Origin of the sequence: Streptomyces sp. NPDC097107, assembly GCF_044762405.1 — a bacterium.
Classification (GTDB): Bacteria; Actinomycetota; Actinomycetes; order Streptomycetales; family Streptomycetaceae; genus Streptomyces; species Streptomyces thinghirensis.
Genome location: NZ_JBIWEF010000011.1, coordinates 40,858 through 265,191 on the forward strand (window position 1 = coordinate 40,858; position 224,334 = coordinate 265,191).

Annotated in this window: 209 protein-coding genes and 6 pseudogenes (1 of these 215 only partly in view); 66 read left to right on the plus strand and 149 right to left on the minus strand. The window is 71.8% G+C overall.

Annotated features, from left to right (window positions below; genetic code table 11):
• Nucleotides 1-117: 117 nt before the first annotated feature.
• On the minus strand, nt 118-1,473 hold the full coding sequence (locus ACIQ1J_RS25385; protein ID WP_403560302.1) for a DUF6716 putative glycosyltransferase: 1,356 nt from the start codon (nt 1,471-1,473) through the stop codon (nt 118-120).
• A 198-nt stretch (nt 1,474-1,671) separates the two neighbouring features.
• Here ACIQ1J_RS25385 and ACIQ1J_RS25390 point away from each other — a divergent pair, with 198 nt between their 5' ends.
• The 6 genes from ACIQ1J_RS25390 (at nt 1,672) to ACIQ1J_RS25415 (ending at nt 10,057) form a co-directional block, all read left to right on the plus strand.
• A complete protein-coding gene (locus ACIQ1J_RS25390) occupies nt 1,672-2,661 on the plus strand; it encodes a glycosyltransferase family 2 protein (protein ID WP_403560304.1) in 990 nt (329 codons plus the stop codon).
• Entirely contained in the window at nt 2,658-3,992 is a 1,335-nt protein-coding gene (locus ACIQ1J_RS25395; protein ID WP_403560306.1) for a polysialyltransferase family glycosyltransferase, read from the plus strand. Before ACIQ1J_RS25390 ends, ACIQ1J_RS25395 begins: the two co-directional genes overlap by 4 nt.
• Before the next feature lie 124 nt (nt 3,993-4,116).
• Nucleotides 4,117-5,382: a hypothetical protein gene (locus tag ACIQ1J_RS25400; protein ID WP_403560308.1), complete on the plus strand. Its 1,266-nt coding sequence runs from the start codon at nt 4,117-4,119 to the stop codon at nt 5,380-5,382.
• Nucleotides 5,379-7,610 (plus strand): polysaccharide pyruvyl transferase family protein, encoded by a 2,232-nt coding sequence (locus ACIQ1J_RS25405; protein ID WP_403560310.1) that lies wholly within the window; start codon nt 5,379-5,381, stop codon nt 7,608-7,610. Before ACIQ1J_RS25400 ends, ACIQ1J_RS25405 begins: the two co-directional genes overlap by 4 nt.
• Before the next feature lie 123 nt (nt 7,611-7,733).
• Nucleotides 7,734-8,699 (plus strand): glycosyltransferase family 2 protein, encoded by a 966-nt coding sequence (locus ACIQ1J_RS25410; RefSeq protein ID WP_403560312.1) that lies wholly within the window; start codon nt 7,734-7,736, stop codon nt 8,697-8,699.
• Nucleotides 8,700-8,701: 2 nt separating this feature from the next.
• The gene (locus tag ACIQ1J_RS25415; protein ID WP_403560314.1) at nt 8,702-10,057 is read left to right on the plus strand and encodes a polysialyltransferase family glycosyltransferase; all 1,356 of its coding nucleotides are present in this window, start codon (nt 8,702-8,704) and stop codon (nt 10,055-10,057) included.
• Between the two features lie 79 nt (nt 10,058-10,136).
• On the opposite strand, the gene ACIQ1J_RS25420 is transcribed toward ACIQ1J_RS25415, so the two are convergent.
• Nucleotides 10,137-11,228, minus strand: coding sequence for an acyltransferase (locus tag ACIQ1J_RS25420; RefSeq protein WP_403560316.1), 1,092 nt, complete (start codon nt 11,226-11,228; stop codon nt 10,137-10,139).
• 328 nt (nt 11,229-11,556) lie between these two features.
• Between ACIQ1J_RS25420 and ACIQ1J_RS25425 the strand changes: the two genes are divergently transcribed.
• Together ACIQ1J_RS25425 and ACIQ1J_RS25430 are read left to right on the plus strand one after the other, a co-directional pair.
• A complete protein-coding gene (locus ACIQ1J_RS25425) occupies nt 11,557-12,477 on the plus strand; it encodes a class I SAM-dependent methyltransferase (protein ID WP_403560318.1) in 921 nt (306 codons plus the stop codon).
• 161 nt (nt 12,478-12,638) lie between these two features.
• Nucleotides 12,639-13,628 carry a class I SAM-dependent methyltransferase gene (locus ACIQ1J_RS25430; protein WP_403560320.1) on the plus strand — a complete coding sequence of 330 codons (990 nt, stop codon included), beginning with the start codon at nt 12,639-12,641 and terminating at the stop codon, nt 13,626-13,628.
• A gap of 19 nt (nt 13,629-13,647) precedes the next feature.
• Here the strand turns inward: ACIQ1J_RS25430 and ACIQ1J_RS25435 are convergent, their stop codons facing one another.
• Nucleotides 13,648-13,770 (minus strand): hypothetical protein, encoded by a 123-nt coding sequence (locus ACIQ1J_RS25435; RefSeq protein ID WP_403560322.1) that lies wholly within the window; start codon nt 13,768-13,770, stop codon nt 13,648-13,650.
• 104 nt (nt 13,771-13,874) lie between these two features.
• On the minus strand, nt 13,875-15,455 hold the full coding sequence (locus ACIQ1J_RS25440) for a methylmalonyl-CoA mutase (RefSeq protein WP_403560324.1): 1,581 nt from the start codon (nt 15,453-15,455) through the stop codon (nt 13,875-13,877).
• A gap of 252 nt (nt 15,456-15,707) precedes the next feature.
• On the opposite strand from ACIQ1J_RS25440, the gene ACIQ1J_RS25445 reads away from it, so the two are divergent.
• The gene (locus tag ACIQ1J_RS25445) at nt 15,708-16,607 is read left to right on the plus strand and encodes a L,D-transpeptidase family protein (RefSeq protein WP_403560326.1); all 900 of its coding nucleotides are present in this window, start codon (nt 15,708-15,710) and stop codon (nt 16,605-16,607) included.
• A gap of 170 nt (nt 16,608-16,777) precedes the next feature.
• On the opposite strand, the gene ACIQ1J_RS25450 is transcribed toward ACIQ1J_RS25445, so the two are convergent.
• The 9 genes and pseudogenes from ACIQ1J_RS25450 to ACIQ1J_RS25490 all read right to left on the minus strand — a co-directional run bounded on the left by ACIQ1J_RS25450 (nt 16,778) and on the right by ACIQ1J_RS25490 (nt 24,821).
• Entirely contained in the window at nt 16,778-17,986 is a 1,209-nt protein-coding gene (locus tag ACIQ1J_RS25450; RefSeq protein ID WP_403560328.1) for a hypothetical protein, read from the minus strand.
• Entirely contained in the window at nt 17,986-18,648 is a 663-nt protein-coding gene (locus tag ACIQ1J_RS25455; RefSeq protein WP_403560664.1) for an RNA polymerase sigma factor, read from the minus strand. Before ACIQ1J_RS25455 ends, ACIQ1J_RS25450 begins: the two co-directional genes overlap by 1 nt.
• Nucleotides 18,649-19,010: 362 nt before the next feature.
• Nucleotides 19,011-19,871 (minus strand): hypothetical protein, encoded by an 861-nt coding sequence (locus tag ACIQ1J_RS25460; protein ID WP_403560330.1) that lies wholly within the window; start codon nt 19,869-19,871, stop codon nt 19,011-19,013.
• Nucleotides 19,868-20,485, minus strand: coding sequence for an RNA polymerase sigma factor (locus ACIQ1J_RS25465; RefSeq protein WP_403560332.1), 618 nt, complete (start codon nt 20,483-20,485; stop codon nt 19,868-19,870). Before ACIQ1J_RS25465 ends, ACIQ1J_RS25460 begins: the two co-directional genes overlap by 4 nt.
• Nucleotides 20,486-20,618: 133 nt before the next feature.
• The gene (locus tag ACIQ1J_RS25470) at nt 20,619-21,086 is read right to left on the minus strand and encodes a hypothetical protein (protein WP_403560334.1); all 468 of its coding nucleotides are present in this window, start codon (nt 21,084-21,086) and stop codon (nt 20,619-20,621) included.
• A gap of 132 nt (nt 21,087-21,218) precedes the next feature.
• The gene (locus ACIQ1J_RS25475) at nt 21,219-21,626 is read right to left on the minus strand and encodes a hypothetical protein (protein ID WP_403560336.1); all 408 of its coding nucleotides are present in this window, start codon (nt 21,624-21,626) and stop codon (nt 21,219-21,221) included.
• A gap of 157 nt (nt 21,627-21,783) precedes the next feature.
• On the minus strand, nt 21,784-22,398 hold the full coding sequence (locus ACIQ1J_RS25480) for a hypothetical protein (RefSeq protein ID WP_403560338.1): 615 nt from the start codon (nt 22,396-22,398) through the stop codon (nt 21,784-21,786).
• Nucleotides 22,399-22,704: 306 nt separating this feature from the next.
• A pseudogene (locus ACIQ1J_RS25485) lies at nt 22,705-23,145 on the minus strand (hypothetical protein); the annotation flags it as partial.
• A gap of 110 nt (nt 23,146-23,255) precedes the next feature.
• The gene (locus ACIQ1J_RS25490) at nt 23,256-24,821 is read right to left on the minus strand and encodes a glycoside hydrolase family 20 protein (protein WP_403560666.1); all 1,566 of its coding nucleotides are present in this window, start codon (nt 24,819-24,821) and stop codon (nt 23,256-23,258) included.
• Nucleotides 24,822-25,084: 263 nt separating this feature from the next.
• On the opposite strand from ACIQ1J_RS25490, the gene ACIQ1J_RS25495 reads away from it, so the two are divergent.
• The 5 genes from ACIQ1J_RS25495 to ACIQ1J_RS25515 all read left to right on the plus strand — a co-directional run bounded on the left by ACIQ1J_RS25495 (nt 25,085) and on the right by ACIQ1J_RS25515 (nt 29,284).
• Nucleotides 25,085-25,681, plus strand: coding sequence for a 2-oxo-4-hydroxy-4-carboxy-5-ureidoimidazoline decarboxylase (locus ACIQ1J_RS25495; protein ID WP_403560340.1), 597 nt, complete (start codon nt 25,085-25,087; stop codon nt 25,679-25,681).
• Between the two features lie 181 nt (nt 25,682-25,862).
• On the plus strand, nt 25,863-26,243 hold the full coding sequence (gene sdhC, locus ACIQ1J_RS25500) for a succinate dehydrogenase, cytochrome b556 subunit (RefSeq protein WP_210957810.1): 381 nt from the start codon (nt 25,863-25,865) through the stop codon (nt 26,241-26,243).
• 5 nt (nt 26,244-26,248) lie between these two features.
• Nucleotides 26,249-26,737, plus strand: a complete 489-nt coding sequence (locus ACIQ1J_RS25505) for a succinate dehydrogenase hydrophobic membrane anchor subunit (RefSeq protein WP_019330052.1) — start codon at nt 26,249-26,251, stop codon at nt 26,735-26,737.
• Between the two features lie 19 nt (nt 26,738-26,756).
• The gene (sdhA, locus tag ACIQ1J_RS25510) at nt 26,757-28,511 is read left to right on the plus strand and encodes a succinate dehydrogenase flavoprotein subunit (protein ID WP_403560343.1); all 1,755 of its coding nucleotides are present in this window, start codon (nt 26,757-26,759) and stop codon (nt 28,509-28,511) included.
• Nucleotides 28,511-29,284 (plus strand): succinate dehydrogenase iron-sulfur subunit, encoded by a 774-nt coding sequence (locus ACIQ1J_RS25515; protein WP_403560345.1) that lies wholly within the window; start codon nt 28,511-28,513, stop codon nt 29,282-29,284. Before sdhA ends, ACIQ1J_RS25515 begins: the two co-directional genes overlap by 1 nt.
• An 88-nt stretch (nt 29,285-29,372) precedes the next feature.
• Here the strand turns inward: ACIQ1J_RS25515 and ACIQ1J_RS25520 are convergent, their stop codons facing one another.
• The 3 genes from ACIQ1J_RS25520 to ACIQ1J_RS25530 all read right to left on the minus strand — a co-directional run bounded on the left by ACIQ1J_RS25520 (nt 29,373) and on the right by ACIQ1J_RS25530 (nt 30,689).
• Nucleotides 29,373-29,639 (minus strand): TM2 domain-containing protein, encoded by a 267-nt coding sequence (locus ACIQ1J_RS25520; protein ID WP_121748808.1) that lies wholly within the window; start codon nt 29,637-29,639, stop codon nt 29,373-29,375.
• A gap of 230 nt (nt 29,640-29,869) precedes the next feature.
• On the minus strand, nt 29,870-30,289 hold the full coding sequence (locus tag ACIQ1J_RS25525) for a DUF2752 domain-containing protein (protein ID WP_403560347.1): 420 nt from the start codon (nt 30,287-30,289) through the stop codon (nt 29,870-29,872).
• Nucleotides 30,282-30,689, minus strand: coding sequence for a TM2 domain-containing protein (locus ACIQ1J_RS25530; RefSeq protein ID WP_403560349.1), 408 nt, complete (start codon nt 30,687-30,689; stop codon nt 30,282-30,284). The genes ACIQ1J_RS25525 and ACIQ1J_RS25530 overlap by 8 nt, the downstream gene beginning before the upstream one ends.
• Before the next feature lie 169 nt (nt 30,690-30,858).
• Between ACIQ1J_RS25530 and ACIQ1J_RS25535 the strand changes: the two genes are divergently transcribed.
• The 4 genes from ACIQ1J_RS25535 to ACIQ1J_RS25550 all read left to right on the plus strand — a co-directional run bounded on the left by ACIQ1J_RS25535 (nt 30,859) and on the right by ACIQ1J_RS25550 (nt 33,102).
• Nucleotides 30,859-31,269 carry a VOC family protein gene (locus ACIQ1J_RS25535; protein WP_403560351.1) on the plus strand — a complete coding sequence of 137 codons (411 nt, stop codon included), beginning with the start codon at nt 30,859-30,861 and terminating at the stop codon, nt 31,267-31,269.
• A 102-nt stretch (nt 31,270-31,371) separates the two neighbouring features.
• On the plus strand, nt 31,372-31,779 hold the full coding sequence (locus ACIQ1J_RS25540) for a hypothetical protein (protein ID WP_210957815.1): 408 nt from the start codon (nt 31,372-31,374) through the stop codon (nt 31,777-31,779).
• 4 nt (nt 31,780-31,783) lie between these two features.
• Nucleotides 31,784-32,269, plus strand: coding sequence for a thiol-disulfide oxidoreductase DCC family protein (locus ACIQ1J_RS25545; protein ID WP_403560353.1), 486 nt, complete (start codon nt 31,784-31,786; stop codon nt 32,267-32,269).
• 11 nt (nt 32,270-32,280) lie between these two features.
• Nucleotides 32,281-33,102 carry a TetR/AcrR family transcriptional regulator gene (locus ACIQ1J_RS25550; protein WP_403560355.1) on the plus strand — a complete coding sequence of 274 codons (822 nt, stop codon included), beginning with the start codon at nt 32,281-32,283 and terminating at the stop codon, nt 33,100-33,102.
• Here the strand turns inward: ACIQ1J_RS25550 and ACIQ1J_RS25555 are convergent.
• Together ACIQ1J_RS25555 and ACIQ1J_RS25560 are read right to left on the minus strand one after the other, a co-directional pair.
• Nucleotides 33,088-34,521 (minus strand): metallophosphoesterase, encoded by a 1,434-nt coding sequence (locus tag ACIQ1J_RS25555; protein ID WP_403560357.1) that lies wholly within the window; start codon nt 34,519-34,521, stop codon nt 33,088-33,090. The two genes, ACIQ1J_RS25550 and ACIQ1J_RS25555, sit on opposite strands and share 15 nt — an antisense overlap.
• Nucleotides 34,522-34,539: 18 nt before the next feature.
• On the minus strand, nt 34,540-34,779 hold the full coding sequence (locus ACIQ1J_RS25560; RefSeq protein WP_053135976.1) for an SCO4848 family membrane protein: 240 nt from the start codon (nt 34,777-34,779) through the stop codon (nt 34,540-34,542).
• Nucleotides 34,780-34,870: 91 nt separating this feature from the next.
• Between ACIQ1J_RS25560 and ACIQ1J_RS25565 the strand changes: the two genes are divergently transcribed.
• Complete coding sequence (locus tag ACIQ1J_RS25565) at nt 34,871-36,163, plus strand: D-alanyl-D-alanine carboxypeptidase family protein (protein WP_403560360.1); 1,293 nt, start codon at nt 34,871-34,873, stop codon at nt 36,161-36,163.
• Here the strand turns inward: ACIQ1J_RS25565 and ACIQ1J_RS25570 are convergent.
• From ACIQ1J_RS25570 to ACIQ1J_RS25585, 4 genes are read right to left on the minus strand one after another with little or no spacing between them, the layout of a single operon-like run.
• Nucleotides 36,111-37,070: a YihY/virulence factor BrkB family protein gene (locus ACIQ1J_RS25570; RefSeq protein ID WP_403560362.1), complete on the minus strand. Its 960-nt coding sequence runs from the start codon at nt 37,068-37,070 to the stop codon at nt 36,111-36,113. The two genes, ACIQ1J_RS25565 and ACIQ1J_RS25570, sit on opposite strands and share 53 nt — an antisense overlap.
• The gene (locus ACIQ1J_RS25575) at nt 37,058-37,528 is read right to left on the minus strand and encodes a GtrA family protein (protein ID WP_210957820.1); all 471 of its coding nucleotides are present in this window, start codon (nt 37,526-37,528) and stop codon (nt 37,058-37,060) included. Before ACIQ1J_RS25575 ends, ACIQ1J_RS25570 begins: the two co-directional genes overlap by 13 nt.
• On the minus strand, nt 37,522-38,472 hold the full coding sequence (locus tag ACIQ1J_RS25580; protein WP_403560364.1) for a decaprenyl-phosphate phosphoribosyltransferase: 951 nt from the start codon (nt 38,470-38,472) through the stop codon (nt 37,522-37,524). The genes ACIQ1J_RS25575 and ACIQ1J_RS25580 overlap by 7 nt, the downstream gene beginning before the upstream one ends.
• Complete coding sequence (locus ACIQ1J_RS25585; protein WP_403560366.1) at nt 38,465-38,974, minus strand: phosphatase PAP2 family protein; 510 nt, start codon at nt 38,972-38,974, stop codon at nt 38,465-38,467. Before ACIQ1J_RS25585 ends, ACIQ1J_RS25580 begins: the two co-directional genes overlap by 8 nt.
• Nucleotides 38,975-39,107: 133 nt before the next feature.
• Between ACIQ1J_RS25585 and ACIQ1J_RS25590 the strand changes: the two genes are divergently transcribed.
• Both ACIQ1J_RS25590 and ACIQ1J_RS25595 read left to right on the plus strand, forming a co-directional pair.
• Nucleotides 39,108-40,457: an FAD-binding protein gene (locus tag ACIQ1J_RS25590; protein ID WP_403560368.1), complete on the plus strand. Its 1,350-nt coding sequence runs from the start codon at nt 39,108-39,110 to the stop codon at nt 40,455-40,457.
• A gap of 8 nt (nt 40,458-40,465) precedes the next feature.
• The gene (locus ACIQ1J_RS25595; protein ID WP_210957824.1) at nt 40,466-41,221 is read left to right on the plus strand and encodes a decaprenylphospho-beta-D-erythro-pentofuranosid-2-ulose 2-reductase; all 756 of its coding nucleotides are present in this window, start codon (nt 40,466-40,468) and stop codon (nt 41,219-41,221) included.
• Between the two features lie 15 nt (nt 41,222-41,236).
• On the opposite strand, the gene ACIQ1J_RS25600 is transcribed toward ACIQ1J_RS25595, so the two are convergent.
• The 6 genes from ACIQ1J_RS25600 to ACIQ1J_RS25625 all read right to left on the minus strand — a co-directional run bounded on the left by ACIQ1J_RS25600 (nt 41,237) and on the right by ACIQ1J_RS25625 (nt 47,778).
• Nucleotides 41,237-41,815 carry a 2'-5' RNA ligase family protein gene (locus tag ACIQ1J_RS25600; RefSeq protein ID WP_210957825.1) on the minus strand — a complete coding sequence of 193 codons (579 nt, stop codon included), beginning with the start codon at nt 41,813-41,815 and terminating at the stop codon, nt 41,237-41,239.
• 174 nt (nt 41,816-41,989) lie between these two features.
• The gene (trpS, locus tag ACIQ1J_RS25605; protein ID WP_403560371.1) at nt 41,990-43,003 is read right to left on the minus strand and encodes a tryptophan--tRNA ligase; all 1,014 of its coding nucleotides are present in this window, start codon (nt 43,001-43,003) and stop codon (nt 41,990-41,992) included.
• Nucleotides 43,004-43,128: 125 nt separating this feature from the next.
• Nucleotides 43,129-44,574 carry a glycine hydroxymethyltransferase gene (locus ACIQ1J_RS25610; protein WP_403560373.1) on the minus strand — a complete coding sequence of 482 codons (1,446 nt, stop codon included), beginning with the start codon at nt 44,572-44,574 and terminating at the stop codon, nt 43,129-43,131.
• Nucleotides 44,575-44,749: 175 nt separating this feature from the next.
• Complete coding sequence (locus tag ACIQ1J_RS25615) at nt 44,750-45,937, minus strand: glutathionylspermidine synthase family protein (RefSeq protein ID WP_403560375.1); 1,188 nt, start codon at nt 45,935-45,937, stop codon at nt 44,750-44,752.
• Nucleotides 45,938-45,945: 8 nt separating this feature from the next.
• Nucleotides 45,946-46,308, minus strand: a complete 363-nt coding sequence (locus ACIQ1J_RS25620) for a hypothetical protein (RefSeq protein ID WP_403560376.1) — start codon at nt 46,306-46,308, stop codon at nt 45,946-45,948.
• A gap of 78 nt (nt 46,309-46,386) precedes the next feature.
• Nucleotides 46,387-47,778 (minus strand): PLP-dependent aminotransferase family protein, encoded by a 1,392-nt coding sequence (locus tag ACIQ1J_RS25625; RefSeq protein WP_403560378.1) that lies wholly within the window; start codon nt 47,776-47,778, stop codon nt 46,387-46,389.
• A 47-nt stretch (nt 47,779-47,825) separates the two neighbouring features.
• Here ACIQ1J_RS25625 and ACIQ1J_RS25630 point away from each other — a divergent pair, with 47 nt between their 5' ends.
• Nucleotides 47,826-48,338, plus strand: a complete 513-nt coding sequence (locus tag ACIQ1J_RS25630) for a carboxymuconolactone decarboxylase family protein (protein ID WP_403560380.1) — start codon at nt 47,826-47,828, stop codon at nt 48,336-48,338.
• A gap of 214 nt (nt 48,339-48,552) precedes the next feature.
• Nucleotides 48,553-49,488, plus strand: a complete 936-nt coding sequence (locus tag ACIQ1J_RS25635) for an RNA-guided endonuclease TnpB family protein (RefSeq protein ID WP_403560382.1) — start codon at nt 48,553-48,555, stop codon at nt 49,486-49,488.
• Here the strand turns inward: ACIQ1J_RS25635 and ACIQ1J_RS25640 are convergent.
• From ACIQ1J_RS25640 to ACIQ1J_RS25680, 9 genes are all read right to left on the minus strand, one after another.
• On the minus strand, nt 49,475-50,446 hold the full coding sequence (locus ACIQ1J_RS25640) for an ABC transporter substrate-binding protein (RefSeq protein ID WP_403560384.1): 972 nt from the start codon (nt 50,444-50,446) through the stop codon (nt 49,475-49,477). The genes ACIQ1J_RS25635 and ACIQ1J_RS25640 overlap by 14 nt on opposite strands.
• Nucleotide 50,447: 1 nt before the next feature.
• Complete coding sequence (locus ACIQ1J_RS25645) at nt 50,448-52,391, minus strand: ABC transporter permease (protein WP_403560386.1); 1,944 nt, start codon at nt 52,389-52,391, stop codon at nt 50,448-50,450.
• Nucleotides 52,391-53,665, minus strand: a complete 1,275-nt coding sequence (locus tag ACIQ1J_RS25650) for a glycine betaine/L-proline ABC transporter ATP-binding protein (RefSeq protein ID WP_403560388.1) — start codon at nt 53,663-53,665, stop codon at nt 52,391-52,393. Before ACIQ1J_RS25650 ends, ACIQ1J_RS25645 begins: the two co-directional genes overlap by 1 nt.
• Nucleotides 53,662-55,194 (minus strand): GMC family oxidoreductase, encoded by a 1,533-nt coding sequence (locus ACIQ1J_RS25655; protein WP_403560390.1) that lies wholly within the window; start codon nt 55,192-55,194, stop codon nt 53,662-53,664. Before ACIQ1J_RS25655 ends, ACIQ1J_RS25650 begins: the two co-directional genes overlap by 4 nt.
• 82 nt (nt 55,195-55,276) lie before the next feature.
• Nucleotides 55,277-56,806: an aldehyde dehydrogenase family protein gene (locus ACIQ1J_RS25660; protein WP_403560392.1), complete on the minus strand. Its 1,530-nt coding sequence runs from the start codon at nt 56,804-56,806 to the stop codon at nt 55,277-55,279.
• 607 nt (nt 56,807-57,413) lie between these two features.
• The gene (locus tag ACIQ1J_RS25665) at nt 57,414-58,403 is read right to left on the minus strand and encodes a malate dehydrogenase (protein WP_210957838.1); all 990 of its coding nucleotides are present in this window, start codon (nt 58,401-58,403) and stop codon (nt 57,414-57,416) included.
• A 459-nt stretch (nt 58,404-58,862) separates the two neighbouring features.
• On the minus strand, nt 58,863-60,167 hold the full coding sequence (locus ACIQ1J_RS25670; RefSeq protein WP_403560394.1) for a DUF2690 domain-containing protein: 1,305 nt from the start codon (nt 60,165-60,167) through the stop codon (nt 58,863-58,865).
• A 383-nt stretch (nt 60,168-60,550) separates the two neighbouring features.
• Complete coding sequence (locus tag ACIQ1J_RS25675) at nt 60,551-61,033, minus strand: DUF3017 domain-containing protein (RefSeq protein WP_403560668.1); 483 nt, start codon at nt 61,031-61,033, stop codon at nt 60,551-60,553.
• 91 nt (nt 61,034-61,124) lie between these two features.
• Nucleotides 61,125-61,979, minus strand: coding sequence for a bifunctional methylenetetrahydrofolate dehydrogenase/methenyltetrahydrofolate cyclohydrolase (locus ACIQ1J_RS25680; RefSeq protein WP_403560396.1), 855 nt, complete (start codon nt 61,977-61,979; stop codon nt 61,125-61,127).
• A gap of 330 nt (nt 61,980-62,309) precedes the next feature.
• Between ACIQ1J_RS25680 and ACIQ1J_RS25685 the strand changes: the two genes are divergently transcribed.
• From ACIQ1J_RS25685 to ACIQ1J_RS25700, 4 genes are all read left to right on the plus strand, one after another.
• Nucleotides 62,310-62,933 carry a hypothetical protein gene (locus tag ACIQ1J_RS25685; RefSeq protein WP_403560398.1) on the plus strand — a complete coding sequence of 208 codons (624 nt, stop codon included), beginning with the start codon at nt 62,310-62,312 and terminating at the stop codon, nt 62,931-62,933.
• A 132-nt stretch (nt 62,934-63,065) separates the two neighbouring features.
• Nucleotides 63,066-63,812 carry an FHA domain-containing protein gene (locus tag ACIQ1J_RS25690; RefSeq protein ID WP_210957842.1) on the plus strand — a complete coding sequence of 249 codons (747 nt, stop codon included), beginning with the start codon at nt 63,066-63,068 and terminating at the stop codon, nt 63,810-63,812.
• Nucleotides 63,809-65,371, plus strand: a complete 1,563-nt coding sequence (locus ACIQ1J_RS25695) for a protein kinase (protein WP_403560401.1) — start codon at nt 63,809-63,811, stop codon at nt 65,369-65,371. Before ACIQ1J_RS25690 ends, ACIQ1J_RS25695 begins: the two co-directional genes overlap by 4 nt.
• 97 nt (nt 65,372-65,468) lie before the next feature.
• Complete coding sequence (locus tag ACIQ1J_RS25700; RefSeq protein ID WP_403560403.1) at nt 65,469-65,939, plus strand: hypothetical protein; 471 nt, start codon at nt 65,469-65,471, stop codon at nt 65,937-65,939.
• A gap of 328 nt (nt 65,940-66,267) precedes the next feature.
• Here the strand turns inward: ACIQ1J_RS25700 and purH are convergent, their stop codons facing one another.
• A complete protein-coding gene (gene purH / locus ACIQ1J_RS25705; protein WP_210957845.1) occupies nt 66,268-67,839 on the minus strand; it encodes a bifunctional phosphoribosylaminoimidazolecarboxamide formyltransferase/IMP cyclohydrolase in 1,572 nt (523 codons plus the stop codon).
• Nucleotides 67,836-68,474 carry a phosphoribosylglycinamide formyltransferase gene (gene purN, locus ACIQ1J_RS25710; protein WP_403560405.1) on the minus strand — a complete coding sequence of 213 codons (639 nt, stop codon included), beginning with the start codon at nt 68,472-68,474 and terminating at the stop codon, nt 67,836-67,838. Before purN ends, purH begins: the two co-directional genes overlap by 4 nt.
• Before the next feature lie 323 nt (nt 68,475-68,797).
• On the opposite strand from purN, the gene ACIQ1J_RS25715 reads away from it, so the two are divergent.
• Nucleotides 68,798-69,583, plus strand: coding sequence for a hypothetical protein (locus ACIQ1J_RS25715; protein WP_403560407.1), 786 nt, complete (start codon nt 68,798-68,800; stop codon nt 69,581-69,583).
• 309 nt (nt 69,584-69,892) lie between these two features.
• Here the strand turns inward: ACIQ1J_RS25715 and ACIQ1J_RS25720 are convergent, their stop codons facing one another.
• Nucleotides 69,893-71,473 carry a DUF6350 family protein gene (locus ACIQ1J_RS25720; protein ID WP_403560409.1) on the minus strand — a complete coding sequence of 527 codons (1,581 nt, stop codon included), beginning with the start codon at nt 71,471-71,473 and terminating at the stop codon, nt 69,893-69,895.
• 96 nt (nt 71,474-71,569) lie between these two features.
• Here ACIQ1J_RS25720 and ACIQ1J_RS25725 point away from each other — a divergent pair, with 96 nt between their 5' ends.
• The gene (locus ACIQ1J_RS25725) at nt 71,570-72,856 is read left to right on the plus strand and encodes a helix-turn-helix domain-containing protein (protein WP_403560411.1); all 1,287 of its coding nucleotides are present in this window, start codon (nt 71,570-71,572) and stop codon (nt 72,854-72,856) included.
• Between the two features lie 86 nt (nt 72,857-72,942).
• Here ACIQ1J_RS25725 and sucD read toward each other — a convergent pair whose 3' ends face one another.
• The 7 genes from sucD to ACIQ1J_RS25760 all read right to left on the minus strand — a co-directional run bounded on the left by sucD (nt 72,943) and on the right by ACIQ1J_RS25760 (nt 83,314).
• Complete coding sequence (gene sucD, locus ACIQ1J_RS25730; RefSeq protein ID WP_210957850.1) at nt 72,943-73,827, minus strand: succinate--CoA ligase subunit alpha; 885 nt, start codon at nt 73,825-73,827, stop codon at nt 72,943-72,945.
• 28 nt (nt 73,828-73,855) lie between these two features.
• Nucleotides 73,856-75,037: an ADP-forming succinate--CoA ligase subunit beta gene (sucC, locus tag ACIQ1J_RS25735; RefSeq protein ID WP_210957851.1), complete on the minus strand. Its 1,182-nt coding sequence runs from the start codon at nt 75,035-75,037 to the stop codon at nt 73,856-73,858.
• Between the two features lie 506 nt (nt 75,038-75,543).
• Nucleotides 75,544-76,641, minus strand: a complete 1,098-nt coding sequence (locus tag ACIQ1J_RS25740; RefSeq protein ID WP_403560414.1) for a hypothetical protein — start codon at nt 76,639-76,641, stop codon at nt 75,544-75,546.
• A gap of 162 nt (nt 76,642-76,803) precedes the next feature.
• Nucleotides 76,804-77,511: a hypothetical protein gene (locus tag ACIQ1J_RS25745; protein ID WP_403560416.1), complete on the minus strand. Its 708-nt coding sequence runs from the start codon at nt 77,509-77,511 to the stop codon at nt 76,804-76,806.
• A gap of 704 nt (nt 77,512-78,215) precedes the next feature.
• Nucleotides 78,216-79,388 (minus strand): VWA domain-containing protein, encoded by a 1,173-nt coding sequence (locus tag ACIQ1J_RS25750; protein ID WP_403560418.1) that lies wholly within the window; start codon nt 79,386-79,388, stop codon nt 78,216-78,218.
• Nucleotides 79,385-82,012 carry a DUF5682 family protein gene (locus ACIQ1J_RS25755; RefSeq protein WP_403560670.1) on the minus strand — a complete coding sequence of 876 codons (2,628 nt, stop codon included), beginning with the start codon at nt 82,010-82,012 and terminating at the stop codon, nt 79,385-79,387. The genes ACIQ1J_RS25750 and ACIQ1J_RS25755 overlap by 4 nt, the downstream gene beginning before the upstream one ends.
• A 117-nt stretch (nt 82,013-82,129) precedes the next feature.
• Entirely contained in the window at nt 82,130-83,314 is a 1,185-nt protein-coding gene (locus ACIQ1J_RS25760; protein WP_403560420.1) for an AAA family ATPase, read from the minus strand.
• 131 nt (nt 83,315-83,445) lie between these two features.
• Between ACIQ1J_RS25760 and ACIQ1J_RS25765 the strand changes: the two genes are divergently transcribed.
• On the plus strand, nt 83,446-84,801 hold the full coding sequence (locus ACIQ1J_RS25765) for an SWIM zinc finger family protein (protein ID WP_403560422.1): 1,356 nt from the start codon (nt 83,446-83,448) through the stop codon (nt 84,799-84,801).
• A 44-nt stretch (nt 84,802-84,845) separates the two neighbouring features.
• Nucleotides 84,846-86,486, plus strand: coding sequence for a DUF5691 domain-containing protein (locus ACIQ1J_RS25770; RefSeq protein ID WP_403560424.1), 1,641 nt, complete (start codon nt 84,846-84,848; stop codon nt 86,484-86,486).
• 255 nt (nt 86,487-86,741) lie between these two features.
• Here the strand turns inward: ACIQ1J_RS25770 and ACIQ1J_RS25775 are convergent, their stop codons facing one another.
• Complete coding sequence (locus ACIQ1J_RS25775; protein WP_121748764.1) at nt 86,742-87,158, minus strand: cobalamin B12-binding domain-containing protein; 417 nt, start codon at nt 87,156-87,158, stop codon at nt 86,742-86,744.
• A 509-nt stretch (nt 87,159-87,667) separates the two neighbouring features.
• Here ACIQ1J_RS25775 and ACIQ1J_RS25780 point away from each other — a divergent pair.
• Together ACIQ1J_RS25780 and ACIQ1J_RS25785 are read left to right on the plus strand one after the other, a co-directional pair.
• Nucleotides 87,668-88,618 (plus strand): esterase/lipase family protein, encoded by a 951-nt coding sequence (locus tag ACIQ1J_RS25780; protein ID WP_403560427.1) that lies wholly within the window; start codon nt 87,668-87,670, stop codon nt 88,616-88,618.
• A 228-nt stretch (nt 88,619-88,846) separates the two neighbouring features.
• Nucleotides 88,847-90,496, plus strand: a complete 1,650-nt coding sequence (locus ACIQ1J_RS25785; protein WP_403560429.1) for a peptidoglycan DD-metalloendopeptidase family protein — start codon at nt 88,847-88,849, stop codon at nt 90,494-90,496.
• A 118-nt stretch (nt 90,497-90,614) separates the two neighbouring features.
• Here the strand turns inward: ACIQ1J_RS25785 and pcrA are convergent, their stop codons facing one another.
• Entirely contained in the window at nt 90,615-93,122 is a 2,508-nt protein-coding gene (gene pcrA, locus ACIQ1J_RS25790; RefSeq protein WP_403560431.1) for a DNA helicase PcrA, read from the minus strand.
• A gap of 464 nt (nt 93,123-93,586) precedes the next feature.
• Between pcrA and ACIQ1J_RS25795 the strand changes: the two genes are divergently transcribed.
• Both ACIQ1J_RS25795 and ACIQ1J_RS25800 read left to right on the plus strand, forming a co-directional pair.
• On the plus strand, nt 93,587-94,777 hold the full coding sequence (locus ACIQ1J_RS25795) for an NlpC/P60 family protein (protein ID WP_403560433.1): 1,191 nt from the start codon (nt 93,587-93,589) through the stop codon (nt 94,775-94,777).
• A gap of 27 nt (nt 94,778-94,804) precedes the next feature.
• The gene (locus ACIQ1J_RS25800; RefSeq protein WP_403560435.1) at nt 94,805-95,830 is read left to right on the plus strand and encodes a tellurite resistance/C4-dicarboxylate transporter family protein; all 1,026 of its coding nucleotides are present in this window, start codon (nt 94,805-94,807) and stop codon (nt 95,828-95,830) included.
• On the opposite strand, the gene ACIQ1J_RS25805 is transcribed toward ACIQ1J_RS25800, so the two are convergent.
• Nucleotides 95,808-96,161 (minus strand): hypothetical protein, encoded by a 354-nt coding sequence (locus ACIQ1J_RS25805; RefSeq protein WP_210957863.1) that lies wholly within the window; start codon nt 96,159-96,161, stop codon nt 95,808-95,810. The genes ACIQ1J_RS25800 and ACIQ1J_RS25805 overlap by 23 nt on opposite strands.
• 301 nt (nt 96,162-96,462) lie before the next feature.
• Here ACIQ1J_RS25805 and ACIQ1J_RS25810 point away from each other — a divergent pair, with 301 nt between their 5' ends.
• Nucleotides 96,463-97,521: an NlpC/P60 family protein gene (locus tag ACIQ1J_RS25810; protein WP_403560437.1), complete on the plus strand. Its 1,059-nt coding sequence runs from the start codon at nt 96,463-96,465 to the stop codon at nt 97,519-97,521.
• A gap of 96 nt (nt 97,522-97,617) precedes the next feature.
• On the opposite strand, the gene ACIQ1J_RS25815 is transcribed toward ACIQ1J_RS25810, so the two are convergent.
• Together ACIQ1J_RS25815 and ACIQ1J_RS25820 are read right to left on the minus strand one after the other, a co-directional pair.
• Entirely contained in the window at nt 97,618-98,364 is a 747-nt protein-coding gene (locus tag ACIQ1J_RS25815) for a response regulator transcription factor (RefSeq protein ID WP_210957865.1), read from the minus strand.
• A complete protein-coding gene (locus ACIQ1J_RS25820; RefSeq protein ID WP_403560440.1) occupies nt 98,361-99,653 on the minus strand; it encodes a PspC domain-containing protein in 1,293 nt (430 codons plus the stop codon). The genes ACIQ1J_RS25815 and ACIQ1J_RS25820 overlap by 4 nt, the downstream gene beginning before the upstream one ends.
• 180 nt (nt 99,654-99,833) lie before the next feature.
• Between ACIQ1J_RS25820 and ACIQ1J_RS25825 the strand changes: the two genes are divergently transcribed.
• Together ACIQ1J_RS25825 and ACIQ1J_RS25830 are read left to right on the plus strand one after the other, a co-directional pair.
• Nucleotides 99,834-101,270 carry a PspC domain-containing protein gene (locus ACIQ1J_RS25825; protein ID WP_403560442.1) on the plus strand — a complete coding sequence of 479 codons (1,437 nt, stop codon included), beginning with the start codon at nt 99,834-99,836 and terminating at the stop codon, nt 101,268-101,270.
• Nucleotides 101,257-101,499, plus strand: a complete 243-nt coding sequence (locus tag ACIQ1J_RS25830; RefSeq protein ID WP_403560444.1) for a hypothetical protein — start codon at nt 101,257-101,259, stop codon at nt 101,497-101,499. The genes ACIQ1J_RS25825 and ACIQ1J_RS25830 overlap by 14 nt, the downstream gene beginning before the upstream one ends.
• A gap of 144 nt (nt 101,500-101,643) precedes the next feature.
• Here the strand turns inward: ACIQ1J_RS25830 and ACIQ1J_RS25835 are convergent, their stop codons facing one another.
• Together ACIQ1J_RS25835 and ACIQ1J_RS25840 are read right to left on the minus strand one after the other, a co-directional pair.
• Nucleotides 101,644-102,174: a DoxX family membrane protein gene (locus ACIQ1J_RS25835; protein WP_403560446.1), complete on the minus strand. Its 531-nt coding sequence runs from the start codon at nt 102,172-102,174 to the stop codon at nt 101,644-101,646.
• Between the two features lie 192 nt (nt 102,175-102,366).
• On the minus strand, nt 102,367-103,662 hold the full coding sequence (locus tag ACIQ1J_RS25840; RefSeq protein WP_403560448.1) for a hypothetical protein: 1,296 nt from the start codon (nt 103,660-103,662) through the stop codon (nt 102,367-102,369).
• A 238-nt stretch (nt 103,663-103,900) separates the two neighbouring features.
• Between ACIQ1J_RS25840 and ACIQ1J_RS25845 the strand changes: the two are divergent.
• Together ACIQ1J_RS25845 and ACIQ1J_RS25850 are read left to right on the plus strand one after the other, a co-directional pair.
• Nucleotides 103,901-104,110 (plus strand): annotated as a pseudogene (locus ACIQ1J_RS25845) (DUF4429 domain-containing protein); the annotation flags it as partial.
• Between the two features lie 314 nt (nt 104,111-104,424).
• Nucleotides 104,425-104,940: a pyridoxamine 5'-phosphate oxidase family protein gene (locus tag ACIQ1J_RS25850; RefSeq protein ID WP_403560450.1), complete on the plus strand. Its 516-nt coding sequence runs from the start codon at nt 104,425-104,427 to the stop codon at nt 104,938-104,940.
• Nucleotides 104,941-104,961: 21 nt separating this feature from the next.
• Here ACIQ1J_RS25850 and guaA read toward each other — a convergent pair whose 3' ends face one another.
• Nucleotides 104,962-106,542: a glutamine-hydrolyzing GMP synthase gene (guaA, locus tag ACIQ1J_RS25855; protein WP_210957873.1), complete on the minus strand. Its 1,581-nt coding sequence runs from the start codon at nt 106,540-106,542 to the stop codon at nt 104,962-104,964.
• Nucleotides 106,543-106,887: 345 nt separating this feature from the next.
• Here guaA and ACIQ1J_RS25860 point away from each other — a divergent pair, with 345 nt between their 5' ends.
• On the plus strand, nt 106,888-107,175 hold the full coding sequence (locus ACIQ1J_RS25860; RefSeq protein ID WP_403560452.1) for a chorismate mutase: 288 nt from the start codon (nt 106,888-106,890) through the stop codon (nt 107,173-107,175).
• A 719-nt stretch (nt 107,176-107,894) separates the two neighbouring features.
• Here ACIQ1J_RS25860 and ACIQ1J_RS25865 read toward each other — a convergent pair.
• Nucleotides 107,895-108,197: a hypothetical protein gene (locus ACIQ1J_RS25865; protein ID WP_403560454.1), complete on the minus strand. Its 303-nt coding sequence runs from the start codon at nt 108,195-108,197 to the stop codon at nt 107,895-107,897.
• Between ACIQ1J_RS25865 and ACIQ1J_RS25870 the strand changes: the two genes are divergently transcribed.
• Complete coding sequence (locus ACIQ1J_RS25870) at nt 108,166-108,825, plus strand: LAETG motif-containing sortase-dependent surface protein (protein ID WP_403560456.1); 660 nt, start codon at nt 108,166-108,168, stop codon at nt 108,823-108,825. The genes ACIQ1J_RS25865 and ACIQ1J_RS25870 overlap by 32 nt on opposite strands.
• Before the next feature lie 81 nt (nt 108,826-108,906).
• Here the strand turns inward: ACIQ1J_RS25870 and ACIQ1J_RS25875 are convergent, their stop codons facing one another.
• The 9 genes from ACIQ1J_RS25875 to ACIQ1J_RS25915 form a co-directional block, all read right to left on the minus strand.
• Nucleotides 108,907-110,727 carry a GMC oxidoreductase gene (locus tag ACIQ1J_RS25875; RefSeq protein ID WP_403560458.1) on the minus strand — a complete coding sequence of 607 codons (1,821 nt, stop codon included), beginning with the start codon at nt 110,725-110,727 and terminating at the stop codon, nt 108,907-108,909.
• A 40-nt stretch (nt 110,728-110,767) separates the two neighbouring features.
• A complete protein-coding gene (locus ACIQ1J_RS25880; protein WP_403560460.1) occupies nt 110,768-112,381 on the minus strand; it encodes a succinic semialdehyde dehydrogenase in 1,614 nt (537 codons plus the stop codon).
• Nucleotides 112,382-112,493: 112 nt separating this feature from the next.
• Nucleotides 112,494-113,243 (minus strand): serine/threonine-protein kinase, encoded by a 750-nt coding sequence (locus ACIQ1J_RS25885; protein WP_403560462.1) that lies wholly within the window; start codon nt 113,241-113,243, stop codon nt 112,494-112,496.
• Nucleotides 113,243-114,931 (minus strand): serine/threonine-protein kinase, encoded by a 1,689-nt coding sequence (locus ACIQ1J_RS25890; protein WP_403560464.1) that lies wholly within the window; start codon nt 114,929-114,931, stop codon nt 113,243-113,245. Before ACIQ1J_RS25890 ends, ACIQ1J_RS25885 begins: the two co-directional genes overlap by 1 nt.
• Before the next feature lie 115 nt (nt 114,932-115,046).
• A complete protein-coding gene (locus ACIQ1J_RS25895) occupies nt 115,047-115,976 on the minus strand; it encodes a serine/threonine-protein kinase (RefSeq protein WP_403560466.1) in 930 nt (309 codons plus the stop codon).
• Nucleotides 115,977-116,092: 116 nt separating this feature from the next.
• Complete coding sequence (locus ACIQ1J_RS25900) at nt 116,093-117,820, minus strand: serine/threonine-protein kinase (protein ID WP_403560468.1); 1,728 nt, start codon at nt 117,818-117,820, stop codon at nt 116,093-116,095.
• Between the two features lie 145 nt (nt 117,821-117,965).
• Entirely contained in the window at nt 117,966-120,884 is a 2,919-nt protein-coding gene (locus ACIQ1J_RS25905; protein WP_403560469.1) for a protein kinase, read from the minus strand.
• Nucleotides 120,885-121,037: 153 nt separating this feature from the next.
• Nucleotides 121,038-123,110 carry a serine/threonine-protein kinase gene (locus ACIQ1J_RS25910; RefSeq protein ID WP_403560672.1) on the minus strand — a complete coding sequence of 691 codons (2,073 nt, stop codon included), beginning with the start codon at nt 123,108-123,110 and terminating at the stop codon, nt 121,038-121,040.
• Nucleotides 123,111-123,258: 148 nt separating this feature from the next.
• Complete coding sequence (locus ACIQ1J_RS25915) at nt 123,259-124,965, minus strand: glycerol-3-phosphate dehydrogenase/oxidase (RefSeq protein WP_403560471.1); 1,707 nt, start codon at nt 124,963-124,965, stop codon at nt 123,259-123,261.
• Nucleotides 124,966-125,270: 305 nt separating this feature from the next.
• Here ACIQ1J_RS25915 and ACIQ1J_RS25920 point away from each other — a divergent pair, with 305 nt between their 5' ends.
• The gene (locus ACIQ1J_RS25920) at nt 125,271-126,479 is read left to right on the plus strand and encodes a nucleotide sugar dehydrogenase (RefSeq protein WP_403560474.1); all 1,209 of its coding nucleotides are present in this window, start codon (nt 125,271-125,273) and stop codon (nt 126,477-126,479) included.
• Nucleotides 126,480-126,648: 169 nt separating this feature from the next.
• On the opposite strand, the gene ACIQ1J_RS25925 is transcribed toward ACIQ1J_RS25920, so the two are convergent.
• The 4 genes from ACIQ1J_RS25925 to ACIQ1J_RS25940 all read right to left on the minus strand — a co-directional run bounded on the left by ACIQ1J_RS25925 (nt 126,649) and on the right by ACIQ1J_RS25940 (nt 131,017).
• Entirely contained in the window at nt 126,649-127,773 is a 1,125-nt protein-coding gene (locus ACIQ1J_RS25925) for a GuaB3 family IMP dehydrogenase-related protein (RefSeq protein WP_121748739.1), read from the minus strand.
• A 116-nt stretch (nt 127,774-127,889) separates the two neighbouring features.
• On the minus strand, nt 127,890-129,398 hold the full coding sequence (gene guaB / locus ACIQ1J_RS25930) for an IMP dehydrogenase (protein ID WP_210957884.1): 1,509 nt from the start codon (nt 129,396-129,398) through the stop codon (nt 127,890-127,892).
• Nucleotides 129,399-129,537: 139 nt separating this feature from the next.
• A complete protein-coding gene (locus tag ACIQ1J_RS25935) occupies nt 129,538-130,125 on the minus strand; it encodes a sigma-70 family RNA polymerase sigma factor (protein WP_019329587.1) in 588 nt (195 codons plus the stop codon).
• A 280-nt stretch (nt 130,126-130,405) separates the two neighbouring features.
• A complete protein-coding gene (locus tag ACIQ1J_RS25940) occupies nt 130,406-131,017 on the minus strand; it encodes a response regulator transcription factor (protein WP_003948568.1) in 612 nt (203 codons plus the stop codon).
• 390 nt (nt 131,018-131,407) lie between these two features.
• Between ACIQ1J_RS25940 and ACIQ1J_RS25945 the strand changes: the two genes are divergently transcribed.
• Nucleotides 131,408-131,761, plus strand: a complete 354-nt coding sequence (locus ACIQ1J_RS25945) for a WhiB family transcriptional regulator (RefSeq protein ID WP_403560477.1) — start codon at nt 131,408-131,410, stop codon at nt 131,759-131,761.
• 64 nt (nt 131,762-131,825) lie between these two features.
• On the opposite strand, the gene ACIQ1J_RS25950 is transcribed toward ACIQ1J_RS25945, so the two are convergent.
• Complete coding sequence (locus ACIQ1J_RS25950) at nt 131,826-132,746, minus strand: LysR family transcriptional regulator (RefSeq protein ID WP_210957886.1); 921 nt, start codon at nt 132,744-132,746, stop codon at nt 131,826-131,828.
• A gap of 81 nt (nt 132,747-132,827) precedes the next feature.
• Here ACIQ1J_RS25950 and ACIQ1J_RS25955 point away from each other — a divergent pair, with 81 nt between their 5' ends.
• Both ACIQ1J_RS25955 and ACIQ1J_RS25960 read left to right on the plus strand, forming a co-directional pair.
• Complete coding sequence (locus ACIQ1J_RS25955) at nt 132,828-133,496, plus strand: MOSC domain-containing protein (RefSeq protein ID WP_403560480.1); 669 nt, start codon at nt 132,828-132,830, stop codon at nt 133,494-133,496.
• Between the two features lie 41 nt (nt 133,497-133,537).
• Nucleotides 133,538-134,311: an SDR family NAD(P)-dependent oxidoreductase gene (locus tag ACIQ1J_RS25960; protein ID WP_403560482.1), complete on the plus strand. Its 774-nt coding sequence runs from the start codon at nt 133,538-133,540 to the stop codon at nt 134,309-134,311.
• Nucleotides 134,312-134,378: 67 nt separating this feature from the next.
• Here the strand turns inward: ACIQ1J_RS25960 and ACIQ1J_RS25965 are convergent, their stop codons facing one another.
• Together ACIQ1J_RS25965 and ACIQ1J_RS25970 are read right to left on the minus strand one after the other, a co-directional pair.
• Entirely contained in the window at nt 134,379-134,630 is a 252-nt protein-coding gene (locus ACIQ1J_RS25965) for a DUF397 domain-containing protein (protein ID WP_403560484.1), read from the minus strand.
• Nucleotides 134,627-135,469 (minus strand): helix-turn-helix domain-containing protein, encoded by an 843-nt coding sequence (locus tag ACIQ1J_RS25970; RefSeq protein WP_403560486.1) that lies wholly within the window; start codon nt 135,467-135,469, stop codon nt 134,627-134,629. Before ACIQ1J_RS25970 ends, ACIQ1J_RS25965 begins: the two co-directional genes overlap by 4 nt.
• A 243-nt stretch (nt 135,470-135,712) precedes the next feature.
• Here ACIQ1J_RS25970 and ACIQ1J_RS25975 point away from each other — a divergent pair, with 243 nt between their 5' ends.
• Nucleotides 135,713-136,720: a hypothetical protein gene (locus tag ACIQ1J_RS25975; protein WP_403560488.1), complete on the plus strand. Its 1,008-nt coding sequence runs from the start codon at nt 135,713-135,715 to the stop codon at nt 136,718-136,720.
• A 95-nt stretch (nt 136,721-136,815) separates the two neighbouring features.
• On the opposite strand, the gene ACIQ1J_RS25980 is transcribed toward ACIQ1J_RS25975, so the two are convergent.
• Both ACIQ1J_RS25980 and ACIQ1J_RS25985 read right to left on the minus strand, forming a co-directional pair.
• Entirely contained in the window at nt 136,816-138,291 is a 1,476-nt protein-coding gene (locus ACIQ1J_RS25980) for a hypothetical protein (RefSeq protein WP_403560490.1), read from the minus strand.
• Nucleotides 138,288-138,620 carry a hypothetical protein gene (locus ACIQ1J_RS25985; protein ID WP_403560492.1) on the minus strand — a complete coding sequence of 111 codons (333 nt, stop codon included), beginning with the start codon at nt 138,618-138,620 and terminating at the stop codon, nt 138,288-138,290. Before ACIQ1J_RS25985 ends, ACIQ1J_RS25980 begins: the two co-directional genes overlap by 4 nt.
• 546 nt (nt 138,621-139,166) lie before the next feature.
• Here ACIQ1J_RS25985 and ACIQ1J_RS25990 point away from each other — a divergent pair.
• Both ACIQ1J_RS25990 and ACIQ1J_RS25995 read left to right on the plus strand, forming a co-directional pair.
• Complete coding sequence (locus ACIQ1J_RS25990; protein ID WP_403560494.1) at nt 139,167-140,477, plus strand: hypothetical protein; 1,311 nt, start codon at nt 139,167-139,169, stop codon at nt 140,475-140,477.
• A 98-nt stretch (nt 140,478-140,575) separates the two neighbouring features.
• A complete protein-coding gene (locus ACIQ1J_RS25995; protein WP_403560496.1) occupies nt 140,576-141,037 on the plus strand; it encodes an ATP-binding protein in 462 nt (153 codons plus the stop codon).
• Nucleotides 141,038-141,225: 188 nt separating this feature from the next.
• On the opposite strand, the gene groL is transcribed toward ACIQ1J_RS25995, so the two are convergent.
• From groL to ACIQ1J_RS26015, 4 genes are all read right to left on the minus strand, one after another.
• Nucleotides 141,226-142,851: a chaperonin GroEL gene (gene groL / locus ACIQ1J_RS26000; RefSeq protein ID WP_210957899.1), complete on the minus strand. Its 1,626-nt coding sequence runs from the start codon at nt 142,849-142,851 to the stop codon at nt 141,226-141,228.
• A 118-nt stretch (nt 142,852-142,969) separates the two neighbouring features.
• The gene (groES, locus tag ACIQ1J_RS26005; RefSeq protein WP_003974211.1) at nt 142,970-143,278 is read right to left on the minus strand and encodes a co-chaperone GroES; all 309 of its coding nucleotides are present in this window, start codon (nt 143,276-143,278) and stop codon (nt 142,970-142,972) included.
• A gap of 335 nt (nt 143,279-143,613) precedes the next feature.
• Nucleotides 143,614-144,333, minus strand: coding sequence for a polysaccharide deacetylase family protein (locus tag ACIQ1J_RS26010; RefSeq protein WP_403560498.1), 720 nt, complete (start codon nt 144,331-144,333; stop codon nt 143,614-143,616).
• Nucleotides 144,330-145,199, minus strand: a complete 870-nt coding sequence (locus tag ACIQ1J_RS26015; RefSeq protein WP_403560500.1) for a polysaccharide deacetylase family protein — start codon at nt 145,197-145,199, stop codon at nt 144,330-144,332. Before ACIQ1J_RS26015 ends, ACIQ1J_RS26010 begins: the two co-directional genes overlap by 4 nt.
• A gap of 54 nt (nt 145,200-145,253) precedes the next feature.
• On the opposite strand from ACIQ1J_RS26015, the gene ACIQ1J_RS26020 reads away from it, so the two are divergent.
• Entirely contained in the window at nt 145,254-146,543 is a 1,290-nt protein-coding gene (locus tag ACIQ1J_RS26020) for a methyltransferase domain-containing protein (RefSeq protein ID WP_403560502.1), read from the plus strand.
• Here the strand turns inward: ACIQ1J_RS26020 and ACIQ1J_RS26025 are convergent.
• The 8 genes from ACIQ1J_RS26025 to tsaB form a co-directional block, all read right to left on the minus strand.
• Nucleotides 146,540-147,793: an RNA polymerase sigma factor gene (locus tag ACIQ1J_RS26025; protein ID WP_403560504.1), complete on the minus strand. Its 1,254-nt coding sequence runs from the start codon at nt 147,791-147,793 to the stop codon at nt 146,540-146,542. The two genes, ACIQ1J_RS26020 and ACIQ1J_RS26025, sit on opposite strands and share 4 nt — an antisense overlap.
• A 44-nt stretch (nt 147,794-147,837) precedes the next feature.
• Nucleotides 147,838-148,194, minus strand: coding sequence for a YciI family protein (locus tag ACIQ1J_RS26030; protein WP_210957904.1), 357 nt, complete (start codon nt 148,192-148,194; stop codon nt 147,838-147,840).
• Nucleotides 148,195-148,314: 120 nt separating this feature from the next.
• Entirely contained in the window at nt 148,315-149,340 is a 1,026-nt protein-coding gene (locus tag ACIQ1J_RS26035; protein ID WP_403560507.1) for an LCP family protein, read from the minus strand.
• 391 nt (nt 149,341-149,731) lie between these two features.
• Nucleotides 149,732-150,784, minus strand: coding sequence for a LacI family DNA-binding transcriptional regulator (locus ACIQ1J_RS26040; protein ID WP_403560509.1), 1,053 nt, complete (start codon nt 150,782-150,784; stop codon nt 149,732-149,734).
• A gap of 102 nt (nt 150,785-150,886) precedes the next feature.
• A complete protein-coding gene (locus tag ACIQ1J_RS26045) occupies nt 150,887-151,144 on the minus strand; it encodes a hypothetical protein (protein WP_403560511.1) in 258 nt (85 codons plus the stop codon).
• Complete coding sequence (tsaD, locus tag ACIQ1J_RS26050) at nt 151,141-152,244, minus strand: tRNA (adenosine(37)-N6)-threonylcarbamoyltransferase complex transferase subunit TsaD (RefSeq protein ID WP_403560513.1); 1,104 nt, start codon at nt 152,242-152,244, stop codon at nt 151,141-151,143. The genes ACIQ1J_RS26045 and tsaD overlap by 4 nt, the downstream gene beginning before the upstream one ends.
• Nucleotides 152,237-152,722, minus strand: coding sequence for a ribosomal protein S18-alanine N-acetyltransferase (gene rimI, locus ACIQ1J_RS26055; RefSeq protein WP_403560674.1), 486 nt, complete (start codon nt 152,720-152,722; stop codon nt 152,237-152,239). The genes tsaD and rimI overlap by 8 nt, the downstream gene beginning before the upstream one ends.
• 50 nt (nt 152,723-152,772) lie before the next feature.
• Nucleotides 152,773-153,426: a tRNA (adenosine(37)-N6)-threonylcarbamoyltransferase complex dimerization subunit type 1 TsaB gene (gene tsaB, locus ACIQ1J_RS26060; RefSeq protein ID WP_403560515.1), complete on the minus strand. Its 654-nt coding sequence runs from the start codon at nt 153,424-153,426 to the stop codon at nt 152,773-152,775.
• Nucleotides 153,427-153,597: 171 nt separating this feature from the next.
• On the opposite strand from tsaB, the gene ACIQ1J_RS26065 reads away from it, so the two are divergent.
• Nucleotides 153,598-154,152 (plus strand): hypothetical protein, encoded by a 555-nt coding sequence (locus tag ACIQ1J_RS26065; protein WP_403560517.1) that lies wholly within the window; start codon nt 153,598-153,600, stop codon nt 154,150-154,152.
• 46 nt (nt 154,153-154,198) lie between these two features.
• Here the strand turns inward: ACIQ1J_RS26065 and ACIQ1J_RS26070 are convergent, their stop codons facing one another.
• The 4 genes from ACIQ1J_RS26070 to alr all read right to left on the minus strand — a co-directional run bounded on the left by ACIQ1J_RS26070 (nt 154,199) and on the right by alr (nt 157,608).
• Nucleotides 154,199-154,417, minus strand: a complete 219-nt coding sequence (locus ACIQ1J_RS26070; RefSeq protein WP_403560519.1) for a hypothetical protein — start codon at nt 154,415-154,417, stop codon at nt 154,199-154,201.
• Nucleotides 154,418-154,594: 177 nt separating this feature from the next.
• On the minus strand, nt 154,595-155,128 hold the full coding sequence (gene tsaE / locus ACIQ1J_RS26075; protein ID WP_403560521.1) for a tRNA (adenosine(37)-N6)-threonylcarbamoyltransferase complex ATPase subunit type 1 TsaE: 534 nt from the start codon (nt 155,126-155,128) through the stop codon (nt 154,595-154,597).
• Nucleotides 155,094-156,353, minus strand: a complete 1,260-nt coding sequence (locus ACIQ1J_RS26080) for an alpha/beta fold hydrolase (RefSeq protein WP_403560523.1) — start codon at nt 156,351-156,353, stop codon at nt 155,094-155,096. Before ACIQ1J_RS26080 ends, tsaE begins: the two co-directional genes overlap by 35 nt.
• 88 nt (nt 156,354-156,441) lie before the next feature.
• On the minus strand, nt 156,442-157,608 hold the full coding sequence (gene alr / locus ACIQ1J_RS26085; RefSeq protein ID WP_403560525.1) for an alanine racemase: 1,167 nt from the start codon (nt 157,606-157,608) through the stop codon (nt 156,442-156,444).
• Between the two features lie 89 nt (nt 157,609-157,697).
• Here alr and ACIQ1J_RS26090 point away from each other — a divergent pair, with 89 nt between their 5' ends.
• Nucleotides 157,698-158,069 carry a holo-ACP synthase gene (locus ACIQ1J_RS26090; protein ID WP_403560527.1) on the plus strand — a complete coding sequence of 124 codons (372 nt, stop codon included), beginning with the start codon at nt 157,698-157,700 and terminating at the stop codon, nt 158,067-158,069.
• Nucleotides 158,070-158,565: 496 nt separating this feature from the next.
• On the plus strand, nt 158,566-159,267 hold the full coding sequence (locus tag ACIQ1J_RS26095; protein WP_403560676.1) for a formylglycine-generating enzyme family protein: 702 nt from the start codon (nt 158,566-158,568) through the stop codon (nt 159,265-159,267).
• Here ACIQ1J_RS26095 and ACIQ1J_RS26100 read toward each other — a convergent pair.
• Complete coding sequence (locus ACIQ1J_RS26100; RefSeq protein ID WP_403560529.1) at nt 159,249-159,851, minus strand: helix-turn-helix domain-containing protein; 603 nt, start codon at nt 159,849-159,851, stop codon at nt 159,249-159,251. The two genes, ACIQ1J_RS26095 and ACIQ1J_RS26100, sit on opposite strands and share 19 nt — an antisense overlap.
• A gap of 46 nt (nt 159,852-159,897) precedes the next feature.
• Nucleotides 159,898-161,061, minus strand: coding sequence for a hypothetical protein (locus tag ACIQ1J_RS26105; protein ID WP_403560531.1), 1,164 nt, complete (start codon nt 161,059-161,061; stop codon nt 159,898-159,900).
• Between the two features lie 166 nt (nt 161,062-161,227).
• On the opposite strand from ACIQ1J_RS26105, the gene ACIQ1J_RS26110 reads away from it, so the two are divergent.
• Nucleotides 161,228-162,682, plus strand: coding sequence for an NAD(P)H-hydrate dehydratase (locus tag ACIQ1J_RS26110; protein WP_403560533.1), 1,455 nt, complete (start codon nt 161,228-161,230; stop codon nt 162,680-162,682).
• Between the two features lie 54 nt (nt 162,683-162,736).
• Nucleotides 162,737-162,958: pseudogene (locus ACIQ1J_RS26115) on the plus strand (RNA-binding protein); the annotation flags it as partial.
• A gap of 4 nt (nt 162,959-162,962) precedes the next feature.
• Here ACIQ1J_RS26115 and glmS read toward each other — a convergent pair.
• On the minus strand, nt 162,963-164,810 hold the full coding sequence (gene glmS, locus ACIQ1J_RS26120; RefSeq protein WP_403560535.1) for a glutamine--fructose-6-phosphate transaminase (isomerizing): 1,848 nt from the start codon (nt 164,808-164,810) through the stop codon (nt 162,963-162,965).
• 127 nt (nt 164,811-164,937) lie between these two features.
• On the minus strand, nt 164,938-165,720 hold the full coding sequence (locus ACIQ1J_RS26125; protein WP_403560537.1) for a hypothetical protein: 783 nt from the start codon (nt 165,718-165,720) through the stop codon (nt 164,938-164,940).
• Nucleotides 165,721-165,926: 206 nt separating this feature from the next.
• Here ACIQ1J_RS26125 and coaA point away from each other — a divergent pair, with 206 nt between their 5' ends.
• Both coaA and ACIQ1J_RS26135 read left to right on the plus strand, forming a co-directional pair.
• Complete coding sequence (gene coaA / locus ACIQ1J_RS26130) at nt 165,927-166,916, plus strand: type I pantothenate kinase (RefSeq protein ID WP_403560539.1); 990 nt, start codon at nt 165,927-165,929, stop codon at nt 166,914-166,916.
• Between the two features lie 31 nt (nt 166,917-166,947).
• A complete protein-coding gene (locus tag ACIQ1J_RS26135) occupies nt 166,948-167,889 on the plus strand; it encodes a DUF389 domain-containing protein (protein ID WP_403560541.1) in 942 nt (313 codons plus the stop codon).
• Between the two features lie 182 nt (nt 167,890-168,071).
• Here ACIQ1J_RS26135 and glmM read toward each other — a convergent pair whose 3' ends face one another.
• The 4 genes from glmM to ACIQ1J_RS26155 form a co-directional block, all read right to left on the minus strand.
• Nucleotides 168,072-169,430, minus strand: coding sequence for a phosphoglucosamine mutase (gene glmM / locus ACIQ1J_RS26140; protein ID WP_403560543.1), 1,359 nt, complete (start codon nt 169,428-169,430; stop codon nt 168,072-168,074).
• A gap of 247 nt (nt 169,431-169,677) precedes the next feature.
• Nucleotides 169,678-170,190 carry a 30S ribosomal protein S9 gene (rpsI, locus tag ACIQ1J_RS26145; RefSeq protein WP_210957924.1) on the minus strand — a complete coding sequence of 171 codons (513 nt, stop codon included), beginning with the start codon at nt 170,188-170,190 and terminating at the stop codon, nt 169,678-169,680.
• Nucleotides 170,191-170,232: 42 nt separating this feature from the next.
• Nucleotides 170,233-170,676: a 50S ribosomal protein L13 gene (gene rplM, locus ACIQ1J_RS26150; RefSeq protein WP_003974239.1), complete on the minus strand. Its 444-nt coding sequence runs from the start codon at nt 170,674-170,676 to the stop codon at nt 170,233-170,235.
• Between the two features lie 207 nt (nt 170,677-170,883).
• Nucleotides 170,884-172,089: a glycosyltransferase 87 family protein gene (locus ACIQ1J_RS26155; RefSeq protein WP_403560546.1), complete on the minus strand. Its 1,206-nt coding sequence runs from the start codon at nt 172,087-172,089 to the stop codon at nt 170,884-170,886.
• A gap of 74 nt (nt 172,090-172,163) precedes the next feature.
• On the opposite strand from ACIQ1J_RS26155, the gene ACIQ1J_RS26160 reads away from it, so the two are divergent.
• Nucleotides 172,164-173,048, plus strand: a complete 885-nt coding sequence (locus ACIQ1J_RS26160; protein WP_345636407.1) for a hypothetical protein — start codon at nt 172,164-172,166, stop codon at nt 173,046-173,048.
• 40 nt (nt 173,049-173,088) lie between these two features.
• Here the strand turns inward: ACIQ1J_RS26160 and ACIQ1J_RS26165 are convergent, their stop codons facing one another.
• The 5 genes from ACIQ1J_RS26165 to ACIQ1J_RS26185 form a co-directional block, all read right to left on the minus strand.
• Complete coding sequence (locus tag ACIQ1J_RS26165) at nt 173,089-174,180, minus strand: C40 family peptidase (protein WP_403560549.1); 1,092 nt, start codon at nt 174,178-174,180, stop codon at nt 173,089-173,091.
• A 31-nt stretch (nt 174,181-174,211) separates the two neighbouring features.
• Nucleotides 174,212-174,694 (minus strand): poly-gamma-glutamate biosynthesis protein PgsC/CapC, encoded by a 483-nt coding sequence (locus ACIQ1J_RS26170; protein WP_210957928.1) that lies wholly within the window; start codon nt 174,692-174,694, stop codon nt 174,212-174,214.
• Nucleotides 174,691-176,361, minus strand: coding sequence for a poly-gamma-glutamate synthase PgsB (pgsB, locus tag ACIQ1J_RS26175; RefSeq protein ID WP_403560551.1), 1,671 nt, complete (start codon nt 176,359-176,361; stop codon nt 174,691-174,693). The genes ACIQ1J_RS26170 and pgsB overlap by 4 nt, the downstream gene beginning before the upstream one ends.
• 6 nt (nt 176,362-176,367) lie before the next feature.
• Nucleotides 176,368-178,608, minus strand: coding sequence for a HAMP domain-containing protein (locus ACIQ1J_RS26180; protein WP_403560553.1), 2,241 nt, complete (start codon nt 178,606-178,608; stop codon nt 176,368-176,370).
• Between the two features lie 208 nt (nt 178,609-178,816).
• On the minus strand, nt 178,817-179,998 hold the full coding sequence (locus tag ACIQ1J_RS26185) for a CapA family protein (RefSeq protein ID WP_403560555.1): 1,182 nt from the start codon (nt 179,996-179,998) through the stop codon (nt 178,817-178,819).
• Between the two features lie 17 nt (nt 179,999-180,015).
• On the opposite strand from ACIQ1J_RS26185, the gene ACIQ1J_RS26190 reads away from it, so the two are divergent.
• Entirely contained in the window at nt 180,016-180,999 is a 984-nt protein-coding gene (locus tag ACIQ1J_RS26190; RefSeq protein ID WP_403560557.1) for a hypothetical protein, read from the plus strand.
• Between the two features lie 26 nt (nt 181,000-181,025).
• Here ACIQ1J_RS26190 and truA read toward each other — a convergent pair whose 3' ends face one another.
• The 37 genes from truA to ACIQ1J_RS26375 form a co-directional block, all read right to left on the minus strand.
• A complete protein-coding gene (truA, locus tag ACIQ1J_RS26195; RefSeq protein WP_403560559.1) occupies nt 181,026-181,883 on the minus strand; it encodes a tRNA pseudouridine(38-40) synthase TruA in 858 nt (285 codons plus the stop codon).
• 70 nt (nt 181,884-181,953) lie between these two features.
• The gene (gene rplQ, locus ACIQ1J_RS26200) at nt 181,954-182,457 is read right to left on the minus strand and encodes a 50S ribosomal protein L17 (RefSeq protein ID WP_210957933.1); all 504 of its coding nucleotides are present in this window, start codon (nt 182,455-182,457) and stop codon (nt 181,954-181,956) included.
• 215 nt (nt 182,458-182,672) lie between these two features.
• Nucleotides 182,673-183,695: a DNA-directed RNA polymerase subunit alpha gene (locus ACIQ1J_RS26205; protein WP_003966937.1), complete on the minus strand. Its 1,023-nt coding sequence runs from the start codon at nt 183,693-183,695 to the stop codon at nt 182,673-182,675.
• A gap of 142 nt (nt 183,696-183,837) precedes the next feature.
• Complete coding sequence (gene rpsK / locus ACIQ1J_RS26210; protein ID WP_003948617.1) at nt 183,838-184,242, minus strand: 30S ribosomal protein S11; 405 nt, start codon at nt 184,240-184,242, stop codon at nt 183,838-183,840.
• 66 nt (nt 184,243-184,308) lie between these two features.
• Nucleotides 184,309-184,689: a 30S ribosomal protein S13 gene (rpsM, locus tag ACIQ1J_RS26215; RefSeq protein ID WP_003974244.1), complete on the minus strand. Its 381-nt coding sequence runs from the start codon at nt 184,687-184,689 to the stop codon at nt 184,309-184,311.
• A 221-nt stretch (nt 184,690-184,910) separates the two neighbouring features.
• Nucleotides 184,911-185,024 (minus strand): 50S ribosomal protein L36, encoded by a 114-nt coding sequence (gene rpmJ, locus ACIQ1J_RS26220; RefSeq protein WP_003974245.1) that lies wholly within the window; start codon nt 185,022-185,024, stop codon nt 184,911-184,913.
• Nucleotides 185,025-185,092: 68 nt separating this feature from the next.
• Nucleotides 185,093-185,314 (minus strand): translation initiation factor IF-1, encoded by a 222-nt coding sequence (gene infA / locus ACIQ1J_RS26225; RefSeq protein WP_004927214.1) that lies wholly within the window; start codon nt 185,312-185,314, stop codon nt 185,093-185,095.
• Between the two features lie 350 nt (nt 185,315-185,664).
• Nucleotides 185,665-186,501 (minus strand): type I methionyl aminopeptidase, encoded by an 837-nt coding sequence (gene map, locus ACIQ1J_RS26230; RefSeq protein WP_403560563.1) that lies wholly within the window; start codon nt 186,499-186,501, stop codon nt 185,665-185,667.
• Between the two features lie 132 nt (nt 186,502-186,633).
• Nucleotides 186,634-187,287, minus strand: a complete 654-nt coding sequence (locus ACIQ1J_RS26235; RefSeq protein ID WP_403560565.1) for an adenylate kinase — start codon at nt 187,285-187,287, stop codon at nt 186,634-186,636.
• The gene (gene secY / locus ACIQ1J_RS26240; protein ID WP_403560567.1) at nt 187,287-188,600 is read right to left on the minus strand and encodes a preprotein translocase subunit SecY; all 1,314 of its coding nucleotides are present in this window, start codon (nt 188,598-188,600) and stop codon (nt 187,287-187,289) included. Before secY ends, ACIQ1J_RS26235 begins: the two co-directional genes overlap by 1 nt.
• A 242-nt stretch (nt 188,601-188,842) precedes the next feature.
• A complete protein-coding gene (gene rplO, locus ACIQ1J_RS26245) occupies nt 188,843-189,298 on the minus strand; it encodes a 50S ribosomal protein L15 (protein ID WP_043381011.1) in 456 nt (151 codons plus the stop codon).
• A 2-nt stretch (nt 189,299-189,300) separates the two neighbouring features.
• On the minus strand, nt 189,301-189,483 hold the full coding sequence (gene rpmD / locus ACIQ1J_RS26250) for a 50S ribosomal protein L30 (protein ID WP_006140898.1): 183 nt from the start codon (nt 189,481-189,483) through the stop codon (nt 189,301-189,303).
• Nucleotides 189,484-189,485: 2 nt separating this feature from the next.
• Entirely contained in the window at nt 189,486-190,091 is a 606-nt protein-coding gene (gene rpsE, locus ACIQ1J_RS26255) for a 30S ribosomal protein S5 (RefSeq protein ID WP_004927232.1), read from the minus strand.
• A 43-nt stretch (nt 190,092-190,134) separates the two neighbouring features.
• The gene (gene rplR, locus ACIQ1J_RS26260) at nt 190,135-190,518 is read right to left on the minus strand and encodes a 50S ribosomal protein L18 (RefSeq protein WP_121748663.1); all 384 of its coding nucleotides are present in this window, start codon (nt 190,516-190,518) and stop codon (nt 190,135-190,137) included.
• A gap of 3 nt (nt 190,519-190,521) precedes the next feature.
• Nucleotides 190,522-191,061: a 50S ribosomal protein L6 gene (gene rplF, locus ACIQ1J_RS26265; RefSeq protein ID WP_003974253.1), complete on the minus strand. Its 540-nt coding sequence runs from the start codon at nt 191,059-191,061 to the stop codon at nt 190,522-190,524.
• 24 nt (nt 191,062-191,085) lie between these two features.
• The gene (gene rpsH / locus ACIQ1J_RS26270; protein ID WP_026248232.1) at nt 191,086-191,484 is read right to left on the minus strand and encodes a 30S ribosomal protein S8; all 399 of its coding nucleotides are present in this window, start codon (nt 191,482-191,484) and stop codon (nt 191,086-191,088) included.
• 209 nt (nt 191,485-191,693) lie between these two features.
• Entirely contained in the window at nt 191,694-191,879 is a 186-nt protein-coding gene (locus ACIQ1J_RS26275; RefSeq protein WP_003948630.1) for a type Z 30S ribosomal protein S14, read from the minus strand.
• Nucleotides 191,880-191,884: 5 nt separating this feature from the next.
• Complete coding sequence (gene rplE, locus ACIQ1J_RS26280; RefSeq protein WP_003974255.1) at nt 191,885-192,442, minus strand: 50S ribosomal protein L5; 558 nt, start codon at nt 192,440-192,442, stop codon at nt 191,885-191,887.
• The gene (gene rplX, locus ACIQ1J_RS26285) at nt 192,442-192,765 is read right to left on the minus strand and encodes a 50S ribosomal protein L24 (protein WP_003974256.1); all 324 of its coding nucleotides are present in this window, start codon (nt 192,763-192,765) and stop codon (nt 192,442-192,444) included. The genes rplE and rplX overlap by 1 nt, the downstream gene beginning before the upstream one ends.
• A 2-nt stretch (nt 192,766-192,767) precedes the next feature.
• Nucleotides 192,768-193,136: a 50S ribosomal protein L14 gene (gene rplN / locus ACIQ1J_RS26290; protein WP_003974257.1), complete on the minus strand. Its 369-nt coding sequence runs from the start codon at nt 193,134-193,136 to the stop codon at nt 192,768-192,770.
• A 102-nt stretch (nt 193,137-193,238) separates the two neighbouring features.
• Nucleotides 193,239-193,526 carry a 30S ribosomal protein S17 gene (rpsQ, locus tag ACIQ1J_RS26295; RefSeq protein ID WP_055418364.1) on the minus strand — a complete coding sequence of 96 codons (288 nt, stop codon included), beginning with the start codon at nt 193,524-193,526 and terminating at the stop codon, nt 193,239-193,241.
• Entirely contained in the window at nt 193,526-193,750 is a 225-nt protein-coding gene (gene rpmC / locus ACIQ1J_RS26300) for a 50S ribosomal protein L29 (protein WP_003998824.1), read from the minus strand. The genes rpsQ and rpmC overlap by 1 nt, the downstream gene beginning before the upstream one ends.
• Nucleotides 193,750-194,169, minus strand: a complete 420-nt coding sequence (gene rplP / locus ACIQ1J_RS26305; RefSeq protein ID WP_007443989.1) for a 50S ribosomal protein L16 — start codon at nt 194,167-194,169, stop codon at nt 193,750-193,752. Before rplP ends, rpmC begins: the two co-directional genes overlap by 1 nt.
• Before the next feature lie 5 nt (nt 194,170-194,174).
• Complete coding sequence (gene rpsC, locus ACIQ1J_RS26310; RefSeq protein WP_121748662.1) at nt 194,175-195,014, minus strand: 30S ribosomal protein S3; 840 nt, start codon at nt 195,012-195,014, stop codon at nt 194,175-194,177.
• Nucleotides 195,014-195,361: a 50S ribosomal protein L22 gene (gene rplV / locus ACIQ1J_RS26315; RefSeq protein ID WP_030619142.1), complete on the minus strand. Its 348-nt coding sequence runs from the start codon at nt 195,359-195,361 to the stop codon at nt 195,014-195,016. Before rplV ends, rpsC begins: the two co-directional genes overlap by 1 nt.
• A gap of 44 nt (nt 195,362-195,405) precedes the next feature.
• Entirely contained in the window at nt 195,406-195,687 is a 282-nt protein-coding gene (gene rpsS, locus ACIQ1J_RS26320; protein ID WP_055418366.1) for a 30S ribosomal protein S19, read from the minus strand.
• A 12-nt stretch (nt 195,688-195,699) separates the two neighbouring features.
• Complete coding sequence (gene rplB, locus ACIQ1J_RS26325) at nt 195,700-196,536, minus strand: 50S ribosomal protein L2 (RefSeq protein WP_210957937.1); 837 nt, start codon at nt 196,534-196,536, stop codon at nt 195,700-195,702.
• Between the two features lie 40 nt (nt 196,537-196,576).
• A complete protein-coding gene (gene rplW, locus ACIQ1J_RS26330) occupies nt 196,577-196,996 on the minus strand; it encodes a 50S ribosomal protein L23 (protein ID WP_210957938.1) in 420 nt (139 codons plus the stop codon).
• Nucleotides 196,996-197,652, minus strand: coding sequence for a 50S ribosomal protein L4 (rplD, locus tag ACIQ1J_RS26335; protein WP_121748661.1), 657 nt, complete (start codon nt 197,650-197,652; stop codon nt 196,996-196,998). Before rplD ends, rplW begins: the two co-directional genes overlap by 1 nt.
• Before the next feature lie 8 nt (nt 197,653-197,660).
• On the minus strand, nt 197,661-198,305 hold the full coding sequence (gene rplC / locus ACIQ1J_RS26340) for a 50S ribosomal protein L3 (RefSeq protein WP_210957939.1): 645 nt from the start codon (nt 198,303-198,305) through the stop codon (nt 197,661-197,663).
• A gap of 16 nt (nt 198,306-198,321) precedes the next feature.
• Complete coding sequence (rpsJ, locus tag ACIQ1J_RS26345) at nt 198,322-198,630, minus strand: 30S ribosomal protein S10 (protein ID WP_003948644.1); 309 nt, start codon at nt 198,628-198,630, stop codon at nt 198,322-198,324.
• A 490-nt stretch (nt 198,631-199,120) separates the two neighbouring features.
• On the minus strand, nt 199,121-200,101 hold the full coding sequence (locus tag ACIQ1J_RS26350; RefSeq protein WP_403560576.1) for an SUKH-3 domain-containing protein: 981 nt from the start codon (nt 200,099-200,101) through the stop codon (nt 199,121-199,123).
• Nucleotides 200,101-204,702 (minus strand): DUF6531 domain-containing protein, encoded by a 4,602-nt coding sequence (locus ACIQ1J_RS26355; protein ID WP_403560578.1) that lies wholly within the window; start codon nt 204,700-204,702, stop codon nt 200,101-200,103. The genes ACIQ1J_RS26350 and ACIQ1J_RS26355 overlap by 1 nt, the downstream gene beginning before the upstream one ends.
• Before the next feature lie 188 nt (nt 204,703-204,890).
• Nucleotides 204,891-205,538: a hypothetical protein gene (locus ACIQ1J_RS26360; RefSeq protein WP_403560580.1), complete on the minus strand. Its 648-nt coding sequence runs from the start codon at nt 205,536-205,538 to the stop codon at nt 204,891-204,893.
• Between the two features lie 90 nt (nt 205,539-205,628).
• Nucleotides 205,629-206,987 carry an NADP-specific glutamate dehydrogenase gene (gene gdhA / locus ACIQ1J_RS26365; protein ID WP_210957947.1) on the minus strand — a complete coding sequence of 453 codons (1,359 nt, stop codon included), beginning with the start codon at nt 206,985-206,987 and terminating at the stop codon, nt 205,629-205,631.
• A gap of 267 nt (nt 206,988-207,254) precedes the next feature.
• Nucleotides 207,255-207,464: a 4-oxalocrotonate tautomerase family protein gene (locus ACIQ1J_RS26370; RefSeq protein WP_403560582.1), complete on the minus strand. Its 210-nt coding sequence runs from the start codon at nt 207,462-207,464 to the stop codon at nt 207,255-207,257.
• A 1-nt stretch (nt 207,465) separates the two neighbouring features.
• A complete protein-coding gene (locus ACIQ1J_RS26375) occupies nt 207,466-208,236 on the minus strand; it encodes an SDR family oxidoreductase (protein WP_403560584.1) in 771 nt (256 codons plus the stop codon).
• 77 nt (nt 208,237-208,313) lie between these two features.
• Here ACIQ1J_RS26375 and ACIQ1J_RS26380 point away from each other — a divergent pair, with 77 nt between their 5' ends.
• Complete coding sequence (locus tag ACIQ1J_RS26380; RefSeq protein WP_403560586.1) at nt 208,314-209,216, plus strand: helix-turn-helix transcriptional regulator; 903 nt, start codon at nt 208,314-208,316, stop codon at nt 209,214-209,216.
• Here ACIQ1J_RS26380 and ACIQ1J_RS26385 read toward each other — a convergent pair.
• Together ACIQ1J_RS26385 and ACIQ1J_RS26390 are read right to left on the minus strand one after the other, a co-directional pair.
• A complete protein-coding gene (locus ACIQ1J_RS26385) occupies nt 209,167-209,379 on the minus strand; it encodes a DUF397 domain-containing protein (RefSeq protein WP_403560588.1) in 213 nt (70 codons plus the stop codon). The genes ACIQ1J_RS26380 and ACIQ1J_RS26385 overlap by 50 nt on opposite strands.
• A complete protein-coding gene (locus ACIQ1J_RS26390) occupies nt 209,376-210,251 on the minus strand; it encodes a helix-turn-helix domain-containing protein (RefSeq protein ID WP_403560590.1) in 876 nt (291 codons plus the stop codon). The genes ACIQ1J_RS26385 and ACIQ1J_RS26390 overlap by 4 nt, the downstream gene beginning before the upstream one ends.
• Before the next feature lie 158 nt (nt 210,252-210,409).
• On the opposite strand from ACIQ1J_RS26390, the gene ACIQ1J_RS26395 reads away from it, so the two are divergent.
• The 5 genes from ACIQ1J_RS26395 (at nt 210,410) to ACIQ1J_RS26415 (ending at nt 215,559) form a co-directional block, all read left to right on the plus strand.
• Nucleotides 210,410-210,841, plus strand: a complete 432-nt coding sequence (locus tag ACIQ1J_RS26395) for an ATP-binding protein (RefSeq protein WP_403560592.1) — start codon at nt 210,410-210,412, stop codon at nt 210,839-210,841.
• 242 nt (nt 210,842-211,083) lie between these two features.
• Entirely contained in the window at nt 211,084-211,989 is a 906-nt protein-coding gene (locus ACIQ1J_RS26400) for a helix-turn-helix domain-containing protein (protein ID WP_403560594.1), read from the plus strand.
• Nucleotides 211,990-212,006: 17 nt separating this feature from the next.
• Nucleotides 212,007-212,903 (plus strand): hypothetical protein, encoded by an 897-nt coding sequence (locus ACIQ1J_RS26405; RefSeq protein WP_403560596.1) that lies wholly within the window; start codon nt 212,007-212,009, stop codon nt 212,901-212,903.
• A gap of 94 nt (nt 212,904-212,997) precedes the next feature.
• Nucleotides 212,998-213,945 (plus strand): LysR family transcriptional regulator, encoded by a 948-nt coding sequence (locus tag ACIQ1J_RS26410; protein ID WP_210957956.1) that lies wholly within the window; start codon nt 212,998-213,000, stop codon nt 213,943-213,945.
• Nucleotides 213,946-214,188: 243 nt separating this feature from the next.
• Entirely contained in the window at nt 214,189-215,559 is a 1,371-nt protein-coding gene (locus tag ACIQ1J_RS26415; RefSeq protein ID WP_403560598.1) for an alpha-lytic protease prodomain-containing protein, read from the plus strand.
• A 216-nt stretch (nt 215,560-215,775) separates the two neighbouring features.
• Here ACIQ1J_RS26415 and ACIQ1J_RS26420 read toward each other — a convergent pair.
• Nucleotides 215,776-215,856, minus strand: a pseudogene (locus ACIQ1J_RS26420) (DNA-binding response regulator); the annotation flags it as partial.
• Nucleotides 215,857-215,858: 2 nt separating this feature from the next.
• Here ACIQ1J_RS26420 and ACIQ1J_RS26425 point away from each other — a divergent pair.
• Nucleotides 215,859-216,950 (plus strand): annotated as a pseudogene (locus ACIQ1J_RS26425) (ABC transporter permease); the annotation flags it as partial.
• Between the two features lie 44 nt (nt 216,951-216,994).
• Here ACIQ1J_RS26425 and ACIQ1J_RS26430 read toward each other — a convergent pair.
• The 6 genes and pseudogenes from ACIQ1J_RS26430 to ACIQ1J_RS26455 all read right to left on the minus strand — a co-directional run.
• Nucleotides 216,995-217,747 (minus strand): hypothetical protein, encoded by a 753-nt coding sequence (locus ACIQ1J_RS26430; protein WP_403560600.1) that lies wholly within the window; start codon nt 217,745-217,747, stop codon nt 216,995-216,997.
• Between the two features lie 377 nt (nt 217,748-218,124).
• Nucleotides 218,125-219,318, minus strand: a complete 1,194-nt coding sequence (gene tuf / locus ACIQ1J_RS26435) for an elongation factor Tu (protein ID WP_055418382.1) — start codon at nt 219,316-219,318, stop codon at nt 218,125-218,127.
• A 173-nt stretch (nt 219,319-219,491) separates the two neighbouring features.
• Entirely contained in the window at nt 219,492-221,618 is a 2,127-nt protein-coding gene (gene fusA / locus ACIQ1J_RS26440; protein ID WP_210957958.1) for an elongation factor G, read from the minus strand.
• 39 nt (nt 221,619-221,657) lie between these two features.
• A complete protein-coding gene (rpsG, locus tag ACIQ1J_RS26445; RefSeq protein WP_003974303.1) occupies nt 221,658-222,128 on the minus strand; it encodes a 30S ribosomal protein S7 in 471 nt (156 codons plus the stop codon).
• 2 nt (nt 222,129-222,130) lie between these two features.
• Entirely contained in the window at nt 222,131-222,502 is a 372-nt protein-coding gene (gene rpsL, locus ACIQ1J_RS26450; RefSeq protein ID WP_003948652.1) for a 30S ribosomal protein S12, read from the minus strand.
• Nucleotides 222,503-223,533: 1,031 nt separating this feature from the next.
• Nucleotides 223,534-224,334 (minus strand): annotated as a pseudogene (locus tag ACIQ1J_RS26455) (glycosyltransferase family 2 protein); its annotated part runs 210 nt beyond the window's last position; the annotation flags it as partial.

Below are 224,334 nucleotides of genomic sequence, written 5' to 3' on the forward strand. Positions count from 1 at the left end.
ATGCCGGTGCGCGGTTCCCGGGTGCCGGTGCGCGGTTCCCGGGTGCCGGTGCGCGGTTCCCGGGTGCCGGTGCGCGGTTCCCGGGTGCCGGTGCGCGGTTCCCGGGTGCCGGTGCGCTCACAGCTCCCCCATCCGCCGGATGACCGGGGCCACCCGCTGGACGCCGTGCCGGTAGGCGCCGCGGGCCGCCCGGCGCACCACCTGCCGGACCGGGCCGGGTGCCTTGTCCGCGGCCGGCGCGCCGGGCAGCGGGGTGCCGTCGGGGCCGAGGTGGTGGCGGGCGAGGATGCCGGGCAGGTAGCCGGGGGCGGTGACCGGTGTGTAGTAGGGGGCGAGCGGGGGCAGGCCGCCGGGCCGGCCGAGCAGCTCCGTGATGCGCCCCCGGGCCTCGTCGAAGGCGGTTTCGTAGCCGCCGTCCGCCGCCACCCCCTGCCGGGCGACCCACTCGGGGTCGGGTACCGGGCGGTGGGCCTCGTCGAGCTGGTCCCAGGAGGCGAGGCAGCCGGAGCCGACGAAGTGGTGGTTGCCGAGCGCCTCACGCACGCCCAGGTCGGACAGGACGACCGTGGGGATGCGGCGGTGCAGGGATTCCAGGGCCGCCGTGGAGCTGATGGTGACGAGCAGGTCGGTGCGGTCGAGGACCTCGCCCATGTGCCCGTAGACCAGGCGGAAGTTGGGCGGCGGGTCGGCCCGCTGCACCAGCTTCTGGTAGGGCAGCTCCTCGATGTGCGTGGTGTGCTCGCCGGGCTTGGAGCGCAGCTTGAGCAGCACCTCGCGCTCGGGGTGCCGGCGGGCGTGCCGGATCAGCCGTTCGAGGAGGTACGTACGGTCCTTGCGGTTGTCCGGCACGGAGGGCTGGGCGGCGAAGACGACCGTGTAGGGCCGGTCATCGCCGTTGTCGCCGTCCGGTTCGCCGGTGTAGGGGGCTCCGCCCAGGAAGGGCAGGGCGACCTCGGTCACCGCGGAGGCGTCGGCGCCGACCCCCTCGTACACGTCACGGAAACGGTCCGCGTCCTGACGGGAGTTGGCGAGGACGAGGTCGGCGCCGTGGCGCAGCAGCAGGCCGTCGGCGAGCTTCTCGTAGACGACTCCGACGTAGCCGGTGACGAGCACGGGCCGGTCGGCGCGGTCCTCCCAGACCCGCCCCAGGCCGTGCAGCATCGCCTGGACGCCGCCGCCGACCAGGGCGAGGACGAGGACGTCGTAGGACTCCTCGCCCGTCGCGTCGCCCATGGCGCGCAGGAACTCGACGGCGGTCACCTCGCGGAGCGAGTCCGCGGTGACGCCGACTTCCCGCAGCTGGCGGGCGGTGGGGGTGGCTCGGCCGCGCAGGAGGTAGCCGTCGAGGTGGATGTCCGTGTTCTCGGGGGCCCCGGGAGAGATGCGGGTCGCGGTGAGCGCGCCCCATTTCCACCGGGTGTCGGAATCCGCCAGGACGGCGACTCGCAGGGCCTTCGTTGCACTTGCTGGCACGTCGTAGACGCTAGGAAGCCATTTCTAGGAACGGCCCAACCGGAATCCAACAAACGGTGAACAGCACATCGCCGAATGGGGCTTCGGACCGCCCGGCGTCCGTAAAAATGTTCGCTTCACCGCTTCGCCACGCCGCGTTCACCCAGTATCAAGGCGCAGGTAAAGCCGAATGCCGGGCCGCCGCATAACGTCGTTCACGTGCCCAAGCTCTCCGTCATCGTGCCGTTCTACAACGTGCGGCAATACACACCAGACACCCTGCGGAGTCTCAGCGCCAACGCGCGGGACGACTTCGAGTTCATCCTCGTCGACGACTGCTCGACCGACGGGACCGTGGATCTCCTCGCGCGCGCCGAGCGCGAGCTGCCGGGGGCGGTGCTGGTCATACACGAGCGCAACGGTGGCCTGGCGACCGCACGCAACACCGGCATCGACCGGGCGCGCGGCGAGTACGTCACCTTCCTGGACGGCGACGACTGGCTGGCGCCCGGCCACTGCGCCCGACTGGTGGAGGCGATCGAGCGGCTGGGCGTCGACTTCGTGCGCACCGACCACGTGCAGTGCACGGGACGCAACCGCACGCTGCACCGGGTGCCGCACGGCCGCCGCAACGTGGCGCTGCGTCCGCGCGACGCGATCCTGCCCGCCCACCGGACCACCTCCGTCGACTACGCCTACGCGTGGGCTGGCGTCTACCACCGCCGGCTGGCCGAGCGGGGCCTGCTGCACTTCACCGACGGACTGCGCACGGCCGAGGACCGGCCGTGGATCTGGAAGCTGCACCGGGAGGCGGAGTCCTTCGCGGTGACCGGGCTGCTCGGTGTCTTCTACCGGCGCGGGGTGGCGTCCTCGCTCACCCAGATCGGTGACGTCCGCCAGCTCGACTTCATCCGCGCCTTCGACGAGGTGCTCGCCGGCGCGGCCGGGGACGCGGACGCCGCGCGGCTGGTGCCGAAGGCGGTGCGCACGTACTGCGCGATCATCTCCCACCATCTCGGTTCCATCGAAAGGTTCGAGCCCGACGTGGCCCGGATGCTGAGGGCGAGGAGCGCGGCGGCGCTGCGGCGGATGCCGCAGGACGCGCTCGACGAGGTGCTCGGCTCGATGGACGCCGAGCGGGCCACGCGGCTGCGCCGGCTGCGCCGGCGCGCGGCCGCGGGTCAGCCGGAAGCGGGGGCGGCGGCGTGACCACACAGATCTTCCTGGCCTCGACGCTGTACGGCACGGCCACGCTCGCCGCGGCCCTGGACAGCGGCTGCTTCGCACCGGCCGACCGGCGGATCCTGCTGGTCTCCAACAACGCGGCGACGCCCGAGACGGCTCCGTCCGTGGACGAGATGCCCGGGTTCGAGCGGTTGCGGGGCCGGTTCGACGACGTGGTGTCGTGGAACGAGGCGATCCGCCCCTTCCACCCCGGCGGCTGGTCGCCTCGGCTGGAGGACGTGCCGATGTGGGAGCGGCACCTTCGGCTGGCCTGGGGGCTGGGTGACGACGACGTGGCGCTGGCCGTGGAGTCGATCCAGGTGCACCCGGCGCTCGGGGTGGCGCAGATCTTCACCGACGCGCCCCTGACCGTCTACGCGGACGGCCTGATGAGCTACGGGCCCACCCGCACCAAGCTCGCCCCGCTGGTCGGCACGCGCGTGGAGCGGCTGCTCCACCTGGACCTGGTGCCGGGGCTCGCGCCGCTGCTGCTGACGGAGTTCGGCGTGGCGCCGGAGACCGTGCCGTCCCCGGCGTTCACCAAGGTGCTGGCCGAACTGGCGGACACCGGCGCCGGTCTGCCGGACGTGGAGCGGCCCGCGGTGCTGCTCGGCCAGTACCTGTCGGCGCTGGGCATCCTCTCCGCCGAGGAGGAGGAGAACCTGCACGTGCGGATGCTGACCGGCGCCGCCGGCCTCGGGCACACGCGTGTGGTGTTCAAGGCGCACCCCACGGCTCCGGCCCGTTTCACCCGCGTCCTGGAGCAGGAGGCCGAGAGGCTCGGCGTCGACCTCACCGTGGTGGAGGCACCGGTCCTGGCCGAGGTGCTGTTCCAGCGGACGCGTCCGGCGCTGGTCGTCGGCTGCTTCTCCACGGCCCTGCTCACCGCGTCCGCGCTGTACGGCCTGCCGGTCGCCCGCGTCGGCACCGAGACGTTGCTGGACCGGCTGTCGCCGTACGAGAACAGCAACCGCGTCCCGGCCACCATCGTGGACGCGCTCCTTCCGGACCTGTCCGACGCCGCCGCCGTCGCCGGGGGGCGGCAGGGCACGGACACCGGCGCGCTCGCCGCGCTGGTGCGGGCCGTGGGGTTCGCGATGCAGCCGAAGGTACTGCCGGAGCTGCGGCCGGAGGCCGAGAGGTACCTGCGCGAGCACCTGGACGCGCGTACCTGGCGGTATTTCAAGAAGCGCCGGCTCACCTCCCTGGGACTGCCGGGCGGCATTCCGGCGCGGCTGGGATTCCTGCCGCACAACTCCACGGCGCGGAAGGTGGTACGCCGGGCGCGGGCCATCCGGCGCTCGATGGGGCGGTGAGGCCGGGCGGCGGGCACCGGTCGCGCGCCGGAGGGAGAGTGTTCACCCGCCGTCCGCCGGAAAGCCACCCGCGACCCGTCGTGCTGGGGCACATTCGGCCTCCGATCGGAGAACGGTGGAACGCATGACGAAGCCCCTGGCGGGATTGTTCAAAGCACGGCAGAAAGAGGCCGCCAGGCCGGCGCTGTACGCCCGGGGCATGCGCCTGTGCGGTGAGCACCTCGCGGTGCAGGGCACCGGGTCCACTCCCCCGCAGGCCAGGCTCACCCAGGCCATCGGCGCGCTGGCGGCCTCCCTCGACAGCCCCGCGGCCGACCACTTCGACGCCCTGCTCCAGGTCGGCGAGCGCGCCCTGGAGGCCGGCGGGGACAGCGGGCTCGGCCTGGCGCTGGGCGTCGCCGAGACGTCGGCCCGGATCCGGGAGCGGTCCAAGGGGGCGTGGCGGCTGCGCGGCCTGGCCCTGGACGGTCTCGGCCGCGGCGACGAGGCGCTGGAGTGCTACGAGCGGTACGTCACGCTGCTGCCGAACGGCGAAGCGGCGCCCGAGGTCGCCCGCAGGATGGACACCCTGCGGCGCCGGCGGGCCTGCCTCGACGCGGCCGTCGCGCTCTTCCCCGAGGCCGGCTCCGCACTGGGCGACCTGCTCGGACAGCCCCACGCGACCACCGCGGCCGTCTCGCCGCGGTTCGCCGCGCACGTACGGGCGCGGGTCGCCGAGCACGGCCTGGGCGACCCCGGCGTACGGCGCCTCCTGGAGCTGTACGGCACGTACCGCCGGCTCGTCGAACGGGCCGGGATGCCGGACCCGTTGCTCGGCGGCAGCACCCCGATCGGCGTCGGCGGTCTGCGGGGCCTGGTCGCGGGGCGGACGGTGTGCCTGGTCGCGAACGCCGGTGACGTCGCCGGGAGCACGCTGGGCGCCGAGATCGACCGCTACGACCTGGTGGTGCGCTGCGACGCGTTCCGCCTCCGGGCCGAGGGCACCGGCGAGCGCACCGATCTGCACGCCGTCTCGCTGCGGGGCGACGCCCCGTGGGCGGGGCCCGCCTGGACGCGGCCGGCCGGTGTCCGGCTGGTGTTCGGCGACCCGGCCGCCGCCTGGCGCCGCGCCACCCGGGAACGGCTCGTCCCCGGCGCGCAGGACCACGTCGGGGACGCCTCCCTGCGCCGCCCCCTGGGCGACCCGGCGCTGCTGGGCGAGGACGGCTGGGGGACGGCGACGACCACGGCCTTCACCGTTCTCCGGCTCCTGGACTTCCTGGACGCGAGCCCCCGCCTGGACCTCGTCGGCTTCACCCTGCCCGGCCGGCTGCGGCCCAGGGAGGCCGAGTGGGTCATGGACCGCGCGACGCACGTCGACGACAGCAAGATGAGGATCGCCCTGCGATGACCCCTTCCTCCGCCTCCTCCGCGGACGACCGGAGCACCGTCACCGGCAGACGCCGGATCGCCTTCGCCGTCCACACCGACGAGGACGGCCTGCCCGGCCTCCCCGCCCTGATACGCAGCCTGGCGCTGACCAACCCGGGCGTGTGCGAGGACTTCGTGGTCCTGCACCCCGGTCTGCCCGACGCCTCGTTCGACGCGCTGCGCCGACTGCACCCGCGCGTCGTGACACGCCGGGCCGAGGGCCGCGGGGACGTCTTCCGGCTGGCGGACTACGACACCGTCGTCGCCCTGGACCCCGCCATGGTCGTCCTGGGCGACATCGGTGAGCTGCTGCGGATGCGCCACGGGGTGGGCGCCGTGGCCCAGTTGGTGTGCGCCGGGGAGGCCGGGGAGCGGCGTGTCGTGCTGCCGGACGGTCTCCTCGTCATCCAGCGCGCCGACGTGGACGACGCCCTGGCGGCCCGGCTCTCCGGCGTCACCGACGACCTCGGTCCGGTGCTCGGCGGCGTGCTGGCCCCGCTCGACGCGCGGTACGACTTCCTCGCCCGCCGCCTCCACGACGACCTGCCGGTGCCCGCGCACGTCACCGTCCTGCGCTTCACCGGTCCGCTCGACGCGCCCGGGTACGGCCCGGCCGTCGAGGCGCGCGGCCGCTTCGAGATGAGCGACGAGGAGTTCCGGGCCGCCTACTGCGCCCTGCCCGGACGCAGGCATCCCGACCTGCTGGCGCACTGCGCGCCGCCCCTGCTGGCGGCCCGGCCCTCCCTGGACCTCGCCCGTACGGTCGCCGACGTGTACCGCGGGCAGGGACGCTACGGCGAGGCCGTCGAGGTCCTCGCCCCGGTCGTCGCGGACCGGCTGGACGCGCCGCGCTGCCACGAGACGCTCGGCCTGTGCCTGATGGCGCTCTCGCGCTACGACGAGGCCGAGGGGCATCTGCTGCTCGCGGCGGCGTCCCCCGACGTCGCCCCGCGCGCCTTCGCGCAGCTCGCCCGCCTGTCCTGGCTGTGCGGGCGGGAGGAGGACGCGCACGCCTACGCCCGCGAGGGCCTGGACGCCGACCCCACCGACGCCGGCTGCCACAGCTGGTACACGCGCACCCGCCCGGAGGTCCCGGAGCCGCGGCAGCCGGGCGGCGGCGCCGCGGACCAGCTGGCGCACGTGGCCCTGTTCGCCGAGGGCAACGAGAACGCGGGGGACAAGGTCCTGCCCGAGGCGGTGCGCATGTGCTTCGGCCCGGACACCGGCCCGCGCCGCTGGTACCCGCAGCCCGTGCACCGGCTGGTCGACGAGGCCGCCCTGGAGCAGCTGAACGCTCGGCGCGGGGTGATCGTGGGCGGCGGCGGGCTCTTCCTCCCGGACACGTCTCCCAACGGCAACAGCCACTGGCAGTGGAACGTCCCGGACGACCTGCTGGCCCGCGTCACCGTGCCGCTGGCGGTGTTCGCGGTCGGTTACAACGTGTTCGACGGGCAGCTCTACCGCCGGGGCCGGTTCGCCGAGAGCCTGCGGGTCCTGGTCGAACGGTCGGCGTTCTTCGGGCTGCGCAACCACGGCTCGATCGACCGGGTCCGCGAACTGCTCCCCGCCGGGCTGCGCGACCGGGTGCGCTACCAGCCCTGCCCGACCACGGTGGCCCGGCACCTCGACCCCGGCCTGTCCGCTCCGCCGGAGCGGACCGACACCGTCCTGGTCAACTGCGCGTACGACCGCGCGGGCCTGCGGTTCGGGCACGACTACGGCCACTTCCTCGCCCAGATGGCCACCGCGCTGCGCGGTCTGCGGGAGCGGGCGGACGTGCGGTACGCGGCCCACATGCCGGCCGACGAGAGGTTCGTGCACGACCTGCGCCGGGAGCACGGCCTCGCGCTGCCCGTCGAGCAGCTCCACGACCTGTCGAACGACGGGATCCGGGACCTGTACCGCCGTTCGCGGCTGGTGATCGGGATGCGCGGGCACGCCGGGATGATCCCCTTCGGCTGCGGAACCCCGATCCTCAGCCTGGTCTCCCACCCGAAGCTCGCCTACTTCCTGTCCGACATCGGGCGCCGGGAGTGGGGGCTGTCCGTGCACGACCGCGAGCTGGGTCCCCGGCTCGCGGAGCGGGCCGCGGCGATCCTCGACGACCACGCGGCGGCGGTGGCGGACGTGCACACCGCACAGGAATTCCTGTGGAAGACCACTCGGTCGAACATCGAGGAACTGCAAAACACCTTCGGATCGGCCTGAGACACCAAGAATTCACCTCCCCTGCGAATGGAGTTCGCTTCTTCGCGCCTCCTTCGACACCGCCGAATCCGGGAGCGTAGCTAGCCTGTTCCAATCCCCGACCTTCGAGCGTGAGAGGCCCGTGTGCCGAAACTGTCCGTCGTCGTCCCCATGCACAACGTGGAAGTCTTCGCCGAGAGCACTCTGAGAAGTCTCGCCAACAACGCGGACCCCGACTTCGAGTTCCTGCTCGTCGACGACTGCTCCACGGATTCCACCTCACGGGCGGTGGACCGCTGGGTGGAGGGACGTTCCGACGCCAGGGTGATCCGGCACGAGAGGAACATGGGCATCGCCCAGGCGCGCAACAGCGGGATCGCCGCGGCCCGCGGCGACTTCGTCACGTTCCTCGACGGCGACGACTGGTACGGGCCGGGGTATCTCACCGAACTGGTCTCCTGGATGGAGGAGTTGGGCTGCGACTTCGTCCGCACCGACCACGTCCAGGCCACCGGCACCGAGCGGGTGGTCCGGCGGCCCCCGGCCCCCGTGCGCAACGCCGTGATGGACCCGCGCGACGGCATAGCGCCGCCCCACATGGAGACGATGGTCGACTACCCCTTCGTCTGGGCGGGGATCTACCGCCGGCACCTCTTCGACGACGGCGGGATGCGCTTCGCGACCGAACTGCGCACGGCCGAGGACCGGCTGTGGATCTGGCGCCTGCACCTGAAGGCCGAGTCGTACGCGTCCGTCGGGCTGCACGGGGTGTTCTACCGGCGGGGCGTCGCCACCTCGCTCACCCAGATCAAGGACTCCCGGCAGCTGGACTTCATCCCGGCCTACGACATGCTCCTGGCGGACCTGCTGAAGGACCCGGAGGCCGAGCGCTTCCTCCCCAAGGCCGTACGGACGTACTGCGCCATGATCGCCTTCCACATCGGCAAGGTGAACGAGTACGAGGCCTCGGCGGCCCAGCGGCTGCGACGCGAAGCGCGGGACGCCCTGCACCGGATGCCCCAGCACGTGCTGGACGAGACCCTCCGGACCATCGACAGCACTCGGAGCAGGTTGCTCGGCCGCCTGCGTGACGGGCGGAAGGCTGCCTGACCATGCCCCACAAGACCCAGATCTTCCAGGTCTCCACCCTGTACGGAGCGGCCACCCTCGCCGCGGCGCTCGACGCGGGCCTGTTCGGGCCGCGCGACGGGGCCCGGCGCATCCTGCTGGTCTCCAACAACGCCGCCGTACCCGAGACCGCGCTGCGCCTCGACGAGATGCACGGCTACGAGCGAATATCCGGCCGGTTCGACTCCGTGGTCGGCTGGAACGAGGCGATCCGCCCGCACCACCCCAGTTCCTGGGGTCCGCGCGGGAACGACGTGCCGCTGTGGCAGAAGGCGTTCCGTCTCGCCTGGGGCATCGGCGAGCGGGACATGATCGAGCTCGCCGTCGAGTCGATCCAGGTCAACCCGGCCCGCGCGCTGGCCGCGATCTTCTCCGAGAGCACCGTCCACGTGTACGCCGACGGCCTGATGAGCTACGGCCCGACCCGCGAGAAGCTGCCGCTGACCATCGCGCGCCGCATTCGGCGGCTGCTCCACCTCGACCTGATACCGGGTCTGCGGCCGATGCTGCTGTCCGAGTACGGCGTCCCGCCCGAGATCGTCCCGGACGGGGCGTTCCGCGCGGTGCTCGACGAGATCTCCCACGACGCGGCGGACGACCCGCGACTGGCGCCCGTGCTGCGGGAGCAGCCGACCGCCGTACTGCTGGGCCAGTATCTCGCGGCGATCAACATCCTGAGCGCGGAGGAAGAAGAGGACCTCCACGTCCGCATGCTCACCGGGGCCGCGCGCGCCGGGCACCGGTCCGTCGTCTTCAAGCCCCACCCGACCGCGCCCGCCGGCTACACGGCCGCGCTGAGCAAGGCGGCGGCGGACGCGGGCGTGCGGCTCACCGTGCTGGACGCGCCCCTGCTGGCCGAGACGCTGTACCACCACTGCGCGCCCGAACTCGTCGTCGGCTGCTTCTCCACGGCGATGGTGACCGCCTCCGCCTACTACGACGTGCCCATTGCCCGGGTGGGGACGGCGCTGGTGATGGAGCGGCTCAAGCCGTACCCGAACAGCAACCGCGTGCCCCTCGCCGTCGTCGACCACCTGGTGCCCGACCTGGAGCGCGGCCGGACGCCCGCGCTCGTCGACACGGTCCCCGAGACGCTGTCACCCCTGGTCCGGGCGATCGGTTTCTGCATGCAGCCCAAGACGTACACGGATCTGCGCGAGCCGACGGAGACCTGGCTGCGCGCCAACCTGGCCACCGGCCCCGGCTACTACTTCCCCGAGCTGCGGCTGACCGAGCTGGGCCTGCCCGGCAGCCGCCCGCAACTGCGCGCGAAGCTCCAGGTGCGGCGGGCCCGGCGCGTGGTGCGCAGGGCGGTGCGGCGCGGCGCCGGGAAGAAGTGACCGGGCGCCCCGGACCGTGCCGGAGCCCCCTTCCGCCGAGTGGCCGAAGGGGGCTCCGGTGTCTCACGCGCCGCCCGGCTCAGCCCAGCCAGCGGCCCAGCCGCAGCCGCGTCCACAGCAGCGCGGCGGCGAAGGACAGTACGACCGTGGCGACCGTCAGCCCGACGAGCCCGCCCACGGCGGCCGGCCAGCCCGCGTCCGCCGACACCACGTGCGGGGCGACGGCCTCCAGGAACAGCAGGTGGACCAGGTAGGCACCGAAGGAGGCCCCGGCGAGCCTGCCCAGCAGCGGGCGGACCCTCTCGGGCACCCTGATCCGGACGAGGGCCATCAGCAGGGCCCCCGCCAGCAGCGCCACCACGACCGACGCGTAGGGACTCGGGAAGTGCACCCGGTGCTCGTAGACGGCCACCGCCCCCCACGCGCACAGCCCGCCGGCCAGCCAGAGCAGCCGTCGCCCCCGGCCCGCGACCGCGGAGCCCGGCAGCGACAGCAGTACGGCGCCGGCGACCGCGTACACGATCTGGTAGACGCCGAACTGCCAGGCGAAGTGGGGTACGCGGACGTCGAGCAGCCGCCCGAGGTCGCCCAGGAGGGTCGGGGCCGGCGCCAGGCCGAGAAGGGCCGCGCCCGCGCCCCAGGGCCGCTTGCCCGCACGGACCAGGACGGCCACGGACAGCAGCAGGATCACCGGGACGTAGGCGTACAGGTACCAGAGGTGGAAGGCGGGCCTCACGGAGCCGAACACGGCGTCCCACGCGAGCTCGCGCGTGGGGTCGGTGTTGGCGCCCCGTGCCCAGTCCCAGGCCAGGTAGGCGGCGGTCCACACGGCCATCGGCACGACGATGCGGGTCAGCCGCTTGCGGATCTGCCCGTCGTCGCGGGGCGGCGCCCCGCTCAGCACGACCCAGCCGGCGATCGCGAAGAACAGCGGCACGGCGCACCGGCTCAGCGCGTCCCCGGCGAGCGCGACCCAGTACACGGGTCCGCCCCCGGACGGGTCGCGGTCCACGGCCTTCATGAGTTCGCCCGCCGCGTGGCAGACGATGACCCCGATCGAGGCCAGGACCCGGAGGAGGTCGATGTCGTACCGGTGCTCGCGCCGGGGACGCGGGGCCGGTGTCCCCGCGTCGGCGGGGGCGGGGTCGCGCACGGGCTCGGCGGCGGTCATGGGCTCGGCGGCGATGGGTGGTCACTCCCGGGTAGGACGCGCGGGCCCGCCGGTGTCCGGCAGGGCTCGGGGATCGATGCAGGCTATGAGAGCGCCGCGAGCGGCGGGAACCCGTCCCGGATGAACTTCGGCCACGTGTGCGTGACCTTCCGGTGAACAAAGAGGGCGGCCATCGTTCCGCCATGCGGCGTTCGGCAGAAGTTCCTCTCCCGGCCCGTTCGACAACTCCGCTTCCGGTCGGGGACCTCCCTAGTCTGGCCCCACCCACCCCACAGGCGTTCCACGTACCCGCACGTTCACCTCCGTGACGGATTGAGGTCGTTGACCCATGAACAGCCGCTCCCTGCTCCGCAGTCCGGTCTCCCGGCGTCTGCTGCGTCCCGTCGCCGACCTCATCGACCAGCGCATCGACCGACGGGTCGAGCGGCAGGTCGAGCGGCAGGTCGAGCGGCAGGTCCGCTCGGCGGCCCGGGAGACCACCACGCACCGGCTCACCCACGAACTGCTCCTCGGCTCCACCGGTCGCGGCCTCTCCCGCGTGGTGGCCGACGGCCCGCTGAAGCGCCTGCACGCCGAGGTCGCGGAGCTGTCCGGCGACCGTGACGCGGCGGTGCGCAACGTCGCCACCGCCTACCGGCTGCTCGTGGCGCTGGAGTCGCTGGGCGTGGGCCGGGTCGCGGGCGGCACCATGAACATCTGCGGCAAGCTCGGCACGATCCCGCTCCTCGATCCCCCGAACGACGAGATCCTGGAGATAGGCACCCTGTACGGCATGTTCTCCACCGGACTGATCCGGATGATGGAGCGCGACGGCCGCAGCCCGAACCTGACCATCGTCGACCCCTTCGCCGGCGTGCAGCTCCAGCCGGGCACCAATCCGCGCCCCGACCCGACGGGCACCCCGGTCGACGAGCACGCCGTGCGCACCAACCTCGCCCTCGCCGGCCCGGCGGGCGCGGCGGCCCGTATCCGGCGCGGCTTCTCCGAGGACCCGGAGACCAGGGCGGCCGTCTCCGACCGCGGCTACGGCGTGATCGTCGTCGACGGCGACCACTCGGCCAAGGGCGTGCGGCTGGACCTCCAGTGGGCCGAGGAGATCGCCGCCCCCGGCGCGATCGTCGTCCTGGACGACTACGGCGACCCCGGCTGGCCCGGCATCAAGGAAGCCCTGGACGACCACATGAAGGACGGCACCCGCCTCACATACCTGGGCAAGGCGGCCCACTCGGCCTACCTGCGGGCAACCTGAGCACGTGCGGCCCGGCTGCCGCACCGGTACGCCGAGGAGCCGCCGCCCGAGTGGCTGCGGACGGTTCCGGCCCGGGTACGTTGAGCGATTCGTGCGATTTTACGGCCACCGTATCGCGCGCGCCGACTCCTTTTCGTGCGTCGAGGAGGCATCCTCCCCTCATGGCCACTGCGCAAGAGACGCACAAGTACCCCGGTGAGCTGAACGACGTCCCCGGCTGGTTCTGGCCGCTCGACCAGGTGCTGTTCTCCTGGTTCCTGGAGCGGCAGGAGCGGCGGGGCACCGGCGGCGACCTGCTCGAACTGGGCGCCTACCTGGGCAAGAGCGCGATCCTGCTGGGGCACCATCTGCGGGACGGCGAGACGCTCACCGTCTGCGACCTGTTCGAGACCGAGCCGCCGGACGCGGCCAACCGGGCGGAGGCGGCGAAGTCGTACTCCACGCTCACCCGGCAGGCCTTCGAGCGGAACTACCTCACCTTCCACGAGACCCTGCCGGCGATCATCCAGGCACCCAGCTCCGCGGTCACCGACGAGGTCGCGCCCGGCAGCTGCCGCTTCGCCCACATCGACGCCTCGCACCTGTACGAGCACGTCCAGGGCGACATCGGCGCGGCCCGGGACCTGCTGCTGCCGGACGGCATCGTCGTCCTCGACGACTTCCGCAGCGAGCACACCCCCGGGGTGGCCGTCGCCGCCTGGGAGGCCGTACTCAACCGCGGGCTGCGGCCCGTCTGCCTGAGCAGCCAGAAGCTGTACGGCACCTGGGGCGACCCCGGGCCGGTGCAGGAGGAGCTGCTCGCCGCCCTGCGCGGGCGCGACGACGTCGCCGTGACCGTGGAGCAGGCGGCCGGTCACCGGCTGGTCCGGGCCCGCGCCAGGAGCAAGCGGATGCAGCCGCCCTCGCTGCCGTCCTCGCGGCACCCGGCGCCCGCGGCGGCCCCGCGCCCTGATGCCGGGCCGGTGCCGGGGCAGCCGCAGCGGCCGCGTCCGGCGGGCGGCGCGGCGCGTACGACACGGCCGCCGACCCCGCGTGACCGCACCCGCCGTCTCGCCCTGGACCTGCTGCCGCCGGTCGTCACCCGTGCGGTGCGCGGGTACCGGGCGGCGCAGCGGGCGAAGGCGTCCGGCGCGGCTCGGTCGAAGCGGTAGGCCGCCCCGGCCCCCGCGATCACCGGCGCCGGCCCACCGCCTGCGCCAGGGAGAGGCCGGCGCCGGTGAACAGGCGCAGGTTCTCCTCGATCTGCTCGGCGCTCCGCGCCGGTGAAGCGCCGGCCGCCGTCTCCGTGGCCATCTCGTCGAGCAGGGCCTGCCCCTGACGGCGGAGACCCGGGCGGTCGGGGCGGGGGTGTTCCTGGTACGGCCGGACGATACGTGGGCAGACCGGCTCAGCGGGCGTCAGAAGGCATCCGAGGGCACGTACGTCCCCCAGACCTCCCGCAGCGCGTTGCACACCTCGCCCACCGTCGCCCGCGCCCGCAGCGCGTCCTTCATCGGGTACAGGACGTTGTCCTCGCCCTCGGCCGCCTTCTTCAGGGCCGTCAGTGCCGTGTCCACCGCCTGCTGGTCGCGCTCCGCGCGGAGCCTCGCGAGGCGCTCGGCCTGCTGGGCCTCGATGGCCGGGTCGACGCGGAGAGGCTCGTACGGCTCCTCCTCGTCGAGCTGGAAACGGTTGACGCCGACCACGACCCGCTCGCCCGAGTCGGTCTCCTGGGCGATGCGGTAGGCGGAGCGCTCGATCTCGCTCTTCTGGAAGCCGTGTTCGATGGCGTTGACCGCGCCGCCGAGGTCCTCGACCTTCCGCATCAGCTCCAGGGTCGCCGCCTCGACGTCGTCGGTCATCTTCTCGACGACGTAGGAGCCGGCGAAGGGGTCGACGGTCGCCGTCACGTCCGTCTCGTAGGCGAGGACCTGCTGCGTGCGCAGGGCCAGGCGCGCGGACTTGTCGGTCGGCAGCGCGATGGCCTCGTCGAAGGAGTTGGTGTGCAGGGACTGCGTGCCGCCGAGGACGGCGCCCAGGCCCTGTACGGCGACGCGGACGAGGTTGACCTCGGGCTGCTGGGCGGTCAGCTGCACGCCCGCGGTCTGCGTGTGGAAGCGCAGCATCAGCGACTTGGGGTTCTTCGCGCCGAACTCCTCGCGCATCACCCGCGCCCAGATCCGGCGGGCCGCCCGGAACTTGGCGACCTCCTCCAGGATCGTCGTACGGGCCACGAAGAAGAAGGACAGGCGGGGCGCGAAGTCGTCGACGTCCATGCCGGCCGCGACCGCCGTGCGCACGTACTCGATGCCGTCCGCGAGGGTGAACGCGATCTCCTGCGCGGGCGAGGCCCCGGCCTCGGCCATGTGGTAGCCGGAGATCGAGATGGTGTTCCACTTCGGGATCTCGGCCCTGCAGTACTTGAAGATGTCCGCGATCAGCCGCAGCGACGGCTTGGGCGGGAAGATGTACGTCCCGCGCGCGATGTACTCCTTCAGCACGTCGTTCTGGATCGTGCCGGTGAGCTGGTCGGCGCCGACGCCCTGCTCCTCGGCGACGAGTTGGTAGAGCAGGAGCAGCAGGGAGGCGGGGGCGTTGATGGTCATCGACGTCGAGACCTTGTCCAGCGGGATCCCGCCGAACAGCACCCGCATGTCGTCGATGGAGTCGATCGCCACGCCGACCTTGCCGACCTCACCGCTCGCGATCGGCGCGTCGGAGTCGTGGCCCATCTGGGTGGGCAGGTCGAAGGCGACCGACAGACCCATCGTGCCGTTGGCGATCAGCTGCTTGTAGCGGGCGTTGGACTCCGTCGCCGTGCCGAAACCGGCGTACTGGCGCATCGTCCACGGCCGGCCGGTGTACATCGACGGGTACACGCCCCGGGTGAAGGGGTACTTCCCGGGCTCGCCGAGCTTCTCGGCGGGGTCCCAGTCCGCCTGGGTGTCGGGCCCGTAGACCGGTTCGATGGGCAGTCCGGACTCAGACTCGCGCGCCATGGTGTGTTGCCTCCCGCTGAGCACATGTTCGAACTGCTCGAACTACCCGTCAGATACTCGCCAGTACAGACCGACCCTTCGACGGACTGTATCGGCGTGCGCGCCACCCGGTGCAGGGGCGCACGCTGGGACCTTGCTCACAACCTCGGTGCGGTCCCGGTCACAACGATGCCGTGCCGTTCACGGCGCGTCATCCGCGGGGAACATCTCAGGGGACGTCCGTGCGGGACGGTGAGACGGCGGGGGGCCGTGATGCGTGTGACGGGTATGGGGAGCATGGGGAGCATGGGGAGAGCGGTCGCCGTCGCCCTGGGGGCCGCGCTGGCGGCGGGCGGCTGCACCGTGCAGGGCACGAGCGCCGACGGCGCGGGGCGCGCGCCGGTGCGCATAGACGTGACCGGCGCCCCGCCGAAGGAGCCGACGGGACCGAAGAAGCCGGCGGAGCCGGAGAAACCCCAGAAGCCGAAGAGCACGTCGGGCGGCGGCCCGCCGTCGAGTGCGCCGACCGCCCGTGCCGAGCCTCCGGCGCTGTGGCTGCCGGGTGACACCGGCCGGGACGTCCGTGAGCTCCAGGCCCGGCTGCGCCAGGTCGAGTGGCTCGTCGACGGGCCGACCGGGACGTACGACGACCTGACCGAGCGCGCGGTGAGCGGCTTCCAGGGCAAGCGCGGACTGCCCAGGACGGGCCGGACCGACACCGTCACCTGGCAGCGGCTGCTGGGGATGACGCGGGAGCCGGGCAAGTGGGAGCTGTACCTGATGGGCGGGCAGCCGGCCGCCGCGCCCGACGCGCGCTGTCTGACCGGCCGGGTGCTGTGCGTCAGCAAGTCGAGCCGGACGCTGCGCTGGATGATCGGCGGACGGACCGTGTCGACGATGCCGGTGCGCTTCGGCTCGCAGTACACGCCGACCCGGGAGGGCGTGTTCCAGGTCTACTGGAAGTCCCGCCACCACGTCTCGACGCTCTACGACTCGGCCATGCCCTACGCGATGTTCTTCAGCGGCGGCCAGGCCGTGCACTACTCGGACGACTTCGCCGCGCACGGTTACGCGGGTGCCTCGCACGGCTGCGTCAACGTACGGGACGAGGCGGCGATCGCGGACCTGTACGCGCAGGTGAGGAACGGCGACCAGGTCGTCGTGTACCGGTGAGGCGGTGGGGGCCCGGCAGGGGGCGGTGAATGGGGCGCGGGCGGGACCGGGGGAACGTGTCCCGCCCGCGCCGAGGTGCACGAGCCGTAGGTACGGGGGGAACCCCGGCTCGGTGCGAAAGCCGATGACCAGTCGGCTCACTCATTACTGCGCCACGGCGGCCGAAAGTGTCACACCCGGGGTGAGGAGATTCCTGCGAGCCCGGAAAAGCGCAGGTCAAGGGGGAGGTCGGCGACGGTGGACGACGTGTGCGGCGGGTAGGCCGGCCGCTGCCGCGGCAGGGGCGCGTAGGCCGAGGGGGCGTGCGGGTCGTGGTGCTGTCCGGCGGGCGGGGCTGTGTGGCCGTCGTCGTCATCGTCCTTGCCGCCGTCGTCACCGCCGCCCTTCTTTCCGCCTTCACCGCCCCTGCCCTCTTCGCCGCCCTTGCCCTCTTCGCCGCCCTTGCCGCTCCTGTCGCCCCTGCCGCTCCTGTCGCCCTTGTCGCCGGAGCCCCTCCCGGTCTCCCGGTCCCGATTCCGCTCCCCGGGCCCGTCGGAGCCCCTGCCGCCTTCCCGGCCGCCACTGCGGTCCTGGGCGGCGCCGTCGGTCCCGGCGAGGAGGTCCCCGCAGTACTTCACGACCCGCGACGAACCCCCGGCCGCCTCCTTCAGCGCGCGCCGACGGGCGCCGTCGAGTCCCTTGCCGGCGCGTACGTCGCGGCAGGACGCGGCGAGGCCGGACCGCCCGCCGCCGGAGGCCCGGCCATCGGCGTCGGTGTCGGCGTCGGTGTCCTGGTCCGTATCGCCGTCCGCGTCATCCCGCACGCTGCCCCGGTCCGGCGCGCCGGGCGTGGGGCTGCCCGGCACCGGCCCGCCCCGCACGCCGTCCAGCGGCGAGGGCGAGGCGAGCGGCCGGTCGGGGGACGCGGCGGCCGAGACGGTGGCGGCGGGGTCCGGCCGGGTGCCGTCGAACGGCGTCGGCAAGGCTCCGGTTCCCGCGGCCACCGCCGCCCCGCCGAGCATGCCGACGGTCAGCGCGGCGGCCAGCCCGAGACGCAGCGGACGGTGCCGGCGGGGACGCCGGGCGCCGTCACCGCGCGGGCCGATACGGACCAGTCCGGCATCGGCGGGCGGCGTCGCGGTGCCGTGCCCGAGGGCGGCCGACGCCCCCTCCGGCGCGTCGGCCCGCTCGGCGCGCACCTTGCGGAAGGCGGCCAGCGCGGCCGCCTCGCCGGGGAGTTCCCCGCCGGCCGGGACGGGTGGGGCGGAGAGGGCGCCCAGGGCCCCGGCGAGGCGTTCGGCACGGTCGCGGGCGGCGGGGTCGACAGCCTCCAGTGACTCTCCGCGCAGCAAGATCTCCGCCGTTTCGCGGTCCAGCCACCTGTCCTGCTCGTCGGCCATCACATGTCCTTCTGCGTCCGCGCACGCGTATGCGTCACACCCGCGGACGCCACCGCACGGCCGCGCGGTTCTCGCTGGGGCGGCAGGGCGTCGAGCCCGGCGCCCGATTCGGGATCGCCGCCGAGCAGTTCGGCCAGGCGCTTCAGACCGCGGTGCGCCGCCGTGCGGACGGCACCGGGCCGTTTGCCCAGCGTCTCGGCGGCGCTCTTGGCGTCCAGTCCCACCACCACGCGCAGGACGACTGCCTCGGCCTGGTCCTGGGGCAGTCGGGCGATGAGGGAGAGGGTGCTGTCGGTGGCCAGGGCCTCCATGGCCTCGCCCGCGGTGTCCGACTCGGCGGGCTTGCCGGTCAGCTCCGTCTCGTCGCCGCCGATCGCGGGGCGGCGCCCGCGCATGCGGATGTGGTCCAGGGCGCGGTTGCGGGCGATGCGGGCGGCCCAGCCGCGGAACCGGTCGGCGTCGCCGCCGAACCGCTCCAGGTCACGGGCGATCTGCAGCCAGGCCTCGGACGCCACGTCCTCGGCGTCCGGATCGCCGACCAGTGTCCGCACGTACCCCAGCAGTCGCGGATGCACGGCGCGGTACACAGTCCGGAACGCGGTCTCGTCCCCGCCCTGTGCCGCACGCACCGCGGCGGTCAGCTCCGCGTCGTCCCCCAGCACCGAGAAGCCCTTCTGCGCCTGTACCGGCGCCGTTCTCGCGGACGTGGTCCTCACCGTCGTGGTGTCTCAATCGCTGGTCGCGGTGGCCTACCGCAACCCCGTCGCGGAAGCGAGGCCCCCGCTGGTCGGCGCGAATCGCACGTTACGTCTTGAAACCGCCGCTCGTCCATGCCCCCATCCCATTGTCGTACAAGCTGCAACTAAGCCGTGACGCGGTGAGGTGTGACAGAAAACGCAGTCCCGGCGCTGTAGGGAGTACGGGCCGCCGCGCGGTCCGTGCCGCGCGACGGCCGGGGCCTCTCCTGTGGGGGGTGGCGGCCCCGGCCGTTGCCTTGGCCACCGCGATCGCCCCTGGTGCGAGGCTACTTGGCCGTGCCGGGAGCCCGGTCCGCCGGCTCCGCCCGGTCCGCACTCCCGCCCTCGCCGCTGCCGTTGTCGCTGCCGCTGCGGCCGCCGTTCGGGTTGCCCTCCGCCGGTTCCGGCCGGGTCGGGTCGGCGGCTCCGCTCGGCTTGTTCCCGTCGGTCGCGGCGCTCGGCCGGGCCTGTCGGGGGTGCTGCTCGGCGCAGTGGGCCGCGACGTGCTCCCCGCCGCCCGCCGCCGCGACCAGCCGTTGCCAGGCCGTGGCGTCCAGCGCCTTGCCGCTGCCTTCGAGTCGCTCATAGGCGCGGCAGTGGGCCTCGGTGTCCCGGGTGGCGGGCGGACGGTCCGGCCGTGCCGAGGCGCCGGGGGACGCGGTGGCGGGGGACGTGGTGGCGGGGCTCGGGGCGGGGACCGGGCGGACCGTGGTGCCGTCCGTTTCGCGGGACGGGCGGGTGCGTTCCGGCCGGGCGGTGTCCGTGGCGGAGCCGGCCCCGCCGATCGCCGCGTAGGCGACGCCGCCCAGGGTGAGGCTCGCCAGCAGCACGGAGAGCGCGGTCTTCAGCGTGCGCCCCGCGCGTCGCCGCTCGAGGGGTCGCCAGTCGTCCCGCCGGCGGGTGCGCGCGGTCCGGCCCGGCCCCGCGTCCAGGGCGGCCCGGAACGCGGCCACGGCCCGCCGCTCGCCCTCCGCGTCGACGGGCTCCCCCCGGAGTGCGGCGGCGAGCAGCTCCTCGGTCCCGGGGATGCCGTGGCGGGGGCCCCGGGGGCCGGTGCGGTCGCCGTCGGCGCCTTCGCCGTGCCGTGCACCCATGTCCGCCTCCGTTCCCGCTCGGTCCGCCGGGCCGCCGCCGTCGGTGCCCGTCATGTCGAATCCCCCAGCGTCCTGGGCGCGTCTTCCGTCACAACGTCGGCGCCCAGCTGCCGTGCCAGCCGCTTCAGCCCCCGGTGCGTCGCCGTGCGCACCGCGCCCGGCCGCTTGCCGAGGACCCGCGCGGCGGACGGTCCGTCGAGGCCGACGACGACCCGCAGCAGCACGGCCTCGGCCTGGTCGCGCGGCAGTCCCGAGACCAGGGCCAGGGCCGCCTCGGTGGACAGCGTCTCCAGGGCCTGGTCGTGCGTGGAGTGCGGGCCGGGCAGGTCCAGGACGTCCTGTTCCAGCGCCGTCGGTCTGGGCCGTACCTTCTGGCGGCGCAGGTGGTCCAGTGCCCGGTGCCGGGCGATCGTCGCCGTCCAGCCCCGGAAGCCGGCCCCGTCGCCCTTGAAGCGTCGCAGGTCGCGGGCTATCTCCAGCCACGCGTCCGCCGCGACGTCCTCGGCGTCGTCCCCGACGAGTCCGCGCAGGTAGCCCAGCAGGCCGGGCTGCACCAGCCGGTAGGCGACCGCGAAGGCGGACTCGTCACCTTCCTGGGCCCGCGCGACGGCCGCGCCCAGTTCCCCGTCGTGCGCCTGTACGCGGCGGGCTTCCCCTCGCTGGCCCAAGAACCGTCCTCGTCCGTACCGAGTTCTCCGCGCGCTCGGTTGAGCCCGCCCCCACGGTCATCAGCGTCGGCGCGCACGGAAGTGTCACAGGACCCGGGCCGGGCCCCCCTCACCGCGGCAGGCCGGACGCCCCTCACCGCACGGCGGGCCGCACGCGCCGGGCCCGCCCGTGCGACGTCAGGCAGAAGGTGTGCGGCGACTCCTCCGGGCCGCCGCCCGCCAGGCGGTTGTGCACCCTGCCCAGCGGGTTCCGGACGCGCCCGTCCGGCATCCGTACGCCGACCGGCTGCCCGGAGTGCGCCCGCCGGTCCGCGTCGAAGTCCAGCCACACCGCGCCCGCCCGGCGCACGAGCACCTCACCGACGCAGGCACCCAGACCGAGCAGTGGGCCGCGCGCCCCCTCGTGGTCGGCACCTCCCTTGCGCAGCCCGTCGACCAGGAGGTCGACGATGCGCAGGCCGGCCGGGGAGTAGTCCAGCCGGCCACCGACCGCGACCCGGCCGACGAACCCCGTCGCGCGGGCCCGCATCTCGCGGGGCCGCGGTATGCCGCCGCCCACCTCGCCCCGCCGCTCCACCCGGACCACCCCACCCCACCCCACCCCACCCCTCCGCTCGGCGACGGGAGGGAGGCACCCACGGCCCGGCTCCCCGCTGATCCGGCGGACCGGGTGCCCCGGGTGTCACAGACCGCGGGCCGGAGAATCGTTCCTGCACGGTTCCCGGCCGGTCCGTCACCCGGCCGTCGCCGCGTCCCGGCACAGCAGCCGGAGCGATCCGTCGCCGGCGAAGCAGCGGCGGGCCTCGTCGATCGGGTCCCACAGCCGGCCGTCGGGCGTGCGGACCCAGTGGTCTCCGCCGGTCGTCCACCATTCGCCCCCGGCCTGACGCACCATCACCTCCCCGGCGTAGGCGCCGAGTCCGCGCAGTGCGTTCTCCACCGCGGCGTACGGTGGTCCCTCGCGCCGGATGCCGTCGATCACGCGATCGACGCGCCACAGGCTCTGGGCCGAGTAGTCCAGGCGCAGCCGGGCACCCTCGCGCATCGTGGCCACCGCGTCCGCCGCCCACCGCACCGGTTTCGCGGCGGCCGACGGCCGGTTTTCCTGCTGGGTCGTCAATCCGCTGGTCACAGTCGTCACAACCGCTAGAGCGCCGCCGGACGGAGTTTCGTCACACGCGCGCCCCGGCCGTTCCGCAACCGGCGCAGGACCGCCCCACCTCCACCACGTCCACCGCACCGCCGCCGCGCGTTCCCCGCACGACCGTCACAGGCGGGCCCGGTGGCACGCCCTGTGGTCAGCCCCGTCCGCGCGCCCGGCGGGACACCACGGCGCGCAGCACCCGTCGCCCCTCCGTGGAGACCTCCAGAGCCCGGCGCAGCCCGGCCGGGCCGTGGCCGGCGAGCACTTCGAGGACGGTGACCTGACGGCGCAGTTCGGCGACGACGAGGGGCGACAGCCCTTCTGCGCGGTCCTGACCACGGCCCTGAGCACGGCCCTGGGTGCGGTCCTGGGTGCGGTCCTCCCCGCGGACGTCGGCTGCCTCGGTGGCGGCGTCCGTCGCGGGGTCGAGGAGCCGGTGGACGCGGAGCGAGGCGACGGAGCAGGCGTCGGCCCACGCCCGTATCGCGGCGCCGGAGCACTCGTCCGGCGCCGCGGCCAGCATCCGGCGGGCCAGGAGCACGGCCTCGTCCTCGCCCTCTGCGTCGGGACCGGCGAGCTTGTCGCGCACCCGCGCCAGCCCCCGCGCCCAGCCGGGCCCGTCGCCGGCGTCGTCGGCAAGGGTCGCCCACAGAGGTCTGAGGACCTCGTCGTCGCCGTCCAGCAGGGGGACGCAGCGGTCCAAACAAGCCAGTCCGCTCCCGGCGAGTCCGCGTGCGTCGGCCCGCGCGATCAGTTCCACCAGGCTCATCCGGTGCCTCCCTGTTTCTACCGCCTCGGCCCGCTCACCACCACGGAGCCCGCACTTTCCCTTACTGCGTGCGACGGCCCGGGAGTGTCACAGCGGCACCACGCCGAGCCGGTCGAGGAATCGGAAGAAGAGGTTTTCGGCCACCGGGCCGACCTCGGTGAGGGAGTCGGCACCGGAGCCGGCGCCAGGACCGGAGGCGGCGCCAGCATCGGCGCCGGGACCGGATCCGCGACCGGCGTCGGGACCGGCGCCGGGGTCGGGGGCGGCGCCCGGGTCGGGGGCGGCCCCGGGGTCGGGGGCGGCCCCGGGGTCGGCCGACAGTACCTCCGCCAACTCCCCGGCGCTCGCGGTGCGCCCGGCCTCCGCGGCCCAGGCCACGGCACGCTCGGCGGCGTCGCGGGGTTCCAGGAAGTAGTCCTCCAGGGTGAGCCCCTCCTTCTCCGCGCCGAGGTACCCGGCCATCGCGGACCGCGCCAGGCACGTCGTCCACGCCCCGCTCTCGGGCGCCGCCGCCTCCACGACCACGCAGTCGCTGTCCATGACGTATCCGAACAGCGCGGGCGCGCCGGTCTGCCCGGCCAGGTCGTTCATGTTGCCGACGTCCCCGTCGCCGCCAGGGAACTCCCACACCTGCCAGCCGTCCGGCGCGGACCGGCGCAGGGTCATGTCCGCGGCGCCCGGCAGCGCGTCCAGCTCCGCGAGCGGCCGCTCGGCGCGGCCCACGACGAAATACCCCCAGTAGCCCATGTCCCGGTCCCCCCGGCGTGTCGGTTCGGCTCGCCCAAAGACCACCACAGCCATACGGGAGTTCGCAGCCGTATCGGACAATCCGCGCGAGGCCCGGCGGGCGTGCGGAATCAGTCGAGCCGGTTCGCCAGCGACCTGAACTCGGCCCAGGACAGCTCGGGCTTGTCCGGGTCCCACAGCTTCTGGACCGTCGCCGCCAGCGGGATCCGGATGCCCTCGGCGACCTGCGTCTGCGTCTGGGCGCTGGGGATGTCGCCCCAGACCGCGAAGCTGCCGCCGAGTATCTGGTCGTCGTACTTCGCGTCGACCGCCGTGGTGCCGCGCAGGACGCGCGGGGTCCACTGCTCGTAGATGCGCTCGCCGGTCGGGTAGACGAAGGTCTGCGGCTCGCCGAGTACGTAGTAGAGGAACTCGTCGTTGTAGTTGAGGACGTCGCGGCCCTCGCCGAGGTACTCGGTCGGCTGGCGGGCGCCGATCTCCTTGCCGGTCCAGTAGGCGACCTTGATGTCCTTGAGGGGCTCGACGGACGTGTCCTTGAAGAAGCCGTCGTTCCAGGCGCGCGGCGTGCGGTCGTGCGCCATGACCGTCTTGGCGCGGTCGTTGAGCCAGCCGGTGGTGAGGTCGGCGACGGTGGCGCCGGAACCGTAGGCCTCGCGGGCGGCGGCGGCCAGGTCCGGGTAGGACGCCTCGGGGTCGGACACCACGAGCGCCTGGTACTCGTCGGCGCCCAGGTGGAACTGCGACCCGGGGAAGAGGTCGGCGTACTCGTTCAGCAGGTCGTCGACTATCTCGGCGGCCTCCGGCTTGGAGATGTCGATCGCGCCGCGCGTGGGCGTGCCCTGCGCGTTGCGCAGCTGGAGGTCGGGGTGGGCGGCGAGCACGGCGCCCAGGTGTCCGGGCGAGTCGATCTCGGGGACGACCGTGATGTGCCGGGACGCGGCGAGGTCGATGATCTCCTTGACCTCGGCCTTGGTCAGGTGGTCGCCGGAGACGATCTCGGGGTGCGAGTCGGACTCGATGCGGAAGGCCTGGTCGTCGGAGAAGTGCAGGCCCAGCTCGTTGAACTTCAGGTCGCCCAGCTCGCGTATCCGGTCCTTGATCCAGTCGGCGTCGTAGTGCTTGCGCGCGATGTCCAGGCTGAAGCCGCGCCGCGGTTTGGCCGGCTCGTCCTCCACGACGCCCTCCGGCGCGGCGCCGCCGCCGTCCACCGCCTGCTTCAGGGTGCGGGTGCCGTAGTAGACGCCGGCCTCGGCCGGCCCGGTGACGGTGACGCGGCCGTCGCGCACGGTCATGGTGTACGACTCGGAGTCCGCGCCCTTGTCCTCCTTGACGTCGAGGAGGACGTCCCCGGCGCGCTCGTCGTCCTTCTCCCCCGCATAGGTGAGCCCCAGCTCGCCGGCTATCAGACGCCCCTCGTCGGCCAGGGCGGCATCGGCGACGACGACGCGGTGCGCCTTCTCCGGCTGCCAGCCGGGGCCGCGGGCCGCGGTGTGTTCGCGTACGGCGGGTATGGTGCGCGGCTCCTTCGACAGCGCGTAGGAGCGGCTGGGGCTGGGCGCGGCCGCCTCCGGGGAGGACCGCGCGGCCGAGCCCCCGGGCCCGCCCCCGCCCTCTCCGTCGGTGGCCCACAGGCCGACTCCCACGCCGAGCGCGGCGACCACCGCGCCGGCGATCACGGCCCGCTGCCTCACCTGGTTCGCCGGCGTCCGGCGTCCGTGCTGGCTCACAGCGCCAACCTACGGCCGTGAGCTCCACCATGCGTCCACCACATGTTCTGAAACTCTCCCGTTCGGGTGAAATTCGGGCACTGTACGGACACGCGATGCCGTCACTCGATAACGTGACGCCGCACCTTTTGCACAATCCCCTGCCGACACACACGTGACGCCCACGAGGACCCACGCTGCCTGCGCACCGTCTCCCAGACCTCCCCGCCCGAGTGGCCATACCGGTACCGGTGCAAACCACCCGTGTCACACCGGTAACGGCCTCCGCTCTGGCGCGCTTCAACGCCGCGTCCGCCGACGAGGTCATCCGCACGCTCCTGACCTGCCTGAGCAGCCACCACTGGGCCCACCGCCTCGCCTCCCACCGGCCCTACCCGGACCTGCCGTCCCTGCTGGCCGCCGGGGACGAGGCGGCGTACGACCTCTCCCCGGACGACCTGACGGAGGCCCTGGCGGCAGAGGCGCTGCCACCCCTCCCCGAGGACACGTACGCAGCGGCCCACACGGCACTGAGTGCGGCGACCGCGGCCTACGAGCGCCGCTTCGGACACGCGTTCGTCATCTGTCTGAACGGCCTCCCCGCGAACGAGGCCCTGGACCACGCCCTCGCGGACATCCGGTCACGATTGGCAAACGATCCTGACGAGGAACGCGCAGTCGCGGCGGAGGAACTCCGGCACCTGGCAAGGAACAGGTTGACCGACGTCCTCCAGGGGCCCGGGGCCGCGACACCAGCGCCTCCGCCGCGCGGGCGCGACCAGCCACGCACTACCCACACCCGGCAAACCACCCAAACCCCCACCCCCTAGGCCGCCCCGCACGAACCCCACTGCTCCTTTGAGTGCAACTTTGATCACACAAGCAGGCCCCCCGTAAGCGCCGCAGGCAACCGTCGCTACGATGCTGGGGGCCGGTGGACCGTACCCGGCCGGGCCCGACCGACAAGGAAAGCCGGCGCGGCCCCAATCCCCGCTCCCGGAGGAAACTTCCGTGCCGGCTGGAACGCTGTACCGCGGCCGGGAAGGAATGTGGTCCTGGGTGGCTCATCGAGTCACCGGCGTCCTCATCTTCTTCTTCCTGTTCGTCCACGTGCTGGACACCGCTCTCGTCCGTGTGTCCCCCGAGGCCTACGACACCGTCGTGGCCACGTACAAGTCCCCGATCGTCGCGCTGCTGGAGTACGGCCTCGTCGCCGCCATCCTGTTCCACGCGCTCAACGGCCTGCGCGTCATCGCGGTCGACTTCTGGATCAAGGGCGCCCGCTACCAGAAGCAGATGCTCTGGATCGTCGTCGGCCTGTGGGTCGTGCTGATGATCGGGGCGATCTACCCCGTCCTCGGCCACGCCGCTCGTGAAGTGTTCGGGAGCTGACGCAGATGTCCACCACTGAAACCACCGCCTCCGGCATCGGCCCCGTCGAGGGCGCGGGCGCCTCCGTCTACACCGTGGACAACCCGGCGCCGCTGATCGAGCCGCCCCGCAAGCGGACCAAGAAGTCCCCGAAGTCCACGCGCGGCAACTTCGAGATGGCCGCCTGGCTCTTCATGCGCCTGTCCGGCGTCGTGCTGGTCGTCCTGGTCATCGGCCACCTGCTCATCCAGCTGGTGCTGGACGGCGGCGTCTCCAAGATCGGCTTCGCCTTCGTGGCCGGCCGCTGGGCCTCGCCGTTCTGGCAGGTCTGGGACCTGCTGATGCTGTGGCTGGCGATGCTGCACGGCGCGAACGGCCTGCGCACGGTCATCAACGACTACGCGGAGCGCCCGAACACCCGCCTGTGGCTCAAGGGCCTGCTCTACACCGCCACGGTGTTCACCATCCTGCTGGGCACGCTGGTGATCTTCACCTTCGACCCGAACATCCGCTAGGCACGGGGCTGCGAAAATCATGAAGGTACACAAGTACGACACCGTCATCGTCGGCGCCGGTGGCGCCGGCATGCGCGCGGCCATCGAGTCGACGAAGCGCAGCCGCACCGCCGTGCTGACGAAGCTCTACCCCACCCGCTCCCACACGGGCGCCGCGCAGGGCGGCATGGCCGCCGCGCTCGCCAACGTGGAGGAGGACAACTGGGAGTGGCACACCTTCGACACGGTCAAGGGCGGTGACTACCTGGTCGACCAGGACGCCGCCGAGATCCTGGCGAAGGAGGCCATCGACTCGGTCCTCGACCTGGAGAAGATGGGCCTGCCGTTCAACCGGACGCCGAACGGCACGATCGACCAGCGCCGCTTCGGCGGGCACTCCCGCAACCACGGCGAGGCGCCGGTCCGCCGCTCCTGCTACGCGGCCGACCGCACCGGTCACATGATCCTCCAGACGCTGTACCAGAACTGCGTCAAGGAGGGCGTGGAGTTCTTCAACGAGTTCTACGTCCTGGACCAGCTGATCACCGAGGTCGACGGCGTCAAGAAGTCGTCCGGTGTGGTCGCCTACGAGCTGGCCACCGGCGAGATCCACGTCTTCCAGGCGAAGTCCGTGATCTACGCGTCCGGCGGCACCGGAAAGTTCTTCAAGGTGACGTCGAACGCGCACACCCTGACCGGTGACGGCCAGGCGGCCGTGTACCGGCGCGGGCTGCCGCTGGAGGACATGGAGTTCTTCCAGTTCCACCCGACCGGCATCTGGCGCATGGGCATCCTGCTGACGGAGGGCGCCCGTGGTGAGGGCGGCATCCTCCGCAACAAGGACGGCGAGCGCTTCATGGAGAAGTACGCGCCGGTCATGAAGGACCTCGCCTCCCGCGACGTCGTCTCCCGCTCGATCTACACGGAGATCCGCGAGGGCCGCGGCTGCGGTCCCGAGGGCGACCACGTCTTCCTGGACCTCACCCACCTCCCGCCGGAGCAGCTGGACGCCAAGCTGCCCGACATCACGGAGTTCGCGCGGACCTACCTCGGCATCGAGCCCTACACGGACCCGATCCCGATCCAGCCCACCGCCCACTACGCGATGGGCGGCATCCCGACCAACGTCGAGGGTGAGGTCCTGCTGGACAACACCACCGTCGTCCCGGGCCTGTACGCGGCCGGCGAGGTCGCCTGCGTGTCCGTGCACGGCGCCAACCGCCTGGGCACCAACTCGCTGCTGGACATCAACGTCTTCGGCAAGCGGGCCGGCATCGCGGCGGCGGAGTACGCGCAGAAGGCGGACTACGTCGAGCTGCCGGAGAACCCGGAGTCACTGGTCGTCGAGCAGATCGAGCGGCTGCGCTCCTCCACCGGCACCGAGCGGGTGGCGACGCTCCGCCGCGAGCTGCAGGAGACCATGGACGCCAACGTCATGGTGTTCCGCACCGAGCAGACGATCAAGACGGCCGTCGAGAAGCTCGCCGAGCTGCGCGCCCGCTACAAGAACGTGTCGATCCAGGACAAGGGCCGGCGCTTCAACACCGACCTGCTGGAGGCCGTCGAGCTGGGCAACCTGCTCGACCTGGCCGAGGTCATGGCGGTGTCCGCGCTCGCCCGCAAGGAGTCGCGCGGCGGTCACTACCGCGAGGACTTCCCCAACCGCGACGACGTCAACTTCATGCGCCACACCATGGCGTACCGCGAGGTGGGCGACGACGGCACCGAGTCCATCCGGCTCGACTACAAGCCGGTCGTCCAGACCCGCTACCAGCCGATGGAGCGTAAGTACTGATGGCTACCCCTGTCATGGAGAAGAGCGACAAGGCCCCCGAGCCCGGCTTCGCCGACTCCCCGTACATCACGGTCACCTTCCGCGTCCGGCGGTTCAACCCGGAGGTCTCGGCCGAGGCGTCCTGGGAAGACTTCCAGCTGGAGATCGACCCGAAGGAGCGTGTCCTCGACGCGCTGCACAAGATCAAGTGGGACCTCGACGGAAGCCTCACCTTCCGCCGTTCCTGCGCGCACGGCATCTGCGGTTCCGACGCCATGCGGATCAACGGCAAGAACCGCCTTGCCTGCAAGACGCTGATCAAGGACATCAACCCCGAGAAGCCGATCACGGTCGAGGCCATCAAGGGCCTGACGGTCCTCAAGGACCTGGTCGTCGACATGGAGCCGTTCTTCCAGGCGTACCGGGACGTGATGCCCTTCCTGATCACGAAGGACACCAACGAGCCGACGCGTGAGCGCCTCCAGACGGCCGAGGACCGCGAGCGCTTCGACGACACGACGAAGTGCATCCTGTGCGCCGCCTGCACGTCCTCGTGCCCGGTGTTCTGGAACGACGGGCAGTACTTCGGCCCGGCGGCCATCGTCAACGCCCACCGCTTCATCTTCGACTCGCGCGACGAGGCCGGCGAGCAGCGGCTGGAGATCCTCAACGACCGCGACGGCGTCTGGCGCTGCCGCACGACCTTCAACTGCACGGACGCCTGCCCGCGCGGTATCGAGGTCACCAAGGCGATCGCGGAGGTGAAGCGGGCGCTGATCACGCGCCGCTTCTGACCCGCGCGCCGACGCGTACGACCGAGGGCCCCGATCGCATCGATGCGATCGGGGCCCTCGGTCGTCACCGCGAGGCCGTGAGGCGGCGTCAGCCGCGCAGCACGCGGCCCTCCTTGTCGGTGCGGTCGTTGCTGACCAGGAAGATGATGCCGTCGATCAGCGCCCAGAAGCCCAGGCCACCGCAGGTGAGCAGCTGGGCGACGCCGACGCCGACGGAACCGACGTAGAAGCGGCCGATGCCCAGGGTGCCCAGGAAGAGCTGGAGGATGCCGGCGACGATCTTCGACTTGTCGGAGTACGGGCGGCCCTGCGGGTCGAAGCCGTAGGGAGCGGCGGGGTTCGGGGGGACGGTCACGGTGGTGCTCCTGGGGAGATGCGAAACGGGCCGGGACGGATTGCCCGGGGGCCCAGGAAGGAGCGCCGCTGATCGCACACTGACCGTGCACGGCGGCCCACGACGCAACGGCGTGGCCGTCCCCCCTGTGCGTAGGGAGCATAGAGAGACTGGTGGGGCCGGTGGGAGTGGATTCGATCGAACGTTCCCATTCCGTGATCATTCGATCACCGCCCCGGCACCGGGGCGCCTCAGACCAGGTTGCGGACCACCGTCCAGGCCACCGCCGTCAGCAGGATCAGGGCCTGGGCCCAGGGGGCGATCCGGGGTGCGTAGAAGCGGCCGCGCAGGCCCTCCGCCGTCCAGCGGCCCCACAGCGCCAGGGCGAACGGCGCGGCGAGCAGCAAGGCGCGGTTGTCCAGCCAGGCGGCGGCGAAGTGACCGTGCATCAAGTCGTACGCCATGCGCGTGCCCCCGCAGGCCGGGCACAGCAGACCGGTGACGTACCGGAACGGGCACTGGGGCAGGAGGTGGCCCGGCTCGTGCGGGTCGGTGAACCACAGGTAGCCGGCGCCCGCGGCGCCCGCGACGAGCACCGCGAGGGGTGCCGCCGCGGGATGCCGGCGCAGGCGCCGCCCCTCGGACGGCGCCGGACGCGCGGCGTCAGCCACGCAGGATCCGCCCCTGGTCGTCCGTGCGGTCGTTGCTGACGAGGTACAAGATGCCGTCGATCAGCGCCCAGATGCCGAGCCCACCGCAGGTGAACAGCTGGGCCAGGCCGATGCCGACGGAACCGGTGTAGAAGCGACCGATGCCGAAGCTGCCGAGGAAGAGCTGGAATACGCCGGCGGTGATCTTCGACTTGTCGGAGTACGGGCGCCCGTAGGGGTCGTAGCCGTAGGGCGCGCCGGGGTCACCGGCGTAGTAACCGGGCGCCCGATAGCCGCCGGGGGGCTGCTGGTAGCCGCCCTGCGGGTAGCCGTAGGGGCCGGCCTGGCCGGCCGCGCCGGAACCCTGGTTGGGGTAGCCGTAACCGGGCGGCTGGGACGGCTGCTGCGGCTGCTCGCTCACGGTGGTGTCACTCCTGGAAGGTACGGGAAACTGCCGGTCATACTGTAGGACTCGGCGACCGAAGTGAAGTCGGGCCCCGGGAGCGGCCGTCCGCCCGGGCGAGTGACCCCGCCACCGCCCCGCCCGCCGGTTCCGTCCACTTCGCACCGCGCACACCTAATGTGACGTCATGTCAGATCATGAGTCGTACGAACTGCTCGGGTTCGACAACGTGCTGCTGCCCGTCGGGGACGTCGGTGCGGCCGTCGACTTCTACGAGCGGGCCGGCTTCCCGGTCGCCTTCCGGCTCGACGAGGCCGGCATCGCACTGCTGAAGGCCGGGGGCGAGACGCCGGGCATTCTGCTGCGGGCGGAGGAGGGGTTCGGGGAGCGGCCTCCGCCGTGGCCGTCCGCGCGGGTGTGGCTGGAGGTCGCGGACGCCCGCACGGCGGCCCGGGCACTGCGCGACGCCGGAGTGGCGCCGCTGGACGAACCCTTCTCCGTCGCCACCGGCTGGACCGTCGAGTTCGCCGACCCGTGGGGCAACGTCATCGGGCTCACGGACTACTCCAAGCGTCCGGAGTTGGGCCGCCGGCCGTAGCCGGGTGACGCGGACCACTCCCCCTGCGAGTTGAACACGTTCAAAAGCAGGTCTAGAGTCTCCCTCGTCAGCGTTTTGAACGCGTTCAAGAAGGGGTGGGGCATGGACCGCACCGTCATCGCCTACGTCATCTACCTGCTGGTCAGCATCGGCCTGACCATCTGGGTGGCCCGCACGCTCAGCCGCAACGGCCGGGTCTTCCTCGCCGACGTGCTGCACGGCAACGAGAAGCTCGCGGAAGCCGTCAACCACCTGCTGGTGGTCGGCTTCTACCTCGTCAACCTCGGCTTCGTCGCCCTCTATCTGAGCGGTGACGACACCATCGCCGACACCCGCGGGATCTTCGAGGCCCTGTCGACCAAGCTGGGCGTGGTGCTGCTGGTGCTCGGCGTGATGCACCTGGGCAACGTGTACGTGCTCAACCGGATCCGGCGGCGCGGGATGATGGAGCGCGAGCAGGTTCCGCCGGTCCCGCCGCAGGGCTGGGTGGCACCGACGGCCGGGGCCTAGGCCGATGGCGTCCGCTCCCACGACGGCCGGCGCCCCCGTGCGCCGGCTCACCGTCCTCTACGACGCCGAGTGCTCCCTGTGCACGCACGTACGGGACTGGCTGCTGCGGCAGCCGCGGCTGGTGCCGCTGGAGTTGGTCCCGGCCGGGTCGGAGGAGGCGCGCCGGCGGTTTCCCGGCCTCGATCACTCCGTCACCCTTGACGAGGTCACCGCCGTCGGGGACGCCGGGCAGGTCTTCCGGGGCGCCGCCGCCTGGATCGTCGTCCTGTGGGCGCTGCGCGAGCACCGCGCGCTCGCCCACCGGCTCAGCACGCCCACCGGGGCGTGGCTGGCCCGGGGGGCCGTCCTGGCCGCCGCCAAGTGGCGGGGCGGGCAGCGGCAATGGGGCGGCACCGGGTACCGCCGGGCCGATGGGTGGGCCTACGAACCGGGCCGCGGGTGGATCTACATCGAGCCCGGCTGCGACGACGGCACCTGCGCCACTCGTTAGGCTCTCGTCCTGTGCCCGCGAAGAACGACGGCCCCGACGACGGAGCCCCCCTCAGCAAGTCCGAGCAGACCCGCGCGCTGATCCTGGAGACGGCCATGCGGCTCTTCCAGGAACGCGGTTACGACCGGACGACCATGCGGGCCATCGCCCAGGAGGCCGGGGTCTCCGTCGGCAACGCGTACTACTACTTCGGCGGCAAGGAGCACCTGATCCAGGGCTTCTACGACCGGATCGCCGCCGCGCACCAGGCGGCGGTCCGGGAGGTCCTGGCCCGGGAGACCGACCTGGAGGCACGGCTGGCGGGCGTGCTGAAGGTCTGGCTGGACATCGCGGCCCCGTACCACGAGTTCGCGGTGCAGTTCTTCAAGAACGCGGCCGACCCGGACAGCCCCCTCAGCCCCTTCTCCCCGGAGTCGGAGCACGCGCGCGTGGAGGCCATCAGCGTCCACCGCTCGGTGCTGGCCGGCACGAAGACCAAGGTGCCCTCGGAGCTGCGGGACATCCTGCCCGAGCTGATGTGGCTCTCCCAGATGGGCCTCGTCCTGTACTGGATCTTCGACCGCACGGAGGGCCGCGAGCGGAGCTACCGCCTCGCCGAACGCGGTGCCCGGCTCACCGCGCGGGGTGTCGTCCTGGCCCGCTTCCGGGTGCTGCGCCCACTGGTGCGCGAGGTGCACGAGCTGTTCAGGGACTTCCTGCCCGGGATGACCAAGGCACTCCCGGACCCGGCGAAGAAGGCGGCGCCCTCCGGGGACACCTCTGGGGACACCCCCGGGAACACCCCTGGGGACGCCCCCGAGGACGACCCCAGGGAGGGCCTAGGCCCGCAGTGAGGCCAGTTCGATCACCGTGACGTCCGACTCCGCCCCCACGCGCGTGGGCGGGCCCCAGGCGCCCGCGCCGCGGCTGACGTAGAGCTGGGTGTCGCCGTAGCGTTCCAGGCCCGCGACGGTGGGGTTGGCGAGGCCTGCGATGAGGTTGCCGGGCCAGAGCTGGCCGCCGTGGGTGTGGCCGGAGAGCTGGAGGTCGACGCCGTGGTCGACGGCGTCGTGGATCTGCACCGGCTGGTGGGCGAGGAGCACGCACGCGCGGGCGCGGTCCCGGTCGCCGAGGGCCTTGGCGTAGTCGGGGCCCTGGCCCTCGTCCTCGCCCGCCACGTCGTTGACGCCGGCGAGGTCGAAGTGGGGCAGCTCGGTGCGGGCGTTCTCCAGCGGGAGCAGGCCGAGCCGCCGCACCTCGGCGACCCACTGCTCGGCGCCGGAGAAGTACTCGTGGTTGCCGGTGACGAAGTACGCGCCGTGCCGCGCCTTGAGCCGGGCCAGCGGGGCGGCCGCCGGGCCGAGGTCCTTCACGCTGCCGTCCACCAGGTCGCCGACGACGGCGATGAGGTCGGGCTGCGTGGAGTTGATCGTGTCGACGACCTTCTGCGCGAAGCCCCGGCCGAGCACCGGGCCGAGGTGGACGTCGCTGACCACGGCGATGCGGAAACCGTGCGCCGCGCGGGGGAGTTTGGCCAGCGGCACGGTGACCCGCTTCACGCTGGGGCCGTTCAGCACGCCGTACGTGCCGTGGCCGACCGTCCCTACGGCCGCCGCGGCGGCGGCACCGCCGAGGACGCGGGAGACGAAGAGGCGGCGGGAGGGGAGGGCGAGGGGGCTCTCGGGCGGACCGCCCGCCGTGACGCCGGACGGCGGCTTCTCGGGTGCCTTGGAGGGCTCGGGCTTCTCGGGTGCCTTGGAGGGCTCGGGCTTCTCGGGTGCCTTGGAGGGCTCGGGCGTCTCGGGTGCCTCGGGTGGCTCGGGTGCTGTCGCGGCCTCGGCCGTTTCCGCCGTCTTGGGCGGTGCCGTTCCGGCCGGTATGCGCCTCGTGTCCGCAGCGGGGGACCTCAGCGGCTCCGGTGCGGGCTCCGCTGCCGTCTGCCGCGCGGCCGCCCGCCGCGCCAGGAACCGCAGCAGCAGCGGCCGTACGACCTCGCCGGCCAGCACCGCCAGCAGCAGGTAGATCGACAGCGCCAGCCACAGGAAGCCCGGCCAGGCCAGGACCTGCTGGAGCCAGAAGGGGGCGCCCGCGCGCTCGGCGACCAGCGCGCCGACGGCCAGCGCCCAGCCCCCGGCGATCACCACCGCGCCGATACGGCGCACGGGACCGGGGCCCCGGGTCGTGTCACGGAACAGGCGCCGCCACACGTACCAGTTCGACGTCACGAGGACGCTCACCACTGCCAGCGCGACAAGCGCGAAGACGACCACCATGCCGTCGAATCCCCTCAGTTATGACGTTCGGCGCAGTGCGCGCAGCCCGCGCAACCCGATGACCCCGACGACCGTCCCCAATACGAAGGACACGACGGCGAGCAGCAGGTGCACCCAGAAGTACGCCGTGGGGTCGCCGTCCTCGAAAGCGAGCCCGCTGCCGTCCTTGACCAGGTTTTTGACGAAAGTGATCCAGATGATCCAGCTCCACACCCCGAAAGCGAGCAGGAACCAGGAGACGGGGCGGCTGAGCTTCATGGTTTCAGTATCGCCGCACGGTGTCCGGATCCGTGCGCGGGGTCGGGAGGGGGGTGTGAAGGCGTCGCTCCCGGGAGGTACGTTCTCGCTCGTGCCCGCACCCAAGAAGGCCGTCAGGCGATCCCTGACGGTCACCTCCGCCGCCCTGACCGCTCTCGCCCTCCTCCCGCCCGCCGCGCTCGCCGCCCCGAGCCCGCCGGCGAGTTCCTCGGCGAGCCCGTCGGCCACTCCGCCCGCGTCGATGTCGACCGTGGGTGGGGCGCGGCTCGGGAAACCCGGGACGCAGGTGGATCTTGCGGGTGGGGCGCCCGTGCTGCCGAAGGACCTCACCGCCCGTTCGTGGATCGTGGCCGACGCCGAGTCCGGCGACGTGCTGGCCGCGCACAACGCGCACTGGCGACTGGCGCCTGCGAGCACGCTGAAGATGCTGTTCGCCGACACCCTGCTGCCGAAGTGGCCGAAGACGACCAAGCACAAGGTCGTACCCTCCGATCTCGCGGGCCTCGGCGCCGGCTCCAGCATGGTCGGCGTCAAGGAGGACGAGACGTACACCGTCCACGACCTGTGGCTCGGCGTCTTCCTGCGCTCCGGCAACGACGCCGTGCACGTGCTGTCGGCGATGAACGGCGGTGTCGCCAAGACCGTCGCGGACATGAACGAGCACGCCGGGGAACTCCAGGCCCTCGACACGACCGTCGTCAGCCCCGACGGCTACGACGCGCCGAAGCAGGTCTCCTCGGCGTACGACCTGACGCTGTTCGCCCGCTCGGGACTGCAGAAGAAGGACTTCCGCGAGTACGCCTCGACGGTCAGCGCGAAGTTCCCGGGTGAGACGAAAATGGACAAGAAGGGCAAGACGTCCCGCAAGCCCTTCGAGATCCAGAGCACCAACCGGCTGCTCGCCGGCGACTCGGACGTCGGCGTCTACCCGGGCATCGCGGGCGTGAAGAACGGCTACACCACCAACGCCGGCTACACCTTCACGGGCGTCGCCGAACAGGGCGGCAAGGTGCTGCTCGTCACGGTCATGAACCCGGCGAAGGACGAGCACAACGAGGTCTACAAGGAGACCTCCCGCCTGTTCGACTGGGGCTTCGAGGCGGCCGGCAAGGTGGAGCCGGTGGGCGAGCTGGTGCCGCCGAGGAGCGCCGTCCAGGAGAGCCCGCAGCCGAATCCGAGCGCCTCCGGGGAGGCCGGCGGCACCGGGAAGGGCGTGGCGGGCACGCAGCCGGTGGCGGGCGCCCCGACCGCGAACGGCGCCGGCGGCATCGGTGTCGCGGCCGGCATCGCCGCCGGGCTGCTGGTCCTGCTCGCGGGCGGCGCGTTCCTGATCAACCGGAAGTGGCCGCTGCCGGACCTGGTCCGTCGCCGGACGCGCCCGTGACGCCCTGGCCCTTCCCGGCCTGCTCCTGCCCGCCCGCTCCCGCCCCCTCGACTTCCTGCGCCTTGCTGCCCGTCGCCGTCCAGGAGGCGCAGAACAGCACCAGCTTCGAGGTGAAGTTGATCCACAGCAGCAGGGCGACGGGGACGCCGAAGGCGCCGTACATGCTCTTCGCGGCGACGCCCTGCATATAGCCGCTGAGCAGCAGCTTCAGCAGCTCGAAGCCGATCGCGCCGATCAGCGCCGCCACCACCAGGCGGCGGCGCGAGGGCTGGACGCCGGGAAGCAGGGTCAGCACGTACAGCAGCAGGAGGAAGTCGGCGAGTACGGCGACGGCGAACGCGGCGACGTAGAGCAGCACGCCGCCGAAGCCGCCCTCGGCGACGCCCAGCTGGCGGATGATCCAGCCGACCAGCGCCGAGGCGACGGTGGAGATGCCGACGGTGACCAGGAGGGCGCCGCCGAGACCGACGAGGACGCCCGCGTCCTTGGCCCGGTGCAGGAAGGGGTTCTCCTCCTCGTCGGGCAGCTCCCAGACGGCGCGCAGGCAGCCCCGGGTGGCGTCGACCCAGCCCATGCCGGTGAACAGCAGCAGGGCGCCGGAGATGAGGCCGACGGTGCCGGCGTTGTCGATCAGACTCTGGATGTTCAGCTGGTCGGCGATGCCGGGGATCTGCTCGGCGATCTTGTCCTGGAGCTTGTCCTGCTGGTCCGTGCTGAGCGTCGCGGCGGCGATGGCGGCGGCCAGGCTGAGCAGCGGGAAGAGCGCGACGAAGCTGGTGAAGGTCATGGCGGCGGCCAGCCGCGTCCACTTCACCCGGTCCAGCCGCTCGTACGAGCGCCACGCGTGCGTGGTCATCAGCCGTGCCAGCCACGGCCCGACCACGGGGAGCTTCTTCAGCCAGTCCATGATCCGACTCTGCCCCCACTCGCCCGGGTCCATGATCCCGTCGTGCCACCGGTTCCTGCGCCGGTACGGAAGACCAGTGTTCTTGTGCCCCAGAAACGCAGGATGGTGGCCAGGACCATGCCGATTCCCGCACCGGAGACCGTGTCGGCCCGCTGCGAGGTGAGGCCGAGGGCGTAGTGGCTGACGGCCAGGCACAGGAGCTGTACGGCGGCACCGGCGGCGTTCACCGCGAAGAACACGGCGTACGGGCGCAGACCCTGCGGGCGGATGTGCCGGTAGGTGCCGAAGGCGTTGCCCGCGTACGCCACGGAGCAGCCGGCGACGAAGGACAGTGCCTTGGCGGTGAGCGGGTCGAGACCGGCCGGGCCGCGCAGCCAGGTGAAGAGGCCGAGGTCGACGGCGTAGGCGAGGAGGCCGGTGGAGGCGAAGCCCAGCAGCTCGCGCCGGCCGGCTACCAATTGGCCACTGCCAGGCCGTACATCGCCACCCAGACCACGCCGATCAGCGCGAGCGCCCGGTCGCGCAGGACGACGTCCTCGGGTTCGCCGGCGGTGCCGCGGTCGGCGAAGACGGCGTAGCGCAGGACGGCGAGGATGAAGGCGACCATGGACAGCTGGCGCCAGGGCAGCACGCTGGTGTGCGGGACGCCGCCCTCCTCCATGGCCCACAGGCAGTAGCCGAGGACGGCGACGCCGGCCGCGAGCTGCCAGACGAAGCGGAGGTAGCCGGTGGTGTACTCGGTGAGCAACGCGCGCGTGGCACCCGCCTTCTCGGCCATCTGGACGGCTTCGGAGTAGCGCTTGGCGGAGACCATGAACAGCGCGCCGAAGCCGGCCGTGATGAGGAACCAGCGCGACAGGGGGATGCCGAGCGCGAGCCCGCCGACCATCGCCCGCATCAGGAAGCCGGTGGTGACGACGGCGAGGTCGACGACCAGGACGTGCTTGAGGCTGATGCAGTACGCCAGTTGCATGGCGAGGTAGGCGGTCAGCAGGGCCGCGACGGCCGGCGGGCAGAGCCAGGCCGCGACGACGGGCGCGAGGACGCCCAGGACACCCCCGACGGCGTAGGCGACGGGCACCGGGACCTGTCCGGCGGCGACCGGGCGGTGCCGCTTGACCGGGTGGGCGCGGTCGGCCTCGGCGTCGCGGGCGTCGTTGACGAGGTAGACGGCGGCGGCGCAGGCGGTGAACAGGACGAAGACCAGGGCGAGCCGGGACAGGGTGTGCCAGGAGAGCAGTTCGCCGGCGGCGGCCGGAGCCGCGACGACCAGGACGTTCTTGATCCACTGGCGGGGGCGTGCGGTCCGCAGCAGACCCCCCGGGATGCCCGCCCGGCGGGGCGGCGCGGGTTCCTGCCGCTGTTCGGGGGCGCGTTGCCGCAGGACGGCCGTGTCAGTCACGGGTGCCTCCGCGCATCCAGTCGGTGCCGAGCCGGGCCGTGAGCGCGCCCAGGGCGGCGCCCGCCGCGATGTCGGAGGGGTAGTGGACGCCGACGACCAGCCGGGAGACGCACACCGCGGCGGCGAGCGGCCAGGCGGCGTGGACGCCCAGCGCGCCGAAGGCCACGGCGGCCGCCGCCGCCGAGGTGGCGTGGGAGCTGGGGAAGGAGTGCCGTCCGGCGGTGCGCACCAGGGGTACGACGTGGGCGGGGCGGGGACGGCGCACGACCCGCTTCACGCCCATGCTGGCGAGGTGGGCGCCCGCCGTGAGCGCGGTGCCGCGCAGCCAGGCCGTGCGCCGGGTGCCGTCCACGGCGGCTCCGGCGAGGCCCGCCGCGAGCCACAGCGCTCCGTGCTCCCCGGCCCAGGACAGGGCACGCGCGGCACCGGCCACGCGCGGGTCCGTGCCGCGGGCTCTGAGCGCCGTGACGATCCGGTGATCCATGTCGTCGAGGTCGTCCATGTGGACTCACTGTTCACGTCAACTGCCCGGGATGTCCGGCAATATCGAGCGACATACCATTAATCACCCGTTTCGGGGACCAGAGAGATGTTTCGGGACTAATCGTGCGTAAGAGGGCGATACGGTCACCGGCATGTCTGCCGACACCGTTCCCGTCACCGGCTGGGGCCGCACGGCGCCCACCGTCGCCCGCGTGATCCGCCCGCGCACGTTCCAGGAGGCCGCCGACGCCGTCCGCGAGTGCGGCGTCCGCGGCGGCATCCCGCGGGGTCTGGGGCGGGCGTACGGCGACGCGGCGCAGAACGCCGGTGGCGACGTGCTCGACATGACGGCCCTGGACCGCGTCCACGCCATCGACGCCGACGGCGGCACCGTGCTCTGCGACGCGGGGATCTCCCTGCACCGGCTGATGGAGGTGCTGCTGCCGCTCGGCTGGTTCGTGCCGGTGACCCCCGGCACCCGCTATGTGACGGTCGGCGGGGCGATCGGCGCGGACATCCACGGCAAGAACCACCACGTGTCCGGTTCCTTCGCGCGGCACGTGCTCTCCTTCGAGCTGCTCACCGCCGACGGCCGGGTCCGTACCGTGGACCGGGGCACGCCCCTGTTCGACGCGACCGCCGGCGGCATGGGCCTGACCGGGGTGATCCTCACCGCGACCGTGCGACTCCAGCCGGTCGAGACGTCACTGATGTCGGTCGACACCGAACGCGCCGACGACCTCGACGACCTCATGGCCCGCCTGACGGCCACCGACCACCGCTACCGGTACTCGGTCGCCTGGATCGACCTGCTGGCCCGCGGCGCGGCGACCGGCCGGGCGGTGCTCACCCGGGGCGACCACGCGCCGCTGGACGCACTGCCCGGCCGGGCCCGGCGCGAGCCGCTGGCCTTCCGCACCTCACGTCTCCCGGCCGCCCCCGACCTCGTCCCGGAGCGCCTGCTCAGCCGGACCACGGTCGGGCTCTTCAACGAGCTGTGGTACCGCAGGGCCCCCCGCCTGCGCAGGGGCGAACTCCAGCGGATCTCCGCCTTCTTCCACCCCCTGGACGGCGTCCCGCACTGGAACCGGATCTACGGCCGCGGCGGCTTCGTGCAGTACCAGTTCGTCGTCGGCCACGGCCAGGAGGACGCCCTGCGCCGGGTCGTGGGACGCATCTCCGCCCAGCGCTGCCCGTCGTTCCTGGCCGTCCTCAAGCGCTTCGGGGGGGCCGACCCGGGCTGGCTCTCCTTCCCGGTGCCCGGCTGGACCCTCGCCCTGGACATCCCGGCGGGTCTCCCGGGGCTCGGCACCTTCCTCGACGGCCTCGACGAGGAGGTCGCGAAGGCCGGCGGCCGGGTCTACCTCGCCAAGGACTCCCGGCTGCGGCCGGAGCTGCTCGCCGCGATGTACCCGCGCCTGGACGACTTCCGCGCGCTGCGCGCGGAGCTGGACCCGCGCGGGGTCTTCACCTCCGATCTCTCCCGCCGACTCACCCTCTAGGAGCTGTCGTGAAGGACGCCTTCGGCCTCCCCCAGTCCCTGCTCGTCCTCGGCGGTACGTCCGAGATCGCGCTCGCCACCGCGCGCCGTCTGGTCGCCCGCCGCACCCGTACCGTGTGGCTGGCCGGCCGCCCCTCCCCCGCCCTGGACGCGGCGGCCGAGCAGCTGCGCGGCCTCGGCGCCGAGGTGCGCACCGTCGCCTTCGACGCGCTCGACCCCGAGTCCCACGAGGCGGCGCTCGGCAAGGTCTTCACCGAGGGCGACATCGACCTGGTGCTGCTGGCCTTCGGCGTCCTGGGCGACCAGGCGCACGACGAGCGCGAGCCGCTGAACGCCGTCAGGGTCGCGCAGACCAACTACACCGGCGCGGTCTCGGCCGGGCTGGTGAGCGCCCGCGCGCTCCAGGCGCAGGGCCACGGCTCCCTGGTGGTGCTCTCCTCCGTGGCCGGCGAGCGGGCCCGCCGCGCCAACTTCATCTACGGCTCCAGCAAGGCCGGCCTGGACGCCTTCGCGCAGGGCCTCGGCGACGCGCTGCACGGCACGGGCGTGCACGTCATGGTCGTACGCCCCGGGTTCGTGCGGTCGCGGATGACCGCGGGGATGGAGGAGGCGCCGCTCGCCACGACGCCCGAGGCGGTCGCCACGGCCATCGAGCTGGGGCTGCGGCGGCGCTCGGAGACGGTGTGGGTGCCGGGCGCCCTGCGCGTGGTGATGTCGGCGCTGCGGCACCTGCCGCGGGGAGTTTTCCGGCGACTGCCGGTGTAGCGCCCCGGCGAGGGCCTATCGGGCGGGCAGGGAGCCGCTCTCCAGGCGTCCGGCCTGCGGGGGCACCGTGGTGCTGCCGAAGGGGAACTCGCGCAGCTTGCGCCACACCCCGTCGGCGCCCTGCTCGTAGAGCGCGAAGCCGGTGCAGGGCCACTGGGCCTCGTAGTCGGACAGCTCCTCGTAGGCGCGGTCCATCGCCGCTTCCTCGATGCCGTGCGCCACGGTGACGTGCGGGTGGTACGGGAACTGCAGTTCGCGCGGCACCGGCCCGGAGGTGTCGCGGACCCGCTTCTGCAGCCAGGAGCAGGCCGCGGCGCCCTCGACCACCTGGACGAACACCACGGGCGACAGCGGGCGGAAGGTCCCGGTGCCCGACAGCCGCATCGGGAAGGGCCGGCCGCGCGCCGCCACCTCCGCCAGGTGCGCCTCGATCGCGGGCAGCGCGGCGCCGTCGACCTCGGTCGGCGGCAGCAGGGTGACGTGCGTGGGGATGCCGTGAGCAGCGGCGTCGCCGAAGCCCGCGCGCAGCTGCTGGAGCTTGCTGCCGTGAGGCTCCGGGACCGCGATCGACACGCCGATCGTTACGGTCCCCACGTCGTCTCCTGTCGTTACGTGTCACTCGTCGTATGTCGCGGTGCCGGACACCCGATTATCGACTGTACGGCCACGACCGTGCCCGGGGCAGGCGCAACCGGAGTGATGTGCAGCGCTACGGCGGCGTGCCGGGGCGCGTGCGGTGCCGGCGCGGTGGTCGGGGCGGTGCCCCGGTCAGTGCTTGGCGGGGAGCAGGCCCAGCATGTCGTACGCCCGGGCGAGGGTCTCCGCGGCGACGGCCCGTGCCTTCTCCGCGCCCTTGGCCAGGATCGCGTCGAGGGTCTCCGGGTCGTCCAGGTACTGCTGGGTGCGCTCCCGGAAGGGCGTGACGAACTCCACCACGACCTCGGCGAGGTCCGTCTTCAGCGCGCCGTATCCCTTGCCCTCGTACTTCTGCTCGAGTTCCGGGATCGCCGCACCGGTGAGGGTGGAGTAGATCGAGAGCAGGTTGCTGACGCCGGGCTTGTGCTCGCGGTCGAAGCGGATCACGGTGTCGGTGTCCGTGACGGCGCTCTTCACCTTCTTCGCCGTGGCCTTCGGCTCGTCGAGCAGGTTGATCAGGCCCTTGGGGGTGGCCGCCGACTTGCTCATCTTGGCGGTCGGGTCCTGAAGGTCGTAGATCTTCGCCGTCTCCTTGAGGATGTACGCGGAGGGGACGGTGAAGGCCTCGCCGAAGCGCCCGTTGAAGCGCTCGGCCAGGTCGCGGGTCAGCTCGATGTGCTGGCGCTGGTCCTCGCCGACGGGCACCCGGTTGGCCTGGTAGAGCAGGATGTCCGCGACCTGGAGGACCGGGTACGTGAACAGGCCGACGGAGGCGCGGTCGGCGCCCTGCTTCGCGGACTTGTCCTTGAACTGGGTCATGCGGCTCGCCTCGCCGAAGCCGGTGAGGCAGTTCATGATCCAGCCGAGCTGGGCGTGCTCGGGGACGTGGCTCTGGACGAAGAGCGTGCAGCGGTCCGGGTCGAGTCCGGCGGCCAGCAGCTGGGCCGCGGCGAGCCGGGTGTTGGCGCGCAGTTCCTTCGGGTCCTGCGGGACCGTGATCGCGTGCAGGTCGACGACCATGTAGAACGCGTCGTGGGACTCCTGGAGGGCCACCCACTGGCGGACGGCGCCGAGGTAGTTGCCGAGGTGGAACGAGCCTGCGGTGGGCTGGATCCCGGAGAGCACACGAGGTCGGTCATTCGCCATGCGCACCATTCTCTCAGAGAGCTCGGGTGGTGCTGTCGCGGGGAACTGCGGGCCGTTCGGGGCTGGTCGCGCCCGCGCGGCGGTAGCCGCATGCCGACACAGCCCCGCACCCCTCACCGGGCGCTTCAGCCCAGGTCGATCTCCGGGTAGAGCGGGAAGCCCGCCACCAGGTCCGTCGCGCGGTGGGAGATCTCGTCCGCGATCCTGGCGTCGAGGACGTGCGCGGCCTTCGAGGGGGCGCCGGACTTGGTGGTGCCCGCCTCGGTGGTGGTCAGGACGCGGTCGATGAGGCCGGCCACCTCGTCCATCTCCGCCGTGCCCAGGCCGCGCGTGGTGAGCGCCGGGGTGCCGATGCGGATGCCGGAGGTGTACCAGGCGCCGTTCGGGTCGGCCGGGATGGCGTTGCGGTTGGTGACGATGCCGGAGTCGAGGAGGGCGGCCTCGGCCTGGCGGCCGGTGAGGCCGTAGGAGGACGCCACGTCGATCAGGTTCAGGTGGTTGTCCGTGCCGCCGGTCACCAGGGTGGCGCCGCGCTTCATCAGGCCCTCGGCGAGCGCGCGGGCGTTGTCGACGATGCGCTGGGCGTAGTCCTGGAACGCGGGCTGGCGGGCCTCGGCGAGGGCGACGGCCTTGGCGGCCATGACGTGCGGGAGCGGGCCGCCGAGGACCATCGGGCAGCCGCGGTCGACCTGGTCCTTGAGGGTGTCGTCGCACAGGACCATGCCGCCGCGCGGGCCGCGCAGTGACTTGTGGGTGGTCGTCGTGACGATCTGGGCGTGCGGGACCGGGTCGAAGTCGCCGGTGAGCACCTTGCCGGCGACGAGGCCCGCGAAGTGCGCCATGTCGACCATGAGGGTCGCGCCGACCTCGTCGGCGATCTCGCGCATGATCCGGAAGTTCACCAGGCGGGGGTAGGCCGAGTAGCCCGCGACGATGATCAGCGGCTTGAACTCGCGGGCGGAGGCGCGCAGGGCCTCGTAGTCGATGAGGCCGGTCGCCGGGTCGGTGCCGTAGGAGCGCTGGTCGAACATCTTGCCGGAGATGTTCGGACGGAAGCCGTGGGTGAGGTGGCCGCCGGCGTCCAGGGACATGCCGAGCATCCGCTGGTTGCCGAAGGCGCGGCGCAGCTCGGCCCAGTCGGCGTCGGTCAGGTCGTTGACCTGGCGGACGCCGGTGCGCTCCAGGAAGGGCACCTCGACGCGGGCGCCCAGGACGGCCCAGAAGGCGACGAGGTTGGCGTCGATGCCGGAGTGCGGCTGGACGTAGGCGTGGCGGGCGCCGAACAGCTCGCGGGCGTGCTCGGCGGCGAGGGACTCGACGGTGTCGACGTTGCGGCAGCCGGCGTAGAAGCGGCGGCCGACGGTGCCCTCGGCGTACTTGTCGCTGAACCAGTTGCCCATGGTCAGGAGCGTGGCCGGGGAGGCGTAGTTCTCCGAGGCGATCAGCTTGAGCATCTCGCGCTGGTCGGCGACCTCCTGGCCGATGGCGTCGGCGACGCGGGGCTCGACGGTTCGGATGACGTCGAGCGCGGCGCGGTAGGCGGTGGACTCGGGGGTGAGATCTGCGGGCATGGGGACCTCCGGACGGTACGGTCGGCGTTCGGGTCGGCCCAGGCGCACGGCACTCGTCTTCCGAGCCGCTCCCCGATGGTCGGTCCCATCCCAGCGCGCCAGTCACGGCCCACGCGCAGCCTACCGGGCGGCACGGCGGGCCGGGCCCCGGCGTCCACCATGCGGGCGACGGTCCTCAGAGGATCACGTGGGGCAGGAAGCGGGCGTACTCGTCCGTCACCAGGCCCGACGACTCCCTGATGCCCAGGCCCGCCGACTCGTTCTCCACCACCCAGGCGCCCAGGACGACCCGGTTGCCGTCGAAGTCCGGCAGGGGGGCCAGCTCCTGGTAGCAGCAGAGGTCGGTGCGCGGGGCCGGCGCTTCCGTGCCGGGGCGGTGGATCGTGACGCCGGCGCCCTCGCGGCCCAGGAGCGGCTTGGCGACGTAGCCGGTGGTGTCGGCCAGCTCACGGGGGCCGTCGAGGTAGGCGGGGAGGAGGTTGGGGTGGCCGGGGTACAGCTCCCAGAGGATCGCCAGCAGCGCCTTGTTGCTGAGCAGCATCTTCCAGGCGGGCTCGATCCACAGGGTGGTGCCGGTGCCGCCGCCGTTGTCGAGGGTGTCCAGGACGTGGTCGGCGAAGCGGTCGGTGGTGAGCCACTCCCAGGGGTAGAGCTTGAAGATGCTGCGGATGAAGCGGAGCCTGCCGTCGACGAAGCGGCCGGACAGGCGGTCCCAGCCGATTTCCTCCATGGAGATCCACTCGGTCTCCAGGCCGGCCTGCTCGGCGGTCTCCTTGAGGTAGGCGACCGTCATCAGGTCCTCGCCCAGCTCGTCGGCCTCGGAGTTCGCGAAGTACAGCGGGCTGCCGGGCGGGAGGAGGGCGGCCTGCTTCCTCCAGGCGTCGACGAGGCGCTCGTGGAGGCTGTTCCACTGGTCGGCGCCGGGGAAGCTCTCCTCCATCCAGAACCACTGCGGGGACGCGGCCTCGACGAGGGAGGTCGGGGTGTCCGCGTTGTACTCCAGGAGCTTGGCGGGCCCCGTGCCGTCGTAGCGCAGGTCGAAGCGGGCGTAGACGGAGGGGAGTTCGGCACGGCGGTGCCAGGCCTCGGTGACCGCCCGGACCACCCGCGGGTCGGTGATGCCGAGGTCGGCGAAGCGGCCGGCGGTGACGATGTGCCCGGCCGCCGCCAGGCACATGCGGTGGAGTTCCTCGACGGCCTCCTCCAGCGCCTCGACCTCCGGGAGGGAGAAGACGTAGAAGGCGCTCTCGTCCCAGTAGGGGCGCAGTGAGTCGTCCGGGTAGCGGGTGAGGGGGTAGACGCACCCCTGCTCCTCCACTGTCTGCTGCCAGCCGGGGCGCGGCTCGGTGGTGCGGCGTTCCACGGACGGCCTCAGCCGCCGCCGCTGCCGGAGCCGGAGCAGCCGAACCCGCCGCGGTCGACGGCCTCGTCGCGGCTGAAGGTGCCGTAGTCGGCCCAGCCGCTGCTGACGTCGGCGTCGTAGTACCAGTCGGCGTCGGACACCTTCGACGAGCCGGGCTTCTTCTTGCCGCCCTTGCCGTACGAACCGCCGGACGAGCCCGACTTGCAGTTCTTGTCGGCGACGACCTTGTAGCCGTTGACGTAGTCGTAGCTGTCGCGGTCCACGCAGCGCCGGTCGGGGTCCGATCCGCACGCGCTCAGAGCCGCCGCGAGCACTCCCATGCCGCCGAGCACCACGGTGCTCGACCGCAGCCGTCGCCGGGTCTCCGCCATTTCCCTGTCTCCCCGTTGTCCACTCAGGTGTACGGCAGTTGGGCCGATCGAGTGTACGGCCCGTGCCGCGGGTGGACTCTACGGCAGCGCCCGGCACAGCGCGTCCAGGGCCCCCGCCCAGGCGTGGTCGGGCGGGGTGCCGTAGCCGACGACGAGGGCGTCCAGTGGGGAGACGGCCGCGTCCGGGTGGCGGAACGTGGACAGGCCGTGGACGGCGAGGCCGTTCCAGGCGGCGGCCCTGACGGCCTGCTGCTCGGTGCCGGGCGGCACTTGCAGGACGGCGTGCAGTCCGGCCGCGATGCCGGTGACGCGCACGTCGGGGGCGCGCTCGGCGAGGGCGGCGACCAGCGCGTCACGGCGGCGCCGGTAGCGCAGGCGGGCGGCCCGGACATGCCGGTCGTAGTCGCCGGAGCCGAGGAACTCCGCGAGGGTCAGCTGGTCCAGGACGCCCGGAGTGCGGCCCGCCATGCCGTCCAGGGCCTCCTCGACCAGCGACGGCGGCAGCACCAGCCAGCCCAGGCGCAGGCCTGGGGCGAGGGACTTGCTGGCGGTGCCCAGATAGACGACGCGGTCGGGGTCCAGGCCCTGGAGGGCGCCGACGGGCTGGCGGTCGTAGCGGAACTCGCCGTCGTAGTCGTCCTCCAGGACCAGTCCGCCGGTGCGGCGGGCGCGGTCGATCAGTGCCGTGCGGCGTCCGGGGAGCAGGGGCAGGCCCATCGGGAACTGGTGGGAGGGGGTGAGGAGGACGGCCCCGGTGGTGGCCGGGTCGTCGTCGGGGGGACGGGTGCCGCGGTCGTCGAAGGGCAGCGGGGGTGTGGCGAGGCCCGCGCGGGTGAGCAGGGCGCGGTGGTGGGGCAGGCCGTAGGACTCGACCGCCACGGAGCGCGCTCCCCTGCGGCGCAGCAGGTCGGCGAGGACACCGAGGCCGCCGAGGAAGCCGGCGCAGACGACGATCCGGTCGGGGTCGGCGCGCACGCCGCGGGCGCGGGAGAGGTAGTCGGCGAGGGCGGTGCGCAGTTCGATCCGGCCGCGCGGGTCGCCGTAGCCGAGCGCCTGGTCGGGGGCGGCGGTCAGGGCGCGGCGGGCCGCCTTCAGCCACTGGGCGCGGGGGAACGACGCGAGTTCGGGGGTGCCGGGGACGAGGTCGTAGGCGGGCCGGCCCGGTGCCCGCCGGTGCGGTGCCGGGCGCCGGGCGGGGGTGGCGGGCGTCCGGTCGGCGACCCGGGTTCCGGAGCCCTGACGGGCGGCGAGCCAGCCCTCGGCGACCAGGTCGGCGTAGACCTCGGCCACCGTGTTGCGGGCCACGCCCAGGTCGGCGGCGAGCGAGCGCGAGGAGGGCAGCCGGGTGCCGGGCGCCAGCCGGCCGCCGCGGACGGCCTCGCGCAGGGCGTCGGTGAGACCGCGGCGCAGGCCGGGGCCGGAGCGGTCCAGGTGCAGGTCGACGCCGAAAGTGGCCCACGGTTTCCCCATGGAAATGGACCATACTCCTGGGCTGCCTCGCTTCTAGGCTCAAGACCATGACGACGATCGAGAACACCACCGCCGCCCCCGGTTCCTTCGCCCCCGAGGAGGCACCCCGCCTGGAGTGGGCCAAGCACGCGCCCGAGGTCTACAAGGCGATGATCCGGCTCGACACCGCCGCGAAGCGGGGGCTGGACCCGACGCTGTGCGAGCTGGTGAAGATCCGCGCCTCCCAGATCAACCACTGCGCCCTCTGCATCGACATGCACTCCAAGGACGCGCTCGCGGCCGGCGAGAGCGTGGAACGGATCGTGCAGCTCAGCGCGTGGGAGGAGTCGCGGCACTTCTACACGGAGAAGGAGCTGGCGGCGATCGAGCTGACCGAGGCGGTGACGGTCCTGACCGACGGATTCGTGCCCGACGCGGTCTACGAGAAGGCCGCCGCCCACTTCGAGGAGCCGGAGCTGGCGCAGCTGATCGCCGCGATCACGGTGATCAACGCCTGGAACCGCTTCGGCGTGACGTGCCGACTGACGCCGGGTCACTACACGCCGGGTCAGTACCGGTGACGGTTCGCACCGGGCTCCTGGACGACGGCGTCCGGTCCGCGCTGCGGGCGCTGGGCGCCGCCGCCAAGCAGGAGGTGTGCTCCGTGGCCGCTTAGCGGCCGGGTACCGATCGTTGGCGCTCCGAGTGGGACCAAAATTGCCGTATTTCACTCGATAGGGTGATCGGTGAAGAACCTACGGTGCAGTGTCGCGTGAATGTCTGCGCTCGGTGAGCATGAAACTGGTGGTGCAGGTCAAGCTACTGCCGACGCCCATGCAGGCGGCGGCCTTGGAAGCGACCCTGCGCGCCTGCAACGCGGCAGCCACCTGGGTGAGCAAGGTCTCTTTCGAGCGGCAGGAGTTCAAGAACTTCGCACTCCGCAAACTCACATATGAGCAGGCAAAGTCACGGTGGCGCCTAGGGGCCCAGGCAGCTCAGCACACGATCAAGAAGGCCTGCGACGCCTACGCCACCTTGCGGGCGAACGTGAAGGCGGGCCGTTTCGGGCGTAGCGGGTCGGCACGCCACCGCTGTGTCACGGAGCAGCCCGTCGCCTTCCGTCCCTTCGGCGCGCAGCCGTTCGACGACCGGATGCTCCAGAACACCCCGTCGGCCAAGCGGCGCCTGAAGAAGCGCCATCGCAAGGAGGCACGGCGAGCCAGGGACATCAACCACAAGATCGCGAAGCATGTGGTGGCCGAGGCAGAACGCACCGGTCGCGGAACCGTCCTCGAAAAACTCACGGGCATCCGCGAACGGGTACGGCTTCGCAAGCCCCAACGGGCCACCCCGCACTCCTGGTCGTTCGCCCAGTTGGGACAGTTCATCGCGTACAAGGCCCGCCGCGCCGGGGTGCCGGTGGTGCACGTTGATCCGGCGTACACCTCACGTACCTGCGCCGAGTGTGGGCACATCGACAGGGCGAACCGGGTCTCCCAGGCCCGATTCACATGCCGGTCCTGCACATTCGTTGATCACGCAGACCGGACCGGCTCCCGCGACATCCGCGCTCGTGCGTGGGAGTTGTGGCGACGCGGAGCTGTGGCGACGCGGGGTCGAGTCAACAGCCCCTGCCCCGCCCCCGCATCAGAGGGGCGGGGCTGGACGCAAACGCAACATCACCGCCAGTGGTGCCCAGTTGTGCAAGCCCGGCGCTTCAGCGCCGGGTAGTTGACGGCAGCCACTTCTTCCAGACGGACTTGTGGCTGTCCACCCACTTCTTCGCCGCCTCCTCGGGCCGCATCTTCTGCTCGGCGATCATCAGGGAGACCTCGTTCTGGTCCTCGGTCGTCCACTCGAAGTTCCTCAGGAACTCCGCCGCCTGGCCGCCGTCCTCCGCGAAGCCGGCGTTGAGGTACTTCTGCAGCGGGGTGACCGGGTAGGCGCAGTCGACCTTCGCCGGGTCGGCGTCGCAGCCCTCCTTGTAGGGCGGCAGCTTCACCTCGGTCATCGGAACCTTCTCGAAGAGCCACTGGGGGGTGTACCAGTAGGTCAGGAAGGGCTTCTTCTCCTTGGCGAACTGGGTGATCTGGGTGATCTGGGCGGCCTCGGAGCCGGCGAAGACGACCTTGTAGTCCAGGTCGAGATTGTTGACCAGGGCCTTGTCGTTGGTGACGTAGGACGGGGAACCGTCCATCAGCTGGCCCTTGTCGCCGCTCTCCGCGGTGCGCATCAGCTCGGCGTACTTGTCGAGGTTCTTCCAGTCGGTCACGTCCGGGTGCTTCTTCGCGAAGTACGTCGGGACGAACCAGCCGATGTGCCCGGTGACGCCGAGGTCGCCGCCGGGGGCGATCGTCTTCTTGTCCTCGACGTAGCGCTGCTCCTGCTCGGGGTGGCCCCAGTCCTCCAGGATGGCGTCGACCCGGCCCTGGCTGAGCGCGTCCCAGGCGGGGACCTCGTCGACCTGGACGGTGTCGACGCGGTAGCCCAGTTCGTGCTCCAGCAGGTACTGGGCGACGGCCACGTTGGCCTGGGCACCGACCCAGGACTGCACGGAGAGGGTCACCGTCCTGGCGCCCTGGGCGTTGGCGTACGGGGACGCCTGCTTGGTCATGTCGGCGGCGCCGCAGCCGGTCAGCAGCGTCAGCGCGGCGACCGAGGCGATGGCGGTGGTGGTACGCATCCGCATGTCAGGCTCCCTTCTTCGTACCGCGTTCGGTCGGCTGGGTGACCCGGTCGAGCATCAGGCCGAGGCAGACGATCGCCGCGCCGGCCACCAGGCCGGTCGCCAGGTCGCCCTGGGCCAGGCCGAAGACGACCTGGTAGCCGAGCGCGCCACCGCCGACCAGGCCGCCGATGATGACGACGGCGAGGACGAGGACGACGCCCTGGTTGACGGCGAGCAGCAGGGACCGGCGGGCCAGCGGGAGCTGGACCTGGCGCAGTTGCTGCCCGCTGGTGGCACCGAGCGAGCGGGCCGACTCCAGCGCGGCCGGGTCGACCTGGCGCAGCCCCTGGGCGGTGATGCGGACGACGGCCGGGAGGGCGTAGACGACCGCGGCGGCCACGGCGGGCGCGCGGCCCACGCCGAAGAGGGCGACGACCGGGATCAGGTACACGAACTGCGGCATCGTCTGGAAGACGTCCAGGACGGGCCGGAGCGCGCGCTCGAAGCGGTCGCTGCGGGCGGCGGCGATGCCCGTCGCGAAGCCGATGACCAGGGTCACGGCGACGGCGGCGAGAACTTGCGAGAGCGTGTCCAGGGACGGGTTCCACACGCCGAGCACGCCGATCGCGGCCATGGCGAGGACGGCGGTGAGCGCGGTGCGCCAGGTGCCGATCAGCCAGGCGAGGGCGGCGACGATCAGCAGTACGGACCACCAGGGCAGCCACTGGAGGCCGCCCCGCAGCGGGTTGAGGACCCAGCTGGTGAAGTGGGCGGCCCAGTCGGCGGTCCCGCCGATGACGGGGACACCGGAGTAGAGGTGGGCGGTCATCCAGTCGACGGCCCGGTTGACGGGCTCGGCGATGTCCACCTCCCACGCCTCGGGCCAGTCGAGGAAGCCGGCGAGTCGTCCGGCGGCCGCGACGGCCGCGGCGGCGGCCAGGGCGTACAGCCAGGTCAGCGGGGACTTCCCGGATTCGCCGAGCCGCTCCCCCGCCGCGCCGGTCACCCGGTCCAGGACGACGGCGAGCAGCACGATCGGGATGCCGGCCGCGAGTGCCGCGCCCACGTCGACCGAGGCGAGCGCCTGGTAGACGCGGTCGCCGAGGCCGCCGGCGCCGATGACGGAGGCGATGACGGCCATGGACAGCGCCATCATGATCGTCTGGTTGAGGCCGAGGAGGAGCTCCTTGCGGGCCAGCGGGATGCGGGCGGTCAGCAGCCGCTGGCGGGCGGTGGTGCCGAGGGACTCGACGGCCTCCAGAACCTCCTTGTCGGCGCCGCGCAGGCCGAGGGCGGTGAGCCGGGCCATGGGCGGGGCGGCGTAGACGACGGTGGCCAGGACGGCGGCGGGGACGCCGATGCCGAAGACCAGGACGACGGGGAGGAGGTAGGCGAAGGCGGGCAGCACCTGCATGGTGTCGAGCACCGGGCGCAGGACGCGGTCCATCCGGTCGGACAGGCCGGCGGCCAGGCCGAGCAGGGCGCCGACCACGACCGACGCGAGCACGGCGACGACCATGAGCGCGAGGGTCTGCATGGTCGGCACCCACATGCCGAGCAGGCCGCAGGCCAGGAACGCGGCGGCCGTGCCGATCGCCAGCTTCACGCCGGCCACGCGCCAGGCGACCAGGGCGCCGATCGCGGTGACCCCGGCCCAGCCGACGGCGAGGAGGGCGAGGTACACGGCGCGTACGGCGATGACGACGACGTTGCTGACGTGGCCGAAGAAGTAGAGGAACAGCGGGTGGCTGTCGCGGTTGTCGATGATCCAGTCGCTGGCCCTGCCGAGCGGCTCGGAGACGTCGACGGTGAGGGCGGTGGGCCAGGTGGTGCCGCCCCACTGGGATACGGCGAGGGGGGCGAGGATCGCGGCGGCGACCGCGAGGGCGAGGAGCTTGCGTACGGCCGGGTTGGTGAGGATGCCCGGCGGGGCGGCCTTCCGGGGCGCTGCGGTGATCGTGGCCATTACGCCGGCTCCTCGCTGGTGGCGGGGGGCGGGGTGGTCGGTTCACGGCGCTGGGCCGGTGCTCCCCCCACGCTCGGCCTCGCTCGCCCGGGGGGACGCCCATCGCCCGCCCGTGCCGCCCCGGCGGCCCCACTGCTCGCAGCTGCGGCGGGGCCGTCCGTGGGTGCGTCGGCGGCGGACGCGTCAGCCGTGCCTGTGGTGCCCGCCACCACCGACAGCAGCGCGTCCGCGTCGACCACCCCCAGGCAGCGGCCGTCGTCCATCACGCGGGCCGGGGAGCCGGCGCGGGCGACGGCCTCGATGGCCTCCGACACCGTGGCGTCGGGGCGGAGCGCGGGGCCGGTGCCGGCCTCGTCGGCCGAGGAGGCGGGGCGCATGGCCGTACGGACGGTGAGGACCTGCTCGCGCGGGACGTCGCGGACGAACTCGCGGACGTAGTCGTCGGCGGGCGAGCCGACGATCTCCTCCGGGGTGCCGAGCTGCACGACGCGTCCGTCGCGCATCAGGGCGATGCGGTCGCCCAGCTTGAGGGCCTCCTGGAGGTCGTGGGTGATGAAGACCATCGTGCGGCCCTCCTCGCGGTGCAGCCGGACGACCTCCTCCTGCATGTCCCGCCGGATCAGCGGGTCGAGCGCGCTGAACGGCTCGTCGAAGAGCAGCACCTCGGGGTCGACGGCGAGCGCGCGGGCGAGGCCGACGCGCTGGCGCTGGCCGCCGGAGAGCTGGCCGGGGCGGCGGTGCTCCAGGCCCTCCAGCCCGACCTTGGCGACGATGGCGGCGGCGCGCTCGCGGCGCTCGGCGCGGCCCATGCCCTGGACCTCCAGGCCGTAGGCCACGTTGTCGAGGACCGTGCGGTGCGGGAGCAGGCCGAAGTGCTGGAAGACCATCGCGGCGCGGTGGCGGCGCAGTTCGCGCAGCCGGGCCCTGTCCATCGCGCGGACGTCCTCGCCGTCGATGGCGATGGAGCCGGCCGTCGGCTCGATCAGCCGGGTCAGGCAGCGTACGAGGGTGGACTTGCCGGAGCCGGACAGGCCCATGACGACGAAGACCTCGCCCTTGCGCACGTCGAAGGAGACGTCCGCCACGGCGGCCGTGCAGCCGGTGCGCGAGCGCAGCTCGGCCGGGCTCAGGGCGCTCAGCTCGGGGTCGGCGGGGATCCGGGCGGCCTTGGGGCCGAAGACCTTCCACAGGCCGTCCACGGAGAAGACGGGGGCGGCGGAATCGGTGGCCTCGGGCGTACCCGGCGGCGTACCGGCGCCGGTGGTGGTACTCATCGGGCGTCACCACCGATCAGCTCGACGGCGCGCTCGCCGACCATGAGGACGCCGATCATCGGGTTCACGGCGGGCATGGTCGGGAAGACGGAGGCGTCGGCGATGCGGATGCCCGTCAGGCCGCGGACGCGCAGCTCGGGGTCGACGACGGCCTGCTCGTCGGTGGCGGCGCCCATCTTGCAGGTGCCCGCCGGGTGGTAGACGGTGTGGGCGACCTTGCGGGCGTACTCGCTCAGCTCCTCGTCGCCGGTGACGTCCGGGCCGGGGCAGACCTCGCGCTTGAGCCAGCCGGCCAGCGGCTCGGCCTTGGCGACCTCACGGGCGATCCTGATGCCGTCGACGAGGGTGCGGCCGTCGTGGTCGTCCTCGTCGGTGAAGTAGCGGAAGTCCAGGGCGGGCTTCACGGACGGGTCGGCGCTGGTCAGGTAGAGGCGGCCGCGGGACTTCGGCTTGGGGATGTTCGGAGTCATCGAGACGCCGAACTCCGGGCGCTCGTAGCCGAGGCGCTCCGGGTTGTCCGTGAACGGGATCTGGTAGAAGTGGAACATCAGGTCGGGGCCCGCGTGTTCGGGGTCGCGGCGCACGAACAGACCGGCGTCGGAGTCCATCGCGGAGTTGTCCGGGATGGGGCCGTTGGTCTCCCACACGATCACCGACTCGGGGTGGTCGAGCAGGTTCTCGCCGACGCCGGGCAGGTCGAGCGCCACGGGTATGCCGAGGGCCTCCAGCTGGTCCTTCGGGCCGATGCCCGAGTGCAGCAGCAGGCGCGGCGAGTCGACGGCACCGGCGCAGAGCACGACCTCGCCCCGTGCCTTGACGAGGATCTCCTCGCCGTCCTTGGTGCGGACGTGGACGCCCTCGGCGCGGGTGCCGTCGAGCTGGAGCTGGTAGGCCCAGGTCTCCAGCATGATCGTGAGGTTGGGCCGCTCGTCCATCACCGGGTGCAGGTACGCCACCGAAGCCGAGGAGCGCTTGTTGTTCTCCGGGTGGTAGGCGAGGTCGAAGAAGCCGGCGCCCTCGGTGAACGGCTTCTTGTTGAAGCCCTCGACGCGGGGGACGTCCAGGGCCTTCTGCGCGGAGTCGACGAAGTCGCGGGCGATGGCGTTCCGGTCCTTCTCGTCGACCGGGACGACGTTGTTCTTCAGCCGCGCGTAGTACGCCTCCATCGGCACCGCGCCCCAGCCCTTGGCGCCCGCCGCCTCCCACTCGTCCCAGTCGGAGGGCAGCGGCTTGAAGGCGATGAGCGTGTTGTGCGAGGAGCAGCCGCCGAGCACCCGGGCGCGGCTGTGCCGGATGTGCGAATTGCCGCGTGGCTGCTCGGTGGTCGGGTAGTCGTAGTCCAGCTCGCCGCCGAGCAGGCCCATCCAGCGGCGCAGGGTCAGCACGTCGTCGCGGCCGACGTCGCTGGGGCCGCCCTCGATGACGGCGACGGTGACGTCCGGGTTCTCGGTGAGGCGGGAGGCGATCACCGATCCCGCGGTGCCGCCGCCTATGACGACGTAGTCGTAGACGTGGGAGGTCTCGGGCATGGGGGTACTCCAGAGGGTGAGCGGACGGGGAGCCGGGCGGCCCGGGTGGGGTGCGGGCGGGGTGGAGTGGGGCGAAGCGGCGTCAGCCGGCGAACCAGCGGACGGGCTTCGGGGCGAGGTTCTGGTAGACGTGCTTGCTCTCGCGGTACTCGGCGAGGCCCGCGGGGCCCAGTTCGCGGCCGACGCCGCTCTTGCCGAAGCCGCCCCACTCCGCCTGCGGGAGGTAGGGGTGGAAGTCGTTGATCCAGACGGTGCCGTGCCGGAGCCGGCCCGCGACCCGGCGGGCCCGTCCCGCGTCGGCGGTCCAGACGGCCCCGGCCAGACCGTACTCGGTGTCGTTGGCGAGGGCTACGGCCTCGTCCTCGGTGCGGAAGGTCTCGACGGTGAGCACCGGTCCGAAGACCTCCTCCCGTACGACCTTCATCTCCCGGTGGCAGTGGTCGAGGACGGTCGGCTCGTAGAAGTAGCCCGTCTCCGGCCGCTGGGGGGACGGCTCGGGGCGCTTGCCGCCGCAGCGCAGCTCGGCGCCCTCGGCCAGCGCGGAGGCGACGTAGTCCTCGGTCTTGGCGCGCTGCTGCTCGGAGACGAGCGGGCCGCACTCGACGCCGTCCTCGGTGCCTCGGCCGAGGCGGATCTTCGCGGCGCGGCGGGCGAGTTCGGCGACGAAGCGTTCGCGGACCGACTCCTCGACGATGAGCCGGCCGCCGGCGGAGCAGACCTGGCCGCTGTGGATGAAGGCGGCGTTGAGGGCCTGGTCGACGGCGGTGTCGAAGCCCTCCTCGCTCTCGCAGGCGTCGGCGAAGACGACGTTGGGGTTCTTGCCGCCGAGTTCGAGGGCGACCTTCTTGACGGTGACGGCGGCGGCCTGGGCGACCTTGGTGCCGCTGATCAGGCCGCCGGTGAAGGAGACCAGGTCGACGTCGGGGTGCTCGGCGAGGCGGGCGCCGACGCTGTGGCCGGGACCGGTGACGATGTTGGCGACGCCGGTGGGGAGGCCGGCCTCGGTCAGCAGGTCGATCAGGGCGACGGTGGTCATCGGGGTGATCTCGCTGGGCTTGATCACGAAGGTGTTGCCCGCGGCGAGCGCGGGGGCGATCTTCCAGCTGGCCTGGAGGAGCGGGTAGTTCCAGGGCGTGATCATCGCGCAGACGCCGACCGGCTCGTGCACGACGACGCTGTGGATGTCGGGCGAGCCCGCGTCGACGACCCGGCCGGGGGCCTCACCGGCGACCAGGTCGGCGAAGTAGCGGAAGGCGTCGGCGACGCAGTCGATGTCGACCCGGCCCTCCTCGACGGTCTTGCCCGCGTCGCGGCTCTCCAGCAGGCCGAGCGGCTCGCGGTCGCGTACGAGGAGGTCGGCGACGCGGCGCAGCAGGGCGGCGCGTTCGGCGACCGGGGTGTGCGGCCACTCGCCCGTGTCGAAGGCGCGCCGGGCGGCGGCCACCGCGAGGTCGGTGTCCTTCTCGTCGCCCTCCGCGATGACGGCGAACGGCAGGGCGTCCGCGGGGTCGAGGATCTCGCGGGTGGCGCCGGAGGACGCCGCCAGCCACTCGCCTCCCGCGTGAATGGTCCGGTGCGCCCGCTCCGCCGGGGTTTCCGTGCTGTTCGCCATGATCGGTATTGCCTTCCGTTCCTGATCAACCCCCCTGTGTCACACGCGTGTCACTCCCGGGGACCGTGAGCCCCTGCCCACCTGCCCCGCATGCATGCCGAACCGGTGACCGAAAGTGCGGCGCATCACTAAGAAGAGGGACGGAGAGGCATGAAGCACGCACATGGACGCGTCGGTTTCCCCTGACTGAAGTCAAAGGAATGGAGCCGGCGGCAGAGGGCGGGGGCCGGTGGCGCGGTGACTGTCCCTGCGGGACCTGCGCGTCCGCCTCGGCCTGGACGCCGGACACCTGAGCCGGACGGTGAAGGCACGGGAGGCGCGGGGCATGGTCCGGCTGGGCGCGCATCCCGACGGCGGCCCGGCGCCTGCTCGACGGGCTGGAGGGCGGGGCCGCCGCGCGCGGCCCGACCGTCGTGGGGCTCGACACCCACGTCGTGCTCACCGAGGCGCGGGGCGATGTACGAGGCGTCCGGCTGCACCGAGACTCCGGCGCGCTCCGGCCATGTCTGCGCCGGGCACGGGTTCGAGATGCGGCTGCCGGGGGGCCTGACAACGGGCGCGGGCCCCGTCCCGGAACGGAAACGGGGCCCGTGCGGGCGGGGTGGGCTCAGATGAGGCCGAGAGCGCGGACCGCCTCGCGCTCCTCCGACAGCTCCTTGACGGAGGCGTCGATGCGGGCGCGGGAGAAGTCGTTGATCTCCAGGCCCTGGACGATCTCGTACTTTCCGTCCTTCGTGGTGACCGGGAAGGAGGAGATGATGCCCTCCGGAACGCCGTAGGAGCCGTCCGACGGAATGCCCATGGAGGCCCAGTCGCCCTCGGCGGTGCCGTTGACCCAGGTGTGGACGTGGTCGATGGCGGCGTTGGCGGCGGAGGCGGCCGACGAGGCGCCGCGGGCCTCGATGATGGCGGCGCCGCGCTTGGCGACGGTGGGGATGAAGTCCTCGGCCAGCCACTTCTCGTCGCCCACGACCTCGGCGGCGTTCTTGCCGGCGATGGTGGCGTTGAAGATGTCCGGGTACTGGGTGGCGGAGTGGTTGCCCCAGATGGTCAGGCGCTTGATGTCGGTGACCGACGAGCCCGTCTTCTTCGCGAGCTGGGTCAGCGCGCGGTTGTGGTCCAGGCGGGTCATGGCGGTGAAGCGCTCGGCCGGTACGTCCGGGGCGGCGGCCTGGGCGATCAGGGCGTTGGTGTTGGCCGGGTTGCCGACGACGAGGACCTTGATGTCGTCCGCGGCGTGGTCGTTGATGGCCTTGCCCTGCGGCTTGAAGATGCCGCCGTTGGCCTCCAGGAGGTCACCGCGCTCCATGCCCTTGGTGCGGGGGCGGGCGCCGACCAGGAGGGCGACGTTGGCGCCGTCGAAGGCGACGTTCGGGTCGTCGGTGATCTCGATGCCCCGGAGGAGCGGGAACGCGCAGTCGTCCAGCTCCATCGCGGTGCCCGCGGCGGCGTTGAGCGCCGGGGTGATCTCCAGGAGGCGCAGCTTGACCGGCACGTCCGCGCCGAGCAGCTGGCCGGAGGCGATGCGGAAGAGCAGGGCGTAACCGATCTGGCCGGCCGCGCCGGTGACGGTGACGTTCACGGGAGTGCGGGTCATGGCGTTCTCCGTATGACAGCTGGCGGTGGGGCGTCCCTGCCCCGGGCGTTTGATCGATCTCTTGGTATCAAGAGATCGATCCAGCCGTCAGGCTATCGCGCCTCCCGTGCCCGGGACGTCCGGGTCGGTGTGGCCCGGCCCACAGGACCACCGCCGGATCACCCGCGCGCGCGACCGGCACGCCGAAAACGCGCGCGGAACCGAGGACATCGCGTGCCGAACGGAGCACCTGGCGCGCGGAACCGAGGACATGAAAAGGCGGCCGCCTGTCCGGGAGAGGGGGACGAAGGCGACCGCCGTTCGGGGATACCGTTGCCGGACTCCCGTGGGGGTACTTCTCGCGTGCCCCTGACTCCGCGGGCCATGCCTGCCGCGGGCGACTTTTCTCCCGGTGCTGCCGAGGCCCGTTCCCCACCGGCATCGCGGCCCGGCTCCGTACGGCCCCGCACGGCCCCGCGGCTACTTCGTGCAGCCCTTCTGGCCCGCCGTCAGCGTCACGCACGCCTTGGCGTCGGACGCGGACTTCACCGCCACCATCGGGGTGTACGCGACGGTGTCGGCGGCCCCGGCGACCGAGCCCGTCTGCGGGCTCGCGCCGTCCGCGCTCACCTGCACCTCGTCGCCCTGGGCGGCCTGGGTGACACGGGCCCACGCCGCGCCGCAGATCTTGCTGTAGCGGACCTCGACGGCTGCCGTGCCGACGGTGGCGGTCGCGGCGGTGGTCACCAGGTCGCCGCCGCAGCCCATGATCTCCGGGTCCTTGCCGGTGCAGGCGTCGCCGCTGCACTCCACGCCGGGCGGCAGCTCGGGGTCGGAGCTGACGGTGGGCGACGGGGACGGCTTCGCGCCCTCGTTCTTCTTCTCATCACCGTCGTTCAGAAGGAAGAAGGCGCCCGCGATCACGACGAGCACGCCGACGACGCCCGCGACGAACGTCGTCATCCGCTTGCTGCCGCCCCCGGAGGGCCGGGTCCGCGGACGGGAGCCGCCGTGCGGGGGTTCGCCGTACGAGCCCGAGGGCGTCGTGGAGGCCGAGGGGCCGTGGCCGCTCGGTGCGGCGGCGGCCGGCGCCGCCGGACCCCGCGCGGCTTCCCCCGAGTCGGCCCGGGTCCCGGACCACGCCGTACGGTCACCGGTCGGCGCCGGTCCCCGGTATCCGGCCATGCCCCACGAGTTGCCGTCGGACGCGCCGCCGGACGACGGGACGGAGGGAGCGCCCGGCGCACCGCCGCCCCGGACCGTACCGACGGCCGAGTCGGGGCTGTCGGCGGCCGTCGGCTGCGCGGGAACCGTCGGCGGAAACGTGGGCGCCACACCGGCCGGCCCGGCGATACCGGGCGTGGCCGTGGCGCCGCCGCCGTGCCGGCCGGTCCGGCTCCCCTTGCCGTTCCGGCCGCCGTTGCCCGACTTGGCCGCGGGCGTGCCCAGCTCGCCGAGCGCGGCGCGCGCCTGGGAGATCCGAATGGCCTCCATGGTCATGTCATGGCGCATCTCCGAGCGGCTCCAGGCCCGCTCGGCCAGCTCCCACATGGTGGTCAGGTGGACCGGATTGGTCCGCGTCACCTCGGCGAGGGCCACGACGGCGCCCTTCGGCGCCAGCAGCCGGCCGTTCAGATAGCGCTCCCAGGACGTCTTGCTGTAGCCCGTGGCGTCGGCCACCGAGGCGATGCTCAGCTCACTGCGGTCCACGAGTCGGCGCAACTGACTCGTGAACTCTTCGATCTGCGGATCGAGTTCATCCGGCAAGGCCTTCCAACGAGGCATTGCTTCCCCCTCTTCCCCCCGGTGACGTGCTGTTCGTTCCCCGTTCGGTCCTCGCGCGCGGCGTCCCGCGCGGAGTCCCCGTTCTGGCTACCCACAGGGATGCGCCCGGTCAGGATCTCAGTTCCCGGGGTGGGGGCGCACAGGAGCACAGGGGTCGCGAACATGCACCGTCGCACGTCCACCGACCCGTGGTCCAGTGTCCCACCGGCGTTCCCCTGCCCGGAACCGAACCCCGTTTTTCACGGCTCGCGTAGCGGAGTAGCGGAACGGTCACTTCCGTGCCACAGCGCCCCGACAGGCGTTGAACAGGGCGTTCGCCGTGCAGGAGGGTTGGTCCCGGCGGACGGCCCGTCCTCCCACGGGGGTGGAGGACGGGCCGTTCGCTAACTCACCGTGAAGTGCAGGGTGTCCTTCAGGAAAGGGATCTCCAGCCACGGTTTCGGCTGGGCCATCATCGCCAGCAGGACGATGGAGAGGCCGAGGACGCCGTAGGTGGTGATGTCCGTGAAGCGGGAGCGCACGGCGAGCATGCCGACATCGGGCAGCACCCAGCGCAGCGCCGCGCCGATCAGCAGGGCGGTGCCGATCAGCAGGGTTCCGTAGCGGAACACGTCCAGCGCGGTCAGCAGCAGGCCGAGGCCCACCAGGCCGACCACGAGGAGGATCGGCCACTGCCGGGCGGGCGCCGGGGCGTCGCCGGCCGCGGCCCGGCCGCCGCCCTCGGGGCGCGCGGTGTCGCGGGTGAAGAGCGGGAACCGGCGGGTGATCCGCCGCGGCCTGCCCTCGGCGTCGGGCGCGCTGACGGGGTCCCGGACGGTGATGTCCTCCGGGCGCTCCGCGTGCTCCCGGTGCTCCGCGTGCTCCACTTGCTTCCGGTGCTCCGAGTCCCCCGCGTGCTCCACTTGCTTCCGGTGCTCCGAGTCCCCCGCGCGCTCCGGGCGCTCGGCGTCGGTGTCGTCAGCCGGCACTGCGCTCCGCCGCCTCCACCACGTTGACGAGCAGCTGGGCCCTGGTCATGGGGCCGACGCCGCCGGGGTTCGGGGAGATCCAGGCGGCGACCTCGGCCACGCCGGGGTGGACGTCGCCCATGATCTTGCCCTCGGCGTTGCGCGAGACGCCCACGTCGAGGACGGCCGCGCCCGGCTTGACGTCCTCGGGGCGGACCAGGTGCGGGGAGCCGGCCGCGGCGACGACGATGTCCGCGCGCTTGAGGTGGGCGGCCAGGTCCCGGGTGCCGGTGTGGCACTGGGTCACGGTGGCGTTCTCGCTGCGCCGGGTGAGCAGCAGCGGCATCGGGCGGCCGATCGTGACACCGCGGCCGACGACCACGACCTCGGCGCCCTTGATCTCCACGCCGTGGCGGCGCAGGAGGGTGAGGATGCCGTTCGGGGTGCAGGGCAGGGGGGCCGGCTCGTTCAGGACGAGACGCCCGAGGTTCATCGGGTGCAGGCCGTCCGCGTCCTTCTCCGGGTCCATCAGTTCCAGGATGCGGTTCTCGTCGATGCCCTTCGGCAGGGGCAGCTGGACGATGTAGCCGGTGCAGGTGGGGTCCTCGTTCAGCTCGCGGACGACCGCCTCGATCTCCTCCTGCGTCGCCGTACCCGGCAGTTCGCGCTGGATGGAGGCGATGCCGACCTGCGCGCAGTCGCGGTGCTTGCCGGCGACGTACTTCTGGCTGCCGGGGTCGTCGCCGACCAGGACGGTGCCGAGGCCGGGTGTGATGCCCCTCTCCTTCAGCGCCGCCACGCGGGCGGTCAGTTCGGACTTGATCGCGGCTGCGGTGGCCTTGCCATCGAGAATCTGGGCGGTCATGCCCCCATCCTCGCGGATGACCGGCCCCCGGTTCCAATCCGGCCGACATCCGGGCACCGGCGAAGCGCTCACCGGGCGCCGCCCGGGGCCTCGACCGGAGCGCCGGCCGGGCGTCCCGGGGCGTGTCCCATCCCGGCGGATCGCGATCGACGCTGTTGCACTTGCACAACACCTCGCGGCCGGGCTGGACAAGTAAGAGACAGGTCAAGAACGATGGGCAGAAGCACAGTGCCGCGGGGCCGTACCGGGGGGACGAACCGCCACGAAGTAACTCCTCCGCATCGAGCCACGCGTCGTCCCCGCACGTGACAGCTACGGAGGAAGTCCCGCATGAGTTTCGGCGACCCGAACAACCCCTACGGTCCGCCGCAGGGCCAGCAGCAGGGCCAGCAGCACGGCCAGCAGCCGAACTACGGCTACCCAGAGCAGCAGCCCCAGGGCCAGCCCGGCTACGGCTACCCCGCCGCCCCGCCGGTCCAGCCCTACGGCGGCGGGTACGCCCCCGCCCCCGCGGTCATGCCCGGCACGGTGAAGGCCGCGCGTGTGATGCTGTTCGTGCTGGGCGCCTGCCAGGTCATCGGTGGCGTGCTGATGATCGCGGCCAGCTCCTGGTTCGCCGACTACATCGAGGACGAGGTCAACTCCGACCCCAGCATCTCGGCGCAGGACGCGGACACCGTCACGAGCATCGGCGCGGGCCTCATGATCGGCGTAGGCGTGATCTTCCTGGCGTTCGCGTTCTGGGCGATATTCACAGGAGTCAAGTTCGCCACCGGCCGGGGCGGTCCGCGGGTCTCCGCGATCGTCTACGGCTCGGTCGTGACGCTGGTCAGCGTGATCAACCTGGTGGGTGCCAACATCTTCGCCCTGATCAGCCTGGTCCTCGGCATCCTGATCATCGTCTTCTGCGCCAACAAGAAGGGCAGTTACTGGTTCAACCGCCCGCAGTACTGAACCGGCGCCCGCCACGGCACACTTCGCGCCAATCAAGCCATGGGGCCGTGTCTCACCCGTACGAGGGGAGACACGGCCCCGGTGCGTCGCCATAGTCTGACGTGGTAGCCGTCAGGCACGGGGAGACGCACCTTGTACAGCATCATCGTGGTACCTCCGCCGACCACGGAGGACGAACACACCCGCACCCAGTTCCGGCTCGCACCCGGCGAACGGCTCGTCTTCGGGCGGTCCGTGCCCGAGGGCGGACTGCTGATCGGGCACGACGGAGTGTCCCGCAGAGCCGGTGAGATCACCGCCCACGGCACCTTCTGGGCCCTGAGCAACCTGTCCGCCCACCAGACCTACGTGGTGGAGAACCCGGAGGGCGCCGGCGAGCACATCAAGGTGGCGCCGGGCCGGCTGGACGCCCCGGTGCCGTTCGAGTTCTCGCGGATCGTGCTGCCCGCCGCGGGCGACCTGCTGCCGGTCGACGTGTGGGCACCGCGCCACGACTATCTGCGTGCCGAGGACGGCACCGACGGCGAGCCGACCGCCCCGGCCTTCTCCGTCGACCGCACCAAACGGTACTTCGCGGTCCTGGCGGCCCTGTGCGAACCGCGGCTGCGCGGGGCACCGCACGCGCCGCTGCCGACCGTCGAGCAGGTCGTCGAGCGGCTGCGGCCGGGCTGGCCGGCCGCGTCGCGCACGTCCGTCCAGTGGAACATCGACTACCTGGCGGTGAAGCTGCGGCTGAAGCCGGGCCCGGAGACGGCGGAGGCGGGCGCGCGGCTCAACGGCAAGAAGGAGTCCCTGGTGTCCATGGCGCTCCGCTTCGACCTCGTACGGGAGGACGACCTCGTGGTCCTCGCGGCACCGCCGCGCCGGGTGCCCCGGTGACCGAGCCGTACGCCGTCCCCGTGCCGAAGGGTTACCGGGTCGGCGTCTGGGAGGTGCGGGCGCCGATCGCGACGGGCGCCTTCGGCAGCGTGTACGAGGCCCGCCGGGTCGGTGACGGCGACCCCGGTCTGCCGCGCACGGCCGCCCTGAAGTTCCTGCCCACCGGCACGGGCACCCCGCGCCAGCTGACCCACCTGCGCGAACTCGTCGAGCGCGAGGTCGAGTTGCACCGTCGGCTGCGACGGCCCCGGCTGGTGCGGATGTACGAGACCCTCGTCGTCGACGACCCGGCCCGCCCCGCGCTCGACGGCGCCACCGTCCTCGTACTGGAGAAGGCGGAGGGGTCCCTGTCCGCCCTGCTGTCCGCGTCGCCCCGACCGGCCGCCGGGCCCGCGCTGGTCGCCCAGGTGTGCGAGGGCCTGGCCCAGCTGCATCACGCCGGGTGGGTGCACGGAGACCTGAAACCGGCCAACGTGCTGCTGATGAGGGACGGTTCGGCCCGGCTCGCCGACTTCAACATGGCCGCCGAACTGGAAGGCACCCACGCCTACACCCCCGCCTTCTCCACCCCCGACTACACCCCGCCCGAACTGCTCTGGTCCGAGATCGGCGAACGCGGCCGGCGGATCCGCCCCTCCGCCGACGTGTGGGCCTTCGGTGTCCTCGCCCACCTCGTCCTCACCGGGTCCTTCCCGCTGCCCGGCGGCACCCCGGCGGCCCGCCGCGACGCCGGGGCCGCCTACGCGCGCGGCACCGAGGAGCTGCGTCTGTCGCCCGCGCTGCCCGAGGTGTGGCGGGAGATCGTGCGCGCGTGCCTGACCCGTACGCACGCCGAACGCATCGGCACGGACGCCCTGTTGCGGCAGGTGGCGGCGGTCGCGGGAGGTACGGGCGGCCGGTCCGTCCTGCCGCGCCGCGCGGGCCCCCGGCGCACGGCCCTCGCCGCGGCGGCCGCCACCGTGGCCGTCGCCGCGCTCGGCTACGGCATCAGCACCCGCGCAGGCGACGACGGCCCCGGCTCCACACCCGGCGGCCGGGGTCCCGGCGGCACCGCGACCGTCTCCGCCGCCTCCTACGGCGCCGGTGAACTGCGCACCGACCGGGACGTACCGGCCGCCTACCGCCTGCTGATCGTCGAGACGGCGCACGACTGCGACCGCGAGGAGGTCGGCCCGCCCCTGATCGCGGCCATGCTGAAGGTGGAGAGCGACTTCGACCCGGCCCTCGCCGACCCCGCGAGGAACGAGTACGGAATCGCCCGCTGGACCCCGAGCGTCCTGCGCTGGTGGATGAACGAGGACGGAACCCCCGGCGAGGAGGTCCCCGAACCCCCCTTCCCACCCGCCGAGTCCATCCCGGCGATGGGCCGCTACCTGTGCTGGATCACCCCGCGCCTCGACGCCGGCCTCCCGGGCGACCGCCGGGTGCTGATCGCCGTGGCCTACCGGACGTCGTACGACAAGGTGAACGACGCGGGCGGGGTTCCCCCGAAGTACCGCGACTACGCCGCCCGCGTCGCTCACCACCTCAAGGAGTACACGCCGCCGGGGAGGAAGTGACCCTGAGAGTTGCGAGGTACCGCGCGGCGGCCGCCCCGGGCACGGTGTGAGCACACCGCTCCGGCGGTTCGACACCGACGTTCATGGGGGAACAACAGTGAACATCATCAAGCCCGCCGCGCTGCTCGTCGCGGCATCGGCCCTGGTCGCCGGCTCCACGGTCGCGGCCACGGCCGCCGCCGACCCGGCCGGCACCCGGGTGACCGCACTCCAGCAGGCCGCCGACGAGGTACTGGCCGGCAAGCCGACGCCCCTGCGCGTGTCCGCCGACGCGGTCCAGTACGAGGGGCTGACCGTCACCGAGGCGCCCAGGACCAAGGGCGCCCAGGACCTGGCCTGCGACTACGGCCACCTGTGCATGATCGTCAAGGGCACCAAGTTCGACTTCTACAAGTGCCAGACGTGGAACGTCACCAACTGGACCGGCGACGGCCCCTTCACCAACAACCAGACGCGCGGCACGGTCGCCAAGTTCTTCAACAAGGACGGCAGCGTCCGCTGGACCTCGACGGCCTACCAGGCGGGCACGGCCACCTGGGACCCGATCTGGTCGCTGCGCCCCTGCTGATCCGCTGATCCGCGCGCGGGAGCGTGCCTGACCGGCGGCCCCGGCCTCCTCCATGGAGAGGGCCGGGGCCGCCTCATGCCGTGCCGGGTGCCTGCTGTCGCTGCCGGACCGCGTCACGGCCGCCCGCAGCACGGACGCCTCCGCCGGTGTGCGGGTGTGCAGTACGGTCGCACCGTGCCGGACGCCGGTGACGAGACCCGCGTCCCGCAGTGCGCCGGCGTGCCGGCCGGCCGAGGACGCCGCCCTGGGCCGGGGCAGGAGACGACGGGGCCCGCCGGGCGGTACCGGCGGGCCCCGTCGTCGTCCGGCTCACCGGGCGTCGTACGCCTCAGTGGAAGAAGTGCCGCGTCCCCGTGAAGTACATCGTCACGCCGGCCTTCTCCGCCGCCTCGACGACCAGTTCGTCGCGGACCGAACCGCCGGGCTGGACCACGGCCTTCACGCCGGCCGCGGTGAGGATCTCCAGGCCGTCCGGGAAGGGGAAGAAGGCGTCGGAGGCGGCGTACGCGCCCTGCGCGCGCTCGGCGCCGGCCCGCTCCACCGCCAGCTTCGCGGAGTCGACGCGGTTGACCTGGCCCATACCCACGCCGACGGAGGCGCCGTCCTTGGCGAGGAGGATCGCGTTGGACTTGACGGCCCGGCACGCCTTCCAGGCGAAGGCGAGGTCGGCCAGGTCGGACGGGGAGAGGGCCTCGCCGGTGGCCAGGGTCCAGGTGGCGGGGTCGTCGCCGTCGGCCTGGAGGCGGTCGGTGACCTGGAGGAGGGCGCCGCCGTCGATGGGCCTGACCTCGACCGGGGCCGCGGGGGCCGCGGGGGCGCGCAGCACGCGGATGTTCTTCTTCCTGGCGAGGGCCTCGAGGGCGCCGTCCTCGTAGTCGGGCGCGACGATGACCTCGGTGAAGATCTCGGCGACCTGCTCGGCCATCTCCTTGGACACCGGGCGGTTGACCGCGATCACGCCGCCGAACGCGGACAGCGGGTCGCAGGCGTGCGCCTTGCGGTGCGCCTCGGCGACGTCCGCGCCGACGGCGATGCCGCACGGGTTGGCGTGCTTGATGATCGCGACGCAGGGCTCGGCGTGGTCGTACGCGGCACGGCGGGCGGCGTCCGTGTCCGTGTAGTTGTTGTACGACATCTCCTTGCCGTGCAGCTGCTCGGCCTCGGCGAGGCCGCCACCCTCGGGGGAGGTGTAGAGGGCGGCGGGCTGGTGCGGGTTCTCGCCGTAGCGCAGGGTGTGCGCGCGGTCGTACGTGGCGCCAAGGAAGTCGGGGAACCGCGACTCGTCCACGGGGGCGTACTCGGAGGCGAACCAGGAGGCGACGGCCACGTCGTACGCGGCGGTGTGCTGGAAGGCCTCGGCGGCCAGGCGCTTGCGGGCGGCGAGGTCGAAGCCGCCGTCCTGCACCGCGGAGAGCACGTCGGCGTAGCGGGCGGGGCTGGTGACGACCGCGACCGAGGGGTGGTTCTTGGCTGCGGCGCGGACCATCGAGGGGCCGCCGATGTCGATCTGCTCGACGCACTCGTCGGCGGTGGCGCCCGAGGCGACGGTCTCGCGGAACGGGTAGAGGTTGACCACGACCAGGTCGAACGGCTCCACACCCAGCTCGCCGAGCTGCTGCCGGTGGCTGTCCAGACGCAGGTCGGCGAGGATGCCGGCGTGCACCTTGGGGTGCAGGGTCTTGACGCGGCCGTCCAGGCACTCGGGGAAGCCGGTCAGCTCCTCGACCTTGGTGACGGGGACACCCGCGGCGGAGATGCGGCCGGCCGTGGACCCGGTGGAGACGAGTTCGACGCCCGCCTCGTGGAGCCCTCGCGCGAGCTCCTCCAGCCCGGTCTTGTCGTAGACGCTGACGAGCGCGCGACGGATGGCCCGCTTGTTGCTTCCGGCGGTGGCGGTCACTGGATAACTACCTTTCGTCCCTCAATGCGATAGCCGTTGCGGGCGAGCCGCCCCACGACATCGACGAGCAGCCTTCGCTCGACTTCCTTGATGCGCTCGTGCAGAGCGCTCTCGTCGTCCTCGTCCCGGATCTCCACCACGCCCTGCGCGATGATCGGCCCGGTGTCGACGCCGTCGTCGACGAAGTGGACGGTGCAGCCGGTGACCCTGGCGCCGTACGCGAGCGCGTCCCGCACGCCGTGGGCCCCCGGGAAACTGGGGAGGAGGGCGGGGTGGGTGTTGACGAACCGCCCCCCGAAGCGGGCCAGGAACTCCTTGCCCACGATCTTCATGAACCCGGCCGAGACGACGAGGTCCGGCTCATGGGCGGCGACGGCATCGGCGAGCGCCGTGTCCCACGCGTCGCGGGTCCCGTAGTCCTTGACCTTCCGCACGAACGTCGGCAGTCCGGCGCGCTCGGCGCGGTCCAGCCCCTCGATGCCCTCGCGGTCGGCGCCGACCGCGACGATCTCGGCTCCGTATGCCTCGACGCCGGTGGCGGCGATCTCGTCGAGGAGCGCCTGAAGATTGGTGCCGGATCCGGAGACCAGCACGACGAGGCGCTTGGCTCGCTGGGCCACGGGCTTGGCGGCCACGGTGGGGGCCTTTCTCGGGGGGAGCTGGTCTGTGCGGTCGGTTTCGTACGGCCGACGGTTGAGCACGTTCATCGGTTTGTGCGGTCATACGAATGCTTCGCGCCCCGGGATACGGGGAAGTCTACGAAGCGGCCGACCGTCAGCAACGATACCGGCACACCGGACGGCCCCCTCGGGACGGGGGCGGGGCCGGGAGGTAGCGTCTGCGTGGAACCGGCCCGGGAACGCCACCTGCGCGTCACACGTTCACCAGTCGTGCCGACCGGTACGCCCGTTCCACCAGATCGCCCGTTCACTGTCGCCAAGGGGAAGACGCTCACTTGATGCCGGACCGCAGCCTGCGACTGCTCACGCTCTCCCAGCAGTCGGCGCAGCCAGGGGAGCGCAGCACCGTGTTGCTGCGGGAACGCCCCTCTTCACCGCCCGACACTCCCTCGGACCGGGCGGACGGCGGCGAGCAGGACGGCGCCACCGAGAAGGACAATCCGTTCGCACCGCCCCCCGAGGGCACGCCGGACCGCCCCTGGCAGCCGCGGCACCCGTCGGGCGACGGCGGCGATTCCCGGGGTGACGGCGGACGTTCGCCGTGGGGCCGCCAGTGGAGCGACCGGCAGCCCGGCCGCTCCCCCGGCGGCTTCGGCGAACGGCCCGGCGGTTCCGGTTCCGGCCCCGAGGGGTCGGGCGGTGGCACGGGGCCGCGCTGGGACCCGACGGACCCCGCCCAGCGGCGCGCCCGCTATGCCCTGCTGTGCGGCATGTGGGCCCTCTTCTTCGCGCTCTTCACCTGGCCGTACGTGGCTCTGCTGCTCGGCGCCCTGTCCCTGTACTGGGGCATCAGCGCGCTGCGCGCCAAGCCCCGCGCCGCCTCGGACCCGGACACCCCGGCCCCGCCCGCCGACCAGACCCGCCGTCCGCAGCGGACCGCCGCGATCAGCGGCCTGGTCACGTCCTCCCTGGCCATCGTCCTGGTCGCCGCGTCCTTCGGCGCACAGCTGGTCTACAGCGACTACTACACCTGCCGGAACGACGCCCTGACCAACGTGGCGAAGCAGAACTGCGAGACCCACCTCCCGGAACAGCTCCAAGACCTGCTGGGCACGGAGGGCTGACGCCACCTTCCTGACGCCGGGCGCGGCGATTTCAGCCCGTCCGGCGCTGGGCCTTTCAGCCCGTCCGGCGCTGGAGGCCTTCCAGCCCGTCCGGCGCTGGGCCTTTCAGCCCGTCCGGCGCTGGGCCTTTCAGCCCGTCCGGCGTTCTAGGACGAGGCCGTCCAGGCCGAAGCGGGGGTCTGGGGGCGCAGCCCCCGGGGGCAGGAAGGGCACGGGCAGGAAGGGCAGGGGCGGCGGGGGCGAAAGAAGCCACGGCGGCGACGCCGTGCCGGCACCGCTCCCACGGCGGCGACGCCGTGCCGGCACCCATCAAGGCACCCGCGACGGCCCCTCTCCGGGGGAGTCGACCGGCAGCAGATCGTACGGCGATTCACCATGGCCACCGCCACCGCCACCGTCCCCCCGCCCCCACCACCGCCCCACCGGGGGCAACGAAACCCATCCCCGCAGACGCCCACCACCGGCATCAGTCACCTCCCCGCCCTCCGCCACCTGCGCCGAAGCGGCAGCGCCCCGCCCCCGCCACGCCCTCAGCAGCACCACCACCGGCAGCGCCACCACCGCGACCCATGCCAGCGTGGCGCCCCCGGCCTGCCACCACACCGGCCCGAACCGGGCGAGGGCACCGCCCCCGAGCGGCCCGCCCGCCAGCGCGGACAGCAGGGCGACGAGGACCGCGCACAGCGCCGCGGCCAGTACGGCGGCGGCGACGGTCCGCCGCCACGACCACACCCCGGCGGCCTCATGCGCGCCCGGGTCCGCCCCCGTCGCCGCCCGCGCCGTGAACCACCCCACCACCACCCCCGCCGCCAGCGGCACCGCCCCGGCCGTCCAGTGCAGCGGCGTGCCCGGACCCGCGTCCGGCACCGCCGCCAGCAGCGGGAACGGCGGCAGCAGCGGTGCCGGGTCGGAAGCGAAGGGGTCCACGACATGGCCGGTGCCGAGCACGAATCCGGGACCCAGGGCGTACGCCGTCGCCCACACCGCCGCGTTCGGCACCAGTGTCAGACAGAGCAGCAGCACGGCGAACCGCCCCGACCACCCCTCGGTCAGCTGCAGGAACGCCTCCCGCGCGGCGGCCCCGTGCCACACCAGCGACACCGCGAGCAGCAGCGCCCCGCCGCCGGCGAGCACCGCCGCACCGGCGCCCGCGGCGCGCGTCGCGGCGCCCAGACGCGCGTCCGGTTCCACCATCAGCTCCCGCAGGTTCCGGGGCAGTACGCGCAGCGCCCGTCCCACCGGCCCGCCCGGACGGCCGAACGCCGTCCACACGCCCGCGCCCGCCGCGCCCATGGCGACCAGCGGCAGGCACATCACCGCCCACCACCAGGAGGGCCGCAGCGCACCGCCCGCCGCGTACAGCACGACGGGCGTGGCGACGGCGAGATAGCCGATGACGACCCCCGCCCAGGCGTTGCGCGCGGAGACGGGCGGCGGTCCGGCGTCCGGGAGGATCCCGCCCCCGCCCAGACGCACGCCGACCCCCGCCTTCGCGCCCCCGCCCACGGCCACACCCACACCGTCCCCCGGGTCCGTGGCGTCCCGGGCCGCCCGGTGCAGCAGCCACACCGGCAGCAGCAGGAGCAGCAACGGGGTGACGCCGACGGGTGCGGAAGCGCCGGAGAGCGTGTCGGCACGGACCAGTTCGGCCCCGTGCGCCAGCACCCACAGGGCGGCGGCGACGTGCAGTGCGCCGCCGGGCCCGCTGTCGGGGTACGGCGAGCTGATCCACAGCAGCATCACGAGCGCGGCACACGAAGCCAGCCCCAGTCCGGCCGCGACACCACCGCCCAGGAGGCCGGCGGCCAGCCCGGGCGACCGGTCGCGCCAGCGGGTGCGCAGCAGGGACAACGGGGCTCGGCGAGCGGTCGTCTGGATCACGCCCGCCATGCTCCCAACGACACGCGCTTTACCGGCGTAACAGGCGAAGCTCCGCTGTGTCGCTCAATATATGTTTATGTACTTTTTCGTACGAAAGAGCGCCCTGTGACGCGGAGCCCGGCAACCCCGCTGCCTCCCCCCAAGGCACGCCGACGCCTGCGTGAGGCCGCCGCTCTGACGCAGGCTCAGCTGGCGGCGCGGATGGGTGTCGCCCGCGAGACGGTCCGTGCGTGGGAGAGCGGCCGCACGACCCCGCGCGGCCGGAAACGGGAGGCGTACACGAAGCTGCTGAACACCCTGGCCGAGGAGGCGACGGCACGGCGGGCTAAGCCGGGGCCCACCGCGTCGCCGGAACCGGCCCCGGTACCCGTCGTCGTGGCCGTCGGCGCCGGATCGGCGAATGCCTCCGGGGAGGCCGCCGACAGCCTCGTACTCCCGGCGAAGCCACTGGACGAGCGGCGGTCGGACCAAGGCTCGAGCCCGGTACCGGAACCCGGACCGGAACCAAAACCAGAACCGGAACCGGCGGCTGAACGGGAGTCAGGGCCGGGACCACGACCCGAGCCGACGCCCGAGCCGACGCCCGCGCCGACCGCTTTGACGCCCGCTCAGGCATTCGACGCGCTGTACGAGTTCGGCGCCCCCGCCCTCGTACGGCAGACCTTCCTGCTGACCGGCCGCCGGGAGCTGGCGCGCGAGTCGGTGGAGCGGGCCTTCCAGGTCGCCTGGGAGCACTGGCCCGAGGTGGCCCGCGACCGCGACCCGGTGGGCTGGGTGCGGGCGGTGGCGTACGAGTACGCGCTCTCGCCCTGGCAGCGGTTCCGCCTGCGCCACCGGCATCCGGAGCCGCCGCCCGCCGACCACGGTGACCGCACCCTGCTGAACACCTTGCTCAGGCTCCCCCCGCCGCACCGCCGCACGCTCCTGCTGTACGACGGTGTGGGACTGGGCCTGCCCGAGACGGCCGCGGAGACGGAGGCGAGCACCCCGGCGACGGCGAACCGGTTGCTGCACGCCCGCGAGGCCGTCGCCGACCGGCTGCCCGAGCTGGCCGATCCGGAGGTACTGCACCGGCGGCTGGCGGAGCTGGCGTCGACCGAGCGACTGCGGGCGGCCAGGCCGCCGACGGTGCGGATGGGCAGCGAACGCCGGGCACGGTTCCTGACCCGGGCCGCGATCGCCTTCACCGTCGCCCTGATCGGCACCACGGCGCTGACCCTGCGCACCGCGCCCACGCACTACGAGCCACCCGTGTCCCCGGGGGAGACGGTGCGTGGGGTACCGCCCAAGGTGGCGCCGGGGGCGCTGTCGGACGAGGAGCTGGAGCTGCGGCAGAAGCTGCGGGACCAGTTGCAGGACGGACCGGAGCGACTGGCGCCCCGGCCGGAGTGACGTGCCGTACGCCGAGTGGCCCGCCCCCGTGATCGGGGGCGGGCCACTCGGCGTACGGAATCGGCCGGGAAGCCGGTGGTGCCTCGTCAGCCCGCCAGGATGGCCCGGGCGAGCTTCGCCGTCTCGGTCGGCGTCTTGCCGACCTTGACGCCGGCGGCCTCCAGGGCCTCCTTCTTCGCCTGGGCGGTGCCGGACGAACCGGAGACGATGGCGCCGGCGTGGCCCATGGTCTTGCCCTCGGGCGCGGTGAAGCCCGCGACGTAGCCGACGACCGGCTTGGTCACGTTCTTCGAGATGTACTCCGCCGCACGCTCCTCGGCGTCGCCACCGATCTCGCCGATCATGACGATCAGGTCGGTCTCGGGGTCGGCCTCGAACGCGGCGAGCGCGTCGATGTGCGTGGTGCCGATGATCGGGTCGCCACCGATGCCGACGGCGGTCGAGAAGCCGATGTCACGCAGCTCGTACATCATCTGGTACGTCAGCGTGCCGGACTTCGAGACCAGACCGATACGGCCCGGCTTGGTGATGTCGCCCGGGATGATGCCGACGTTGGACTGGCCCGGCGTGATGATGCCGGGGCAGTTCGGGCCGATGATCCGGGTCTTGTTGCCCTTCTTGCCGGCGTACGACCAGAAGGCGGCCGAGTCGTGCACGGCGATGCCCTCGGTGATCACGACGGCCAGCGGGATCTCGGCGTCGATGGCCTCGACGACGGCGTCCTTGGTGAACTTCTCCGGCACGAAGATGACGGAGACGTCGGCGCCGGTCTTCTCGATGGCCTCCTTGACGGTGCCGAAGACCGGTACCTCGTTGCCGTCGAAGTCCACGGACTGACCCGCCTTGCGCGGGTTGACGCCGCCCACGACGTTGGTGCCGTCACCCAGCATGAGCTTGGTGTGCTTCATGCCGGTGGCACCGGTCATGCCCTGGACGATGACCTTGCTGTCCTTGTTGAGCCAGATAGCCATGGTGTGTTGGTGTCCTCGTCCTGAGTGCTTACTTGGCGGCGTGGGCCAGCTCGGCGGCCTTGTCGGCCGCGCCGTCCATGGTGTCGACGCGCTGGACCAGCGGGTGGTTGGCGTCGGTGAGGATCTTGCGGCCCAGCTCGGCGTTGTTGCCGTCGAGGCGGACGACGAGCGGCTTCTCGACCTTCTCGCCGCGGTCCTCCAGGAGCTTCAGCGCCTGGACGATGCCGTTGGCGACCTCGTCGCAGGCGGTGATGCCGCCGAAGACGTTGACGAACACGGAGCGGACGTCCGGGTCGCCGAGGATGATCTCCAGGCCGTTCGCCATGACCTGGGCGGAGGCGCCGCCGCCGATGTCCAGGAAGTTGGCGGGCTTGACGTTGCCGTGCTTCTCACCGGCGTAGGCGACGACGTCCAGGGTGCTCATGACGAGACCCGCGCCGTTGCCGATGATGCCGACCTCGCCGTCGAGCTTGACGTAGTTGAGGTTCTTCTCCTTGGCAGCCGCCTCGAGCGGGTTGGCGGCGGCCTTGTCGTGGAGCTCCTCGAAGTCCGGGTGACGGAACTCGGCGTTGTCGTCGAGCGACACCTTGCCGTCGAGGGCGATGACGTCGCCGGAGACGACCTTGGCCAGCGGGTTGACCTCGACCAGGAGGGCGTCCTCCTTGATGAAGGTGTCCCACAGCTTGACCAGGATGTCGGCGACCTTGTCGGCGACCTCGGCCGGGAACTTCGCGGCCTCCACGATCTCGCGCGCCTTCTCGGGCGTCACGCCGTCGATCGCGTCGATCGGGGTCTTGGCGACGGCCTCCGGACGGGTGGCCGCCACCTCCTCGATCTCCACGCCGCCCTCGACGGAGGCGATGGAGAGGAAGGTGCGGTTGGCACGGTCGAGGAGGAAGGAGACGTAGTACTCCTCGACGATCTCCGGGGCGGTCTCGGCGAGCATCACCTTGTGGACCGTGTGGCCCTTGATGTCCATGCCGAGGATGTCCGTCGCCCGGGCGACGGCCTCGTCCGCGGAGGCGGCCAGCTTCACGCCACCGGCCTTGCCGCGACCACCGACCTTCACCTGCGCCTTGACGACGGACTTGCCGCCCAGACGCTCGGTGATCTCGCGCGCCGCCTCAGGCGTGTCGATGACTTCACCGGCCAGCACCGGTACATCGTGCTTGGCGAAGAGGTCCCTCGCCTGGTACTCGAACAGGTCCACGCGCTTCCGTCCCTATCAGTGATCTCGCGGTTCGTTGGATGCGTGGGCGTGCCGCGAAGGGCAACGTGACGTCCGCTGTGAGTCACAAGGGGGGCGCACACGGTGACCGAGCGCGCGGCATGTCCGTCTCGCAGGTTATCGCCGCTTGCGGAGGGTCTCTAAATCGTGGGTCACACCTGAGCGGTGATGCCTGTCACATGATGCCGCGCTCACCGGCACGGGGTGCCGGATGTGAGGGCTCGGCAGGGCGCCGGACAGCGGCTCCGCGAACCGGCGGAGGGGCCTCACCGGGCTGGGGTGAACCCGGTGAGGCCCGTAAATCGCCCCGGGGGTCCGCAGCACTGCGGGCCCGGGGTGCGGGGCGTCCGGTCCCCACCCCAATGGGGACCGGACGCCCCGATCCGCGGGGCTACGGCCGGACGGAGGCCGACGGCTTTCGGCCGGACCGTCCGGGGCCGTGCGCTCCGCGAAGCCCGTGGTTCACCTGATGTCCAGGTGGGCGGATGTCAGACGCCGTACGGGTTGCCGAGCGCGCCGTAGGCGCCGTCCCGGAGGTCCGCCGCGTAGGCGGGGGTCACCGACCGGGCGACGTCCCCCACACCGGTGACGGCGTTACCGGCCAGCGGCGTGTGCCGGACGGTTCCGGTCAGGTCCTGCGCGAAGGGCGCGGCCTGTCCGGTGACGCCGTGCGCGAAGAGTGCCGCCTCGCCGGTGACGCCGTACGTGAGCGCCGTGGCGCTGCCGCCGACGCCCTCGACGACCGGCCGGACCGTTTCGGCCACGGCGTCGACGACCGGCCGCACGGCACCGGTCACGCCCTCGGCGAACGGTCCCACCTGACCGGTCACGCCCTGCGTCAGCGGCGGTACGGCTCCGACGACGCCGCCCGCGAAGGGCCGAACGTCGCCCACGACGCCGTCCGCCAGTCCGCCGGCGTCCCGGACTGCCTGCCCGGCGACGGGCACCGCACCGTCCACGGCGGTGTGCGCGACCGGCGGCAGTACGGCGTCCGCGGTGTCACCGGTGGCCTGGCCGACCAGCCCGTTGGCGTACGGCCACACGTCCTCGACGACGCCCTCGGCGACCGGCACGGCACCGGTCACGGCCTGGTCTGCGACCGGCGGCGCGACGGCGTCGACCGTCTCTTGGGCGACGGTCTGGGCCTGGGTCCGGGTCCCGTCCAGCTCCGGCGCGAAGGCGGAGAGGGGGCCGAAGAGGTAGTCGACGTCGTCGGTGACGGGGGTGAGGTGGTCGCGGTCGGGGGTGACGTCGGAGAGGACGTCGGACGTGATGTCGGAGGTGATGTCGGAGGTGATGTCGGAGGGGACATCGGTGGTGGCAGTGGTGGTGGCAGTGGTGGCGTCGGTGGTGGTGGCGTCGGCCTCGGCGGTGATGTCCGTCACGGCGTCCGTCACGTTGTCGGTCGCGGCGTCCGGGGCGTTCTCGGCGGCGTCGGCGGCGGCGGCGGTCGTGTCCGTCACGGCGTCCGGTACGGACACGGAGACGGCCGGCAACTCGTCGGCACTCGCCACGGAGGAGCCCAGCGCCCAGGCACCGGTGACGCCGGCGGCGATGACTATGGAACGGCGGATGTTCTTGTTCATGGGTACGTCAGGGTCCTTCGAAAGAGCTTGGGGACATTTCCGATTGCCGGGCCGGGTGATGCGGCGCCGGCGGCACCCGCCCGGAGGAGTGAGAAGAGTCCGGGCGGTGGGCAGACCTCTCCGCCCCCGCGCGGCGGGTCTGCGGCGGGGGAAGGCCCTGCTCTAAGCGGGAGAGACGGGAATGTCCCGGTACCGGTCCCGGGTCTCGGCGGCTTCGGCACGCGCGAAGGCGCCGGGCACGAGTCGGAACGGGATCCGGTGATGCGGGGTGACCGCGTGCGCGTCACCGTGGCGCGGCGTGCCGTGGTCGGCACCGGCTCCGGCGCCCAGCGTGCCGTCGGGATCGCCGGTGGGTGCCCGGTGGGCGGGGGCGTGCTCGGTGGGCGCGGGCATTGCGCGGTGGGTGTCGAGGTGCGCCGCGGCGGGCGACCCGGCGCCGACGGGCCCCGGGCCGTACGCGACGTGTGTGGCGACTCCGGCACCGTCGGATGCGGCGGACGTGACCACCGCGGCGACGGACGTGTCGGCGTCGGCGTCGGCGTCGGCGTCGGATGTGTCCGGCACCGTGATCGAGGGCCCGGGCCGCGGGTCCGTGCCGACCGGCATCAACCGACCGGGAACGTCGGCCATGCCGGACGGGTCCGGCAGCAACGGCATCGAGGGCGCCGACGGCAGCGACGGCCGCGAGGGGGAGGACAGCGAGGGCGGGGCAGGAAGCGGTGGCAACGCCTCCAACGGCGGCACCTCCGTCTGCGCGACCGCCCCGAGCCCGTCGGCCACCGTCGCCACCGCGTCACCGACCGGCCGCACGACCCGGGCCTCCGCGGACCGGACGACGCCCTCGGCCACCGGACGAAGATCCGAAAGCATGATGCCGGAGCGCTGGGCGGCCCCGAAGTCCTGGTCGGTCTTGGCACTATGGCCGGTCCGGGAACCCTGGCCGGTTTGGAAATCCAGGCCGGTTTGGGAATCCAGGCCGGTCCGAGAACCCTGGCCAGTCCGGGAATCCAGGCCGGTCCGGGAATCCAGGCCGGTCCGAGAACCCTGGCCAGTCCGGGAATCCAGGCCGGTCCGAGAACCCTGGCCAGTCCGGGAATCCAGGCCGCTTCGGGAATCCAGGCCGGTCCGAGAACCCTGGCCAGTCCGGGAATCCAGGCCGCTTCGGGAATCCTGCGGGGCGGTTGACTCCCGTGCTTCCCGCGGGCGCTGCGTGGGCACGTCGACGACCTGTCCGATCGCGTCCCGCGCGGGCGGCGCCCCCTCGGCCGCCTGCGCCCGCTCTCCGCAGAGGATCCCGAGCACGAACACCCCGCCCACCAGCAGCGCCACATGCAGCGCACGCCCCCCGGCCACCGTGCGCATCACGCGCAGAGCGGCACCGGGCAGGGCTGCTGACCAGATCAAGAGGGGGAGATTCCTCCCGTGCGGCGGAACGGATCGCGCGTCGAACATCGCATCGACACGACGCGCGATCCTCGCACGGGACTCCGGAGGTTACGCAAGCCCGGTCTCACCGATGGGCAGTCATGTCCGGTTTACCGGCAGGAATCGGGCCACCCCGGATCGACAAATCGTCACCCGGCATCCGGTATCGGCAGGGGACGCTTCTCGATCGCCGCCGCCATCACCTCCGGGAAGAGATCGGGCGTGCAGGCGAAGGCCGGCGCGTCCAGTGCGGCGAGCGCCGCCGCGTGCTCCCGGTCGTACGCGGGCGCCCCCTCGTCGGACAGCGCCAGCAGCGTCACGAACTGCACCCCCGCCGCCTTCATCGCCGCGACCCGTTTGAGCATCTCGTCCCGTATGCCTCCCTCGTACAGGTCGCTGATCAGCACGACCACCGTCTCCGTGGGCCGGGTTATCTGCGACTGGCAGTACGCCAGCGCACGGTTGATGTCCGTACCGCCGCCGAGTTGCGTGCCGAAGAGCACGTCGACCGGGTCGTCCAACTGGTCGGTGAGGTCGACGACCGCCGTGTCGAAGACGACGAGCCGGGTGTCGATCGACCGCATGGACGCCAGCACCGCGCCGAACACGGACGCGTGAACGACGGACGCCGCCATCGACCCCGACTGGTCGACGCAGAGGACGACCTCCTTCTTCACGGACCGGGACGCCCGCCCGTAACCGATGAGCCGCTCCGGCACGATCGTCCGGTACTCGGGCAGGTAGTGCTTGAGGTTGGCCGCGATCGTGCGGTTCCAGTCGATGTCGTGGTGGCGCGGCCGGCTGGTGCGGGTGCTGCGGTCGAGGGCGCCGGTGAGGGTGGCTCGGGTGCGGGTGGCGAGCCGCTTCTCCAGGTCCTCGACGACCTTGCGCACGACCGCCCGCGCCGTTTCCCTCGTCGTCTCCGGCATGGCCTTGTTGAGGGACAGCAGGGTGCCGACGAGGTGCACGTCGGCCTCCACGGCTTCGAGCATCTCCGGCTCCAGCAGGAGCACGGCGAGACCGAGCCGGTCGATCGCGTCCCGCTGCATGACCTGCACGACGGAGGAGGGGAAGTAGGTCCGGATGTCCCCCAGCCAGCGCGCCACGGCCGGCGCGGAGGCACCGAGCCCCGCCGAACGGCCCCGCCCCGCCCGTGGTTTGTCCCCCCTTCCGTAGAGCGCGGTGAGCGCCCCGTCCATCGCGGCGTCCTGTCCGGCGAGGGTGTGGCCGGTGCCGTCGGCCGGGTCACCGCCCAGCACGAGCCGCCACCGCCGCAGCCGTTCCTGTGCCGGGTCGGCGTCCACCGGCTCGGTCGTCGTCATGCGTCCACCCCCACGACGTCGTTGTCGTCGGCCCCCGACCGCCGGCCACCGGTGCCGTCCCCGGCGGTGCCGCTTCCCGCGCCCACCACACCCACCGAGGCCGCCGAGGCCGCCGCGCCCACGGCACCCGCCGAGCCCACGGCACCCGCCGCGCCTGCCGCGCCCGCCACGCCTGCCGCACCTGCCGAGCCCACCGCGGGCGCCGCACCCACCGAGGCCGCCGCACCCGCCGCACCCACCGAGGCCGCCGCACCCACCGCCCCCGATGTACCCACCGCGCCCGATGCGTCCAGGCCCAGCAGCAGCCGGACCACCGGCAGTACGGCGTCGGCGCGTCCGGTGTCCAGGCCGGCCGCGAAGCCGGGTATGCCGGAGCGGGCCGTCGTCACACTCCCCCGCCCCTCCGGTCCGCGCCGGACCAGCTCGCCGAGGCTGCGGCGCACTCCCGGCTCGTAGGCCGAGAAGGTGCGCCGGAGCAGCGGCAGCACGTCCGTGAACGCCTCCGCCGGTACGCCGGTCAGCCAGCCGTCGACCAGCGCCAGTAGCCGCTCGTCGTGGAGGAGCAGCATGCCGCCGCCCGAGCCGCCGCCCACGAAACCCTCGATCCAGGCCGCCGCGTCCGCCGGTGGCGTCCCGGGGGACAACACCAGGCCCATGAGCCGCGCCGCCTCGTCCGGCGCCGACTCCCCGTCGTCCAGCAGGAGCCGTACGGCTCGCCCCCGGACGACACCGGGCACGGTGTCGCGCGCGGAGAGGGTGCGCAGCACGGCCTGCCAACGGGACCGGAGATCGCCGTGGCCCGGTGCGGGGGCGGCGCCGAGAAGGCCCACCGCGCCGTGCACGGCGTCCACGTGCCGGCGCATCTCCTCGGCCGCGTCGGCATCCAGCGCGGCACAGGCCGGAGGCAGGCCGACGAAGACCCGCTGGGCGAGACCTGCGGCGACCTCGGCCAGTGCGCCGGTGTCGGTGCCGCGCACATCGCCGTACCGCAGGGAGCGGACCAGGGCCGGCAGGGCCTGGGCGAGGTGACCGACGTCCGTGTCGAGCGCCGCGCGGTCGGCGAGTATCCGCATCACCGGGGTGAGCGCGTCCGGCAGTTCGGCCAGCAGGCAGCGTTCGGCGAGCGCGGTGACCTCGGCGAGGCCCCGCGCGGTGACGGCGTCCGCCTCGGCTCTGGCGGTCGCGGCGGCGAGCACGGTCGTGCCCCACACCCCGGCCTCGGCGACCCGCACCGCCAGCTCCGGCTCCCACCGCAGCCGCCACGTCTCCCGGAACGTACCCGTACTGCCCCGCGAGGCGGCCGGCTCACCCCACCCGACGCCGAGCAGCCGCAGCCGGTGCAGCAGTCTGCTGCGCCCCGCGTCGGTCTCCTTGCGCAGGTCGAGCTCCAGCTCCCGCTCCGGCGCCTCCGGTTTGAGCCGCAGCCGCCGCTGGGTCCGGGCGAGGTCCCGCTGCAACGGCACCGCCGGCGCCCCGGCGGGCACCTCTCCCAGCACGTCCCCCACGACCAACCGGTCGTGCACCGGCGCCAGCGGCACGTCCGAGCCCTCGCACATCACCGCGCGCACGGCGTCCGTCGTCTCGCTCAGCCCGGGCAGCGGACGGCCGCGCATCACCGCGAGGGTCTCGGCCAGCCGCACCGCCTCGATGACGTGTGCCGAGGAGACGGTCCGGTCCTCCTCCCGCAGCAGCCCGGCCACCTTGGTCAGCCACCGTTCGACGGGCCGGTCCGCCGCGCCGAACAGGTGCCCGTACCAGCCCGGCGACTCGATACCCGCCCCGTACCCGCTGGCCCGGGACAGCCGGCGGTGTGTCCAGGGCACCCAGGTCATGTCCACCTTGGTCCTGGGCAGCCCTTTCAGCAGCGCCCGGTCGGCGGCGACGGTGACCTTGCGGCGGAGCGCGGGCACGTGCCAGGCCCCGCAGACCACGGCGACGCCCTGGGCGAACTCGCGTCGTGCCGCCCGTACCTGGAGCCGCATGTACGCCTCCCGCACGAGGTCCCGGTCGTGCCCGCCGCCCTCCTCCGTCTCCCGCAGCGCCCCCATGGCCTCCTCCAGCGCCGTGAACGGGGCGAGCACGTCCCCCTCTCCGGTGCCCCGGTGCTCGACGACGTCCTCCCACCAGCGTTCGGGGTCGTCGTGGCCGGCGGCCTCGGCGAGAGCCGCGAGCGGATCTGCCCGGACGCCGGGGGAGTCGGACCCGGACTCGTCCCCTTCCCTCCCCTCGTCCGCTTTCTCGCCGTCCCCGGCGCACTCCGCTGCCTGCCACGCCAGCGTGTGCGTGGCCGGGAGGTCGATGAAGCGGGCCGGGACACCGTGCTCCAGGGCCCAGCGGACGGCCACCCACTCCGGGGAGAACTCGGCCAGCGGCCAGAAGGCCGAGCGGCCGGGCTCGTCCACGGCGTGTGCGAGGAGTGCGACCGGCGGCCGCATGTCCTCGTCGGCGGCCAGCGGGATCAGGGCGTCGGCTTCCGGCGGCCCCTCGATCAGCACGATCCCCGGCCGGGCCGCCTCCAGCGCGACGCGGACCGCGCGTGCCGACCCCGGGCCGTGGTGGCGTACACCCAGCAGCAGCGGCCCACCACCGGCCCCACCCGGCGTGCCGGACCCACCGCGGGCCATGTCAGCGCCGGTCACACCGTCCCCCTCGCCTACGGGTCCAGCTCGAGTCCCCGTCGTCCCCCGTCGCGCAGGCCACGGCGGCCCCCGTCCGGAGCGGCGTCCGCCTCCGCCCGCCGTTCACGCGCTCACCTCCCGGCACGCCCGGTAGAAGTCCTTCCAGCCGTCGCGCTCGCGGACGACCGTCTCCAGGTACTCCTGCCAGACGACGCGGTCGGCGGCCGGGTCGCGGACGACGGCGCCGAGGATGCCCGCGGCGACGTCGGCCGGCCGCAGCACCCCGTCGCCGAAGTGGGCGGCCAGCGCGAGGCCGCCTGTCACGACGGAGATGGCTTCGGCCGTCGACAGCGTGCCGCTGGGCGACTTCACCTTCGTACGCCCGTCTCCCGTCAGTCCGTCGCGCAGTTCGCGGAAGACGGTGACGACACGGCGGATCTCGTCGATGCCGTCGGGCGCCGACGGCAGGTCGAGGGAGCGGCCGATCTCGTCGACGCGGCGGGAGACGATCTCGACCTCGGCCTCGGCGGTCTCCGGCAGCGGCAGTACCACGGTGTTGAAGCGGCGGCGCAGGGCGCTGGACAACTCGTTGACCCCGCGGTCGCGGTCGTTGGCGGTGGCGATCAGGTTGAAGCCGCGGACCGCCTGCACCTCCTGGCCCAGCTCCGGTATCGGCAGGATCTTCTCCGACAGGATCGTGATGAGCGTGTCCTGCACGTCGGCCGGGATACGGGTCAGTTCCTCCACCCGGGCGGTCATGCCGTCCGCCATGGCCCGCATGACCGGGCTGGGCACGAGCGCGCCGCGGCTGGGCCCATTGGCGAGAAGCTGCGCGTAGTTCCAGCCGTAGCGGATCGCCTCCTCGGGTGTGCCGGCCGTGCCCTGCACCAGCAGGGTCGAGTCGCCGCTGACGGCCGCCGCGAGGTGTTCCGACACCCAGGTCTTCGCGGTGCCGGGCACACCGAGCAGGAGCAGGGCGCGGTCGGTGGCGAGCGTGGTGACGGCCACCTCGACGATGCGGCGCGGGCCCACGTACTTCGGGGTGATCACCGTGCCGTCGGGCAGGGTGCCGCCGAGCAGGTAGGTGGCGACGGCCCACGGCGACAGCCTCCAGCGAGCCGGACGCGGGCGGCCGTCCTGCGCGGCCAGCGCGGCCAGTTCGGCCGCGAAGGCGTACTCGGCGTGCGGTCGCAACGCCTCCGCCCCGGGCACGGACCCGCTCCGGCCCGGGTCGACGGACGGCGGTTCAACGGACGGCGGTGCAACGGGCGTCGGGCCCGCGGGCGTCGGTTCCACGGACACAGGCATGGCTGATTCCCCCTCCAGCTCGGCCGGTTCGATCTGTCATCCACGGTGCACCACGCCACTGACAATCGCTCTGACCTGCACAAACGCTCTCGATCGGTCGATTGTCAGTGGTGGGATCTACCTTCGATGGCATGACTCAGCAGGGGGTGCGCTGGACCGCGGACCAAGTGCTGGCACTGGCGCCTGACGCCGCGTCACGCAGAGCGGGCGGCAGACTCGGCGCGGCAGGGCCGTGGTCCGAGGTGGGGAGTTCCGACGAGGGGGCGGTGTGGGGACTGTGCAGGGGCGGCGGCAGCGAGCCGTATCAAACGGTCGTCGACATCTCTGACATGTCCGGTCCCGCCTACAGGTGCGGTTGCCCGAGCCTCAAGTTCCCGTGCAAGCACGCGCTCGGGCTGCTGCTGCTCTGGGCGGGCGGCGACGGTGTGGTGCCGGGGGCGAAGGCGCCTGACTGGGCGGAGCGGTGGATCGCCGGACGGCGCGAGCGCGCGGGGGAGAAGAGAAGGGCGGGCTCAACCGGATCCGCGGCCGGGACCGCCGATCCGGAGGCGGCGCGCCGCCGGGCGGAGCAGCGGGCCGGGCGGATCACCGCGGGCGCTACGGAGCTGGAGCAGCGCCTGACGGACTTGCTGCGCGGCGGCCTGGCCGGCGCGGAGCAGACGGGCTATGAGCTGTGGGAGGAGACGGCGGCCCGCATGGTCGACGCCCAGGCATCGGGGCTGGCCTCGCGTGTGCGGGAGCTGGGCGCCATACCGTCGTCCGGCTCCGGATGGCCGGTCCGCCTGCTGGAGGAGTGCGCTCTTCTCCACCTTCTCGACCAGGGCTGGTTGCGCCGTGAGCAGTTGCCGGACGGTCTGGCGGCCACGGTCCGCGCACGCGTCGGCCTGTCGGCGTCCGCGGACGGCCCCGCGATACGGGACCGCTGGCTGGTCCTCTCCCAGTACGACACCGCGGACCCACGGCTGACGACCCGTCGCGTCTGGCTGTACGGCGCGCAGACGGACCGCGCCGTGCTGCTCCTCTCCTACGGCGCCGCGGGCCGGGCCCCGGAACCGGCGCTGCCGGTGGGGCTGGCCCTCGATGCGGAGGTGTCGGCGTATCCGGGCGCCGGGCAGCAGCGAGCCGCCCTGGGCAGACAGTTCGCGCCGCCCGTCCCCACGGAGCTGCGCCCGAGGGGGGTGACGACGTCCCAGGCGGCCGTTGGTTACGGCGAGGCTCTCCGCGACGACCCGTGGCTGGAGTCGGTGCCGGTGACACTGGATCGGGTCGTCCCGGTACCGGACGGCGACCACTGGCAACTCGCGGACGCCGACGGGGACACGGCGCTGCCGCTCACCCCGGCGGCCGGAAACCGTCCGGGCCTGTGGCGCCTGGTCGCCCTGTCGGGCGGCGCGGCCGTCAAGGTCTTCGGCGAGTGCGGCCACCGGGGCTTCACTCCGCTGACGGCATGGCCGGCCGGAGCGGGCCCGGCGGTGCCGCTGTGCTGACCCGTCCCACGTCTGGAAGCGGAATGCGAGCGGAAGGGAACCGCATGACCAGGACGCCCGCTCCCGCGGCCGAGCCCGTGCCGGGCGTCTGGGAGGAACTCGTCACCTCGGCGCTGCTCGGCACGGACCGGCGCACTCCCCCGGGTTGCGAGCCCGGCCCGCGCGCGCCGGCGGCGCTGCTGGACACGGCGGCGGCGGAGACCGTTCGCCGGCGCGCCGGACTGTGCCCGGCCCGCGCGGCCCGGCGCCCCGAGCCGGCTCCCGAGGATCACCGCCCACCGTTGCCGGCGGCGGCCGCCCACCGGCTCACGATGCTGCTCACCGATCGCCCCGGGACGGCGGGCGGCGGCCGCAGAGGCACCGTGCCCGACCTGATGGAGCTGCTGCCCCAGTGGCTGGCGACGGCGAACGCCCGCGGTTTCGCGGCACCGCCCCAGGCGATCCCGGCCCTGCTGGACGCGGCACGGGGGCGCACGGACCTGCGTCCGGCGGCGCTGACGTTCGCGGGGCCTCGCGCCCTGTGGCTGGCCCGGCTGAATCCGGACTGGCGGTTCGCCCTGCGCGCGACGCCGGGCGGAGGCACCGCACTGCCCGGCCCCGACGCCACGGAGCGGGTGCGTCGGCTCTGGGAGGAGGGTTTGTTCGCCGAGCGGGTCGCCCTGCTGGCGTCCCTGCGCGCCCGCGATCCCGCCACCGCGCGCGAGCTGCTGGCCTCGACGTGGGCCACCGAGCGGGCCGAGGACCGGCTGATGTTCCTCGACTCGCTGCGGACGGGGCTGGGGCAGGCGGACGAGCCGTTCCTGGAGCAGGCCCTGGCCGACCGCAGCCGCAACGTACGGGCGACGGCCGCGGAGTTGCTGTCGGCGCTGCCGGATTCGGCGCTCGCCGCGCGGATGGCGGCGCGGGCCGTGACGTGCGTGTCCCTCGACCGTGCACTGTCCCCACCTGTGATCGCCGTCGAGGCGCCCCACGAGTGCGACGCGGGCATGGAGCGGGACGGCGTCGTGGCCAAGCCGCCCTCGGGGCGGGGAGAACGATCGTGGTGGTTCGGCCAGTTGGTGGAGGCGGCACCGCTCGGGACCTGGTCGGCACGGCTCGGTGGACGTACCCCCGAGGAGATCGCCGCCCTGTCGGTGACGGACGACTGGCGCAGCGACCTGCACGCCGCGTGGTGCCGGGCCGCCGTACGGCAGCGGAACGGCGCGTGGGCGAGGGCGCTGCTGGGAGCGCCCACGGCACCCGAGGCAGGAGGGCCGGGCGCGGTGTCCCTGGCCGAGCGGGCCAAGCTGCTCGGCACCCTCGACGCCGGAGAACGGGCCGAGTGGGTCGCCGGGTTCATAGCGACGCACGGTCTGTCCGAAGCGTTCCAGCTCCTCGGGATGTGCGGGGTGCCGTGGGCCCCGCCGCTCGGACGGGCGGTGGTCGACGCGCTCAACATCGCCCGTGACGCCGGGAGCTACCCATGGAGTTTCAGCGGCGTCATGGGACTGGCCGAGCGCTGCCTCGACCCCTCGGAGGCGGGGCGCCTCGACGGCCTGCTGGCGATACCGGACGAACCGGAGGACGCGTCGCCGGGCGCCGGCGGGTACTGGGCAGAGGCGTTCCAGCGGCTCGTGGGGACGTTGCGGCTGCGTGCCGCGATGGCCGTGGAATTGGGGGCGGGAAAGGAGGAGTGTCGGCGCTGAGGCCGTGGGCGGCCACGCCGACCGGCACCAGGGGTGCCACCCGTGCCACGTGCCACCCGTGCCACCCGCGACTTTGCACCGCCCTTGGACTGCCGACGCCGGCCCTGTGCTGCGGGCACCGGCCGTGTCGTGTCGACACCCGGGGACAGTCGTCTGTCGGCACCGGCCATCGCGCGGGGCCCGCGCCGCCACGGCCATCGCGCGGGGCCGACGCCAGAGGCCAGCCGGCCCGCGGCGCCGCCAGAGACCAGGCGGCTACGCCCCCGCTGGCTCCCGCACGTTCGCCCGTACCCAGTTCACGATCGACGCCGTCGTCGCGCCGGGCGTGAAGATCTCCGCGACGCCCTTCTCCTTCAGCGGGGCGATGTCCGCCTCGGGGATGATCCCGCCGCCGAAGACCAGGATGTCCGCCGCGTCCCGCTCCCTGAGCAGCTCGATCACGGCGGCGAAGAGCGTGTTGTGCGCACCGGAGAGGATGGACAGCCCGATCGCGTCGGCGTCCTCCTGGATCGCGGTGTCCACGATCTGCTCGGGTGTCTGGTGGAGCCCGGTGTAGATGACCTCCATACCGGCGTCGCGCAGCGCCCGCGCGATCACCTTGGCCCCGCGATCGTGGCCGTCGAGCCCCGGCTTGGCCACCACCACGCGGATCGGACCGGCTGCCACACCCATCACTGCCTCCATGAAGCGACTACATCCATCCGTACCGACAAGTACCGCACACTTCGCCGACGCCGTACACAGCAGCACGGCGCACACCAGGCGCCCAGCGGTGCATGGATCATGCACCGGTCGCGCAGAGTGCACGCCTCCGCGGCACAGACGCCCCGCACCACATCGTCCGGGGAAGTGAACGAACGTTATCGCCAGCATCCCGCAACCGGCGGTTTCACGGTGGATACAGAGGGGGAAATCACACGGTGGGACACGTTCGCCGCGAGCAGTTGCGGGGCGCGGCGGCAACACGCGTACGGAGAGCCGCAGCGAGGGCAGGACAAGCCGGCAGCAGGCCTCGTCGCTGTATCACCGACACCACGGGGCTCACAGAGCGCTGACGCGGCAGCTCGGCACGCCCGTACGGGCAAACCTCGCGAACATCACCAATCACTGGTGTCACGGCTCTCCACGAGGGCACACGGGGGACAGAGGCGTCCCTGCGCGTGCCGACAGGAGGTCGGCCCATGAAGGTCACCACGGCAGCACTGCCCCTTCTCCCGCTCTGTCAGCGTCTCCTGCCAGGACTACCGGGACTACCGGGACTACCAGGATTGGGACTGTCGGAGCTGGCGGCCCTCCCGGGCCGGCTGACGGGGCTTTCCCTGACTCTCCTGAAGGCAAGCGCCCTGGAGGCCGCGATCCTCGCCGGGCACCTTCTCCTCTACCCCTCGGGGATCATTCAGGAGCGCCGCCCCGTGTGCACCCTCCCGACGACGGAGTCCCAGGACCCGCAGCCCTCTCCTCCCCCTCCCCGTCTCCCGGCCCGTACCAGCCCCCCGGTCGTCCTGGTGCACGGCTTCATCGACAACCGCTCGGTCTTCCTCCTCCTGCGCCGCAGCCTGGCCCAGCACGGCAGACACCAGATCGAGTCGCTGAACTACTCCCCGCTGACCTGCGACATCCGCACCGCGGCCGAGTTGCTCGGCCGGCACGTGGAAGAGATCTGCGAGCGGACGGGCAGCGAGCGCGTCGACATCGTGGGACACAGTCTCGGCGGGCTGATCGCGCGCTACTACGTGCAGCGCCTCGCCGGAGACCTCCGCGTCCGGACACTCGTGACGCTCGGCACCCCGCACACCGGCACCCGGGTGGTCCCGCTGGCGAACGCGCACCCGATCGTGCGCCAGATGCGCCCCGGCTCGGCGGTACTCGAGGAGCTGGCCCGCCCCTCGCCCGGCTGCCGTACGCAGTTCGTCAGCTTCTGGAGCGACCTGGACCGCGTGATGGACCCGCTGGAGACGGCCTGCCTGGACCACCCCGACCTGACCGTGCAGAACGTACGGGTCAGCGGCATCGGCCACCTCGCGCTGCCCGTGCACCCCGCCGTGGCCACCGGAATTCGTCAGGCACTCGACACCGACACGCCGGAGGCGGACACGACCGGCAAGCGGGACGGAGGCCTGACGGTCGCCTGAGAGGCTGAGACTGCCCGAAAACCGCGGAACTCGGCGGACACAACCCGTTCAGCATCGAACAAACATCGAACACAAAGCCAAACTCGTGCCCGCCGTCCCCCAAAACACGGCCGATTGCCCGTTTCCTTCGCGCGTGAAACCTGACGAAGATTGTCGTGCCCGTATACCGCCGGGTACAGTCGCCGCACTGCTCTGGCAGCCCCTGTTGTCGAGGCGAAAGAGAAGTTGGTGAACGACCGTCACCCGTCGGGGACCATGACCACCCCGGCCTCGGCTTCCGACGCCGATCCGGCGCAGTACGCGTCGTACGGCACAGGGGAGGCCCAGTACGGCGACCTCACCACGTACGGCGGCTACGACACCACTGGTTTTTCCACCGGCGCCACGGCCACTTTCGACGCCGACCCTCTCTTCGGCAGCCTCCCGGGGCAGGACACCGGCGGCTACGACACCACGGGCTCGTACGACACCACGGGTTCCTACGACGCCACCCAGTGGTCCACCGGCAGCGGGCAGTCCCTGAACCACGACGCGTACGCGGCCCAGCACCACACCGCCTACGACACCGGCGCCTACGACACGACCACGTGGACGGCCGACGTCCAGCAGCCCGCCTCCGTGCCACCGCAGGCCACCAGCGTCGAGGCCACCGGTCAGTGGGACACCGGCGCCTGGGCCCAGCCGGACCAGTCGGGCGATCCGTCCGACGGGACCCAGCAGTGGGACTGGGGCACGCAGACCTTCGAAACCGGCTCCTTCGCGACCGGAACTTTCGCGACCGGCGCCTTCACGACCGGCGCCTTGGAAACCGGTGCCTACGAGACCGGCACCTACGGGACCGGCACCTTCGCGGCCGGCACGTTCGACACCGGCGCATACGACGCCACGCAGTGGAACTCCGACGGCACCACGTCGCAGGCCCCGGATGCACCGGAGACGCCGCGAACACCGGAGGACACCGCGCCGGACGCCCGGCCCGCCGCCGATGAACCCGGCCCGCACGACGACGGGTTGGCCGCCACCGGCGAACTCCCCGCCGTGGCCGTTCTCCTGGAAGGCCAGGAAGAGGTCGCCCCGGCCGCCCGGATCCCCGCCGCACGCACCGCCTCCCGCGGCGGGTCGCGTTCCCGCCGCCGCCAGCCCGCCAAGCGCTCGGCACTGATGACCATCGCCGTACCGTCGGCCTGTGTGATGAGCGTCGCCGGTATCGCCGCCGCCTCCGTCGGTGGCCTGACCGGCGACGACGGCACGGAGACCGCGGCCTCCGCGGCGGACGCGGACGGCGGCGCGGAAGCCGCGCCGGTGAAACCGTCCACCGCCAACAACGAGCTGGACACCCAGCTCACGAGCCTCGCCGCCGGAGCCGACGACTTCGCCGACCGGGCCAGCCGGACGCAGGAACGCATCGACCTCAAGGCCCAGCAGGCCGCCGAGAAGAGGCGGGCGGCGGAGGAGGCGGCCCGCAAGGAGCGGCTGCGCCCCAAGTTCGCGCTCCCGGTCGCCCAGCACGGCCTCAGCGCGTACTACGGCCAGGCCGGCATCAACTGGATGTCCGTGCACAGCGGCATCGACTTCCCCGTCTCGTACGGCACGACGGTGATGGCCGCGACCGACGGCACGGTCCGCACGCAGTACAACAGCGCGTACGGGAACATGATGATCGTGACCGCGAAGGACGGCACGGAGACGTGGTACTGCCACCTCTCCAGCTACCAGGTCCCCTCCGGTACGACGGTGAAGGCCGGCGACGCGATCGCGTTCTCCGGCAACTCGGGCAACTCGACCGGGCCGCACCTGCATTTCGAGGTGCGCCCCGCGGGCGGCTCGGCGATCGACCCGCTCTCGTGGCTGCGCAGCCACGGCCTCAACCCGTCGTGACGCCGTAACGTCTCAGCAGGACCCGGACGGCGTGCGGGCGCTCAAGCCGCCCGCACGCAGCCGCCAGTCACGCACCCGCCAGTCACGCGCTCCCAAGTCACGCACTCACAACGCACCCTCAGAGCTTCTCCACCGGCGCGTACCGCAGCAGCAGCCGCTTCGGCTTGGTGTCCCCGAAGTCGATCGTCGCCTCGGCGTTCGACCCGGTGCCCTTGATCCCGACCACCGTCCCGAGCCCGAACTGATCGTGCGTGACGCGGTCACCGACCGACAGCGCGACCGTCGGCTGCTCGGCGGAGCGGCGCGTGGCGAAGCCGGACGCGCCCGACGCCGAGGAGCGGGAACGGGACGACGACAGCGAGGCCGCCACGCCGGAGACCGGCGCGGAGGGCGCGGGTCCGTTCGCCCCGGTCCGCTTCCACTCCAGGTGGGGCGCCGGGATCTCCTCCAGGAAGCGCGAGGGCGGGTTGTACGACGGCTGTCCCCAGGCGCTGCGCAGCGTCGACCGGGTCAGGTACAGCCGCTCACGGGCGCGCGTGATGCCGACGTACGCCAGCCGCCGCTCCTCCTCCAGCTCCTTGGCCTGGCCGAGGGCGCGCATGTGCGGGAAGACGCCGTCCTCCATGCCGGTGAGGAAGACGACCGGGAACTCCAGGCCCTTGGCGGTGTGCAGGGTCATCAGGGTGACGACGCCGTCGCCGTCCGACCCCGCTGCGTCAGCAGCATCATCAGGCGCTGCCGGGATCTGGTCGGAGTCGGCGACCAGGGCGACCTTCTCCAGGAAGTCGGCCAGCGTTCCGGTCTCCTCGCTCTCGGCCCGCTCCTGCTCGAACTCCAGGGCGACGGCGGCGAGTTCCTGGAGGTTCTCGATGCGGGTCTCGTCCTGCGGGTCGGTGGAGGCCTGCAACTCGGCGAGGTAGCCGGTGCGCTCGAGGATCGCCTCCAGCACGGTCGCCGGTCCCGCGCCGGACTCGACGATCGTACGGAGGTCCTCCATGAGCGTGTTGAACCGCTTGACGGCGTTGGCGGAGCGCGCGGCCATGCCGTACGCCTCGTCGACCCGCTTGAGGGCCTGCGGGAAGCTGATCTTCTCGCGCTGGGAGAGGGCGTCGATCATGGCCTCGGCACGGTCGCCGATGCCGCGCTTGGGGACGTTGAGGATGCGGCGCAGCGGCACCGAGTCCTCGGGGTTGGCCAGCACCCGCAGGTAGGCCAGGACGTCCCGGACCTCCTTGCGCTCGTAGAAGCGGACGCCGCCGACGACCTTGTAGGGCAGGCCGACGCGGATGAAGACCTCTTCGAAGACACGGGACTGCGCGTTGGTGCGGTAGAAGACGGCGACGTCGCCGGCCTTCGCCTCGCCCGCGTCGGTGAGGCGGTCTATCTCGTCGGCGACGAACTGGGCCTCGTCGTGCTCGGTGTCGGCGACGTACCCGGTGATCTGCGAGCCGGCGCCCTGGTTGGTCCACAGGTTCTTGGGGCGGCGGGACTCATTGCGCTCGATGACCGCGTTGGCGGCGGTGAGGATCGTCTGGGTGGAGCGGTAGTTCTGCTCCAGGAGGATCGTCGTCGCGTTGGGGTAGTCCTCCTCGAACTGGAGGATGTTGCGGATGGTGGCGCCGCGGAAGGCGTAGATCGACTGGTCGGCGTCGCCCACCACGCACAGCTCGGCGGGCGGGACCTCGGCCTCGGGCGGCACGTCGACGGCGTGCTCGGTGGTGCCGACGAGCTCGCGGACCAGGGAGTACTGGGCGTGGTTGGTGTCCTGGTACTCGTCGACCAGGACGTGCCGGAAGCGGCGGCGGTAGTGCTCGGCGACGTCCGGGAAGGCGCGGAGCAGGTTGACCGTCGTCATGATCAGGTCGTCGAAGTCGAGGGCGTTGGCCTCGCGCAGCCGCGACTGGTAGAGGGCGTACGCCTGCGCGACGGTCTTCTCGAAACCGTCGGCCGCCTGGGCGGCGAAGTCCTCCTCGTCGATCAGCTCGTTCTTCAGGTTGCTGATCTTGGCGCTGAAGGACTTGGGCGGGAAGCGCTTGGGGTCCAGGTCCAGGTCGCGGCAGACCAGCGCCATGAGCCGCTTGGAGTCGGCCGCGTCGTAGATCGAGAAGGACGAGGTGAACCCGAGCTTCTTCGACTCGCGGCGCAGGATGCGGACGCACGCGCTGTGGAAGGTCATCACCCACATCGCGTTCGCGCGCGGGCCGACGAGCTGCTCCACGCGCTCCTTCATCTCGCCCGCGGCCTTGTTGGTGAAGGTGATGGCGAGGATCTGGCCGGGGTGGACGCTCCGCTCGGCCAGCAGGTGGGCGATGCGGTGGGTGAGCACGCGGGTCTTGCCCGAGCCCGCGCCGGCCACGATGAGCAGCGGGGAGCCGGAGTGGACGACGGCGGCGCGCTGGTTCTCGTTCAGCCCCTCCAGGAGCGCGGCCGCGTCCAGGGCTGGGCGCGGGGCGCCGTCCCGGTAGTGGGTGTCCCGCTCCGGCGGCGCGTCGAACTTCCCGGCGAACAGATCGTGCGGAACCGGCTCCGGTCCGTGATCGTCCTCGGGCGGCGGCGGAGGTTCCCCCTCATGACCCCGGGGGGTCTGGAGGCTCGCCAGGAAGCTGTCGTCAAAGAGGCTGCTCATCGCTCTCCGAGTCTAGGGCGCCCCACCGACAACCCGCCGCCGCCCCAGGAAATGGCCGGGGATCCCGCCACCGGGCACGCCCTGCGACAGAGCGGGCGACGAAGAGTGACCGAAGTGGAGCCGCGCACCGAAGGTCACGAAAATGTATCGGGCATATCACCCACCAACCTTCACAGTCACCACACGAGTTGGCTACGGTGCGGGCAGGCCGCACGACATCCTCCGGCGAACCTCGCCGGGCCGCGCGGCCTCCGCCGAGTCCGGCGTGCCCGCACGGCGCCCGGAGCCGGGGACCCGACCGAGAACCTTGGGGTGAATCGGCCGCACCGCCCTCCACGGGGGCGGCTCCGCCGTAGGGCAACCCTTCCGAACCACACCGCCCGAACCCTCCCCCAGGGCCCGAAAGACCTGGGGGGACCCCCACCGCCAACCCGGTAGGCGGAACATTGGAAGGAGTCGCCTCCTTGGCGTCGCACCGCAAGTCGCGTCCCACGGGTACGCGCGTCGCAGGCATACGGACCCCCGCCCTCGCCACGGCGGCCCTCACCTCCGTCGCCCTGCTGTCCCAGACGGCCACCGCCGCGCCGACGGACGACGACAGGCCGAGCCTCGAAGAGGTCGAGAAGAAGGTCGGCGACCTGTACCGCCAGGCGGGGTCGGCGACGGAGAAGTACAACGCGGCCAAGGAGAAGACCTCCAAGCAGCGCAAGCGCGTCGACACCCTCCTCGACGACGTCGCCGAGCGCACCCAGAAGCTCAACGAGGCGCGCGAGGAGCTGGGTTCCTTCGCCTCCGCCCAGTACCGCACGGGCTCCACGGTCCCGGAGACCGCGACCTTCCTGCTCGCGGACTCGCCGCAGGACTACGTCGACCGGGCCCACCTGATGGACCGGCTCACCGGCCGCCAGAAGGGCGCGGTCGACGACTACGTCACACAGCAGTCGGAGACGATGGAGAAGCGCCGGGAGGCCACCGAGAGCCTCCAGACGCTCACCGAGTCGCAGAGCGATCTCAAGACGGCCAAGGCCACCGTCCAGAAGAAGCTCGCCACCGCGCGTGAGCTGCTCTCCGAGCTGACCGCCGAGGAGAAGGCCAGGCTCGCGGCGATCGAGAAGAGAAAGCAGGAGGAGGCCGCCCGCAAGGCCGCGGAACTCGCGCAGCAGCAGGCCGAGGAGCGCAAGCGGCAGGAGGAGGCCGACCGGCAGGAGAGCGACGCCTCCTCGGGCTCCTCCGGCTCATCCGGCTCCGGTGGCACCGGTACGGAAACCGGGTCCACCACGCCGGACTCCTCCTACGGCACCAAGGCCGAGAAGGCGCTCGCCTTCGCCCGCGCCCAGATCGGCAAGCCGTACGTCTGGGGAGCCACCGGCCCCGACTCCTACGACTGCTCGGGCCTGACCCAGGCCGCCTGGAAGAACGCGGGGGTGACACTGCCGCGCACCACCTACGACCAGGTCGACGCCGGCACGACCGTCCCGGTCTCCCAGGCCCAGCCCGGCGACCTGGTCTTCTTCTACGACGACCTCAGTCACGTCGGCCTCTACATCGGCAACGGCATGATGATCCACGCCCCGAAGCCGGGCGCGTACGTGCGCGAGGAGTCGATCTTCTACGACGGCGAGTCGTCGATCCACAGCGTGGTGCGCCCGGCCTGAGCCGCGCGGGTCCCTAGCATCGGGCGCATGTCATCCGGCACCTCCCCCACCTCCTTCTACCCCCTGCGCGCCTGGTGGGCGCAGCGTCCGCCGGCGGCCGGGGCGGCGGTCATGGCGACCGGCATCCTGTCGGTCGCCCTGCACCTGGCGGGCCACGGGGTCCTGTCCCGGACCGCCCTGGTCCTGGCCTGCGCCGCCTGGCTGGCACTGGCGGCGAACTTCGTCCACCTGCTGCTGGTCGAGCCGGCCCAGTGGCTGACGCGGGCCGGGACGCCGGGCGCGCTCACCGCCGTCGCCGCGACGACCGTGCTCGGCACCCGCATCTCCCTGTTCGGCTGGTCCCCCGTGGCGGCGGCGCTGCTGGCGCTGGCGGCGCTGCTGTGGCCGGGACTGCTGTACCTGGTCGTCACGCACTGGGGGCGCCGGATGCCCGGGGCGGTGTTCCTGGGCTGCGTGGCCACGGAGGGGCTGGCCGTGCTGGGCGCCACACTGGCCGCCGCCACCTCGACGGCGTGGCTGGCGCACGCGTCCCTGGTGCCGTTCTGGCTCGGGATCGTGCTCTACCTGATCGCACTGTTCCGCTTCGATCTGCGGCAGGTGGCCCGGGGTTCCGGAGACCACTGGGTGGCGGGCGGCGCGCTCGCCATCTCGGCCCTCGCCGGCGCCAAGCTCCTCGCGGCGGCCGGGACGGGCATGTACCTGTGGAACGACGACGACTACGCCGTCCTGCACGACGTGACCGTCTTCCTGCTCGCCCTCGACCTCGCCTGGTACGCCGTACTGCTCGCCGCCGAGATCGCGTGGCCAAGAGTCCGCTACGACGTGCGCCGCTGGTCGACCGTGTTCCCCCTCGGCATGACGGCGGCGGCGACGCTGTCCGTCGCCGCCGTCCTCGACGCCCCGTGGCTGGACGCGCCCGGTCAGGCGCTGCTGTGGATCGCGGTGGCCGCGTGGCTGGCGGTCGCGGCGGGAGCGGCCTTCCAGGCCGGGTCGGGGCTGCGGTCGGCCGCGGGTGCGGACACCGGGGGAATCAGGTCCACAGCACCGCGATGAAGATGTTCACCACGGTCAGCAGGCCCACCAGGCCGAACAGTGGCTTCTCCACCTTCTCGTCGTCGCGTTTCACGTAGACCAGGCCGAGGATCACGATCAGCAGGGCGAGCTTCACGCCCACCTTGACGTTGTCGACGGACTGGTCGTCGGCCTGGTTGAGGCCGATCAGGATGACGCCGGTGACCAGCATCGTCAGCGCGCCGTGCAGCATCGCGGGGACGAAACGGGCCGTGCCCAGGCCCATCGCCTTCATCTGGGTCAGGAAGCCTCCGAGGAGCGAGGCGATACCGATGATGTGCAGACCGACGAAGATGTGGATGAGTACGTCCATGAGGCCGGAGCCTAATCAGGGGGCCGGCCACCCTCGGACACCGGCCCGGCGAGGACGACGACCCGCGGTGCATATATGCACCCCATAACACCTCGCGCCCCTCGTGCGTCTCCGATCCGGGACATCGGTCATCACCCTGTGTGAAGACGACGGCCGCAGGGTGAGCTCTCAGTCACATTCGATCGCCCGTCGATCCAGTACCGCCACTTCCGCGCATCCCGTCACCCGACCGTTACCGCCGCGCCTAGCGTCCTCCCGCAGGCAACCGGAGTCGAGTCGTACGGAAGGACGTGGAGCGCAGGTGGGAACGCACCGCAGGCCGCGACAGCGCACGACGGGCGGCGGGAGGGCCCGAACGGCGGCCACGATCACCCTCGCGGGCGCGGCGACGGCGACCGGGCTGGCCGCCGGCACCGGGCACGCCGATCCGGAACCGACGCCGGCGCAGGTCAAGGCCAAGGTGGACAAGCTCTACCAGGAGGCGGAGGTCGCCACCGAGAAGTACAACGGCGCGAAGGAGAAGGCGGACGCCGCCGAGCAGCGCCTTGAGAAACTGCGGGACGAGGCTGCCCGCAAGACGGACCGGCTCAACTCCACCCGGGAGCGGCTCGGTTCGGTCGCGGCGGCCCAGTACCGCAGCGGCGGCCTCGACCCGGCCCTGCAACTCGCGCTCTCCGCCGACCCCGACCGGTATCTCGACGGCGCCGCCTTCATCGAGCGGGCCGGCAGCCGGCAGACGGCCGCCGTGGGCCTGGCCCGCAAGGAACTGCGGGAGATCGAGCAGTTGCGCGGAGCCGCCCGCATCGAGGTGACCTCGCTGACGTCACGCCGGGCAGAGCTGAAACGACACCGCACGACCATCACCGGCAAGCTGGACACGGCCCGCCGTCTGCTGTCCCGGCTGACCGCCGAGGAACGCGCCCGCCTCGGCCACGGCACGGACGACCGTGCCTCGCGTTCGTCGGCGGACTCCCGGGACGCCCTGCCCGCCTCTTCCGCCCAGACCTCCGACTCCCGCGCCGCGGCGGCCGTCGCCTACGCCCACCGGAAGCTCGGCAGCCCCTACGTGTGGGGCGCGACCGGCCCCGACGCATTCGACTGCTCCGGCCTCACCCAGGCCGCCTACCGCGCCGCCGGCATCTCCCTGCCCCGCACGACCTACGCCCAGATCGATGCGGGCCGCCGTGTCCCACGGTCCGAACTGCGGCCGGGGGACCTGGTGTTCTTCTACTCGGGCATCAGTCACGTCGGCATCTACATCGGCAAGGGGCAGATGATCCACGCCCCCAACCCGTCGGCACCGGTCCGCGTCGCCCCCGTCGACCAGATGCCGTTCGCGGGGGCTACGCGGGTGGCATAGCACCGGTCGCGCGTGCCCGACGAGGCGCTCCGGGCCGCTCCGGCAACGGCGAACCCGAGGGCTCCGGGGGCCGGGCCGGACGCCGTGCGCGCACGGTCACACCAGCCGCCGTGCCGTGGCCCATCGCGTCAGCTCGTGCCGGTTGGACAGCTGGAGCTTGCGGAGGACCGCCGAGACGTGGGACTCGACCGTCTTCACCGAGATGTACAGCTGCTTGGCGATCTCCTTGTACGCGTAGCCGCGGGCGATCAGGCGCAGCACCTCCCGCTCGCGCTGGGTCAGGCGGTCGAGGTCCTCGTCGACCGGCGGGGCATCGGTGGAGGCGAACGCGTCGAGGACGAAGCCGGCCAGGCGCGGGGAGAAGACCGCATCGCCCTCCTGGACGCGGAAGACGGAGTTCACCAGGTCCGTGCCGGTGATCGTCTTGGTCACGTAGCCCCGGGCGCCGCCGCGGATCACGCCGATCACGTCCTCCGCCGCGTCCGATACGGACAGGGCGAGGAAACGGACGGGCTGATCGGCGTCGCTCATCAAGGGGGCGCAACGGCGGAGGACTTCGACGCCGCCACCGCCCGGGAGGTGTACGTCGAGGAGGACCACCTCCGGCCGGGTCGCGGTGATGACCGTGACGGCCTGGTCGACGTCGGCGGCCTCACCGACGACCTCGACGCCGGTCTGCGCGGTCTGGCCGATCTCGGCCTGGACACCGGTGCGGAACATACGGTGGTCGTCGACGAGCACCACGCGCACGTGACGCTCCCCCGCGCCGCCGTTCGCCGGCTGTGCGGGCTGGGCCGCCTCGCCCTCGCCCGCCGTTCCGTTCGCCTCGGTCGGGTCGCTCATGACGTGTTCTCCGCCCTCTCCATCTCCAGCTCGACCTCCGTGCCGCCGTCCGGCACCGCGCGCAGCCGCGCCGTGCCGCCGTTGCGCTCCATGCGGCCGATGATCGATTCTCTGACGCCCATCCGGTCGGCGGGTATCGAGTCGAGGTCGAAGCCGGGGCCGCGGTCCCGGACGGACACGAAGACCGTCCTGCCCTCGACTTCGGCGAAGACCTGTACGGCGCCGCCCTCGCCACCGTACTTGGCGGCGTTCACCATCGCCTCGCGTCCGGCCTGCATCTGTGCGCTGATTCTCTCGTCGAGCGGGCAGTCGCCGACCACCACGACCTCGATGGGGACGCCGTGCTTGTCCTCGACCTCCGCGGCATCGCGCTTCACGGCCTCGGCGAGGGTGGTGGGCTCGTCGTCCTCGTCCTTGCCGTTGCCCTCCGGCTTGTAGAGCCAGGCGCGCAGATCGCGCTCCTGCGCGCGGGCGAGGCGGCGCACCTCGCCCGCGCTCTCCGCATTGCGCTGGATCAGGGTCAGGGTGTGCAGCACCGAGTCGTGGACGTGGGCGGCGACCTCGGCCCGCTCCTGGGCTCGGATGCGCATCAGCCGCTCCTCGGAGAGGTCCTGCGTCATGCGCACCAGGTAGGGACCGGCGAGGAGTGTTATGCCGACGAGGACGGCGAGGGCCGCCTGGAGAACGGAGCCGAGGTGGGCGGCGGATCCCTGGAGGACGAAGATGCCGGTGACACCGGCCGTCACCAGCAGGACCCCGGCCACGGAGCGCAGCAGGGTGACGGTGCGCCGGTGGCGTCCGACCTCCGCCCAGCGGGCCCGGCGGGCGTTGTCCGCCTGGCGCCAGACGAGGGCGACACCGGCGCCGACGAGCACGGTCGGCCAGAGGTAGGCCTTGGCTCCGCCGCCGAGGTCGACGTTGCCCACGAAGACCAGGGCCACGACGACCATGAGGAGCAGGGCGACGATCTGACCTTTGTCGGGCTTGCGGGCCACGAGTCTGCGGCGGCCGTCCGGCGAGGTCTCGGAGGTGACGAGGGACGGCGTCCGCTGGGCGTCGACACCGCCGACGCCCAGCGGTACGAAGAACCAGAAGGCCGCGTACAGCAGCGCGCCCAGGCCGTCGGCCATGAACAGGCCGACGAAGGCGAACCGCACCCAGATGACGGGCAGCCCGAGGTGTCCGGCGAGCCCCCGCGCCACGCCACCGAGCCAGCGTCCGTCGCTGCTGCGGTAAAGCTTGCGCGGCGGCCGCGGTTCGACGAGTGGTGCTGCTGCGGCTTCCGGCATGACACAGATGGTCACACGGCCGGGGGAGCCGGAGCATCAGGGTCGCTCCCCGAGACTCCCCTGATCTTCGGGCCCGGGGATCCTCGAACACTCCCCCGGCGCCGGGTCAGGGCCGATATCAGGGTCCGACCAGGGTCGAACCGACTGCCGTCACGGCGCCGCGCCCGTCACCATGGACTCATGACAGATCACGAGCACGCCGCGACGGGTCCGGGGCCCGGCCCCGGCCCGCGCCCCCCGCTGGGCGCCGGGCCGCAGGGCGCCGCGCCCGCCGCGGATGCCGCGGATGCCGCGGGCGGTGCCGCAGCCGACGCGGGCGCCCCCGCCGGCGCCGATGTCCCCGGTCCGCCCCACAAGTTCCGGCGCGACCGGCGGCACAAGACGCTCGCCGGAGTGTGCGCGGGCCTGGGCCGGCAGTGCGACATGGATCCGGTGATCTTCCGTATCACCCTCGCCGTGCTCTCCGCCACCGGCGGCATCGGTCTCATCTTCTACGGCTTCGCCTGGCTCTTCGTCCCTTACGACGACGAGGACGAGAACGAGGTGCGCAAGCTGCTGACCGGCCGGGTCGACGGCCAGGCGCTGACGGCCGTGCTGTTCGCCCTGGTCGGCTGCGGGGTCTTCCTCACCATGCTGAACAACGGCGGAGTGCTGACCTTCGCCGTCGTCCTCTCCCTCGTCCTCGCGGGCGCCGGGTACTGGTCCCGGCAGCGGAAGGCTCCCGACCCCGATCCACTCTCCGCCCAGGCCGCCGCCGACGCTCCGCCGGAGGCCCAGGCGCCCCCGATCATGTTCACCTGGCCCTCCTGGTGGCGCGACCCCATAGTCAAGGACGGCACCCACGTCGGCGGCACGGGCTATCTGTGGGGCCCACCGGACTCCGAGGCCCGCGACATCGCGGCGGCCGTCAACATCGGCCGCGGCGGCCAGGGCCATGACCGCCCCGCCGCGAACGACCGGCGCGCGCGGCCCCCGCAACCGCGCGGTCCTCGCGGAATCGGCGGTGTCGTGTTCCTTCTCGCCCTGCTCGCGGCGTTCCTCGGCACCCGGCTGACCTGGGACGAGCAACCGCTCGGCACCAGTCTGCAGACCGGCCTGGCCTGCGCCCTCGCCGTCTTCGGCGTCGGCATCGCGGTCAGCGCCTTCCTGGGGCGCACGGGGTCCGGCTCGATCTTCCTGGCGATCATCACGGCGGGCCTGCTCGCCGGGGCGACCGCCGTGCCCGGGGACGTCGGCACCGATTGGGTCCGGACCACCTGGGAGCCCACCACGGCGGCCGGCGTACGCGAGCAGTACGACATCGGTACCGGCAGCGGCACCCTGGACCTGTCCGGGCTCGACCTGGCCGAGGGGCAGACGGTGACCACCCGGGCGGACGTGGGTATGGGCCGAATACAGGTCGTCGTGCCGCAGGACGTGACGGTGCGGCTGAGCGTCGAGGTGGGCGTGGGTGACATCCAGTTGCCCGGCGACGACAAGAAGGACGTGGACGTGGCACCGGGCAAGCACAAGGAGGTCACCCTGGCCCCCGCCACGGGCGGCAAGAACGGCGGCACGCTCGACCTCGACCTCCAGGTCGGCGTCGGACAGGCGGAGGTGACCCGTGCTGCGTCATAGGTTCCAGCCCGGACGACTGGTCGCCGGCTTCTTCCTGACCCTGGCGGGCGTCGTCTACGCCGGCGACGCGGGCGGCCTCTGGGAGACGCCGTGGTTCGTGCTGATCCCCCTCGTCGTGGGCGGCCTCTGCACCGCGGGAGCGGTCGGCGTCCTGGCCCAGGCCGTGCACCGACGCCGCGGAGTACTCCGCTCGGGCGGGGACGAGCGCCGGGCAGACCTCCCCGGCTGACGGACCACCGACATCCGCGGAGAGCCACCTCTATCCGCGGGCGACAACCGGTATCCGCAGAGGACTACCGGTGTCCCTCGGCGTCTACCGATATCCGTCGACGACTACCGGTGTCCCTCGGCGTCTACCGATATCCGTCGACGACTACCGGTACCCGCCCGTCCGCCGTCGTCGGCGGGAGCGCAGAGCGGCGTCCAGTGACAGCAGCGGGGCACCCGCGAGGACGAGAGGGATCCAGGCCATGAGGTAGGCGAGGTCATTGCCGTAGTAGTACGGGTCGGAGGCCCAGCTGACGGTCAGCCACAGGCTGAGCGAGATCAGCGCGCCGCCGAGCGCCGCCAGTCGGGTCAGCAGTCCGAGCAGGGTGCCGATGCCGACCGCCAGCTCGCCGAGGGCGATGGCGTAGCCGAAGCCGGCGGGGTTCTCCAGAGCCAGGTCGACCAGGGCGGGGATGGCCGAGGAGTCGCGCACGGTACGCATCATGTCGCCGACCGAGCCGGCGCCCGCGTCCTTCATGAAGGCGCTGTCCGTGAGCTTGTCCAGGCCCGCGTAGATGAAGGTGACGCCCAGAAAGATCCGTAGGGGCAGGAGGGCGTACCGGGTGGCGTTCTCCCGCCAGTCTCCGCCGCCGCCGGAATGCGAGGTGTACGCATCCGTCCGCGTTCCGTGAGTCATCACTGCCAGCCGCCTCTCGCCCGCGCGTGCCGAGACCCCACCAGACCATACGTACGACGTGGGGGCCTCTCTCAATCCCTCTGCGACCGGATTCTTCCTGTCGGTTTCGACAGTTCCGGGTTTCGACGGGTCTCTGTTTCGACAGGTCTCTGTTTCGACAGGCTGACGGTCGGCGGCGGGTTCGGCGGGGTGTCAGTCCGTCACGTCGATCGCGTACCGGTTGGTTTCCACGCCCGCGCTCGTGACGACCTGGACGTCCACCCGGCCCGGTTCCACGTCCGCCGGTACCGGGACCGTCAGCAGGTCGTCCGTGGGGTTGCTGAAGCCGCCGGTCACCGGGACCAGAGGTACGTGGACGTTGACCACGCCGATGCGGACGACCATCCGGGACAGGCGGTCCGCGCGCTGCGCGCCCGGCGGTACGAAGCCGGCGCCCCGGATCTCGATGTCGTCGCCGGTGCGGATCGGAGCGTCCAGGTCACCGGCCTCCCGTGCCCGGACCACGGAGAGGATCACGGGGCGCCCGCCCTCCGCGTACTTCCCGGCCACGTAGGTCGCCGCCGACACCAGCACCACGACCGCCAGCCCCCACGGCAGGTCGGGCAGTTGCTCCGGGCGCCGGGCCAGCCGTACGGCCGCGAACACCAGCGCGACGGTGCTGATCACCACGTACTGGATGTCGGCGAAGGCCCCGCGTCCCGCGTCGTCCGTCAGCAGGTCGGCCGCGCGCGGCCGGTCCGCCCGTACCTTCTGCAGCCGCTGTCCCAGCACCCGCAGTCCGACCACCCGCCGCACCAGGACCGCGATCCCGCACACCACCGCGAGCACGGTCACCGCACCGGCGCCGCGGGCGAGTCCGAGCCCGGAGATCAGCGCGTCCCGTCGGCCGGAACCCGAGGCCACCGCCAGTTGTCCGGCCAGGACGAGCACCGCGTAGGCGACGAAGAGCACCCAGGCCGCCGCCACCGCCCGGGACGTGGACAGGCGGTTGTCCTCGCCGATGACCGGGGCCAGCGCCCCGCCCCGCGCGCGGTGGAACCACGAAGCCGCCGTCAGCGCACCCGCCACGACCAGCGCCGCCACGAGCCCGGCGGTGCGCGCCGCGGTCCAGTCGGCACCGATCGCGGTGAGCGACTGCCCGAGCAGCAGCAGTACGACCCCGGCCCACACGACGGCCGCCGTACGGCGCCCGAGTACCGCGAGCCATGCCTCGCCCTCGGCCCGGCCGCGTTCGGCGACGACTTCCGCGGACTGGGTCAACTCCTCCGAGACCCACTGCCGGGAAGCTGAGGCCGAGTGGGCCACCGCGGCCGGCAGGCCCTGTCCGGCCGCGAACTCGTCCCGTCGCAGCAGGAACGCGGCGACCGCCCGGCGGTGCCCCTCACGGGCACCGTGCGGGCAGTCCCCACAGGTGCAGCCCCCGCCGTGCGCCGCCTCGTACGCGCCTTTGTCCGAGCCGCTCCCGCGTCTCGCCTCCTGCACCGCCACGCCCGAACGCCCGCCTTCCCGAACCCCTGCGAAAACCCAGTGACACCATCTGCGCCGGCACCTGCGCCGGCCTCCGCGACAGCACTGCCGCGCCGCCCGTGGAGGAACCGTGAGTCCCCTTCGCCGACAGCGAATTGTGCCGTACACCACCCCCCGCGCGCCCGGCGCCCCCGGTCCGCTCTGCTCAGCGCGGGTGACACGCGGACCGCCGTGTTGACCCGGCTGCGAGAATTCCCTTATGGCCGAGATCATCCAGCGCGACGGGACCTGGGCGTTCGACGGCAGTACGGTCCGGATCACGCCGGGCCCGCACCGCTCGGTGCCGCTGTTCCGGCAGACGTACGGCGAGGTCTCGGTGCCGCTGGAGGCCGTCGCGGGCGTCGGCTTCGAGCCGGAACGCAGACGCGGACGGCACCGCCCCGGAGTCCGCCGGGAGCGGGCCCCGGTCCGGGATTCCGAGTCCCGCGCCGCCGCGGTCCGACCATCACGACGTCCTGCTGCGCCGGCTGCGCGAACTGGGCGAGCTGCACCGCGGCGGCGTCCTCACGGACGCGGAGTTCGCCATGACGAAAGGCGGCGGTGCTCCGGGGTGACAAAGGCGGCGGTGCTCCGGGGCTTCTGACGACGTGACGACGACCGGCCTCTGAGGACGCCCGGCCGCGATGTCCGAAAGATGCCCGACGAGGTGTCCGACAGATGCCCGGCAAGATGCCCGACGAATATCCGACAGAGAGTGTCCGCTTTCGGGTCCAGACTCGGCGTATGACACCAAGCACCGCCGCCACGAGCAGCACCGCCGCGAACGCCGCCGCCAGCTGGGCCGACTTCGCCGCCGCCGAACCCGCGCTGGCCGCCACCGTCGAGGCACGCTTCGGCGCGTACACCCACCACACCCTCGCCACCCTGCGCAAGGACGGCTCGCCCCGCACCACCGGCCTGGAGGTGCGCTTCCTCGGCGGCGAGCTGTGGCTCGGCATGATGCCGGGCTCGGTCAAGGCACTCGACCTGCGCCGGGACCCACGCTTCGCGTTGCAGGCGAACCCGGGCGACGGCACCGGGATGGGCGGCGGGGACGTGCGGATCGGCGGACGGGCGGTCGAGGTGGAGGACCCCGAGGTACGGGCCGGATACGTGGAAGAGGTGGAACCGCCGGAGCCGTTCCACCTCTTCCGAACCGAGCTGACGGAGGTCGTGCGGACCTGCGTGGAGGACGACGCGTATCTCGTCGTCCAGGTCTGGCAGCCCGAAAAGCCCCTGCGCACCGTCAGGCGCACCTAGGGGCCACTCGGCTCGCTCGGGTCACTCCCACTCGATGGTGCCCGGCGGCTTCGACGTCACGTCGAGGACGACCCGGTTGACGTCCTTGACCTCGTTGGTGATGCGGGTCGAGATCTTGGAGAGCACGTCGTACGGCAGCCGGGACCAGTCGGCCGTCATCGCGTCCTCGGAGGAGACGGGCCGCAGCACGATCGGGTGGCCGTAGGTGCGGCCGTCGCCCTGGACGCCGACGGAGCGGACGTCCGCGAGCAGCACCACGGGGCACTGCCAGATGTCGCGGTCGAGCCCGGCCGCGGTCAGCTCCTCGCGGGCGATGGCGTCGGCCTCGCGGAGCAGGTCGAGCCGCTCCCTGGTGACCTCGCCGACGATCCGGATGCCGAGGCCCGGACCGGGGAACGGCTGGCGCTGGACGATCTCGTCCGGCAGGCCCAGTTCCTGGCCGACCATCCGGACCTCGTCCTTGAACAGCTTGCGCAGCGGCTCGATGAGCTGGAACTCGAGGTCCTCGGGCAGCCCGCCGACATTGTGGTGGGACTTGATGTTCGCCGCGCCGGTGCCGCCGCCGGACTCGACGACGTCCGGGTAGAGGGTGCCCTGGACGAGGAACTCGACCGCGGGGCCCTCGTCGGCGATGATCTCGGCCTGAGCCTGCTCGAAGACCCGGATGAACTCGCGGCCGATGATCTTCCGCTTCTCCTCGGGGTCGGAGACCCCGGCCAGCGCCTTCAGGAACCGCTCCTGCGCGTCCACGACCTTCAGCTGTACGCCGGTCGCGGCGACGAAGTCCTTCTCGACCTGCTCGGTCTCGCCCTGGCGCATCAGGCCGTGGTCGACGTAGACACAGGTCAGCTGGGAGCCGATGGCCTTCTGGACGAGGGCGGCGGCGACGGCGGAGTCCACGCCGCCGGACAGACCGCAGATGGCGCGCCGGTCGCCGACCTGCTCGCGGATCGCCGCGACCTGCTCCTCGATGACGTTGCCGGTGGTCCAGTCCGGGCGCAGGCCCGCGCCCCGGTACAGGAAGTGCTCCAGCACCTGCTGGCCGTGCGTGGAGTGCATCACCTCGGGGTGGTACTGGACGCCGTAGAGCTTCTTCTCGTCGTTCTCGAAGGCGGCGACCGGGACGACGGAGGTGGAGCCGGTGACGGCGAAGCCCTCGGGGGCGGCGGAGCAGGCGTCGCCGTGGGACATCCACACGGCCTGCTCGGCCGGGGTGCCCTCGAAGAGGGTGGAGGACGGCTTGAGGACCGACAGGTCGGTGCGGCCGTACTCACGGGCGCCGGAGTTGTCGACGGTGCCGCCGAGGGTCTGCGCCATCAGCTGGAAGCCGTAGCACATGCCGAAGACGGGGACGCCCGCCTCGAACAGGGTGCGGTCGAGGGTGGGGGCACCCGGCTCGTACACCGACGAGGGGCCGCCGGAGAGGATGATGGCCGCCGGGTTCTTGGCGAGCATCTCCGCGACCGGCATGGAGCTCGGCACGATCTCGCTGTAGACCCGCGCCTCGCGGACACGACGGGCGATGAGCTGGGCGTACTGCGCGCCGAAGTCGACGACCAGGACGGTGTCGGGGGCGGCGGCAGCGGGAGTCGCTGATGACACGGGGTGCCTTCCGGCGGTCGGGCGGGGGTCTTGTACTGCCGATTCTACCGAGGTGGGCGGGTGGCCCCGCCCCGCCCACGGCGGCACGGTCGCCCCTCCCCCGCGGTCTCACCATACGAACCGGCTTGGACACCGTCCGTCCCCGGGGCATACTGGCCCCATGCTCACGCACCAGACCTTCCTGTTTACCTATGGCAACCGGCCCACCGGCTGCCATGGTCGTGCTGCTTGAGCAACTGACAAGCGACTTCCCCAGGCGCCCCGGGCCGACAAGGTCCGGGGCGCCTGGCGTTTGCGGATCCCGTCGGCCGGGGGCACCGCCCCCTTCGGCGAGGAGACACCGACATGACCGTCACCGCGGCAGACAAGACCGGCGCCCGCACCACCGAGGCAGCCGACGTGATCACGGGCGCCCGGGAGCGCATCGACGCGCTGGACGACCGGATCATCGGCCTGATCCAGGAACGGATGGCCGTCTCCGCGGTCATCCAGGAGGCGCGGATCACCTCGGGCGGCCGGCGCGTGAACCTCTCCCGCGAGATGGAGGTCCTCGACCACTACCGGCACGCGCTGGGCAAGCCGGGTACGGCGCTGGCGATGACGATTCTGGAACTGTGCCGCGGGCGCGTCTGAGCGTCGGGTCCGAGAGTCGCATCCGAGTTCGGGCGTTTCTCACCCGTACGGCGCGTGACCGGCAGGCGAGCGGCTTCGTTGTCCCGGTGTCCGTGTCAGCCAGGGGCGGGCCCGAAAGAACCACGCGTGGCTCACTGGAGCGATGAGACGTACGGATCGTGCCGCACGTCGTGGGACCTCGCTCCAGGAAAGTGACCGGACGGCAGGGGACAGCAGCCCGGTCACCCAAGAGAACGGCCGGCTCCGGGGACGCCCGGGGCCGGCCGACGGGGCGGCGGCCGAGTCCCTCGGCCCACTCGACCGCACGGTCATTCGGAACCGCATGCCATTCGAAGCAAGCGGCGCAACCCCCCGGCGCCGCTTCCCGAGGCACCGGCGATGCCCTGACGCCGGTGCTGGCCGAGGAAGGGCCCCGCGGCTCATGCCGCGGGGCCCTTCGCCATGTCCGCGCCTCCCTCGCCGGCCCGGAGTGACGCACGCCACATAAAAGTTCTGTGAGTTCGGGGACAACCATTCACAGCTTTCACAGATCAAACAGGCGTACGGACCGAACCATGGGCCACACCCGCGCCCCACACGCGGAGGCCTCCCACTCTCCCGTATCGCCGTGCGCGGTACGCCGGACCATTCGAGGTCTTCATGAAGCTTCGTCGCGCCATGGCAGCAGCGGCCGCCACGGCAGTGATCGCCCCGGTGGCGCTGCTCGCGGCGCCGGCCGCCTACGCGACCGGTGACACGCCGACGTCCCAGCCGCCGACCAGTTCCGCCGCCGAGACCGCACCGGAGAGCACACCCTCGACGGACCCGGCCCCGAGCCAGTCCACGAGCGAGACCGCTCCGCCGCCGAGCGAGACCGCGAGCGACTCCCCGAGCAGCTCCCCGAGCACCTCGGCCCCCGAGTTGCCTGCGCCCAGCACCTCCGCGCCCGCCTCGCCGTCGCCGAGCACCTCGGCGCCCGAGGAGTCGGAGACCCCGGACCCGGAGCCGTCGGTGTGCGAGGACACCAAGGTCGACGTCAGCATCACCGGCCTCCCTGGCAAGATCGCGGCGGGCAGCGGCTGGCACAAGTTCTCGCTGAACGTGGCCAACACCTCCGGCTCCACGCTCCAGAACCTCGAATACCTGGCCGGTGCCTCCGCCGACCGGAACGGCGAGGAGCTGTTCGAGAGCAAGAAGGTCAGCCTCCAGGCCTGGAACCCGGACGACGAGATCTGGGAGGACCTCAACGAGTTCGGCTACGCGGTCGGCTACATCGGTTACACCGACGAGCTGGCGCCCGACTACGAGGTCGACATCCCGATGCGGATCAACGTGCGGTCCGACGCACCGGTCGGCGCCGGCTTCACGCTCGGCGCGACCATCTACGGCGACGCGGACGGCGAGTGCACCGGCTTCGGTGACGTCGCCTACAAGTTCCAGATCGTGGCCGCCGGCACCGACACCGAGGGCACCGAGCCGACGGAAGGCGGCAAGGCTCCCGTCGCCGCCGAGAAGCCGGCCGCCAACACGCCCGAGGTCACCGGCAGCCTCGCCGAGACCGGTTCCAGCTCCGCGCTGCCGATGATCGGCCTCGTCGGCGGGCTCGCCGTCGTCGTCGGTGGCGGCGCGGTGTTCGCGGTGCGGCGGCGCAAGGCCGGCGCGGAGGCGTGACACGGCACGGACCGGCGTGACACAGGCTGGGTGAGAGGGACCTGCGCTCGGAGGGGGGCGCAGGTCCCTCTCACCTTTGCGCTACTTCTTCGGCGGCACCGCCGGCATTCCCAGGAACGGCAGCCGCAGCGCGCCGAAGGCCTCCGCCGGGACCGCCGGGGACTTCGGCTCGACGGCGGCCAGGCGCTCGTAGGCCGTCCCCTGCGCCGGACGCGGGTCGCTCTCGCCCTTGTTCGGCCAGTACGACATCGCCCGCTCGGCCTGCGCCGTGATGGTCAGGGACGGGTTGACGCCCAGGTTGGCGGAGACCGCGGCACCGTCGACGACCGAGATGCCGGGGTGGCCGTAGAGGCGGTGGTACGGGTCGATCACGCCGGTCTCGCGCGAGGCGCCGATCGGGCAGCCGCCGAGGAAGTGGGCGGTGAGCGGGGTGCCCATCAGCTCGCCGACGTTGGAACCGGCGAAGCCGTTGATCTCGGCGGCGAGCGCGGAGGCGCCCTCCGTGGCCGCCTTGATCTGCTTGGGGTTGGGCGAGCCGTGGCCCTGGCGGGCGGTGAGCAGGCCCTTGCCGACGCCCGTCGGTTTCAGGTGCGTGGTCAGGGAGTTGTCCAGGGACTGCATCACCAGGCCGATGATGGTCCGTTCCGACCATTTGCGGTTGGAGAGCGAACGCAGGACCAGCATCGGGTGCTTGGCCGCGTGCCCCAGGAAGCCCAGGACGCGGGACGCGCCCGAGGCGGTGTGCCCGGCGTACGGGACCTGGAGGATGGACAGGCCGCCCATCGAGTTGGAGCCCTTGCCGTAACGGACCGGCTCGATATGGGTGTTGGCGTCCGGGTGGATCGAGGACGTGATGGCGACGCCGCGCGTGAAGTCGGCCCGTGACTCGCCGGTGGCCTCGCGGTAGCGCCGGTCGTCGGTCTGGGCGCCGACCAGGGCCTCGGAGTTGGTGCGGGTCAGCTCGCCGAGCTTGTCGGATATGTGCGGGAGCTGTCCGTTCGCCTTCATGCGGTGCAGCAGGGTCTGGGTGCCGTAGGTGCCGGCGGCCATGACGACCCGGCGGGCCGTGAACGTGCGGCCGGCGCCCTTCTTCTGCCGGTCGGTGGGCAGGGTGGCGATCGCGAACCCGCCGCGCGAGTCGTCGGTGACCGAGACGACCGTCGTCATCGGGTGCACGACGGCACCCGCCTTCTCGGCGAGGTACAGGTAGTTCTCGTTGAGGGTGTTCTTCGCGCCGTGCCGGCAGCCGGTCATGCACTCGCCGCACTCGTTGCAGGCCTTGCGGTCGGGGCCCACGCCGCCGAAGTACGGGTCGGACACCTTCTCGCCCGGCTTGGCCCCGGCCGTGCCGTCGGCGTCCTCGCCGTCGCCGAAGAAGACGCCGACCGGCGCCATGTGGAAGGTGTCGCCGACGCCCATCCGTTCGGCGGCGGCCTTCAGGTGCACGTCCGACGGGGTCATGGTCGGGTTCAGCCGGACCCCGAGCATGCGCTTGGCCTGGTCGTAGTACGGCGTCAGTTCATCGTGCCAGTCCGTGATGCCGCGCCACTGGGGGTCGTCGAAGAAGGGCTTCGGCGGCACGTACAGGGTGTTGGCGTAGTTCAGGGAGCCGCCGCCGACCCCGGCGCCCGCCAGGACCATGACGTTGCCGAGCAGGTGGATGCGCTGGAGGCCGAACATGCCGAGCTTGGGGGCCCAGAGGTAGTTCTTCAGGTCCCAGGAGTTCTTCGGCAGCGACTCCCGGGTGAAGCGGCGGCCCGCTTCCAGGACGCCGACGCGGTAGCCCTTCTCGGTGAGGCGGAGGGCGGAGACCGAGCCTCCGAATCCCGACCCCACGATGAGGACGTCGTAGTCGTACCCGTTCTCGTCGTCCCGGGTCTGGACGGACTGCTCCTGCGACACGTGCTCTCCTCGTTGAGAACGGGTACGGGTGGCGGGCTGCTCAGCGGAAGCGGAACGCCTTCATCAGGCGCAGGCTCCGGCTCATGAACGCCGCGTACTTCTCGTCGTCCATGCCGAGCGACGGCGCCATCGGCAGCAGCCGCTGATGGGCGATCGTCTGCGACTCGGTGTACTTGAGGATGCCCTCGGAGCCGTGCCGGCGGCCGAGGCCCGACTCCTTCATGCCGCCCATGGGCGACTGGACGCTGCCGTACGCGGAGGCGTAGCCCTCGTTGATGTTGACCGTGCCGGTGCGCAGGCGGGCGGCGGTCTCGCGGCCCAGGCGGGCGTTCGTGGTCCACACCGAGGAGTTCAGCCCGTACGACGTGGCGTTGGCGCGGTCGACGACCTCGTCCGGCGTCTTGAAACGGTAGACGGACACGACGGGGCCGAAGGTCTCCTCGCAGCACAGGGTCATGGCGTCCGTGACGCCCTCGAGGACGGTCGGCTCGTAGAAGTACGGCCCGATGTCGGGGCGGGCCACTCCGCCGGCGACGACGCGCGCGCCCTTGTCGACGGCGTCCGCCACGTGCCGCTTCACGGTCTCCAGTTGGTGCCCGCTGACCAGGGAGCCCATGTCCGCTCCGTAGGCCAGGGCGCTGCCCAGCCGCATCGCGCGGGTGCGGGCGGCGAAGCGGTCGAGGAAGGCGTCGGCGACCGACTCGTGGACGTAGATCCGCTCGATGGACACGCAGAGCTGGCCGGCGGAGGAGAAGCAGGCGCGGACGGCGCCCGCCGCCGCCTTCTCGATGTCGGCGTCCTCCAGGACCAGCATGGCGTTCTTGCCGCCGAGCTCCAGCGAGACGCCGACCAGGCGGTCCGCGGCGACCGTGGCGACCTCTCGGCCGGTGCGGGTGGAGCCGGTGAAGGAGACGTAGTCACCGTGCTTGACGACCTCGGGACCGATGACCGGGCCGACGCCGATGACGGCCTGGAGGACGTCGGCGGGCAGCCCGGCCTCGATCAGCAGGTCACGGGCCCACAGCGCGGTGAGACAGGACTCGGTGTCGGGCTTCATCACGACCGCGTTGCCCGCGACCAGGGCGGGCAGGGCGTCGCCGACGGACAGTTCGAAGGGGTAGTTCCACGGAACGATCTGCCCGACGACGCCGCGGGGGTGGCGCAGTTCGGTGACCTTCGTGAGGGTCGGTACGGCGCCGGTGTGCCGCTTGGGGCGCAGGTACGCCGGGGCCTTGCGGCCGTAGTGCCGGGCGGCGACGGCGACGGCCTGGACCTCCTCGTGGGCGTGCAGGCGGGCCTTGCCGGTCTCCAGCTGGATGAGGTCGAGCACCTCGGCCTGGCGCTCCAGGACCAGGTCGTGGAAGCGCAGCAGGACGGCGGCACGCTGCCGTACCGGAACGCGCGCCCACACGGCCTGGGCGGCGCGGGCCCGCTCGAAGGCGCCGGCCACGTCCTCGGGCGTCGACTCGGGCAGGTCGGCCAGCTTCTCGCCGGTGAACGGCGTGTGGTTGGCGGTGCGGCCGGAGCCGGCCACGCCCTTGGTGAGCTGGGCGACCAGCTCGGGCGTGACCACGTCGGCCGCGGTGCGGGCGCCCGCGGGGGCGGGGGCGAGAGGGTTCGTGCCGGATATTTCCGGGGCCTGCGCGTCCGTCATGAGCCGCAGGGTATGACGCCGCGAGGGCTTTGTGTACCCGTCGGTAATCGGGATTCACCGAGTGCTCACACAACGCCAGTGATCGCTGGCAACAAATGCGCTGATCAGGAGGTTACCCGGTGCGGCTGGACCTGATCACTTCTTTTCCGTCCGGAGCGGACCGAGGGGCACCGGCCACCGCCTCCAGGTGCCGCGCGACCTCCTCGGCATCCGGTCGCCGGGTGGCGTCCTCGGCCCTCAGCCTTTCGATCAGCGGGTCGAGCGGCCCGGAGGGCGACCGGTTCTCGACGGCGGTGTGCAGGAGGGTGCCCAGCGAGCGCAGGTCCGCCGCGGGGCCGGCACCCCGGGGGGCGTCCTCGTCCGGTGCGCGGGCCGTGCCGAAGTCGGTGAGCACGACGCGGTCGTGCGGGCCGAGCAGCACCTTGGCGGGCCTGACCGCGCGGTGCACGATGCCGACGGCGTGCGCCGCCCGCAGTGCGCCGAGCACCGCGAGCCCTAGGCGGGCCGCTTCGGGCGCCGGCACCGGACCGCGCCGGAGTACCTCTTGCAGGGACTCGCCGGGGACCCACTCCATGACGATCCAGGGTGGTCCGTCGAGTGGGGCCTCCTCCACGACCACGTGGTGGATGCGGACGGCCGCGGGGTGGTCGACACGGGTGGCGGCGCGCGCCTCGTGGTAGAGGCGGTGGGCGGCCCGGCGGTACGTCTCGTCCGCCGGGTCACCGGGCAGCCGTGGCTGCTTGACGGCGACGTCCTGTGCCGCGCGTTCGTCGAAGGCCTGCCAGACGGCCCCCGAGGCGCCGGAAGCCACGCGCCTCAGCAGCCGGTAACGCTCGCCGACCAGGTGCCCCTGGGGTTCCATCAGAGCTGCTCGACCTCCCAGTTGGCGACGACGGTCCGGGCGATCTCCCGTCCCTCGTCCGCGAAGTATCCCTTGCGGGGGTAGTCGACGGAGACCTTGTAGATGTCGCCGTTGTCCGCCCGGTAGTAGAGGATGTGGTACTCGCGCTCGCGGGGGTTCTGCGTGTCGGCCGTCGTGTAGGCGATGGTGTTCTCGGCGGCCTTCCTGCCCTTGTACTCGGTCTCGCCCGGTTCGCCTCTGGGAGCGGGCTCGTCGGCGAAGTTCCACGCGTACTCGCCGTCCTTGAGCATCTCCCAGTCCGCCCAGGCGTTGGCCCCCGCGGTGGCCGGGAGGTCGCCGTTCTCGTCGTCGGCCTTGATGTCACGGTCCACCTGGACGGTGATCGCGCCGCTCGGGTCGGCGAACGACTCGGTGGTGCCGTCCCACTTGTCGGGGTGCTCCAGCTTCACGAACTCCGCCGGCACAGCGACGCTCATGCCGGGCTTCGCGCCGAGGCCGTGCTTCTTCCACCCCTCCGGCAGGGGCCCCGCGAAGGGTTCCGCGACCACCAGGTACGACGCCACGGCCGCCGCGACGACCGCCGTGCCGAGGGTGATCCACGCGTTGCGGCCCAGCCGGACGCTCCACTTGGACACCGGCCGGGACGGCCCGTCCGCCCCGGCGACGTGTACGACCTGGGTGGGTGCCGGCTCCGGCGGGTTCGCGGCGGCGCTCAGCAGGGCGCGGACCCGGGCGGCGTCCGGACGGCGCGCCGGGTCCTTGTCCAGCAGGCCCGTGATGACCTCGGCCAGCGGCCCCCGGGCAGAGGCGGGCGGCGCGGGCGCCGCGTTGAGCACGGACTGGAGCGTGGCGGGGGTGTTGCTGCGGCGGAACGGCGATACGCCCTCCGTCGCCGCGTACAGCACCACGCCCAGCGACCACAGGTCGCTCGCCGGGCCGGGGCGCTGGCCCAGCACCCGCTCCGGGGCGATGTACTCGGGCGAGCCGACGAAGCCGCCGGTGTCGGTCAGATTGGTCTCGCCCTCGATCTGGGCGATGCCGAAGTCGGTGAGCACGACCCGGTCGTGCCGCCCGAGCAGGACGTTGTCCGGCTTCACGTCCCGGTGCAGGACGCCGGCCGCGTGTGCGGCCTCCAGCGCGCCGAGCACCTCCAGGCCGATCCGGGCGGCCTCGCGCGAACCCAGGGTGCCCTCCTGCAACGCGTCGCCAAGCGAGCGGCCCCGGACCAGCTCCATCACGATCCACGGCTGGTCGTCCACCACCGCCACGTCGTGCACGTCGACCACGGCCGGATGGTCGAGGCGGGCCGCGGCGCGGGCCTCGCGGCGCATCCGCTCGAAGGCGTTGTCCCGTTCGCGTTCGGGAAGGTGGCCGGGCACGCGGGGCTCCTTGACGGCCACCTCGCGGTCCACGGTCTCGTCCTTCGCCCGCCACACCGTGCCCATGCCGCCGTGCCCGAGCCTGGAGATCAGCCGGTAGCGGCCGGCGATGAGCCGTCCGGCGCCCGCGTCCGGCGCGGGCGACTGGGCGTGCCCGGGCTGCGGCGCCGGCGACCGGGGCGGCGCGATCCGGGTGGGTGCCGCGTACGGGTTGCCGGGGTGCGGCACGGCGCCGGGCGGATTCGGTGGTCGCAGGCCGAAACTCGTCGGCTCGTCCGACCTGTTGCGGGGTCCCCCGTTGCTGCTCATGGGTCCATCCATATCGCGCCCGGCGGGCCCGCATCCAGCCACCGTGCACCGCGGTCACAGACCCGTGACGCACGCTGCCGCTCATCTTCTGTTCAGGTGCGTCGCGAAGACGCCGTCACGGACGCCGGACCCGTCGGCGCACCGCGAGCAGCACCGCCATGAGCACGCCCCGCGTCACGCGCCGGGGCTCACCGGTCCGGGGCGGCGCCGGAGTCCGGCCCGTGGTCAGGAAGGCGCGCAGCATCCGCTCGGCCTCCACCGCGTCCAGCCGCCGTTCCGGGTCGCGTTCCAGCAGGCCCTGTACGACCGGCAGGATGGGCCCGGCCTGCGCGGGCGGGCGGATCTCGTCGGTGACCACGGCGTGCAGGACACCGCCCAGCGAGTCGCGGTGGAAGGGCGAGGACCCGCTGAGGACCGCGCACAGCAGCACCCCCAGCGACCACAGGTCGGACTCCGGCCCGGTCCCGGCACCGGACATCCGCTCGGGGGCGGTGTACTCGGGGGAGCCGACGAAGGAGCCGGTCTCGGTGAGCGTGGTGGCGCCCGCGACCTGCGCCACGCCGAAGTCGGTGAGGACGACCCGGCCGTCCTCGGCCACCAGCACGTTGGACGGCTTCACGTCCCGGTGCAGGATCCCGGCCGCGTGCGCGGTGCGCAGGGCGTCGAGGAGGGCGACGCCGATCCGGGCGGCCTCGGTGGCGTCGACCGGGCCGTGGCCGAGGACGCGGTCGGCGAGCGAGCCGCCGTCGACCAGTTCCATGACCATGTACGCGCGTTCGTCGTCCTCGACGACGTCGTGCACGACGATGACGTGCGGGTGCCTCAGCTGTGCGACCGCGCGGGCCTCGCGCAGGGTGCGCTCACGGCGCCGCCGGGCCTCGGCCGACGAGAGGGCCTCGTCGAGGGGGAGCGCCTTCACGGCCACTTCGCGGGCGAGCAGTTGGTCGGTCGCCCGCCACACGATGCCCATGCCGCCGCGGCCGAGCCGCTCATGGAGTCGGTAACGGCCCGCGATGACACGCCCGCCCGCCCCCTCGGTCACCATGCGCCCATCATGCCCCACCGGACGGACCGGCTCCGGGCCGTCGTGACCCGGGTGGCCGACAACCGACGGACGCACGGGCGTCGTCGCGACGACTTCAGGCCATCACACGGCACGGGTCAGCGGGTCTTCTCCTGCCAGCTCTGCAGCACCGTCCGGAACTGCTGCCGCGCGGTCTCCCAGTCCTCGGCGGGCGCCGACATGTAGATGACGTACTCGACGCCGTCACGGGACATGTACGTCTCCTCGACGGCGCGGCGCGGACCGGGGAAGGAAGTGTCCTTGGCCAGCGCGGTCCAGGTGTACTCCCACCGGGCGCTCTTGTGGTCGCGGTAGGTGGTCCGCTCCAGGGTGACGCGCCGGTAGTCGACCAGCCGCTGCAGCTGGACCTCCAGGTCGAGCTGGTGGGCGTACGGGTCGTTGTAGTCGGGGGCGGTGTCGACGGCGATGCGGAGGAAGTGCTCGCCGCCGTCGGGGGTGTAGTCGACCTGCTTCAGCTCGCCGTCGTCGTCGAAGACCTTCCGCTGCCAGCTTTCGGGCAGGTAGAGGCTGAAACCCACCGGGTCGTCCCGGCGGACCCAGCCGGCCGGGACGGACCCGCCGGGGCCCTTGCCGGTCGTGGCGGAGGCGGAGGGGGACGGCGAGTGGGCGGGGTCCTGCCCGGCCGTCGAACCCCCGCCCCGTTGCTGCAGCACCACGGCGGTGCCCGCCCCGATGAGGGCGGCGACGGCGACGACCAGGGCGAGTGTGCGCAGGCGGCGGCGCCGGGACCGTACGGCAGCGACGCCCGCGGGGCCGGCCGGCGCGTGCCCGGCCGCGGTGGGGCCCGTCGGCCCGTGACCCGCCGCGTGACCCATCGCTGTGGGACCGACGGCCGTGGGACCGACCGCCGTCGGACCGGTCATCCGCTGGTACTGCGTCGCGGCCGTCCCGCCCGTCGGCCCCGGCCCCGGTCTCCCGGGACGGGCGGTGTCGCCCTGACCCCACGCTCCCGAGTACTGCGTCGGCACATACGCCTGGGCCGCGTTCGGCCGCCGTCCCTCCGCGGCCTCCGCGAGCATCTGCTCCGTCTCGGTCACGTCGGGCCGCGAAGCCGGGTCCTTGCGCAGCAGGGCGCTGATGACGGGCGCGAGCGGACCGGCGTACTGCGGCTCGGTGACCTCCTCCTCGACGACCGCCTGCATGGTGGTGAGCGGTGAGGTGCGGCGGAACGGCGACCGGCCCTCCACCGCCGTGTACAGCGTCGCGCCGAGCGCCCACAGGTCGGAGGCGGGGCCGGGGTCGTGGCCGCGGACGCGCTCCGGGGCCAGGTAGTCGACGGAGCCGACGACCTCCCCGGTTCGCGTGATGGTGGAGTCGCCCTCGATCTGCGCGATGCCGAAGTCGGTGAGCAGCACCCGGCCGTCGTCGCCGAGCAGGACGTTGCCGGGCTTGACGTCGCGGTGCAGGACACCGGCGGTGTGCGCGGCACGCAGGGCGCGCAGCACCCACAGGCCGACACGGGCCGCCTCCCGCGGCTCGACCCGCTCCTCGTCCTTGACCGCGTCGGCCAGCGAGCGGCCCTCGACCAGCTCCATCACGATCCAGGGCCGGCCGTCGTGTTCGAGTACGTCGTGGACGGTGACGACGGCCGAGTGGTTGATCCGTGCCGCCGCGCGCGCCTCACCCCGGGTACGCGCCAGCAGTATCGCCTGGTCGCTCTCGGATACGTAGAGCGCGGCGGTCAACTCCTTGATGGCGACGGTCCGGTGCAGCACCTCGTCGTGTGCGCGCCACACCCGCCCCATGCCGCCGCTGCCGATGGCGTCCCCGAGCCGGTATCGGCCCGCGACGAGCCGGCCCTGCATCTGATTCACGTTGCCCCGCAATGGTCTTGTCAGGGTCAGACTAGGGACCGGCCACCGTCCGGGGAACGGGCGGGGCGGCATGGAAACCGCTCTGTGACGGTTGTCGCTTTCCGTGTCAGGAGGCAACCATCGGGCCGAACTGCCGTCAGCGGGTGTAGCGGTAGGTCGCCGACGCCTGTTCGAACAGCCGGCTCACCTCGTCCCGTTCCGCCTCCGGGCCGCGGACCTGCACGACGTGGTAGCGCCCGTCGGTGAGGATCGCGACGTTGCGCACGTACAGCTCACCGCCACCGGCGCCGGTCCAGGTGAACTGCCCCTCCGCCATGGCCCGTCCGCCGACCTCGATGGTCTTCAGCCCGCTGGAGGTGGCCCAGCTGGAGGCGCGGTACGGCTCCAGTTCGGGCTCGCTGTCGCGCTGGTAGACCATGGGGTCGTCGCCGAACTCGGCCGCGCGGTCCCGGCCCGGTACGACGAGGAGCTCGAGGTCGCCCTTCGCGTAGACGACCTGGCCGCTGCCGTTGCGGGGGGTGCGGTCCCAGCCCTCGGCGACGGCGACGTGGAAGCCTTCGGGGTCCTTGCGGAGGGCGAACCCGTCTGCGACGTCGGGGTCGTTGGTCTGCGTCTCGGTGGAGCCGGTGCCCGTCTCCGAGGCGCTGGGGTCGTCCTTCGGTGACGTCTGCTCCGGCCGGGGCTCGCCGCCGGCGTCCGGTGACTGCTCGGGCGGGGCCTGGCTCGCCTCGCCGACGGCGCCCGTCCGGCCGGTGGTCCCGTCGCTCTTCGTGTCGCTCTTCGGCATGAGGAACATGGCGTAGGCGATCGCTCCGGCCAGGGCGAGCAGTATCAGCAGGAGCAGCGTCCGGCCGAGGCTGCGCGGGGAGCGGTCCGTGTCCCGCTTGCCCCGCTTGTGCCGTCCGTGGTGCGCGGGCAGTCCCGCACGGCGCCTGCGTACCAGCTCGCCGCGGCGGCGCACGATGGGCAGCCGGCTGGTCTCGGCGGGCGGGGCCGCGACGACGTGCAGGCCGGCCTCCGGCTCGGGTGCCGACCGCACCAGTGAACGCAGCCAGCCGCGCAGCTCCTCGAAGTCGATGCGCTCGGTCGGGTCCTGACGCAGCAACGACTCCACGACGGGCCGCAGCGGCCCGCACTCCTCGGCGAACGCCGGTGGCTCCGCGCACACGATCTGCACCAGCTCGGCGGTCGACTCCTCCGGGTAGGGCGCATGCCCCTGGACGGCACGGTAGAGCAGCGCGCCCAGCGCCCACAGGTCGGTGGCGGGGCCGATGGGTGCGGCCAGCTGCCAGTTCTCGTGCACTGGACCGGCCTGTTCCGGTGCCCAGCGCTCGGTCACCGGCCCGACCACGGCCATCCGCGTCTGCCGTGCCCGCTCGGCGGCGAGTGCGGTGGCGGGACCGCGCGGCGCGGGGGTGCGGGAGACCGGGTCGTCCCAGTGCCCGGTGGGCGCGGCGGTGGCCTCCTGGTGCGGGGCGGCGGGCAGGGCCCTACCCGCCTCGGGGGCGGGGCGCGCGGTGGGGGCCGGGTCACCGGTGGGGCGGGGCGTGGCGCCGTGCCAGGAGGTCGTGCGTACGCCGTAGGGGTCGGCGATCTGCCCGGGGGTGGGGGTTGCGGCGCCGGGGGTTGCGGCGCCGGGCCAAGCGCCGGAGCCGGTGGAGTAGGCGGAGCGCGCGGCTGCGGAGGGGGCGCCCGGGCCGGCGGCGTAGGGAGCGCCGGACTCCGCGCCGGGGCCGACGGCGTGCGGCGCCTGCTCGAGGCCGGCCGTGTGGGAAGGCCGCGCCCCGGCGGGTCCGGTGCCGCGGGCGCCGGGAGTCCGGCCGGTGTCGTCGTCGGGGGCGGGGCGGGCGCCGGGCAGGGCCGCGCGGCCGTTCTGCGCCTCCTGGATGCGGGCCGCGGCCCGCGCACCGGCGCGGTACGCGGCGATCGCTCCGGCGCGCGCGGCACGGGCGTCCCCGCCGCTGTCGAGCGGCGTGGGGGCGAGTCCGGCGGAGGTTCCGTCCGGCCCCTGGGCCCCGGTCACCGGCAGCCCGCCGGCGGTCCGTGCCTCGATGGCGGCCCGCCGGGCGGCCTCGGGATCGGCACCGCCGGATCCGAGCATCCCGCCCTGCACACCCCCGGGACCGACGGACCCGAACCCGGCACCACCGGAACCGGAAAGCCCTGAGCCCGCACCCCCGGGACCGACGGACCCAAACCCGCCACCACCGGAACCGGAAAGCCCTGAACCGGCACTGCCGGGACCGACGGCCGCGCCGCCGGCACCCCCGGGGCCAGCGGCCGGGCCCCCAGCACCGCCAGGACCGGAGCGCCCAGCCCCGCCCTCGACCCCACCAGGCCCGGGGGCGGCGGTCTGCACGCCACCGCCCCGGCCGAAGGTGCCGTCAGGAGCGACCGCGGAGCCGGGGCCCTCCTCGCCCTCGGGGGCGGGCACCGGGTCGTATCCGCACAGCGCCTCCTCCGCCGCCCCGACCGCCAGGCCGGTCAGCATCACGCGCCCGTCGTCGCAGACGAGCACCGTGCGCGCGGTGATGTTGCGGTGCACCCAGCCGTAGGTGTGCAGCACCCGCAGCGCCAGGAGGATGTCGGAGGCCACCTCGGCCGCCCGGTACGGCGTCAGCGGCTGCTCGGCGAGCAGGGCGGCCAGCGGCCTGGCGGCCACCAGCTCGCTGACCACCCACAGCGAACCGCCCTCGGCGAAGACGTCGAAGACCTGGTCCAGGCGCGGATGGTCGGGGACGGCTGCCGCGGCCTGCGCCGCCTCGACGGCACGGCGTACCACCGGGTCGGCGGGCCGCCGCTGTCCGCCGGGCGCGGCCGGCGAGCGCCTGCCGGGGGGCCGCCCGGCGCCGTCCCGGGCCGTGAAGCCGTCGGGCAGGCCGTCCGCGTCGAGCACCTCCGCCTCGACGACCTCCGGCAACGGCACCTGCCTGACCAGCACTTCCTGGCCGCTGTAGGTGTCGAAGGCCCGGGTCTCGGTGAGTTCGTACTCGTCGGACGGCGGCAGGGGCAGGCGGTAGCGGTCGGCGAGTACCCGTCCCGCATAGTCGTCCACGTCGACACCCCCGGCAGCCCGTCGGTCAATTCCGTTCGCCCGGCGGGCCGTTCCGGCTGCGTACGGTCCGCAAGTACTCACGATACGTGCCGGAGGCAACCCGCAAAGAGGGGATGCCAGATATCGGACCGCTCAAACCCGGGCGCCGCAGGCTCAGGACTTGGGTTCGAAGGTCTTCGTCAGGGTCTGCCAGGTGTCCCGGCGCAGGTCACTGTCCCAGTCGGCGGCCTTGGCGGTGTACATGAGCGCGTAGCCCTGGTGGTCGTTGACGACGAACCCCCGGTCCACGGTCCGGTACTTGGTGCCGCCGTCCGTGTAGGTGAACTCCCAGTCGGCCGCGTTCCAGCCCCGGTAGCCCACCTTCTCTATGCGGATCTTCTTGTACTGGGAGCGGACCATGCTCCGCTCCTGGTTCTTCCAGTCGGCGACCGGGTCGCCCTTGGGCGTGGACGTCCAGGCGACGAGCAGCTTCTGCCCGTTCGGTCCGGTGAACCGGTCCCCCGCGGAGCCCGTGGACCGGTACTTCCAGCCCTCCGGCAGTCCAAGTGCGTAGCCCTGCTCGCCCTGGTGGGTGGCGGCCGCGCCCTCGTCGTCGTCCGGCTTCCCGGCGTCGTCCGACCCGGCCCCGGCGTCCTCGGACTCGCCCGCTCCGGTGCCCGGGGCGCCGCCCTGGGCCCCGTCCTCCGTCGCCGGGTCCGAGGCGGTGCCGTCGGTACCGGTCCCGCCCTCCTCGTCCTGCCTGGTGTCGCCGCTCGGGCCGGCGGAGGGGACGGTGTTGTCACCGCTGCCGCCTTTGGCGCCGTTCTCGTCGTCGCCGCCGAGCGTGAGGGCCAGTACGGTGCCGAGCACGGCGAGGGCCACGATCACCGCGATGATGACCAGCGTCCTGCGCGGCACCACGTCGGTGAGCGGCGCCCGGGGCACCGGCCGGGGCGGCAGGTCCGGCGGCGGTACGACGGGCCAGCCGGAGCTCCGGGTGCCCGCGGGCGCGTTCGGCCCATCGTGACCCGAGCCCACTCCGGCACCGGTACCCGATCCCGTCACCGGCGCGGCGGCCCCCGGCCCGCGCGACGCGGCGGCGGCAGCGCTCCCGGCGGAACCCGAGGCGGCGGTACCCAGGGCACCTGATGCCCCAGCGCCGCCCGAGGCGGCCCGGTCGGACCCGCCCGGCTTGGTGCGGGAGGCGGCCGCGGCACCGGCCCCCACGGCGGCCTTGCGTACGGAGCGCAGTGCCCCGCGCAACCGCTCCCCGGCCTCCTCGCCCCGCTTGCCCCCGGCGCCCGCCGAACCGCCCCGGCGCGTCCGCTCGTCCGGCTGCGCCGGCAGCGGCACCACCTTGGTGGCGTCGGCCGGTTCGGTCTCGGCGGCCCGGTCCGGGGCGTGGATGACCTTGTTGAGCATCGCGCGGGCACCCGCGTCGTCGAGCCGCTGGGCGGGGTCCTTGTTGAGCAGCCCGAAGATGACGTCCCGCAGCGGGCCGGCGTTCGTCGGCTCCTCCAGGTTCTCCGTCATCACCGCGGTCAGCGTCGCGATCGCGGAGCCCCTGTCGTAGGGCGGGGTGCCCTCCACGGCCGCGTACAGCAGTCCGCCGAGCGACCACAGGTCGGCGGCCGGTCCCGGCTTGTGCCCGCGGGCGCGCTCCGGGGAGATGTAGGAGGGGGCGCCGACGAGCATGCCGGTGGAGGTGATCGACGGGTCGCCCTCGACCTGGGCGATGCCGAAGTCGGTGAGGACGACCCGGCCGTCCTCGGCGATCAGTACGTTCGACGGCTTCACGTCACGGTGCAGGATGCCCTCGCGGTGCGCGGAGCGCAGGACGTCGAGGACGGCGAGGCCGACCTCCGCCGCACGCTTCGGCTCCAGCAGGCCGTCCTCACGGATGGCCTCGGCGAGCGACTTGCCCTCGACGAGTTCCATCACGATCCACGGCCGGTCGTCCTCCTCGACCACGTCGTAGACCGTCACGGCGCTGTTGTTGCGAATCCGCGCGATGGCCTTGGCCTCGCGCAGCGTGCGCGTGATCAGGCGCCGCTTCTCCTCCTCGTCGATGTTCCCGGGAAACCGCAGCTCCTTGACGGCGACCGTGCGTCCGAGGGTCTCGTCCTCCGCCCGCCACACCGTCCCCATGCCGCCGCGGCCGAGCACGTCTCCCAGCCGGTACCGCCCGGCGAGGAGACGTGCGCTCTTGTCCGTACGGGGTGTCCCCGCCCGCTCCGCCTCCGACATGCGTCCCCTCATGCAACCCGCCCTGACAGAGCCTTCATTGTCCCTCACCCGACAAGTGCTCGACGCCCAGGGTGCCTCTGGCGCCGAGCGGGCGAGCGGGCGGGGAGCACGGCGGGGTGACCCTGCGCCACACCCGCCCCGGCGGCCCCTACCGTGGCGCGATCTCCGGCGCCCCCAACCGGGCCGCGTCCGCCGTCAGGTCGTCCGGCTGACGCTGCGACTCCCGCTCGGCCTCGACCCGCTTCTCGTAGTGCTGGACCTCGCGTTCGACCTGGTTCTTGTCCCAGCCCAGCACCGGCGCCATCAGTTCGGCGGCCTCGCGGGCGCTGCGCGTGCCCCGGTCGAAGGTCTCGATGGAGATGCGGGTGCGCCGGGTCAGTACGTCGTCCAGGTGCCGTGCGCTTTCGTGGGAGGCGGCGTAGACGACCTCGGCGCGCAGGTAGTCGTCGGCGGCGTGCAGCGGTTCGCCGAGGGAGGGGTCGGCGGTGATGAGCTCCAGGACCTCCTCCGCCATGGCGCCGTACCGGTTCAGCAGGTGTTCCACGCGTACGACGTGCAGGCCGGTGCGTGCGGCGACCCGCTTCCGCGCGTTCCACAGCGCCCGGTAGCCCTCGGCGCCGAGCAGCGGCGTGTCCTCGGTGACGCAGTCGGCGACCCGCAGGTCGAGCCCGTGCACCGCGGCGTCCACGGCGTCCTTGGCCATCACCCGGTACGTCGTGTACTTGCCGCCCGCCACGACGACGAGACCGGGCACCGGGTGCGCGACCGTGTGCTCGCGCGACAGCTTGCTGGTGGCGTCCGACTCTCCCGCCAGCAGCGGGCGCAGCCCGGCATACACGCCCTCGACGTCGTCGCGCGTGAGCGGCACGGACAGCACGGAGTTGACGTGCTCCAGCAGGTAGTCGATGTCGGCGCTGGAGGCGGCCGGGTGGGCCTTGTCCAGGTCCCAGTCGGTGTCCGTGGTGCCGATGATCCAGTGCCTGCCCCAGGGAATGACGAACAGCACGGACTTCTCGGTGCGCAGGATCAGACCGGTGCTGGAGTGGATGCGGTCCTTCGGCACGACCAGGTGGATGCCCTTGGAGGCGCGCACGTGGAACTGGCCGCGCTCGCCCACCATCGACTGGGTGTCGTCGGTCCACACGCCGGTCGCGTTCACGACCTGCTTGGCGTGGATCTCGTACTCCCCGCCCGCCTCCACGTCCTGCACGCGCGCGCCGACCACGCGCTCGCCCTCACGCAGGAAGGAGGTGACGCGCGCGCGGTTGGCGACCGGGGCGCCGTACGCCGCCGCCGTGCGCACCAGCGTCGTCACGAACCGGGCGTCGTCCATCTGGGCGTCGTAGTACTGGAGCGCGCCGACCAGCGCGTCCTTCTTCAAGGCGGGTGCCACGCGCAGGGCGTGACCGCGGCTCAGGTGCCGGTGCGTCGGCAGGCCGCGGCCGTGTCCGCGAGCCATCGACATGGCGTCGTAGAGCGCGACGCCCGACCCGGCGTACAGCCGCTCCCACCCCTTGTGCTGCAAGGGGTACAGGAACGGCACCGGCTTCACGAGATGCGGCGCGAGCCGCTCCAGCAGCAGCCCGCGCTCCTTCAGCGCCTCCCGTACGAGGGCGAAGTCGAGCATCTCCAGATAGCGCAGGCCGCCGTGGATCAGCTTGCTGGACCTGCTGGAGGTGCCCGACGCCCAGTCCCGCGCCTCGACCAGGCCGGTGGACAGGCCGCGCGTCACGGCGTCGAGGGCGGTGCCCGCGCCGACCACGCCCGCGCCCACCACCAGTACGTCCAGCTCGCGCTCGGCCATGGCCGCGAGTGACTCGGCGCGCTGCGCCGGCCCCAGGGTCGCTGTCCTCACTGCTGCCTCCCGCTGTCGGTCGCCTCGGCCGCACCCGTCGGGCGAAGCCCGGTTCCTGGTACCCACCATGCCCAGATTCTGACCGGCCCGCCCGACATCGGCCGCCGCACTCCCCCAGCCTGTGGACAACTCCTCCCGTGAAACCCGGCTCATCGCCCCGTGCGGTGTCGACACCGCCGAAACGCGGCCGACCAATCCCGCAAATCGGTCATATTTACTCCTAGTCTGACCTTGTGCTCGCCCATCCTGTCCACCGGGCTTGCGCACCTGTCCCGCTTCGGCTACTGGGAAGGACGGCCTACGCCATGCCCGCAGATCTCGCCGTCATCGGACTCGGCCCGTACGGCCTGCCCCTGGCCCAGGCCGCCGTCGCCGCGGGCATCCCCACCCTCGGCTACCGCACCGGCCCCGAGGCCGACCCGCTCACCCCCGCCGAGGTGCGCAGGATGCTCGCGACGGGCTTTCGCACCCCCGCTGGACCGGCCGAGCTGGGCCGCGTCCGCACCGCCGTCATCTGCGCCCCGACCCCGCCCGGCGCGGACGGCGGACTGGACCTCACCCGGGTGGAGGCGGCCGCCCGGACCCTGGCCGCCCACATGCGCCCGCACATCACGGTCATCCTGGAGTCACCCGTGCGGCCCGGGACGACGGAGGATTTCCTGCGCCCGATCCTGGAACAGGGATCCGGTCTGCGCGCCGGCCGCGACTTCCACCTCGCCTACTCCCCCAGCCGCGTCGACCCCGGCAACCGCGACTTCACCCCGGCCACCACACCGAAGGTCATCGGCGGCCTCACCCCCGCCTGCACCGAGTCGGCGGCGACCTTCTACGGCCGGCTCACCGACAAGGTGGTCCGCGCGCGCGGCCCCCGCGAGGCCGAGACGGTCCAGCTCCTGGAGACCAACTTCCGGCACGTCAACATCGCCCTCGTCAACGAGATGGCCGTGCTCTGCGACGACCTCGGCGTCGACCTGTGGGACGTCCTGCGCTGCGCGGAGAGCAAACCGTTCGGCTTCCAGGCATTCCGACCGGGCCCCGGCGTCGGCGGCCACTCCGTCCCCCAGGACCTGACCGGCCAGGCCCCGCACAGCCTGCGCATGGTGGAACTGGCCCAGCAGGTCAACTCCCAGATGCCGCGCTACGTCGTCCAGCGCGCCGCCGCCCTGCTCAACGAGCACGGCAAGTCCGCGCGCGCCGCGCGCGTCCTCCTGCTCGGCGTCACCTACAAGGCCGACCTCGCCGACCAGCAGGCCACCCCGGCCGAGGAGATCGCGACCCGCCTGATGTCGATGGGCGCCGCCGTCAGCTACCACGACCCGCACATCCCGTCCTGGAACGTCGCCGACCGCCCCGTGCCCCGCGCCGACTCCCTCTACGAGGCCGCCGCCGACGCCGACCTGACGATCCTCCTCCAGCAGCACCGCACGTACGACCTCCAGGGCCTGTCGGTGAAGGCCCAGCTCCTGCTGGACACGCGGGGGGCGACGCCCACGGGGGCGGCGCACCGGCTCTGACGCGGCCCGGACACGCCGAGGGGGCGGACACGCCGAGGGGGCGGACACGCCGAGGGGAGGCGGACACGCCGAGGGGAGGCGGACACGCCGAGGGGGGACAGGCCGAGGGCGGACACGCCGAGGGGCCCGGAGCAGTCGCTCAGGGCCCCTCGGTACTGCGTACGGGTGACTACCGCCGGTGCTGCGAGTCCGCCACCGTCACCTCGACGCGCTGGAACTCCTTCAGCTCGCTGTACCCGGTGGTCGACATCGCCCGGCGCAGCGCGCCGAAGAAGTTCATCGAGCCGTCGGGGTTGCGGGACGGGCCGGTGAGGATCTCCTCGATGGTGCCCACCGTGCCGAGGTCGACCTTCTTGCCGCGGGGCAGCTCCTCGTTGACGGCCTCCATGCCCCAGTGGTTGCCCTTGCCCGGCGCGTCGGTCGCGCGGGCCAGCGGCGAGCCCATCATCACCGAGTCGGCGCCGCAGGCGATCGCCTTGGGCAGGTCGCCGGACCAGCCGACGCCGCCGTCGGCGATGACGTGCACGTACCGGCCGCCGGACTCGTCCATGTAGTCACGCCGGGCCGCCGCCACGTCCGCGACCGCCGTCGCCATGGGCACCTGGATGCCCAGCACGTTGCGCGTGGTGTGCGCGGCGCCGCCGCCGAAGCCGACGAGGACGCCCGCCGCGCCGGTGCGCATCAGGTGCAGGGCGGCGGTGTAGGTGGCGCAGCCGCCGACGATGACCGGGACGTCCAGCTCGTAGATGAACTGCTTCAGGTTCAGCGGCTCGTGCGAACCGGAGACGTGCTCCGCCGAGACCGTGGTGCCGCGGATGACGAAGATGTCGACGCCCGCGTCCACGACCGCCTTGGAGAACTGGGCGGTGCGCTGCGGGGAGAGCGCGGCGGCGGTGACCACGCCCGAGTCGCGCACCTCCTTGATGCGCTGCCCGATCAGCTCCTCCTTGACCGGGGCGGCGTAGATCTCCTGGAGGCGGCGGGTCGCGTTGTCGGTGTCCAGCTCCGCGATCTCGTCGAGCAGCGGCTGCGGGTCCTCGTGCCGCGTCCAGAGCCCTTCCAGGTTCAGGACGCCGAGGCCGCCCAGCTCGCCGATGCGGATGGCGGTGGCCGGGGAGACGACCGAGTCCATGGGAGCGGCCAGGAACGGCAGCTCGAAGCGGTAGGCGTCGATCTGCCAGGCGATCGAGACCTCCTTCGGGTCCCGCGTACGGCGGCTGGGGACGACGGCGATGTCGTCGAAGGCGTACGCCCGGCGGCCGCGCTTGCCGCGCCCGATCTCGATCTCAGTCACGTTTGTGGCCTTTCCCTGATGCGTTGCAGCGCCTTCCAGTATCCCCGACGGGCTCGACGGGGCACCGCTGAGGGCGGCCTCGGATGGTCCGGGGCCGCCCTCGGGCAGGCTGCTGCTTACTTGCTGCGGCTGTAGTTCGGTGCCTCGACCGTCATCTGGATGTCGTGCGGGTGGCTCTCCTTGAGCCCGGCGGAGGTGATCCGCACGAACCGGCCGTTGTCCTGGAGCTGGGGCACGGTCCGGCCGCCGACGTAGAACATCGACTGGCGCAGGCCGCCGACCAGCTGGTGGACGACCGAGGAGAGCGGGCCGCGGTAGGGGACCTGGCCCTCGATGCCCTCGGGGACCAGCTGCTCGTCGGAGGCGACGCCCTCCTGGAAGTAGCGGTCCTTGGAGAACGACCTGCGGTCGCCGCGGGTCTGCATGGCGCCCAGCGAGCCCATGCCGCGGTACGACTTGAACTGCTTGCCGTTGATGAACATCAGCTCACCCGGCGACTCCTCGCAGCCCGCGAGGAGCGAGCCCAGCATCACCGTGTCGGCGCCCGCGACCAGGGCCTTGGCGATGTCGCCGGAGTACTGGAGGCCACCGTCGCCGATGACCGGGATGCCGGCCTCCTTGGCGGCGAGCGACGCCTCGTAGATGGCCGTGACCTGGGGGACGCCGATGCCGGCGACGACGCGGGTGGTGCAGATGGAGCCGGGGCCGACACCGACCTTGATGCCGTCCACACCGGCGTCGATGAGCGCCTTGGCGCCGTCGCGGGTGGCGATGTTGCCGCCGATGACGTCGACGCCGGCCGCGTTCGACTTGATCTTGGCGACCATGTCGCCGACCAGGCGGGAGTGGCCGTGCGCGGTGTCGACGACGATGAAGTCGGCGCCCGCCTCGATCAGCGCCTGGGCGCGCTCGAAGGCGTCACCGGCGACGCCGACGGCGGCGCCGACCAGCAGCCGGCCCTTGGCGTCCTTGGCGGCGTTCGGGTACTTCTCGGCCTTGACGAAGTCCTTGACCGTGATCAGGCCCTTGAGGACGCCGTTGTCGTCGACCAGCGGCAGCTTCTCGATCTTGTGGCGGCGCAGCAGCTCCATGGCGTCCACGCCGGAGATGCCGACCTTGCCGGTGACCAGCGGCATCGGGGTCATGACCTCGCGCACCTGCCGGGAGCGGTCGGTCTCGAAGGCCATGTCGCGGTTGGTGACGATGCCGAGCAGCTTGCCGCCGCCGTCGGTGACCGGCACGCCGCTGATGCGGAACTTGGCGCACAGCGAGTCGGCCTCGGCGAGCAGGGCGTCCGGGTGGATGGTGATGGGGTTGGCCACCATGCCCGACTCGGAGCGCTTGACCAGGTCGACCTGGTTGGCCTGGTCCTCGATGGACAGGTTGCGGTGCAGGACGCCGACGCCGCCCTGGCGGGCCATCGCGATCGCCATGCGCGACTCGGTGACCTTGTCCATGGCGGCGGACAGCAGCGGGATGTTGACCCGCACGTTCCGGGAGACGTACGAGGCGGTGTCGATCTCGTCGGGCGCCATGTCCGACGAGCCCGGCAGCAGCAGCACGTCGTCGTAGGTCAGCCCGAGCGTCGCGAATTTCTCGGGCACTCCGTCGACGTTGGCAGTCATGACACCTTCCCCAAATGGCCTTGATCGGTGCGGATGTCCATGCTAACGGGAAGTGGACGTGGCTCATTCCACGATCAGGGACGCCCGCGGCCTTCGTAGGTTCGTACGGATACCCGTCACCGTCCGTTCACGCCCGGCGCTACTGCTCCGCCAGGGCCCGCAGCCGGCTCAGCGCCCGGTGCTGGGCGACCCGCACGGCGCCTGGTGACATTCCCAACATCTGCCCGGTCTCCTCCGCCGTGAGCCCCACCGCGATGCGCAGCAGGAGCAGCTCGCGCTGGTTCTCGGGCAGGTTGGCCAGCAGTTTCTTGGCCCAGGCGGCGTCGCTGTTGAGCAGCGCGCGCTCCTCCGGGCCCAGTGAGTCGTCCGGCCGCTCGGGCATCTCGTCGGACGGCACGGCCGTCGAGCCGGGGTGCCGCATCGCCGCGCGCTGCAGGTCGGCGACCTTGTGGGCGGCGATGGCGAAGACGAACGCCTCGAAGGGGCGTCCGGTGTCCTTGTAGCGGGGCAGCGCGAGCAGCACCGCGACGCAGACCTCCTGGGCGAGGTCCTCGACGAAGTGCCGGGCGTCGCCCGGCAGGCGGGACAGACGCGTGCGGCAGTAGCGCAGCGCCAAGGGGTGGACATGGGCGAGCAGGTCGTGCGTGGCCTGCTCGTCCCCGTCGACGGCACGATGGACGAGTCCACCGACCGTCCCTTGATCAGGGGCCGCCTCGTCGTCACGCATCGGTCCATGGTGCCTTGCGGCCGTCCGATCCGTGGCTCCGCGCCCCTTGTTGTGCACCGAAGCGTTATGAGTAGGTGCGCCGGAACTCATCCCCTGCGCCCTCCCCATCCGCTCGACCGACTCGTCCCCGAGGAACTCCACACCTCAAGGATGCGTCATCCGCGCCGAAACGAGCAGCGGGCACCCGGCGGGTCGCCTTGTCACCCCCGCCCACCTCGCGATAAGCGGGGATCGCGGCATCCCCGACGGGCCCTTTCGGCCTCCACCGCACGGGGTGCCCCTAGCGGACCAGGCCCCACCGGAACCCGAGCGCCACCGCGTGCGCCCGGTCCGAGGCGCCGAGCTTCTTGAAGAGCCGCCGGGCGTGGGTCTTGACGGTGTCCTCGGAGAGGAACAGCTCGCGGCCGATCTCCGCGTTGGAGCGGCCGTGGCTCATGCCCTCCAGGACCTGGATCTCACGCGCGGTGAGCGTGGGCGCGGCACCCATCTCGGCCGAGCGCAGCCGGCGCGGGGCGAGCCGCCAGGTCGGGTCGGCGAGGGCCTGCGTGACCGTGGCGCGCAGTTCGGCGCGCGAGGCGTCCTTGTGCAGATAGCCGCGGGCACCGGCGGCGACGGCGAGAGCCACGCCGTCCAGGTCCTCGGCGACGGTGAGCATGATGATGCGTGCGCCGGGGTCGGCGGACAGCAGCCGCCGGACGGTCTCGACACCGCCGAGGCCGGGCATGCGCACGTCCATCAGAATCAGGTCCGAGCGGTCGGCACCCCAGCGGCGGAGGACTTCCTCGCCGTTGGCGGCCGTCGTCACGCGCTCGACGCCGGGCACGGTCGCGACGGCGCGGCGGAGCGCCTCTCGGGCAAGTGGGGAGTCGTCGCAGACGAGGACGGAAGTCATGACCGTCCTCCGCAGCTGATGCGCGTCACGTTGAGCCTCCAGGCTGGTACGAAATCGTCACCTGTGCGGTCGACCGTCCCGGACGCCCGCCCGAGCACTTGTTCCTTCAACCGCCTCCGCACTCTCAACGACGGTCACTCGAAAGAGTTACGGGGCTGTGTGTCGTCTTCGGCACTCTACGTGAGGGGGCGGCCACGCAGCAGACATGCGCGTAGGACCCGCCCCGTTTCATCACAACCGGTGCCCCATTTAGCCGCTTTTCTTCCACTTCGCTGGTGTCTGCGGCTAGATTCGCAATGAGTCATATTTTCATCTCCTTAGATCGTAGTTGTACGGTCGTGGACGCTGCGTCACCGGCATCTACCCATATCGGCTACAAGGGGTCACGCAATGGCAGATTTCTCCCGCCTTCCCGGACCGAACGCGGACCTGTGGGACTGGCAGCTCCTGGCCGCGTGCCGCGGGGTGGACAGCTCGCTCTTCTTCCATCCGGAGGGCGAACGCGGTGCGGCGCGGAGCGCTCGTGAGAACTCGGCCAAGGAGGTCTGCATGAGGTGCCCGGTCCGCGCCGAGTGCGCGGCGCACGCGCTGGCGGTGCGTGAGCCGTACGGCGTGTGGGGCGGGCTGACCGAGGACGAGCGCGAGGAACTCATGGGACGCGCCCGCAACCGCCTCGTCGCGGCGTCGGCGTCGGCATCGGCATCGGCATCGGCAGCCGGCGGGGAGGCGGCCGCACATCACTGAAACCCGCACATCACTGAAGGAACGTTTCTCTACAAGATCCGGGCGCGCAGGTGCGCCCGTGAGCTCAGCGCGTCGCCGACTGGCGCGCCCCCGCCCGGGCCAGCTCGTCCAGCGTCGCCGTCACCGCCGGCACCTGGGCCAGGTCGGGCAGGGTGAGCGCGACGATCTCCCGCCGCACCGCCGGCTCCAGCGCCACCGTCCGGACCCCCCGGGGCCGCACGGACTCCACGGCGAGCTGGGGCAGCACGGCCACACCCAGTCCGGCCCCCACCAGGCCGGCGACCGCCGGATAGTCGTCGGTCGCGAAGTCGATGCGGGGCGTGAAGCCGGCCCCTTCGCACACCTCGACCAACTGCCCCCGGCACCGCGGGCAGCCCGCGATCCACGGGTCCCGGGCCAGTTCCCCGATGGCCACCGACCCGCCGGGTTCCGTGCGCGCGAGCCGATGCCGTTCGGGCACCAGCGCCACGAGACGGTCGGTCAGCAGCGGCCGTACGACGAGGTCGTCCCACTCCTCCGCGCCGGCCGCGCCCTCATAGCGGAAGGCGAGCGCCACGTCGCAGTCGCCCTCACGCAGCAGCTCGACGGATTTCGGCGGCTCGGCCTCCTCCAGGAAGACCCGGGTACCGGGGTGCGCGGCGCGCAGCGCCGCCAGGGCCGTCGGTACGAGGGTGGAGCTGCCGCTGGGAAAGGAGACCAGGCGGACCCGGCCGGCGCGCAGCCCCGCGATGGCGGCGACCTCTTCCTCGGCCGCGGTCAGCCCGGCGATGATCCCGGCGGCGTGCCGCACCAGCGCCTCACCGGCCTGGGTCAGCCGCATCTCGCGCCCGGTGCGCACGAGCAGGGGGGTGCCGACGGATGCCTCCAGGGCCTTCATCTGCTGGCTCACGGCGGGCTGGGTGCAGCCCAGCTCCCGCCCGGCGGCGGAGAAGGAGCCGGTCGACGCCACGGCGCGCAGGACACGGAGATGACGAGCCTCGATCACGCCCACGAGGATAAGTGACTCTTTGACCGAACGCCGAATAACGCGTCGCCGCTTTGATGAGGATTGTCCTACCGTTCCGCCATGAAGCTTCTCTCCGTCAATCTGGGCCGCGCGAAGGCGGTGCCGTACACGGACCATCCCGAGCGCGTCACCGGCATCGACAAGCGGCCGGCTGACGGGCCGGTACGCGTGGCCGCGCCCGGAGCGAAGGGCGTCGGGGCGAGCGGACTGGCCGGCGACACGGTGTGCGACACCCGGCATCACGGCGGCGCCGACCAGGCCGTGTACGCGATGGCGCGCGAGGACATGGACGACTGGGAACGCGAGCTGGACCGACCGCTGCCGAACGGCTCCTTCGGCGAGAACCTCACGACGACGGGCCTGGACGTCTCCGGCGCCCTGATCGGCGAGCGCTGGCGGATCGGCCCCGACCTGGTGCTCGAAGTCACCAGCGGCCGTATCCCCTGCCGCACCTTCCAGGGCCATCTGGGTGAGAAGCGGTGGGTGCGGCGCTTCACGGAGAAGGGCGCGCCGGGCGCGTACCTGCGGGTGATCGAGCCCGGTGGCATACGGGCGGGCGACGCCGTCGAGATCGTGCACCGGCCCGCCCACGAGGTGACGGTGGCGTTGCAGTTCCGGGCGGTGACGAGGGAGCGGGAGCTGCTGCCGCGGCTGCTCGCGGCGGGCGGGGCGCTGCACCCCGAGTCGCTGGCGGCCGCGCGGAAGTACGCGGAGACGTACGGCGCCTGAGCGAAACGTACCTGCGCGGTCCGGGCCCATAACCTTGCGCCATGACAACGGCATTGATTACGGGATCGACGGCGGGCATCGGCGCCGCGTTCGCGCGGCGGCTGGCGGCCGACGGACACAACCTGGTGCTGGTGGCCCGCGACACCAAGCGGCTGCGCGAACAGGCGACCGAACTGCACGACCGGCACGGAATCGAGGCGGAGGTCCTGACGGCCGACCTGGCCACGGACCCCGGCATCGAGGCGGTGGCCGCCCGGCTCGGTGAGCGCAGGAGCCCCGTCGACCTGCTGGTCAACAACGCCGGCTTCGGCAACAAGGGCCGCTTCCTCGACGTCTCCATGGCCGACGAGCTGACGATGCTCAAGGTCCACTGCGAGGCGGTGCTCCGGCTGACCTCGGCGGCGACGGAGACGATGCGGGAGCGGGGCCGCGGCGGCGTGGTCAACGTGGCCTCGGTCGCGGCCTTCGTGCCGCGCGGCACCTACGGCGCCTCCAAGGCATGGGTCGTGCAGTTCACCCAGGGCGTGGCGAAGGACCTGGCCGGCAGCGGCGTACGGCTGATGGCCCTGTGTCCCGGCTTCGTGCGCACGGAGTTCCACCAGCGGGCCGGGATGGGCACGGACAACATCCCGAACTGGATGTGGCTGGACGCGGACAAGGTCGTCACCGCGGCCCTGGACGACCTGGCCCGCGGCAAGTCCCTCTCCATCCCCGACCCCCGCTACAAGACCCTGATGGGCGCGGCGAAGCTCGTACCGCGGGGGATGCTGGGCGGAATCACCTCACGGACGGGGCGGAAGTACGGGCCGCGGTAGGAGTGCCGGCTGCGCCTCCCCTTTCTCCGTCAGGGCGGCCGGTGCGAACCGGCCGCCCCTCGTCGCATCAGCCGCGCGCGGCCATCCGTACGAACGCCGTCCATCGAGCACTGGGGACGGCGAGGAGCGCCGCGTCCGGCTGCTTGGAGTCGCGAATCAGCACGGTCGCGTCCGTGTTCGCGACCTCGACACAGTCACCGCCGCTACCTGAGCTGTAGCTGCTTTTCGTCCAGGCGACTTCCACACACTGACCGCCGTCACCCGCGCTGTAACTGCTCTTAACCCAGGTCAGACCGGCTACCTGATCCGTGTCCTTCACAACTCTCCCAAGCGCTTCTCGACCCAGGTCAGCGACTCACGCGGGGTCATGGCCTGCGCCCGAAGAACCCCATACGTTGACTCGAACCCCTGGACCTTCACGGGCTCCGTGTGGAGGGCACTGTTGCTCTGCACCTCCGTGTAAGCCATCCTGCGCCCTCCGGACGCGAGGATCAACGTGAACGGTCCCGCGACTCCGGCGTGCTCCTCACGATCGGTCGGCATGACCTGGATCTCGATGTGCCGCTCATGGCCGACCATCAGCAACTGCTCCAACTGGGCGCGGTGCACGTCCTTTCCTCCGAGGGGCCTGAGAAGAACATGCTCGTCGATGACAAAACTCAAGAGCGGCCTGGACATGCGACACAACAGCTGTTGCCGGTCACGACGTGCGGCGACTCGCTGCTCCACGGTCTCCGTGTCCAGCAGAGGGCGCCACATGCCGAAGACCGCTCGCATGTACTCCTCGCACTGCAAAAGCCCGTTGACCAACTGGGTGTCGTAGGCGTGGAGTTCGACGGCCTCGGCTTCAAGTCTCACGAACCGCCTGAAGAACGACGGGTACCGAGCCTTCGCCACCTCCTCCTTCATCGCCGCCAGCACCCCGCGCGCCCCCACCGCACGGTCCACCGCGTCGACCAGCTCGGGCTTCGGGATGCGCCGCCCCTGTTCCACCGCCGCGATCTGTGCCTCGCCGTACCCGACCCGCTCCCCCAACTGCGCCTGCGTCAGTTCCGCGGCCTCGCGCAGCAGTTTCATCTGGCGGCCGAAGCAGCGCAGGAACTGCCCGCTGGAGTCCGGTTCCGTACCGCCCGTGCCCGCATCCGCTCCCGCGTCCATGCCTGCTCGCTCCTCGGCGTCGTCCAGTCACTCTCCGTAATCGGAGGCCAGGACGCGCGCGCGTCAACAGGGGTCACGAGCGGGCAAGTTGCCTCGTGTGGGTGAACGCCGATCAGCGAAAGCTTTCTTCACTCAACGCTTCGACGCGCACACGATCAGTGAGCTACCGTCCATCTCAGCGTCACCACACAAAGCAGCCCCCACCGACGGGGCCTAATCCGTCGGCAAGGGCCTGAACCATCAGTGGAAGGCAACTCCACCGTGATCTACCGGCACTTTATCGCGCCCCCGCGCGCCTTCACCCAGTTCTCGCACGACCTCATCCGGCATCCCCGGCTGTCCTCCGACGCCGTCCGGCTCCTGACCTGGCAGCTCTCGCTCCCTCCCGGCACCCGGGAATCTCTCTCCCGTACGGCTGAACGTGCCCGTATCGGTGGCTGCGCCTTCACCCGGGCCAAGCGGCAGCTCAAGGACGAAGGCTTCGTGCACGAGCGGCGGCTCCAGGGGCCCGGCGGTCTCTGGGTCACCCAACAGCTCGTCTCCAGCGTGCCCTTGAGCGAGGGCGAAGCCGTCAAGCTGCTCGCGCGGATGCCCGTGGGCCCGGCCGGTACGACCACCACCGAGCGCGTGGCACCACCGCAGCTCGCACCGGGTCGTCGTTCACCGGCCGTCGGTCAGCCGACCACCCCGCCCACCGACGGCTATCCATCTCAAGACCTTGAAGGAAACACCTCCAACCAACCCCCCAAGCCCCCCGCACCGCCCGAAGCGGGAGCGGAAGCGCAGGACCCGCAGCCGGATGACGGCGCACCCTCCGCGCCTCACCTCACCGCAGCCCGCGCCCTCGTCGACACCTTCCCCGCCCTCTCCCCCGACCTGCGCCACATCCCCCGCGCCATGCGCCCCGAGCTGACGCGCCTCACCGCCCGCTGGCTGGCCGCCGGGCACCCGCCCACCGCCGTCCGTACGCACATCCTGCGCGGCCTGCCTGACGACGGCACCCCCGTCCACCGCCCCGGCGGCCTCCTGCGCCACCTGCTCCGCGACGTACCGCCCCCGCCACCCGCGCCGGCCGACCGGCCCGCCACCACGGCACCAACGCACCCCGACGACCGCCCCGCCCGGCAACAATCCCCGGGCCCCCGCCTCTCCCGCCGCCTCGCAGGCACCCGTGAGTGCGCGGGCGACCACGTGCAGCCGCTGCTTTTCCGGCCCGTGGCAGACGAGACCCACTGCCCGCGTTGCCACTGACCGCAAGAGCCTCCCCCGGAGACCGTGAACCGACCGCCCCGTGGAGACGAGGCAGCTCGGGAACCGCCCGCGTCGCGGCTGAGGGCGGGCAGGGGTCAGCCGGCGACCCGGGGCACGCCGCCCTTGCGGCCCACGCCGAAGGCGATGCGGTAGACGTCCGGCAGGTCGATGCGGCCGTCGCGGCGGCGGCGCATCACGCCCAGTGCGATCAGTTCCTCGATCAGCAGCCGGGGGTCCTCCGGATATCTGGGACCGGTCCGCACCTTGCTCTCGTCCTCGTCATTGCGGTGGTCGTAGCGTTCGTCCAGCTTGCGCAGCCCGTCCACGAGGCGGAACTCCTGCCACAGGGTCTCCACCTTCGTCTGATCGATGGGGACCTGGTGCCCGGCCAGGGGCTTGATCGCCAATTCCACCCACGGCATGTCCTCGCCGACCTCTCTGACCCGGGTCTCCGAAGCCTTCTGCACCCCCCGCCGGATGCCCTCGTGATGCAGCGCGTACTCGTGACCGGCGTACTGGCCGCGGGTCTCCGACAGGGCCTTCTGCAAGGCGCTGAGGAAACTGCGCGGGCTGACCTGCTCCACGCCGTCCATCAGGTGGTTCGGCAGCCACGTGAAGGTGTGGCCCTTGCGGAAGTTCGAGCCCATGTACGGTCCGGCCAGCTGCGTGAACTGCTCCGACTGGAACTGCTCGTCGCCGCTGAGCAGCGGGGGCGGGATGTGGCGCGGGCTGTACGCCTCGCTCTGCCAGCCACCCGTGAGCTTCCGGAAGCGATCCGCCAGTTCGCTGTCGTGGTTGCCCATCGTGTGGAAGAGCAGCCCGTAGAGGTTGGCGCGGGACCAGGTCAGAGCCGCCGCGTTCGAGGTCAGTTTGGATGCGTCCGGGAAGTGCAGCAGTGCGCCGTCGTACATGTCGGGGCGGATGAACACCTTGAAGCGGATGCTGCGCGTCCCCAGGCGCATGGCGAGCGCCAGCTCCAGGATGCCGCCCACGAGCCGGTCCGCTTGGGCCCGCACCCGGTGCAGGTGCTCGAGCGCGTCGAAGAGGACCAGGTGCGTCGTACCCCACTGCTGCGCATCCCGATCAGCCTGCTGCACGGTGCGTTCCGCAGCGCCTGGATGGGCGCGCACCCACGCGGCCCGGTCCTTCCACTCGGGCAACTCGCGCAGTTCCGGCTGGCCGAGCGCACTCAACAGGACGGCGTACCAGAGGTCGTAGGGGCGGACGCCCTCCTCGACCAGCTGCCGCAGGTTACCCGGACCCGGGTAGAGATGGGGTTCCAAGGCTGCCCCGAACCCCTGGAACACCGAGACCCGCCGCAGCCGCTCGATGCCGTACTCCTGGGCGGCGACCTCACGCAGCGACTCGTTGAGGAGCGAGCGGTACCAGAACGTCTTGCCGACGCCACGGCCGCCCTGGACCACCGTGCTGTCGACGTACAGGGCCGCGCGGTGGGTGTCCGGGGTGAACAGGCTCTCGACCCTCGGCTCCACCGTGTCGGCGTCCGACGCCTCCGGGAGGGCGCCGGCCAGCAGCTCGCGGTACTCCTCGACGCTCAGGGGGGTGGTCATCGCGGTCCTTCGCTGGTCTGCGGGTCGGCGGTGATCAGGAGCGTAGCGGTGGGCAGGAAGTCCCGGTACGCCGCCTGCACGAAGGCCCGGTCCTGCCACCCGGGGGCGGTGACCAGGTCCAGGCCGACCAGGCCCGGTTCGAAGAGGATCGGGACGGGGTGGTGCGGGGCCGCCTCGTCCTCCAGGGAAGGGGAGAAGGCGTCGGAGCCGTACTCGTCGGCTCCGGCGGGGACGTCGTCGTAGAGCTGGGCGAAGCACTCCCAGGCGTGCTCGCGGAACGACTGGAGGTAGGCGCCCTCGGGCGAGTCGGGGACCATCGAGGCGACCATGCGGAGCTTCTCGCGGACGGCCGGTGCCTGTCCGGAGGAGAGCCAGGCCGCGAAGAGGTCGCCGTAGCCCTCCCAGGTCTGCGCGTTGTCCGTGCCGAAGAGCAGGGCCAGGTCGCAGAGGCGGGAGATGGCGACCGCGGCGATGTCGTGGATGCCGGCGCGGCTGTCCAGCAGGACGATGTCGGGGCGGCGTCCGCTGTCCCCGTCCCGGGCGACCGCGTCCTCGCAGGCGCGGACGGCCTGCTCCAGCCGGTCGGCGAAGTCGGCGCCCGGTACGTCGGCGTAAGCGCGGTTGAGCTTGTCGACGTAGGCGTAGGGGACGCCGCGTGGGCGAAGTGGCGCTCTTCTGAATTCACCGGCACGGCACGGATCTTAGGGCGCATGTCACTCGGATGGCCCAGCTCTGTTGCCCGCACGGGATCGTCACCCGAACGTGTGGTCCATTCCGGTCCCTCCCCGGTGAAGGCGGCGGAAAACGTAGCGTCAGGTGGCTGCGCGCGCAGCGGGCGGCGGGGTCGCGGGCCGACAAGGGAGAGGTGGCATCGGGTGAGTGCGGGCACGGGTGACCGGGGCGGACGGTTCGTCGACGGCGCCGGCAGCGGGCGTACGGACAGGGGGAAGCCGGGCCGGGGGGCGGTGACCGGCGGGGGGACGGTGATGTTCTCCGACGCTCCCGGCGGTGGGTGGCCGTCGGCTGCTCCCGCCTCGGAGGGGCGCGAGCCGTCGGCTGCTCCCGCCTCGGAGGGGCGCGAGCCGTCGGCTGCTCCCGCCTCGGAGCATCGCGCCGCCGTCGGTGCCGGGGCCGCCTCCGTCCCGCGCGCCCGGCCCACCCCTCGTCCCCGGCCCGGCGGTGTCCCCGCCGGGCACCTGGGTGCGGGGCGATGGGGGAAGATCGGGCAGCGGATCGTGCCGGACGACCTCCAGCCCGACGTGCTGCGCCTGGAGCTGACCGAACTCGGGGACGCGTTCCGCGCGTATCAGCGGCGCCCCGAACCGGACCTCGCCGTCCTCGCCGAACTCCACGACCGCAAGGCCCGCGCCTTCGCATTGTGGGCCGACGTCACCGGCGACGCGTCCCTGCGGGAGGAGGCGGAGCGGGCGGAGGCGGCGGCGCGGACCACCCGCGAGATGAACGCCAACCGCCTCGGCATCGCGGTGGACGGGGACGGGCCGGTCATCGAGCGGTTGCTGACCCGGGGCCAGGCCGCACACGCCCGTGGCGTGCTGGAGTACCTCCGGGCCCACGCCCCGCTGCCCGGGGCCGAAGCGCGGCTCGCGGTGCTCATGCTCACCCTGCGGGCCGCGCGCGCCGGTACCGGGAACGTCGCCGGGCAGGACCTCACCGGCTGGCTGCAGGGCGATGCCGAGCGGGTGCTCCAGGAGCTCGTCGACGTCGGCTGGCTGCGTCTGCCGGAGGACGTCTCCGCCGACGACGCGCTGACCTCCCGGCCCGAGGAGCCCACCCTGGTCACCGTCCCCTCGCTGCTGCCCACCGAGCCCCGCCCGTTCTCCTTCGGCAAGGTCACCCGCGCGCGGCTGTCGGGGTGGGCGCAGCGGGTGGTGGGCGACCGGAAGCTGCGGAAGAAGAAGGCGGGCGCCGCCACCCGGCTCCTCGCCGTGTACACCGCCGCCCACAGCCGTCCCGACGGGCGGCTCGGCGAGCGGGGCGAAGGCGCCGAGGGCGCCGGTGTCCGTCTCGACGCGGTCGCCTCTTTCTGCGCGCTGCGGCCCGAGGACGTCGCCGGGCACGCCGAGCTGCTGGTCGCGGCCGACTGGCTCGCCGAAGCCGACACTGACGGGGGCAGGCTGCGGGGGCGGCTCGGTGAGCGGGTCCTGCCGCTGAGCGGGCTGCTGTGACCGAGCACCCCGACACACGGCGGGCCGACCGCTACAGATGGCGGCCGTAGAGTCGAAGCACCTGGTCAGACCGGCCAACGAAGCGGGATCTTCGAGGCATGACCATTGCTTCCACCGGCGTCGCCTCCTTCGCGGCCGCCGCCTCCTTCACTCTCCGCTTCAGCGCCACCCCGCGCGGCGCCCGCCTGGCCCGGCGGCTCGCCTCGCACCAGCTGGACCGCTGGGGGTGGCCGTACCGCACACCGGTCCACGACGCCGTGGAACTGGTCGTGGGCGAGCTGGCGGCCAACGCGGTCACCCACGGACGGCTGCCGGGGCGGGATGCCGAGCTGCGGCTGGCCCACGATGGCGCGGGACGCGTCCTGGTGGAGGTGAGTGACGTGCGCGGGGAGCGTCGGCCGGTGCTCGCGCCGGAGGGACGGCGGCTCGCGGAGGACGGGCGCGGGCTGGCCCTGGTGGCCGCGCTCGCCGAGGAGTGGGGCGTGGCCGAGCGATCGGGGGCGCCGGGCAAGACCGTGTGGGCGGTCGTGGCGCCCGGCCCTCACCAGCACGTCCCCTGAGCCCCGCCCGGCAGCCTCCCGCGCCTCGGCAGCGTCGTACTGAGGGACGTCCTCGACATCAAGGAAGGCGTGTACGCGGACGTGCGGGCCGACGATTCCAAGCCCGGGCGAACGCGCGGTGCCCAGCACCCCCGCAGGGGTACTGGGCACCGTCGGCCCGGTCGGCCGGGTTCAGCTCAGCGCAGCGCTCAGTGGGCGTGGCCGTGGCCGTGGCCCGCGGCGGCCGGCTCTTCCTCTTCCTTCTTCTCGACGACCAGGGTCTCGGTCGTCAGGAGGAGGGAGGCGATGGAGGCGGCGTTCTCCAGGGCCGAGCGGGTGACCTTCACCGGGTCGATGACGCCGGCCTTGACCAGGTCGCCGTACTCGCCGGTGGCGGCGTTGAAGCCCTGGCCCTTGTCGAGCTCGGCGACCTTGGAGGTGATGACGTAGCCCTCCAGGCCGGCGTTCTCGGCGATCCAGCGCAGCGGCTCGACGGCGGCCTTGCGGACGACCGCGACACCGGTGGCCTCGTCGCCGGTCTTGCCGAGGTTGCCCTCGAGGACCTTGACGGCGTGGACCAGCGCGGAGCCACCACCGGAGACGATGCCCTCCTCGACCGCGGCGCGGGTCGCGGAGATGGCGTCCTCCAGACGGTGCTTGCGCTCCTTCAGCTCCACCTCGGTGGCGGCGCCGACCTTGATCACGCACACGCCGCCGGCCAGCTTCGCGAGGCGCTCCTGGAGCTTCTCGCGGTCCCAGTCGGAGTCCGTGTTCTCGATCTCGGCCTTGATCTGGGCGATGCGGCCCTGGACCTCGTCACGCTTGCCGGCACCGTCGACGATCGTGGTGTCGTCCTTGGTGACGGTGATGCGACGGGCGGTGCCGAGCACCTCCAGGCCGACCTGGTCGAGCTTGAGGCCGACCTCCTCGGAGATGACCGTGGCGCCGGTGAGGACGGCCATGTCCTGCAGCATCGCCTTGCGGCGGTCGCCGAAGCCGGGGGCCTTGACGGCCACCGCGTTGAACGTGCCGCGGATCTTGTTCACGACGAGGGTGGAGAGCGCCTCGCCCTCCAGGTCCTCGGCGATGATCAGCAGCGGCTTCGAGGCGTTGGCCTGGATGACCTTCTCCAGCAGCGGCAGCATGTCCGCGATGGAGGAGATCTTGCCCTGGTTGATGAGGATGTACGGGTCCTCGAGGACGGCCTCCATGCGCTCCTGGTCCGTCACGAAGTACGGCGACAGGTAGCCCTTGTCGAAGGCCATGCCCTCGGTGAAGTCCAGCTCCAGACCGAAGGTGTTGGACTCCTCGACGGTGATGACACCGTCCTTGCCGACCTTGTCCATCGCCTCGGCGATCAGCTCGCCGACCTGCTGGTCCTGGGCGGACAGCGCGGCCACGGCGGCGATGTCGGACTTCTCGTCGATCGGGCGGGCGGTGGCGAGGAGGTCCTCGGACACGGCGGCGACGGCCGCGTCGATGCCCTTCTTCAGCAGCGCCGGGGAGGCGCCGGCGGCGACGTTCTTCAGGCCCTCGCGGACCAGCGCCTGGGCCAGCACGGTGGCGGTGGTGGTGCCGTCACCCGCGATGTCGTTGGTCTTGGTCGCCACCTCCTTCACCAGCTGGGCGCCGAGGTTCTCGTACGGGTCATCGATCTCGACCTCGCGGGCGATCGTGACACCGTCGTTGGTGATGGTCGGGGCGCCGAACTTCTTGTCGATGACGACGTTGCGGCCCTTGGGGCCGATCGTCACCTTCACCGTGTCGGCGAGCTTGTTGACGCCGCGCTCGAGGGCGCGACGGGCGTCCTCGTCGAACTTCAGGATCTTCGCCATGGGAGCGTGAGCCCTCTTCCGGAAATCTTGGGGTTATACGGCACTGCGCCCCCGACACCCGGCTTTTTATGGACGCGGGAGCCAGGGGCGCAGCTGGGAAGCAAGGTGCTTCGGTGAACTACTTCTCGACGATCGCGAGCACGTCGCGGGCCGAGAGGACGAGGTACTCCTCGCCGTTGTACTTCACCTCGGTGCCGCCGTACTTGCTGTAGAGCACGACGTCGCCGACGCTGACGTCGAGCGGAAGACGGTTGCCGTCCTCGAAGCGGCCCGGGCCGACGGCCAGGACGACGCCCTCCTGGGGCTTCTCCTTGGCCGTGTCCGGAATGACCAGGCCTGAAGCCGTGGTCTGCTCGGCGTCGAGCGGCTGGACCACAATGCGGTCCTCGAGCGGCTTGATGGCAACCTTGGAGCTGGTGGTCGTCACGATCCGACCTCCCCCTTCGGAGATCTCACGGGGTTAACTGTCTGAGGTGGCGACCAGGTGGATCCGTCGTCGCGGGTGCCGGACCTGCCCGTCGCGTAGTTGGCACTCTCCAGTGGGGAGTGCCAGGTCTGAGACTATGACCGCGATTAGCACTCGGTCAAGCGGAGTGCCAATGCCGACGGCGCGTCGGGGTATTTCGGCGGGAAGCGGGGGGCCCGGAGGCCGCCGCCCCGGCATCAAGAAGTCAGCGCAGGACCTCGGCGCAGGACCTCGGCGCAGGACCTCGGCGCGTGACCTCGGCGCGTGACCTCGGCGCGTGACCTCGGCGCAGGACGTCAGAGGTAGTCGCTCAGGCGTCCCACCCTGAGCCCCTGCTCCTCGATCGTCTCCAGCAAACGTTCCGTGCGGGTGCTCAGGCCCAGGCCCGTCGGGTGGTCCGGGTCGACGGACACGATGTCGCCGGGGTGGAGGCGGTGTTCGCCGCGGGTGTAGGCCAGGTCGCCGCCGGCGTCCAGGGCCGCCCGCCACAGGACGACCGCCGCGACACCGCAGTCGGCGGCGGCGCGCAGGGTCGTGGTGTCGTACGTGCCGTAGGGCGGGCGGAAGAGGTGAGGACGGACGCCGAAACGGGACCTGAGCTTGGTCTGCTGACCGCAGATCTCGGCGCGCTGGCCGACGTAGGGCAGGCCGCGCAGGGAGCGGTGGTCCAGGGTGTGGTTCTGCAGGCTCGCGCCGACCGAGCGGAGCCGGGCGAAGTGGCCGTACGCGGGGCCGGCGACGGTGTCGGTGAGGAACAGGGTGACGGGGAGCCGCCGTTCGCGGACCAGGTCGGCGAAGCGCGGGTCCCGCTCGGCACTGTCGTCGAAGGTGAGGAAGACGACCCGGTCCGTGGTGCGGACGTGGTCCACGACGGGCGGCAGGTTCTGCCCCCGGTCGCCGCCCTGAGCGGGCTCACCGGCCGCCGGCTGCTGCGCGGGGCCGGCGAACTGGGCGCAGCCGGTGAGCAGTACGGCTGCCAGGGCGGCCCCGGCCGGCCGGAACCGCCCGCGCCTCACAGGTAGTCCTCCAGCCGGGCCACGGCGTATCCCTCGGCGGTGACCTTGTCGAGGAACTCGCGGGCCATGTCGCGCATGGTGCCGCCCCAGTCGTCCGCGCCCCGGAAGTGGGTGAGGACGATGTCGCCGGGGTGGATCTCCCGGTCCCACTCGCGGTAGTCCCAGTGGTCGGCGAAGACCTCCTCGTTCCAGATCGGGGCGTACTCGATCCCGCAGGCCTTGGCGGCGCGCAGGGTGTCGCGGTTGTAGTTGCCGTAGGGCGGGCGGAAGAGGGTGGGGCGCTCGCCGTAGCGCTCCTCGATCACGTCCTGCATGCCGCAGATCTCGCGCTTCTGCTCGGCGTAGGAGAGGCCGGGCAGGTAAGGGTGGTGGAGGGTGTGGTTGTTGAGGGTGACGCCTCGGTCCTGCATCTTCTTGAAGTAGCCGTAGTCCTCCTTCGCCAGGTAGTCGCTGAGGAAGGCGGTGTACGGGATCTTCAGCTCGCTCATCATCCGCAGGAACGCCGGGTCCTTCTCGGCGCCGTCGTCGATGGTGAGGAAGACGATCTTCCTTTTGGTGGGGATCGAGGTGAAGACCGGCGGGAGGTTCTTCTGGCCGGTCACCTCGAAGCCCTCGCGCGCCTTGATCTCCGGCTTCTTCGCGGGGGGCGGCGGGGCCGTCAGCGGGACCTTCTTCAGCTTCCAGCGCTTGGCGGCTGCGACCCGGGCGGCGTGTGCGGCGCGCAGCTTGGACGCGTAGGCGTCGAGCGCGCGGGCCGGGGGCGCCTGGAGGGGCTGCCGGCCGGCGGCGCCCCGCACCTCGGAGGCGTCCTGCGCACAGCCGGAGGCGAGGGCGGCGACGGCGAGCGCGGCGACACCGCCGCGCATCCGGAGCCCTGGGGAGGACGCCCGGAACACCCTGGACGCCCGGCTTTTGTCATTTTGTACGACTACTCGCATGGTGCGGGATCCTCGCAGTCCCCGGCCGCCGAACCCCGCCCGACACCGCGCCGGAGGCACACCATCCACCGACTGGCCCACAATGTTCCGGTGAACGACCTCGACGCCCTCCTCGCCCTGCTCACCCCCGAGGGCCGCGCCCTCCTCGACGAGGTGCGCGACACCGACCCCGCGCGGGAGTTGGCGGTAGCGACCCGGCTGCGGCGCACGCACCCCGCCGAGCTGGTGTCGGCCGCGCTCGGGCAGGCGCGGCTGCGGCAGCGGGCGGTGGCGAAGTTCGGGGCCGAGGACGCCGGGCGGATGTTCTTCACGACCGACGGGGTCGAGCAGTCGACGCGGGCGAGCGTGGCCGCGTACCGGGCCGGGCGGATGTCGGCCCTGGGCGTGACCTCGGTCGCCGACCTGTGCTGCGGGATCGGCGGGGACGCGATCGCGCTGGCCCGGGCCGGGATCCGGGTGCTGGCCGTGGACCGGGACCCGGCGACGGCCGCCGCGGCCCGCGCCAACGCGGGGGCGCTGGGGCTGGACGAGCTGATCGAGGTCCGCGAGGCGGACGTCACGGAAGTCGACACCGGTGGGTACGACGCCGTGTTCGTCGATCCCGCGCGGCGGGGCGGGCGCGGCCGGATCTTCGACCCGGAGGCGTACTCGCCGCCGCTGTCCTGGGCGGTCGCGGCGGCCCGTACGGCCCCCCGCGCCGCCGCGCTGAAGGTCGCGCCCGGCATTCCGCACGAGGCGGTGCCGGACGGCGCCGAGGCGGAGTGGATCTCCGACGGCGGCGACGTGAAGGAGGCCGTGCTGTGGTTCGGCACGGCGCCGGGGGCGGTGCGCGCCACGCTGCTGCCGGGCCCCCGCACCCTGCTCGGCACCGGTCTGCCCGACCCGGAGGTCCGCACTCCCGGCCGGTACCTCTACGAGCCGGACGGCGCCGTCATCCGCGCCCATCTGGTCGCCGAGGTCGCCGAGCAGGTCGGCGGAGGGCTGCTCGACGCGACCATCGCGTACGTCACCGCGGACGAGCTGCTGCCGACGCCGCACGCCACGGCGTACGAGATCACCGACCGGATGCCCTTCAACGTCAAGAAGCTGAAGGCGCTGCTGCGGGAGCGCCGGGTCGGCAACCTGACCGTGAAGAAGCGCGGCTCGGCGGTCGAGCCGGAGGAACTGCGGCGGAAGGTCAAGCCCCAGGGGCCGAACGCGGCGACGGTGTTCATGACCCGGGTCGCGGGGGCGCCGACGATGCTGATCGGGCGTCCGGCGGGCAGGCTCTAGCCGTCCGTTCCCCGCGCCCGGCGCGTCAGCAGCTCGCGTTCGCGTTCGTTGCGGGCCAGCGACGCGGCGCGTTCGAACTCCGTGCGGGCCTCGGCCTCACGGCCCAGGCGGAGCAGGAGGTCGCCGCGGACGCTGGGGAGCAGGTGGTAGTCGCGCAGGGCGGGTTCGGCGGCGAGGGCGTCGACGAGGATCAGTGCCGGGGCGGGGCCCTCGGCCATCGACACGGCGACCGCGCGGTTGAGTTCGACGACCGGGGACGGGGCGCGGGCCGCGAGCAGGCCGTAGAGCGTGGCGATGCGCGGCCAGTCGGTCTCCTCGTACGTGTACGCCGTCGCGTGGCAGGCGGCGATCGCGGCCTGGAGCGCATACGGGCCCGGCGCGCCGGAGCCGGTGGTGTGGGCGCGGTCGAGGGCGGTGATGCCGCGGGCGATGAGCATGCGGTTCCAGCGGCGGCGGTTCTGGTCCTTGAGGAGCACCGGCGCGCCGTCGGTGCCGGTGCGGGCGGCGGTGCGGGACGCCTGGAACTCCAGCAGGGCGGCCAGACCGTGGACCTCCGGCTCCTTCGGCATCAGCGCGGAGAGCACGCGGGCCAGGCGAAGGGCGTCCTCGCACAGGGCCGGGCGGAGCCAGTCGTCCCCGGCGGTGGCCGCGTATCCCTCGTTGAAGATCAGGTAGATGACCTCCAGGACCGAGCCGAGGCGGGCGGCGCGGTCCGGGCCGTACGGCACCTCGAAGGCGACGTTCTTCGTGGCCAGGGTGCGTTTGGCGCGCACGATGCGCTGTGCGACCGTCGGTTCCGGGACGAGGAAGGCGCGGGCGATCTCGGGTGTGGTGAGGCCACCCAGCAGGCGCAGGGTGAGGGCGATGCGGGCCTCGGCGGACAGCACCGGGTGGCAGGCGGTGAAGACCAGCCGCAACAGGTCGTCGTCGATGTCGTCGGGGCCGGCGGGCTCCTCGGGCGGTGCGGCCGCGGTGGGCAGGTCCCGGCCGATCTCCGCCAGCTTGCGGGCGTAGTTCTCCCGGCGCCGGATCAGGTCGACGGCGCGGCGCCGGGCGGTGGCCATGAGCCAGGCGCCCGGGTTGTCGGGCACGCCGTCCCGCGGCCACTGCTCCAGGGCCGCGACCAGGGCGTCCTGCGTGAGTTCCTCGGCGATGCCGACGTCCCGGACCAGGCGGGCGACGCCGGCGATGACGCGGGGCGACTCCAGGCGGAAGACGGTTTCGAGGGCCTCGGTGGGCTGTGGCTTCACAGCCCACCATGCAACACCCTCGGGCCCGCGGGGCGGAACTCCGGTCAGCCCTCCATCAGCTCCCGCACCTCGCAGGTCACCGTCCAGTACTCCTCGTGCACCTTCAGGAAGCGCTTGGTCCACTCGATCGCCTCGGCCTTGTCCTTGGCCTGCAGGAGCGAGTAGCCGCCGATGACCTCCTTGGACTCGGTGAAGGGCCCGTCGGTGACGGACAGCTGCCCGCCCTCGTAGTGGACGCGGGAGCCCTGGGCCGTCGGGGTGAGCCCGGCGGTGTCGAGCAGGACGCCGGCCTTCGTCATCTCCTCCATCAGCTTCTCCATACGCTGCACCAGCTCGGGGCTGGGGCCGCCGGAGAGGGCGTCGCTCTCCTCGATCCGGATCAGCGACAGGTAGCGGGGCATGGTGACTCCTCGGGGTGGCTCGGGCCGGGTCCGTCCCGGCCTCTCACCCGTGCGTCGAACGGGCGGTCCGCGGATCGACACGCCCTTCGGAATCTCCCGGAGATATTTCCCGGAGCTTCCTCAGCGCCGCAGCGATTCCCACAGGTCAGCGGCGTCCGGCTGCTCGGCCACCACTCGGTTGGCGTCCCAGGGCGCCGGTACGACGGGCATCGTCACCGTGCGTACGTCGTCCGCCGTCAGGCCCCCGAGGCTGCGGCCGAGGCTCATCAGCTCGCCCAGCGAGTCCAGGCCGGTGTCGGTGGTGAGGCCGCCGGTGACCGCGTCGGTGACCTGGTACAGCCGCGCGGGGTCGGTGAGCAGGTCGGTGGCGGAGATCTGCTCCAGCAGCGCCTTCACCAGCTTCTGCTGGAGCTCTATGCGGGCGAGGTCGCTGCCGCCGTCCAGTCCGTACCGGGTGCGGGCCAGACCGAGGGCCTCGGTGCCGTCGAGGTGGTGGGTGCCGGCGTCCAGGTGGAGGTGGCTCTTGTCGTCGTCGATGTCCACGTCCGTGGTGACCGTGACCCCGCCGAGCGCGTCGACCAGCTTGGCGAAGCCGGAGAAGTCGATCTCGATGTAGTGGTCCATGCGGACGCCGGTCATCGACTCGACGGTCTTGACCGCGCAGACCGGACCGCCCAGCGCGTAGGCGGTGTTGAACATCGCACCGCTCGCTTCCCGGGCCTCGCCCCCGGACGGCAGCGGGCAGGACGGGCGGGTGACGAGCGTGTCGCGCGGGATGCTCACGACGGTGGCGGTTGTCCGGCCCGCGTCCAGGTGGACGACCATCGCGGTGTCCGAACGGGCGCCCTCGCTGTCGCCGCCGCCGAGTTCCTGGTTCTCCTCGCCGCCGCGCGAGTCCGAACCGAGGACCAGGACGTTCAGGGTTCCGGTGGGCACGGGGGACGCCGAGGGGGAGGGGGCCGTGACCGGCCGCGCGGGGCGGTCGTCGCCGAGCGCGCCGTTGATGTCGACGCTTCTGATGTTGCCGTTCAGGTGCCAGTAGGCCCAGCCCGCCGCGGCGGCCCCGAGCAACAGGGCGCCGACCAGGGCGAGGCCTGCCGCCTTCAGCCCCTTCGAACGCCCGCCCCGCCCACCCCGCGCAGTCATGCGTCCGCCCCCGCCCCTGCCGGTACCGTTCCGCGTCCCCACGCGAATGCCCCATCAGGAGGAACATAAGTCCGAATTGTTGGGACGGGCCCGTGCGGGCCGTCATTCTGCGGAAATTCTCAGACTTCGGAGGACCGTCGAAAGTATCGAACCGAGACGGTGAGCGGCTTGGATCGACGGCCCGCGGCTCGGATCGGTGGTGAGCAGCCCGGGTCGGTGGTGAGCGGATCGGATCGACGGCCCGCGGCCCGAATCGGTGGTGAGCGGCCCGGGCCGGTGGTGAGCGGATCGGATCGACGGCCCGCGGCCCGAATCGGTGGTGAGCAGCCCGGGCCGACACGGAGCAGCCCGGGCCGACACGGAGCAGCCCGGGCCGGCGCGGAGCGGCCCGTCAGGCGGCCGGAGGCGCCCCCGTACTGCTGCGTACCTCCAGGCTCGTGGCCAGCTCCACCCGGGTCGCCGCCGCGGACCCGTCGTCCCGCCCGAGGTCCAGGACCAGCCGGGCCGCCGCCTCGGCCATCTCCATGAGCGGCTGCCGTACGGTCGTCAGCGGCGGCCCCACCCAGCGGGCCACCGGCAGGTCGTCGAACCCGACCACGCTCAGGTCCTGCGGGATGCGCAGCCCGAGCTCACGCGCGGCCTCGTACAGCCCGAGCGCCTGGAGGTCGTTGCCGGCGAAGACGGCGGTCGGCCGGTCGGGGCGGCGCAGCAGTTCCAGGCCCTGCCGGTAGCCGGCCTCGTGGTGGAAGTCGCCGGTCTTGATGAGATCCGGGGCGACGGGCAGCCCGGCCGTCTCCAGGGCGGCCCGGTAGCCGTCGACGCGGGCGCGGCTGCACATCATCCGGGTGGGCCCGCTGATCGCGCCGATCCGGGTGTGACCGAGGTCGACCAGGTGCCGGGTGGCGGCGAGTCCGCCCTGCCAGTTGGTGGCGCCGATGGACGGCACGTCCGCGCCGGGGTCGCCGGCCGGGTCCATCACCACGAACGGGATGGAGCGGCTGGTGAGCAGGGCCCGCTGGGACTCGTCGAGGCCGGACAGGACGAGGATCACGCCGTGCGGACGGCGGGCGGCGACCTGGTCGGCCCAGGTCCGGCCGGGCGTGAGGCGCCCCGCGCTCTCGGAGAGGACGACGCTGAGCCCCGCGTCCCGCGCCACGTTCTCCACGCCCCGGATGACCTCCATCGCCCAGGCGCTCTCCAGTTCGTGGAAGACCAGGTCGATCAGGGGGGAGCGGCTCGCCTCGGCCCGCCGCCGCCGGTAGCCGTGAGTGCGCAGCAGCTCCTCCACGCGGGCCCGGGTCCCGGGGGCGACGTCGGCGCGGCCGTTGAGGACCTTCGAAACAGTCGGCGCCGACACACCGGCCTCACGCGCGATCTCGGCGAGGGTCGCGGTCTGCGCGGACCGCCTTTGCGTGCGGGTTTCAGCGGGCTGCGGGGATGTCATGGCGGCGATCGTATCCCTGTGCGCCTTCTTGACGCAGTCTTCGGTGAGCCATGGACCATCGGATCGTTCGCTTCGAGTGCCGAAACATTCGACCTCTGGGCGTCAGTGTGCGGCCACCGACTCGAAGCGCCACCGGTGGACCGCCCGCATGACCAGGTCCCCGTCCGGCTCGGGAAGTTCCGGCAGCTCGGCGTCGTAGTCGGCGTCCCACCAGGTGATGACGAGGACCCGGTCCTGCGGGGCACGCAGGACCTCCCTGCGCAGGGGGGTGCCGTCGAGCGGCTGTGCCCGTGCCCAGGCCAGCAGTTCCCCGCCCCGGCCGGACACGGCCCTCGCCTCCCACATCAGCGCGACGGTCACGAGTACAGGTTCTCCTTGCTGACCTCGTGGACGTGGTCGTGAGCGTGCGTGTGGCCGTGGCCCGGCACGTGCGGTTCGGTCACCGGCAGGGAGGAGTCGGCCGAGAGGTCCCAGTCGGAGGCGGCCCGGCCCCGGGCGACCATCTCCGCGCCGAGCGCCGCCACCATCGCCCCGTTGTCCGTGCACAGCTTGGGCCGCGGCACGCGCAGCCGGATGCCTGCCGCCTCGCAGCGCTCCTGGGCCAGCGCCCGCAGCCGGGAGTTGGCGGCCACGCCGCCGCCGATCATCAGGTGGTCGACGCCCTGGTCCTTGCAGGCGCGCACCGCCTTGCGGGTCAGCACGTCCACGACCGCCTCCTGGAAGGAGGCCGACACGTCGCGCACCGGCACGTCCTCCCCCGCCGCCCGCTTGGCCTCGATCCAGCGGGCCACGGCCGTCTTCAGCCCGGAGAAGGAGAAGTCGTACGCCGGGTCGCGCGGGCCGGTCAGTCCGCGCGGGAAGGCGATCGCGTTCGGGTCGCCCTCGCGCGCGTACCGGTCGATGACCGGGCCGCCGGGGAAGCCCAGGTTCAGCACGCGAGCGATCTTGTCGAAGGCCTCGCCGGCCGCGTCGTCGATGGTGGCGCCCATCGGGCGGACGTCGGAGGTGATGTCGGTGGAGAGCAGGAGCGACGAGTGTCCGCCGGAGACCAGCAGCGCCATCGTCGGCTCGGGCAGCGGGCCGTGCTCCAGCTGGTCCACGCAGATGTGCGAGGCGAGGTGGTTGACGCCGTACAGGGGCTTGCCGAGGGCGTAGGCGTACGCCTTCGCCGCCGAGACGCCGACCAGCAGGGCGCCGGCGAGGCCGGGGCCGGCGGTGACGGCGATTCCGTCGAGGTCGCGGGCGCCGACCCCGGCCTCCTTCAGGGCGCGGTCGATGGTGGGGACCATCGCCTCCAGGTGGGCGCGGCTCGCCACCTCGGGGACGACGCCGCCGAAGCGGGCGTGCTCGTCCACGCTGGACGCGACGGCGTCGGCCAGCAGGGTGGTGCCCCGGACGACACCGACACCGGTCTCGTCGCAGGAGGTCTCGATCCCCAGGACCAGAGGTTCGTCAGGCATGGTTGTCGGTTCCTCGTTCGGTTCCCGGTACGGAGGTGGAAGGGTCGGTCAGGCGCATCACCAGGGCGTCCACGTTCCCCGGCTGGTAGTAGCCGCGTCTGAAGCCGATGGGCTCGAAGCCGAAGCGCTCGTACAGCCGTTGGGCGCGGGTGTTGTCCACCCGGCACTCCAGCAGCACCTCGGCGCACTCGAAGGCGGTCGCCGCCCGCAGCAGTTCGGTCAGCAGCCGCGCGCCGAGGCCGGTGCCCCAGTGGTCGCGGGCGACGGCGATGGTCTGCACGTCGGCCTGGTCCCCGGAGGTGACGAGGCCCGCGTAGCCGACGACTTGGCCGTCCTTCTCGGCGACCAGGTACCGCCGGGTCGCCCCGGGGCCGCGCGCATGGGCCAGCTCGGACCAGAACATCCCCCGCGACCAGGCGTCCTCCGGGAACAGCTCCCGTTCCATCCGGAGCACGGGGTCGATGTCCCACCAGCGCATCTCGCGCAGTCCGGCGTGGACGGGCGGGGTCACGGGCTCGGTCGCTCCGGTCACTTCGGGGTGACCACCTTGTAGTTCTTGGGGACCTGGGCGTCGGGCCGGCGCAGGTACAGCGGCCGGGGAGCGGGCAGCTCCTCGCCCGCCGCGAGCTTCTCGGCGGCCAGGCACGCGAGGGCGGCGGCGGACACGTGCTCGGGCTCGTGCGCCTTCGGGAAGGTGTCCGGGTAGAGCAGCGCGCCCGCGCCGACGGCCGGGAGCCCGGCCACCTGCTCGGCGATGTCGGCGGGGCGGTCCACCGCCGGGTCGGTGAGGCGGGTGCGGGAGTCCGCGTACCGGGCCCAGTAGACCTCCTTGCGGCGGGCGTCGGTCGCCACCACGAAAGGGCCCTCCAGGTCGGCGGCGTAGGCGAGGCCGTCCAGCGTGCACACGCCGTGCACGGGCACGCCGAGCGCGAGGCCGAAGGTGTCCGCGGTCATCAGGCCGACGCGCAGCCCCGTGTACGGACCGGGGCCGACGCCGGCGACGACGCCCGTGACGGCGTCGAGCCGCAGACCGGACTCGGCGAGCACCCGGTCGACGGCGGGCAGCAGCAGCTCACCGTGCCGGCGTGCGTCCACCTGGCTCGACGAGGCGATGACGTCCGTACCGTCGTGCAGCGCGACGGTCACGGCGGGCGTGGCGGTATCCAGAGCGAGCAAGAGCACGCAAACAGCCTACGGCGCCGCGGGGCCCGTGGCGGACGCCCGGTCGGCGGGCCGGGCACCTGTCCAGGCGCCGGCACCGGCACCCCGTGTCGCCCACCGCGTCCACACGGTCACTGGCTGCTACGGTCGCCGGGAACGGACGCACGACGTACGACGACGAGGTGGTCGCCAGTGGCAAGCAGCAGCGCCGGTCTCGTCACCGGCCTCACCGCGGCGGCCCTCGCCACGATCGGCGTCCTCGGCCACCAGGCGTCGGCCACCGCTCCGGCCGACCCCGGCCGGACCCACGCGAGCAGCCCGCCCGCCCCCGGCGCCTCCAAGGCCCCCCGCGACCGGCGGCATCCGAACGCCCTCCCCGCGGGCTCCGGAAGGGGCGAACGGGTGGTGTACTCGGTGGACGACGACCGGGTGTGGCTGGTCGCCGCGGGCAACAAGGTCGAGCGCACCTTCGAGGTCACGCCCAGCACGGTCGACCCGGTGCCGGGCACCTACGCGGTCACGTCCCGCTCGAACCGGGTCACCGGGTCCGACGGCATCCCGGTCGAGCACGTCGTGCGCTTCACCAGCGTCGGGGACGTGGTCATCGGGTTCAGCGCGGCGGTGAACGGCTCGACGGCGAAGCCGAAACCGGGTGAGCGCACCGGCGGCATCCGGGAGACCCGCGCGGACGGCGACGCGATGTGGCGGTTCGCGACGATCGGGCAGCCGGTCGTCGTCGTTCCCTGACGCGGGGACGAAGCGCCTGAGTACTGAAGTGCCGCGGCCGTGCGGGTCAGGCGGCCTCGCGGTGCTCCCGGACGGGGCGGCACGTCTCCGGCTCGGGCGCGCGTGGCGGCGTCGATACGGCCGCCGCGGCGGCGCAGGACGCGAGCAGGTCGTGCATGGACACCCCGGCGAGCGCGGGCGGCTGCGGCCGCCGTCGGACCCGCGGCTGCGGCTCGGTCTCCGGCATGAACGCCTCCTGAAGGTCGGGGGCGGCGTAGTTAGGCATGCCTAACTACGAGCTGGATACCATGTGACCACGCGCGGGACCCCGAACGCAATATCTTCCCGACGTCTTGTCGGAACGTCCCCCCGGACGAGGGGCGTCGACTCGGGCCGGAGCGTCGGCCGAGACCGGGATGGTCGGCCGAGACCGGGAGCGTCGGCTCAGACGGCGAGCGTCGGCTCAGACGGCGAGCACGCCGAGGTCGGCCGCTGTCCAGCGCTCGCCGACGCCCGTCAGCGTCACGTGCCGCACCTCGTCGGTGGTGTCGCCCACGGCCCGGTGGATGCGGAGCTGCAACCGGTCGTCGGTCAGCTCCTCGACCTTGCCCTCCCCCCACTCGACGACGATCACCGAGTCGGCCAGGGAGACGTCGAGGTCGAGGTCCTCCATCTCGTCCAGTCCGCCGGACAGCCGGTAGGCGTCGACGTGGACGAGCGGCGGGCCGTCCCCGAGGGAGGGGTGCACGCGCGCGATCACGAAGGTCGGGGAGGTGACGGCGCCACGGACGCCCATGCCCTCGCCGAGCCCCCGGGTCAGCGTCGTCTTGCCCGCGCCCAGCTCCCCGCTGAGCATCAGCAGGTCCCCGGCACGCAGCACTTCGGCGAGCCTGCGGCCCAGCTCCCGCATCTGCTCGGGGGAGGTGACGGTGATCTCGACGCCGGGGGCGGGCTCGGAGGGCTCAGCCGGGCCCTGCGGTGCTGCTGGTGCTTCCATAGCCGTCAACGGTAGCCGCTGCCGGCACCGCGCCCGCGCGGGCGAGCAGGTCGGCGAGGCGGTCGGTGACCAGCTCGGGATGCTCCAGCATCACCAGATGCCCGGCGTCGGGGACGAGCACCAGCTCCGCGTCCGGCAGCAGGTCGGCGACCGCCTCGCTGTGCTCGCTCGGCGTGACCAGGTCCCGGACCCCGGCCAGCACGAGGACCGGCAGGCCGGTGAAGTGGGCGAGGGCCGCGGTCTTGTCGTGGTCGTTGAAGGCCGGGTAGTACTCGGCGACGACGTCGATCGGCGTCGACTCGATCATCCGCTCGGCGAAGCGGGCCACGGCCGGGTCGACGTCCCGGGACGCGAACGAGTACCGCTTGATGATCCCGGCGAACAGGTCCGCCGTCGCCCGCCGCCCCTTCTCCACCAGGTCGGCACGCTGCCCCAGCGCCTTGAGCACGCCCGGCAGCACCCGCCGGACCGCGTTGACTCCGGCCACGGGCAGACCGAAGTTGACCTCGCCGAGCCGGCCGGAGGACGTGCCGACGAGGGCGACGCCGACGACCCGCTCGCGGACCAGGTCGGGGAACGCGTCGGCCAGCGCCATCACGGTCATGCCGCCCATGGAGTGCCCGACCAGCACGATCGGTCCTTCGGGCACGGCCGCGTCGATGACGGCCTTCAGGTCGCGGCCCAGGTCCTCGATGGTGACCGGCCGGCCGTCCCGCACCTGGGACACGCCCCGCTCGGAACGGCCGTGGCTGCGCTGGTCCCAGTGCACGGTGCGGACGACGCCCCGCAGGGCGGCCCGCTGGAAGTGCCAGGAGTCCTGGTTGAGGCAGTAGCCGTGACTGAAGACGACGGTCACCGGGGCGGGCGCCTTGCGGCCGAACAGCCGCCGCCTGCGCCGGGTGAGCGCGGACTCCGCCTCCGGTTCGACGTCGTCGACCTCGTAGTACAGCTCGGTGCCGTCGTCGGCGTACGCCTTGCCGGGGTTGCCGCGCAGTCCGCCGTACGGTCCCGCCGAGTCCAGGGCGAGCCGGGCCTTCTGGCGTATCCCGCGACCGACCGTCAGCCGCTCTATCGTCACGCCGGCCGCCGCGCCCGCCGCGACCACGCCTATGGCGACGCCGGCGATGCCGGTCGCCCGGCGCCAGCCGCCGGCGGCGACCTCGGTGGCCGCTTCCGTGGCGGAGGCGACGGCCGACACGACGGTCTCCGCGTTGCTCTCGCTCACGTACACCGCTCCTCTTCGCCGGGCCGCTGTGCGGATACCCGCTGGTTGCCGATTCACCTGCACGCGCGTCACGCCGTGTGCGGGCGCGTCACTCGTTCAGATGGACGCGCGGCACGCGGGATCCGATCCGGGTGACGATCTCGTAGCCGATGGTGCCGGCCGCCTGGGCCCAGTCCTCTGCCGTGGGTTCGCCGCGGTCGCCGGGCCCGAACAGCACCGCCTCGGTGCCCGGCGCCGGCCGGTCCCCGCCCAGGTCCACGACGAACTGGTCCATCGCGATCCGTCCCGCCACCGTGCGCCACTTGCCGTCGACCAGGACGGGACCGGTGGAGGAGGCGTGGCGGGGGACGCCGTCCGCGTAGCCGAGCGGGACGAGGCCGAGGGTCGTCCCGCCCGGGGTCGTGTAGTGATGCCCGTAGCTCACGCCGTGGCCGCCGGGGACCTGCTTGACCAGGGCGAGCGAGGCGGCCAGCGTCATCACGGGGCGCAGTCCGAAGTCGGCGGGCGTGCCGATCTCGGGGCTGGGCGAGACGCCGTACATCGCGATACCCGGCCGTACGAGGTCGAAGTGGGCCTCGGGGAGGGTGAGCGTGGCCGGCGAGTTGGCGATGTGCCGCACGTCGGGGCGCACGCCCTGCTGCTCGGCGTAGGCCGTCATCTCCCGGAAGCGGTTGAGCTGGGCGGTGATGGAGGGGTGCCCGGGCTCGTCGGCGCAGGCGAAGTGGGACCAGAGACCGGTGACGCGGAGCAGCCCCTCGCTCTCGGCCCGCAGGGCCTCCCGGACCAGCTCCTCCCAGTCCTCGCCGGGCTGGCAGCCGCCCCGGCCGAGCCCCGTGTCGGCCTTGAGCTGCACGCGCGCGGGGAGCCCGGCACGCCGTGCGGCCTCGGTGACCTCGTCCAGGGCCCACATGCCGCTGACGGACACGTCGAGATCCGCCTCGACGGCCTCCCGCCAGGGGCCGCCCGGCGTCCACAGCCAGCACATGATCCGTACGTCGTCCGGCAGTCCCGCCTCCGCGCGCAGCGCGAGGGCCTCCTGCGGGGTGGCGGTGCCCAGCCAGGTCGCGCCGGCCGCGACGGCCGCTCGGGCGCACGGGATCGCGCCGTGGCCGTAGGCGTCGGCCTTGACCACGGCCATGAGAGCCGCCCCGGGGGCCCGTTCGCGCAGTGCGCGGACGTTGGCCCGCAGGGCGGCCAGGTCGATCTCGGCGCGGGCCCGCGACACCGCGGCCCGCCGAGCAGCTGTCTCACTCATCGTGCCCCCAGTGTCTCAGAGCACCCGGGCCCCGCTTCAGCCGCAGCGATCCCGGGTCGGCGCGCCCGCCAGTCGTTAGGGTGCCCGGCATGAGCATCATCGGGGTCGGAATCGACGTGGCCGAGATCGAGCGGTTCGGGATGTCGCTGGAACGCACGCCGGCCATGGCACGACGGCTCTTCTCGGAGAGCGAGTTGCTGCTGCCGAGCGGGGAGCGCCGGGGCATCGCCTCGCTCGCCGCCCGGTTCGCGGCGAAGGAGGCCCTGGCCAAGGCGCTCGGCGCGCCGGCGGGACTGCTCTGGACGGACGCCGAGGTGTACGTCGAGGACAGCGGGCGGCCGCGGCTGCGGGTGGCCGGGACGGTCGCGGCGCGGGCGGCTGAGCTGGGCGTGACGTCGTGGCACGTGTCGCTGAGCCATGACGCGGGGGTGGCGTCGGCGGTGGTGATCGCGGAGGGGTAGGGCGCGCTTCCCCGGGCCGGCGACGGGCACTGGGCGGCGGCGGGCACGGGCCAGCGGTGGGCACGGGCCGGTGACGGGCACGGGCCGGTGACGGGCACGGGCCGACGGCGCACCGGCGCACCGGCTCGGCGGCGGGCACGGCCCGACGACCAGCACGGCCCGAGGCCAGCACGGGTCAGCGGCGAGCACGGGCCGACGGCGCACCGGCCCGACGGCCAGCACGGCCCGAGGCCAGCACGGGTCAGCGGCGAGCACGGGCCGACGGCGCACCGGCCCGGCGGCGGGCAGCGGGCGACGGCCAGCACCGGTCAGCGGCGAGCACGGGCCGACGACCAGCACCGGTCAGCGGCGAGCACGGGCCGACGACCAGCACCGGTCAGCGGCGAGCACGGGCCGACGACCAGCACGGGTCAGCGGCGAGCACGGGCCGACGGCGGGTGCGGGTCTCTTCGTCCCGGGGCGTGCCAGGGTTCAGTACGCTTATCTGTCCATGGACATGGATGCGGGAACCGGCGACGTACGGGCCGAAATCGGGATGGTCTCCGTTCCGCCGGGACGGGTGACCCTGTCGGACCGGCGGTCGCGGCGCAGCTGGCCGGTGGAGGTCGCGTCCTGTCGGCTGGCGGAGTTCCCGGTCACGCGGGCCGAGTACGCGCGGGTCACCGGGCAGCGGCCCGCCGCGCGGGAGGAGCGGCTGCCCGTCGCGGACGTCTCCTGGGCGGACGCGGTCGGCTTCTGCAACTCCCTGTCGCGGCACGAGGGGCTCCGCCCGGCCTACCACGTCACCGACGACGGCGGCGTCGCCTGGGACACCTCCGCCGACGGGTACCGGCTGCCGACCGAGGCCGAATGGGAACACGCCTGCCGCGCCGGGACGGAGGGGCCGCGCTACGGCGCCCTGGACGACATCGCCTGGTACCGGGGCAACTCGCGGGAGCGCGTCCACGAGGTGGGCGGCAGGCGGCCGAACGCCTGGGGCCTGTACGACATGCTCGGCAACGTCTGGGAGTGGTGCTGGGACGTCTACGACGCCGAGGTCTACGGCACCTACCGGGTACTGCGCGGCGGCGGCTGGTTCGACGAGCACTGGAGCTGCCGGGCCTCCGTACGGCGCCGCAGCCACCCGACGTTCCGGGTGGACGACGTGGGGTTCCGCGTCGCCCGTTCGGTCGGCGGGAGTCAGCTGCCCGCCGGCTGAACCCGGATGTGCATCCGCTCGCCCTGCGCCCCGTACAGGGCGATCCACTCGACGGGCCTGTCCCCGGCGTTGGCGACGCCGTGCGGGACCCGGGTGTCGAACTCCGCCGTCTCACCGGCCGTCAGGACGAGATCGTGGTCGCCCAGGGCGAGGAGCAGGCGCCCGGAGAGGACGTAGATCCACTCGTGGCCCTCGTGGGAGCCCTGGTCGGGACGCGGGGCCGACTCGGTCCGCGCTACCGGCGGGGCGGGGAGGATCTGCTTGTACGCGTGCAGCCCGTCGTTGGGGTTGCGGGTGAGGGGGACCCAGGTCTGGCCGTGCCGGGTGAAGGGGCGCGGATGGACGCGGGGGTCGCCGGTCCGGGAGCCGACCAGTTCGTCCAGGGGCAGGCGGTGCGCCCCGGCCAGCGGCAGCAGGTGCCGCAGCCCCGGCTCACGCTGTCCCGACTCCAGCCGGGACAGCGTGCTGACGGAGATGCCGGTGGCGGCGCCGAGCTGAGCCAGCGTCAGGCCGCGGGCCTGCCGGATGGCGCGCAGGCGGGCCCCGAGTGAGGTCATCACCTGCGCCGTCTCGTCGTCGCCCATGGGACAACTTTCCCTCACGCCCCTCCCGGACGCTCGGCGCGGGCGGTCAGCAGATCGACTGACTGCTGTTCACCAGGGTGTTGTTGCGGAACGTCGTGTTCGTGCCGCAGGGACTCTCGCGGATGGCGGAGTTCGTCACCGTCAGGTTCTGGACGGTGATGTCCGAGTTGTTCGCGAACTCGGAACGGGCCGCGAGACGGATCTCGCCGCCACCCGTGACACTGCCGCTGCGGGCGGCGAGGGTGACGTTGTGGCAGTTCTCGATGAGAACCGAGTTGTTGCCGGTGTTCGAGATGTTCACCCGGTCGATGACCGCGCCGCCGCTCTCAGAGACGCAGAAGACGCCCCGCCCGCCGCCGCGCGCGATCACCTCGCCGACGCGGATGTTGGTCGGGTAGCCGTTGCCGACCCGGCCGTTGCGGTTGGCCATGCGGAAGGCGGCGTAGCCGGTGCCGGTGCCCGCGCCGTCCGCGTCGACCTTGGTCACGGTGGCGTTGATCGTCTGGTTGAGGAGCAGGCCCGACTCGCCCACGTTCCGGGCGGTGACCGTGCCGATGGTGATGCCGTCCACGCCGTACGTCTCCACGGCGTGGCTGGAGGCGCCGGAGACGTGGACGCTGTCGATGCGGATGTTGCGGGACCACTGGCTGGTGTCGCCGCGGTTGTCGATCCGTACGCCGAGGCCGGAGGACAGGCGCATGTCGATCTGACCGAGGACGACGTTCTGGACGTTGCGCATGAAGACGCCGTAGAGCGGGCGGCCGGTGACGCTGAGGTGCTGGACCTCCACGTCCCGGGTGCCGCGGGAGTAGACCGGCGCCTGGTCGCCGGACCCGCTCCCGGTGACGTCGATGGTGCCGCACACGTCGAGGACCGTGTAGCTCGGCAACGAGATGCGCGAGCCGGCCGAAACGGTGCCGGAGCCGCGTACGACGACCCTTTCCTTGGCGGTACGTCCCGAGGTCAGGCTGTTCACCGCCGCCTGGACGGCGGCCCGCATGTCACTGCCGGTATGCACGACGGTGCCGCCGCGGCGGGCGGTCCAGGTGTTGCCGCTGCGGACGGCCTCGGCCTGGTAGGAGCCCTCACCGCAGGCGGCGGCGGTGCGGGCGGGGGCGGCGGTCGCGGTGGCCGGGGTGGTGAGGGTGCCGGCCGCGGTGAGGAGGGCGACGGCGCCCGCGGTGGCGAGGAGAGCGGATCTGCGTCCCATGGGGGGTTCGTCCTCTCGTCGAGCCGATCAAGTCGAATGACGTTCGACTGAATCGATTCATTGTGTGGGGTTGGTGAGTGTGGCAACGGGGCGCGGGAGCGTCAACGGGTAGCGCGGAGTTCCCGGGGCCGTGAACGTTCACGCGGTACGGGGAAGACTCGACGGCATGCGGACTGCGTACAGCGTGGAAATGGTCAGGACGGCCGAACGGGAGCTGATGGCGCGGCTCCCGGAGGGGGCGTTGATGCAACGGGCCGCGGCCGGGCTCGCCGCCGCCTGCGCGGGGGTGCTCCGGCGAGTGGCCGGCCGGGTCTACGGCAGCCGGGTGGTGCTGCTGGCCGGGAGCGGGGACAACGGCGGCGACGCCCTGTACGCCGGGGCGCGACTCGCCGGGCGGGGGGCGGGGGTGACGGCGGTGCTGCTCACTCCGGAGCGCGCGCACGGCGGGGGGCTGGCGGCGCTGCGCCGGGCGGGCGGACGGGTCGCGGAGTCCGGTTCCGCCGGAGAACTGATCGCGCGGGCCGATCTCGTCGTCGACGGCATCGTCGGGATCGGCGGCAGGGGCGGGCTGCGGGAGGAGGCGGTGCCGCTCGCCGACGCGGCCGCCCGGTCGCGGGCCGCCGTCGTCGCCGTCGACCTGCCGAGCGGCGTGGACGCGGACACGGGGCAGGTGCCCGGGGCGGCCGTACGGGCCGACCTGACGGTGACGTTCGGGGCGCACAAGGCGGGGCTGCTGGTCGATCCGGGGCGGGAGTACGCGGGGTCGGTGCGGCTGGTGGACATCGGGCTGCGGCTGCCGGACGACGCGGCCGGGCTGGAGGCGTTGCAGCACGCGGACGTGGCGCGGCTGTTGCCGGTGCCGGGGGCGGAGAGCGACAAGTACCGGCGGGGGGTCGTCGGCATCGCCGCCGGGTCGGTCCGCTATCCCGGCGCGGCCGTGCTCGCCGTCGCCGGGGCGCTGCGGGGCGGTGCCGGGGCGGTGCGGTACGTCGGTCCGGCCGGGGACGCGGTGATCGCCCGCTACCCGGAGACGCTCGTGTCCGACCAGGGGCCGAAGCGGGCGGGGCGGGTGCAGGCGTGGGTCGTCGGACCGGGCGCCGGTGACGACGCCGGGACCGTGGCTCAGGTGCTGGCCGCGGAGGTGCCGGTGCTGATCGACGCGGACGGGCTGCGGCTGGCCGACGCCGGTGCGGTGCGGGGCCGTACGGCGCCGACGCTGATGACGCCGCACGCCGGGGAGGCGGCCGCGCTGCTCGGGGTGGGCCGCGAGGAGGTCGAGGGGGCGCGCCTGGCCTCGGCACGGGAACTGGCGGGGCGGTACGGGGCGACGGTGCTGCTGAAGGGCTCGACGACGGTGGTGGCCGGCGCGGAGGGAGGGCCGGTGCGGGTCAACGCGACGGGGACGTCGTGGCTCGCCACCGCCGGGAGCGGGGACGTGCTGTCGGGGCTGGCGGGGTCACTGCTGGCGGCGGGGCTGTCGGCACGGGACGCGGGCAGTGCGGGGGCGTACCTGCACGGGCTGGCGGGGCGGTTCGCGGCGGACGGGGCGCCGACGGGGGCGCACGATGTCGCCGGGGCCATCCCGGGGGCGTGGCGGGACGTGCGGGGGCTTCGGAATTAGTGTGATCGCATGGCTGCGCGTCGTGCCGCTGGCCCAGGTGGTGTGATCGCATGGCTGCGCGTCGTGCCGCTGGCTCAGGTGGACCTCGCTTACGCGGTGGACGAGGGCGGGGGCCACACCACCGTGGCCGAGTGGCGGGCGGGCCACGAGCGGTTCCGGCACAGCGAGGAGACGCGTTCGGCGCTGGAGGACCCGGAGTTCACCGTGGACGACGACACGCCCGCCGTCCTCGAACGCTTCCGCCTCGTCACCGCGCTGGGCCCCGCCGACGGCTGAGGACCTACTCCACCGTCACCGACTTCGCCAGGTTCCGCGGCTGGTCCACCTCGTTGCCCCGGGCCGTCGCCAGCTCGCACGCGAAGACCTGCAACGGCACCGTCGCCACCAGCGGCTGGAGCAGCGTCGGGGTCGCCGGGACGCGGACGAGGTGGTCGGCGTAGGGGACGACCGCCTCGTCGCCCTCCTCGGCGATGACGATGGTGCGGGCGCCGCGGGCGCGGATCTCCTGGATGTTGGACACGATCTTGTCGTGGAGGACCGAGCGCCCGCGCGGGGACGGGACGACCACGACGACCGGCAGGTCCTCCTCGATCAGCGCGATCGGCCCGTGTTTCAGCTCGCCCGCCGCGAAGCCCTCGGCGTGCATGTACGCCAGCTCCTTGAGCTTGAGGGCGCCTTCGAGGGCGACCGGGTGGCCGACGTGCCGGCCCAGGAACAGCACCGTGTTCTTGTGGGCGAGGGAGCGCGCCAGTTCCCGTACGGGCGTCATCGTCTCCAGGACCTGTTCGACCGCTTCGGAGATCCGTGAGAGGTCGCGGACGACGTCGCGGATCTCGTCCCCGTACTTCGTTCCGCGCACCTGTCCGAGGTACAGGGCGACGAGGTAGCAGGCCACCAGCTGGGTGAGGAATGCCTTGGTGGAGGCGACGGCGACCTCGGGACCGGCGTGCGTGTAGAGCACGGCGTCGGACTCGCGGGGGATGGTGGAGCCGTTGGTGTTGCAGATGGCCAGCACCCTGGCGCCCTGCTCGCGGGCGTGGCGCAGGGCCATGAGGGTGTCCATGGTCTCGCCGGACTGGGAGATCGCGACGACCAGGGTCTGCTGGTCGAGGATCGGGTCGCGGTAGCGGAACTCACTGGCCAGCTCCACCTCGCAGGGGATTCGCGTCCAGTGCTCGATGGCGTACTTGGCGATCAGCCCGGCGTGGAAGGCCGTACCGCAGGCGACGACGACGACCTTGTCGACCTCGCGCAGCGCCCCCGGAGGGATGCGCACCTCGTCCAGGCTGAGCGTGCCGGAGCCGTCGATGCGGCCCAGCAGGGTGTCGGCGATCGCCTTCGGCTGCTCGGCGATCTCCTTGAGCATGAAGGAGGCGTAACCGCCCTTCTCGGCGGCCGAGGCGTCCCAGTCGACGTGGTAGGAGCGGACGTCGGCCGGGGCGCCGTCGAAGCCGGTGACCGTCACACCGTCCCGGCGCAGCTCGACGACCTGGTCCTGGCCCAGTTCGATGGCGTCCCGGGTGTGGGCGATGAAGGCCGCGACGTCCGAGGCGAGGAAGGACTCGCCCTCCCCCACGCCCACCACGAGCGGCGAGTTGCGGCGTGCGCCCACGACCACGTCCGGCGCGTCCGCGTGCACCGCGACCAGCGTGAACGCGCCCTCGAGGCGCCGGCACACCAGCCGCATCGCCTCGGCGAGGTCGGCGCAGCCGGAGAACTCCTCGGCGAGCAGGTGGGCGACGACCTCGGTGTCGGTCTCGGAGGCCAGTTCGTGGCCGCGCTCCGCCAACTCGGCCCGCAGCGGCGCGAAGTTCTCGATGATGCCGTTGTGGACCACGGCCACCCGGCCCGCGTTGTCGAGGTGCGGGTGGGCGTTGGCGTCGGTCGGGCCGCCGTGCGTGGCCCAGCGGGTGTGGCCGATGCCGGTGACGGCGGTCGGCAGTGGCCGTTCGGACAATTCCTTGTCCAGGTTGACGAGCTTTCCGGCGCGCTTGGCGGTGGCGAGGCCGCCGTCCGCGAGCACCGCGACGCCCGCCGAGTCGTACCCCCGGTACTCGAGGCGCTTCAGCCCGGCCATCACGACGTCGAGCGCCGACTGCGATCCCACGTATCCCACGATTCCGCACATGACGGGCAGCCTACGATCAGATCCGGTCGAGAACCGGCCTTCCCGTGCCCGGAATCGGAAATTCCCACCGGGGTACGAACGCCCCGGTGGGGAACTTCAGCGGATCAGCGGATCGCCGACGCCGGGCTCAGCCGAGCTTGGCGAGCTGGGCGTCGCTGATCTCCGTGGGGAACGGGAAGTCCTTGCCGGTTCCGGCGGCGGCGAGGTTGAGGACGGTGAAGGAGGCGACGGTGGAGCCCTTGCGGGTGACGACCACCTTCACCGGGAACTCGTCGCCATCGTCGCCGACCATCGTCATCGTCATCGCGACGGCCTCGTCGGCACCGCCGGGCGCCTTGCCCTCGGCCACCTCGGCGATCTTGGCCGTCTCGCCGACCGCGGTGAAGGTGAAGCCTCCGGCGCACTTGCCGACGGCGTCCCTCACGTCCTTCAGGACGGCCTCCGCGCCGCCGTCGTCGTAGGTGGCCAGCGTCACCAGGGCCTTGTCCAGGTCGAAGGCGGCATTGATGGACTCCTCGGTGGCCTCGTCGCCGGACGGCTTCTTCGGGCCCTCCGTCCAGCTCCGCTTCGCGGTCGCCGCCGGCTCGCCCAGCGGGACGCCGGTCTCGGCGAAGGCGAGGGGCTCGCAGGCCGTGTCGCCGCCCTTCACCTTGTCCTTGCTCACGTCGTCCGTCGCGGACGTCTTGGTGACCTTGCCGTTGTCGACGTCCGCCTGCGCCAGCGCGGCCTTCTCCAGCTCGGCGGCGGTGAGCGCCTTGGCGGCCGCCGAGGCGGGCGCGCCGCCCTCGGCCTTGTCGCCGCCGGTCTTCTCGCCGTCGTCGTCGGAGGAGCCGCCGCAGGCGGTGACGAGGAGGGCCAGGGCGGCGGCGGAGGCCGCGAGGGCGGTACGGCGAACGGCGGTCAGTCTCACGTTGGGCTCTCTCTTCCAGACGGCGGAGGTACCGCACGTATGTGCGAGCACTGTATTCACAGCCGCCTGACAGATGATCAGTGATGCGCCACCCGGTATCCGACCGTGACGCCGACGTGATCTCCCGCCATTAGGGCCCGTCCGGCGGCGGGCGGGAGTGACACACCCCACCTGCCGCCACGTACGAACTCCGTTAACAATGGACTGTGATCTCTCCGGTCTCCCCGACGCCCCGGAGCGCCCACCGGCAGCGGCCGGAGGCGACTCCCTACGTCGACCTCACCCGCCCCGAGTGGAGCGCGCTGCGCGACAAGACGCCGCTGCCCCTCACCGCCGAGGAGGTCGAGAAGCTGCGCGGCCTCGGCGACGTCATCGACCTCGACGAGGTGCGGGACATCTACCTCCCGCTGTCCCGGCTCCTCAACCTCTACGTCGGCGCCACCGACGGCCTGCGCGGCGCGCTGAACACCTTCCTCGGTGAACAGGGCTCGCAGTCCGGCACCCCCTTCGTCATAGGGGTCGCCGGCTCGGTCGCGGTCGGCAAGTCCACCGTCGCCCGCCTGCTCCAGGCGCTGCTGTCCCGCTGGCCCGAGCACCCGCGCGTGGAGCTGGTCACGACCGACGGCTTCCTGCTCCCCACGAAGGAGCTGGAGGCCCGCGGCCTGATGTCCCGGAAGGGCTTTCCCGAGTCCTACGACCGCCGGGCGCTGACCCGCTTCGTCGCCGACATCAAGGCGGGCAAGGGCGAGGTGACCGCCCCGGTCTACTCCCACCTCATCTACGACATCGTCCCGGACCAGAAGCTCGTCGTCCGCCGCCCCGACATCCTGATCGTCGAGGGCCTCAACGTGCTCCAGCCCGCGCTGCCCGGCAAGGACGGCCGCACCAGGGTCGGTCTCGCCGACTACTTCGACTTCAGCGTGTACGTCGACGCCCGCACCGAGGACATCGAGCACTGGTACCTCAGCCGCTTCCGCAAGCTGCGCGAGACCGCCTTCCAGAACCCGTCCTCGTACTTCCGCAAGTACACCCAGGTGTCGGAGGAGGAGGCCCTCGACTACGCCCGCACCACCTGGCGCACCATCAACAAGCCCAACCTGGTGGAGAACGTGGCACCCACCCGCGGCCGGGCCACCCTCATCCTGCGCAAGGGACCCGACCACAAGGTGCAGCGGCTGAGCCTGCGCAAACTGTGACGGCGGCCTTCCCAGCCGGTAGAAATGCCGGATGCTGCATCTGCGCCTGATCACCCCGGCCGACCGTACCGACGAGGTGGTCCGCCTGATCGACCGGACGGTCGGCACCACCCACCTCGTCGTCCTGCCGGGCGCCGCCCGCGAGCCCGAGGGCGACGTCGTCATGTGCGACGTGGCCCGCGAGGCCGGCGACGAACTCATCAGCCGGCTCCGGGGGTTGGGCATCGACAGCTGCGGCGCCATCACCGCCGAGAACATCGACCTGTCGTTGTCCGAGCACGCCGACAAGGCGGAGCGGGACGCGCCGGGCGAGCCCGCCGACGCGGTCCTGTGGGAGCAGCTGGAGGAGGCCACGCACGAGGAGTCGACCCTCTCCATCACCTACGTCGCCTTCATCACCCTCGCCACGATGATCGCGGCCTGCGGCGTGGTGCTCGACAACGCGATCCTGATCGTGGGCGCGATGGCGGTCGGACCGGAGTTCGGACCGCTGGCCGGCATCTGCACGGCGATCGTGCAGCGGGCCCCGCGACTGGCCCTGCGCTCGGCGATCGCCCTGCTGGTGGGGTTCGCGGCGGCGATGGCCGTCACCGCGGGCTTCAGCCTCTTCATGGACGCCGTGGGCCTGTTCAGCGAAGACCAGCTGGACGCGGAGCGACCCAACACCGGGTTCGTCTACGCCCCCGACTGGTTCTCCTTCGTGGTGGCGATCCTCGCCGGAGTCGCGGGCACCCTCTCCCTGACCTCGGCGAAGTCCGGTGCCCTGGTCGGAGTCGCCATCTCGGTCACGACCGTCCCGGCCGCCGCGAACGCGGCCGTGGCCCTCGTCTACGACGACACCCACCAGGCCTGGCTCTCGACCGAGCAGCTACTGCTCAACCTGGTCGCCATCATCCTGGCCGGCACACTGACGCTGCTGGCCCAGAAGGCCCTGTGGGCGACCCAACGACGCCGGATGACGAAACCGACCTAGCTAGGTCCTGTCGTCAAACTCCCGTCTGCCTCCGGGCGGACGACGGGAGTTTGACGACAGGACCTGGGGGCGCGGGGCGGTGCTGATGTGCGGCTGCGCCGCGTGGGCGCGGCCAGCCACGACGCCGCCGCAGCCCGCAACACACAGAACCCTGCCCCGAACCCGGACCGGGACCCGAGTAACTACCCCAGCGCCGACTTCACCGAATCGGCCAGCCGCCCCGCAACAGACCGAGCCTGCTCGATATCCGCCGCCTCGACCATCACCCGCACCAGCGGCTCCGTCCCGGAGGGACGCAACAGCACCCGCCCGGTGCTCCCCAGCTCCCGCTCGGCCTCCGCGACGGCGGTCGCCAGCTCGGCGGAGGTCGTCACCCGGGACTTGTCCACGTCCGGCACGTTGATCAGCACCTGCGGCAGCCGCTGCATGACGGACGCGAGGTCCCGGAGCGTACGGCCGGTCTGCGCGACCCGCGCCGCCAGCATCAGGCCGGTCAGCGTGCCGTCACCCGTCGTGGCGTGGTCGAGGATGATGACGTGGCCGGACTGCTCGCCGCCGAGGGCGTAGCCGTGCTCCTTCATCTCCTCCAGGACGTACCGGTCGCCCACCCCGGTCTGCGCGAACCGGATGCCCTCGCGCTCCATGGCGAGCTTGAAGCCCAGGTTGGACATGACGGTCGCGACGACGGTGTCGGAACGCAGCGCGTCCCGCTCCCGCATCGCCAGCGCGAGCACGGCGAGGATCTGGTCGCCGTCCACCTCGGCGCCGGTGTGGTCCACGGCCAGGCAGCGGTCGGCGTCGCCGTCGTGGGCGATGCCCAGGTCGGCGCCGTGCTCGACGACGGCGGCCTGGAGCAGGTCGAGGTGGGTGGAGCCGCAGCCGTCGTTGATGTTGAGGCCGTCCGGCACCGCCCCGATGGTGACCAGCTCGGCGCCGGCCCGCGCGAACGCCTCCGGCGAGACCCGGGAGGCCGCGCCGTGCGCCTCGTCGAGGACGATCTTCAGTCCGTCGAGACGGTTCGGGAGGACGCCGACGAGGTGGGCGACGTACTGGTCGAGCCCTTGGTCGTAGTCGCGGACCCGGCCGACGCCGGCGCCGGTCGGGCGGTCCCAGGGGGCGCCGGTGCGGTGCTCGGCGTAGACGGACTCGATGCGGTCCTCCAGCTCGTCGGCGAGCTTGTGGCCGCCGCGGGCGAAGAACTTGATGCCGTTGTCGGGCATGGCGTTGTGGCTCGCGGAGAGCATCACGCCGAGGTCGGCGCCGAGGGCGCCGGTGAGGTGGGCGACCGCGGGCGTCGGCAGCACGCCGACCCGCAGGACGTCCACACCGGCGCTGGCCAGGCCCGCGACCACGGCCGCCTCCAGGAACTCCCCGGAGGCGCGCGGGTCGCGTCCGACCACCGCGGTCGCCCGGTGCCCGGCGAAGGTGCCCGCCTCCGCCAGTACGTGCGCCGCGGCGACGGAGAGACCGAGCGCCAGCTCGGCCGTCAGGTCCGCGTTGGCGACACCGCGCACGCCGTCCGTGCCGAAGAGTCGTCCCACTTGTCCTCCTGAAGGAAACGTCAATTCCGGAAGCGGCTGCCGGTGCGGCCCACGCAGTCGGCTCCCGTGGTCACGGACCCGCGTCGCAACGCACCGCCCGGCCATCCGATCACACAAGCATTTGAGCTTCTGAACCTCTGAGCGTCTGAACGTCTTGTGCCGTTATACGCCCAACGACGGAGATAAACGAACGCCCCGGCAGCACAGTGGCGTGCCGCCGGGGCGTTCGGAGTACAGCCGGTGCGACTTAGCGCTTGCTGTACTGCGGAGCCTTGCGGGCCTTCTTCAGACCGGCCTTCTTGCGCTCGACCGCACGGTCGTCACGCTTGAGGTAACCGGCCTTCTTGAGCGCACCGCGGTTGTTGTCGACGTCGGCCTCGTTCAGGGCGCGGGCGACACCGAGACGGAGCGCACCGGCCTGACCGGAGACGCCGCCACCCGAGATGCGGGCGATGACGTCGTAGCGGTTGTCCAGCTCGAGCACCTTGAAGGGCTCGTTGACTTCCTGCTGGTGCACCTTGTTCGGGAAGTAGTCCTCGAGCGTGCGCCCGTTGACCTTCCACTTGCCGGTGCCCGGGACGATCCGGACACGGGCGATGGCGTTCTTGCGACGGCCCAGGCCGGCGGCCGGCTGGGGCTCGCCGAAGGCGGAGGCCATGGACTCCGAGGTGTACTCGCCCTCGACGGGCACCTCGGACTCGGTGGTGTAGCTGTCGATGTCGATCTCTTCGAGCGGCTGCTCGGCAGTGGTCTCGGCCACGATGCTCCTCAGATTCTCTTCAGTCTTAGGGGGTGGCCGGAACTACTGCGCGACCTGGGTGATCTCGAACGGCTGCGGCTGCTGCGCGCCGTGCGGGTGCTGGTCACCCTTGTAGACCTTCAGCTTCGAGAGCATCTGACGGCCCAGGGAGTTCTTGGGGAGCATGCCCTTGATGGCCTTCTCGACGGCCTTCTCGGGGTTCTTGTCCAGCAGCTCGTCGTAGCGCACCGAGCGCAGACCGCCCGGGTAGCCGGAGTGGCGGTACGCCATCTTCTGGGTCCGCTTGTTGCCGGAGAGGTGCACCTTGTCGGCGTTGATGATGATGACGAAGTCACCGGTGTCGACGTGGGGCGCGTAGATCGGCTTGTGCTTGCCGCGCAGGATGGAGGCCGCAGTGGTGGCCAGACGACCCAGGACGACGTCCTGAGCGTCGATGACGTGCCACTGGCGCGTCACATCGCCGGGCTTGGGGCTGTACGTACGCACGGTTCGTAGCCTTCGCTTCTTCAGTGAGTGGTCCTGACATGGTCACCGAAGACGATCACGACAGCCCTGACCGCACCACGGTGACGCATACCGCGTGCAGGTCGCTGGTCATCGGTCCCGGTGGACCGGTGTAAGGGCCCCTCACGTGAGAATGAGCAAGCCAATACACATACGACTGTGCAGAGTACCCGGGGTCCCATAGCCGGGTCAAAACGGAGTCGCCGGGACCGGCGCGGGCTCCGGCTCGGGCCTCGCGCGCGTGTGATCGCCGGCGGCCGACGCGCCGGCCCGGGCCCGCCACGCGACCGTCACCGCCAGCACGCACAGTGTGAACGCGTCCTTGAAGGCCCGCCGCCGCTCCGACTCCAGCCAGGGCCAGGTCAGCCCCGGCACCTGGGGCACCAGAGCGATCCAGAACCAGGCCCCGCGGGCCACCGAACCGGCGTACGGCAGCCCGGCGAGCAGCAGCGGCAGGGCGACCAGGAGGTAGTGGTCGTAGGAGGGCCGGGAGACGAGGAACGCCGAGAGCATCAGGCCCGCGCCGGTCTCCGAGAGCCGCAGCGGCCCGGGGTCGGCACGGCGCCAGCGGACGTACGCGCACAGCACCCCGGCCCCGGCCGCCACCACCGCGAGCCACTGGGCGAGCGCCCCCGGCACCCCGAGCCGGGGCAGTACGGCCGCCGGGGACGCCTCGTAGAGCCGTACGAAGCCGTCGTCGCCGTCGAGCAGGAAGGGCAGGGTGCGGGTGAAGAAGCCCGCCGGGTCGGGCATCGCCAGCGCCGCCGCGCCACAGGCGAGCGCGGGCACCAGGACGGCCGTCGCCAGCGCCCGCCACCGCCCGGCGAACAGGAAGAGCAACAGGACGGGCGCGAGCAGCGGCTTGAGCGCCACGGCGGCGCCGATGACCGCGCCCGCCGCCGTCCACCGCCCCCGGCCGGCCAGCAGCAGGGCCAGCGGCAGGGCCACCGCCGCCGTCACGGTCCAGTTGCCGAGGCGCACCAGGTGCCCGAACGGCGCGAAGCCCACCGCCAGCCCGGTCAGCCCGAGCACCGCCAGCCGGCTGCCGAGCGGCACGCGGTGCAGCCGCAGCGCACAGGCCCAGCCCAGCGCCAGCAGGGCCGTCACCGCGCACGGCACCAGCACCCGCAGCACCTCCGGAGGCAGCGTTGCCTGCGGGGCGGCGGCGAGCACCGCGCTCGGGAAGTAGAGGAAGTGCGGATCGTCGTACGGGGAGCCGCCGGCCAGCCAGGTGCGGGCGGCCCGCACGACGATCGCGTTGTCCATCCCTCCGTCCGAGGCCACCCGCCCCGCGTGCACCGCGGACGCCACCAGCACCACCACCAGCACCGCCCACGCGGGCCCGCCCGCAGGCCGCACCAACCACCCGGAGATGTCGCTTTTGCCCTTCCGCATGAACGGAACGCTAGGTGCCGCACAGCCTTCACAGGCGCACCAGCACGCCGCTTCGCCCGTCTAAGATGCCGCCCATGAGCTTTGGGCAGGGGGGACCTCAGTCGCAGTGGGATCCCTGGAAACCGCAATCGCAGCAGCAGCCCTGGAACAGTGGCGACGGTGACAACACCCCGGACTGGGCCGCTCTGGCCGAGGCCTCCGAGGCCCGCGCCAAGCGGCGCCGGCTGCTCTTCATCGGTGGCGGCGCGCTGGCCACCGTGGCGATAGCCAGCGCCGTCGCCGTGGCCGTGGTCTCCGCGAACGGCTCCGGCCAGGCGTCCGACGGCCCCTCCTCGCAGCTCCCCGCGACGGCGGACATACCCAGCGCGACGGCCACCGAGCCGTCCTTCGCCCCGACCAGCGCCCCGCCGCCACTGGACCCGAAGGACTTCGTCTCCAGCGCCAAGAAGGACAAGGCCCCGCTCAGCCCCGACCTGCTCTTCCCCGGCACCCAGCTGACCATGGGCGACACGGTCTACAAGAAGGGCCCGACGGCCGACACCCGCACCTGCGGCTCCGCCGCCCAGGGCACCCTGCCCAAGGTCCTCGACGCCAACGACTGCACCCGGCTGCTCCGCGTCACCTACACCGAGGGCGACACCGCCGTGACGGTCGGCGTGGCCGTCTTCGACACGGAGGCCCAGGCCGCCAAGGCCAAGAAGCAGGCCGACAAGAAGAGCATCGTGCGCTCCCTGTCCGGCGGCGGCGTCAAGTCCTTCTGCACCGGCGCCGTCTGCCGCTCCACCACCAACTCCTACGGCCGCTACGCCTACTTCACCGTCGCCGGCTTCACCAACGGCAAGAACGTCACGGAGAAGTCCACGGCGGTGTTCCGGGCCGGCGACGACCTGGCCGAGTTCGCCTTCCGGCAGATCCGCAGGCGCGGCGAGGCCCAGGCTTCGGCCGCGGCGGAGGGCTGATCCCCCGCTCCGACCGCTGCCCCCGCCGCCCAGCCCGCCGTCAGAGCCGCTTGGCGCTGCGCAGCGTCTTGGCGTAGTAGCCGTTGCCGTCCAGGCGGGAGACGCCGCCGATGTCGCCGATGGTCGGTCCGTTGACCTCCTCGCGGCTGGAGACGAAGATCAGGTGGCCCTCGGTGTCGTAGCCGAGCACCATGCCCACGTGGTCCAGCCGGTCCTTGGTACGCGCGTCGAGCTTGAAGAAGACGAGGTCGCCGGGCTGGAGCTGGTCGATGGCGGACGGCCGGTCGTCCGGCGACACTCCGGCCAGCGGGAGCACGTCGACGCCCTCCTTCGAGCGGGCCATGCCGTTGGCGGTGCGCGGCAGGCCGTCGCCGGAGGCGTCGGAGGACATCAGCGGGTAGCGGGCGCGGTAGCCGAGCACCATGCGGACGAAGCCGGAGCAGTCCAGGGACCTGGCGCGCATGGCCTCCGGCGTGCCCGCCGAGCCGTCGCGGAACGGGTACGGGACGCCGAGGTAGTCGTAGAAGTCGGACTGCTCCAGGCGCAGGTCGCCGTCCTCGGCGCCGGTGGTGTTCAGCGGGCCGAAGTTCGCGTCACCGGCGTAGGCGATGCCCTGCTCGTCCTTCTTCTGCGGCGCGCCGGCCACGTACTGGAAGGCGAAGGCGAACAGGTCGTCCTCCTTGCTGTCCCGGTACTCGGCGTACCACTCCTTGAACCACTTCTTCTTCTCGGCGCCCTTCGTCCAGGGCTCGGGCATGAGCCGGACCCAGTCCGTGGTGGAGACCTTGGAGGAGGTCGAGGCGGGCTCCTCGAAGGTGCGCGCCGGCCCGGTCAGGGTGGCGATGCGCGCCCCGTCGGTGAGCACGGCCCTGATCCGGCCGTCCGCGTCGCGCAGCACGGAGCGCGCCGGGTTCTCCAGCCGGGACCAGCTCTCCTCGCCGTCGTCCTTCGAGGCGGCGCCGCCGCCGGAGCCGCGGGACCCGTCCAGGACGCCGACGTTCCGGACCTCCGTGACTCCCGTCTCCTCCTGCTTGCGCAGCTCCAGGGTGAGGTAGCCGGACGTGCCGACGAGCGCCAGCACCACCAGGCCCGAGACGACCGGACGCGACTTCTTCTTGGCTTTCGCCGCCATGGTTTGCTCCTCCTCGTTCTCAGACTCGTTCTCAGACGGTGGGCATGACGCCGAGCAGCAGGCCGGCGGCGACGACGATGTAGGCCATGAGGGAGACCGTGCCGGTGGCCAGCAGGGTGGCGCCCTTGGGCTGGCGCACCATCTGGTAGGCGACGAGGCCGGGCACGATGAACCCGAGGGTCTGGTTGCCGTAGAGGAGCGGGAACTCGATCGAGAGCACGATCATCACCGTGGCCTGGAGCAGCACGCCCAGCAGCACCACCGCGGCGAACAGCCGCTTGCCGTACAGGATCACCAGCCGCTGCATGAGCTTGGTGCCCGCGTAGGTCAGCGCGGTGACGCCCACCATCATGGCCGCGCGCTGGAGGTCCTCGATGAGGGTCAGCGCGATCCAGCCCGGCGTGATCATGCCACCGGGCGACAGATTGGTGGTGAGATAGCACAGCAGCGAGAAGAACAGGCCTATGGCGATGCCGAGGGCGGCCATCTCGGGGGTGAGTGCGGCGGTGGTCAACGGGGTCTCCGGGCAGGTGGGCGGGGGGTCCCGCCGTAGGGGTCGTCGTGCGCTTCGTCGTGGGGCGGCCAGGGCTCCCGGTCGGGGGCGTGCTGCTCGTACCGCTGTCCGTACTGGGGCTGCTCGTACTCCTGCTGCTCGTGCTGCCGCTGCTCGTACTCCTGCTGCTCGTGCTGCCGCTGCTCGTACTGCCGCTGCTCGTGCTCGTACTGCTGCGGCTCGTGCTGCCGCTGCTCGTACTGCTGCCGCTCGTGCTGCCGCTGCTCGTGCTCGTACTGCTGCGGCTCGTACTCCTGCCGCTCGTACTGCTGCGGCTCGTACCGACCCTGCTGCTGCCCGTACGGTCCCGTCGGCTGGGCCGGGATGCGGACCACCGGGATCTCCTGGGTCTGCGAGGCCTGGTAGCGCTCCTCGTACGCCGTCGGGTACGAGGCGAACGGGTCCAGGCTCGGCGCCGCCGTGCCGGTGTCGCCGTCGCTGTCGCTGTCGTCCGCCGGGAGCTCGGCCAGGAACTCCAGAAGCTCCTCGCCCTGGCCGTGGATGTTGCCGATGGCGACCAGGGAGGAGCCGTCGGACATGCGCCCGAGCAGGGCCGGCATGAACTCGTCGGCCGACCGTCGCTCGCCGCCCAGGTCGACCGCCCTCTCGCGCCACTGGGCGGGGATGGCGTCGATGGCGCTCTTGGACGGGTGCCCGATGACGAAGACGTTCTCCGGCTCCAGGTCGGGGATGATCTCGCCCATCTGCCCGTTGCGCTCCACGCGGTCCGGACGGCAGTTGATCACCACGTTGAGCGGGCGGCGGATGGCGCCCAGATCGAGCAGCTGGTTGATGTTCATCAGCGTCGACTCGGGGTCGTTGGCCGCGAAGACGTTGGCGAAGGCGAGCCGCTTGCCCTCGGGTGCCACGTAGCGCTCCACGGAGAGCACGCCCGGGTCCGGCGGGGCGTCGTACATGCCCTGGAGGGCGACCTTCCGCTCCACGCCGACCAGCTCGGCGACGACCAGGGCGATCGCGACGTTCTCCTTGAAGGTGAACCAGCTGAAGCCGCGCAGCTCCTCGTCGGTGACCATCTCGGGGTCCGCGTAGACCAGCCGGCAGTTACGGGCGTCCGCCTCCTCCTGGAGGATGTGGAAGCGCTCCTTCTCGGCGGTGACGCAGATGCCGTTCTCGGGCATCGAGCGGCACAGCGAGCGCGCCACGTCGTCCAGGGTCGGGCCCATCTCGGCGAGGTGGTCCTCGCGGACGTTGCACAGCACGCCGATCGTGGAGCGGATCAGCTTGCTCTGGTTGACCTCCTGGAGGGCCGGCATGACCGCCATGCACTCGATGACCAGCGCGTCGGGACGGTAGGTGGCGGCCCGGCGGACGATGCCGATCTGCTCGACGACGTTGGCTATGCCGAACTTGCGGTAGACCGGCTCCTCGGTGGCGTCGGGGTGGATGAAGCGCGCGGCGGTACCGGTCGTCTTGGCCACGGTGACCAGGTCACCGCCGCGCAGCGCGCCCGCGCACAACCGGGTGATGGAGGACTTGCCGCGGATGCCGTTGACGAGCACGCGGGAGGGGATGGAGTGCAGCGCCGCGTAGTGCCGGCGCTGCTCCACGATGCCCGCGACGAGCAGGAACAGGCTGCCGGCCAGCAGGACGAAGTACAGATAGAGCACTCGGGATCACCTTCCTCCGGCGCCGGGCCGGGGCTCGGCGGGTCGGCGGGCCTGGTTCTGGCGGCGGGCCTGCAACTGCTGGCGGAGCAGTTCGAGGCTGCGGACGACGGCCCCGACCTCGTCCTGGTAGCGGGGATAGTGCACGGTCTTGAGGTCTCCGTCGGCGAGCTTCTCGGCACTGGCGGCCAGGGCCCGCAGCGGCCGCGCCACCACCAGGTACACCCAGCCCAGGCAGACGACGATCGCGGCGAGGCCCAGCATCCCGGCGAGCACGCTGCGGTCCTCGCGCTCGTAGGCGGCGATCTCGAAGCGGTCGGCGTCCTGGCTGCTGACCACGGTCCAGCCGATGTCGGAGGCGATGCCGCCGCCGGAGAAGGGGGCCGCGGCGGCCACGGTGACGTCGCCGCCGTCCCGGATGAGCAGGCCGTTCTCGACGGGTCCGGCGCCGACCGGCACGTTGCCCGCGCGGACCAGGTCGGTCAGGGCGTCGCCGGGCAGCTGCTCGAAGGCCAGGAAGCCGTCGCTGGCGGCGACGGTCCGCGCGTCGGCGTTCACCACGCGGACCTCGCCGAGGCCGGGCCGCTTCAGCAGCGAGTTGAGGAACTCCACCCGTACCTCGCCGACCAGGGTGGTGCCCTTGTGCTCCGGCACGGGGGCGGCGGCCTGGATCACCGGCTTCCTGTCCCCCTTGCCGGAGACGCGGACCAACGGCAGGTCCTCGTCGTCGCTCCAGTCGTGCGGGTCTCCCCCGGCCCGGGCGACGACCGCGCCGCCGGCGTCCACGACGTACAGGGCCTGGTAGCGGGTGTGCTCCTCCAGGGCGTCCGTCAGCAGGCTCTCGGCGGCGCCGGGGTCGTCCGCGTCGATCAGCCGGGAGGTGGAGACGAGGTCCGCCTGGGCCTCGTTGAGCGCCCGGCGGACGCGGTCGGCGATCAGGTCGGTGCGGTCGCGCTGGTCGTTGACGATGGTGGCGGGCACGCTGACCGAGCCGTCGGTGCGGTTCAGCAGCAGGCCGACCGGCACGCACCACAGCAGCAGCAGAACGGCGGTCGCCGCGAGCGGCACGCGCATGCCGAGGCGGACCTTGCCGCTCTTGGCGCCGGGGTCTTCACCGGTGCCGTTGAGCTGTGCCCGCAGGCGTTCCAGCGCGGCACCGATCCGGGCGGCCTCGCCCCAGCGGGGCACCGCGACGGGCCGGGTCAGATCGCCGCGGGCGAGCCGCCGGGACTCCAGGAACAGCCGCAGCAGCGGGCGCTGCACGGCCGCCCACAGCACGGCCGCCGCCAGCAGCCCGAGCACGACCAGCGCCCCGGCCGCGACCAGCCCGTACAGTTCCCGGCCCGTCTCGGCGGCGCCCTGCTGGACCACGGGCAGCATCGCCACCACGGTGAGGCCGAGGCCCGCGGCGACGCTGTCCTTCTCCTCCGGGTCGGAGGAGGCGAGGGAGGCGTACCCGGCGGTGGTGACCCGGCCGGCGTAGTCGTCGCCCAGGAGCGTCCCGCTGACGCCGGGGTACCCCCGGGAGCCGGGCTCCCTGGCGGTGACGGGGTGCTCCTCGGTGCGTGCGGCGGCCTGGTCGGAGAGCTGGGACATCTGCTTCTGGAGGAAGACGAGTTCCTTGCGCTCCTGGTCGGAGTTGAGGGCCTCGGACTGTTCGAAGCCCTCGGTCGCGAGGACCTCGCCGTCCCGGGCGACGACCGCCATGCTGCGGAACGGGCCCAGGTTGATGGCGGGCACCGACAGGCTGTTGGAGGCGATCAGGAGCTGCTGCGGCCGGTCCTCCGCGTCGAGGAGCGCCATCGTCATCAGCCGGACGTCACCGGTCTCCAGCCGCATCATGCGGGGCGTGAGGGCGTGCTCGCCGGTGAGGACGTCCTTGTCGAGCCAGGCGAGTGGAATCCTTTCGCCGCGCGCGGCGAGCACCTTGCCGCTCTCCAGCTCGACCACGGTGGTGCCGGTCCACTTCTGGTAGGTCCGGCCCAGGTCGGACAGGACGCGCTCCGGCTCCTCGGGCTCCTTGGCGTTCAGCGCGGCGGCGGTGCGCTCCAGGTCCGTGACCCGCTCGTCGATCGAGGCGCGCAGCGCGATCGCGCCGTCCTCCGCGAAGTGCCGCTGCGAGGACAGCACGGCCTTGGGCACCACGGTGTCCTCGCCGGGCCCGAGCACCTTCGCCGTGAGCGCCGTCAGGGCGACGATCAACAGACACAGCACCGCGATCGGGGGACGGATGCCGCCCAGGAGGGGCATGTCCGCACGCCTGCGGCTGCGTCGCCGCCCTTTCCGCCCGGAGTTCGCGGCACGACTCGATGTCACCGGTCTTCTTCCTTGGTTGCTACGGGAATGCCCAGCGCGCGCTGGACGCACCGCTGCCGCGAACGTGCGACGTCGTCACTACAAAGACTGAGAAAAGCTGTCAAGGTTGTAGGCCTCGACGCGGAACGCGGTGTGGCGCTGCTCACTCCTCCAAAGTCAGCGGCTTCAGGCCGTCGCCGTTGGGAGCGCCCCGGTTGTAGAGGAATCCGCGCGTGCGTTCGGCGGCCAGCCGGTAGCGGGCGAGACGCTCCTCGGACAGGCCGTCCGGGTGGTCGAGCCGGTACTGCACGTCCACCAGCCGGTGGTCCTCGACGGCGCCGTCGGGCAGTTCCTCACCGGGCTCAACCTCGGGCGGGATGTCCACCAGCGTGGTGCGGTGGCGAGCGGTGACGTCCCAGCCGCCCTCGGTCGTCTCCCGGAACTCGAACCAGCCGATGGCCCCTTCCTCGGTCAGCCCGGTCGGGGAGGAGTGCCGGGCCACCTGGTTGCCGAGGCCGTAGGCGACCCAGGTGCCGTTCACCTTCTGGATCGGCTGGACGACGTGGGCGTGATGTCCGATCACCAGGTCGATGCCTGTCTCCTCGGTAATCCGCCGGGCCAGATCCAACTGCGGCACGCTCGGCTCGTTGTAGTGCTCCAGGCCCCAGTGGACCGAGAGGATCACCACCTCGGCCCCCGCCTTCCGGGCCTGGCCCTCGTCCTTCTTGATCTCCTCGGTGCTGCTCCGGTTGAAGGCCCAGCTCTGCTTCTCGGGAGTGGGGTTGAGGAAGGACTCCCAGGAGTACGCGAGATGCGCGACCTTGACGCCGTTGACGTCCCGGATGTTGATCTGCTCTGCTTCCTCGGACGTACGCGCCGACCCGGCGTGCCCGAGGCCCACCTCGTCCATGGCGTCCAGCGTCCGCCGTACGGCCTTGAGCCCGTGGTCGAAGGTGTGGTTGGAGGCCGTGGAGCAGGTGTCGTACCCCACGTCCTTCAGGGCCGTCAGGATCTGCGGCGGCACCAGGAACTCGGGGTATCCCTGGAAGGGACCCTTCGGCTTCCCGACAGGTGTCTCCATGTGGCAGATCGCCAGGTCCGCCTCACTGACGACCGGCTTCACCCCGGCGAGCAGCGGACCGAAGTCCAGTCCGGCCTCGCCCTCGCCGGTCTCCTCGGCGTCTTTGGCGGCCTGTTCCACCAGCTCGGGGTGGATCAGTACGTCACCCGCGGCGGCCACGGTGAACGAGCGTCCGCCGGGCTTCGCCTGCGGATCCACGGACCCGGAGGCGCACGCGGTGGCCAGAGTGGCGGTAACCACCAGGATCGCCACGGCACGACCCATACGGAGAGACTTACGGAATGTCACCGAAACATGTTCACATGAGCCTCACAGCTCACCCTGTCTCTACCATTACAAAACAGTCTCGCTTTGTGTTCGTTTTCGGTCTGGTAGGTGTCCTCCTGGTGCTGACCGGGTGTCAGGCGTCCTCCGACTCGTCCGCGGAGGACTCGGACCCGACGGCCCGCGAACTGGTCGACCTGCGCGGCCGCGTGCTGTCGTACACGAGGGATCTGGACCCCGACGGCCCCTATTCGCCGCCCGGCGAGGAGGAACGCGCCCGACTGGCCCGGGGCGTCGGCAGCCTGCTGGAGGGCGACGCGCGCGAGGCCGAGCGGCTGCTCGCCCCGGTCGGTCTCGGCGTCACCCGGCTCACCGACACCGAGTCCGGCCGGCGCTACGACGAGGTCGCCGCCACCGGCCCCGGCGAGAGCGACCGGTGGGGCCGGCTGTACCTGAACGCCGACTCCCGCCTCCGCTGGAGCGCACAGGTGCCGCACCCCGTCTCCGACCGGGACACCGAGGAGCTGGGCGTGCGCCTGCTGGAGGACACCCCGGGCGGCGCGCTGGTCCTGGCCGGCGCCCACCGCCGGGCCGGGCGCGGGGACGCCGCCGACGTCGCCCACCGCGAGGACAGCGCCTTCCACGGCATCGTCCTGGAGCTGCAGGAACGCGGTGTTCCCGGCATCCAGCTGCACGGCTTCGCCGAGTCCACCACGGAGCGCTACGACGCCGTGCTGTCCACGGGCGCCGCGGAGAGCGCCCCCGGCGAGGTCTCGGCGCTGGCCGACCGGATGGAGTCGGAGGGGCTCCGGGTCTGCCGGGGCTGGTCGGCGCGGTGTCCGCTGGAGGGCACGACCAACGTCCAGGGCCGCGCGGCCCAGCGGCAGCACGCGACCTTCGTCCACCTGGAGCTGGCGCCCGACGCCCGGGGCGACGGCCGGGACGCCGACGAGGCCGCGGACGCCGTGGCCGGGCTGCTCAGCACCTGGGCGGGCGACTGACCGGCGCCCGCTGGACGCCCGTCCGTTCAGCAGCAGCCGGCCGCCGGCAGGGACCGCCGGTTCCGCGCCTCCTTGTTCCGGGCCGCCAGCAGCTCGTCGGCCGGGTAGCCGACCTCCTCCAGCGTCAGCCCGTGCGGCCGTACGACGTGCACGGCGGAGTCCCGTACACCGGCCGCGAGCACCTTCCCCGGCCAGTCGGTCCCCCGGTGCCCGTCACCGACGAACAGCAGCGCCCCGATGAGGGAGCGCACCATGTTGTGGCAGAAGGCGTCGGCCCGGACGGTGGCGGTGATGATCCCGTCGTCCGTACCGCGCACCAGGCTCAGTTCCTGGAGGGTCCGGATGGTCGTGGCCCCCTCCCGCTTCTTGCAGTAGGCGGCGAAGTCGTGCTCGCCCAGCAGCGCGCGGGCGGCCTCGTTCATGGCGTCCACGTCGAGGGGCCAGTCGTGCCACAGGACGTGGCCGCGCAGCAGCGGGTCGACGCCGCCGGGATTGTCGGTGACCCGGTAGGCGTAGCGCCGCCAGATCGCGGAGAACCGGGCGTTGAAGCCGTCGGGCGCCTCGCGCAGGGCCCACACCCGTACGTCCCTGGACAGCCGGCCGGCGAGCCGCTTGAGCAGCTTCCCGTTGTGCTCGGCCCAGACCTCGCGCGGCAGGTCGACGTGGGCGACCTGGCCCCGGGCGTGCACCCCGGCGTCGGTCCGCCCCGCCACGGTCAGCTCGTACGTCTCACGGGAGCGCGTGACCGTCCGCAGCGCGTCCTCGATCTCACCCTGCACGGTCCGCCGCCCACCGGCCTGCTTGGCCCAGCCGGAGAACTCGCTCCCGTCGTACGACAGGTCCAGCCGCACCCGTACGAACCCGGGTTCCACTTCGTCACTCACCCAGAGATCCTCTCAGCAAACGAAAGCGGGCCCGCCCCTCGAAAGGAACGGACCCGCGAACGCGGAACGCTTACGCGTCCTTCGACTCCTCGGCGGCAGCCTCGTCGTCGGCCTTGGTCGTGTCGACCTTGGTCTCGGCAGCCTCGGCGGCCTCGGCGTCCTTGGCGGAGCGCTTGGTGGCGGCCTCGGCCTCGCCGGTCGCCTCCTGCGCCACGGTCAGCGCCTCGACCAGCTCGATGACGGCCATGGGCGCGTTGTCGCCACGGCGGTTACCGATCTTGGTGATCCGGGTGTAGCCACCGGGACGGTTCTCGTAGCGCGGGCCGATCTCGGTGAAGAGCGTGTGCACGATGCTCTTGTCCGTGATCACCTGGAGCACCTGACGGCGGTTGTGAAGGTCGCCCTTCTTCGCCTTGGTGACCAGACGCTCGGCGTACGGACGCAGCTTGCGCGCCTTCGCCTCGGTGGTGGTGATGCGGCCGTGCTCGAAGAGGCTCTTCGCGAGGTTCGCGAGGAGCAGCTTCTCGTGCGCGGCGCTGCCGCCCAGACGGGCACCCTTGGTGGGCTTCGGCATGGTGTTTCTCCTAGGTGTCTGCCCCGGCCGTATCAGGTACCGAAGTCAGTATCCGAGCAGGCGGTCGCCTGTCGGAGATCCGGGGCGCTTTTCACACGCCCCGGAGGGTCCGCGCCCGAAGGGGCGCGGGGCGGTGTCGATATGCGACTCCGTCGCGTGGGCGCGGCCAGCCACTACGGACCGGCAGCCGCAGTACGGCCCTCCTCGCGGAGCGCTCAGTACTGCTCGGTCTCCACGAAGCCCGCGTCCGCGTCGTCGTCGGCGCCGAAGGCGTCCGCCGCGGCGGTCGGGTCGAACCCGGGAGGCGAGTCCTTCAGCGCAAGCCCCATACCCGCGAGCTTGGCCTTGACCTCGTCGATCGACTTCGCACCGAAGTTGCGGATGTCGAGCAGGTCCGCCTCGGAACGGGCCACGAGCTCACCCACGGAGTGGATACCCTCGCGCTTGAGGCAGTTGTACGACCGAACGGTGAGCTCCAGCTCCTCGATCGGCAGCGCCAGATCGGCGGCGAGCGCGGCGTCCGTCGGGGACGGACCCATGTCGATGCCCTCGGCGTCGATGTTCAGCTCGCGGGCGAGACCGAACAGCTCGACCAGGGTCTTGCCGGCCGACGCCATGGCGTCGCGCGGACGCATGGCCTGCTTGGTCTCGACGTCGACGATCAGCTTGTCGAAGTCGGTGCGCTGCTCGACACGCGTGGCCTCGACCTTGTACGTGACCTTGAGAACCGGCGAGTAGATCGAGTCGACCGGGATGCGCCCGATCTCCTGACCGACCTGCTTGTTCTGCACGGCGGAGACGTAGCCGCGGCCGCGCTCGACGGTCAGCTCCATCTCCAGCTTGCCCTTGCCGTTGAGCGTGGCGAGGACGAGGTCGGGGTTGTGCACCTCGACACCGGCCGGGGGCGCGATGTCGGCGGCGGTGACCAGACCCGGGCCCTGCTTGCGCAGGTACATCACGACGGGCTCGTCGTGCTCGGACGACACGACCAGCTGCTTGATGTTGAGGATCAGGTCGGTGACGTCCTCCTTGACGCCCGGCACGGTGGTGAACTCGTGCAGGACACCGTCGATGCGGATGGACGTGACCGCCGCACCCGGGATCGAGGAGAGGAGCGTACGGCGCAGGGAGTTGCCGAGGGTGTAGCCGAAGCCCGGCTCCAGCGGCTCGATGACGAACCGGGAGCGGAACTCGTCGACGACCTCTTCGGTCAACGAGGGACGCTGAGCGATCAGCATGTGGTGATCCTTCAGTCAGGGGCGCCCGCTATTTGACGCCCGACTAGTACTGCAAGGGTACGGGCGATACGACCCGAAAGAGCCGTACCGCCCGGAAACCCTGGTGAAGCGAGATCGGACGCGTCCCGAGAGACGCGACGGATCAGACGCGACGGCGCTTCGGCGGACGGCAGCCGTTGTGCGGCGTCGGGGTGACGTCCTGGATCGAGCCGACCTCGAGGCCGGTCGCCTGGAGCGAACGGATGGCGGTCTCACGACCGGAACCCGGGCCCTTGACGAAGACGTCGACCTTGCGCATGCCGTGCTCCTGAGCGCGGCGGGCAGCCGACTCGGCGGCCATCTGCGCGGCGAACGGCGTGGACTTCCGGGAGCCCTTGAAGCCGACGTGGCCGGCGGAGGCCCAGGAGATCACGTTGCCGGTCGGGTCCGTGATGGACACGATCGTGTTGTTGAACGTGCTCTTGATGTGCGCGTGGCCATGAGCGACGTTCTTCTTTTCCTTGCGGCGCACCTTCTTGGCAGCGCCCTGACGTCCCTTGGGGGGCATGTCGTTCTCCTACGGGAGGTGGTCGGTCCTACAGCGAAGACCGCTGGACGGCGAGTCCGCTGCGGACTACTTCTTGCCCGGCTTCTTCTTGCCGGCGATGGCGCGACGCGGGCCCTTGCGGGTACGCGCGTTGGTGCTGGTGCGCTGACCGCGGACGGGCAGACCGCGACGGTGGCGGAGACCCTGGTAGGTGCCGATCTCGACCTTGCGGCGGATGTCGGCCTGGACCTCGCGACGGAGGTCACCCTCGGTCTTGATGTTGTTGTCGACGTACTCGCGGATCGCGACGAGCTGCTCCTCGGAGAGGTCACGAACACGGGTGTTCGGGTCCACGCCGGTGGCAGCGAGCGTCTGCTGCGAGAGAGTCCGGCCGATGCCGAACACGTAGGTGAGGGCGATCTCCACGCGCTTTTCGCGCGGGATGTCAACACCGGAAACGCGTGCCATTCAATGGCTCCAGTTGATCTTCGGAGGTCTTCCACAGAACCGGTCTCCGGCCGCCGGCCTCTTCACGCTGTGCCGAAGACACAGTCGAAGATTTGGTACGGCTCGGGTCCCCGGCCTCCGAACCGGGGGTGTCGGACGCCTGGGCGTCCGGGTCCTGCGTATGAACAAATTCAGCTCGCGTCGCGCGAAGTCTTGCGAATCGCGGAGGGAACGGCCGTACGTCAGCCCTGGCGCTGCTTGTGGCGCGGGTTGTCGCAGATGACCATGACCCGACCGTGACGGCGGATCACCCTGCACTTGTCGCAGATCTTCTTGACGCTCGGCTTGACCTTCATGGGTGTGAGGTTCTCCGGGTCAGTTGCCGGCGGGCCCGCGTGGGACACACGCGGGACGTGGGCAAGATCTACTTGTACCGGTAGACGATCCGGCCACGCGTCAGGTCGTACGGAGACAGCTCCACCACGACCCGGTCGTCAGGGAGGATGCGGATGTAGTGCATGCGCATCTTGCCGCTGATGTGTGCCAGGACCTGGTGGCCGTTCTGGAGCTCGACCCTGAACATGGCGTTCGGAAGAGACTCGACGACAGTGCCCTCGATCTCGATGGCACCTTGCTTCTTGGCCACGCTTCGCCCTTCGAATCGACTACCTTGATCGACTCCCCTGCGAGTTGCGAGAGCATGCAGGCATGCGGGTGCACGAGAGCCGACGAGTTAGTCTACGTCAGCACACCCGGAAAGGCGAAACGAGGTAGCCTGCCCCACCGGGGTGATCGTTATGCGACGGAAACCGCCCCGGCTCAGAGCGCTCACGCCGACGGATCCGGCGCCGCGGTGACGCCCGGCTCCGCCGGCATCGCCCTGCCGCCGTCCCCTCCCCCGACGCCCCCCTCTCCCGGGCCCGGCGCCAGGGGCGTCCCACAGGCTCGGAAGGGCTGAGCCGGCCTCCGACCGGCCCTCGTGGGCGCGGTCCCCGGTCAGGCCAGCGGGTCCGGCGCCGCCGTGACGCCCAGCTCGGCCAGCTTCGCCTTGCCCCCGTCGGGGGACGTCAGGACCAGCGGGCCCTGTTCCGTGAGGGCCACCGAGTGCTCCCAGTGGGAGGACCAGGTGCCGTCGGTCGTGACGACCGTCCACTCGTCCTCGAGGACCTCGGTGCGCGGGGTGCCGAGGGAGACCATCGGCTCGATGGCCAGGCAGAAGCCGGGGACCAGCTTGGGGCCCTTGCCGCGCCGGCGGTCGACGTAGTTCAGCAGGTGCGGGTCCATGTGCATCTCGGTGCCGATGCCGTGGCCGCCGTACTCCTCGATGATCCCGTACTTGCCGCCGCCGGGCTTCGGCTGGCGGCGGATGTACGTCTCGACGGCCCGGGAGACGTCGACGAGCCGGTTGCCCTGCTTCATGGCCGCGATGCCCGCCCACATCGACTCCTCGGTCACCCGGGACAGCTCGACCAGCTCCGGGGAGTGACCGGAGCCGACGAAGGCCGTGTACGCGGCGTCGCCGTGCCAGCCGTCGATGATCGCGCCGCAGTCGATGGAGATGACGTCGCCGTCCTTGAGGACGACGTCGTCGGACGGGATGCCGTGGACGACGACCTCGTTCACGGACGTGCAGATGGTCGCCGGGAAGCCGCCGTAGCCGAGGAAGTTCGGCTTGGCGTCGTACTCCGTGAGCACCTTGCGGGCGACCTGGTCCAGGTCCTTGGTCGTGGCGCCGGGCACGGCCGCCTCGCGCGTGGCCGCGTGGATGGCGGCGACGACCAGCCCCGCCTCACGCATCTTGGCGATCTGCTCGGGGCTCTTGATCTGCACCATGGGGACTGCGGCCTTTCTGGACCGGAGAGTAAGGGAAACGCTTCCAACGATACGGGGCAGGGTCCGGCCCCACCCCACAGCACAGCCGCGGCCCCTGAGCGAGGGACCGCGGCTGCAGCCTGACTGGAAGAACTACTGGTCGCGCTTGAGCGCCTCCAGCGCACGGCCCGTGACCTCGGCCACCAGTCCGGTCGCCGCGATGGTGACGACCAGGCCCTGCGCCTTGTAGTAGTCGATGATCGGCTCGGTCTGCGTGTGGTAGACCTCAAGCCGCTTGCGGACCGTCTCCTCGGAGTCGTCGTCCCGCTGGTACAGCTCGCCGCCGCAGACGTCGCAGACGCCTTCCTTCTTCGGCGGCGTGTACGCCACGTGGAAGACATGGGCGGAGTCGTTGCGGCAGACGCGCCGGCCGGCGATCCGCTTGACGACCTCGTCCTCCGGGGCCTCCAGGTCCAGCACCGCGTCGAGCTTCATGTCCTCGGTCTCGAGGAGCTCGTCCAGCGCCTCGGCCTGGGAGACGTTGCGCGGGAAACCGTCCAGCAGGAAGCCGCCCTCGGCGTCGGGCTGCTCCATGCGGTCCTTCGCCATGGCGATGGTCACCTCGTCCGGTACGAGGTTGCCGGCGTCCATGTACGACTTGGCGAGCTTGCCCAGCTCCGTCTGCCGGCTGATGTTGGCGCGGAACAGGTCACCCGTGGAGATGTGCGGAATGTGCAGCGTCTCGGCAAGGCGGGTGGCCTGCGTTCCCTTACCGGCACCCGGCGGCCCGACGAGGACGATTCGCATCAGCGGAGGAACCCTTCGTAATTGCGCTGCTGGAGCTGGCTCTCGATCTGCTTCACCGTCTCGAGACCCACACCCACGATGATGAGGATGCTGGTCCCGCCGAACGGGAAGTTCTGGTTTGCCCCGAAACCGGCCAACGCCATTGTCGGTACGAGAGAGATCAGGCCCAGATACAGCGAACCCGGCCAGGTGATCCGGTTGAGTACGTAGCTCAGATACTCAGCGGTCGGTCGGCCAGCCCGGATGCCCGGGATGAACCCACCATACTTCTTCATGTTGTCCGCGACTTCCTCGGGGTTGAACGTGATGGCCACGTAGAAGAAGGCGAAGAAGACGATCAGGAAGAAGTACAGGATGATGTGCGGCGCCGCCCCGGTGTCCGCGAGGTTCTTGTTGATCCAGGTGGCCCAGCCCGACGTCGAGTTCGAGAACTGGACGACCAGCGCCGGGATGTAGAGCAGCGACGACGCGAAGATGACGGGGATGATGCCCGCCTGGTTCACCTTGAGCGGGATGTACGTCGACGTACCACCGTAGGAACGGCGGCCGATCATGCGCTTCGCGTACTGGACCGGAATGCGACGCTGGGCCTGCTCCACGAAGACCACCAGGCCGATCATGACGAAGCCGACGAGCATGACGGTGCCGAACTCGATCCAGCCGCCCGCCAGGGTGCCCTCCTTCTTGATGGCCCACAGAGCGGAGGGGAAGGTCGCGGCGATCGAGATGAACATCAGGATCGACATGCCGTTGCCGATGCCGCGGTCGGTGATCAGCTCGCCGAGCCACATGACGGCGGCCGTACCGGCGGTCATGGTGATGACCATGACGACGGTGGTGAAGATCGCCTGGTCGGGGACGATCTGACCGCCGACGGTGCAGCCGGAGAACAGGGCACCGCTGCGGGCGGTGGCCACCAGGCCGGTGCCCTGCAGGATGGCGAGCGCGATGGTCAGGTAGCGGGTGTACTGCGTGATCTTCGCCGTGCCCGCCTGGCCCTCCTTCTTCAGAGCCTCCAGACGCGGGATCACGACGGTGAGCAGCTGCAGAATGATGCTCGCCGTGATGTACGGCATGATGCCGAGCGCGAAGACCGTGATCTGCAGCAGCGCACCACCGCTGAACATGTTGATCATGCCGAGGGGACCCTGGCTGCCGGACGCCTGGTCCACGCACTCCTGGACGTTCTTGTAATCGACGCCTGGGATGGGGATGTGGGTACCAAGCCGGTAGACCACGATGATGCCGAGCGTGAAGAGCAGCTTCTTGCGCAGGTCGGGCGTCTTGAACGCCCGGGCGAACGCGGTGAGCACGGTGCCTCCTGCGACCCCCGCGCTACTGCGTCAAGGGTGACGGTCTTGAGGATTCGACTGACGACAAAGTAGGTAACGGTCAACTGCCGCCCAGAGTGCCTCATGTGACGCACCCGTGAAAGAGGGCAGCGCAGGCCACCTTACCGGCGGGAGCACTTCCCTTGGAACGACCAACCGGGGATACCCCTTTTGTGGGGCATCCCCGGTTGGGATCGCTCATGTCATCGACACGCCCGAGTAGTTCAGACGAGCTCGGTGACGGTACCGCCGGCGGCGGTGATCTTCTCCTTGGCGGAGCCGGAGACGGCGTCGACCGTCACCTGCAGCGCCACGGAGATCTCACCCTGGCCGAGGACCTTGACGAGGCTGTTCTTGCGAACGGCACCCTTGGCCACCAGACCCTCGACGGTGACCTCGCCACCCTCGGGGTAGAGCGCGGCCAGCTTGTCGAGGTTCACGACCTGGAACTCGGTCTTGAACGGGTTCTTGAAGCCCTTCAGCTTCGGGAGACGCATGTGGAGGGGCATCTGGCCACCCTCGAAGCGCTCCGGAACCTGGTAACGGGCCTTCGTACCCTTGGTACCACGACCAGCCGTCTTACCCTTCGACGCCTCACCACGACCGACACGGGTCTTGGCGGTCTTGGCGCCCGGGGCGGGACGGAGGTTGTGGATCTTGAGCGGGTTCTGCTCACCCATGATCAGTCGACCTCCTCGACCGACACGAGGTGGCGGACGGTGTGCACCATGCCGCGGAACTCGGGGCGGTCCTCCTTGACGACCTGCGTGTTGATCCCCTTGAGACCAAGGGAACGCAGGGTGTCACGGTGGTTCTGCTTGCTGCCGATGTAGGACTTGACCTGCGTAATCTTGAGCTGCGCCATGATTACGCACCCGCCCCGGCACGTGCACGGAGAAGAGCCGCGGGGGCGACGTCCTCGAGCGGCAGACCACGGCGGGCCGCGATCTCCTCGGGACGCTGCAGGCCCTTGAGGGCCTCCACGGTCGCGTGCACGATGTTGATCTGGTTGTCGGAGCCGAGAGACTTCGACAGCACATCGTGAATACCGGCGCACTCGAGCACGGCACGCACCGGACCACCGGCGATAACACCGGTACCCGGGGACGCGGGCTTGAGCAGCACGACGCCGGCAGCCTTCTCACCCTGGATGGGGTGCGGGATGGTGCCCTGGATACGGGGGACCTTGAAGAAGTGCTTCTTGGCCTCCTCAACACCCTTGGCGATGGCGGCCGGCACCTCCTTGGCCTTGCCGTAACCGACACCCACGGTGCCGTCACCGTCGCCCACCACGACCAGCGCGGTGAAGCTGAAGCGACGACCACCCTTCACAACCTTGGCGACGCGGTTGATCGCGACGACACGCTCAACGTAAGCGGTCTTCTCGGCGGCAGCTGCGCCGCCGTCACGGCCCTTCCGGTCCCGCCGCTCGCCGCCACCGGCACCGCCACCGCGGCGCTGGGGTCCAGCCATTGGAATTACCTCTCTCTGTTTCCGCTAGCGATACGGAACCGGGTCAGAACTTCAGACCGGCTTCGCGGGCGGCGTCCGCCAGGGCGGCGATGCGCCCGGCGTACTGGTTGCCACCGCGGTCGAAGACCACGGCCTCGACACCCGCGGCCTTGGCACGCTCGGCGACCAGGGCGCCGACCTGCTTGGCCTGCGCCGACTTGTCGGCCTCGCCGCCACGGATCGAGGTGTCCAGGGTGGACGCCGACGCAAGGGTGTGACCCTTGAGGTCGTCGATCACCTGGGCCACGATGTGGCGGTTCGAGCGGGTAACGACCAGACGGGGACGCTCCGCCGTACCCGAGAGATTCTTGCGAATCCGGATGTGACGGCGCTTGATCGCGGCGCGCTTGTATGCGTCGCCCTTGAGGATCTTCTGTCCGTATGCCATGGCTTACTTACCCGCCTTTCCGACCTTGCGGCGGATGACTTCGCCCTCGTACTTGACGCCCTTGGCCTTGTACGGGTCAGGCTTGCGCAGCTTGCGGATGTTGGCCGCAACCTCGCCGACCTTCTGCTTGTCGATGCCCTCGACCGAGAAGTGGGTCGGGTTCTCCACCTTGAAGGTGATGCCCTCGGGGGCCTCGACCAGGATCGGGTGGCTGTAGCCGAGGGAGAACTCCAGGTTCGAACCCTTGGCGAGCACGCGGTAACCGACACCGCTGATCTCGAGCTTCTTCACGTAACCCTGGGTCACGCCGGTGATCATGTTCGCCACCAGCGTGCGGGACAGGCCGTGCAGGGCCTTGCTCTGACGCTCGTCGTTGGGGCGGGTGACGTTCAGAACGCCGTCCTCACCCTTGGCGATGTCGATCGGCGCCACGACGGTGTGAGTCAGCGAGCCCTTCGGGCCCTTGACCGAAACCGTACGGCCGTCGATGGTGACGTCCACGCCGGCGGGAACCGCGATGGGGAGCTTGCCGATGCGCGACATAGCTGTTTCCTCCGTTCCCTTCCGCTACCAGACGTAGGCGAGGACTTCCCCACCCACGCCCTTCTTGCCGGCCTGCTTGTCGGTGAGGAGCCCGTGCGACGTGGAGATGATCGCCACGCCGAGGCCACCCAGCACCTTGGGCAGGTTGGTGGACTTCGCGTACACCCGGAGACCGGGCTTGGAGATCCGCTTGATGCCCGCGATGGAGCGCTCACGGTTCGGGCCGAACTTCAGCTCGAGGACGAGGTTCTTGCCAACCTCGGCGTCCTCGGTCTTCCAGCCCGTGATGAAGCCCTCCTGCTGGAGGATCTCCGCGATGTGAGACTTGATCTTGGACGCCGGCATCGTCACGGAGTCGTGGTACGCCGAGTTCGCGTTCCGCAGACGCGTAAGCATGTCTGCGATCGGATCAGTCATGGTCATGAATTGGCCTTCGGCCTCTCTCGCCGGGGTTTCCTGGTGCGCCATCCCTCTCCCCGATCCGAGACGGGACGGGTGCGGCGCGGTGGACCTACGGCGTAGTAAGTCGTACGGGCGGCAGACGCCCAACCCCACAAGCCTAATGCATGCGAGGGTGGGCCCCTGCCGACCCAGATGCTTACCGAGAGCCTGAATAACCCGGAATTACCGGATTACCAGGAGCTCTTGGTCACGCCCGGCAGCTCGCCACGGTGGGCCATCTCACGAAGGCACACGCGGCACAGGCCGAACTTGCGGTACACGGAGTGCGGACGGCCGCAGCGCTGGCAGCGCGTGTAGCCACGAACACCGAACTTGGGCTTGCGAGCAGCCTTGGCAATCAGAGCCTTCTTCGCCATCTCGCTCACGCCTCCTTGAAGGGGAAGCCGAGGTGACGAAGGAGCGCGCGGCCCTCAGCGTCGTTGGTCGCCGTGGTCACCACGGTGATGTCCATACCCCGGGTGCGGTCGATCTTGTCCTGGTCGATCTCGTGGAACATGACCTGCTCGGTGAGACCGAAGGTGTAGTTGCCACGGCCGTCGAACTGCTTGGGGGACAGACCACGGAAGTCGCGGATGCGCGGCAGCGCGAGCGACAGGGTGCGGTCCAGGAACTCCCACATGCGGTCGCCACGGAGCGTGACGTGGGCACCGATCGGCTGGCCTTCACGCAGCTTGAACTGCGCGATGGACTTGCGGGCCTTGGTGACGGCCGGCTTCTGACCGGTGATCGTGGTGAGGTCGCGGATGGCGCCCTCGATCAGCTTGGAGTCGCGGGCGGCGTCGCCCACACCCATGTTGACCACGATCTTGACGAGGCCGGGGATCTGCATGACGTTCTCGTACGAGAACTCCTCACGCAGCTTGCCCGCGATCTCCTCGCGGTACTTCGTCTTCAGACGCGGAGTGGTGGTGGTAGCCATCAGATGTCCTCACCCGTCCGCTTGGCAACGCGAACCTTGTTGCCCTCGTCGTCGAAGCGGTAACCGACGCGCGTGACGACCTTGTTGCCGTCCTTCTCCACGACCAGCTGGACGTTGGAGACGTGGATCGGGGCCTCGGTGGTCACGATGCCGCCGGCCTGCGAACCGCGAGCGGTCGGCCCGGCCTTGGTGTGCTTCTTGACCCGGTTGACACCCTCGACCAGGACACGGTCCTCACGGGGGAAGGCCGCGATGACCTTGCCCTGCTTGCCCTTGTCCTTACCGGTGATGACCTGGACCAGGTCGCCCTTCTTGATCTTCATGCTCACAGCACCTCCGGCGCGAGGGAGATGATCTTCATGAACTTCTTCTCGCGCAGCTCACGGCCCACCGGGCCGAAGATACGGGTGCCGCGAGGGTCGCCGTCGTTCTTCAGAATGACGGCGGCGTTCTCGTCGAAGCGGATGTACGAGCCGTCGGGACGGCGGCGCTCCTTGACGGTGCGAACGATGACCGCCTTGACGACGTCACCCTTCTTCACGTTGCCACCGGGGATCGCGTCCTTGACGGTGGCGACGATGACGTCACCGATACCCGCGTAGCGGCGGCCCGAGCCACCGAGCACACGGATGGTGAGAATTTCCTTCGCACCCGTGTTGTCGGCGACACGAAGCCGCGACTCCTGCTGGATCACGTCTATCTCCTGATTGTCTGCCGGTTCCCGGCGAGAAGCGTGAGTGCTTCACGCTTCTCGCCGAGCCTGGCGGAACTGACCTGCGGGGATATACCGCAGGAATTACTTGGCCTTCTCGAGGACCTCGACGACGCGCCAGCGCTTCGTCGCGGACAGCGGCCGGGTCTCCATGAGGAGGACACGGTCGCCGACGCCCGCGGCGTTCTGCTCGTCGTGAGCCTTGAGCTTGTTGGTACGGCGGATGACCTTGCCGTACAGCGCGTGGGTCACGCGGTCCTCGACGGCGACGACGACGGTCTTGTCCATCTTGTCGCTGACGACGAGACCCTGACGGGTCTTGCGGAAGCCGCGGCCGGCCTTCGTCTCTTCAGTCACGTTGCTCTCGCTCATCAGGCGCTCTCCACCGTCTCGATGCCCAGCTCGCGCTCACGCATCAGGGTGTAGATCCGCGCGATGTCCTTGCGGACGGCCTTGAGCCGACCGTGGTTCTCGAGCTGACCCGTCGCCGCCTGGAAGCGGAGGTTGAACAGCTCTTCCTTGGCTTCGCGGAGCTTCGCCAGAAGCTCCTCGTCACCCAGTTCGCGCAGCTCGGACGCCTTGGTACCGGCCGACATCACGCTTCACCTGCCTCGCGCTTGACGATCCGGCACTTCATCGGCAGCTTGTGGGCCGCACGAGTCAGCGCCTCACGGGCGATCTTCTCGTTGGGGTAGGACAGCTCGAACATGACCCGGCCCGGGTGCACGTTCGCGATCCACCACTCGGGGGAACCCTTACCGGAACCCATGCGGGTCTCGGCCGGCTTCTTCGTGAGCGGGCGGTCCGGGTAGATGTTGATCCAGACCTTGCCGCCACGCTTGATGTGGCGGGTCATCGCGATACGGGCCGCCTCGATCTGGCGGTTGGTCACGTACGCCGGCGTGAGGGCCTGGATGCCGTACTCGCCGAACGCAACCGTCGTACCGCCCTTGGCCATACCACGGCGCTTCGGGTGGTGCTGCTTGCGGTGCTTGACCCTACGGGGGATCAGCATTTCGGTCAGGCCTCCGTTCCGGTGCTCTCAGCCGGAGCGGCAGCGGCGGCGGGAGCCTCGGCCTTGGGGGCCTCGGCAGCCGGCGCGGACTGCTGCTGCGGCTTGCGACCGCGACCGCCACGCTCGCCACCGCGGCCACCACGGGCCGGGCGGTCGTTGCCACCACGGGCCGGGCGGTTGCCGGCGCGGGCAGCGGCGTTCTCGGCGCGGACCTCGGCGATGTTCTTGACGTCGCCCTTGTAGATCCAGACCTTCACACCGATGCGGCCGAAGGTCGTCTTGGCCTCGAAGAAGCCGTAGTCCACGTTCGCGCGGAGCGTGTGCAGGGGCACACGGCCCTCGCGGTAGAACTCCGAGCGGGACATCTCGGCGCCACCGAGGCGGCCACCGCACTGGATCTTGATGCCCTTGGCGCCGGCCTTCATCGTGCCCTGCATGCTCTTGCGCATGGCACGACGGAAGGAGACGCGGGAGGAGAGCTGCTCGGCGACGGCCTGGGCCACCAGCTGAGCGTCCGTCTCCGGGCTCTTGACCTCGAGGATGTTCAGCTGGACCTGCTTGCCGGTCAGCTTCTCCAGGTCACCGCGGATACGGTCGGCCTCGGCGCCGCGGCGGCCGATGACGATGCCGGGACGAGCGGTGTGGATGTCCACCCGCACGCGGTCACGGGTGCGCTCGATCTCAACCTTCGAGATGCCGGCGCGCTCCATGCCGGACGTCATCATCCGACGGATGGCGACGTCTTCCTTGACGTAGTCCTTGTACAGCTTGTCGGCGTACCAACGCGACTTGAAGTCGGTCGTGACACCGAGCCGGAACCCGTGCGGGTTTACCTTCTGGCCCATTACCGGGTTCCTTCCTTGCTGCTGACGACCACGGTGATGTGGCTGGTCCGCTTGCGGATCCGGTAGGCGCGGCCCTGGGCGCGCGGACGGAACCGCTTCAGGGTCGGGCCCTCGTCGACGTAGGCCTCGGAAATGACGAGGCTGTCGGCGTCGGTGTGGTCGTAGTTGTGCGCGGCGTTGGCAATGGCGCTGTCCAGCACCTTGCCGACCGGCACGCTCGCGGCCTGCGGGGCGAAACGCAGGACCGCCTGAGCCTCCGTGGCATCCATGCCACGGATGAGGTCCACCACGCGGCGGGCCTTCATGGGCGTGACGCGGATGTACCGCGCCTGGGCCCTGGCTTCCATGGTTGTCCCTTCAGTGTTTGTCATGATCTTTCACACCCCGCTGACTAGCGGCGCTTCGACTTCCGGTCGTCCTTGACGTGACCCCGGAAGGTGCGCGTCGGCGAGAACTCGCCGAGCTTGTGGCCGACCATGGACTCGGTGACAAACACCGGGATGTGGGTCTTGCCGTTGTGCACCGCGATCGTGTGGCCGAGCATCGCCGGGACGATCATCGAGCGACGGGACCAGGTCTTGATGACGTTCTTGGAACCTGCTTCGTTCTGCGTGTCCACCTTCTTGATCAGGTGGTCGTCGACGAAGGGTCCCTTCTTCAAGCTACGAGGCATCTCAACCCGTCCTTAGCGCTTCTTGTTCGTCTTGCGGCGGCGGACGATGTACTTGTTCGACGCCTTCTTGGGCGAACGAGTACGGCCTTCCTTCTTGCCCCACGGGGACACCGGGTGGCGACCACCCGAGGTACGGCCTTCGCCACCACCGTGCGGGTGGTCCACCGGGTTCATGACCACACCACGCACGGTCGGGCGAACGCCCAGCCAGCGCTTACGGCCCGCCTTACCCCAGTTGATGTTGCTCTGCTCGGCGTTGCCGACCTCGCCGACGGTGGCGCGGCAGCGCACGTCGACCAGGCGGATCTCTCCGGACGGCATGCGCAGGTGGGCCATCTGGCCCTCCTTCGCGAGCAGCTGCACGGAGGCACCGGCGGAACGGGCGAACTTGGCACCGCCACCGGGACGGAGCTCGATCGCGTGGATCGTGGTACCGACCGGGATGTTGCGGAGCGCCAGGTTGTTGCCCGGCTTGATGTCGGCCCCGGGACCGTTCTCGACGCGGTCACCCTGCGACAGGTTGCGGGGGGCGAGGATGTAGCGCTTCTCGCCGTCCGCGTAGTGAAGCAGCGCGATGCGCGCGGTGCGGTTGGGGTCGTACTCGATGTGCGCGACCTTCGCCGGCACGCCGTCCTTGTCGTGACGACGGAAGTCGATCACGCGGTAGGCGCGCTTGTGTCCGCCACCCTGGTGGCGAACGGTCACACGACCGGCGTTGTTACGGCCGCCCTTGCTGTGCAGCGGGCGGACCAGCGACTTCTCCGGCGTGGACCGCGTGACCTCGACGAAGTCGGCGACGCTGGAGCCACGACGGCCCGGCGTAGTCGGCTTGTACTTGCGGATTCCCATTTCTCAGTCCTCGTCCGATTCCGGACGATCCGGACCTCCGTCAGGAGGTCGGACCGCCGAAGATGTCGATACGGTCGCCCTCGGCAAGGGTCACGATCGCGCGCTTGCTGTCGGCACGCTTGCCGAAGCCGGTGCGGGTCCGCTTGCGCTTGCCCTGGCGGTTGATCGTGTTGACGCCGGTGACCTTGACCGAGAAGACCGCCTGGACGGCCTCCTTGATCTGGGTCTTGTTGGAGCCCGGCGCGACGACGAACGTGTACTTGTTCTCGTCGAGGAGCGCGTAGCTCTTCTCGGAGACGACCGGCTTCAGCAGCACGTCACGGGGGTCCGTGAACGACTTGCTGACCGGCGTGACGACGGTGTTCTTGCCCTCGGCCTCGTGGCGACGCGCCTTGGCGACGCGCGCTGCCTTGGCGGCCTTGGCCGCCTTGGAGGCGATGCTCGGGTGACGCGTAGCCATCAGGCTTCGCTCCCTTCGGTGTCAGCAGCCTTGGGGCCGGACACGAAGGACTCGAAGGCGGCCTGGGTGAAGACCACGTCGTCCGAGACGAGAACGTCGTACGTGTTCAGCTGGCCCGGCTCCAGGATGTGGATCTGGGGCAGGTTGCGGGCGGACAGCCACGCGGCCTCGTCGGCGCGGTCGACGACCAGGAGCAGGTTCTTGCGCTCCGAGATCTTGCCGAACAGCGTCCGGGCGGCCTTCGTGGACGGGTTGTCGCCCTCGATGACGCCGGTGACGACGTGGATGCGGTCGTGGCGGGCCCGGTCGGTGAGGGCGTGGCGCAGGGCCGCGGCCTTCATCTTCTTCGGGGTCCGCTGCGAGTAGTCACGCGGCTGCGGGCCGTGGACGACGCCACCGCCGGCGAACTGCGGCGCACGGGTCGAACCCTGGCGGGCGCGGCCGGTGCCCTTCTGGCGGTACGGCTTCTTGCCGCCACCACGGACCTCGCCGCGACGCTTGGTCTTGTGCGTGCCCTGGCGGGCAGCGGCGTTCTGCGCGACGACGACCTGGTGGATCAGCGGGATGCTGATCTTCTCCACGCCGAAGATCTCCGCGGGGAGCTCGACGCTTCCGGTCTTCTCGCCGGCAGGCGAAAGGATGTCAACAGTGCTCATCGGTTACCTCAGGCCCCCTTGGCCGCGGTGCGGACCAGGACGAGGCCGCCGTTCGGACCGGGAACCGCGCCCTTGATGAGCAGCAGACCCTTCTCCGCGTCAACGGCGTGGACGGTCAGGTTCTGGGTGGTGACCCGCTCGTTGCCCATGCGGCCGGCCATGCGGAGGCCCTTGAACACGCGGCCCGGGGTGGCGCAGCCACCGATGGAACCGGGGGAGCGGTGCTTGCGCTGGGTGCCGTGTCCGGCGCCGAGGCCCTTGAAGTTGTGACGCTTCATGACACCGGCGAAGCCCTTGCCCTTGCTCTTGCCGGTGACGTCGACCTTCACGCCGGACTCGAAGACCTCGGCGGTGACTTCCTGACCGAGCGTGTACTCGGCGGCGTCGGCCGTGCGGATCTCGACGAGGTGGCGGCGGGGGGTGACGTCGGCCTTGGCGAAGTGGCCCTTGAGGGGCTTGTTCACCTTGCGCGGGTCGATCTCGCCGAACGCGATCTGGACGGACTCGTAGCCGTCGGCGTCGTTCGTACGGACCTGGGTGACGACGTTGGGGCCGGCCTTGACGACGGTGACCGGAACAACACGGTTGTTCTCGTCCCACACCTGCGTCATGCCGAGCTTCTCGCCCAGGATGCCCTTGATCTGCTTGGTCATCTTCAGATCACCGCCCTCAGAGCTTGATCTCGATGTCGACACCGGCCGGGAGGTCGAGTCGCATCAGAGAGTCAACGGTCTTGGGGGTCGGGTCGAGGATGTCGATCAGGCGCTTGTGCGTGCGCATCTCGAAGTGCTCGCGCGAGTCCTTGTACTTGTGCGGCGACTTGATGACGCAGTACACGTTCTTCTCAGTGGGCAGCGGCACCGGGCCCGCGACCGACGCACCAGTGCGAGTCACCGTCTCGACGATCTTCTTCGCCGAAGAGTCGATGACCTCGTGGTCGTAGGCCTTGAGCCGGATGCGGATCTTCTGTCCCGCCATGGCTACTCAGTAGTCCTGTCTCTCGAAACGCTCTGGACCCGGTGGTCCCTTGTCATTCCACTCCCCCTCCGACCCACGCGGTCGGGCGTGTCGCACTCTCGCTGACATGGATGTCCCTCTTCGGGACTTCCCTGCATGGGGAGTGCGGGCCCTTCCGGAACCGCGGACCGGGGGCGAGAGGCCCACCGGGTGCCTGGCCTGCACCCCGCTGACACTTCCCGGAAGATTCCCGTACGTCCGCCCCTGATCAGGGACGACGAGTACTGTGGGACTCGCTTCCGGTCCCCCCGGCGGGAGGCGCGCAGCATCGGCACTCGACCGAGCAACCCCGTTAGTCTGCCATACGGGGCACTGCGGTGGCCAATCGAGCCGAGGACCTTACCCCGAGGGTGGAGAGGCGCAAAGTCCGTGCGCTGCCCGAGTCTGTCGTTGGGGACACGTGGCGCCTCCGGCAGGACCTCACGAGCCGGACCTCGCCGTCACGTACATATCAGCGGATCCCTCGAACGAGCTTGTCCAGCGCCTCATCCGCCGAGTCCGCCAACAACTCGATCTCATCCATACCCACATAGACCGCCCCGTCTTCGGCCACGGTGAGGTAGAAGTTGCCCTGAGAACAATCACCTACCGGGTAGAGCTGGGACTCGGCGTCCTCGCTGAGAGACTCAATTATCTCGAAATCCCATTTTGCCAACAAAGGATCAAGGCGAAAAGGCGACCGGGCGGCATTCACCCCTGGGCCTCTCTGGTGCACCTCCAAGCCGCCAAATTCGCTGAGAAATCGCCGCGCGGCCTCGTGCATGACGTAACCCTCATCAGCTTCGCGCATCATTCGTCCCCAGGACTCAGTGGAGACTACGCGCCCCGGCCGCCAACCGGCCAACCGCAGTACGCGCTCCGTCTCCGGTGACCACCTAGGCACACCGGCCGGGCCATGGGTGGCACCGAATTCAGGGGGAAGCTCCAGGTGATCGCCCACGAGCACGAAGGGCAACGGGGCCTCAGTGCGTCGCTCAACGGCGAGCATCTCCAAGGCGCCATAGGCGCTGCGAGCCAGCAGCTCCGCGCCGCCGTTACCGATGTAGACGGAACTGTCAGCAGCCATCCCGAGGTAGTTGGCGCCCTCGTCCACACGACCAATGGGGTAAAGAGGGGTGCCAACACTTTCACTCATGCGAAGAAACGTGTCGCGGACCTGTGCGCCTAGTTCGCGACCCATGTCGGCATCGCACGGGTCGAACCGGAAAGGAGATTGCGGCATCAGCGGACCAGGGGTCCAGGTGCTCGTCGACAGACCGGCGAATTCACCGAGAAATCGCCTCGCCGCCTCAGGCATCTCAAGCCCGCTGAACTCTTTTAGGGGGCTTTCATACCTATCAAGAGGGACAGATCGCCCGGGGTACCATCCGGCCGACCGTAGAACTCGATAGGTCAAAGTTGACCATTCTTCGGGAATCTCGTCGCTTGCCATCAAATCACCGCCGTAATTCCGAGTTGCTCCAGTACATTTTTACATGAGTCACAAGGTGGCTTGATCTTGTGATGGTTGGGATTGCCCGGCGCTCGGACATCGACGGCAGCCATCGTGCCGCCCCGCGGATCGACTCCCGCCTTCATCGCATAGGACAATGCTTCGGCCTCGCCACACTTTCCATGCTGCCCAGCCACCGCCCGCATATCTTCGGGCACTCTGTCATAGGCGGCTCGAACGTCCGGGTGCAAGTCATGTTCTCCGCCACCCTTGATGCTCGCCCCGTGGAAGGGCTGGTTGTGCCCCGGGACCGACAGGCCGGCCGCACTCGTCGGTCGGGTCTTCTTGCTCGCTCCCGGACGCTGCTGCTCGACGTCGGCCCGTCGCTCGGCGGCATTGCGCGCGGCGTCTTCACAGGAGGGGGCCAGTCCAAAGGGGTCGACCGCCGTGAAGGGGTTCGGGACGTATGCGCGCGGGTTCGGGCCCGGGGCGAGGCCGAGGGGGTCCGAGGAGACGTACTGGCCCGTCTCCGGATCGTAGTGGCGCTGATAGTTGTAGTGAAGCGCCGTTTCCGGATCGTGGTACTGCCCCGGGAAGCGCAGGGGGCAGTAAGCGGCGTCCGGGCCCGGGGCGTCGAGCGGTGCTCCCCACACCGTGGTTCGTGCCTGCCAGACGAGGTCTCCGGCTTCCGAGACCATCTCGGCGGGCGTTCCGACCAAGTCCGTGACGATGGAGAAGAACTCGTCGTCCACCCACTGCTGAGGCACGTCCGCCGGGACACGCTCGATCTGGGTCACGGGGCTGAAACGGTCCTGCTCCCAGTCCCACACCGTGCATGTGGACTCCGCGCCAACCGACGTGGTGATCTGCTCGGCCAGAACGAAGCCATCCCAGACGAACGTGGTCTCCTCGACCACAGTCCGCCCGTCCGGGCCGAGCCGCCTCTTCGCGATGCGCCGACCGAACGGGTCGTACGCGTAGGTCCATGCGGTGCCGTCCGGCGTGGTCGCAGCGACCAGACGGTCCTCGCTGTCCCAGGTGTAGCGCCAGACGTCGGGCTTGCGGGAGAGCCGCTTCTTGCGTCTGACGACGACCCGGCCCTGGTCGTCGTAGTCGTAACGGACGTCCCCCACCCGACGGACGGGGCGGTCCTCGGCACCGCGTGAAGGGTGCGCGGGCTGCCATTCGCCCTCAGCGACGTTGCCCGTCGCGTCGTACGCGTAGCGCTCCGTCCACGTGGCCGCCCGCACGCCGGAGACGCGTCCCTGCGCGTCGACCTCGACGTGCCGGTCGCCTTGCAGCAAGTCACTGATCGCGGCGACCGTGCCGTCGGGCCGGTACCGGTAGACGCGATGCTGCAGGCGGTCCGCAGGCCCTGCCGGGGACGCGCCGGGGCCCTCGGCGGTGAGAGTCTGCAGGCTGAGCCTGCCCGCTCCGTCCCAGCTCTGTCTCAGAGCGATGCCGCCTATGCGGCGCTCGATCTCTCGTCCAGCCTGGTCATAGTCGAACGTGACAGTTCTGTCAGCCGTCCGCAGAACCACCGGGCGGTCGCGTTCGTCGTACTCCCAAGCACTCTCGGCGTTCGACGGAGTTACGCGGCTCACACGCCGACCGAGCACGTCGTACGTCGAGCGTACGGTGGCCCCGTTACACGTCTCCGCCAGCACGCGACCGCGAGCGTCACGTTCGTAGCTCAGTTCAGTCCCGGGGCCGGTTACACGGAGCACCTGGCCGACAGCGTCGTACTCGTAGCGTGTGATGCCTTCCGGAGCCCGCTGCTCCGTGACTTTGCCGAGGTCGCTGCGAACATAGTCAATCGCCTGGCCCGCGCCGTTGGTCTGTCCGACGAGTCGACCGACCGCGTCGAACCGGTAGCTCTGGACGCGACCGCGGAAGTCCCGCTCCCGGACGAGACGCCCGGCCTCGTCGTACGAGTACTCCCACACGGCTCCCTGCTGGTTGGTGACAGAGGTGACACGCAGTTGGCCGTCGTGGGTGAACTCCACCCTCGAGCCGTCCGGGTCCGTTCGCGCGTGGAGGAGGTCGAATGCCCCGTACTCGAAGCGGGTCACCCGACCCAGACCGTCCACATGCTCGATGAGATTGCCCTCACCGTCGTAGGCCCGACGCTCCACGGTGCCGTCCGGCAGTTCGAGACGGAGCTGCCGGCCTTCCGGCGTCCAGCTCAGCCGGGTGAGGTAGCCGTCAGGTCCCGTCTGTTCGACGACCCTGCCGAACGCGTCGCGCACCAAGCGTGTGGTGCCCCCAGCGGCATCGGTGGACGTCTCGGGCAAGCCTGCCGCGTCGGCTTCGATGAAGGCGGTGCCGCCGACCGCGTCGGTGACCGCGATGAGCGCACCGTCGTCCCGGTAGCGGTAGCCGATGCGGGCCCCTGTGGGGTCGGTCTCAACAATCAGGTTGCCGCGGTCGTCGTACTCCATCCGCCAGGCGTTACCGTCGGCTTGGACCACCTCGACGGGCTGTCCCCACGCATTGTTCTCGGCTGTTTCCCGATGGCCGTCGGGCCGAATGACAGCCGTCGGCGCGCCCAGTTCGTCATACGTGTAGCGGGTGGTCCTCCCGCCTGCGTCGGTCCTCGCCAGCAAGCGGTCGTAGCGGTCCCACTCGTACCTCGTGGTGTGACCGAGCTGGTCGGTCTCAGCCAGGAGCTGGTAACGGTGGTTCCAGCGATACTTCGTGGTGTGGCCCAGCGCGTCGGTGTAGCGCGTCTCCCGGTGTTCAGAGTCGTACGCGATGGTGCACCGCAGGAGGCCGTCGGTGCCCTCGCCGCCGACGCATCTGTCCTGATCGTCGTAGGCGAAGCGATACCAATACCCTTCGCGGTCGGTCCAGGAAGTTATTCGTGAGCGATCGTCGTACGTCAGCTTCAGAGGCAAGCCACTCGAATCGCGGATCTCGGTGAGGTTGCCCGTCGGGCTGTAGTCGAAGCGCCTCAGCAGCGTGCCGACTTCGGACTCCGGGTCGCGCAAACGCAGGGCGGTGACGCGCCCCGCCTCGGTTTCGACGTGGATGTGCCGCCCGCCAGAGTCGCGTACGGCGACTGGCGCGCCGTCCGCACTGCGGTCGACGTCGATCCGGTAGCCGTTGCGGTCGGTCAACGCCACAAGCAGGAGCGTGAATGCCTCGTCGATCGGGGCCGGACGCTCCGGAGCCGCGAAATGACGGGTTACTCCGGTGAGCGGGTCGGTGATGCCCAGCGGGGCGCCAGGCTCGCCGACCCAGTGAAGCGGCCAACGAGGTCCCTCGGCGGGCAGCACCGAGGCGTTGGGATCGGGTACCGGGTACAGGAGGACCATGCCGTCCTCAGTGGCGTAGGCCGCGCCTTGGTCGTCCAGCTCCAGACGTTCGTCGAGGGTTGATGCCCACGCCGCGCCGAAGGACCTTCCCGACCGGTAGGTGGACAGGTGGGTGCGTCTCAACACCAAGGGGAGCAGCCCCGGCAGTTCGACATCGACCTCGGTCATGTACATCTCACCAGAGACCATGTCGACCGGATCGCCATTCAGGCAGCGGCCCTTACCGGGCTTCGCCTTGGCCACGGCGTTGTCTGCTTCGCTTCGCAGACCCTTCTTTCCCAGCCCCTTGGCCATGGCCGCCAGACCACCCTTGCCGGCAGCCTTGAGCCCCTTGGCGAGTCCACCGAGGGTGGTGAGCCCCTTCATGCCGGGTATGCAGTCCAGCGCGGCCAGCCCCACGTCCCATAGCGACGCTTGGCCCTTGCTGTATTTGTAGAGCGAGTCGGCGAGCACCACGAGCCCCGCCACCAGCACGATCGCGCCCAGGATGGGCCCGCCGATGATCATCGCGACGATCCCGAGGACGGCGACGACGACTTTGCAGACCGCGACGATGTTGTCCCAGTTGTCGGTGAACCAGTCGCCGATGTCCTCCCACCAGGACCGGTTCTGGATACCGGCGTCGGAGGCCTCGTCGATCTTGTTCTTCGCGTCACGGGCGGCGTCGTCGCGCATCTTGCGCGCGTCCGCGGCCATCTTCTTCGCGGCGTCCAGCGCGCTCTGCGCGGAGTCGACGGCCGACTGCGCGTCGGTCTGCGCGGTCTTGGCGTGCTGGACGTCCCGCGTGGCGGCACGGACCTTGCCCTCGTCCGGCTTGTCCGCGTCCGACTTGCTGCCCGTCGGGTCGTCCTTGTACTTGTCGGCCTCCTTCGACGCCCGCGTCACCCACGAGTCCGCCGAGGACAGCTTCGACTGGGCGGAGGAGAGGTCGTCGCGGGCTTCCCGCGCCTTGATCAGCGCCTTGTCCGCCAGCGCCTGCGCCCGCTCCAGCTTCGGCCAGAAGTCGGCGAGGGCGTCGCCGCACATCCCGTACGACTTCTCGAGCTTGGTGAGGTTCTTCGGTACGCCCGAGAACTCCTCCTTGAAGACCGTCGCCGACTTGCCCGCCCACTCCGCGAGCGTGCTCTCCCCCGCCATGCCCTTGACCAGGCGCAGCGCGTCGGACACGTCGTCGGCGAAGTCGTGCAGCGTCTTGGCTAGCGTGCGGACCCGCTGCGGGTCACCCGGGGTCGGGTCCTTCTCCAGGTCCAGGACATGCCAGTCACTCGGCCTGTGGCCCACCATCCCGCAACCCCCGTCAGCGCACGCGCCTCATCAACAACCGTATGCACGCGTGAACTTACAGCGCTCGTTCGGTCGACGGAAAGGTGGGCCGACCGGGCGCCGGGCGCGCGGACAAGTGGTCGGTCGGGGGGGGAATGGCCATGGGCACCCTGGCCGTGTGGGCGGGCAGGGCGCCCGTCCGTCCGTCCTCAGCCCGCGAACCGGAACGTCGACGTGATCGCGTCGAAGATGTCGAAGAAGGAGTCCGCGAGGTCGAGGACCTGGCTGCTGCCCGCGACCAGGGCGACCTTGCCCTCCTGGCCGGGGACCGGGATGTACGTCTGCATCAGGACCGCGCGGACGGTGCGGTTCAGGGCGTCGCCGGGGACCGGGATGTCCTCGATGCCCTGGGTGCGGGCGGCGGCGCCCACCCCCGGGATGTCGACCGTCGTCACCTTGCGCCAGGAGTCGCCGGGCTTTCTCGCCTCCTTGACGGCGAGTTGGCCGGCGATGGCGGCCGGGTCGGTGGGGAGCGGGTCGCCGGACGACGTGCGGCCGCCGACCAGCGACACCGTCACCGAGCCGGTGACCGGGGTGTCGCCGCCGAAGCTCTCCGCCATGCAACCGCAGTACATCGCGCCGGACTTCCACGCGTCCGACGCCGCCTTCTGGAGGAAGGTGACGTAGGCGGAGCGGGACGGCTCCAGCTCCGGGTGCCGGCGGACGCGGTCGTCGACCATGCGGCGGATCGAGTCGTCCCGCGACTCCGGGCGTACGTCAAACTCCCACCACGATTCCGGCACCTTGATGCGGAATCCGCCGCGCTCGACGGTCAGTGCCTCCGTGTAACGGGCCATGTCGTTCCCGGTCTCCCCGTTCGTCACTCGATCAGGTTTTCCGACATCGTCCCATTGATCGAGTGGGAGGAGACCGAGACGCCGGATCCGTCAGATGACCCCCTGCGCCAGCATCGCGTCCGCCACGCGCTCGAAGCCCGCGATGTTCGCGCCGGTGACGTAGTCGCCGGGGGCGTCGTAGCGCTCGGCGGTTTCGTGGCAGGTGGTGTGGATGTTGTTCATGATGTCCGTCAGCTCTTCCTCGACCCGCGCCGACGTCCAGGACGTACGGGCGTGGTTCTGGGCCATCTCCAGGGCGCTGACCGCGACGCCGCCCGCGTTGGCCGCCTTGCCGGGGCCGAAGGCGACGCCGGAGCGCTGGAGGAGGTGGACGGCCTCGGGGGTCGTCGGCATGTTCGCACCCTCGGAGACCGCCTTGACGCCGTTGCGGACGAGGGTGGCGGCGGCGTTCTCGTCCAGCTCGTTCTGGGTGGCCGACGGGAGGGCGAGGTCGGCCGGGACGTCCCAGACACTGCCGCCGGGGACGAAGCGGGCCGAGGAGCCGCGGCGCTCGGCGTACGTGTCGACGCGGCCACGCTCGACCTCCTTGATCTGCTTCAGCAGGTCGAGGTCGATGCCCTTCTCGTCGACGACGTAGCCGGAGGAGTCCGAGCAGGTGACGGGGTTCGCGCCGAGGGCGGTCAGCTTCTCGATGGTGTAGATCGCCACGTTGCCGGAGCCCGACACCACCGCCGTCTGACCCTCCAGGTCCTCGCCGCGCTCGCGCAGCATCGCCGCCGCGAAGAGGACGTTGCCGTAACCGGTCGCCTCCGGGCGGATCAGCGAGCCGCCCCAGCCCGCGCCCTTGCCGGTGAGTACGCCGGCCTCCCAGCGGTTGGTGATGCGGCGGTACTGGCCGAAGAGGTAGCCGATCTCCCGGCCGCCCACGCCGATGTCCCCGGCCGGGACGTCCGTGTGCTCGCCGATGTGCCGGTACAGCTCCGTCATGAACGACTGGCAGAACCGCATGACCTCCGCGTCGCTCCGCCCGTGCGGGTCGAAGTCGCTGCCGCCCTTGCCGCCGCCGATGCCGAGGCCGGTCAGCGCGTTCTTGAAGATCTGCTCGAAGCCCAGGAACTTGATGACGCCCAGGTTGACGGACGGGTGGAAGCGCAGGCCGCCCTTGTACGGGCCCAGCGCGCTGTTGAACTCGACCCGGAAGCCGCGGTTGACGTGGACCCGCCCCTTGTCGTCCTGCCACGGCACCCGGAAGATGACCTGCCGCTCCGGCTCGACCAGCCGCTCGACCAGCCCCGGCTCGGCGTACTCGGGGCGGGCCGCAAGCACCGGCGCCAGCGTTTCCAGGACCTCGTGGGCGGCCTGGTGGAACTCGGGCTGGGCCGGGTTGCGGTGTTCGATCTCGGTGAGCAGGTGGTCGAGCGCGGTCCTGGTCTCGCTTCGCGTCGTCACAGGGGCCCTTTCTGGCACGGCTGACACCGGAGACGGAGACGGGGGCGGGCCCCGGGAGGGGCAGGCCGCAGTCCGGTCGGTCCGGTGGTGGGCGCTCGGCGCCGTTGCCGCGCGCGGGACACTTCAGTGTTACGCGCATGTAAACGTCCTGGCCAGCACCAGGCGCCGGGCGCGACCACTATGTGAGACCGCGCTTCCGTATATCGGGGGTTTTCGTGTCGTATGAGACAAAGGTCACCTGGACGGCTCGTGCTGCCCAGTCACGCGTCACGCGTCGCCGTTCAGCATCGCAGCCGTGAGGACGTTCCCGGCGACGCCCCACCCGCCGTCGGCGACTTCGTCCACGAGTACGACTGTGGTGGGGCGAGCGCGCTCCCCGTAGATCTCCGCGTAGAGGTCGGTGGTGCGTTCGATGATCTTCTGCTTGTCCTCCGGGGTGAGGGTGCCCTCGGGGACCTTGAAGTGGGCGAAGGGCATGTCAGATCATCCCTCCGTTGGCGCGCAGGATCTGGCCGTTCACCCAGTGACCGGCGGGGCTGCCGAGGAAGGCGACCACGGCGGCGATGTCCTCGGGGGTGCCCAGTCGCTCCAGGGGCGGGGTTTTGGCGAGCCGGTCGATCTGCTCGGCGGTCTTGCCCGAGAGGAAGAGGTCGGTGGCCGTGGGGCCGGGCGCGACCGTGTTCACGGTGATGTCCCGTCCGCGCAGTTCACGAGCGAGGATCAGGGTCATCGCCTCCACCGCGCCCTTGCTCGCCGCGTACGCCCCGTAGGTCGGGAACTGCGTGCCGACCACGGAGGTCGAGAAGCCTACGAAGCTCCCTCCCGCCCGCAGCCGCCGGGCCGCCTCCCGGGCGACCACGAAAGTGCCGCGGATGTTGGTGCGGTGCATGGCGTCCAGGGCGGTCAGGTCCAGATCGGCGATGGGTGACAGGGCCATTCGGCCGGCCGAGTTCACCACCACGTCGATCCCGCCGTACTCCTCCTCCGCCCGGTCGAACAGCGCGGCGACCTCCTTCTCCTCCGCCACGTCCGCCTGTACGGCGACCGCCCGTCCGCCGGCCTCGGTGATCGCCGCCACCGTCTCCTCAGCGGAGGCCTCGTCGTGGGCGTAGTTCACGACGACGGCCAGGCCGTCCTGGGCGAGCTTCTCGGATACCGCCCGGCCGATGCCGCGTGATCCGCCGGTGACGACGGCGACGCGTACGTTCTCCGGCGCGGGAGTTCGCTGATGGTTCGTGTTCGTGGTCATGGCTCCACAGTGCGCCCGACCCGCCTACGCAACCAGGGGATGTCATCCCATGGGTCACCGGCCCGGCCCGGCGCAGAATGGAGGGCATGAGCGCTGTGAAGTACGCCGAGCTGGGAGCGTTCCTGCGGTCGCGGCGGGAGCGCATCCGCCCGGCCGACGTCGGGCTTCCCGCCGGGCCGCGGCGCCGGGTGCCGGGGCTGCGGCGCGAGGAGGTCGCCCAGCTCGCCGGAGCGTCGGTGGACTACTACAACGAGCTGGAGCGCGGGGCCGGGTCGCAGCCCTCCGAGCAGATGATCGCCGCGCTGGCGCGTGCGCTGCGGCTGTCCGCCGACGAGCGGGACTATCTGTACCGGCTCGCGGACCGGCCGGTGCCCGTCCAGGGCGGAGCCGCCTCGCACGTGCACCCCGGCATGCTCGACCTGCTCGGGCGGATGACCTCGACCCCGGCACAGGTGATCACCGACCTGCACGTCACCCTCGTACAGAATCCGCTGGCCGTGGCGCTGGTCGGGGACCAGTCCGGGCTACGGGGGCCCCGGGCCAGCTTCGTGCACCGGTGGTTCACCGAGCCCGACACCCGGCGCCTGCATCCCGAGGCCGACCACGAGAGGCAGTCCCGCGCCTTCGTCGCCGACCTACGGGCAGCGGCGGCGCGGAGGGACGCCAGGGACCCGGAGACCGGGTCCATGATCCGTACGCTGCTCGACGTGTCGCCGGAGTTCGCCGCGCTGTGGGCCGACCACGACGTGGCCTTCCGGCGGGACGACCGCAAACGGATCGTCCACCCGACGCTCGGCGTCATCGAGGTCAACTGCCTCAACCTCTTCAGCGAGGACGGGCGGCAGCGGTTGCTCTGGTTCACGCCGGCTGTGGGGACCGACAGCGCGGGGTTGCTGGATCTGCTGGCGGTCGTCGGGACGCAGGAGGTCGTCAGCGCCCCGAGGCGTACGGGAGGAAGCTCGTCCACGCGGCCGGGGTGAGGGCCAGGCGGGGGCCGTCTTCTATGTGCTTGGAGTCGCGGATGTGGATGGTGCCGGGGGTGAGGGCCAGTTCAACGCAGGACTCACCGTCGGTTCCACCGCTGTAGCTGCTCTTGAACCACGCCAGTTCGGATGCGTGCCGATCAGAGACCTTGGCGATCATGTTTCTCCCAGCAAATTCTCGATGAAGGCCAGCGACTCCCGTGGGGAGAGAGCCTGCGCTCGGATCGTGCCATACCGCAGCTCGACAATGCGCAGCTGTTTCGGGTCGGTGATCGGCCGTCCGTTGAACGCCCCGTCGGAGCGCCCCACCGCCGTACCGTCCTGAAACTTCAGCAACTCGATTCTGCCGTCCAGTCCTGGATGGGCATCGGTGTTCGTCGGCATGACTTGAAGTGTGACGTTGTGCAACCGCCCTACCTCCAACAGGCCTTCGAGCTGCTGCCGCCACACCATTGTGCCTCCAACCTGCCGACGCAGTGGCGCCTCTTCCAGGACGAAGTGCATGGAGGGGGCCGGGTCGCGTTCGAAGACGGACTGCCGGGCCAACCGCGCGGCCACCATGCGTTCCAGGTCATCCGGCGAGTACGGCGGCTGCCGGGCCCCCATTAGCGCACGGGCGTGCTCCGGTGTCTGCAACAGCCCCGCGACGATGTTGCACTCGTACACCCCGATCTCGACGGCCTTGGCCTCCAACTTCCCCAGCTCCCGCACCTTCTTCGGGTACCGGACCTTCTTCACGTCCTCCCAGGCTGCCGAGATCAGGCCGCCCGCCTCCAGGGGCTCGTCGGCCCTGTCCAGGTACTCCTGCCGGGGAATCCGCTTGCCGCCCTCGATCTTGTAGACCATGTCCTCGCCGTACCCGACCACCGTCCCGAACTCGGCGGCCCTCATCCCCACCGCCTCTCGACGCAGCTTCAGCTGCCGCCCGACGGTCGTGATGACGGCGATTCCCCACTCGTCGTCCGGGTCGACCTCCCAACCCGGCTCGTCCGCCTCGCTCTTGAGCCGACCCGTGTCCGTCTCGACTGTCATGCCGTGCCCCTCCGTTGTGCCCGCTTCGGATGCACCAGCGCCCTACCCGTACCGACCGGCGTGACAGCCCCGGACACACCGGACAACAACCGGACAGTCACCGTACGTACCCGCTGAGTCACTTCTCACCGTACGCACGCACCGCCACGCTGAGTGACGTGAACCAGAAATCCGCCGAACTCACGACGTCGGTACGCAACTTCAGCGTGCAGCTCTCCCCCACGCCACGCGGCGCCCGCCTCGCCCGCCTGCTCGCGACCGAGCAGCTCCGCGCCTGGGGCCTGCCCCTGGACCCGGCCCGCCAACTCGTCGCCGAACTGGCGAGCAACGCGGCGGCCCACGGACGCGTCCCCGGCCGCGATTTCCGGCTCACCCTCTACGTCGTCGGCGCGACCCTCCGCATCGAGGTCACCGACACCCGGGCCGAGCGGCTCCCCGACGTCCGGACGCCCGCCCCCGACGCGGAATCGGGCCGTGGGCTGCTGCTGGTCGAGGCGTTGGCGGACCGTTGGGGAGTGACCGAGGGCCGCTTCCCGCGCAAGACCGTGTGGGCGGAACTGCGCTGCACACCACCGGAACCCATCTTCTGAGGTTCCGGTGCCGTCGGCGCCCTACCAAGGAAAGAACTCGGGGAGAAAGAACCCGACCAAGCCCCACCTTTCCGCCCGAGGCGCGTAATCACTCGGGCGGGTGAACATCACCGGCTCAGCTGGATTTCCGAGCCCTCAACTCCCCTACGCTCAGCGCAAACAACCGGAGAAAGACATCGGCCCCCGCCGGGACTGGCATCCCACTGCGAGGGCCTACCACCAAGGAAGAAGAGAGCTTCCCGATGGATACCCAAAACCCTAGCGCGCCCCTGCGCACCCAGTCAGCCCCTGCCGCCGATCCGACCCGTCCGCGTCGTCACGGCGGCGGCATCATCCACGAGAACACCCGCCACACCACCCGCTTCGTGGTGATCGGCAACCACCTGGTCCAGCACAAGGAGCTGTCGCTCCTGGCCATCGGCCTCGGCTGTCACATCCAGTCGCTGCCGAGCGGGGCCGGCGCCGACATCAAGTCGCTCACCGCCCGCTTCCCCGAGGGCCCGACCCGGATCGCCGCCGCCCTGCGCGAGCTGGAAACCTACGGCTACCTGCGCCGCGAACTCGTACGCACGCCCACCGGCCGCATCGTCACCCGCACGGTCTCCTGCAACCAGCCGACGCACCGGCGTGAGGCAGCCGACACCGGGTGCTCCGACCAGCCGGTCCGGCAGCCCCGACCGGCAGTAGAACGAACGCCCCAGCCCCGGCCGCCGTGTGCCACGGGCACCCGTAAGGCCCTCCCCGCCGTACCGCAGCCCAGCAGCAAGGCCCCCTCGCTCCTCCGGACGGCCGCCGACCTCCTCACCGGCCTGCGGCGACACGACTCCCGGCTGCTGCTCTCCGCCGCCGAGACCGCGCACCTGGCACCCGGCGTCGCCACCTGGCTGGAACGGGACGTCCGCTCCACCGCCGTACGCCAGGCCCTGACCGCCGACCTCCCGGACGAGCCGCTGCGCCGCCCGGCCGCCCTCCTGGCCCACCGCCTCACCGACCGGCTGCCGCCCCCGGCCCCGTTCCGCGCCCCGACCACTGCCCCACCGCTCCGACACCCGATCCGGAACTGCGACGGCTGCGACCGCGGCTTCCGCGCCCCCGAAACGGAGGACCGCTGCCGCGACTGCCGCACACCGGCCGCCACCCATCCCTGAACCCGGAAAGAAGCCACATGGTCAGCTCGTCCCACGAGGCGATGCACCGCATCTTCCAGGACTACCCGGGGCTCTTCTCCCGGGTCTCCGAAGCACTCAGCATCCCGTTTCCCCAGGCCACCGCGGTTACCGTGCTACCCAACGACGTCACTGAGACAAGGCCTGTCGACCGTCGGATCGACACCCTGCTGAAGATCGATACAGAGGCACACGGACCCTTTCTCCTCGCGGTCGAGGCACAGAAGAAGAAGGACCCGGAGAAGCCGGCCAGCTGGGGGTATTACCTCGCGTACCTGCGCAGCAAGTACCGACTGCCGCCGCTGCTGCTCGTGGTCTGCCAGGACCGCGCCACGGCCGAGTGGGCGACCCGGCCGGAGCCCATCGGGTTCTGTTCGTGGCCCTCTCTGACCGTACGGCCGATTGTCGCCGGACCTCACAACATGCCGGTGATCACCGACCCCGAGGAGGCGCGTGCCGACCTCGCTCTGACCGCCTTGGCGGCCATCACGCACGCGGCGAACCCGGATATCGGTGCCATACTGGAAGCCCTGTCCACAGCGCTGCGGGACGTCCCCGAAGGCGTAGCCGACCCCCTCGTCGAATTCACCGCTCAAGGCCTGGGAAACCGCCCGGCCCAATATCTCTGGAGGAAACTGGTGGCCGTGGACCTCTCGTTCTACAAGTCCTACATCTCCGAAGAGATCCGCGACGAAGGCCGCGAGCAGGGGCGTGCCCAGGGCCGCGCCCAGGGCCGGGCCGAGGACATCCTCCTCGTCCTGGAGCAGCGGGGCCTCGCCGTCTCCGACGACGTCCGCAGGCGCGTCACCGACTGCGACGACCCCGAGGTCCTGCGCCACTGGCTCGCCCGTGCCGTCACCGCGCCGAAGGCCGAAGAGATCTTCGAAGAGGAGTGAGCCCCTCTGCGGGAGCTGGGCTCCCTGGCACCTCACCGTCACAGGTCCGGACCAACCTCTTGCCCCCACCCCTCCCTCGTCGCAAGCTCCCCTCATGGAGCTGGAGTTGCGGCATCTCAAGACGGTACGGGCCATCGCCGACGCCGGGAGCCTCACCAGGGCGGCGACGGCTCTCGGGCTCGCGCAGCCCGCGTTGAGCGCACAGCTCAAGCGGATCGAACGGGCTCTGGGCGGCGCGCTGTTCGTACGCGGTCGGCACGGCGTGCGGGCCACCGCGCTGGGCGAGCTGGTGCTGGAGCGCAGCCGGATCGTGCTGCCCGCGGTGACCGACTTGCAGCAGGAGGCGGCCCGGTTCGCGCGGGCGCCGCGCACCGCCGAGCTGCTTCGGCTGGGCGGCACTCACGGGCCGCTGCTGGGCGCGCTGGTCGACCGGCTGGCCGATGTGGCGCCCGAGGCCCGGATGACGACCTGCACCTCCTGGTCGGAGCGGGACCTGGCCGAGCAGCTCACCGAGGGGCGGCTGGACTTCGCGCTCGCCGGGACCTGCGGCTCCGCCGCCCCGCCCGGCGCCCAGGGGCTGGTGTGGCGGGAGGTCGCCGTCGACCCGGTGTTCGTGATGATGCCCGCCGGTCATCCGCTCGCCCACCGGCCGGAGGTGGACCTGACCGAGCTGTCGGGCGAGGAGTGGGCCTGCGTACCCGGCGACGGATGCTTCGGCGACTGCTTCTCCGCGTCGTGCGCCCGCGCCGGGTTCACTCCGCGCCGCATGTACGAGACCGACACCGCGTCCCTGGTGCATCTGGTGCAGGTGGGGCGGGCGGTCGGGCTGTGCCGGGCGACGTTCCCGATCACGCCCGGCATCGTCACCCGGCCGCTCACCGGCACCCCGCTGGCCTGGCGGCATCTGCTCGGCTGGCACGCGGTGACGCAGCGGCAGGACACCGCCGCGACCGTGCTGGCGCAGGCGCGCATGGCGCACGCGGGGGTGGCGGCGAGCAGTGACAGCTACACGGAGTGGATGGCGGCGCACCGGGTTCCGTGACAGGGGGCGCTCAGGGCGCAGCGGCGAGGGGCGCACCGGGCTTCGCAGCAGGGCACACGCCGGGTTTCGCGACAGCGCCCGCCGGGTCCGCGACGCCAACCGTGGGCCTGGGCCTTCCATAACACCGGGGAGAGGGTCAGCCGACGTCTTTTGGCCGCCGGTTGTCCCTCCCTACGGTTTCGGCACCTCCCCACCGGGACCCACCGGGCCCCGCCGGGCCCACCGAGACCGAGGAGATCCCCCATGCCTCACCGATACCGGCACAGCAGAGCCATGGGCGCCGCCGTCGCAGCGACGGCCGCCCTGCTCGTGGCCGGGCTCAGCGGCTCCGCGAGCGCCGGGACGGCTCCCGCCGACTCCGCACCCACCGCGGCCGAGACCCTCCGCACCGACGCCGCGCCTGTCGCCCTCCTCAGCGCCATGCAGCGCGACCTCGGCCTCGACCGGCAGCAGGCCGAGCGCCGCCTCGTCAACGAGGCCGAGGCGGGCGCCACGGCGGCCCGGCTCCGCGCCGCGCTCGGCGGTGACTACGCGGGCGCGTGGCTGCGTGGCGCCGAGTCCGGCACGCTGACCGTGGCGACGACCGACGCGGACGACGTCGCGGCGATCGAGGCGGCGGGCGCCGCGGCCACCGTCGTACGGCACTCGCTCGCCGACCTGGACGCGGCCAAGTCCCGGCTGGACAGGGCCGCCACCGGCCGCGACACCACCGACGCGCCGGTCCGGTACGTAGACGTACGGACGAACACGGTCACCGTGCAGGCCGTACGGCCGTCCGCGGCCCACGCCCTCCTCGACGCGGCCGGTGTCGACGCCGGACTCGCCCGGGTCGAGAAGACCGCCGAAAGGCCCCGTCCGCTCTACGACCTGCGGGGCGGCGAGGCGTACTACATCAACAACAGCGGACGCTGCTCGATCGGTTTCCCGGTCACCAAGGGCACCCAGCAGGGCTTCGCCACCGCCGGTCACTGCGGACGGACCGGGGCGAGCACGAGCGGCGCCAACCGGGTGGCCCAGGGGACCTTCCAGGGGTCGGTCTTCCCCGGGCGTGACATGGCGTGGGTGGCGACCAACTCCCAGTGGACCGCGACCCCGTACGTCAGCGGCGCCGGCGGCCGGAACGTCCAGGTCACCGGGTCCACCCAGGCGCCGGTCGGCGCGTCCGTGTGCCGCTCCGGTTCCACCACCGGCTGGCACTGCGGCACCATCCAGCAGCACAACACCAGCGTGACCTACCCCGAGGGCACCATCAGCGGCGTCACCCGCACCACGGTGTGCGCCGAACCCGGCGACTCGGGTGGCTCGTACATCTCGGGCAGCCAGGCCCAGGGCGTCACCTCGGGCGGCTCGGGCGACTGCCGCAGCGGCGGTACGACGTTCCACCAGCCGATCAACCCGCTGCTCCAGAACTACGGGCTCACCCTGAAGACGACCGGTGGCGGCGGCCCCGAGGAGCCGCCGCCGGGTGAGGGCGGCACCTGGGCGGCCGGCACCGTCTACCAGCCGGGCGCCACGGTGACGTACGGCGGCGCGACCTACCGCTGCCTCCAGGGCCACCAGGCCCAGCAGGGCTGGGAGCCGCCGAACGTGCCGGCGCTGTGGCAGCGCGCGTGAGCAGCTGACCACCGCACGGGGGACAGCCCACGGGCGATGACCCGCGGGCGACAGCCCACGGGCCCCCGGACGACCAGTGAGGGCCCGTCCACCGGGGCGACGGGGACGGGCCCGGGTGCGCTGAGGGAGAGCCCCCGGTCCCGTCGTCCCGTCGGTCGTCCTCGGTCACGTGCGGGTGGCCCGTACGAGTGGCCCCTGCGGTTGGCCCGTGCGGGCTCAGGCCCGCAGATACGCCAGTACCGCCAGCACCCTGCGGTGTGTCTCGGTGGCCGGGGGCAGGTCGAGCTTGGTGAGGATGCCGTACCGCCGCCGTCGCGGCGCCGGTACTGGTCACGGTCGCTCTCGCGGGCTCGCTGCTCGGCGCCACCGCGACGCTCAACGAGGCGAAGGCCACCGAGACGCGCGAGCGGACCACCGCCGCCTTCGTGGTCACCGCCCCGGGCGGCGGCACGGACTTCGACGCGCGGACCACGGGCTTCGACACCACGGCCGTGGAGCGGCTGCGCGCCGTGCCGGGCGCTCAGATCTCACCGAGCTCGTCGAGCGCGGTGTACGTCCTGGAGGAGGGCGTGGCGCTCGTCCGGTCCGAGGCTCGCGCCGTCGACAGCCCCCGGGCCCTCGCCGCCACCTCCCGGCTGCCGCTCGCGGCGGGGAAGGCGACCGGCCTCGACGACCACTCGATCATCGTCAACGAGGAGTGGGAACGCCACTCCGTCGGCCGGAGCGTACGGGTGTGGCTCGGGAACGGCACGGAGAAGACGCTGCGCATCGCCGCGGTGATGCACACCGGCACCGGCGACAACGGCGTCTACGTCACTCCCGCCAACGCCCCCGGCGCCGCCGTCGACCGGGTGGACGTCGCCCTCGCGGACGGCGCCGACAGCGGGGCCGTGGCCGCCGGGCTGCGCGAGGCGGTGCGGTCGGCCGGCGGGCAGGTGCTCACCAAGGACGAGTGGGTCGCCGCCACGTATCCGCAGACCAACCGTCCGACCCGGATCGGCCTCCTCCTGGTCCTCGGCATCGCCCTGCTCTACACCGGTATCTCCCTGGTCAACACGATGGTGATGGCCACCTCCGACCGGGTCCGCGACCTGGCGACGCTGCGGCTGGCCGGGGCCACCAACGGGCAGGTACTGCGGCTGGTGGGTGCCGAGTCGCTCGTGGTGGTCGCGGTCGGCGCGCTGCTCGGGCTGGTCACCGCCGGGCTCGACCTCGCCGGGATGTGGGCGGCGCTGGGCCTGCTCTCGGTGCGTCCCACGCCCGCACTGCCGTGGGCGACGATCGGCGCGGTCGTGGCCGCGTGCGCGTTCCTCGCGGTACTCGCCTCGGTCACCCCCGCCGCCCTGGCCCTACGGCGCCGTCCGACGGAGCTCGCGGGCATCCGCGAGTGACCCGGCTCCGTCAGACCGCCACGGCCCCGGGCCGCCCCGCCCGCTCACTCCCCGTCCGGCCTCAACACCTCGGCCGTCGACACCGCCGTGATCGCACGTGTGAACCAGACACCCAACGTGTCGAGATCAGCGCACCCGACGATGCGCGCCCGCTCCTCCTCCGACACCTCGATCCCCCGACCGTCCAACAGCAACAGGATGTCCTCGGCACGCCCCTCGGCGCATCCCTCGGCTCGCCCCTCCGCCCGAAGGCTCTGAGCGGTCTGCGACTGGAAGAACGAAAGGTCGGCGGCCATGATGTGCCTCCAGAGGTCTGCGGCCGGCGTCTTGCCGAGGCCTTGTTCCGTGAGCTCGATGAAGATGCTTGCGGTGTGCTCGTCGTCGTCCGACAGGTCTTTCAGTGCCGTCGCCAGCGCTTTCAGTATGGCATCGGCGTCCGGATCCCGGCGGTGCAGAGCCGCGGGCAGCACCGTCAGGGGAATGTCGCGCGCGGCCTCGTCGGGGCTGTCGATCACGGGCAGGCTGTCCGGCCCCAGAACCAGGGGGCGCACGGTGGGCGAGGGCCACTGCGGCGGGCCGATGTCGACGTGCCGGGCCGCCCAGGACGCGGTGCGTCGGTCGGCGCAGACGACCAGCAGGACCGGCGGCAGGCCGTACTTGGCGTGCAGGTGTGACAGGTAGTACGCCCAGCTCGCGGGCTTGTCGGGGTCCGGCCTCCCCTGTGACTCCACAGCGAGGAGAAAGCTCTCGCCGCCCTCCGCGTCCATACGCAGCAACGTGTCCAGTCGCCGGTCCACGGGGCGGTTCTCGGTGAGGTCGGTGGGAAGGGGCGCCCCCGAGAGCGGACCCGGCGAAGGTGATGCCGAGACCTCTGACGGCACGGGCGAAGAGCGCCGGATCCTCCTGGAAGATCCGGTGCAGCGCCTCATGGGATGAGCTGACCATGCGCCGAACGTAGACGAGCAGTGCAACGACCACCGACATATGCCATTCATTGCTGCGACCGAGTGACGGCCGGGCCAGGAAGATTGACGCGTACCGGGCAAGGGCTGACGCGATCGGCCGAGCGTCACCTCATGCCTCATGCGAAGGGCCCGTACGACCGAAGTCGTACGGGCCCCTCTGTTCAGGCATCAGCCCATGTCAGGTCTATCGACCGACAAGCAAGCGGAGCTTACTTGTTGATCTTGGTGACCTGGCCGGCGCCCACGGTCCGGCCACCCTCACGGATGGCGAACTTCAGGCCCTCTTCCATGGCGACGGGCTGGATGAGCTCCACCTTCATCTCGGTGTTGTCACCCGGCATGACCATCTCGGTGCCCTCGGGGAGGGTCACGACGCCGGTCACGTCCGTCGTACGGAAGTAGAACTGCGGACGGTAGTTGTTGAAGAAGGGGGTGTGACGGCCACCCTCGTCCTTCGACAGGATGTAGGCCTGGGCCTCGAACTCGGTGTGCGGCGTGACCGAACCGGGCTTGATGATGACCTGGCCGCGCTCGACGTCCTCGCGCTTGATGCCACGGAGGAGCAGACCGACGTTCTCACCGGCCTGGCCCTCGTCGAGCAGCTTGCGGAACATCTCGATGCCGGTGACCGTGGTGGTGGTCTTCTCGGTCTTGATGCCGATGATGTCGACGGTCTCGTTGACCTTGAGGACACCACGCTCGATACGACCGGTGACGACCGTGCCACGACCGGTGATCGTGAAGACGTCCTCGATCGGCATCAGGAACGGCTTGTCGACGTCGCGCTCGGGCTCCGGGATGGACTCGTCCACGGCCTTCATGAGCTCGAGGACCGAGTTGCCCCACTCCTTGTCGCCCTCAAGGGCCTTCAGGGCGGAGACCTTGACGACCGGCAGGTCGTCGCCCGGGAACTCGTACTCGGAGAGGAGCTCGCGCACCTCGAGCTCGACGAGCTCCAGGATCTCCTCGTCGTCCACCATGTCGGCCTTGTTCAGGGCGACGACGATGTACGGAACGCCGACCTGGCGGGCCAGGAGCACGTGCTCCTTGGTCTGCGGCATCGGGCCGTCGGTGGCCGCGACCACGAGGATGGCGCCGTCCATCTGCGCCGCACCCGTGATCATGTTCTTGATGTAGTCCGCGTGACCGGGGCAGTCGACGTGGGCGTAGTGACGCGTTTCGGTCTGGTACTCGACGTGCGCGATCGAAATCGTGATACCGCGCTGGCGCTCCTCGGGAGCCTTGTCGATCTGGTCGAAGGCCGAGGCCTCGTTCAGCTCGGGGTACGCGTCGTGCAGCACCTTGGTAATGGCGGCCGTGAGGGTCGTCTTACCGTGGTCGATGTGACCGATGGTGCCGATGTTGACGTGCGGCTTAGTCCGCTCGAACTTCGCCTTCGCCACTGGGGTCCTCCTGTGGAGTGGTTCTGTACGCCTTACTCATCGGCGCCAGGTGATCTTTGCTGGAAAGCCCGGGTGCCGGGGGCATTCCACCGGGTTGTCGGCGGAATGCCCCATGCAGGCTCCGGGGTCAAGCCTAAAGCGTGTGAACGGGGTCCGTTGAACGGAGTAGTCCGTTACTCGCCCTTGGCCTTCGCGATGATCTCCTCGGCGACGTTCCGGGGAACCTCGGCGTAGGAGTCGAACTGCATCGAGTAGCTTGCGCGACCCGACGTCTTGCTGCGGAGGTCGCCGACGTAGCCGAACATCTCCGAGAGGGGCACGAGGCCCTTCACGACACGGGCACCCATCCGCTCCTCCATGGCCTGGATCTGGCCACGGCGGGAGTTGATGTCGCCGATTACCTCACCCATGTAGTCCTCGGGCGTGGTGACCTCGACGGACATCATCGGCTCCATGAGCACGGGCGAAGCCTTGCGCGCGGCCTCCTTGAACGCCTGCGAACCGGCGATCTTGAACGCCAGCTCGGAGGAGTCGACCTCGTGGTAGCCACCGTCGATGAGCGTGACGCGGACGCCCGTCATCTCGTAGCCGGCCAGGATGCCGAACTGCATGGCCTCCTGGGCACCGGCGTCCACCGAAGGGATGTACTCCTTCGGGATGCGGCCACCGGTCACCTTGTTCACGAACTCGTACGAGGTGTCGCCACCCTCGATCGGCTCGATCGCGATCTGCACCTTGGCGAACTGACCGGTACCACCGGTCTGCTTCTTGTGGGTGTAGTCCACGCGCTCGACGGCCTTGCGGATCGTCTCACGGTACGCGACCTGGGGCTTGCCGACGTTGGCCTCGACGCGGAACTCACGGCGCATGCGGTCGACCAGCACCTCGAGGTGCAGCTCGCCCATACCACCGATGATGGTCTGGCCGGTCTCCTCGTCGGAGTGGACCTGGAAGGACGGGTCCTCCTCGGCCAGACGCTGGATCGCGACGCCGAGCTTCTCCTGGTCGCCCTTCGACTTGGGCTCGATGGCGACCTCGATGACCGGCGCCGGGAAGTCCATGGACTCCAGGATGACCGGGTTCTTGTCGTCGGACAGCGTCTCACCGGTGGTGGTCTGCTTCAGGCCCATGACGGCGACGATGTCACCGGCGCCCACCGACTCGATCTCCTCACGCTTGTTGGCGTGCATGCGGTAGATCTTGCCGATGCGCTCCTTCTTGCCCTTGACGGGGTTCAGCACCGCGGTGCCGGACACCAGGCGGCCCGAGTAGACCCGGACGAAGGTGAGCTTGCCGAGGTGCGGGTCGCTCATGATCTTGAACGCGAGCGCGGCCAGCGGCTCGTCCTCGGACGGCTTGCGCTTGACGACGACCTCGGGGTCCTTGACGTCGTGGCCCTCGATGGCCTCGACGTCGAGCGGGGTCGGCAGGTAGCGCACGACCGCGTCGAGCAGGGGCTGGACGCCCTTGTTCTTGAACGCGGTGCCGCAGAACACCGGGGTGACCGTGGTGTCGCTGGACTTGCCGGAGGCGATGGTGATGCGACGGATCGCGGCGTACAGCTGCTCCTCGGTGGGCTCCTGGCCCTCCAGGAACAGCTCCATGATCTCTTCGTCGTTCTCCGCGACGCCCTCGACCAGCTTGCCGCGCCACTCCTCGGCGGCCTCGGTGTGCGTGGCCGGGATGTCGACGGTGTCGTACATCTCGCCCTTGGCGGCCTCGGCGGACCACACGAGCGCCTTCATGCGGACCAGGTCCACGACGCCCTTGAAGTCGGCCTCGGCACCGATCGGGAGCTGCATGACGAGCGGCTGGGCGCCCAGGCGGTCCGAGATCATCTCCACGCAGCGGTGGAACTCGGCGCCGGTACGGTCCAGCTTGTTCACGAAGCAGATGCGCGGCACGCCGTAACGGTCGGCCTGACGCCACACCGTCTCGGACTGCGGCTCGACACCGGCGACACCGTCGAACACGGTCACGGCACCGTCGAGCACACGCAGGGAACGCTCCACCTCGACGGTGAAGTCGACGTGCCCCGGGGTGTCGATGATGTTGATCGTGTAGTCGTTGTCCTCGAGCGGCCAGTGGCAGGTGGTCGCAGCAGACGTGATCGTGATGCCACGCTCCTGCTCCTGCTCCATCCAGTCCATCGTGGCGGCGCCGTCGTGGACCTCACCGATCTTGTACGACACGCCCGTGTAGAACAGGATCCGCTCGGTGGTGGTCGTCTTGCCCGCGTCGATGTGAGCCATGATCCCGATGTTGCGGACCTTGGCCAGGTCAAGTGAAGTGGTAGCCATAAGGCTTCAGTCTTCTCTCGGTCTCGATGTGGGTAGCGACTACCAGCGGTAGTGCGCGAAGGCCTTGTTGGACTCGGCCATCTTGTGCGTGTCCTCGCGCTTCTTCACAGCGGCACCGAGGCCGTTGGAGGCGTCGAGGAGCTCGTTGAGCAGACGCTCGGTCATGGTCTTCTCGCGACGGGCGCGGGAGTAACCGACCAGCCAGCGCAGCGCGAGGGTGTTGGCCCGACCGGGCTTGACCTCGATCGGCACCTGGTACGTCGCACCACCGACACGGCGGGACTTGACCTCGAGGGTCGGCTTGATGTTCTCGAGAGCGCGCTTCAGCGTGATGACCGGGTCGTTACCGGTCTTCTCGCGCAGGCCCTCCATGGCGCCGTAGACGATGCGCTCGGCGGTGGAGCGCTTGCCGTTCAGCAGCACCTTGTTGATCAGGGAGGTCACCAGAGGAGAACCGTAGACCGGGTCGATGATGACCGGGCGCTTCGGGGCGGGGCCCTTACGAGGCATTCTTACTTCTCCTTCTTGGCGCCGTAGCGGCTGCGGGCCTGCTTGCGGTTCTTCACACCCTGGGTGTCAAGCGAACCGCGGATGATCTTGTAACGAACACCCGGCAGGTCCTTCACACGGCCGCCGCGCACGAGCACGATGGAGTGCTCCTGCAGGTTGTGCCCCTCACCCGGAATGTAAGCGGTGACCTCGATCCCGCTGGTCAGACGCACACGCGCGACCTTACGCAGGGCCGAGTTCGGCTTCTTCGGGGTGGTCGTGAACACACGCGTGCAGACGCCACGACGCTGGGGCGAACCCTCGAGTGCGGGCGTCTTGTTCTTCTCGACCTTGTCCTGCCGGCCCTTCCGGACCAGCTGCTGGATCGTAGGCACTACTTCTCCGGTTTCTGTGTGCCGAATGGTGAAGCTAACCTGGGACGACTCCGACCCACGCGGTCGGGTGTGTCGAAGCCGCGAACCCCTGCCGCCAGGCGGAGGAAGGCGCGGATTGCGGTGGCCGGTCACGACCCTCACTGCGGTTGAAGGCACGCACGAGGGCCAGGGCACACCCCAGGCACAAGGTCTGAGCGTACCTATCGCATTCGCTGCGGTCAAAACAAATGGGCGAGACCAGCAGCGACGCCCGGATCAGCCCGGTTTCGCCCATTCGCTGCGGGGGCACCGCCGACGCCACCAGGATCCCGCGAGGACCTTCACCACGCAGGCCCGTCACCACGCGGGCCCTCCGCCACGCGGGCCCTCCGCCACGCGGGCCCTCCGCCACGCGGATCCGTCACCCCGCGGATCCGTCACCCCGCGGGCGCCCTCCGCCACGCGCGCGCCGGGCCGGGCGGGCCGCGCCCCCGTCCCGCACGGGGCCGGGCGCCGGAACGCGGACGCCGCCGCCTCGCGCCTCAGACCCGCGGCACCGGAACGCGCGCCCCGTCCGCCGGGACAGCCGGGGCCTCCCGAGGAACCGGCGGGCGGGTGGCGGCGCCGCGTGCGGACGCTTCTGCCGCGGGGCCGTCGGCGCCGTCCGTACCGCCGGCGGCCGACCCGGCACGGGTCGACGCGGACTCCTCGGTGACGCCGGCAACGGGCCCGGGCCGCGAGTCGGAAGCGCCGGGGACCGACTCGGGCTGCGGGTCGGACTGCGGGTCGGAGGCACCACCCGAGACACCGGGGGCCGACTCGCACCGCGGGCCGGGCGTCGCACCCGGGGCACCGGGCGCGTGCTCCGACCGCCGGTCGGACGCCCCACCCGACGCCGCCCGGACCGACCCGGACCCCGCACTGGACGTCCCACCCAAGGCACCGGGCGCGTGCTCCGACCGCCGGTCGGACACCCCACCCGACGCCGCCCGGACCGACCCGGACCCCGCACTGGACGTCCCACCCAAGGCACCGGGCGCGTGCTCCGACCGCCGGTCGGACACCCCGCCCGAGGCCGCGTCGGGCGGGGCGTCCGCGGCCAGTGGGCGGGCCGTGTCGTCACGGACGAAGTACGTGGGCCGGTTCTGCACGGCCGTGTATATGCGGCCCACGTACTCGCCGAGCAGGCCGACGCAGATCAGCTGCACCCCGCCGATGAAGACGATGCCGGTGAAGAGCGACGTCCAGCCGGGCACCGTGCGGCCCAGCGCGAAAGCGGTGAGGGTGTAGACGAGCAGCGCCAGGCAGACCACGAAGGCGCCGGCGCCCAGCCAGGTGGCGATGCGCAGCGGGGCCGCGGAGAAGCCGGTGACGCTGTCCACCGCGAGGCGGATCATCCGGCCCAGCGGATACTTGGTGCGGCCCGCGGTGCGCGGAGCGCGCTCGTACGTCACCTGCCCGCTCGGGAAGCCCAGCCAGGGCACGAGGAGCCGGTAGACCCGCTGCTGGTCCGGCAGGGCCTTCAGGGCGTCCACCGCGGCCCGGCTGAGCAGCCGGAAGTCGCCCGCCTGCGCGGGGACCGACGGGCCGGCCAGGCGCCGCATGAGGCGGTAGTAGAGGCCCGCGCTCCAGCGCTTGAACCCGGTGTCGCTACTGCGGTCGGCGCGGACGCCGTACACGATGTCGAGACCCTCCGCGCGGGCCAGCGCCAGCATGTCGGGGATCTTCTCCGGCGGGTCCTGGAGGTCGGCGTCCAGGCTCACCACGTAGGCCCCGGACGCCCGGTCCAGGCCGGCGGTGAGGGCGGCCTGGTGGCCGGAGTTGCGCCGCAGCGCGACCACGCGCAGTTCCGG

What these genes read in the sequence shown, in the direction of transcription:
- ACIQ1J_RS25935 (WP_019329587.1), bottom strand. Translation starts at nt 130,125, where the DNA reads ATGCGTGACGACGAGGCGGCCCCTGATCAAGGGACGGTCGGTGGACTC.
- ACIQ1J_RS26090 (WP_403560527.1), top strand. Translation starts at nt 157,698, where the DNA reads ATGAGCATCATCGGGGTCGGAATCGACGTGGCCGAGATCGAGCGGTTC.
- ACIQ1J_RS25505 (WP_019330052.1), top strand. Translation starts at nt 26,249, where the DNA reads ATGTCCACCACTGAAACCACCGCCTCCGGCATCGGCCCCGTCGAGGGC.
- rplE (WP_003974255.1), bottom strand. Translation starts at nt 192,442, where the DNA reads ATGGCTACCACCACCACTCCGCGTCTGAAGACGAAGTACCGCGAGGAG.
- ACIQ1J_RS26160 (WP_345636407.1), top strand. Translation starts at nt 172,164, where the DNA reads ATGAGCTTTGGGCAGGGGGGACCTCAGTCGCAGTGGGATCCCTGGAAA.
- rpsE (WP_004927232.1), bottom strand. Translation starts at nt 190,091, where the DNA reads ATGGCTGGACCCCAGCGCCGCGGTGGCGGTGCCGGTGGCGGCGAGCGG.
- ACIQ1J_RS25435 (WP_403560322.1), bottom strand. Translation starts at nt 13,770, where the DNA reads ATGGCCACGGAGACGGCGGCCGGCGCTTCACCGGCGCGGAGCGCCGAG.
- ACIQ1J_RS26415 (WP_403560598.1), top strand. Translation starts at nt 214,189, where the DNA reads ATGCCTCACCGATACCGGCACAGCAGAGCCATGGGCGCCGCCGTCGCA.
- ACIQ1J_RS26360 (WP_403560580.1), bottom strand. Translation starts at nt 205,538, where the DNA reads ATGGCCCGTTACACGGAGGCACTGACCGTCGAGCGCGGCGGATTCCGC.
- guaB (WP_210957884.1), bottom strand. Translation starts at nt 129,398, where the DNA reads ATGACTGCCAACGTCGACGGAGTGCCCGAGAAATTCGCGACGCTCGGG.
- ACIQ1J_RS25660 (WP_403560392.1), bottom strand. Translation starts at nt 56,806, where the DNA reads ATGGCGAACAGCACGGAAACCCCGGCGGAGCGGGCGCACCGGACCATT.
- ACIQ1J_RS25765 (WP_403560422.1), top strand. Translation starts at nt 83,446, where the DNA reads ATGACTCAGCAGGGGGTGCGCTGGACCGCGGACCAAGTGCTGGCACTG.
- rplP (WP_007443989.1), bottom strand. Translation starts at nt 194,169, where the DNA reads ATGCTGATCCCCCGTAGGGTCAAGCACCGCAAGCAGCACCACCCGAAG.
- ACIQ1J_RS25480 (WP_403560338.1), bottom strand. Translation starts at nt 22,398, where the DNA reads ATGAGCCTGGTGGAACTGATCGCGCGGGCCGACGCACGCGGACTCGCC.
- ACIQ1J_RS25815 (WP_210957865.1), bottom strand. Translation starts at nt 98,364, where the DNA reads ATGAGCGACCCGACCGAGGCGAACGGAACGGCGGGCGAGGGCGAGGCG.
- ACIQ1J_RS26380 (WP_403560586.1), top strand. Translation starts at nt 208,314, where the DNA reads ATGGAGGGCATGAGCGCTGTGAAGTACGCCGAGCTGGGAGCGTTCCTG.
- ACIQ1J_RS25655 (WP_403560390.1), bottom strand. Translation starts at nt 55,194, where the DNA reads ATGCCCGAGACCTCCCACGTCTACGACTACGTCGTCATAGGCGGCGGC.
- ACIQ1J_RS25820 (WP_403560440.1), bottom strand. Translation starts at nt 99,653, where the DNA reads ATGCCGGAAGCCGCAGCAGCACCACTCGTCGAACCGCGGCCGCCGCGC.
- ACIQ1J_RS25635 (WP_403560382.1), top strand. Translation starts at nt 48,553, where the DNA reads ATGAAACTGGTGGTGCAGGTCAAGCTACTGCCGACGCCCATGCAGGCG.
- ACIQ1J_RS25995 (WP_403560496.1), top strand. Translation starts at nt 140,576, where the DNA reads ATGACCATTGCTTCCACCGGCGTCGCCTCCTTCGCGGCCGCCGCCTCC.
- ACIQ1J_RS25755 (WP_403560670.1), bottom strand. Translation starts at nt 82,012, where the DNA reads ATGGCCCGCGGTGGGTCCGGCACGCCGGGTGGGGCCGGTGGTGGGCCG.
- ACIQ1J_RS26375 (WP_403560584.1), bottom strand. Translation starts at nt 208,236, where the DNA reads ATGACCACGAACACGAACCATCAGCGAACTCCCGCGCCGGAGAACGTA.
- ACIQ1J_RS25680 (WP_403560396.1), bottom strand. Translation starts at nt 61,979, where the DNA reads ATGACCGCCCAGATTCTCGATGGCAAGGCCACCGCAGCCGCGATCAAG.
- ACIQ1J_RS25445 (WP_403560326.1), top strand. Translation starts at nt 15,708, where the DNA reads ATGCGTGTGACGGGTATGGGGAGCATGGGGAGCATGGGGAGAGCGGTC.
- ACIQ1J_RS26105 (WP_403560531.1), bottom strand. Translation starts at nt 161,061, where the DNA reads ATGGGACGCAGATCCGCTCTCCTCGCCACCGCGGGCGCCGTCGCCCTC.
- rplW (WP_210957938.1), bottom strand. Translation starts at nt 196,996, where the DNA reads ATGGCTACGCGTCACCCGAGCATCGCCTCCAAGGCGGCCAAGGCCGCC.
- ACIQ1J_RS25970 (WP_403560486.1), bottom strand. Translation starts at nt 135,469, where the DNA reads ATGGACGCGGGAGCGGATGCGGGCACGGGCGGTACGGAACCGGACTCC.
- ACIQ1J_RS25405 (WP_403560310.1), top strand. Translation starts at nt 5,379, where the DNA reads ATGACCCCTTCCTCCGCCTCCTCCGCGGACGACCGGAGCACCGTCACC.
- rpmC (WP_003998824.1), bottom strand. Translation starts at nt 193,750, where the DNA reads ATGTCGGCCGGTACCAAGGCGTCCGAGCTGCGCGAACTGGGTGACGAG.
- rpsJ (WP_003948644.1), bottom strand. Translation starts at nt 198,630, where the DNA reads ATGGCGGGACAGAAGATCCGCATCCGGCTCAAGGCCTACGACCACGAG.
- rpsC (WP_121748662.1), bottom strand. Translation starts at nt 195,014, where the DNA reads ATGGGCCAGAAGGTAAACCCGCACGGGTTCCGGCTCGGTGTCACGACC.
- ACIQ1J_RS26015 (WP_403560500.1), bottom strand. Translation starts at nt 145,199, where the DNA reads ATGCGCGGCGGTGTCGCCGCGCTCGCCGTCGCCGCCCTCGCCTCCGGC.
- ACIQ1J_RS25720 (WP_403560409.1), bottom strand. Translation starts at nt 71,473, where the DNA reads ATGGCGGGCGTGATCCAGACGACCGCTCGCCGAGCCCCGTTGTCCCTG.
- ACIQ1J_RS25760 (WP_403560420.1), bottom strand. Translation starts at nt 83,314, where the DNA reads ATGCCTGTGTCCGTGGAACCGACGCCCGCGGGCCCGACGCCCGTTGCA.
- ACIQ1J_RS26400 (WP_403560594.1), top strand. Translation starts at nt 211,084, where the DNA reads ATGGATACCCAAAACCCTAGCGCGCCCCTGCGCACCCAGTCAGCCCCT.
- ACIQ1J_RS25450 (WP_403560328.1), bottom strand. Translation starts at nt 17,986, where the DNA reads ATGGCCGACGAGCAGGACAGGTGGCTGGACCGCGAAACGGCGGAGATC.
- ACIQ1J_RS25460 (WP_403560330.1), bottom strand. Translation starts at nt 19,871, where the DNA reads ATGACGGGCACCGACGGCGGCGGCCCGGCGGACCGAGCGGGAACGGAG.
- ACIQ1J_RS25665 (WP_210957838.1), bottom strand. Translation starts at nt 58,403, where the DNA reads ATGACCCGCACTCCCGTGAACGTCACCGTCACCGGCGCGGCCGGCCAG.
- ACIQ1J_RS26185 (WP_403560555.1), bottom strand. Translation starts at nt 179,998, where the DNA reads ATGGGTCGTGCCGTGGCGATCCTGGTGGTTACCGCCACTCTGGCCACC.
- ACIQ1J_RS25715 (WP_403560407.1), top strand. Translation starts at nt 68,798, where the DNA reads ATGCCGGACCGCAGCCTGCGACTGCTCACGCTCTCCCAGCAGTCGGCG.
- ACIQ1J_RS25900 (WP_403560468.1), bottom strand. Translation starts at nt 117,820, where the DNA reads ATGCAGGGCCGGCTCGTCGCGGGCCGATACCGGCTCGGGGACGCCATC.
- rpsK (WP_003948617.1), bottom strand. Translation starts at nt 184,242, where the DNA reads ATGCCCCCCAAGGGACGTCAGGGCGCTGCCAAGAAGGTGCGCCGCAAG.
- rplF (WP_003974253.1), bottom strand. Translation starts at nt 191,061, where the DNA reads ATGTCGCGCATCGGCAAGCTCCCCATCGCGGTTCCCGCCGGCGTGGAC.
- groL (WP_210957899.1), bottom strand. Translation starts at nt 142,851, where the DNA reads ATGGCGAAGATCCTGAAGTTCGACGAGGACGCCCGTCGCGCCCTCGAG.
- alr (WP_403560525.1), bottom strand. Translation starts at nt 157,608, where the DNA reads ATGAGTGAGACAGCTGCTCGGCGGGCCGCGGTGTCGCGGGCCCGCGCC.
- rplQ (WP_210957933.1), bottom strand. Translation starts at nt 182,457, where the DNA reads ATGCCGAAGCCCACCAAGGGTGCCCGTCTGGGCGGCAGCGCCGCGCAC.
- ACIQ1J_RS26070 (WP_403560519.1), bottom strand. Translation starts at nt 154,417, where the DNA reads ATGCCTAACTACGCCGCCCCCGACCTTCAGGAGGCGTTCATGCCGGAG.
- ACIQ1J_RS25880 (WP_403560460.1), bottom strand. Translation starts at nt 112,381, where the DNA reads ATGACGGACGCGCAGGCCCCGGAAATATCCGGCACGAACCCTCTCGCC.
- rpmD (WP_006140898.1), bottom strand. Translation starts at nt 189,483, where the DNA reads ATGGCGCAGCTCAAGATTACGCAGGTCAAGTCCTACATCGGCAGCAAG.
- ACIQ1J_RS26030 (WP_210957904.1), bottom strand. Translation starts at nt 148,194, where the DNA reads ATGCCCCGCTACCTGTCGCTGATCCGGATCGAGGAGAGCGACGCCCTC.
- ACIQ1J_RS25610 (WP_403560373.1), bottom strand. Translation starts at nt 44,574, where the DNA reads ATGCCCGCAGATCTCACCCCCGAGTCCACCGCCTACCGCGCCGCGCTC.
- ACIQ1J_RS25885 (WP_403560462.1), bottom strand. Translation starts at nt 113,243, where the DNA reads ATGGAACCCCAGGGGCACCTGGTCGGCGAGCGTTACCGGCTGCTGAGG.
- ACIQ1J_RS25555 (WP_403560357.1), bottom strand. Translation starts at nt 34,521, where the DNA reads ATGGTGGTCGTCTTCGCGCTTGTCGCGCTGGCAGTGGTGAGCGTCCTC.
- sucD (WP_210957850.1), bottom strand. Translation starts at nt 73,827, where the DNA reads ATGGCTATCTGGCTCAACAAGGACAGCAAGGTCATCGTCCAGGGCATG.
- ACIQ1J_RS25400 (WP_403560308.1), top strand. Translation starts at nt 4,117, where the DNA reads ATGACGAAGCCCCTGGCGGGATTGTTCAAAGCACGGCAGAAAGAGGCC.
- rpsG (WP_003974303.1), bottom strand. Translation starts at nt 222,128, where the DNA reads ATGCCTCGTAAGGGCCCCGCCCCGAAGCGCCCGGTCATCATCGACCCG.
- rpmJ (WP_003974245.1), bottom strand. Translation starts at nt 185,024, where the DNA reads ATGAAGGTCAAGCCGAGCGTCAAGAAGATCTGCGACAAGTGCAGGGTG.
- ACIQ1J_RS25430 (WP_403560320.1), top strand. Translation starts at nt 12,639, where the DNA reads ATGGCCACTGCGCAAGAGACGCACAAGTACCCCGGTGAGCTGAACGAC.
- ACIQ1J_RS25850 (WP_403560450.1), top strand. Translation starts at nt 104,425, where the DNA reads ATGACACCAAGCACCGCCGCCACGAGCAGCACCGCCGCGAACGCCGCC.
- ACIQ1J_RS25585 (WP_403560366.1), bottom strand. Translation starts at nt 38,974, where the DNA reads ATGGACGACCTCGACGACATGGATCACCGGATCGTCACGGCGCTCAGA.
- pcrA (WP_403560431.1), bottom strand. Translation starts at nt 93,122, where the DNA reads ATGAGCAGCCTCTTTGACGACAGCTTCCTGGCGAGCCTCCAGACCCCC.
- ACIQ1J_RS25740 (WP_403560414.1), bottom strand. Translation starts at nt 76,641, where the DNA reads ATGAACAAGAACATCCGCCGTTCCATAGTCATCGCCGCCGGCGTCACC.
- ACIQ1J_RS26190 (WP_403560557.1), top strand. Translation starts at nt 180,016, where the DNA reads ATGTCACCGAAACATGTTCACATGAGCCTCACAGCTCACCCTGTCTCT.
- rpsQ (WP_055418364.1), bottom strand. Translation starts at nt 193,526, where the DNA reads ATGAGCGAGAGCAACGTGACTGAAGAGACGAAGGCCGGCCGCGGCTTC.
- rimI (WP_403560674.1), bottom strand. Translation starts at nt 152,722, where the DNA reads ATGCGCTGGTGGGACATCGACCCCGTGCTCCGGATGGAACGGGAGCTG.
- ACIQ1J_RS25800 (WP_403560435.1), top strand. Translation starts at nt 94,805, where the DNA reads ATGTCATCCGGCACCTCCCCCACCTCCTTCTACCCCCTGCGCGCCTGG.
- ACIQ1J_RS25650 (WP_403560388.1), bottom strand. Translation starts at nt 53,665, where the DNA reads ATGAGTACCACCACCGGCGCCGGTACGCCGCCGGGTACGCCCGAGGCC.
- ACIQ1J_RS25865 (WP_403560454.1), bottom strand. Translation starts at nt 108,197, where the DNA reads ATGCTGACGTCGACCTTGGTGTCCTCGCACACCGACGGCTCCGGGTCC.
- ACIQ1J_RS25420 (WP_403560316.1), bottom strand. Translation starts at nt 11,228, where the DNA reads ATGACCGCCGCCGAGCCCGTGCGCGACCCCGCCCCCGCCGACGCGGGG.
- rplD (WP_121748661.1), bottom strand. Translation starts at nt 197,652, where the DNA reads ATGAGCACTGTTGACATCCTTTCGCCTGCCGGCGAGAAGACCGGAAGC.
- tsaD (WP_403560513.1), bottom strand. Translation starts at nt 152,244, where the DNA reads ATGCCTGACGAACCTCTGGTCCTGGGGATCGAGACCTCCTGCGACGAG.
- ACIQ1J_RS25590 (WP_403560368.1), top strand. Translation starts at nt 39,108, where the DNA reads ATGTCTGCCGACACCGTTCCCGTCACCGGCTGGGGCCGCACGGCGCCC.
- ACIQ1J_RS25780 (WP_403560427.1), top strand. Translation starts at nt 87,668, where the DNA reads ATGAAGGTCACCACGGCAGCACTGCCCCTTCTCCCGCTCTGTCAGCGT.
- ACIQ1J_RS26350 (WP_403560576.1), bottom strand. Translation starts at nt 200,101, where the DNA reads ATGGCAAGCGACGAGATTCCCGAAGAATGGTCAACTTTGACCTATCGA.
- ACIQ1J_RS25890 (WP_403560464.1), bottom strand. Translation starts at nt 114,931, where the DNA reads ATGAGCAGCAACGGGGGACCCCGCAACAGGTCGGACGAGCCGACGAGT.
- ACIQ1J_RS25670 (WP_403560394.1), bottom strand. Translation starts at nt 60,167, where the DNA reads ATGCCTCGTTGGAAGGCCTTGCCGGATGAACTCGATCCGCAGATCGAA.
- rplR (WP_121748663.1), bottom strand. Translation starts at nt 190,518, where the DNA reads ATGGCATACGGACAGAAGATCCTCAAGGGCGACGCATACAAGCGCGCC.
- ACIQ1J_RS26275 (WP_003948630.1), bottom strand. Translation starts at nt 191,879, where the DNA reads ATGGCGAAGAAGGCTCTGATTGCCAAGGCTGCTCGCAAGCCCAAGTTC.
- ACIQ1J_RS26405 (WP_403560596.1), top strand. Translation starts at nt 212,007, where the DNA reads ATGGTCAGCTCGTCCCACGAGGCGATGCACCGCATCTTCCAGGACTAC.
- ACIQ1J_RS25640 (WP_403560384.1), bottom strand. Translation starts at nt 50,446, where the DNA reads ATGCGGATGCGTACCACCACCGCCATCGCCTCGGTCGCCGCGCTGACG.
- ACIQ1J_RS25920 (WP_403560474.1), top strand. Translation starts at nt 125,271, where the DNA reads ATGCCCGCAGATCTCGCCGTCATCGGACTCGGCCCGTACGGCCTGCCC.
- glmS (WP_403560535.1), bottom strand. Translation starts at nt 164,810, where the DNA reads ATGTGCGGAATCGTGGGATACGTGGGATCGCAGTCGGCGCTCGACGTC.
- rplO (WP_043381011.1), bottom strand. Translation starts at nt 189,298, where the DNA reads ATGGGTGAGCAGAACCCGCTCAAGATCCACAACCTCCGTCCCGCCCCG.
- ACIQ1J_RS25515 (WP_403560345.1), top strand. Translation starts at nt 28,511, where the DNA reads ATGGCTACCCCTGTCATGGAGAAGAGCGACAAGGCCCCCGAGCCCGGC.
- ACIQ1J_RS25685 (WP_403560398.1), top strand. Translation starts at nt 62,310, where the DNA reads ATGAGTTTCGGCGACCCGAACAACCCCTACGGTCCGCCGCAGGGCCAG.
- ACIQ1J_RS26385 (WP_403560588.1), bottom strand. Translation starts at nt 209,379, where the DNA reads ATGATCGCCAAGGTCTCTGATCGGCACGCATCCGAACTGGCGTGGTTC.
- ACIQ1J_RS26235 (WP_403560565.1), bottom strand. Translation starts at nt 187,287, where the DNA reads ATGCGAATCGTCCTCGTCGGGCCGCCGGGTGCCGGTAAGGGAACGCAG.
- ACIQ1J_RS26095 (WP_403560676.1), top strand. Translation starts at nt 158,566, where the DNA reads ATGGATGCGGGAACCGGCGACGTACGGGCCGAAATCGGGATGGTCTCC.
- ACIQ1J_RS25775 (WP_121748764.1), bottom strand. Translation starts at nt 87,158, where the DNA reads ATGGGTGTGGCAGCCGGTCCGATCCGCGTGGTGGTGGCCAAGCCGGGG.
- ACIQ1J_RS25835 (WP_403560446.1), bottom strand. Translation starts at nt 102,174, where the DNA reads ATGACTCACGGAACGCGGACGGATGCGTACACCTCGCATTCCGGCGGC.
- ACIQ1J_RS26205 (WP_003966937.1), bottom strand. Translation starts at nt 183,695, where the DNA reads ATGCTGATCGCTCAGCGTCCCTCGTTGACCGAAGAGGTCGTCGACGAG.
- rpsM (WP_003974244.1), bottom strand. Translation starts at nt 184,689, where the DNA reads ATGGCACGCGTTTCCGGTGTTGACATCCCGCGCGAAAAGCGCGTGGAG.
- ACIQ1J_RS25770 (WP_403560424.1), top strand. Translation starts at nt 84,846, where the DNA reads ATGACCAGGACGCCCGCTCCCGCGGCCGAGCCCGTGCCGGGCGTCTGG.
- ACIQ1J_RS25425 (WP_403560318.1), top strand. Translation starts at nt 11,557, where the DNA reads ATGAACAGCCGCTCCCTGCTCCGCAGTCCGGTCTCCCGGCGTCTGCTG.
- ACIQ1J_RS26035 (WP_403560507.1), bottom strand. Translation starts at nt 149,340, where the DNA reads ATGACTGCGCGGGGTGGGCGGGGCGGGCGTTCGAAGGGGCTGAAGGCG.
- ACIQ1J_RS25750 (WP_403560418.1), bottom strand. Translation starts at nt 79,388, where the DNA reads ATGACGACGACCGAGCCGGTGGACGCCGACCCGGCACAGGAACGGCTG.
- rplV (WP_030619142.1), bottom strand. Translation starts at nt 195,361, where the DNA reads ATGGAAGCCAGGGCCCAGGCGCGGTACATCCGCGTCACGCCCATGAAG.
- ACIQ1J_RS26100 (WP_403560529.1), bottom strand. Translation starts at nt 159,851, where the DNA reads ATGGGCGACGACGAGACGGCGCAGGTGATGACCTCACTCGGGGCCCGC.
- ACIQ1J_RS25535 (WP_403560351.1), top strand. Translation starts at nt 30,859, where the DNA reads ATGTCAGATCATGAGTCGTACGAACTGCTCGGGTTCGACAACGTGCTG.
- ACIQ1J_RS26165 (WP_403560549.1), bottom strand. Translation starts at nt 174,180, where the DNA reads ATGGCGGCGAAAGCCAAGAAGAAGTCGCGTCCGGTCGTCTCGGGCCTG.
- rplB (WP_210957937.1), bottom strand. Translation starts at nt 196,536, where the DNA reads ATGGGAATCCGCAAGTACAAGCCGACTACGCCGGGCCGTCGTGGCTCC.
- rpsH (WP_026248232.1), bottom strand. Translation starts at nt 191,484, where the DNA reads ATGACCATGACTGATCCGATCGCAGACATGCTTACGCGTCTGCGGAAC.
- ACIQ1J_RS25980 (WP_403560490.1), bottom strand. Translation starts at nt 138,291, where the DNA reads ATGACCACCCCCCTGAGCGTCGAGGAGTACCGCGAGCTGCTGGCCGGC.
- ACIQ1J_RS25895 (WP_403560466.1), bottom strand. Translation starts at nt 115,976, where the DNA reads ATGGTGACCGAGGGGGCGGGCGGGCGTGTCATCGCGGGCCGTTACCGA.
- ACIQ1J_RS26180 (WP_403560553.1), bottom strand. Translation starts at nt 178,608, where the DNA reads ATGCCCCTCCTGGGCGGCATCCGTCCCCCGATCGCGGTGCTGTGTCTG.
- sdhA (WP_403560343.1), top strand. Translation starts at nt 26,757, where the DNA reads ATGAAGGTACACAAGTACGACACCGTCATCGTCGGCGCCGGTGGCGCC.
- fusA (WP_210957958.1), bottom strand. Translation starts at nt 221,618, where the DNA reads ATGGCTACCACTTCACTTGACCTGGCCAAGGTCCGCAACATCGGGATC.
- tsaE (WP_403560521.1), bottom strand. Translation starts at nt 155,128, where the DNA reads ATGGAAGCACCAGCAGCACCGCAGGGCCCGGCTGAGCCCTCCGAGCCC.
- ACIQ1J_RS25985 (WP_403560492.1), bottom strand. Translation starts at nt 138,620, where the DNA reads ATGGTCGCCTCGATGGTCCCCGACTCGCCCGAGGGCGCCTACCTCCAG.
- ACIQ1J_RS25955 (WP_403560480.1), top strand. Translation starts at nt 132,828, where the DNA reads ATGAAGCTTCTCTCCGTCAATCTGGGCCGCGCGAAGGCGGTGCCGTAC.
- ACIQ1J_RS25540 (WP_210957815.1), top strand. Translation starts at nt 31,372, where the DNA reads ATGGACCGCACCGTCATCGCCTACGTCATCTACCTGCTGGTCAGCATC.
- ACIQ1J_RS26155 (WP_403560546.1), bottom strand. Translation starts at nt 172,089, where the DNA reads ATGCGGAAGGGCAAAAGCGACATCTCCGGGTGGTTGGTGCGGCCTGCG.
- ACIQ1J_RS25570 (WP_403560362.1), bottom strand. Translation starts at nt 37,070, where the DNA reads ATGGACTGGCTGAAGAAGCTCCCCGTGGTCGGGCCGTGGCTGGCACGG.
- ACIQ1J_RS25910 (WP_403560672.1), bottom strand. Translation starts at nt 123,110, where the DNA reads ATGTCGGAGGCGGAGCGGGCGGGGACACCCCGTACGGACAAGAGCGCA.
- ACIQ1J_RS25805 (WP_210957863.1), bottom strand. Translation starts at nt 96,161, where the DNA reads ATGGACGTACTCATCCACATCTTCGTCGGTCTGCACATCATCGGTATC.
- ACIQ1J_RS25545 (WP_403560353.1), top strand. Translation starts at nt 31,784, where the DNA reads ATGGCGTCCGCTCCCACGACGGCCGGCGCCCCCGTGCGCCGGCTCACC.
- ACIQ1J_RS25745 (WP_403560416.1), bottom strand. Translation starts at nt 77,511, where the DNA reads ATGCTTTCGGATCTTCGTCCGGTGGCCGAGGGCGTCGTCCGGTCCGCG.
- ACIQ1J_RS25960 (WP_403560482.1), top strand. Translation starts at nt 133,538, where the DNA reads ATGACAACGGCATTGATTACGGGATCGACGGCGGGCATCGGCGCCGCG.
- ACIQ1J_RS26390 (WP_403560590.1), bottom strand. Translation starts at nt 210,251, where the DNA reads ATGACAGTCGAGACGGACACGGGTCGGCTCAAGAGCGAGGCGGACGAG.
- ACIQ1J_RS25825 (WP_403560442.1), top strand. Translation starts at nt 99,834, where the DNA reads ATGACAGATCACGAGCACGCCGCGACGGGTCCGGGGCCCGGCCCCGGC.
- ACIQ1J_RS25415 (WP_403560314.1), top strand. Translation starts at nt 8,702, where the DNA reads ATGCCCCACAAGACCCAGATCTTCCAGGTCTCCACCCTGTACGGAGCG.
- ACIQ1J_RS25630 (WP_403560380.1), top strand. Translation starts at nt 47,826, where the DNA reads ATGACGACGATCGAGAACACCACCGCCGCCCCCGGTTCCTTCGCCCCC.
- ACIQ1J_RS25560 (WP_053135976.1), bottom strand. Translation starts at nt 34,779, where the DNA reads ATGAAGCTCAGCCGCCCCGTCTCCTGGTTCCTGCTCGCTTTCGGGGTG.
- ACIQ1J_RS25860 (WP_403560452.1), top strand. Translation starts at nt 106,888, where the DNA reads ATGACCGTCACCGCGGCAGACAAGACCGGCGCCCGCACCACCGAGGCA.
- ACIQ1J_RS25620 (WP_403560376.1), bottom strand. Translation starts at nt 46,308, where the DNA reads ATGGCGGAGACCCGGCGACGGCTGCGGTCGAGCACCGTGGTGCTCGGC.
- ACIQ1J_RS26370 (WP_403560582.1), bottom strand. Translation starts at nt 207,464, where the DNA reads ATGCCCTTCGCCCACTTCAAGGTCCCCGAGGGCACCCTCACCCCGGAG.
- ACIQ1J_RS26110 (WP_403560533.1), top strand. Translation starts at nt 161,228, where the DNA reads ATGCGGACTGCGTACAGCGTGGAAATGGTCAGGACGGCCGAACGGGAG.
- map (WP_403560563.1), bottom strand. Translation starts at nt 186,501, where the DNA reads ATGGTGCAGATCAAGAGCCCCGAGCAGATCGCCAAGATGCGTGAGGCG.
- ACIQ1J_RS25625 (WP_403560378.1), bottom strand. Translation starts at nt 47,778, where the DNA reads ATGGGGAAACCGTGGGCCACTTTCGGCGTCGACCTGCACCTGGACCGC.
- ACIQ1J_RS25940 (WP_003948568.1), bottom strand. Translation starts at nt 131,017, where the DNA reads ATGACTTCCGTCCTCGTCTGCGACGACTCCCCACTTGCCCGAGAGGCG.
- ACIQ1J_RS26355 (WP_403560578.1), bottom strand. Translation starts at nt 204,702, where the DNA reads ATGGTGGGCCACAGGCCGAGTGACTGGCATGTCCTGGACCTGGAGAAG.
- ACIQ1J_RS26040 (WP_403560509.1), bottom strand. Translation starts at nt 150,784, where the DNA reads ATGACATCCCCGCAGCCCGCTGAAACCCGCACGCAAAGGCGGTCCGCG.
- rpsS (WP_055418366.1), bottom strand. Translation starts at nt 195,687, where the DNA reads ATGCCTCGTAGCTTGAAGAAGGGACCCTTCGTCGACGACCACCTGATC.
- rplC (WP_210957939.1), bottom strand. Translation starts at nt 198,305, where the DNA reads ATGACCAAGCAGATCAAGGGCATCCTGGGCGAGAAGCTCGGCATGACG.
- rplX (WP_003974256.1), bottom strand. Translation starts at nt 192,765, where the DNA reads ATGAAGATCAAGAAGGGCGACCTGGTCCAGGTCATCACCGGTAAGGAC.
- ACIQ1J_RS25440 (WP_403560324.1), bottom strand. Translation starts at nt 15,455, where the DNA reads ATGGCGCGCGAGTCTGAGTCCGGACTGCCCATCGAACCGGTCTACGGG.
- trpS (WP_403560371.1), bottom strand. Translation starts at nt 43,003, where the DNA reads ATGGCGAATGACCGACCTCGTGTGCTCTCCGGGATCCAGCCCACCGCA.
- ACIQ1J_RS25645 (WP_403560386.1), bottom strand. Translation starts at nt 52,391, where the DNA reads ATGGCCACGATCACCGCAGCGCCCCGGAAGGCCGCCCCGCCGGGCATC.
- ACIQ1J_RS26410 (WP_210957956.1), top strand. Translation starts at nt 212,998, where the DNA reads ATGGAGCTGGAGTTGCGGCATCTCAAGACGGTACGGGCCATCGCCGAC.
- ACIQ1J_RS26135 (WP_403560541.1), top strand. Translation starts at nt 166,948, where the DNA reads ATGCTGCATCTGCGCCTGATCACCCCGGCCGACCGTACCGACGAGGTG.
- ACIQ1J_RS25945 (WP_403560477.1), top strand. Translation starts at nt 131,408, where the DNA reads ATGGCAGATTTCTCCCGCCTTCCCGGACCGAACGCGGACCTGTGGGAC.